This window comes from Corynebacterium sp. H78 (genome assembly GCF_037572275.1).
In the GTDB taxonomy this organism is placed as follows: Bacteria; Actinomycetota; Actinomycetes; order Mycobacteriales; family Mycobacteriaceae; genus Corynebacterium.
Genome location: NZ_JBBHKX010000002.1, coordinates 807,403 through 1,038,088 on the forward strand (window position 1 = coordinate 807,403; position 230,686 = coordinate 1,038,088).

Annotated in this window: 207 protein-coding genes, 5 tRNA genes and 1 pseudogene (2 of these 213 running past the window's edge); 146 read left to right on the top strand and 67 right to left on the bottom strand. The window is 55.9% G+C overall.

Translation table 11 applies throughout. The annotated features are described in order from the left end of the window. From WG934_RS04775 to WG934_RS04785, 3 genes are all read left to right on the top strand, one after another. Positions 1–1,295, top strand: the 3' portion of a protein-coding gene (locus tag WG934_RS04775; protein WP_339978106.1) for a penicillin-binding transpeptidase domain-containing protein. Its footprint begins 568 nt before the window's first position; only the last 1,295 of its 1,863 coding nucleotides appear in the window; the start codon falls outside the window, past its left edge; its stop codon occupies positions 1,293–1,295. Positions 1,296–1,377: 82 nt separating this feature from the next. Further along, entirely contained in the window at positions 1,378–2,286 is a 909-nt protein-coding gene (gene map, locus WG934_RS04780) for a type I methionyl aminopeptidase (RefSeq protein ID WP_339988920.1), read from the top strand. 11 nt (positions 2,287–2,297) lie between these two features. Then, complete coding sequence (locus tag WG934_RS04785) at positions 2,298–3,782, top strand: cobyric acid synthase (RefSeq protein ID WP_339988921.1); 1,485 nt, start codon at positions 2,298–2,300, stop codon at positions 3,780–3,782. Between the two features lie 78 nt (positions 3,783–3,860). On the opposite strand, the gene mtr is transcribed toward WG934_RS04785, so the two are convergent. Then, complete coding sequence (gene mtr / locus WG934_RS04790; protein ID WP_339988923.1) at positions 3,861–5,294, bottom strand: mycothione reductase; 1,434 nt, start codon at positions 5,292–5,294, stop codon at positions 3,861–3,863. A 75-nt stretch (positions 5,295–5,369) separates the two neighbouring features. Next, positions 5,370–6,416 carry an alpha/beta hydrolase gene (locus tag WG934_RS04795; protein WP_339988924.1) on the bottom strand — a complete coding sequence of 349 codons (1,047 nt, stop codon included), beginning with the start codon at positions 6,414–6,416 and terminating at the stop codon, positions 5,370–5,372. 128 nt (positions 6,417–6,544) lie between these two features. Here WG934_RS04795 and mqo point away from each other — a divergent pair, with 128 nt between their 5' ends. The 7 genes from mqo to WG934_RS04830 all read left to right on the top strand — a co-directional run bounded on the left by mqo (position 6,545) and on the right by WG934_RS04830 (position 13,501). Further along, positions 6,545–8,041, top strand: a complete 1,497-nt coding sequence (gene mqo / locus WG934_RS04800) for a malate dehydrogenase (quinone) (protein ID WP_339978116.1) — start codon at positions 6,545–6,547, stop codon at positions 8,039–8,041. An 88-nt stretch (positions 8,042–8,129) separates the two neighbouring features. Next, on the top strand, positions 8,130–9,359 hold the full coding sequence (locus WG934_RS04805) for an ATP-binding protein (protein ID WP_339988926.1): 1,230 nt from the start codon (positions 8,130–8,132) through the stop codon (positions 9,357–9,359). Beyond that, positions 9,310–10,119, top strand: a complete 810-nt coding sequence (locus tag WG934_RS04810; protein ID WP_339988928.1) for a vWA domain-containing protein — start codon at positions 9,310–9,312, stop codon at positions 10,117–10,119. The genes WG934_RS04805 and WG934_RS04810 overlap by 50 nt, the downstream gene beginning before the upstream one ends. 24 nt (positions 10,120–10,143) lie before the next feature. Further along, the gene (cobO, locus tag WG934_RS04815) at positions 10,144–10,764 is read left to right on the top strand and encodes a cob(I)yrinic acid a,c-diamide adenosyltransferase (RefSeq protein ID WP_339988929.1); all 621 of its coding nucleotides are present in this window, start codon (positions 10,144–10,146) and stop codon (positions 10,762–10,764) included. Continuing rightward, positions 10,758–12,152: a cobyrinate a,c-diamide synthase gene (locus WG934_RS04820; RefSeq protein ID WP_339978123.1), complete on the top strand. Its 1,395-nt coding sequence runs from the start codon at positions 10,758–10,760 to the stop codon at positions 12,150–12,152. Before cobO ends, WG934_RS04820 begins: the two co-directional genes overlap by 7 nt. Before the next feature lie 10 nt (positions 12,153–12,162). Then, entirely contained in the window at positions 12,163–13,290 is a 1,128-nt protein-coding gene (gene cobA, locus WG934_RS04825) for a uroporphyrinogen-III C-methyltransferase (protein WP_339978124.1), read from the top strand. Continuing rightward, complete coding sequence (locus WG934_RS04830) at positions 13,280–13,501, top strand: hypothetical protein (protein ID WP_339988931.1); 222 nt, start codon at positions 13,280–13,282, stop codon at positions 13,499–13,501. Before cobA ends, WG934_RS04830 begins: the two co-directional genes overlap by 11 nt. Positions 13,502–13,544: 43 nt before the next feature. On the opposite strand, the gene WG934_RS04835 is transcribed toward WG934_RS04830, so the two are convergent. Beyond that, entirely contained in the window at positions 13,545–14,279 is a 735-nt protein-coding gene (locus WG934_RS04835) for a YaaA family protein (RefSeq protein ID WP_339988932.1), read from the bottom strand. A 62-nt stretch (positions 14,280–14,341) separates the two neighbouring features. Here WG934_RS04835 and WG934_RS04840 point away from each other — a divergent pair, with 62 nt between their 5' ends. Both WG934_RS04840 and WG934_RS04845 read left to right on the top strand, forming a co-directional pair. Further along, positions 14,342–15,169: an Fpg/Nei family DNA glycosylase gene (locus WG934_RS04840; protein ID WP_339988934.1), complete on the top strand. Its 828-nt coding sequence runs from the start codon at positions 14,342–14,344 to the stop codon at positions 15,167–15,169. A gap of 25 nt (positions 15,170–15,194) precedes the next feature. Next, positions 15,195–16,970: a proline--tRNA ligase gene (locus WG934_RS04845; RefSeq protein ID WP_339978130.1), complete on the top strand. Its 1,776-nt coding sequence runs from the start codon at positions 15,195–15,197 to the stop codon at positions 16,968–16,970. A 44-nt stretch (positions 16,971–17,014) separates the two neighbouring features. Here the strand turns inward: WG934_RS04845 and WG934_RS04850 are convergent, their stop codons facing one another. Continuing rightward, on the bottom strand, positions 17,015–18,085 hold the full coding sequence (locus tag WG934_RS04850; RefSeq protein ID WP_339988935.1) for a DUF4439 domain-containing protein: 1,071 nt from the start codon (positions 18,083–18,085) through the stop codon (positions 17,015–17,017). A gap of 98 nt (positions 18,086–18,183) precedes the next feature. Here WG934_RS04850 and rimP point away from each other — a divergent pair, with 98 nt between their 5' ends. The 8 genes from rimP to WG934_RS04890 all read left to right on the top strand — a co-directional run bounded on the left by rimP (position 18,184) and on the right by WG934_RS04890 (position 27,281). After that, complete coding sequence (rimP, locus tag WG934_RS04855) at positions 18,184–18,750, top strand: ribosome maturation factor RimP (protein WP_339988936.1); 567 nt, start codon at positions 18,184–18,186, stop codon at positions 18,748–18,750. 3 nt (positions 18,751–18,753) lie between these two features. Continuing rightward, positions 18,754–19,740, top strand: a complete 987-nt coding sequence (nusA, locus tag WG934_RS04860; RefSeq protein WP_339978133.1) for a transcription termination factor NusA — start codon at positions 18,754–18,756, stop codon at positions 19,738–19,740. Between the two features lie 183 nt (positions 19,741–19,923). After that, on the top strand, positions 19,924–20,271 hold the full coding sequence (locus WG934_RS04865; RefSeq protein WP_339988937.1) for a YlxR family protein: 348 nt from the start codon (positions 19,924–19,926) through the stop codon (positions 20,269–20,271). 119 nt (positions 20,272–20,390) lie between these two features. Continuing rightward, on the top strand, positions 20,391–23,357 hold the full coding sequence (infB, locus tag WG934_RS04870; RefSeq protein ID WP_339988939.1) for a translation initiation factor IF-2: 2,967 nt from the start codon (positions 20,391–20,393) through the stop codon (positions 23,355–23,357). Between the two features lie 285 nt (positions 23,358–23,642). After that, a complete protein-coding gene (gene rbfA / locus WG934_RS04875) occupies positions 23,643–24,089 on the top strand; it encodes a 30S ribosome-binding factor RbfA (protein WP_339978136.1) in 447 nt (148 codons plus the stop codon). Between the two features lie 3 nt (positions 24,090–24,092). Further along, positions 24,093–25,175: a DHH family phosphoesterase gene (locus WG934_RS04880; protein WP_339978137.1), complete on the top strand. Its 1,083-nt coding sequence runs from the start codon at positions 24,093–24,095 to the stop codon at positions 25,173–25,175. Further along, on the top strand, positions 25,168–26,532 hold the full coding sequence (locus WG934_RS04885; RefSeq protein ID WP_339988940.1) for an MATE family efflux transporter: 1,365 nt from the start codon (positions 25,168–25,170) through the stop codon (positions 26,530–26,532). The genes WG934_RS04880 and WG934_RS04885 overlap by 8 nt, the downstream gene beginning before the upstream one ends. Continuing rightward, positions 26,529–27,281, top strand: coding sequence for a 4'-phosphopantetheinyl transferase family protein (locus tag WG934_RS04890; RefSeq protein WP_339988941.1), 753 nt, complete (start codon positions 26,529–26,531; stop codon positions 27,279–27,281). Before WG934_RS04885 ends, WG934_RS04890 begins: the two co-directional genes overlap by 4 nt. On the opposite strand, the gene truB is transcribed toward WG934_RS04890, so the two are convergent. Then, positions 27,262–28,206, bottom strand: a complete 945-nt coding sequence (gene truB, locus WG934_RS04895; RefSeq protein WP_339978140.1) for a tRNA pseudouridine(55) synthase TruB — start codon at positions 28,204–28,206, stop codon at positions 27,262–27,264. The two genes, WG934_RS04890 and truB, sit on opposite strands and share 20 nt — an antisense overlap. A 63-nt stretch (positions 28,207–28,269) precedes the next feature. Between truB and WG934_RS04900 the strand changes: the two genes are divergently transcribed. From WG934_RS04900 to WG934_RS04910, 3 genes are all read left to right on the top strand, one after another. Beyond that, positions 28,270–29,259, top strand: coding sequence for a bifunctional riboflavin kinase/FAD synthetase (locus WG934_RS04900; RefSeq protein ID WP_339978141.1), 990 nt, complete (start codon positions 28,270–28,272; stop codon positions 29,257–29,259). 172 nt (positions 29,260–29,431) lie between these two features. Beyond that, positions 29,432–29,701: a 30S ribosomal protein S15 gene (gene rpsO / locus WG934_RS04905; protein WP_339978142.1), complete on the top strand. Its 270-nt coding sequence runs from the start codon at positions 29,432–29,434 to the stop codon at positions 29,699–29,701. A 189-nt stretch (positions 29,702–29,890) separates the two neighbouring features. Then, entirely contained in the window at positions 29,891–32,167 is a 2,277-nt protein-coding gene (locus WG934_RS04910; RefSeq protein ID WP_339988942.1) for a polyribonucleotide nucleotidyltransferase, read from the top strand. 114 nt (positions 32,168–32,281) lie between these two features. Here WG934_RS04910 and WG934_RS04915 read toward each other — a convergent pair whose 3' ends face one another. Beyond that, a complete protein-coding gene (locus tag WG934_RS04915; protein ID WP_339978145.1) occupies positions 32,282–33,754 on the bottom strand; it encodes an MDR family MFS transporter in 1,473 nt (490 codons plus the stop codon). Between the two features lie 190 nt (positions 33,755–33,944). Between WG934_RS04915 and dapB the strand changes: the two genes are divergently transcribed. From dapB to WG934_RS04970, 11 genes are all read left to right on the top strand, one after another. Further along, positions 33,945–34,697 (top strand): 4-hydroxy-tetrahydrodipicolinate reductase, encoded by a 753-nt coding sequence (dapB, locus tag WG934_RS04920; protein WP_339978147.1) that lies wholly within the window; start codon positions 33,945–33,947, stop codon positions 34,695–34,697. Between the two features lies 1 nt (position 34,698). Continuing rightward, on the top strand, positions 34,699–35,451 hold the full coding sequence (thyX, locus tag WG934_RS04925) for an FAD-dependent thymidylate synthase (RefSeq protein WP_339978149.1): 753 nt from the start codon (positions 34,699–34,701) through the stop codon (positions 35,449–35,451). A 53-nt stretch (positions 35,452–35,504) separates the two neighbouring features. Then, on the top strand, positions 35,505–36,410 hold the full coding sequence (gene dapA / locus WG934_RS04930; RefSeq protein ID WP_339978151.1) for a 4-hydroxy-tetrahydrodipicolinate synthase: 906 nt from the start codon (positions 35,505–35,507) through the stop codon (positions 36,408–36,410). Beyond that, positions 36,411–38,501 (top strand): ribonuclease J, encoded by a 2,091-nt coding sequence (locus tag WG934_RS04935; protein ID WP_339978153.1) that lies wholly within the window; start codon positions 36,411–36,413, stop codon positions 38,499–38,501. Positions 38,502–38,593: 92 nt separating this feature from the next. Next, on the top strand, positions 38,594–39,220 hold the full coding sequence (locus tag WG934_RS04940; RefSeq protein WP_339978155.1) for a TIGR03085 family metal-binding protein: 627 nt from the start codon (positions 38,594–38,596) through the stop codon (positions 39,218–39,220). A 100-nt stretch (positions 39,221–39,320) separates the two neighbouring features. Then, entirely contained in the window at positions 39,321–42,779 is a 3,459-nt protein-coding gene (locus tag WG934_RS04945; protein WP_339988943.1) for a DNA translocase FtsK, read from the top strand. Positions 42,780–42,976: 197 nt separating this feature from the next. Then, positions 42,977–43,990, top strand: a complete 1,014-nt coding sequence (locus tag WG934_RS04950) for a TerC family protein (RefSeq protein WP_339988945.1) — start codon at positions 42,977–42,979, stop codon at positions 43,988–43,990. Between the two features lie 43 nt (positions 43,991–44,033). Further along, complete coding sequence (gene pgsA, locus WG934_RS04955; protein ID WP_339988947.1) at positions 44,034–44,648, top strand: CDP-diacylglycerol--glycerol-3-phosphate 3-phosphatidyltransferase; 615 nt, start codon at positions 44,034–44,036, stop codon at positions 44,646–44,648. Positions 44,649–44,668: 20 nt separating this feature from the next. Then, a complete protein-coding gene (locus tag WG934_RS04960) occupies positions 44,669–45,217 on the top strand; it encodes a CinA family protein (RefSeq protein WP_339988948.1) in 549 nt (182 codons plus the stop codon). Further along, complete coding sequence (locus WG934_RS04965; RefSeq protein ID WP_445228181.1) at positions 45,210–45,551, top strand: helix-turn-helix domain-containing protein; 342 nt, start codon at positions 45,210–45,212, stop codon at positions 45,549–45,551. Before WG934_RS04960 ends, WG934_RS04965 begins: the two co-directional genes overlap by 8 nt. A 122-nt stretch (positions 45,552–45,673) precedes the next feature. Continuing rightward, positions 45,674–46,498, top strand: coding sequence for a PspA/IM30 family protein (locus WG934_RS04970; protein WP_339978167.1), 825 nt, complete (start codon positions 45,674–45,676; stop codon positions 46,496–46,498). 77 nt (positions 46,499–46,575) lie between these two features. Here the strand turns inward: WG934_RS04970 and WG934_RS04975 are convergent, their stop codons facing one another. From WG934_RS04975 to WG934_RS04985, 3 genes are read right to left on the bottom strand one after another with little or no spacing between them, the layout of a single operon-like run. After that, on the bottom strand, positions 46,576–47,196 hold the full coding sequence (locus WG934_RS04975; RefSeq protein ID WP_339988949.1) for an energy-coupling factor transporter transmembrane component T family protein: 621 nt from the start codon (positions 47,194–47,196) through the stop codon (positions 46,576–46,578). 3 nt (positions 47,197–47,199) lie between these two features. Beyond that, positions 47,200–47,892 carry an energy-coupling factor ABC transporter ATP-binding protein gene (locus WG934_RS04980; protein WP_339978171.1) on the bottom strand — a complete coding sequence of 231 codons (693 nt, stop codon included), beginning with the start codon at positions 47,890–47,892 and terminating at the stop codon, positions 47,200–47,202. Between the two features lie 10 nt (positions 47,893–47,902). Further along, positions 47,903–48,508, bottom strand: coding sequence for a biotin transporter BioY (locus WG934_RS04985; protein ID WP_339988950.1), 606 nt, complete (start codon positions 48,506–48,508; stop codon positions 47,903–47,905). Positions 48,509–48,626: 118 nt separating this feature from the next. Between WG934_RS04985 and WG934_RS04990 the strand changes: the two genes are divergently transcribed. From WG934_RS04990 to WG934_RS05010, 5 genes are all read left to right on the top strand, one after another. Further along, positions 48,627–48,833, top strand: a complete 207-nt coding sequence (locus WG934_RS04990; protein ID WP_339978174.1) for a DUF3046 domain-containing protein — start codon at positions 48,627–48,629, stop codon at positions 48,831–48,833. Positions 48,834–49,072: 239 nt separating this feature from the next. Continuing rightward, positions 49,073–50,218, top strand: coding sequence for a recombinase RecA (gene recA, locus WG934_RS04995; protein ID WP_445228182.1), 1,146 nt, complete (start codon positions 49,073–49,075; stop codon positions 50,216–50,218). Further along, positions 50,211–50,810, top strand: a complete 600-nt coding sequence (gene recX / locus WG934_RS05000) for a recombination regulator RecX (protein WP_339988952.1) — start codon at positions 50,211–50,213, stop codon at positions 50,808–50,810. Before recA ends, recX begins: the two co-directional genes overlap by 8 nt. Positions 50,811–50,833: 23 nt before the next feature. Beyond that, on the top strand, positions 50,834–52,414 hold the full coding sequence (miaB, locus tag WG934_RS05005; protein ID WP_339978842.1) for a tRNA (N6-isopentenyl adenosine(37)-C2)-methylthiotransferase MiaB: 1,581 nt from the start codon (positions 50,834–50,836) through the stop codon (positions 52,412–52,414). Then, positions 52,407–53,072, top strand: coding sequence for an Rv2732c family membrane protein (locus WG934_RS05010; RefSeq protein ID WP_339978177.1), 666 nt, complete (start codon positions 52,407–52,409; stop codon positions 53,070–53,072). The genes miaB and WG934_RS05010 overlap by 8 nt, the downstream gene beginning before the upstream one ends. 179 nt (positions 53,073–53,251) lie before the next feature. On the opposite strand, the gene WG934_RS05015 is transcribed toward WG934_RS05010, so the two are convergent. Beyond that, positions 53,252–54,613 carry a DUF349 domain-containing protein gene (locus WG934_RS05015; protein ID WP_339988953.1) on the bottom strand — a complete coding sequence of 454 codons (1,362 nt, stop codon included), beginning with the start codon at positions 54,611–54,613 and terminating at the stop codon, positions 53,252–53,254. Between the two features lie 168 nt (positions 54,614–54,781). On the opposite strand from WG934_RS05015, the gene WG934_RS05020 reads away from it, so the two are divergent. Further along, entirely contained in the window at positions 54,782–55,498 is a 717-nt protein-coding gene (locus WG934_RS05020) for a hypothetical protein (RefSeq protein WP_339988955.1), read from the top strand. A 6-nt stretch (positions 55,499–55,504) separates the two neighbouring features. Continuing rightward, positions 55,505–56,428 (top strand): tRNA (adenosine(37)-N6)-dimethylallyltransferase MiaA, encoded by a 924-nt coding sequence (miaA, locus tag WG934_RS05025; RefSeq protein ID WP_339978844.1) that lies wholly within the window; start codon positions 55,505–55,507, stop codon positions 56,426–56,428. Positions 56,429–56,459: 31 nt separating this feature from the next. On the opposite strand, the gene WG934_RS05030 is transcribed toward miaA, so the two are convergent. Beyond that, positions 56,460–57,224 carry a hypothetical protein gene (locus tag WG934_RS05030; protein ID WP_339978183.1) on the bottom strand — a complete coding sequence of 255 codons (765 nt, stop codon included), beginning with the start codon at positions 57,222–57,224 and terminating at the stop codon, positions 56,460–56,462. A gap of 200 nt (positions 57,225–57,424) precedes the next feature. Between WG934_RS05030 and WG934_RS05035 the strand changes: the two genes are divergently transcribed. The 5 genes from WG934_RS05035 to WG934_RS05055 are packed head-to-tail and all read left to right on the top strand — an operon-like array spanning position 57,425 to position 63,071. Then, positions 57,425–57,742 (top strand): FeoA family protein, encoded by a 318-nt coding sequence (locus WG934_RS05035; RefSeq protein ID WP_339978185.1) that lies wholly within the window; start codon positions 57,425–57,427, stop codon positions 57,740–57,742. Next, the gene (gene feoB, locus WG934_RS05040) at positions 57,739–59,868 is read left to right on the top strand and encodes a ferrous iron transport protein B (protein WP_339988956.1); all 2,130 of its coding nucleotides are present in this window, start codon (positions 57,739–57,741) and stop codon (positions 59,866–59,868) included. Before WG934_RS05035 ends, feoB begins: the two co-directional genes overlap by 4 nt. 30 nt (positions 59,869–59,898) lie before the next feature. Continuing rightward, positions 59,899–60,258 (top strand): FeoC-like transcriptional regulator, encoded by a 360-nt coding sequence (locus WG934_RS05045; protein ID WP_339988957.1) that lies wholly within the window; start codon positions 59,899–59,901, stop codon positions 60,256–60,258. 22 nt (positions 60,259–60,280) lie between these two features. Next, positions 60,281–61,732, top strand: coding sequence for a GTPase HflX (hflX, locus tag WG934_RS05050; protein ID WP_445228208.1), 1,452 nt, complete (start codon positions 60,281–60,283; stop codon positions 61,730–61,732). Positions 61,733–61,790: 58 nt separating this feature from the next. Further along, positions 61,791–63,071, top strand: coding sequence for a uracil-xanthine permease family protein (locus WG934_RS05055; protein ID WP_339989256.1), 1,281 nt, complete (start codon positions 61,791–61,793; stop codon positions 63,069–63,071). Positions 63,072–63,099: 28 nt separating this feature from the next. Here the strand turns inward: WG934_RS05055 and WG934_RS05060 are convergent, their stop codons facing one another. The 4 genes from WG934_RS05060 to lexA all read right to left on the bottom strand — a co-directional run bounded on the left by WG934_RS05060 (position 63,100) and on the right by lexA (position 67,861). Beyond that, the gene (locus WG934_RS05060; protein ID WP_339988959.1) at positions 63,100–65,223 is read right to left on the bottom strand and encodes a PTS fructose transporter subunit IIABC; all 2,124 of its coding nucleotides are present in this window, start codon (positions 65,221–65,223) and stop codon (positions 63,100–63,102) included. 12 nt (positions 65,224–65,235) lie between these two features. Next, positions 65,236–66,210: a 1-phosphofructokinase family hexose kinase gene (locus WG934_RS05065; RefSeq protein ID WP_339978193.1), complete on the bottom strand. Its 975-nt coding sequence runs from the start codon at positions 66,208–66,210 to the stop codon at positions 65,236–65,238. After that, a complete protein-coding gene (locus WG934_RS05070) occupies positions 66,210–66,986 on the bottom strand; it encodes a DeoR/GlpR family DNA-binding transcription regulator (RefSeq protein ID WP_339978194.1) in 777 nt (258 codons plus the stop codon). Before WG934_RS05070 ends, WG934_RS05065 begins: the two co-directional genes overlap by 1 nt. 194 nt (positions 66,987–67,180) lie before the next feature. Then, positions 67,181–67,861, bottom strand: a complete 681-nt coding sequence (gene lexA, locus WG934_RS05075) for a transcriptional repressor LexA (protein WP_445228183.1) — start codon at positions 67,859–67,861, stop codon at positions 67,181–67,183. Between the two features lie 343 nt (positions 67,862–68,204). On the opposite strand from lexA, the gene WG934_RS05080 reads away from it, so the two are divergent. After that, positions 68,205–68,666: a hypothetical protein gene (locus tag WG934_RS05080; RefSeq protein WP_339988961.1), complete on the top strand. Its 462-nt coding sequence runs from the start codon at positions 68,205–68,207 to the stop codon at positions 68,664–68,666. A 28-nt stretch (positions 68,667–68,694) separates the two neighbouring features. Beyond that, positions 68,695–69,162 carry a transcriptional regulator NrdR gene (gene nrdR / locus WG934_RS05085; RefSeq protein WP_339978198.1) on the top strand — a complete coding sequence of 156 codons (468 nt, stop codon included), beginning with the start codon at positions 68,695–68,697 and terminating at the stop codon, positions 69,160–69,162. Here the strand turns inward: nrdR and hrpA are convergent. The 8 genes from hrpA to WG934_RS05125 form a co-directional block, all read right to left on the bottom strand. Continuing rightward, complete coding sequence (gene hrpA, locus WG934_RS05090) at positions 69,159–73,187, bottom strand: ATP-dependent RNA helicase HrpA (protein WP_339988963.1); 4,029 nt, start codon at positions 73,185–73,187, stop codon at positions 69,159–69,161. The two genes, nrdR and hrpA, sit on opposite strands and share 4 nt — an antisense overlap. Before the next feature lie 93 nt (positions 73,188–73,280). Continuing rightward, on the bottom strand, positions 73,281–74,219 hold the full coding sequence (gene trhO / locus WG934_RS05095; protein WP_339988965.1) for an oxygen-dependent tRNA uridine(34) hydroxylase TrhO: 939 nt from the start codon (positions 74,217–74,219) through the stop codon (positions 73,281–73,283). A 38-nt stretch (positions 74,220–74,257) separates the two neighbouring features. Beyond that, complete coding sequence (locus WG934_RS05100; RefSeq protein ID WP_339988967.1) at positions 74,258–75,013, bottom strand: iron ABC transporter ATP-binding protein; 756 nt, start codon at positions 75,011–75,013, stop codon at positions 74,258–74,260. Then, the gene (locus WG934_RS05105) at positions 75,010–76,053 is read right to left on the bottom strand and encodes an iron chelate uptake ABC transporter family permease subunit (protein WP_339978851.1); all 1,044 of its coding nucleotides are present in this window, start codon (positions 76,051–76,053) and stop codon (positions 75,010–75,012) included. Before WG934_RS05105 ends, WG934_RS05100 begins: the two co-directional genes overlap by 4 nt. A 52-nt stretch (positions 76,054–76,105) precedes the next feature. After that, positions 76,106–77,092: an ABC transporter permease gene (locus WG934_RS05110; protein WP_339978206.1), complete on the bottom strand. Its 987-nt coding sequence runs from the start codon at positions 77,090–77,092 to the stop codon at positions 76,106–76,108. A 113-nt stretch (positions 77,093–77,205) separates the two neighbouring features. Next, on the bottom strand, positions 77,206–78,201 hold the full coding sequence (locus tag WG934_RS05115) for a siderophore ABC transporter substrate-binding protein (protein WP_339978207.1): 996 nt from the start codon (positions 78,199–78,201) through the stop codon (positions 77,206–77,208). A 326-nt stretch (positions 78,202–78,527) separates the two neighbouring features. Further along, positions 78,528–80,039 (bottom strand): DUF1846 domain-containing protein, encoded by a 1,512-nt coding sequence (locus WG934_RS05120; RefSeq protein ID WP_339988968.1) that lies wholly within the window; start codon positions 80,037–80,039, stop codon positions 78,528–78,530. A gap of 42 nt (positions 80,040–80,081) precedes the next feature. Next, positions 80,082–80,972, bottom strand: coding sequence for a siderophore-interacting protein (locus WG934_RS05125; RefSeq protein WP_339988969.1), 891 nt, complete (start codon positions 80,970–80,972; stop codon positions 80,082–80,084). A gap of 151 nt (positions 80,973–81,123) precedes the next feature. Here WG934_RS05125 and WG934_RS05130 point away from each other — a divergent pair, with 151 nt between their 5' ends. Next, the gene (locus tag WG934_RS05130; RefSeq protein ID WP_339988971.1) at positions 81,124–83,184 is read left to right on the top strand and encodes a neutral/alkaline non-lysosomal ceramidase N-terminal domain-containing protein; all 2,061 of its coding nucleotides are present in this window, start codon (positions 81,124–81,126) and stop codon (positions 83,182–83,184) included. Between the two features lie 167 nt (positions 83,185–83,351). Then, positions 83,352–84,512: a hypothetical protein gene (locus WG934_RS05135; RefSeq protein ID WP_339988973.1), complete on the top strand. Its 1,161-nt coding sequence runs from the start codon at positions 83,352–83,354 to the stop codon at positions 84,510–84,512. 150 nt (positions 84,513–84,662) lie between these two features. Here WG934_RS05135 and WG934_RS05140 read toward each other — a convergent pair whose 3' ends face one another. Both WG934_RS05140 and WG934_RS05145 read right to left on the bottom strand, forming a co-directional pair. After that, positions 84,663–85,187 (bottom strand): carboxymuconolactone decarboxylase family protein, encoded by a 525-nt coding sequence (locus WG934_RS05140; RefSeq protein WP_339978217.1) that lies wholly within the window; start codon positions 85,185–85,187, stop codon positions 84,663–84,665. Positions 85,188–85,192: 5 nt separating this feature from the next. Next, positions 85,193–85,789: a peroxiredoxin gene (locus WG934_RS05145; protein WP_339978219.1), complete on the bottom strand. Its 597-nt coding sequence runs from the start codon at positions 85,787–85,789 to the stop codon at positions 85,193–85,195. A 111-nt stretch (positions 85,790–85,900) separates the two neighbouring features. Here WG934_RS05145 and WG934_RS05150 point away from each other — a divergent pair, with 111 nt between their 5' ends. Continuing rightward, positions 85,901–86,917, top strand: coding sequence for a hydrogen peroxide-inducible genes activator (locus WG934_RS05150; RefSeq protein ID WP_339978221.1), 1,017 nt, complete (start codon positions 85,901–85,903; stop codon positions 86,915–86,917). A 35-nt stretch (positions 86,918–86,952) separates the two neighbouring features. Here the strand turns inward: WG934_RS05150 and WG934_RS05155 are convergent, their stop codons facing one another. Both WG934_RS05155 and WG934_RS05160 read right to left on the bottom strand, forming a co-directional pair. Beyond that, positions 86,953–89,433 carry a DEAD/DEAH box helicase gene (locus WG934_RS05155; protein ID WP_339989258.1) on the bottom strand — a complete coding sequence of 827 codons (2,481 nt, stop codon included), beginning with the start codon at positions 89,431–89,433 and terminating at the stop codon, positions 86,953–86,955. A gap of 482 nt (positions 89,434–89,915) precedes the next feature. Next, positions 89,916–90,836: pseudogene (locus tag WG934_RS05160) on the bottom strand (PAC2 family protein); the annotation flags it as partial. 283 nt (positions 90,837–91,119) lie between these two features. Here WG934_RS05160 and WG934_RS05165 point away from each other — a divergent pair. Continuing rightward, a complete protein-coding gene (locus tag WG934_RS05165; protein WP_339988977.1) occupies positions 91,120–92,217 on the top strand; it encodes a DUF4192 domain-containing protein in 1,098 nt (365 codons plus the stop codon). A gap of 29 nt (positions 92,218–92,246) precedes the next feature. On the opposite strand, the gene WG934_RS05170 is transcribed toward WG934_RS05165, so the two are convergent. The 5 genes from WG934_RS05170 to WG934_RS05190 form a co-directional block, all read right to left on the bottom strand. Beyond that, a complete protein-coding gene (locus WG934_RS05170) occupies positions 92,247–92,930 on the bottom strand; it encodes a metal-dependent transcriptional regulator (RefSeq protein WP_339978226.1) in 684 nt (227 codons plus the stop codon). A 321-nt stretch (positions 92,931–93,251) separates the two neighbouring features. Next, positions 93,252–94,247 (bottom strand): sigma-70 family RNA polymerase sigma factor, encoded by a 996-nt coding sequence (locus tag WG934_RS05175; protein WP_339978228.1) that lies wholly within the window; start codon positions 94,245–94,247, stop codon positions 93,252–93,254. A 152-nt stretch (positions 94,248–94,399) separates the two neighbouring features. Beyond that, positions 94,400–94,834 carry a D-aminoacyl-tRNA deacylase gene (gene dtd / locus WG934_RS05180; RefSeq protein ID WP_339978230.1) on the bottom strand — a complete coding sequence of 145 codons (435 nt, stop codon included), beginning with the start codon at positions 94,832–94,834 and terminating at the stop codon, positions 94,400–94,402. After that, the gene (locus WG934_RS05185) at positions 94,834–96,435 is read right to left on the bottom strand and encodes a DUF7782 domain-containing protein (protein WP_339988978.1); all 1,602 of its coding nucleotides are present in this window, start codon (positions 96,433–96,435) and stop codon (positions 94,834–94,836) included. Before WG934_RS05185 ends, dtd begins: the two co-directional genes overlap by 1 nt. Next, on the bottom strand, positions 96,436–96,957 hold the full coding sequence (locus WG934_RS05190) for a DUF3099 domain-containing protein (protein ID WP_339978234.1): 522 nt from the start codon (positions 96,955–96,957) through the stop codon (positions 96,436–96,438). 109 nt (positions 96,958–97,066) lie between these two features. Here WG934_RS05190 and WG934_RS05195 point away from each other — a divergent pair, with 109 nt between their 5' ends. The 5 genes from WG934_RS05195 (at position 97,067) to WG934_RS05215 (ending at position 101,491) form a co-directional block, all read left to right on the top strand. Beyond that, complete coding sequence (locus WG934_RS05195) at positions 97,067–97,309, top strand: DUF3039 domain-containing protein (protein WP_339978236.1); 243 nt, start codon at positions 97,067–97,069, stop codon at positions 97,307–97,309. Further along, complete coding sequence (locus WG934_RS05200; RefSeq protein WP_339978238.1) at positions 97,306–99,048, top strand: DEAD/DEAH box helicase; 1,743 nt, start codon at positions 97,306–97,308, stop codon at positions 99,046–99,048. The genes WG934_RS05195 and WG934_RS05200 overlap by 4 nt, the downstream gene beginning before the upstream one ends. 72 nt (positions 99,049–99,120) lie before the next feature. Next, complete coding sequence (locus tag WG934_RS05205) at positions 99,121–99,672, top strand: hypothetical protein (RefSeq protein ID WP_339988980.1); 552 nt, start codon at positions 99,121–99,123, stop codon at positions 99,670–99,672. A gap of 116 nt (positions 99,673–99,788) precedes the next feature. After that, complete coding sequence (locus WG934_RS05210; protein WP_339978242.1) at positions 99,789–100,199, top strand: hypothetical protein; 411 nt, start codon at positions 99,789–99,791, stop codon at positions 100,197–100,199. Positions 100,200–100,207: 8 nt separating this feature from the next. Beyond that, positions 100,208–101,491 (top strand): DUF418 domain-containing protein, encoded by a 1,284-nt coding sequence (locus WG934_RS05215; protein ID WP_339988982.1) that lies wholly within the window; start codon positions 100,208–100,210, stop codon positions 101,489–101,491. Positions 101,492–101,592: 101 nt separating this feature from the next. Here the strand turns inward: WG934_RS05215 and WG934_RS05220 are convergent, their stop codons facing one another. After that, the gene (locus WG934_RS05220) at positions 101,593–103,065 is read right to left on the bottom strand and encodes an RNA polymerase sigma factor (RefSeq protein ID WP_445228184.1); all 1,473 of its coding nucleotides are present in this window, start codon (positions 103,063–103,065) and stop codon (positions 101,593–101,595) included. Between the two features lie 150 nt (positions 103,066–103,215). After that, positions 103,216–103,974, bottom strand: coding sequence for a polyphosphate--glucose phosphotransferase (gene ppgK, locus WG934_RS05225; RefSeq protein ID WP_339988983.1), 759 nt, complete (start codon positions 103,972–103,974; stop codon positions 103,216–103,218). Positions 103,975–104,072: 98 nt separating this feature from the next. On the opposite strand from ppgK, the gene WG934_RS05230 reads away from it, so the two are divergent. Continuing rightward, a complete protein-coding gene (locus WG934_RS05230; RefSeq protein ID WP_445228209.1) occupies positions 104,073–104,903 on the top strand; it encodes an inositol monophosphatase family protein in 831 nt (276 codons plus the stop codon). Positions 104,904–104,928: 25 nt separating this feature from the next. Here the strand turns inward: WG934_RS05230 and WG934_RS05235 are convergent, their stop codons facing one another. Further along, complete coding sequence (locus WG934_RS05235) at positions 104,929–105,528, bottom strand: LytR C-terminal domain-containing protein (protein ID WP_339978252.1); 600 nt, start codon at positions 105,526–105,528, stop codon at positions 104,929–104,931. Positions 105,529–105,672: 144 nt separating this feature from the next. Between WG934_RS05235 and WG934_RS05240 the strand changes: the two genes are divergently transcribed. Further along, a complete protein-coding gene (locus WG934_RS05240) occupies positions 105,673–105,969 on the top strand; it encodes a DUF4193 domain-containing protein (RefSeq protein WP_339978254.1) in 297 nt (98 codons plus the stop codon). A 113-nt stretch (positions 105,970–106,082) separates the two neighbouring features. Here WG934_RS05240 and WG934_RS05245 read toward each other — a convergent pair whose 3' ends face one another. Continuing rightward, on the bottom strand, positions 106,083–106,625 hold the full coding sequence (locus WG934_RS05245; protein ID WP_445228185.1) for a DUF3093 domain-containing protein: 543 nt from the start codon (positions 106,623–106,625) through the stop codon (positions 106,083–106,085). A gap of 77 nt (positions 106,626–106,702) precedes the next feature. Between WG934_RS05245 and dut the strand changes: the two genes are divergently transcribed. From dut to WG934_RS05265, 4 genes are all read left to right on the top strand, one after another. Beyond that, complete coding sequence (dut, locus tag WG934_RS05250; protein WP_339988985.1) at positions 106,703–107,173, top strand: dUTP diphosphatase; 471 nt, start codon at positions 106,703–106,705, stop codon at positions 107,171–107,173. A gap of 143 nt (positions 107,174–107,316) precedes the next feature. Continuing rightward, positions 107,317–108,180 carry a DUF3710 domain-containing protein gene (locus WG934_RS05255; protein WP_339988987.1) on the top strand — a complete coding sequence of 288 codons (864 nt, stop codon included), beginning with the start codon at positions 107,317–107,319 and terminating at the stop codon, positions 108,178–108,180. Positions 108,181–108,287: 107 nt separating this feature from the next. Then, on the top strand, positions 108,288–109,019 hold the full coding sequence (locus WG934_RS05260; RefSeq protein WP_339988988.1) for a DUF3159 domain-containing protein: 732 nt from the start codon (positions 108,288–108,290) through the stop codon (positions 109,017–109,019). Then, the gene (locus tag WG934_RS05265; RefSeq protein WP_339988989.1) at positions 109,020–110,249 is read left to right on the top strand and encodes a class I SAM-dependent RNA methyltransferase; all 1,230 of its coding nucleotides are present in this window, start codon (positions 109,020–109,022) and stop codon (positions 110,247–110,249) included. Here WG934_RS05265 and WG934_RS05270 read toward each other — a convergent pair. Beyond that, the gene (locus WG934_RS05270; protein ID WP_339988990.1) at positions 110,227–111,474 is read right to left on the bottom strand and encodes an HRDC domain-containing protein; all 1,248 of its coding nucleotides are present in this window, start codon (positions 111,472–111,474) and stop codon (positions 110,227–110,229) included. The genes WG934_RS05265 and WG934_RS05270 overlap by 23 nt on opposite strands. Positions 111,475–111,484: 10 nt before the next feature. Then, positions 111,485–112,060, bottom strand: coding sequence for a DUF3000 domain-containing protein (locus tag WG934_RS05275; protein WP_339978266.1), 576 nt, complete (start codon positions 112,058–112,060; stop codon positions 111,485–111,487). Positions 112,061–112,168: 108 nt separating this feature from the next. Here WG934_RS05275 and hemE point away from each other — a divergent pair, with 108 nt between their 5' ends. From hemE to hemQ, 3 genes are all read left to right on the top strand, one after another. Then, on the top strand, positions 112,169–113,266 hold the full coding sequence (hemE, locus tag WG934_RS05280; protein ID WP_339988991.1) for a uroporphyrinogen decarboxylase: 1,098 nt from the start codon (positions 112,169–112,171) through the stop codon (positions 113,264–113,266). A gap of 74 nt (positions 113,267–113,340) precedes the next feature. Further along, a complete protein-coding gene (hemG, locus tag WG934_RS05285) occupies positions 113,341–114,819 on the top strand; it encodes a protoporphyrinogen oxidase (RefSeq protein WP_339988992.1) in 1,479 nt (492 codons plus the stop codon). Positions 114,820–114,910: 91 nt separating this feature from the next. After that, positions 114,911–115,609 carry a hydrogen peroxide-dependent heme synthase gene (gene hemQ, locus WG934_RS05290; protein ID WP_339978272.1) on the top strand — a complete coding sequence of 233 codons (699 nt, stop codon included), beginning with the start codon at positions 114,911–114,913 and terminating at the stop codon, positions 115,607–115,609. 145 nt (positions 115,610–115,754) lie between these two features. Here hemQ and msrB read toward each other — a convergent pair whose 3' ends face one another. From msrB to WG934_RS05305, 3 genes are read right to left on the bottom strand one after another with little or no spacing between them, the layout of a single operon-like run. Continuing rightward, on the bottom strand, positions 115,755–116,156 hold the full coding sequence (msrB, locus tag WG934_RS05295) for a peptide-methionine (R)-S-oxide reductase MsrB (protein ID WP_339988993.1): 402 nt from the start codon (positions 116,154–116,156) through the stop codon (positions 115,755–115,757). Further along, complete coding sequence (locus WG934_RS05300) at positions 116,134–117,510, bottom strand: glycosyltransferase 87 family protein (RefSeq protein ID WP_339988994.1); 1,377 nt, start codon at positions 117,508–117,510, stop codon at positions 116,134–116,136. Before WG934_RS05300 ends, msrB begins: the two co-directional genes overlap by 23 nt. 10 nt (positions 117,511–117,520) lie before the next feature. Then, a complete protein-coding gene (locus WG934_RS05305) occupies positions 117,521–118,297 on the bottom strand; it encodes a dihydrofolate reductase family protein (protein WP_339988995.1) in 777 nt (258 codons plus the stop codon). 134 nt (positions 118,298–118,431) lie between these two features. Here WG934_RS05305 and WG934_RS05310 point away from each other — a divergent pair, with 134 nt between their 5' ends. Continuing rightward, entirely contained in the window at positions 118,432–118,920 is a 489-nt protein-coding gene (locus WG934_RS05310) for a ferritin (protein ID WP_339988997.1), read from the top strand. A 257-nt stretch (positions 118,921–119,177) separates the two neighbouring features. Here WG934_RS05310 and WG934_RS05315 read toward each other — a convergent pair. The 4 genes from WG934_RS05315 to WG934_RS05330 all read right to left on the bottom strand — a co-directional run bounded on the left by WG934_RS05315 (position 119,178) and on the right by WG934_RS05330 (position 119,596). Beyond that, positions 119,178–119,253, bottom strand: a tRNA-Gly gene (locus WG934_RS05315). Between the two features lie 27 nt (positions 119,254–119,280). Continuing rightward, positions 119,281–119,355: transfer RNA gene (locus tag WG934_RS05320), tRNA-Val, on the bottom strand. A gap of 25 nt (positions 119,356–119,380) precedes the next feature. Continuing rightward, positions 119,381–119,454 (bottom strand) — tRNA-Cys (locus tag WG934_RS05325). A gap of 69 nt (positions 119,455–119,523) precedes the next feature. Continuing rightward, a tRNA-Gly gene (locus WG934_RS05330) sits at positions 119,524–119,596 on the bottom strand. A 329-nt stretch (positions 119,597–119,925) separates the two neighbouring features. Here WG934_RS05330 and WG934_RS05335 point away from each other — a divergent pair. The 14 genes from WG934_RS05335 (at position 119,926) to WG934_RS05400 (ending at position 132,734) form a co-directional block, all read left to right on the top strand. Beyond that, positions 119,926–119,997: transfer RNA gene (locus tag WG934_RS05335), tRNA-Val, on the top strand. A 376-nt stretch (positions 119,998–120,373) separates the two neighbouring features. Beyond that, entirely contained in the window at positions 120,374–120,952 is a 579-nt protein-coding gene (locus WG934_RS05340) for a copper resistance CopC family protein (RefSeq protein WP_339989000.1), read from the top strand. A gap of 2 nt (positions 120,953–120,954) precedes the next feature. After that, positions 120,955–121,581, top strand: coding sequence for a copper chaperone PCu(A)C (locus WG934_RS05345; protein WP_339978284.1), 627 nt, complete (start codon positions 120,955–120,957; stop codon positions 121,579–121,581). A gap of 243 nt (positions 121,582–121,824) precedes the next feature. Then, the gene (locus WG934_RS05350) at positions 121,825–123,057 is read left to right on the top strand and encodes a Dyp-type peroxidase (RefSeq protein WP_339978286.1); all 1,233 of its coding nucleotides are present in this window, start codon (positions 121,825–121,827) and stop codon (positions 123,055–123,057) included. A 100-nt stretch (positions 123,058–123,157) separates the two neighbouring features. Next, the gene (gene thrS / locus WG934_RS05355) at positions 123,158–125,239 is read left to right on the top strand and encodes a threonine--tRNA ligase (RefSeq protein WP_339989003.1); all 2,082 of its coding nucleotides are present in this window, start codon (positions 123,158–123,160) and stop codon (positions 125,237–125,239) included. Positions 125,240–125,241: 2 nt separating this feature from the next. Further along, positions 125,242–125,793, top strand: a complete 552-nt coding sequence (locus tag WG934_RS05360) for an HIT family protein (protein ID WP_339978290.1) — start codon at positions 125,242–125,244, stop codon at positions 125,791–125,793. 55 nt (positions 125,794–125,848) lie between these two features. Beyond that, complete coding sequence (pgsA, locus tag WG934_RS05365) at positions 125,849–126,487, top strand: phosphatidylinositol phosphate synthase (protein WP_339989005.1); 639 nt, start codon at positions 125,849–125,851, stop codon at positions 126,485–126,487. 2 nt (positions 126,488–126,489) lie between these two features. Next, positions 126,490–127,431: a phosphatidylinositol mannoside acyltransferase gene (locus tag WG934_RS05370; protein ID WP_339989007.1), complete on the top strand. Its 942-nt coding sequence runs from the start codon at positions 126,490–126,492 to the stop codon at positions 127,429–127,431. 79 nt (positions 127,432–127,510) lie between these two features. Beyond that, positions 127,511–128,650: a glycosyltransferase family 4 protein gene (locus tag WG934_RS05375; protein ID WP_339989009.1), complete on the top strand. Its 1,140-nt coding sequence runs from the start codon at positions 127,511–127,513 to the stop codon at positions 128,648–128,650. A gap of 24 nt (positions 128,651–128,674) precedes the next feature. Then, complete coding sequence (locus tag WG934_RS05380) at positions 128,675–129,175, top strand: NUDIX hydrolase (protein ID WP_339978298.1); 501 nt, start codon at positions 128,675–128,677, stop codon at positions 129,173–129,175. Between the two features lie 184 nt (positions 129,176–129,359). After that, complete coding sequence (gene pdxS, locus WG934_RS05385) at positions 129,360–130,259, top strand: pyridoxal 5'-phosphate synthase lyase subunit PdxS (RefSeq protein ID WP_339978300.1); 900 nt, start codon at positions 129,360–129,362, stop codon at positions 130,257–130,259. A 138-nt stretch (positions 130,260–130,397) separates the two neighbouring features. After that, positions 130,398–131,276, top strand: a complete 879-nt coding sequence (locus tag WG934_RS05390) for an acyl-CoA thioesterase (RefSeq protein ID WP_339978302.1) — start codon at positions 130,398–130,400, stop codon at positions 131,274–131,276. Beyond that, a complete protein-coding gene (gene pdxT / locus WG934_RS05395; RefSeq protein WP_339989011.1) occupies positions 131,276–131,902 on the top strand; it encodes a pyridoxal 5'-phosphate synthase glutaminase subunit PdxT in 627 nt (208 codons plus the stop codon). Before WG934_RS05390 ends, pdxT begins: the two co-directional genes overlap by 1 nt. 76 nt (positions 131,903–131,978) lie before the next feature. Next, on the top strand, positions 131,979–132,734 hold the full coding sequence (locus WG934_RS05400) for a YebC/PmpR family DNA-binding transcriptional regulator (RefSeq protein WP_339989012.1): 756 nt from the start codon (positions 131,979–131,981) through the stop codon (positions 132,732–132,734). A 125-nt stretch (positions 132,735–132,859) separates the two neighbouring features. On the opposite strand, the gene WG934_RS05405 is transcribed toward WG934_RS05400, so the two are convergent. After that, positions 132,860–133,324, bottom strand: coding sequence for a DUF3817 domain-containing protein (locus WG934_RS05405; RefSeq protein ID WP_339989014.1), 465 nt, complete (start codon positions 133,322–133,324; stop codon positions 132,860–132,862). A 209-nt stretch (positions 133,325–133,533) separates the two neighbouring features. Here WG934_RS05405 and ruvC point away from each other — a divergent pair, with 209 nt between their 5' ends. The 8 genes from ruvC (at position 133,534) to WG934_RS05445 (ending at position 142,343) form a co-directional block, all read left to right on the top strand. Beyond that, entirely contained in the window at positions 133,534–134,091 is a 558-nt protein-coding gene (ruvC, locus tag WG934_RS05410; RefSeq protein ID WP_339978857.1) for a crossover junction endodeoxyribonuclease RuvC, read from the top strand. Next, positions 134,088–134,714 carry a Holliday junction branch migration protein RuvA gene (ruvA, locus tag WG934_RS05415; protein ID WP_339989016.1) on the top strand — a complete coding sequence of 209 codons (627 nt, stop codon included), beginning with the start codon at positions 134,088–134,090 and terminating at the stop codon, positions 134,712–134,714. Before ruvC ends, ruvA begins: the two co-directional genes overlap by 4 nt. Positions 134,715–134,756: 42 nt before the next feature. Next, a complete protein-coding gene (gene ruvB, locus WG934_RS05420; RefSeq protein WP_339978312.1) occupies positions 134,757–135,830 on the top strand; it encodes a Holliday junction branch migration DNA helicase RuvB in 1,074 nt (357 codons plus the stop codon). A 75-nt stretch (positions 135,831–135,905) separates the two neighbouring features. Continuing rightward, positions 135,906–136,250, top strand: a complete 345-nt coding sequence (yajC, locus tag WG934_RS05425; RefSeq protein WP_339978314.1) for a preprotein translocase subunit YajC — start codon at positions 135,906–135,908, stop codon at positions 136,248–136,250. 85 nt (positions 136,251–136,335) lie between these two features. Continuing rightward, on the top strand, positions 136,336–138,171 hold the full coding sequence (secD, locus tag WG934_RS05430) for a protein translocase subunit SecD (RefSeq protein WP_339978316.1): 1,836 nt from the start codon (positions 136,336–136,338) through the stop codon (positions 138,169–138,171). 5 nt (positions 138,172–138,176) lie between these two features. Then, a complete protein-coding gene (gene secF, locus WG934_RS05435) occupies positions 138,177–139,397 on the top strand; it encodes a protein translocase subunit SecF (protein WP_339978318.1) in 1,221 nt (406 codons plus the stop codon). 141 nt (positions 139,398–139,538) lie between these two features. Continuing rightward, positions 139,539–140,075 (top strand): adenine phosphoribosyltransferase, encoded by a 537-nt coding sequence (locus WG934_RS05440; RefSeq protein ID WP_339978320.1) that lies wholly within the window; start codon positions 139,539–139,541, stop codon positions 140,073–140,075. 6 nt (positions 140,076–140,081) lie between these two features. Further along, positions 140,082–142,343, top strand: a complete 2,262-nt coding sequence (locus tag WG934_RS05445; RefSeq protein WP_339978322.1) for a RelA/SpoT family protein — start codon at positions 140,082–140,084, stop codon at positions 142,341–142,343. A 501-nt stretch (positions 142,344–142,844) separates the two neighbouring features. Here WG934_RS05445 and WG934_RS05450 read toward each other — a convergent pair. Continuing rightward, the gene (locus WG934_RS05450; RefSeq protein ID WP_339989018.1) at positions 142,845–143,720 is read right to left on the bottom strand and encodes a peptidylprolyl isomerase; all 876 of its coding nucleotides are present in this window, start codon (positions 143,718–143,720) and stop codon (positions 142,845–142,847) included. 100 nt (positions 143,721–143,820) lie between these two features. On the opposite strand from WG934_RS05450, the gene WG934_RS05455 reads away from it, so the two are divergent. Together WG934_RS05455 and hisS are read left to right on the top strand one after the other, a co-directional pair. Further along, a complete protein-coding gene (locus WG934_RS05455; protein WP_339989020.1) occupies positions 143,821–144,504 on the top strand; it encodes an MBL fold metallo-hydrolase in 684 nt (227 codons plus the stop codon). A gap of 34 nt (positions 144,505–144,538) precedes the next feature. Then, entirely contained in the window at positions 144,539–145,825 is a 1,287-nt protein-coding gene (gene hisS, locus WG934_RS05460) for a histidine--tRNA ligase (RefSeq protein ID WP_339989022.1), read from the top strand. 26 nt (positions 145,826–145,851) lie between these two features. Here the strand turns inward: hisS and WG934_RS05465 are convergent, their stop codons facing one another. The 4 genes from WG934_RS05465 to ypfJ all read right to left on the bottom strand — a co-directional run bounded on the left by WG934_RS05465 (position 145,852) and on the right by ypfJ (position 149,891). After that, a complete protein-coding gene (locus WG934_RS05465) occupies positions 145,852–147,012 on the bottom strand; it encodes an esterase-like activity of phytase family protein (RefSeq protein ID WP_339989024.1) in 1,161 nt (386 codons plus the stop codon). Positions 147,013–147,023: 11 nt separating this feature from the next. After that, a complete protein-coding gene (locus WG934_RS05470) occupies positions 147,024–147,683 on the bottom strand; it encodes a CE1759 family FMN reductase (RefSeq protein ID WP_339989026.1) in 660 nt (219 codons plus the stop codon). Positions 147,684–147,725: 42 nt separating this feature from the next. After that, complete coding sequence (locus tag WG934_RS05475) at positions 147,726–148,844, bottom strand: LLM class flavin-dependent oxidoreductase (protein ID WP_339989027.1); 1,119 nt, start codon at positions 148,842–148,844, stop codon at positions 147,726–147,728. 156 nt (positions 148,845–149,000) lie between these two features. Beyond that, complete coding sequence (gene ypfJ, locus WG934_RS05480; protein ID WP_339978336.1) at positions 149,001–149,891, bottom strand: KPN_02809 family neutral zinc metallopeptidase; 891 nt, start codon at positions 149,889–149,891, stop codon at positions 149,001–149,003. A 185-nt stretch (positions 149,892–150,076) separates the two neighbouring features. On the opposite strand from ypfJ, the gene aspS reads away from it, so the two are divergent. From aspS to secG, 45 genes are all read left to right on the top strand, one after another. Beyond that, a complete protein-coding gene (gene aspS / locus WG934_RS05485; protein WP_339978338.1) occupies positions 150,077–151,897 on the top strand; it encodes an aspartate--tRNA ligase in 1,821 nt (606 codons plus the stop codon). Positions 151,898–151,953: 56 nt separating this feature from the next. Beyond that, positions 151,954–153,135, top strand: a complete 1,182-nt coding sequence (locus WG934_RS05490) for a hypothetical protein (RefSeq protein WP_339978340.1) — start codon at positions 151,954–151,956, stop codon at positions 153,133–153,135. Positions 153,136–153,268: 133 nt separating this feature from the next. Then, positions 153,269–154,630: a replication-associated recombination protein A gene (locus WG934_RS05495; RefSeq protein ID WP_339989029.1), complete on the top strand. Its 1,362-nt coding sequence runs from the start codon at positions 153,269–153,271 to the stop codon at positions 154,628–154,630. Positions 154,631–154,759: 129 nt separating this feature from the next. Beyond that, the gene (gene alaS, locus WG934_RS05500) at positions 154,760–157,417 is read left to right on the top strand and encodes an alanine--tRNA ligase (protein WP_339989031.1); all 2,658 of its coding nucleotides are present in this window, start codon (positions 154,760–154,762) and stop codon (positions 157,415–157,417) included. A gap of 51 nt (positions 157,418–157,468) precedes the next feature. Continuing rightward, positions 157,469–157,963 (top strand): Holliday junction resolvase RuvX, encoded by a 495-nt coding sequence (gene ruvX / locus WG934_RS05505; RefSeq protein WP_339978346.1) that lies wholly within the window; start codon positions 157,469–157,471, stop codon positions 157,961–157,963. A 180-nt stretch (positions 157,964–158,143) separates the two neighbouring features. Next, positions 158,144–159,337: an endolytic transglycosylase MltG gene (gene mltG / locus WG934_RS05510; RefSeq protein ID WP_339978348.1), complete on the top strand. Its 1,194-nt coding sequence runs from the start codon at positions 158,144–158,146 to the stop codon at positions 159,335–159,337. Positions 159,338–159,382: 45 nt separating this feature from the next. Next, a complete protein-coding gene (locus WG934_RS05515) occupies positions 159,383–160,216 on the top strand; it encodes a shikimate dehydrogenase (RefSeq protein WP_339989034.1) in 834 nt (277 codons plus the stop codon). A gap of 81 nt (positions 160,217–160,297) precedes the next feature. Beyond that, positions 160,298–160,783 carry an A24 family peptidase gene (locus tag WG934_RS05520; RefSeq protein ID WP_339989036.1) on the top strand — a complete coding sequence of 162 codons (486 nt, stop codon included), beginning with the start codon at positions 160,298–160,300 and terminating at the stop codon, positions 160,781–160,783. Positions 160,784–160,866: 83 nt separating this feature from the next. Then, positions 160,867–162,054, top strand: a complete 1,188-nt coding sequence (gene aroC, locus WG934_RS05525) for a chorismate synthase (protein ID WP_339978354.1) — start codon at positions 160,867–160,869, stop codon at positions 162,052–162,054. Positions 162,055–162,069: 15 nt separating this feature from the next. Beyond that, positions 162,070–162,591 carry a shikimate kinase gene (locus tag WG934_RS05530; RefSeq protein WP_339978356.1) on the top strand — a complete coding sequence of 174 codons (522 nt, stop codon included), beginning with the start codon at positions 162,070–162,072 and terminating at the stop codon, positions 162,589–162,591. Between the two features lie 45 nt (positions 162,592–162,636). Further along, the gene (aroB, locus tag WG934_RS05535; protein ID WP_339989037.1) at positions 162,637–163,743 is read left to right on the top strand and encodes a 3-dehydroquinate synthase; all 1,107 of its coding nucleotides are present in this window, start codon (positions 162,637–162,639) and stop codon (positions 163,741–163,743) included. Further along, on the top strand, positions 163,743–164,213 hold the full coding sequence (gene aroQ / locus WG934_RS05540) for a type II 3-dehydroquinate dehydratase (protein WP_339989039.1): 471 nt from the start codon (positions 163,743–163,745) through the stop codon (positions 164,211–164,213). Before aroB ends, aroQ begins: the two co-directional genes overlap by 1 nt. Positions 164,214–164,219: 6 nt before the next feature. Continuing rightward, positions 164,220–165,335 carry a M24 family metallopeptidase gene (locus WG934_RS05545; protein WP_339989040.1) on the top strand — a complete coding sequence of 372 codons (1,116 nt, stop codon included), beginning with the start codon at positions 164,220–164,222 and terminating at the stop codon, positions 165,333–165,335. Between the two features lie 140 nt (positions 165,336–165,475). Further along, positions 165,476–166,039: an elongation factor P gene (gene efp, locus WG934_RS05550; RefSeq protein ID WP_339978364.1), complete on the top strand. Its 564-nt coding sequence runs from the start codon at positions 165,476–165,478 to the stop codon at positions 166,037–166,039. Between the two features lie 33 nt (positions 166,040–166,072). After that, positions 166,073–166,693 (top strand): transcription antitermination factor NusB, encoded by a 621-nt coding sequence (gene nusB / locus WG934_RS05555; protein WP_339978366.1) that lies wholly within the window; start codon positions 166,073–166,075, stop codon positions 166,691–166,693. A 149-nt stretch (positions 166,694–166,842) separates the two neighbouring features. Next, positions 166,843–167,415, top strand: coding sequence for a bifunctional pyr operon transcriptional regulator/uracil phosphoribosyltransferase PyrR (gene pyrR / locus WG934_RS05560; RefSeq protein WP_339989042.1), 573 nt, complete (start codon positions 166,843–166,845; stop codon positions 167,413–167,415). A 3-nt stretch (positions 167,416–167,418) separates the two neighbouring features. Further along, the gene (locus tag WG934_RS05565; protein ID WP_339978370.1) at positions 167,419–168,375 is read left to right on the top strand and encodes an aspartate carbamoyltransferase catalytic subunit; all 957 of its coding nucleotides are present in this window, start codon (positions 167,419–167,421) and stop codon (positions 168,373–168,375) included. After that, positions 168,372–169,733, top strand: a complete 1,362-nt coding sequence (locus tag WG934_RS05570; protein ID WP_339989044.1) for a dihydroorotase — start codon at positions 168,372–168,374, stop codon at positions 169,731–169,733. Before WG934_RS05565 ends, WG934_RS05570 begins: the two co-directional genes overlap by 4 nt. Before the next feature lie 62 nt (positions 169,734–169,795). After that, the gene (gene carA, locus WG934_RS05575; protein ID WP_339989259.1) at positions 169,796–170,974 is read left to right on the top strand and encodes a glutamine-hydrolyzing carbamoyl-phosphate synthase small subunit; all 1,179 of its coding nucleotides are present in this window, start codon (positions 169,796–169,798) and stop codon (positions 170,972–170,974) included. 21 nt (positions 170,975–170,995) lie between these two features. Further along, a complete protein-coding gene (carB, locus tag WG934_RS05580) occupies positions 170,996–174,337 on the top strand; it encodes a carbamoyl-phosphate synthase large subunit (protein WP_339978374.1) in 3,342 nt (1,113 codons plus the stop codon). 3 nt (positions 174,338–174,340) lie between these two features. Next, entirely contained in the window at positions 174,341–175,195 is an 855-nt protein-coding gene (gene pyrF, locus WG934_RS05585; RefSeq protein WP_339989046.1) for an orotidine-5'-phosphate decarboxylase, read from the top strand. Between the two features lie 329 nt (positions 175,196–175,524). Further along, positions 175,525–175,851 (top strand): integration host factor, actinobacterial type, encoded by a 327-nt coding sequence (gene mihF, locus WG934_RS05590; RefSeq protein WP_339978378.1) that lies wholly within the window; start codon positions 175,525–175,527, stop codon positions 175,849–175,851. Positions 175,852–175,856: 5 nt separating this feature from the next. Next, positions 175,857–176,429: a guanylate kinase gene (gene gmk, locus WG934_RS05595; RefSeq protein WP_339978379.1), complete on the top strand. Its 573-nt coding sequence runs from the start codon at positions 175,857–175,859 to the stop codon at positions 176,427–176,429. A 101-nt stretch (positions 176,430–176,530) separates the two neighbouring features. Next, positions 176,531–176,809, top strand: coding sequence for a DNA-directed RNA polymerase subunit omega (gene rpoZ, locus WG934_RS05600; RefSeq protein WP_339978381.1), 279 nt, complete (start codon positions 176,531–176,533; stop codon positions 176,807–176,809). An 81-nt stretch (positions 176,810–176,890) separates the two neighbouring features. Next, the gene (gene coaBC / locus WG934_RS05605; protein WP_339989048.1) at positions 176,891–178,159 is read left to right on the top strand and encodes a bifunctional phosphopantothenoylcysteine decarboxylase/phosphopantothenate--cysteine ligase CoaBC; all 1,269 of its coding nucleotides are present in this window, start codon (positions 176,891–176,893) and stop codon (positions 178,157–178,159) included. Positions 178,160–178,199: 40 nt separating this feature from the next. Further along, entirely contained in the window at positions 178,200–179,414 is a 1,215-nt protein-coding gene (metK, locus tag WG934_RS05610) for a methionine adenosyltransferase (protein ID WP_339989050.1), read from the top strand. 9 nt (positions 179,415–179,423) lie between these two features. Then, a complete protein-coding gene (locus WG934_RS05615) occupies positions 179,424–181,481 on the top strand; it encodes a primosomal protein N' (RefSeq protein WP_339989052.1) in 2,058 nt (685 codons plus the stop codon). A 54-nt stretch (positions 181,482–181,535) separates the two neighbouring features. Continuing rightward, positions 181,536–182,027 carry a peptide deformylase gene (gene def, locus WG934_RS05620; RefSeq protein ID WP_339978389.1) on the top strand — a complete coding sequence of 164 codons (492 nt, stop codon included), beginning with the start codon at positions 181,536–181,538 and terminating at the stop codon, positions 182,025–182,027. Next, positions 182,027–182,971, top strand: a complete 945-nt coding sequence (gene fmt, locus WG934_RS05625) for a methionyl-tRNA formyltransferase (RefSeq protein ID WP_339989054.1) — start codon at positions 182,027–182,029, stop codon at positions 182,969–182,971. The genes def and fmt overlap by 1 nt, the downstream gene beginning before the upstream one ends. Next, positions 182,972–184,462: an RsmB/NOP family class I SAM-dependent RNA methyltransferase gene (locus WG934_RS05630; RefSeq protein WP_339978393.1), complete on the top strand. Its 1,491-nt coding sequence runs from the start codon at positions 182,972–182,974 to the stop codon at positions 184,460–184,462. Between the two features lie 36 nt (positions 184,463–184,498). After that, complete coding sequence (gene rpe / locus WG934_RS05635; RefSeq protein ID WP_339978395.1) at positions 184,499–185,167, top strand: ribulose-phosphate 3-epimerase; 669 nt, start codon at positions 184,499–184,501, stop codon at positions 185,165–185,167. A 9-nt stretch (positions 185,168–185,176) separates the two neighbouring features. Then, complete coding sequence (ribD, locus tag WG934_RS05640) at positions 185,177–186,214, top strand: bifunctional diaminohydroxyphosphoribosylaminopyrimidine deaminase/5-amino-6-(5-phosphoribosylamino)uracil reductase RibD (RefSeq protein WP_339989055.1); 1,038 nt, start codon at positions 185,177–185,179, stop codon at positions 186,212–186,214. 102 nt (positions 186,215–186,316) lie between these two features. Then, positions 186,317–186,904 carry a riboflavin synthase gene (locus WG934_RS05645; protein WP_339989056.1) on the top strand — a complete coding sequence of 196 codons (588 nt, stop codon included), beginning with the start codon at positions 186,317–186,319 and terminating at the stop codon, positions 186,902–186,904. A gap of 10 nt (positions 186,905–186,914) precedes the next feature. Beyond that, entirely contained in the window at positions 186,915–188,174 is a 1,260-nt protein-coding gene (locus WG934_RS05650) for a bifunctional 3,4-dihydroxy-2-butanone-4-phosphate synthase/GTP cyclohydrolase II (RefSeq protein WP_445228186.1), read from the top strand. Beyond that, positions 188,171–188,671, top strand: coding sequence for a 6,7-dimethyl-8-ribityllumazine synthase (gene ribH, locus WG934_RS05655; protein ID WP_339978403.1), 501 nt, complete (start codon positions 188,171–188,173; stop codon positions 188,669–188,671). The genes WG934_RS05650 and ribH overlap by 4 nt, the downstream gene beginning before the upstream one ends. Positions 188,672–188,673: 2 nt before the next feature. After that, positions 188,674–189,144, top strand: a complete 471-nt coding sequence (locus tag WG934_RS05660) for a PH domain-containing protein (RefSeq protein WP_339978405.1) — start codon at positions 188,674–188,676, stop codon at positions 189,142–189,144. Continuing rightward, complete coding sequence (gene uvrC, locus WG934_RS05665; protein WP_339989058.1) at positions 189,144–191,180, top strand: excinuclease ABC subunit UvrC; 2,037 nt, start codon at positions 189,144–189,146, stop codon at positions 191,178–191,180. Before WG934_RS05660 ends, uvrC begins: the two co-directional genes overlap by 1 nt. Before the next feature lie 52 nt (positions 191,181–191,232). Then, positions 191,233–192,126, top strand: a complete 894-nt coding sequence (gene rapZ / locus WG934_RS05670; protein ID WP_339978409.1) for an RNase adapter RapZ — start codon at positions 191,233–191,235, stop codon at positions 192,124–192,126. An 88-nt stretch (positions 192,127–192,214) separates the two neighbouring features. Continuing rightward, positions 192,215–193,168: a gluconeogenesis factor YvcK family protein gene (locus tag WG934_RS05675; protein WP_339978411.1), complete on the top strand. Its 954-nt coding sequence runs from the start codon at positions 192,215–192,217 to the stop codon at positions 193,166–193,168. 96 nt (positions 193,169–193,264) lie between these two features. Next, positions 193,265–194,269, top strand: a complete 1,005-nt coding sequence (whiA, locus tag WG934_RS05680; RefSeq protein ID WP_339978413.1) for a DNA-binding protein WhiA — start codon at positions 193,265–193,267, stop codon at positions 194,267–194,269. A gap of 315 nt (positions 194,270–194,584) precedes the next feature. After that, positions 194,585–195,592: a type I glyceraldehyde-3-phosphate dehydrogenase gene (gap, locus tag WG934_RS05685; RefSeq protein WP_339978415.1), complete on the top strand. Its 1,008-nt coding sequence runs from the start codon at positions 194,585–194,587 to the stop codon at positions 195,590–195,592. A 107-nt stretch (positions 195,593–195,699) separates the two neighbouring features. Beyond that, positions 195,700–196,908 (top strand): phosphoglycerate kinase, encoded by a 1,209-nt coding sequence (locus tag WG934_RS05690; protein WP_339989060.1) that lies wholly within the window; start codon positions 195,700–195,702, stop codon positions 196,906–196,908. A gap of 71 nt (positions 196,909–196,979) precedes the next feature. Beyond that, positions 196,980–197,762, top strand: a complete 783-nt coding sequence (gene tpiA, locus WG934_RS05695; protein ID WP_339978419.1) for a triose-phosphate isomerase — start codon at positions 196,980–196,982, stop codon at positions 197,760–197,762. A 137-nt stretch (positions 197,763–197,899) separates the two neighbouring features. Further along, positions 197,900–200,662, top strand: coding sequence for a phosphoenolpyruvate carboxylase (ppc, locus tag WG934_RS05700; RefSeq protein ID WP_339989061.1), 2,763 nt, complete (start codon positions 197,900–197,902; stop codon positions 200,660–200,662). Between the two features lie 92 nt (positions 200,663–200,754). After that, positions 200,755–200,991, top strand: a complete 237-nt coding sequence (gene secG, locus WG934_RS05705) for a preprotein translocase subunit SecG (RefSeq protein ID WP_339978423.1) — start codon at positions 200,755–200,757, stop codon at positions 200,989–200,991. A 105-nt stretch (positions 200,992–201,096) separates the two neighbouring features. Here the strand turns inward: secG and pgl are convergent, their stop codons facing one another. From pgl to tkt, 5 genes are all read right to left on the bottom strand, one after another. Then, entirely contained in the window at positions 201,097–201,855 is a 759-nt protein-coding gene (pgl, locus tag WG934_RS05710) for a 6-phosphogluconolactonase (RefSeq protein WP_339989062.1), read from the bottom strand. Further along, a complete protein-coding gene (locus WG934_RS05715; protein WP_339978427.1) occupies positions 201,839–202,894 on the bottom strand; it encodes a glucose-6-phosphate dehydrogenase assembly protein OpcA in 1,056 nt (351 codons plus the stop codon). Before WG934_RS05715 ends, pgl begins: the two co-directional genes overlap by 17 nt. Positions 202,895–202,994: 100 nt before the next feature. Continuing rightward, a complete protein-coding gene (gene zwf, locus WG934_RS05720; protein ID WP_339989064.1) occupies positions 202,995–204,551 on the bottom strand; it encodes a glucose-6-phosphate dehydrogenase in 1,557 nt (518 codons plus the stop codon). A 175-nt stretch (positions 204,552–204,726) separates the two neighbouring features. Next, positions 204,727–205,851 carry a transaldolase gene (gene tal, locus WG934_RS05725; protein ID WP_339989260.1) on the bottom strand — a complete coding sequence of 375 codons (1,125 nt, stop codon included), beginning with the start codon at positions 205,849–205,851 and terminating at the stop codon, positions 204,727–204,729. A 188-nt stretch (positions 205,852–206,039) separates the two neighbouring features. Continuing rightward, positions 206,040–208,136, bottom strand: a complete 2,097-nt coding sequence (gene tkt, locus WG934_RS05730) for a transketolase (protein ID WP_339989065.1) — start codon at positions 208,134–208,136, stop codon at positions 206,040–206,042. Positions 208,137–208,518: 382 nt separating this feature from the next. On the opposite strand from tkt, the gene WG934_RS05735 reads away from it, so the two are divergent. Beyond that, positions 208,519–209,439 carry a heme o synthase gene (locus tag WG934_RS05735; RefSeq protein WP_339978433.1) on the top strand — a complete coding sequence of 307 codons (921 nt, stop codon included), beginning with the start codon at positions 208,519–208,521 and terminating at the stop codon, positions 209,437–209,439. A 4-nt stretch (positions 209,440–209,443) separates the two neighbouring features. Here WG934_RS05735 and WG934_RS05740 read toward each other — a convergent pair whose 3' ends face one another. The 5 genes from WG934_RS05740 to mptB all read right to left on the bottom strand — a co-directional run bounded on the left by WG934_RS05740 (position 209,444) and on the right by mptB (position 215,040). After that, positions 209,444–210,412, bottom strand: coding sequence for a quinone oxidoreductase family protein (locus WG934_RS05740; protein ID WP_339989067.1), 969 nt, complete (start codon positions 210,410–210,412; stop codon positions 209,444–209,446). A 101-nt stretch (positions 210,413–210,513) separates the two neighbouring features. After that, positions 210,514–211,509, bottom strand: coding sequence for a COX15/CtaA family protein (locus WG934_RS05745; protein WP_339978437.1), 996 nt, complete (start codon positions 211,507–211,509; stop codon positions 210,514–210,516). 58 nt (positions 211,510–211,567) lie between these two features. Continuing rightward, positions 211,568–212,353, bottom strand: a complete 786-nt coding sequence (locus tag WG934_RS05750) for an ABC transporter permease (RefSeq protein WP_339978439.1) — start codon at positions 212,351–212,353, stop codon at positions 211,568–211,570. 5 nt (positions 212,354–212,358) lie between these two features. Next, a complete protein-coding gene (locus tag WG934_RS05755) occupies positions 212,359–213,297 on the bottom strand; it encodes an ABC transporter ATP-binding protein (RefSeq protein ID WP_339978863.1) in 939 nt (312 codons plus the stop codon). A 69-nt stretch (positions 213,298–213,366) separates the two neighbouring features. Next, complete coding sequence (mptB, locus tag WG934_RS05760) at positions 213,367–215,040, bottom strand: polyprenol phosphomannose-dependent alpha 1,6 mannosyltransferase MptB (protein ID WP_445228210.1); 1,674 nt, start codon at positions 215,038–215,040, stop codon at positions 213,367–213,369. A 241-nt stretch (positions 215,041–215,281) separates the two neighbouring features. On the opposite strand from mptB, the gene WG934_RS05765 reads away from it, so the two are divergent. The 7 genes from WG934_RS05765 to WG934_RS05795 all read left to right on the top strand — a co-directional run bounded on the left by WG934_RS05765 (position 215,282) and on the right by WG934_RS05795 (position 221,703). Next, complete coding sequence (locus WG934_RS05765) at positions 215,282–216,007, top strand: helix-turn-helix transcriptional regulator (RefSeq protein WP_339978443.1); 726 nt, start codon at positions 215,282–215,284, stop codon at positions 216,005–216,007. Continuing rightward, positions 216,004–217,452 carry a Fe-S cluster assembly protein SufB gene (gene sufB / locus WG934_RS05770; protein WP_339978445.1) on the top strand — a complete coding sequence of 483 codons (1,449 nt, stop codon included), beginning with the start codon at positions 216,004–216,006 and terminating at the stop codon, positions 217,450–217,452. The genes WG934_RS05765 and sufB overlap by 4 nt, the downstream gene beginning before the upstream one ends. A gap of 4 nt (positions 217,453–217,456) precedes the next feature. Beyond that, positions 217,457–218,662 (top strand): Fe-S cluster assembly protein SufD, encoded by a 1,206-nt coding sequence (gene sufD, locus WG934_RS05775; RefSeq protein WP_339989071.1) that lies wholly within the window; start codon positions 217,457–217,459, stop codon positions 218,660–218,662. Positions 218,663–218,752: 90 nt separating this feature from the next. Further along, complete coding sequence (gene sufC, locus WG934_RS05780) at positions 218,753–219,514, top strand: Fe-S cluster assembly ATPase SufC (protein WP_339978449.1); 762 nt, start codon at positions 218,753–218,755, stop codon at positions 219,512–219,514. Beyond that, complete coding sequence (locus tag WG934_RS05785) at positions 219,507–220,739, top strand: cysteine desulfurase (RefSeq protein ID WP_339989073.1); 1,233 nt, start codon at positions 219,507–219,509, stop codon at positions 220,737–220,739. The genes sufC and WG934_RS05785 overlap by 8 nt, the downstream gene beginning before the upstream one ends. 18 nt (positions 220,740–220,757) lie before the next feature. Beyond that, positions 220,758–221,243, top strand: a complete 486-nt coding sequence (gene sufU, locus WG934_RS05790; protein ID WP_339978453.1) for a Fe-S cluster assembly sulfur transfer protein SufU — start codon at positions 220,758–220,760, stop codon at positions 221,241–221,243. Between the two features lie 25 nt (positions 221,244–221,268). Beyond that, positions 221,269–221,703 carry a metal-sulfur cluster assembly factor gene (locus tag WG934_RS05795; protein WP_445228187.1) on the top strand — a complete coding sequence of 145 codons (435 nt, stop codon included), beginning with the start codon at positions 221,269–221,271 and terminating at the stop codon, positions 221,701–221,703. Between the two features lie 99 nt (positions 221,704–221,802). On the opposite strand, the gene WG934_RS05800 is transcribed toward WG934_RS05795, so the two are convergent. Both WG934_RS05800 and WG934_RS05805 read right to left on the bottom strand, forming a co-directional pair. Then, on the bottom strand, positions 221,803–223,278 hold the full coding sequence (locus tag WG934_RS05800) for an amino acid permease (RefSeq protein ID WP_339978455.1): 1,476 nt from the start codon (positions 223,276–223,278) through the stop codon (positions 221,803–221,805). Between the two features lie 152 nt (positions 223,279–223,430). Then, positions 223,431–224,603: a lycopene cyclase family protein gene (locus WG934_RS05805; RefSeq protein WP_339989074.1), complete on the bottom strand. Its 1,173-nt coding sequence runs from the start codon at positions 224,601–224,603 to the stop codon at positions 223,431–223,433. Between the two features lie 44 nt (positions 224,604–224,647). Between WG934_RS05805 and WG934_RS05810 the strand changes: the two genes are divergently transcribed. Both WG934_RS05810 and WG934_RS05815 read left to right on the top strand, forming a co-directional pair. Beyond that, positions 224,648–226,279: an ABC-F family ATP-binding cassette domain-containing protein gene (locus WG934_RS05810; RefSeq protein WP_339978459.1), complete on the top strand. Its 1,632-nt coding sequence runs from the start codon at positions 224,648–224,650 to the stop codon at positions 226,277–226,279. Between the two features lie 26 nt (positions 226,280–226,305). Then, complete coding sequence (locus WG934_RS05815) at positions 226,306–226,854, top strand: DUF1990 domain-containing protein (RefSeq protein ID WP_339978460.1); 549 nt, start codon at positions 226,306–226,308, stop codon at positions 226,852–226,854. A gap of 46 nt (positions 226,855–226,900) precedes the next feature. Here WG934_RS05815 and WG934_RS05820 read toward each other — a convergent pair whose 3' ends face one another. The 4 genes from WG934_RS05820 to WG934_RS05835 form a co-directional block, all read right to left on the bottom strand. Then, positions 226,901–227,173: a response regulator transcription factor gene (locus WG934_RS05820; protein ID WP_339978462.1), complete on the bottom strand. Its 273-nt coding sequence runs from the start codon at positions 227,171–227,173 to the stop codon at positions 226,901–226,903. Positions 227,174–227,365: 192 nt separating this feature from the next. Continuing rightward, positions 227,366–228,082, bottom strand: a complete 717-nt coding sequence (locus WG934_RS05825) for a response regulator transcription factor (RefSeq protein WP_339989076.1) — start codon at positions 228,080–228,082, stop codon at positions 227,366–227,368. Positions 228,083–228,171: 89 nt separating this feature from the next. After that, complete coding sequence (locus WG934_RS05830; RefSeq protein ID WP_339978466.1) at positions 228,172–230,403, bottom strand: sensor histidine kinase; 2,232 nt, start codon at positions 230,401–230,403, stop codon at positions 228,172–228,174. Positions 230,404–230,438: 35 nt separating this feature from the next. Continuing rightward, a protein-coding gene (locus tag WG934_RS05835) for a glutamine amidotransferase-related protein (protein WP_339989080.1) crosses the window boundary here: on the bottom strand, positions 230,439–230,686 show its 3' portion. 490 nt of this gene lie beyond the right edge of the window; 248 of the gene's 738 nt are visible here — the last part of the coding sequence; the start codon falls outside the window, past its right edge; its stop codon occupies positions 230,439–230,441.

The window sequence follows — 230,686 nt, forward strand, 5'->3', positions numbered from 1 at the left end:
AGGGCACAATTAACCGAATTGCGACCATCGTGAATAACGAACTGCCTCCCGAGGGAGGACGTCCATCACTGGTGGATGCAAAGTCATTGGGCAAACAAGCTCAAGGCGGGTCTGGTGCATTTTCAGTTATTGTCCTGCCGTCGTCTGTGCCACCGAGCGTTCGGAATCAGCTCATGGAGTTGGACGCAGTGACGGTCAATGACGAAACCTCGATGGTTCGTCCGGACCCAGCTTTTGCGCCTGATTTGATGAGCCGGATTGAATCGGTCGTACAGGAGAAGACCACAGGAACGAATGGCTGGAGCGTCGTGGCAGCCAATTCGGACGGTGTGAAACTGGATACGCTGCACCAGGTGGACCCTGAGGTCCAGCCGGCTGTCAAGGCATCGATCAGCAAGAAGGTGCAGGATGCTGCACAACAAGCCGTCGATACGCGCTCTGATGCAGAAGTGATGCTGGTGGCGGTGCAGCCGTCGACAGGCGATATTCTGGCGGTTGCGCAGACCGGGGAGGCGGACAAGAAGGGCAACTTGGCTCTGACTGGCCAATTCCCGCCGGGTTCGACGTATAAAATTGTGACTGCTGCGGCAGGAATGCAGAACGAAGAGCTAACGCCAGGTTCAACAGTGCCATGCCCAGGTTCGATGGAGATTGGCCCTCGTATTGTCACCAACTACAACGGCAAGGGTGTTGGCGATACATCGTTGCAGGATGCCTTCGCTCGATCGTGTAACACCACATTCGGTGATATCGCGTATCGGATGAAACCGGGCGAGATGAAAGACATATCGAAGCACTTTGGCATTGGTGTGGATTATCAAATCGCAGGATTGGAAACTATCACTGGCTCTGTGTCTGACGGAGAGGATGTCGCGGAGCGTATCGACGCCGGTTACGGTCAGGGCTTCGACTTGGCCAGCCCATTTGGCATGGCCATGGTGTCGGCCACTGTCGCACATGGCAGCACTCCAACGCCAAAGTTGGTGCCATCTGCAGGCACGTTGAGTTCTTCTTCAGCACAGCGGCTCGATCCGGTGTTGCAGGAGAACCTGAAACAGATGATGCGGTCGGTAGTTACCTCGGGTACTGCTACTGCCATTGCTAGCCGTGGCGAAGTGTACGGAAAGACCGGTGAGGCTGAAGTCTCTGGCGGCTCGCATGCGTGGTTTACTGGCTGGCGCGATGACATCGCCTTTGCGACACTCGTTGTCCATGGTGGCGGTTCGGAACATGCAGTCGCAATTACCGACACGTTTCTGTCTAACCTTGACGCCAGTGAATCGGCCGAAGGCTAGCTCAGCATCGTGAAACTCGTGCTGTCAGTGGACAGCAGGGTTAACGCGAACTGAGTTTGTGGTTGCGAGTATGGTGTGCCTCATGACTAATCGCGCACCGCTTACACAGCAGAAGTCCACGGCAATTCGTACAGTACCTGCGCATATTGCGCGACCAGAGTATGCCTGGAAAGACGAAGTTGCCGAAGGCGTAGGCGAGTCACTGATTCAGACAGCAGAGGATATCGAGTCAATGCGCGAGGTCTCGCGTATTGCCGCAAACGCCTTGGTCGAAGCTGGCAAGGCTGTGGAACCTGGCAAGACTACCGATGACATTGATCGTGTTGTCCACGAGTATTTGCTCGACCACGATACGTACCCATCCACTCTTGGTTACCGGGGTTTTGAGAAGAGCTGCTGCGTCTCTTTGAACGAAATTATTTGTCACGGTATCCCGGATGCCCAGGTTATCGAGGAAGGCGACATCGTCAACGTTGATGTCACCGGATACAAGAATGGTGTCCACGGCGATACCAACGCGACCTTCTTCGCTGGAGAGCCATCCGAGGAACATAAGCTCTTGGTCGAGCGCACCTACAATGCCATGATGCGCGGAATCAAGGCCATCAAGCCAGGTCGCGAGATTAACGTTATCGGTCGCGTGATCGAATCATATGCCCGCCGTTTCGGCTACAACACCGTCCGTGACTTCACCGGGCACGGCGTTGGCACGACGTTCCACAACGGACTGATTGTTTTGCATTACGACGACCCGTCGCAAAACACCGTCCTCGAACCGGGCATGACATTGACAGTTGAGCCAATGATCAATCTCGGTGGCCTGGATTACGAGATCTGGGATAACACCTGGACTGTACAAACGACCGACCGCAAATGGACCGCACAGTTTGAACACACGATCTTGGTTACAGATACGGGATACGACATTTTGACCCTTCCAGACGAAGAGAACCTGCCTGGTCAGTTCTTGACGGGCTGGAAGCCTGCCTAATCTCGCACGTTATGGCAGCTTCACTTGCTCCGGCCGTTCTCGTCGCTGGCTGTACTTCTGATGCCGGAAAGTCCGTCATTGTTGCGGGCTTATGTCGCTTGCTCGCACGACGAGGGCTGCGGGTTGCGCCTTTCAAAGCGCAAAACATGTCAAACAACTGCGCGGTAACACCAGATGGTGGCGAGATCGGACGCGCGCAGGCGCTGCAAGCGCTTGCATGCGGGCTGGAACCTCACGTCGATTTCAACCCGGTGTTATTGAAGCCGGGTTCTGATTACACCAGCCAGGTTGTCGTGCGCGGACACGTCAGCGGGCACGTGTCGGCGATGACGTACCGGCGTCGTCGTAAAGAATTGCGCGGAATCGTTGCGGAAACGCTGCAGGATTTGCGGGAGCGTTACGACGTCGTCGTGTGCGAAGGTGCTGGTAGTCCCGCGGAAGTGAATTTGCGTGACTCTGACATCGCAAATATGGGGCTTGCCGAGATGGCCGATATCCCGGTCGTGGTCGTGGGCGATATCGACCGTGGCGGGGTGTTGGCCCACTTTGTGGGAACGCACGCAATTGTGGGTGACGAGGATCGGGCGCGTTTGACCGGTTTTATCGTGAACAAGTTTCGTGGAGATGTTCAGTTACTCTTGCCTGGACTCGATGTGGTGACGCAGCAGACTGGGCTACCGGTCATCGGCGTGGTGCCTTTTGTGCAAGGGCTGTGGGTTGACGCAGAGGACTCGCTTGGAACGGTAACCGGTGGGCGAGTTGGGCCAGCGACGCTGCCACTTGGCACCGAAACTTTGTCAATTGCTGCGATCCGGTTGCCACGAATTTCAAATGCCACTGATGTTGAAGCGCTCGCGGTGGAACCGGGAGTGCGTGTTGAATGGACCGACGATCCGACTGCAGTTATGCAGGCGGATGTCGTCGTGCTGCCTGGTTCGAAGGCGACAGTCAGTGATCTTGCGTGGTTACGACAGCACGGACTCGCGGATGCCTTAATTTCCAGAGCTGCAGACGACCGTCCAATCTTGGGGATTTGTGGTGGTTTCCAAATGCTGTGTAAGACCATTGCTGATGATGTCGAATCAGCAGCAGCGCTTGCGGACGGTGAACACACGGTACCTGGTCTGGGATTACTTGATGTTGACATCAAGTTTGAGCCGGAAAAGACGGTTGTGCGTCACGACGATGGTTCTTATGAGGTCCACCACGGCCACGTCATTCATTCTGCCGAGTCGCAGTGGCCACATGGTGAAGGTGCCATTCGTGGGTGTGTGAGGGGCACCCACCGGCATGGTCTCATGGAGAATGACGATACCCGTCGCCAGTGGCTTGCTCAGGTGGCCCGGGAAGCTGGCAAAACCGGATTCGTGATCAAACCGGACACATCTTTTGCAGCAGAACGCCTGCGCCAACTCGACCTCATTGCGGATGCCATCGAAGAGCATCTCGTCGGGTCAGCGTTAGCGCAGGCTACTGGAATTGCAGAGCTGGGGTAGTAGGGCGCGGCCGCCCTACCAGCTCCAACTGGAGTGCCGACGGATGGCGATGAAAACTAGCCACCGTCGACACTGACGCTAGTTGTCGAATTCCAGGCCGAGGATGGCGTTTTCGATGAGCTCTGGGAGCGCTGGGTGGATCCAGTGCTGCTGTTCCACCACGTCGCGCACATCGAGATCCATCGCCATCATCTGAATGCACTGCTGAACCAAGGTAGCGGCTTGCTCGCCAATGAAGTGGGCACCGAGCAGGCGACCGGTCTTCTTATCTGCGATGAGCTTCGCAAAACCGTCTTTATCTTCCAGCGCCCAGCCGTACGCCACGTCACCGTAGTTCTGAATTTTGACGGTGATCTCGGTGCCATTCTCAGTTGCCCACTCGCGTGCCTCCACCTCAGTCATGCCGACCTGACCGATCTGTGGATGCGAGAAGATAGCAGACGGGACGTAGCGATGGTCAAAGCTGCGCAAGTCCACGCTGTCTACATCGTTTGCCTTGGCAGTCTCCAAAACATTATGGAAGACAACCTTCGCCTCGTGGTTAGCAATATGCTTCAACTGATGCGGACTTGATGCATCACCGAGCGCCCATACACCTTCAGCCGACGTGCGACCATGCTTGTCGACGATCACCCGGTGGTCACCGTCGTACTTGACACCAGCAGCGTCCAGATTCATGCGATCGCCGTTTGGCTGGCGACCCGTTGCAACGAGGAAAACTCCACCTTGGACCGTAGAGCCGTCGGAAAGAGCTGCGGTGACGATGCCGTCCTGCTCGGACAGTGACTCGATGGAAGTGTTGAGATGCACGTTCCAGGACCGCGAGGCGACTTCTGTAAAGCGTGCAGAAATGTCCTCGTCGGACTGACGGTTCATGGCCCCGGAACGAACGATGACGTGAACGTTGACTCCGAGCGACGAGAACACATGGGCAAACTCGGTGGCAATAAAGCCACCGCCCAGAATGATCATTTCGCGCGGTAGTTCTTCAATCCGCATGATGTCATTGTTGGTGTAATAGCGTACACCTGACTCTTCGACAACTTGCGGAGCATATGGGCGAGAACCAGCAGCGATGATGATCTGATCAGCAGTAATCGTGCATTCCTTGCCACCTTGCGAGGTCAGCAGAGTGCGAGGCCCAACAAAGGAAGCGTGGCCATCGTAGACATCGATATTCGGAGTCTCGTCACCGCGACGGTATGCCTCGCCACCGTTAGAAATAGGGTCGATACGGTCGCCGAAAACTCGCTTCTGGATGAACGGCCAGTCAATCGAGTCGACATGAGCATGCACACCAAGGCGAGCAGCTTCCGCAACATTACGAGCAGCGTCAGCCGCAAGCACGAACATCTTGGTTGGAATGCAACCAACGTTCAAACAGGTTCCGCCAAACCGACCTTCCTCGACGAGAGCAATACGAACTCCGTCGTAGGCAGGGGATGGAATGGCGTTGCCGGAACCAGAACCAACGATGATGACGTCATAGTGGCGAGACGACTCAGCAGACATGCTTCTCCTTGATTGAAACCATTACTAAATGAAATCGGCCTTGAAGGCTGGCCTCGAAGGCTGCGGAAAAAGAAACTACGACGAGCTCGCCGTAGTCAGGTGCGACTCCAAGAAGTCAAACGTCACAGCAAATGCTTGTTCGCGAGCATGTTCGCGTGACAGAAACACATCATGGCGTGCACCGGGGATTTCGAAATTCGACGCACCCTTTCCTAAGCAACGCGTTTTGCTTGCAATCTGTTCCGCATCGAGGATTGCATCCACTGTATCCAGCGCAGGGGAGTATGGCTTGCCCAGAATTGACGCATCCGAATGCAGAACGAGAGTAGGCACTCCCATCTCGATCCCCTTTGCGACGATCGCCTGCGCAGCCAGAATCGCCTGGAACCACGACCACGTCTTCACATGGCCTTCCACTGGCTTCAGAACTGCATCGAAGACCCAGTCGCCGTGATGGCTAGCTGAAATTGACTGGCCGTAACCGCTCATTCCCTTGTCGGGCGTGAGCTGGTCAGGTCGGATCACGGCCATCAATCGGGTTAGTGCCTTGACTGCGATGCCTACCGGATTCTTGAACTGTAGGCCAAGCCACGGACTATTCAGTACGGCGACATTGATAAAGCCAAACCGATCCGGGTCTGCGGAACGTAGGCGATACAGCCAGAGCGCAACGATCAAGCCGCCAGTCGAATGGCCCAATGGAGTCACCGACGGATGCCCAGCCTCGCGTATGACATCGATGGCTGCGTTCATGTCGACGTCGTAAAGCTCAAGATTAGTGATGTGATGGGCGCGCTGGCCTGGCCGGAGCGAACGACCACACTTGCGGAGGTCGACAGCATAAAACGCGTAGCCCTTGTCATGGAAACGACGGGCGACGTGGTCTTGAAAGAAATAATCCGACATTCCGTGAACCCACAACACCGCCGGACGTGAAGCATATTCGGGCTCAGGAGTGTCGCTCGATGTGAGCGGTGAAGGTGAAAACTTAACGACGGTTACAGCAATGTCAGTCTCGTCATCTGGGTCATTTCCCAGGTCAATAACTGTTTGCGTGAATCCGTCGCCCAAGATATCAGCTTCCCAAATGGGGGTAACTTGATCGTTTTCGTTCTTCATCATGCCTGCAAGTCTAGCCTCGCTACGAGGGGCACCCCTCGTGTTGTGACAGAATAGAGTCTAAATCGAGTGTCAGTCCGAGAACGCTCCGGCGTTGCTCGGCAAAACAAGCATGAAGGATGTTGACAGCTATGGCTGAAAGCAAGCTTCCTGTCACTGCTAGTGACGAAGTTGATGTTGCCCTAATCGGCGCCGGTGTAATGAGCGCGACGCTTGGTGTTCTGCTCAAGGAGCTCGAGCCAACGTGGTCTCAGGTAGTGTTCGAGCGTCTTGATCAGCCCGCTGAGGAATCCTCGTCCCCTTGGAACAACGCAGGAACGGGTCACTCCGCGCTGTGCGAGCTGAACTACACCCCAGAGAAGAACGGCCAGGTCGAGTCAGCGAAGGCTGTAAAGATCAACGAGCAGTTCCAGGTTTCTCGTCAGTTCTGGACGACTCTGGTTGATCGTGGTGTCATTACCGATCCACGCGAGTTCATTAACGCTGTGGACCACACTGCGTTTGCTCAGGGTGCAGATCAGGTTGAGTTCATGCGCCGTCGTTACGAGGCACTGAATAAGCACATTCTCTTCGAGGGCCAGGAGCTTATCGAGGACAACGACAAGTTCTCTGAGTACTTGCCTCTGATGGCTGAAGGCCGTGACTTCTCCACGCCAGTGTCGGTCATCAAGAACCCGAACGGCACCGACGTTAACTACGGAGCATTAGCAAAGCAGTATCTCGCTGCAATGTCGGACCACGGTACTCAGATCAACTACGGCACTGAGGTCAAGGGCATTGAGCGCCAGGGCGACAAGTGGGCTCTGAAGGTCAAGAATGTCCACACTGGCGACGTGCGTGTCGTTCGTGCGAAGTTCGTCTTCGTAGGCGCTGGTGGCCAGGCTCTGCCACTGCTGCAGAAGTCCGGTATCCCAGAGATCCGTGGTTTCGGTGGCTTCCCAGTGTCGGGTCAGTGGCTGCGTTGCACCAACCCAGAGATCATTGAGAAGCACGATGCGAAGGTCTACGGCAAGGCCTCCGTTGGTGCGCCACCAATGTCGGTTCCACACCTTGACACCCGTATTATCGACGGCAAAAAGGGTTTGCTGTTCGGCCCATACGCTGGCTGGACTCCAAAGTTCCTGAAGCAGGGTTCCAACCTGGACCTCTTCAAGTCCCTTCGTGCACATAACCTGCCTTCGATGGTCGGCGTCGGCCTGCAGGAGATGCCGCTGACGCAGTACCTCATCAGCGAACTGTTGAAGGACGAAAATGCACGCGTCGAGGCGCTGCGCGAGTACATTCCAAACGTTCGTGCAGAGGATTGGGAACTGATCACCGCTGGCCAGCGTGTTCAGGTCATCAAGCCTCAGAAGTTCCCGAAGATGGGCTCCCTCGAATTCGGTACGGCAGTCGTGAACTCCCAGGACGGCTCCATTGCAGGTCTGATGGGCGCATCCCCAGGTGCATCGATTGCTCCTGCAGTCATGATCTCCTTGCTGGAGCGTTGCTTCGGTAACCGCATGGGCGACTGGGCTCCAAAGCTGAAGGAAATGGTTCCTTCCTACGGACGCAACGTCAACGATGATCCTGCTCTGTACCGCGAAGTATGGGACGCCTCCCAGAAGGCACTGAAGCTTGAGCGCTAACACTCGGTAAGTATTTGCGCATACTTCGTACCCCATCACTGATCACCACTGCGAAAGCTGTGGTCGGTGGTGGGGTACAACTATTGATATGACTTCGCACACCGCTTCCTTTCCAGATACCTCGGCCCGCCCAACAGCTGCAGGCGCTGTACCTGGTTTCCCATTCACCGCCATTGTTGGGCAGGAGCGGCTGCAACTCGCATTGATTCTCACGGCGATCTCGCCGGAAATTGGTGGAGTCATTGTTCGTGGTGAAAAGGGCACCGCTAAGACCACAACCGTGCGAGCTCTGGAACCCTTCTTGGATGGACAACTAGTCAACCTGCCGCTGGGAGCCACGGAGGATCGAGTCGTCGGTTCGATCAACGTTGAATCGGTTTTGACTACAGGAAAGGCAGAGTTTCAGCCTGGTCTACTCAGCGCTGCGAATGGCGGCATCTTGTACGTCGACGAAGTGAACTTGTTGCCGGACCATTTGGTAGATGTGCTTCTCGACGCCGCCTCAACCGGCCGCATCACCGTCGAACGTGATGGAGTGTCATTCGTGGAGCAAACTAGGTTTGTTCTCGTTGGCACGATGAACCCCGAAGAGGGAGAACTTCGTCCTCAGTTGCTTGACCGTTTTGGTCTGGCCGTGGACGTTGTTGCGTCACGGGAGCCGTCGACACGCGTGGAAATTGTGCGACGCCGATTGGCCTACGACAGCAATGCACGTACTTTCATTAGCCAGTACGCCGATGCTGAGGAAGCGACACGCCGTCGTCTCGTGCGGGCGAAGGCGCTGTTGCAGGACGTAGAGCTGGACGACGTTGCACTGGGACGCATCGCGAGTTTGTGCGCTGCATTCGATGTTGACGGTATGCGTGCAGATTTGGTCATTGCTCGAACCGCTCAGGCGCATGCCGCGTGGCGGGTGGCGGCGCACGAAACTGACGCGAACGATATTTCCACTGATGACTCCAGGGTTAGCTCCAAGGACACCCCGAACGCCTCCGAAGATTCGAGGCTGCAAGTAACCGACGACGACATTCGCATTGCGGCGGAAATGGCGCTGCCGCATCGTCGTCGTCGCGATCCTTTTGATGAACCTGGGCTCGATGATCAACAGATCGATAATGCGATGGAGCAAGCTCGCGACGACTTCCCAGACGAAACTGAAACGACGGCGCCACAGGAACCTGATTCCATCCCGGAAGAATTGAACCCCGAAGATTCTGCGCACAATCCGGCAGAGTCGGAACCACAAGAGCTACCCTCCCAGGGGTCTGATGGAAAGGCAGGTAGCGCTTCTTCAGGCGCTCCCTTTCCGCGTTCGTGACTTCGTTGTCCCAGGCGCTGGCGAGGGCAGTGCCGGTAGGCGATCAAAGGCACTCGGACCACGGGGATCCACCGTACGAAGTACTGCCAGTGGCCATGGCATTCATATTCCCGGGACGGTGTTGGCGGCGGCGGAACGGGGTGCTGCAGTTACTAACGGCATGGTGCCGCTTGTCGCTGATGACTTACGCGGCGCCATTCGACAGGGCACCGAATCGAATCTGATCGTGTTCGTCGTCGATACGTCAGGATCGATGGCTGCGCGAAATCGCCTTAGCGCAGTGACCGGAGCCGTCACTTCGTTGCTTCGCGACGCCTACCAGAAGCGCGACAAAGTCGCTGTGGTGACGTTTCGTGGTGACAAAGCGACGACGGTCCTGCCTCCGACTCGGTCAACGGACATTGCTGCTCGTCGTCTTGACGGATTACCAACTGGCGGGCGAACTCCTCTTGCCGAGGGATTACTGGAAGCCGATAGGCTCATTGCTCGCGAGCGTAGAAGGGAACCCAGTCGGCGAGCACTGCTCGTCGTGCTGTCTGACGGTCGCGCGACCGGGCGCGGTGGATTCCAGCGTGCAAAAGCTGCTGCAGGTTCGATTCGTCGACAGGGGTTGGCAGGAGCTGTGGTCATTGACTGTGAATCTGGTCGCGTGAAATTGGGGCTGGCACATGAATTAGCGCGGCATTTGCAAGCTCCATGCGTGGCATTGGATGCGCTCAATGCGGATGCGGTCGCGGGAGTTGTGCGCTCAGGGCTTTAGCGGAAATGGCTACGATAGTTAGCTATGGCACAGGGCAAAGTAGATCCAGCAAATATTCCTAACGACGGGTTGACCACGCGACAGCGTCGTCAGTTACCGATTACCGCAGTTCACACAGGTGAAGGCAAGGGTAAGTCAACGGCTGCTTTTGGTTTGGCGTTGCGTTCATGGAACGAAGGCCTAAGTATCGGAATTTTCCAGTTTGTGAAGTCCGCGAAGTGGCGGATCGGTGAGGAAGAAGTCTTTAAGCGTCTCGGCCAGATGCATAACGAAACAGGCGTTGGCGGTGCCGTGGAATGGCACAAGATGGGCGAGGGCTGGTCGTGGTCGCGGAAGACGGGCACGGAAGCAGACCATGCTCGAGATGCCGCTGAAGGCTGGGAAGAGATCAAGCGTCGCTTGGCGGAAGAGCGCCACGACTTGTATATCCTCGACGAATTCACGTACCCAATGAAGTGGGGCTGGGTTGACGTTGACGATGTCGTCGCAACGCTTGCGAGCCGTCCAGGTAAGCAGCACGTTGTGATCACTGGCCGCGATGCTGATCCGAAACTGATTGAGATTGCCGACCTCGTGACTGAGATGAAGAAGATCAAGCATCCAATGGATGCAGGTCGCAAGGGGCAAAAGGGAATCGAGTGGTAAGTTCCGCCACACCAGGCATCGTCATCGCCGCGCCAGCATCCGGCACCGGCAAGACAACTATTGCAACCGGGCTGATCGCAGCCCTGGCCCGATTTACCGAGGTCGCACCGTTCAAGGTCGGCCCCGACTACATCGACCCCGGCTATCACACACTCGCTGCAGGGCGTGTTGGCCGAAATCTCGATTCCTTCATGTGCACGAAGGACCTCATCGGCCCTTTGTATGCTCACGGTTCAGCTGGTTGTGAAATCAGCGTAGTCGAAGGTGTCATGGGGCTTTTCGACGGTCGCATCGGGCCAGATCCGCTTCATGCAGACGGCTCGACCGCTGAGATCGCAGCCCTGTTGGGTATGCCAGTGATCTTGGTGATTGACGCCCGCCATATGAGCCAGTCTGTGGCCGCACTGGTCCACGGCTTTGCCACGCTTGACGAGGATGTCCACATTGCGGGCGTCATCGTGAATCGAGTGGGCTCTCCACGTCACGCAGACATCATGCGCAGCTCCATTGAAGCAATGGGGATTCCAGTACTGGGAGCTATTCCGCGCGTCGACAACGTTGAGGTGCCATCGCGACATCTCGGTCTGGTCACTGCAGCCGAAGGCGGTAGCGTCGCGTGTGAGGCTGTGCAGAGCATGGCAGACCTCGTGGAAGAGCATGTTGATATCCAGGCTCTTTTGGCTTTGGCCACATGCACCGTTTCTGCCGAGCCATGGGATCCGGTGGCCGCGATGGGCAGGTCAACCGCCACTGAGCCGGGGGCAGGCCCCACAATTGCAATGGCTGGCGGTCCAGCTTTTACCTTCAGCTACGCCGAACATGTCGAACTTCTCGAAGCATGTGGTGCACGAGTAGCTGTCTTCGACCCACTCGTCGACGACTTCCCGGAGTGCGACGGCCTCGTTGTGCCAGGTGGTTTTCCGGAGGAGCACGTCGACAAGCTTGGGGCGCGCACAGACTTGGCTGCGCAAGTGCGCGAGGCCGTTGCCCGGGGAATCGCCGTGCACGGAGAGTGCGCTGGCTTGCTGTGGCTGCTCGATTCACTCGACGGGTATCCAATGTGCGGCGTATTGCCTGGTGACGCCGTGATGAGCCGGTTGAGCCTGGGGTATCGAGATGCGGTGGCCGTGACCGACTCTGCATTGGCCACGGCGGGGACTCGGTTCCGGGGCCATGAATTTCATAAGACGCAACTGACTGAGGGCAGCGTCGACAAGCTGCGTGCCGCCGGATTCCGTCCGGCATGGGGCTGGTACGACTGGCAAGGTGCGCCAACAACCGAAGGTATCGTTTCTACAGACGGCCGAATCCACGCTTCGTACCTGCATATCCATCCGGTGAGCGCGCCACAGGCTATTGCTCACTTTGTGGATACCTGCGCGGGGTAGAGTGACATGTATGAGTTTGGTTCTGAAGGGGTGCGGTGTACTGGTTATTGGTGGTTCTACCAGCGCAGAGCGGGTAATTCCACGATTCCTAGATGCAGGTGCTGAAGTAACAGTATGTGAAGGTGGCGAAGTAACAACCGTCATCGAGGCGTGGGCAGGCGAAGGCCGAGTTTCCCTGTACCGAACTTCTTTTACCCCTGCCATGAGTTGGGGCAAAGCGCTGTTGGTCTGCTGCGACCCTAATCTGTTGCGGGAAGTGTCGTTGGAGGGGCGTCGGGCTGGAATTCTTGTCGATGATGAAACAGGCGGTACAGCACCGATTACGCCTATGGCAGTGACGGGTCGTCGCGCGTCGCGTGCCGGCGAATTGGCGGGCACTGTTGCATTAGTTGGTGGTGGTCCTGGTGACCCGGGATTGATTACAGTTCGCGGTCGACAGCTGCTTCGTGTCGCCGATGTCGTCATTGCCGACCACTTGGGTCCGCTGTCGCTGCTCAGCGAGCTGGAACCAGATGTGGAAATCATTGATGCCGCAAAGCTCCCGTATGGTCGCGCAATGGCACAGGAACGTATTAACCAGTTGTTGGTCGACCGGGCCAAGCAGGGGCTTTTCGTGGTCCGACTCAAAGGTGGGGACCCATACGTTTTCGGCCGTGGCTTCGAAGAATTGGAAGCTTTGCGGGAAAGTGGAGTGCGAGTAACCGAGGTTCCTGGCATTACCTCGGCTATTTCCGTACCAGCTGCAGCCGGTATTCCAGTGACGCGTCGTCGAGTCAATCACGACCTCACCATTGTGTCCGGCCACGTACCACCAGGTCACGAATACTCCTTGGTGAACTGGGATGCATTGGCCCAAATGACCGGCACGATTGTTGTCATCATGGGAGTGAAGAACGGGCCTAAAATTGCCCAGGCATTACTTGATGGTGGTCGCAGCGCGTCGACCCCAGCTGCGATTGTTCAAGAGGGAACAACGTCGAACCAGCGGACTGTCCGTTGCGAGTTGAAGGATCTCGGGGACGCTCTGGAATCCAACGAGATCAAGCCACCTGCGGTTTTGGTCATCGGAGAAGTGGTCAAACTGAGCGACGATGATGTTGCCGATGCACTTCGCGAAAGCGGTATCCATGAAGGATAAGCTGCTAAGCCTTCTTAACAATGAGCAGTTTCGCAGCGCGGTATGGATGTTCTTCGCCGTCGCTCTTGTTGGCTACTTCGGCATCATGCTGATCTTGCGTTTCGCGCTTGGTTCGGGCGGGACTGGGCTGGTCGACGTCATTGTTGCGACGATATTCGCTCTCGTCGCGGCCACAATCGCTGCCCGTAAGCGCTACCAGGATGACATTTAGTAGCGTCTCGGGCTAGGAATGGGCAGGCCGTTAGAGCCGGCGGCTAATCGACAACGATACGAATGTGGCCGTCTACTACCGAAGCGTCCATACCAGCCTCGCAGGCAATCTCAACGGCATCCTCAACAGTTGTTGGGGGAGTCGAGGCGAGCACCAGCTCTCGGGCTAACACACCCTTGTGGTGCTTATTGAAATGGGACACTACCTTGCCCTCCCGCGTGACGACGGTTGCCGTTACCGCACTCTTCACCTTCCCAAGGTTGAGGTACGTGCCGGAACGAAGGTCGATGAGAAACGCCTCGTCAGCGAGAGCTTCAGTGATCGTCGACCCCCAGCGCGCACGCATCGTTGGCGTAGTCGAATCGGGGGAAGCTCCTCGCCGTGGAAGTTTCGTTGTCCCGGACAACCGATAGTGCGGAATGTGGTCCTCAGCTCGTACCACTCCGAAGAGGGCGGACCCCACCGCCAACTGGGCACGTGCCTGAGCGGGAAGTGTCTTCGCATCAAGAGCGTCAAACAACACTCCTGTGTAACGATCAAGCGCGGGCATCGTTGGAGCCGTGAGCAACTCAGCATTCGCAGCGACCTCGCTTGCTAGCTTCGGCCCCAATTTCAAGACGCGCATTGCCTCATCGGCATCGTCGGCAAGCTGCACCAGATCCTGAGCGATGTCAGACCTAGTGGCAGTGAGAGTGGGAAACGATAGCGCCGAGAATTCGAGCGGTGCGCCGTTTCCGCCAACGGCTTTAGTTTCGGATGGTGGAAGGACGATCAGCATGGGAACTGATAGTAACCGATAGTGTATGCCTTTGAGTTTTGGCCAAAAGGTACGATGGGGCTATGCCAGAAGGTCACGTCATTCATCGTCTTGCCCATGAGCTGAACCACAGCTTCGCCGGTCATCGGGTGCGCGTGACCAGTCCGCAAGGGAGATTTGCCTCTGAAGCTGCACGTCTCGACGGCTCGATACTGCACCACGCCGAGGCATGGGGAAAACACTTGTTCATCACCTTTGATGTCGATGCTCCGGCCAATATTGTGTATATCCATTTGGGGCTAATTGGGAAGTTGAAGTTTGAGCCAGCTGATGTACGAGCAGGGCAAATCCGGCTGCATATCGAGCATAAAGAAATAGCGGCCAATCTGCGTGGACCACAATGGTGCCGACTGGTCTCGGAAGTGGAGATGGAGGGTGCCGTCGCAAAGCTAGGTGCCGACCCGCTGCGGGAGCACAGCCCTGAAAACGCAGGGAAAGTGGAGGCGGTAAAGCGAAAGGTGCTCCGCAGCTCACGCCCAATTGGCGCGCTGTTGATGGATCAAAAGCTGTTCGCTGGTGTCGGTAACATCTATCGGGCAGAGACACTCTTTAGGCTGGGGATCTCTCCCTTTCTGCCGGGGAAGAGTGTGCAGCCGGAGGAGTTCGATACGATTTGGGCTGACCTCACGAAGCTGATGAAAGAGGGCGTTGTCACTGGTCGGATCGATACGGTGGCAGCCGAACACACGCCAGAAGCGATGGGCCGTGCGCCACGAAAAGACGACCACGGCGGGGAAGTGTACGTATATCGCCGCCTCGGTCAGCCGTGCTACAAATGCGAGACGCCTATTGCAGAAATGGTGATGGAAGGGCGAAATCTGTTTTGGTGCCCGACCTGCCAACAGCAGTGAATGACGGCGGGGTAATATCCCATTCATGATCACGCGTATGTCTCAGCTCTTCCTGCGTACCTTGCGGGACGACCCGGCTGATGCCGAAGTACCAAGCCACAAGTTGCTCGTTCGCGCCGGATACATCCGTCGCCACGCACCAGGAATCTACTCCTGGCTGCCACTCGGTTTGAAGGTCCTGCGCAACGTGGAAACTGTTGTGCGTGAAGAGATGGAAAGCATTGGCGGACAGGAGATTTCCTTCCCAGGCCTGCTTCCACGTGATCCGTACGAGGCGTCTAACCGCTGGACTGAATACGGCGATGACTTGTTCCGTTTGAAGGACCGCAAGGAAGCGGACTACCTGCTCGGGCCTACGCATGAAGAGATGTTCGCGCTCGCAGTGAAGGATCTGTACAACTCGTACAAGGACTTCCCAGTGACGTTGTTCCAGATTCAAACGAAGTACCGCGATGAAGCTCGTCCGCGAGCTGGCATCCTGCGTGGCCGTGAATTCATCATGAAGGATTCGTATTCCTTCGATATGGATGACGAGGGTTTGAATGAGTCTTACCTGAAGCACCGTGGCGCTTATCAACGGATTTTTGATCGCTTGGGCATCGAATATGCGATTTGCGCAGCGACATCCGGCGCTATGGGCGGTTCTGCCTCCGAAGAGTTCTTGGCAGTGAGCTCGAACGGTGAAGACACGTTTGTGCGCTCCACAGCCTCTGATTACGCGGCGAATGTGGAAGCTGTACAGATCCCAGCACCGCAAAAGCAGGCCATCGATGACAAGCCTGATGCGGTTGTGCACACCACTCCTGACGCGACCACGATTGAGGCCCTCGTTGAATGGGCTAATTCGGAGGCTGCTGGTCTTGGCCGTGAAGTAGTGGGTGCAGACACCCTGAAGTGCTACATGATTGCCGTGGACCGTAAGCAGGTCGACAAGAAGGGCAACCCACTACCTGAAGAAATCATGGGTATTGGTGTCCCTGGTGACCGCGCTATCGACGAGAAGCGCTTGGAAGCTGCTTTCGAGCCAGCAACTGTTCGTGCGTTGGACGAACGTGACTTCGCTGAAAATCCATTCTTGGTCAAGGGCTACATCGGCCCTCGCGGTCTCGCTGCGAACGAGGTTCCGTTGTATGTCGACCCTCGCGTGGTTGAAGGTTCCGCGTGGATCACTGGTGCTGATGAGGCAAACAAGCACGTTGTTGACCTCGTCTGTGGCCGTGACTTCACCCCAGCCGGCATCATTGATGTTGCCGAGGTTCGCGAAGGCGACCCTGCACCAGATGGTCAGGGCACCCTGACTCTGGAGCGTGGTATCGAGATTGGGCACATTTTCCAGCTGGGTCGCAAGTACACCGACGCGTTTGAAGTCGACATTCTCGATGTCAACGGCAAGCGCGCCCGCCCAACGATGGGTTCTTACGGCATTGGCGTATCGCGACTGGTCGCGGTTCTCGCAGAGCAGTACCTTGATGAGCGTGGCCTGCGGTGGCCCGTGGCTGTAGCTCCGTACGCAGCGCACGTCGTCATCGCCAACAAGAATGCTGAAGCTGCGGCTGCAGCGGAGAAGCTCGCCGAAAGCTTGGATTCTTCCGGTGTCTCCGTGCTTTTCGACGATCGTCCGAAGGTCAGCCCGGGCGTAAAGTTCAAGGACTCCGAGCTGCTGGGAATGCCGTTTGTGGTCATCGTCGGTCGTGGATTTGCGGACGGCAAGGTTGAGCTTCGTAACCGCCTGACTGGCGAGACAACCGAAATCGATTACACCAGTGCTGCTGACACCATCGTCAACTTGGTGAATGCGTAACTGAGTACACCACTGGGAGCCCGCCGACTCATGAGAAAAACTGCTTAGGAGTTGGCGAGCTCCATGCCCGGAAGTGGCGCTTCTGGGTTACCTGCAAAAACTTCTGCACCCGCTTGCGAGATTCCTGCCGCCTGTAGCGCGAACAGTCTCGCCTGCGGGTGTTTGCATTCCATGACGGCAGTACGCCATGCCGTAGCGCAAGCGCCTTCTAGTGCAGCAGCGAAACCAGCTGCATCGTCTTCCGGCTGAGGTGCAGATTTGACTTCGATGTAGCCGGGTTCGGCAACTGGTGGAGTGGCGTTGCATGCGGTAAACACGGCAAGTGCGTTGTCGCGCAGTTGACGATGCCTATCTGCACTGGTCATCGTTGATTCGCGGTACTCTTCGGTTATCCGTGGCGCAGCCACACCCATCCCGTAAATGAGTGCAAACTCAGCGGTAAGCGCGGTAGTGAGGTGTGGCAGATCGTCGTGAAGTTCAGCGGCCGCGAGGGGAGTGCGAGGTACGAGATCTTCCCATTCGACGTCCATTGCGCGGAGAACCAGTACCAGCCCACCGTCAATGGCAGCGGCGAGAAGGGTCTCGTAGTCCTCGCTCAGTGACTTCTTCTTCGCGAGGGAATCCAGCAGGGACGCTGACGAGCGAGAATCACTCAGTAGCATCGCCAGGGTAGAGTCCGCTGGCTGCGCTGCGGTGGAACTCGCTGGGGAAGATGTGGCCGTCGCAGATGTGGCCGCGGATGTCGCCGTTGAGGCGGGCGAAGCGTCGGCTGCTGGTGCTGGTTTAGCTGCAGGCGCAGGCTTTGCGATGCACTCCTCATCAACGCTGCCATCGTCATACGTGCCACACACTCGTCGGATCTCAGTGCTGAGGACGCCTTCGTGCTCACTGCGTGCGTGCAGTGCTGCCGTGATCGCTTCCGCGTACTGACCGTTGGGATCGAGCTCGCTAGTAGTGCCGGACAACATCTCGATATCTCGGATTGCCAGCGCCCAGTGCGCCTCGAGCGTTGCGTCTGCTTGTGGACCTTTGACGACGTCACATCCCGACAACGCGAACGCGGCCCCTCCTAGAGAGACCGCTGAACCGGCAAGAAATACACGACGAGAAATCACGCACTCTATCGTGCCACGATCCGCCCGGACTGCACCCGTTGGCTCACCCGGAAACGGCGGATTCTTGTGGAAAGCTCTTCGTGGCTAAACTTTCAGGCATGGCTATCCCGTCTGCAGAAATCCTCGAGTCCATCCTCGCCCCAGTTGTAGCGTCTCTCAACCTTGACATTGAAGGTGTCAAGGTGGTTCGAGCAGGACGTAAGTCCCAAGTAATTGTGCTTGTCGACGGCGACGTGCGACCAGATTTGGACACCATTGAAGAGGTCACTCGAGAGATCTCGCAGGCTTTTGATGCTGCGGAGGCTCGGGGTGACGCTGATTTCGGGACGCAGGAGTACACCTTGGAGGTGTCTACACCAGGCATCGATGCTCCGTTGACGGCTCCACGTCATTGGAAGCGCAATCGGAACCGGTTGGTGCAGGTGCGCTTGGCGGATGGCGCTCAGATTGTTGGGCGAATCGGTGCGCTGAACGACTCTGACGATAGCGTGATTTTGGTGACAACTTCGGGCACTAAGGGCAGGAAGAAAGCGCTTCTGTCGGTTCTCGAATTGGAAACTGTAGGCCAAGCAGTGGTACAAGTTGAGTTCTCTGATGTTCCCGAAGCTGAAGCTGAGCTTTCGGGTCTAGAATTTGATGATGCCGTTTCTCGGCTGGAGGATTAACAAGTGAAGATTGAGCTCGCCGCACTACGCACCTTGCAAAAGGAGCGAGGTATTCCCGTCGGAGAAATGATTGGACTGCTGGCTCGATCACTTCGAGAAACGTACGCGAAGTCGGATTCTCCAGCGCGTTTCGCGCGTGTCAACATCGACCAAGAAACCGGCGATGTCACTGTGTTCGCCCAGGAACGCGATGAAGAGGGCAACCTCATTGCTGAGTGGGACGACACGCCTGAGAACTTTGAGCGTATCGCCGCGTACCCAGTTCGCCAGACCATTCTCCAGCGCCTTCGCGATGCCGAAAGCGATAAGGTTCTCGACGAATACGCAGACTTGACTAACCAGGTCATTTCCGGCGTTGTGCAGCGTGATGTCCATGCCAACGAGAAAGGCATGGCCATCATTCATATTGGCTCAGAGGCGCACGGCCGTGACGGCATTCTGTTGCCAGCCGAACAGATTCCAGGGGAAAAGCTCGAGCACGGAAATCGTGTGAAGTGCTACGTCGTGGGTGTGAATAAGACTCCACGTGGCGTGCAGATCAACCTGTCGCGTACTCACCCAGAGTTGGTACGTCGCCTATTTGAGCTGGAAGTACCAGAAGTTGCCGATGAAGCAGTCGAGCTGGTGTCGATCGCCCGTGAAGCAGGCCACCGCACGAAGGTAGCAGTGCGCCCGACCGTGAAGGGGCTTAATGCCAAGGGCGCGTGTATCGGTCCGCGTGGCCAGCGCGTCAACACCATCATGGATGAACTCTGTGGTGAAAAGATCGACATCATCGACTATGACGAAGACCCAGCGAAGTTCGTTGGTAACGCTCTCGCCCCTGCCAAGGTCGTCAGCGTCAAAGTCCTCGATGAGGAAGAACGTCGCGCGCACGTCGTCGTTCCGGACTACCAGTTGTCGCTGGCTATTGGTCGCGAAGGGCAGAACGCTCGTCTTGCTGCACGCCTGACCGGCTGGCGCATCGATATCCACTCCGACGCAGAATAGTTTCGCTGCCACTCTGCTTCACGACGGCCGTCGAAAAGTAGCAAAAGTGATAAGAAACTCTATACGCGGTTGTAATTTGCGGGTCGTTTCGGGTTACACTATGAGACGGCCCGAATAAACGTAGTGGTGAAAGGTGGGTGTGGCGCGCGTATGGCATGTGCTCGGCAATTAGCTCCGGCAGTCATGAATGTACGTGAACGCACCTGTATCGCCACTCGGCAACGAAAGCCCGAAAGGGAACTGCTTCGCCTCGTCGCTCACCGCGACGAAGAAGGCAAGCTAACCGTTGTGCCCGATCCACGGCGCAGAATGCCTGGACGCGGTGCTTGGATTACGCCGACCACGCAATCGTGGGAAGTGGCAGACAAGCGTCGTGCATTCGGCCGCGCACTCAAGGTGTCTACTGGTGTAGATGCGAACCCGGTTCTCCAATATTTGCGCCACCTTGCTGAATCTCCCGATGGAGTTCAGCGCCAGGATTCACAGATATGTGGGAACAGGACAATGACAAAAGAAAGACCTGAACACTGATGAGCACACGATGAAGCATCAGCGATGAACGGCAAGAATTAACGGGAGTCGACAGCTATCCCGATGCGCGTAGTACACGCGTATTCGGCACTGCTCGACTCCAAAAAGTGAGGAGAGTAGTGTCCGGAAAGCTCCGTGTCCATGAGCTCGCAAAGCAGCTCGGGGTCACCAGCAAGGAACTCCTAGCTGAGCTCAAAGAGCAAGGCGAGTTCGTAAAGACCGCGTCGTCGACGGTGGAACCACCAGTCGTCGCAAAGATGAAGCGAGTCTATGCAGCAAAGGGTGGTCAGTCTGATGCCCCAACTGCGAAGACCGCAAAGCCAGGTGCGAAGCCTGCAGCTAAGCCAGCGGCAAAGCCTGCAGCTAGTTCCGCAGCGAAGCCTGGCGCAAAGCCAGGTCCGAAGGCGCCAGCAAAGCCAGCTCCAAAGCCGGCAGCAGCAGCGCCAAAGGCTCCATCGTTGCCGAAGCCAGGCGCCCCAGTGGAGGCAAAGCCAGCCCCGGCGGCGAAGCCTGCAGCACGGGAAGCAAAGCCAAGTAGCTTGCCTAAGCCAGGTGAGCCTGCAAAGCCAACCCCGAAGCCAACTTTCAACGACGGTGGCGCAAAGCCTGGTCAGTCGAAGCCAGGTGCACCACGTACCAATAAGCCGGCTCCAGGTCAGCCAGCACCACGCCCACAGGGCGCTAAAAGTGGCAACCGACCAGGTCCAAAGCCAGGTCCAAAGCCAGGTGCTCGTGCACCACGGGTAGCCAACAATCCTTTCTCCACCGGCAACAGCGGTGGCGGTCGACCAGGTCCACGCCCGTCGAACATGCCACGCCCACAGGGTGGCAACCGTCCAGGTCCTAAGCCTGGTGGCGGTCGCCCAGGTGGCCCACGTCCACAGGGTGCAGGCAAGGGAGGTCCACGCCCAGGTGGCCCACGTCAGGGCGGTCAGCGCCCACAAGGCGGCGGCCGTCCAGGTCCTAAGCCAGGTGGCGGAGGCGGTGGCGGTAATCGTCCATCTCCATCGATGATGCCGTCGCATCCAAGCCCCGGCCAGATGCCAGCTCAGGCTGCCGGTGGCCGTGGTGGCCGTGGCGGTCGCTCTGGTGGTCCAGGTGGCCAGGGTGGTCCAGGTGGTCCAGGTGGCGGTCCACGCGGTGGTCGCGGCGGTCGCCGTGGCGGTACCGCTGGCGCATTCGGCCGTCCAGGTGGTGCACCACGTCGTGGTCGTAAGTCGAAGCGTCAGAAGCGCAACGAGTACGAGGCAATGCAGGCTCCATCCGTCGTTGGTGGCGTCAAGCTGCCAAACGGCAAGGGCCAGAGCATTCGCCTCGCACGTGGTGCTTCTCTGTCTGACTTCGCTGAGAAGATCAACGCTGACGCAGCAGCACTGGTACAGGCTTTGTTTAACCTCGGCGAAATGGTGACCGCAACCGCTTCTGTATCCGACGAAACCCTGCAGCTGCTGGGCGACGAAATGGATTACAAGGTTGAGGTTGTCTCCCCAGAAGACGAAGACCGTGAGCTGCTTGAGTCGTTCGACTTGCAGTTCGGTGAAGACGAGGGCGTTGATGAAGACCTCGTTATCCGTCCTCCAGTCGTGACTGTCATGGGTCACGTTGACCACGGTAAGACCCGACTGCTCGACACGATCCGTAAGGAAAATGTCGGTGGACACGAGTCCGGTGGCATCACCCAGCACATTGGCGCTTACCAGGTCAACGTCGATTTCGATGATGACATCCGTAAGGTCACGTTGCTTGATACCCCAGGTCACGAAGCGTTTACTGCTATGCGTGCGCGTGGTGCTCAGGCAACCGACATCGCAATCTTGGTCGTTGCTGCTGACGACGGCGTCATGCCACAGACCGTCGAAGCAATTAACCACGCGAAGGCAGCAGATGTGCCAATCGTGGTTGCAGTGAACAAGATCGATAAGGAATCTGCAGATCCGCAGAAGATCCGTGGTCAGCTCACTGAATACGGCTTGACTGACGAAGAGTGGGGTGGCGACACCATGTTCGTCGACATCTCTGCAAAGCAGGGTACGAACATCGATGCATTGCTGGAAGCTGTATTGCTCACTGCAGATGCTTCGCTTGACCTCCGTGCGAACCCAGATATGGACGCACAGGGTATTGCCATTGAAGCTCACCTCGACCGAGGTCGTGGCCCAGTGGCAACGGTCATCGTGCAGCGCGGTACCCTCCGCGTCGGTGACTCGATTGTTGTCGGCGATGCCTACGGTCGCGTCCGTCGTATGGTCGATGAGCACGGCAATGACGTTGCAGAAGCTGGCCCATCTCGCCCGGTACAGGTCCTTGGTTTGACCTCGGTACCAGGTGCTGGTGACAACCTGCTCGTCGTTGACGAAGACCGCACTGCACGCCAGATTGCGGATCGTCGTGACGCTCGTCGTCGTAACGCTCTGCAGGCGCGCAGCCGTAAGCGTGTCTCCCTGGAGACGCTGGATGAGATCCTGAAGGAAACCAATACCCTCAACCTCATCCTCAAGGGCGACAACGCCGGTACTGTCGAAGCACTGGAAGAGGCGCTGCTCAAGATCGAGGTCGACGACGAGGTTCAGCTGAACATCATCGACCGCGGTGTTGGTGCGGTAACTCAGACCAACGTGTCGCTGGCAGCCGCATCGGATGCAGTCATCATTGGCTTCAACGTTCGTGCAGAGGGCAAGGCCACCGAGTACGCCAACGCTGAAGGCGTCGAGATTCGCTACTACACGGTTATCTACCGTGCTATCGAAGAAGTGGAAGCAGCCATGAAGGGCATGCTGAAGCCAATCTACGAAGAGAAGGACCTGGGTCGCGCAGAAATTCGCGCACTGTTCAAGTCCTCCGCAGTGGGTCTCATCGCCGGTTGTATGGTCGACTCGGGCAAGGTTCGTCGCAATGCCAAGGTTCGCCTGGTACGCGACGGCAACGTGATCACGGATTCCGCAACCATCGAATCTCTCCGTCGTGAGAAGGACGATGCAACCGAGGTTTCCGCTGGTTACGAGTGCGGTATGGTCCTGTCTTACCCAGACATCCAGGTAGACGACATCATCGAGGCATACGAGATGGTCGAGGTACCACGCACCTAGCAGGCACCTGCTATTGGTGAGTAAAAAGCTCCAGTCCTAGTTCTGCAGCCACGTGAGGCAGAGCCGGGGCCGGAGCTTTTCTCGTGCCTGGGCTATTAGGGGACAGGCGCTTGTCGACGAACCCTGCGACCCACACTTACACCTGACGGTGTAGTCCGGTTCTGTATCATGGGTCGGCATCACGGGCACTAACACACGATGTCGGTGCCCGTTTATAGAAACAGTTAATTTAGAGTTGAACACAGCACTTACATCTGTGAATTGTGAATGAGGAGTTGATCCGGCATGGCAGATCAAGCACGAGCTGGCCGTTTGGCAAAGCGAATTCTCGAGATCGTCGCTAGCGGCATTGAACGGGAAATCAAGGATCACCGCTTGGAGTTAGTAACTATTACTGATTGCCGTGTTACGGGCGACCTTCACGACGCAACTGTGTACTACACGGTTCGTGGTCGCACGATTGATGAAGAACCTGATTGGGAGATGGCGGAGGAAGCGCTCAATCGTGCTCGTGGCCAGCTGCGTTCGATGGTGGGGCGTGGCACGGGAGTTCGTTACACTCCGACGTTGAACTTCAAGGTGGATACGGTTCCGGCAGCATCGGCCCATATGGAGGAACTGTTGGCAAAGACTCGCCAGCGCGATGCGGAGTTGGCTAAGCAGGCAGCGAACGCAAAGCCTGCTGGCGGTGAGGATCCGTATATTCACAGCGACGACCCTGAGGAGGGCTAGCTGATGAACGACGCTATTGCAGACCGCGCCGCATATCAATTGTCACAGGCAATCAGCCGGCGTATGTCGGCACCGATTCAGCAAACCCAGGACATGCTGGCAACCGCAAAGAAAGTAGCGGTTGTGTGCCATGTGCACCCGGATGCCGATGCCATCGGAGCTGCTTCGGCAATGGTGATGGCTTTGGCACAACGCGGAATTCCAGCGGTGGCGTCGTATGGCGAACCTGGCCTTCCGGCGAAGTCACTGCTGACTATTCCGGGATGGGACAGCTTCGTCCCTTATCAGGAGATCCCGGCCGACGTTGACACCTGGATTTCGGTGGACTGCGCGAGCCCGGAGCGATTAGGTGCGCTTCGTGGCCGAATGATGGCGTCAGACCGCCTTATCGTGGTCGATCACCATGATTCGAATTCTCGCTACGGCACTATCAATATGGTTGATTGTCAAAGTGAGTCATCAACGATGGTTCTCCTTGATTTCTTCGAAGTCTGGGGAATTAAACTGAACCGAGACATGGCACACGCGCTGTACGCCGGTCTGTTGACGGACACGGCGTCCTTCCAGTTTGGACGGTCACGTATGCACTCTGCTGCTGCGCGATTGCTGGACAAGGGCCTGGACCCACGCACGATCGGTGCACAGCTGCTTGATAATCACCCATTTGAGTTTCTGCCATTCCTCGGTCGCGTGATGGCCACGGCAGGCCAGGACGTTGGTTGGGGCGAAGGTGCTGGTCTGGTCTATGCGACGGTGTCGTACGAAGATCAGGAAACGGTCGGTCACGATGAAGTTGATGCTGTCATCGATATTGTTCGAACGACCTCCGGCGGGGATGTCGCTGCAGTCTTCAAGGAGTACGAGCCTGGCTACTGGTCAGTCTCGCTGCGTTCGATCGCAAAGGTCGACGTTTCATTAGTTGCGGCAGCACTCGGAGGTGGTGGTCACGTGCGTGCGGCTGGCTACAGTTTCCGTGGTTCGCGAGAGGACATCCTCGCCGAGCTGCTGGCAACCTCCGAACTTGCCGCCGCGACTGTGTCTCTCGAGGACGATGGTGCATTGAGCGGTACTGAACCGAATGCTTAGTCGCGACGACACGGAGGTTTCTGCGTCACAGTTCAATGTCACGGCTCGCACGATTCTGTCGCTAGCTCTTCCAGCGCTTGGCGTGCTTGCCGCACCTCCGCTGTACTTGCTGTTGGATACTGCTGTCATCGGGCGTTTGGGTGCTACCGAATTGGCTGCGCTAGCAGCTGGCTCGACCATTTTCGCGATGGTGACGACTCAGTTGACATTTCTGGCCTATGGAACAACTGCGCGAGCATCCCGCGCTTTCGGTCGTGGCGATACTCCAGGTGTGGTCCGAGAAGGTTTACAAGCGACCTGGGTGGCGGCTTTCGTCGGCATGGTTTTGATGGCCATTGTCGCCACTTTTGCTGGAGTCTTTACAAGTTGGCTTACTCCACTTGGCAGTGTCGCCACTGATGCGGCGCGGTGGTTGTCGATAGCCTCCATCGGTATCCCATTGACGCTGTTAACTCAGGCTGGCAATGGTTGGTTGCGAGGTTTGCAAGATACTCGCCGCCCACTGATTTTCGTACTGTGTGGTCTTGGCCCAGCAGCGCTTACTATCGTTCCGCTCGTGGCGTGGTTGGGGCTGATCGGATCAGCTGTTGCCACAGTTGCGGGAGAAACCATTACGGCTGCGTTGTTTCTGCGTGAGTTAGTGAAACACACTCGGCACCACGAGATTCCGCTAGGCCCAGATTCCCGCATCATCAAGGAGCAATTGGTCCTAGGGCGTGATCTCATTGTTCGCTCACTTGCATTCCAGGTCGCATTTTTGTCGGCAGCTGCGGTTGCGGGGCGGATCAGTGAGCAAGCTCTCGGCGGTCACCAGATTTTGCTGCAGTTGTGGAACCTCCTGAGCCTTCTTCTCGACTCACTCGCCATCGCCGCTCAGACCCTGGTCGGCGCAGCACTCGGCTTCGGTTCGATTGCCATTGCTCGCTGGACTTCACGACGAGTCGTTGCCTGGTCAACTGCATTCGCACTGTTCTTTGCAGTTGTTTTCGCAGCTGGATTTGCCATCATCCCGGCATTGTTCTCTGCAGATCCATCCGTGCAGGATGCCATCATTAGTGGACCCTGGTGGCTGCTAGTAGCGATGATTCCCATTGGCGGCATCGTGTTTGCCCTCGACGGTGTCCTTTTAGGAGCAGGTGATGCTGCTTTCTTGCGCAACGCAACAGTGACGGCAGTGGTTCTCGGATTCTTGCCACCAGTCTGGGCGACCTATTTCTTCGATTGGGGGCTGACCGGTATTTGGTGCGGTCTGCTGGCGTTTCTGTTTATTCGCCTCGTATTCGTTGTCGCTCGATACCGTGGTAATTCATGGCACAAAGACGTTGCAGCCCCTTCGGAACAGGAGCAGGGATCGTGAAGCAAGCACTTGTCGGCCCCATGATCGCTACCACTGGACTGCCGATTGCAGTTGTGGAAGAAGGCGGCCGGTTTGCCTGTCATCACGGGTTGCAATTCCTTGAAGAAGCTGTGCTGGTCGAGGGCTCCGTCGCAAAGCGAATGCAGGATTTCGCAGATGGGCGATGGTGTGCGCATGCCGCGATGGAATCGTTGACGGGCATGCCGGTAGACGCGCAGGCGCCGATTCTGCGGGGCGCGACGCGGGAGCCACTGTGGCCAGCGAATATCGTCGGTTCGATCACCCATACGGATGGCTGGGTTGCTGCTGCGACGGCGCTGAGCAGCAACATCGCGTCCGTTGGTATCGATGTCGAATCAGCGCGCACGATGCCACCGAGCACATTAAAAGAGGTCGCGAGCGACAGCGAACGTCGGCATTTGCATGCGTTGTCGTGTCAGACTCCAGACGCTCAAGCACTTGGTGTGTCATGTGTGGACTCGCACAGCCTTGACGTAGTGCTATTTAGTGCTAAAGAGTCGATTTATAAAGCGTGGTTTCCACTCACAGATGAGTGGCTAGGTTTTGACGAAGTAGATCTTCGAATCGAAGCGGGGCATACCTTTACTGCGCGAGTGCTCCTCAGTATTCCTGACACCAGCAGCATTCCTGCTGAACACTTGAGCACCATTCGGGGAGTGTGGCGCGTGGGGTATGGCTATGTGGCAACGGCGGCGATCATTCCCGCAGCTACAGGGTCGATGGCCTGACGACGAACACCGTCTTCGCACGCTTTCCAGACTCTGTAATCAAGGCCGGCACCTGACCATTCGGCATTAGTGCAGCATGGACACCTGCTAAACCAATCGGCTCAAGCCATTTGCCGAGAGCTAAGTCGCGTCCCTGCTCCTCAGTGATATCTCGGGTAGGGAAGCAGCGCACGCACGCCTCATCGAGGCTCAATGACATGCGCGGATGTGTTGCTTCCTGCAGTGACTCCAGTGTTTGTGCGTCAGCAATGGTGAAGGTGCCTGCGGCGGTTCGTCGTAACGCAATGAGGTGACCGCCAACACCTAGCGCAGCTCCTAGGTCCCGGGCGAGCGCGCGGATGAACGTGCCAGCAGAACAGTCGACGCTGACATCAATGTCGAGATGGTTACCGGCGTCATCGGTGTGGCGGCGGATATCCAGTACGTCGAAACGCGAAACCGTGACGGGACGCTCGGGAAGCACAACAGTTTCACCACGACGAATACGTTCGTGAGCACGAACACCGTCGATCTTGACTGCCGATACTGATGCTGGACGCTGCATAATGTCGCCGGTCAGAGCAGCCACCTCGGTATGAATGGCTTCATCAGTCACGTGTGAAGTGTCGGCAGTAGAGAGAACTTCACCTTCCATATCATCGGTGAGAGTTGCAGCGCCGAGTCGAATGGTCGCGTCGTACGACTTTGAATCTGCATGCACATGAGGCAGGAAACGGGTACCGCGATTCACACCGATGACGAGGACACCCGTTGCCATCGGATCCAAGGTGCCCGAATGTCCAACACGACGAGTCTTAAACACCCGGCGAAGCTTGCCGACGACATCGTGGCTCGTCATTCCCGCAGGTTTATCCACGATGACAACACCGGAATCAGCAAGTGGGTCCACGGCAGGTGCGTCGGCAGGTGCCTTATTTTCTGTCATAACAGCCCATCCTATGCCCAGCCCATGTCGTGGGAGCGAATAGATGTCGGTAGGCTAAAGCGCGTGGAAATCTGGCACGGACTTGAACACGTACCCGCGACACTTGGCGATACCGTCGTCACCATCGGTGTCTTTGATGGCATTCATCAGGGACACCAGCAGCTCATTTCGCAAACTGTTGAACATGCGCGGGAACGTGGCCTGCCTGCAGTTCTCATGACGTTCAAGCCACATCCCATCGCGTTGTTCGCGCCGGATCGAGCACCAGCAGCGTTGGCAACATATGACCGTCGCGCAGAGTTGGCCGAAGCCTTGGGTATCGACTACTTCTTGATCGTCGACTTCACTCGCGAGTTCGCGTCGATTGAGCCCGCGGCATTCGTATCGGACATACTGGGAAAGACCCTGCATGCAAAGGCTGTCTTCGTCGGTGAGAACTTTTCCTACGGAGCAAAAGCAGCAGGTACCACTGAGACGATGCCTGAGCATGGAAAGGCAGCGGGGATTGACATCAACGTCGTCACACTGTTGACATGTGAAGGCGAACGTGTCTCGTCGACCCGAGTCCGCGAATGCCTTGCCGACGGTGACGTCGCCGGTGCAGCACAGTGCCTTGATCGCCCGCACCGGATCGAAGGTGAAGTGGTGCACGGGCAGGGACGTGGTGGCGCTCAGCTCGGGTTCCCAACTGCCAACATTGATTACTCGGAGGGACTCGCGGTTCCTGCAGACGGCGTTTATGCGGCTTGGTTCCGTGTCGAACCGGGGCAGCATCGCACGGATATTGATCCTGACGGTGACATCGAATTTGGTGTTGCGTACCCGGCAGCAGTGTCCGTCGGCACGAATGTCACGTTCGGAGACACAGAGCGAACGGTGGAAGCGTTCGTTATTGATCGCAGCGCGAACCTTTACGGTTTGTACGGTTCTATCGACTTCATTCAGCGAATCCGTGGCATGGAGAAGTTCGATGGAATTGAGCCACTCATTGAACGGATGAATCTCGACGTGGAACAGACCCGCGAATTCTTGGGCATTATTACTCGGTCATAGACGCAGAACTGCGATTAGGTTGCTGACGGGGGTGACTGGTAAAGTAGCGCCTCGGTCGTGACTGTGGTCCACAAACAGTTGCGGATAAGCCAGACAGTTCCACAATTTCGCGTGTGTGCTGTCGCCCTAGTGGACTGAAATAACCATTACATTGCGAAAGAGGAGAAAAGCCATGGCGCTTTCCGCTGATAAGAAGGCTGAAGTTCTGAAGGAATTCGGTCTGCACGAGACCGACACAGGTTCCCCAGAAGCTCAGATTGCACTGCTGACCACCCGTATTCGTCAGCTCACCGAGCACCTGAAGTACCACAAGCACGATCACCACTCCCGTCGTGGTCTGCTGCTGCTCGTTGGTCGTCGTAAGGGTCTGCTGCAGTACCTGGCTGACAACGACATCAACCGCTACCGTTCGCTCATTGAGCGCCTCGGCCTGCGCCGCTAATTTTCACTCTTTAATTAGAGTTTCGCCTCCGACGACGTGCTGTGACACGGTCGTGCGGGGGTTTTCGTTTCTCAACTGGTAGTTCTTTCCTGGTAGAATTTCCGCGATGCCTCGAGACGAAAATATTTAGGGCGGCACCGACGATTGCCCTAGGGGCTTCGCTAATCGAAAGGCGTGGATTAACCCCGCATGAGCGATAACCAGTTTGACTACGACGACCAGGATTTTGACGACATCGTAGAAACGGTTGCAGTCATCGACAATGGTGACTTTGGTACCCGTGAAATTCGCTTTGAAACCGGCCAGCTGGCTCGACAGGCTGATGGCGCGGTTACTGCATACTTGGATGACGACACCATGATGCTCGCCACCACGTGTGCTTCCAACAACCCTCGTGAGGGTTTTGATTTCTTCCCCCTCACCGTTGATGTGGAAGAACGCATGTACGCAGCAGGTCGTATTCCTGGCTCGTTCTTCCGTCGTGAAGGACGCCCAGGCACTGACGCGATCCTCGCATGCCGTTTGATCGACCGCCCACTGCGCCCAACCTTCGTGAAGGGTCTGCGCAACGAGGTTCAGATCATCATCACCGTTATGTCCCTCGATCCGAAGGACATGTACGACGTAGTAGCTATCAACGCTGCCTCCGCTGCAACTCAGCTTTCTGGTCTGCCAGTTTCTGGTCCAGTTGGTGGCGTCCGCATGGCACTCATTGCCGACGATGCGCATCCGAAGGGCCAGTGGGTAGCATTCCCAACCCACGAGCAGCACGAGCAGGCTCTGTTCGAGATCGTCGTCGCAGGACGTTTGACCGACGAAGCTCCAAAGGGCGGACGTGGCCGTGGCCGCGGACGTGGTCGCAAGGACAAGAACGATAACGTGGCCATCATGATGGTTGAGGCCGGCGCAACCGATAAGGTCACCGAGCTCATCAAGGAGGGGCGCCCAGCTCCAACCGAGTCCGTTGTGGCTGAAGGTTTGGAAGCAGCGAAGCCATTCATCGCAGAACTGTGCAACGCTCAGAAGGCTCTTGCAGCAGAAGCTGCTAAGGAACGCCGTGAGTTCCCTCTGTTCCCTGCATACGAAGATGATGTGTATGCGCGCGTCGAGAAGCTGGCTGCCAACAAGCTGCCAGCATTGCTGAAGCAGCCTTCGAAGCAGGACCGCGACGAAGCTACTAACGCCTACATGGAAGAGATCCTGACGAAGCTCGAGGGCGAGTTCCCTGAGCGCGAGAAGGAAATCGCAGCAGCGTACAACGCTCTGATGAAGTCCATCGTCCGCACCATGATCCTCACTGAAGGCTTCCGTATCGACGGTCGCGCGGTAGATGCCATTCGTGACCTGGGTGTCGAAGTTGATTTGATTCCTCGCGCACATGGTTCGGCACTGTTCGAGCGCGGCGAGACTCAGATTCTGGGTGTCACCACATTGGACATGCTGAAAATGGAGCAGCAGATCGATTCGCTGGGTCCAGTGGATCACAAGCGCTACTTCCACCATTACAACTTCCCTCCATACTCCACCGGCGAGACCGGTCGAGTTGGCTCGCCAAAGCGTCGCGAAATCGGCCACGGTGCGTTGGCAGAGCGCGCTCTGACGCCAGTCATTCCTTCCCGCGAGGAGTTCCCGTACACCATTCGTCAGGTCTCTGAGGCGCTGGGCTCTAACGGCTCGACTTCGATGGGCTCAGTCTGTGCATCGACGATGGCGCTGTACAACGCTGGTGTGCCACTGAAGGCACCTGTCGCGGGCATCGCCATGGGGCTGGTCTCCGGAGACGTTGACGGTGAAACTAAGTACGTTGCGCTGACTGACATCCTCGGTGCCGAAGATGCATTCGGTGACATGGACTTCAAGGTCGCTGGTACCGCTGAGTTCATTACGGCTTTGCAGTTGGATACCAAGCTGGACGGTATTCCTTCCGGCGTGTTGGCTGATGCTCTGGAACAGGCTCGCGAAGCCCGTGCAACCATCCTGGCAACGATGGCTGAGGTCATCGAGGCACCAGACGAGATGAGCGCACTGGCACCAAAGATCACCACCATCTCGGTTCCACCTTCGAAGATCGGTGAGGTGATTGGACCTAAGGGCAAGACCATCAACTCGATTACTGAGGAGACCGGCGCAGATATCTCCATCGAAGACGATGGCACTATCTACGTTTCGGCTGCAAAGGGCGAGCAGGCAGATGCTGCTGTGGAGAAGATCAACGCGATCGCTAACCCACAGTTGCCAAAGGTCGGCGAACGCTACCTGGGCACCGTCGTCAAGACCACCGCGTTCGGCGCATTCGTGTCGCTGGTTCCAGGCCGTGACGGTCTGATCCACATTTCGAAGCTGGGCGATGGCAAGCGCATCGAAAAGGTCGAGGACGTAGTCAATGTTGGCGACAAGATTCAGGTCGAAATCGCAGACATCGACAACCGAGGTAAGATCTCGCTGGTTCTGGTGAAGGAAGACTAATCCGCTGGAACTAACGCTCGTGCCCCCTCAATAGGCCACGAAAAACCCGCCGTCTACTCCATACCTTGGAGTGGCGGCGGGTTGTGTTTTCTCGCAGATCCGGTTTGGCTGCCCTTATCCGGCAACTTCAGCAACGACGTCGGCGTCAGTTTTCGGATGCGGTTTGACCATTGCAGCCAAGAAGATAATGAGCACACCCAGGACTGCGCCTCCGTACATCGCCACGCGATATCCGGCGATGACATCCGGCGCAGGCACTACGCTTGCCGACGAATCGGAAAGCATCCCCGTCGCAATAGTGGCAACAGCGAGGAAGAGGGCAGTGCCGGCAGCACCACACACTTGCTGAATGGTGTTGGTGATTGCCGAACCATCAGCGTAGAGCTTCTGCGGTAAGGCACCCAGACCCCAGGTGAACAGGGGCGTAAACAGTAGGCCAAGACCGATTTCCAACACAACATGGCATGAGATGATCCACCACAGTGGTGTGTCCATGCCAATGAATCCGAGCCCAAAGATGCCCAGCGTTAGCATGACGGCACCTGGGATCACGAGAGGGCGTGGACCAACGCGGTCGAAGGCACGACCAACGAAAGGTCCCATGAGGCCCATTACCAGTGGCCCCGGCATGAGGATGAGTCCAATGGTGAGAACTTCCACGCCTTTCAAAGCCATGTAGAGCGGAAGCACAATAATCACGCCGAACATGGCGATCATGCCCAGCGCCAGTAGAATCGTTGACAAAGTAAAGCTTGGTGTCTTGAAAACGCGTAGATCGAGTAGTGCGGAATCCGTCACTGCGAGTTTGCGTTGTCGAATAACGAACGCCACCAAGCCCAGCACACCAATCGCCGCGACGATCCACACGGTGGTACCAGAATCGGTGCCGATGAGGCTCAATGCGTAGACAGACAGGCCGAATCCCACCGCCGACAGAGCCACTGACAGCAGGTCGATCGGCTTTGCCGACGGGGCGTCGTCACGCGGTAGGAGGAAGTATCCTACAACGAGGACGATGAGCCCCAGTGGCAGCATGCTCTCAAACAATGCATGCCAGTTGTTGTTGGAGAGTTTCAGAATGAAACCAGACACCGTCGGACCGATCGCAGGAGCGACAGCGATGACGATGGACATGTTGCCCATCATCGCGCCACGTTTGTGGACAGGAATGAGCATCAGCACCGTCGTCATGAGCAAAGGCAAGAGGATCGCTGTACCAGCAGCCTGCGTAATACGCGCGACCAGCACCACACCAAACGATGGTGCGAACACACCGATGGCCGTACCCGCAGCAAATAGGCCCTGTGAAAGTGCGAATACTGTCTTCAACGGGAAGCGCCCGATAATGAAACCAGTTATCGGAATAACGACGGCCATCGTCAGGAGGAACGCCGTTGTTACCCATTGCGCGGTGGTAGCGGTAATACCGACGTCATCCTTAATCACCGGGATAGCCACGCTCATCACTGTTTCGTTCAGAATCGCGATGAATGCGGCGGCCAACAACACGTAGATCGCTAAGTACGGTGTTGCAGCCTTAGTTGTTTCGCTTTGCGACGGTTCGTCGCTAGCGGAAGGAAAGTTCATCAAATCCTCTTTGTAAGTGCTGTAGGGAAGAGGTAATCGTACAAGAAAAACTGTGTACATGCCGACCCGTAGGTGCACGAAAGGATCGAACACGCCTAAGGTTGACGGGGAACAAATTTTGCGAGGTTGCTTTAGAGATCTCGCCATAATTCTGAAATAGGCCATTGAACAGAGAAAGTGGATTCTACGCATGAGCAATATCAAGGTGGGCGTCCTCGGCGCGAAAGGCAAGGTCGGTTCGACCATTTGTGACGCAGTAGAAGCAGCCGACGACCTCGACTTGGTTGCACGTATCGATTTCGGGGATGACCTCGCAGAGCTCACCACGGCGGGCGCTGAGGTTATTGTTGATTTCACGCAGCCAGATGCAGTCATGGGGAACTTGGAATACTGCACCGCCAACGGCATTCATTCTGTGGTTGGAACGACTGGATTTACTCCAGAGCGTCTTGAGCAGGTAGAGAAGTGGATTGCCGAGTCTGAGCAGCCAGCAAATGTGTTGATTGCGCCAAACTTCGCGATCTCAGCTGTGCTGACGATGCGTTTCGCTGAAATTGCCGCACCATACTTCGAGTCGGCGGAAGTCATCGAGATGCACCACCCGTTCAAGAAGGACGCACCGTCGGGCACTGCCATCCACACGGCGGAAGGCATCGCACGTGCTCGTCGTGAAGCGGGGATGGGCGATCAACCAGATGCTACGGAACAGACCCTGGACGGTGCGCGCGGCGCAGAGGTTGAAGGTGTCCCAGTACACGCAGTGCGCATGACTGGTTCCGTGGCACATGAAACCGTCATCTTCGGCACGGAGGGACAGTCTCTGACCATTAAGCAGGACTCGTACTCGCGAACCAGCTTCGTACCAGGGGTTCTGGTCGGCGTGCGCAAGATTGCGGAGCACTCAGGACTGACGATTGGTCTCGAATCGTACTTGGGACTTTAAGATGTCGGACGTTGTGCCACTCCAGGTTCAGCTGATCGCCGCTACCTCCTTCAATCCTCCAGCCGATATCGAATGGGAGACGGATGCGGATGGTGGCGAGGCTCTTATCGAGTTCGCTGGGCGCGCCTGCTACGAGACGTGGGATAAGCCCAATGAACGCACGTCGACGAACCAGGGCTATCTGCGACACGTGCTCGAAGTAGGTCACACCTCGTTGTTCGAGCATGCGTCTGCATCGCTATACATTCGCGGACTGTCGCGGTCGTGTGCCCATGAGCTAGTGCGACACCGGCACTTTTCGTTCGCCGAGCTTTCACAGCGCTATGTTCCTGATGCTCAAAACCGCGTCGTTGCGCCTGCAGCAATTGCCAATGATCCTGATTTGCTGTCGATGTTTGAAGGCGCGGTTGACCAGTCGCGATACTACTTTGAAGAGCTCTTGAACGAGCTTGAAGAGAAGTGGGCAGACGAACCAAATGCAGTTTTACGGAAAAAACAAGCACGTCAAGCTGCGCGAAGCGTGCTGCCGAACGCCACAGAGACACGTATCGTAGTCACTGGAAACTATCGATCGTGGCGTCACTTCATTTCGATGCGTGCTGTCGAGCACGCCGATGCCGAGATTCGAGAGCTTGCCGTGGCTTGTTTACAGGAGCTAAAGCAAGTTGCGCCTGTGGCTTTTGGGGACTTTGAGGTATCGACATTGCGCGATGGCTCAGTTGTAGCTTCAAGCCCGTACGCGTTCGAAGGATAGACACACGGGACCGTATGCAGGTCTCTGGATAAAGAACAGGTAGCCTCAACACAATGACCACTGGAATCGCCGCAAACAGAGGTGCCGATATTTTCGGTACCGTCGCCGTAGCCATGGTGACCCCGTTTGATTCGGATGGCGCCTTGGACATCGATGCCGGAGTTCGCCTGGCAGCGCATCTCACCGACAATGGTTGTGATTCGTTGATCCTGGCAGGCACTACCGGGGAATCTCCAACGACATCCACCGACGAGAAGCTAGAGCTGCTGAAGGCAGTTCGCGCGGAACTCGGTGACTCGGTGAAGCTGATGGCTGGTGCAGGCACCAATGACACAGCTTCTTCGATCGAACTGGCTAAGGCGTCCGCTGCAGCCGGTGCGGATTCACTTCTCGTGGTTACCCCGTATTACTCGAAGCCACCTCAGGAGGGCCTGTACCGCCACTTCACGGCTGTTGCAGACGCTACGGAACTACCCGTATGTCTTTATGACATTCCGGGACGTTCGGTAACGGCTATCGAGACTGACACTCTTTATAAGTTGTCTGAACACCCACGTATCCAGGCAGTAAAGGACGCCAAGGGCGATTTGGGTGCAGCAGCCGAACTAATTTCTAATACCGATTTAGCGTGGTATTCCGGTGATGACGTACTGAATCTGCCGTGGTTGTCTATTGGCGCCACAGGTTTCATTTCCGTGATTGGCCATGCAGCTCCTCGACAGCTCGCCGATGTGCGAGCACAGTTCGACGCGGGAGATCTCCCAGCTGCACAGAAGACCCATGCTTCATTGACACCACTTTTCAAAGCCCAGGGACGACTTGGCGGCGTGAGCTTCTCGAAGGCTGCGCTTCGTCTCCAGGGCATCGAGACAGGAGACCCTCGTTTGCCTCAAATTGCACCAAACCCAGAGCAGATTGAACTGCTCGCCGCTGATCTTCGAAAGGCCGGTGTCCTCTAAGTGACTGAGAACCGTAGCCGCTCCCGGAAGGTAACCCGAAAGGCTGGACCTCCGAAGGAAGCGGAAATGGCACGTGCCGAGAAGACCACTGACGCTGGCAAGCAGCCAGCGAAAGCTGCGCAGGGTGCGCAGGGTCGTGGAGAAAACCAGAATCGCGAGAACCAGAACCGCGACAATCAGAATCGTGGCAACCAGAACCGCGAGAACCAGAACCGCGACAATCAGAATCGTGGCGCCAGTAATCGCGGTGGCAATAGCAACCGCGGTCGTGGCGGCAATGGCCGTGGACGTGGCGGTAACAACAACCGCGGTCGTCGTAACGTAGTTCAGTCCATGCAGGGCGCTGACTTGACGCAGCGTTTGCAGAAGCCACCGAAGGCACCGAAAGACGGCCTTCGAATTGTGGCGCTCGGCGGTATTTCTGAAATCGGTCGAAATATGACCGTTTTCGAGTACAAAAACCGACTGCTTATCATCGACTGTGGCGTACTGTTCCCAAGCTCGAATGAGCCAGGCGTGGACTTGATTCTGCCGGACTTTTCCTACTTGGAAGACAAGTGGGATCGCGTTGACGCACTGGTAGTTACTCACGGTCACGAAGACCACATTGGTGCAATCCCATGGCTGCTGAAGCAGCGCAATGACATTCCAATCGTTGCATCGCGCTTCACGCTCGCTCTAATTCAGGCGAAGCTGCAGGAACACCGCATTCGCCCGAAGACCATTGAAGTCAACGATCAGAGCCGAGTTCAGTACGGTCCTTTCGATCTGCGCTTCTTTAATGTCAACCACTCGATCCCAGACTGCCTTGGTATTGCAATCAAGACTGGTGCTGGCCTGGTGGTACACACCGGCGACATCAAGATGGACCAGACTCCACCCGATGGCAAGCCCACCGACTTGCCTGCGATGAGCCGTTTGGGCGATGAAGGCGTCGACCTCTTCCTGTGTGACTCCACGAATGCGACAACCCCAGGATTTTCAGGTTCCGAAGCTGACTTGGCGCCAACACTTCGTCGTCTGATCGTCGATGCCAAGCAGCGAGTTATTGTCGCTGCATTCGCATCGAACGTATACCGTGTTCAGGCTGTTATCGACGCAGCAGTGAAGGCTGGCCGAAAGGTCGCGTTCAATGGCCGATCGATGATTCGCAATATGCGCATCGCTGAAGAACTGGGCATTTTGAATGCGCCACGCGGCACCATCGTCGAAATGAACGAAGCTTCGCGTATGGCACCGCACAAGGTGGTACTAATTACCACTGGTACGCAGGGTGAGCCAATGGCCGCCTTGTCGCGCATGGCTCGTCGTGAGCACCGCCAGATCACCGTCCGCGATGGCGACCTCATTATCTTGAGTTCGTCACTCGTACCGGGCAATGAAGAAGCTGTGTTCGGCGTCATCAATATGCTTGCTCAGATTGGTGCAACTGTCATCACCGGCAAGGACGCGAAGGTTCACACGTCGGGTCACGGTTTCTCGGGCGAACTTTTGTTCCTCTACAACGCAGTTCGTCCTTCCAACGCCATGCCTGTCCACGGTGAGTGGCGTCACCTGCGTGCAAATAAGGATCTCGCAATCTCCACGGGCGTGCCAGAGAAGAATGTTGTTCTGGCGCAAAACGGTGTCGTCGTCGACCTGGTAGACGGTCGAGCTCGCGTTGTCGGCCAGATTCCAGTCGGTAACCTTTACGTCGACGGTGTCACCATGGGTGAGGTCGACGCTGATGTTCTCGCTGATCGCGCAGAAATGCGTGAAGGCGGCCTCATTACTGTCACCGCGGTGATCGATAACCGCACCGGCCGTCCTTTGGAGAAGCCAAGCGCTCAGGCTCGTGGTTTCTCTGACAACACGGACAAGGTCCTGGCAGATGTTCAGAAGCTTGTCGACGATACGATGTTTGACCTGGCGGGTACCGGCGAAAACAACCCGTACCGTATGGCTCAGGAAGTTCGCCGTCGCGTCGAGAAGCACATCAACCAGAAGTGGCGTCGCAACCCAATGGTGGTACCGACGATTGTGCCAATGTCGTCAGAATCGGCTGAGTCTGTGACGGACGAGGACGTACAGGAATCGCGCGAAAGTCTGTAGGCATATAGTCACTCAGGTGTAAATCAGACCCCGGCTGGTCGCTGTCAGAGAATGCAGCGGTCATGTCGGGGTCTTTTCCTTATCCTGGGGGCATGAATCTTGCACAGAAGGAACGCATCGCCCTTGCCTCGACTTTTCGGGAAGTTGGCGCAGACGCACCAACGTTGTGCGAGGGATGGACTGCGAAGGACCTGCTCGTCCACTTGCTCATTCGTGAGAATCGACCAGATGCGATTGGTGGCCTATTCATTGGAAAGCTGCAGCCTCGACTGGATCGAGTGACCCACGAGTACGAGACACGTCCGTTCGAGGAGCTCATCTGCGAATGGGAAAAGGGCGCTTCGACATGGAATCCAGTCAAGTACCTTGACCAATTTGTGAACGTCTCAGAGCACTTTGTTCATCATGAGGATGTTCTTCGTGCGCGCGATGCCTGGGAGCCACGCTCGCTCTCGCCGTCTGATGAACGGGAATTGCAGCGAACCATCAAGATGATGAGTAGGCCGATGCTACGTAAGTCACAGGCGCGCGTCATCATGGAGTCTCCACATGGCTGGTCAACTATTGCGGGGGCGCGACAAAAGGACGGACAACCGATCCTCCCAGATGTGCGGGTATATGGAGAACCAGGTGAACTCCTGCTGTGGCTATTCGGTCGCGAGGCAGTGAGGGTTGTTTTCGACGGGGATTCTTCGTTGATCGAACGCACAGCAATCTAGGAGACTCATCCTGCGTTGTGGAGTCGCTTCTCGCAGCCGATTAATGACACGCGTGTGACTGATGTGAAACAAGTGATAGTTTCACGCTAGGGTAGGGGGCATGTCAGTCACCAGTCGCACCCGCAGCTCGGAGAAGCGCCCCGCAGGGCGTTCGTCCGCGAACTCTCGGCGATCCCCTCGGACAACAGGGGGAACACGCTCTAGTAGTCGAACCACGACGCGGCAAGAACACCAAGATGAATTCATTGGTGCACCTGGTTCTCGTCGCCGTCCGGAAACGGGCGGCTTCGATGATTTTGAGCGCACTGGCAGCGCCTTCGGGGCTGTCGGTGGTGCACTAAAAACAGCTTGGCTGTCGACGGCGAGGGGAGTAGCAGGCGCAACCCGAGGCGTAAGTTCGGGAGCGCGTTCAATTTTCTCGCGTCCTGCTGTGGATCCCGACGTTGATTTTGCTGACGATTACGGTGTCGATGATCTTGATACCGCGTCAAAGACTGGAAGGAAGAAGATGGGCCGTCGCCGCGATGAGCGTGCGGAGCGTGCAGAAGAGCTGGATTCAGCACAGTCGTCGCGACGTGGTGGAGCGTCCCGAAAGGGACGTGGTTCCAAAGCCGTCGATGCTGATATGGACGATGAGGGATTCGGTGATGATCGCCTAGAGTCACGCGAACCAAGTAATAACGATGGTCCTGCGCTGTTGCTGCTGGCTGTTGCGATCGTCCTGGCTGGAGCAACGTGGTTTTCGCTGGCTGGCCCGGTAGGCGCTCTCGTCGAGACTTTCGTACGCACGATCATTGGTGCTGGAGTCTTCCTCGTGCCAATCATTCTTGTGATTGTTGCTGTCATGCTGATGCTTGGAGCAGCTCCACGTGGCGAGCGAATCAAGCCAGTATCAATTGGCGCAACATTGATCGGCACTGGCCTGCTCGCGATCATTCACATCATTGCTGGACGACCAGCTGATTGGGATGGACGTAGAGAAGCGGGTGGCGCTATCGGAGGCTACATCGGCTCTCCTTTAGCTGCCGGGTTCACTCCCTGGGTTGCCGTAATCCTGCTGCTTGGTGCCGTGTTCTACGGCGCGTTGCACATGACCGGGATTACCGTCGCCCAGCTCATCGAACTCTGTCGCGAGTATTTCAACTTCGGTGAATGGCGAGGCCGTACCGGTCGCGTCGCTGACGAAGATTACCTTGACGACGATCCATACGCAGACGTCGACCATCAGTTGGAGCGTCGCGCCGATGCATACGAAACTGGCGACAGCTACGACGAAGACGACGACTACGAAGCGCCACGCGAGCGTACTCGCCGTCGCACGGCCGGGTCGGGTAGGGACGACGAGCGTCGTCACGCTCGGTCCAAGAGGGCTGAGTCGCAGCGACATTCGACGTTGTTCGGCGAGCGTGGGGAGCGTCGTCACAAGCCAGCCGTTGGCAACGACGACAATCTCTACGACTTGTTAGATGGTGACGACCGCGCTGTAGGCGCGCCAACGCCGATGGAAGCGTATCCAGTTGACGAGTCCTACCAGCCAACTGAAATTCTCGAGCGGCCAGAGCCAGCTGCACGAGCATACGCAGCTGACGAGTATGCCGATGACGAGTATTCAGACGCTGATTACGCTAGTGAGAATGCGGCTAGCGACGACTACGCCGACGCAGACTATTCCGACGATGCCGACGCTGAAGAGACATCCTTGGCGGAGCCTGCACGACCTGGGCGAGATCAGAACGCTGGCTACGACGATGTAGCTACCTCAGGTTTTGCAGCAGCGCGCGGTGCCTCGGCGCCACAGTCGGAAGCTTCAGCTGCTGCGCCAGCACGGGCTGTGTCGGCGTCAGTAGGTCAGTCGGAGCCTGAGGTTGACAGCGACCCGTATGACGCGGTGAGTGAAACGACTCGTCGCACGATGGAAGCAATCGCTGCTCGCTCAGGGGTTGATGCGTCGAAGATTCCAGCGACAACCCCGAAGTCTGAGCTGGAAAAGAACGAGGCTCCGGCTCCCGCAATCGTGCCGGAAAGTGACTACCACCTGCCGTCCACAAACCTTCTGATCGATGGCGATCGTCCTAAGACTCGTACGGCTACGAATGATCGCATGATTGAGGCGATCACTGATGTGTTCTCCGAGTTCAAGGTTGACGCGCATGTGACCGGTTTCTCTCGTGGTCCAACGGTGACGCGCTACGAGGTAGAACTCGGACCAGGTGTGAAGGTTTCGAAGATCACGAACCTGCAGTCCAACATTGCATATGCAGTGGCAACGGACAATGTTCGTTTGCTGGCTCCGATTCCGGGCAAGTCTGCAGTGGGCATCGAAGTTCCGAACAACGATCGCGAAATGGTTCGCCTCGCCGACGTTCTGAATGCGCCAAAGACCGTTTCTGACGATGACCCAATGTTGATTGGTCTCGGCAAGGATATCGAGGGTGAGTTTGTTAGCCACTCGATCCAGAAGATGCCGCACTTGCTCGTCGCAGGTTCGACCGGTTCCGGTAAGTCTGCCTTCGTGAACTCGATGCTGGTATCGCTGCTTACTCGCGCTACTCCTGACGACGTTCGTCTGATCCTCGTCGACCCGAAAATGGTGGAGCTGACACCATACGAGGGTATTCCTCACTTGATTACGCCAATCATCACGCAGCCTAAGAAGGCTGCAGCTGCTTTGCAGTGGTTGGTGGAGGAGATGGAACAGCGATACATGGACATGAAGTCCACGCGCGTTCGTCATATCAAGGACTTCAACCGCAAGATCAAGAATGGTGAGATTGAAACTCCGCTCGGCTCCGAACGTGAGTACCGTCCTTATCCATACATCGTGTGTGTTGTTGACGAGCTGGCCGACCTCATGATGACCGCTCCTCGTGACATCGAAGACGCCATCGTTCGTATTACCCAGAAGGCACGTGCAGCTGGTATCCACTTGGTGCTGGCTACGCAGCGTCCATCTGTCGACGTTGTCACCGGTCTGATCAAGACCAACGTTCCTTCTCGCCTTGCCTTTGCGACGTCGTCTCTCACCGACTCCCGAGTCATTTTGGATCAGGGCGGTGCGGAAAAGCTCATTGGTATGGGTGACGGATTGTTTATCCCACAGGGTGCTGGCCGACCACGTCGAATCCAGGGTGCTTTCGTCACCGACGAAGAAGTACAAGCAGTCGTAGAGGCATGCAAGGATCAAGCGGAACCGCAGTACACCGAAGGTGTGACTGAGGATAAGGAAGCCGAAGCTAAGGCAATGATCGACCCAGATATCGGAAACGATCTGGAAGACTTGTTGCATGCCGTCGAGCTTGTCGTTACTGCTCAGCTCGGGTCGACCTCAATGCTGCAGCGCAAGATGCGCATTGGTTTCGCTAAGGCTGGACGACTTATGGACTTGATGGAAAGCCGTGGCATTGTGGGGCCATCTGAAGGTTCGAAGGCTCGCGAAGTTCTGGTGAAACCTGAAGAGATGGAAACAATCATCTGGATGCTGAAGGGTGCGGACCCTGCAACAGCACCGAAGGATGACACGTCCGTCGTCGATGCCGATCCAACGGGCGGGATCGCCTAATCTGTCGCCACTTGGTGTACAGTGGCGGGTCGTGGAGGGGAGTATCCCACTCGAGACGGATGTCGTCAGCACGAGCACTTTCTGCATTGCTTTACGGTGATGTGGGCGAGGTGCTCCGGCACCGTCGACCACTGAGCAGTTGGCAGTGGTGGGAGAGACCTCCGGTTCTTTAGTCTTTTCAACCGGAGGTATTTTCTGTGCATGTTCCTATGTACGTCTGGGCAATCACGATTGTCATCATTCTCGGATTTATTGCCTTTGACTTCTTTGCGCACGTCAGGCACGCGCACGAACCCTCATTGAAGGAAGCAGGCGGCTGGACGCTGTTCTATGTCGTGCTCGCCCTGCTTTTCGGCTTGTTCACGTGGCTGTTCTGGGATCATCAACGTGGTATCGAGTTCCTCTCGGGTTATGTCACCGAGAAGGCGTTGAGTGTTGATAACCTCTTCGTTTTCGCGCTCATCATGGGCGCATTCAAGGTGCCACGCAGGTTCCAGCAGAAGGTACTGCTGTTCGGTATCGCAATGGCACTGATCTTCCGAACTGTTTTCATCTTGCTTGGTGCTGCTGTCATTTCGGCCTGGTCCGACATCTTCTATTTGTTCGCAATCTTCTTGCTGTACACGGCAATCAAGACGGTCGTTGATGAAGTTCGCGATCAGCCAGAAACTGACCCGAACGATATGGCAATCATCAAGGTCATCCGTAAGGTCATCCCAGTCTCGCCTGAGTACGACGAAGATCGTTTGACTACCAAGGTCAATGCGAAGCGCGCACTGACCCCGCTAGCCGTGGCCTTGGTCTCCATTGGCTTTGTCGATCTGATGTTTGCGTTCGACTCGATCCCAGCAATCTTCGGTCTGACTGACGAGGCCTACATTGTCTTCACAGCAAACGCATTGGCTCTGATGGGTCTACGCCAGATGTACTTCTTGCTTGACGGTCTTCTCGACCGCCTGGTGTACCTCGCCTACGGATTGGGCATTATCCTTGCGTTCATTGGCGCGAAGCTTCTGCTGCACGCGCTGCACGAGAATAACTTGCCATTCATCAATGGTGGTCAGAATGTTGCTGTACCGGAAATTGGTACGTGGACTTCGCTGGGGGTCATTGTGACAGTGTTGGTTGTCACCGTGGTGGCTTCCTGGATCAAGATTAAGCGCGACGAGAACATGGGCGCAGTTGCCCCTCGTCGTGAATACGCAGATTAATTCACTTGCGACTACACTCGCTGTCGTAACCCAAGGAGGAGCATTGGACTCATCGTCTGCCCACGAGGCAGCGGCAGCATCGTCGCAGGCTACGGAAAACCAGCCGTCAAACTGGAATCTTCCCAATATTCTGACGGTTCTGCGCATCATCGGTGTGCCAATTTTCTTGTGGGCGTTGCTCCAAGAAGACGGTCAATCCACGTCGTGGCGTTGGTGGGCTTTCGCCATCTTTTCTTTGCTCATGGCAACCGACAAGTTGGATGGACACCTTGCGCGTAGTCGCAATTTGATCACCAATTTTGGCAAGATCGCTGATCCGATCGCGGATAAGGCTTTGATGATTGCCGCTCTTGTTGGCCTGAATCTCATCGACGTGTTGCCGTGGTGGGTCACCGTAATCATCGTCGTGCGCGAACTCGGCATCACCGTTTGGCGCATGGTTTTGTTACGTCGTGGTCATGTTGTTCCAGCATCGAAGGGTGGCAAACTGAAGACGGTGTTGCAGAGCGTCGCCGTCGCAATGTTTTTGGCTCCTTTGTCGTGGATGTTTTGGCCTGCATGGATTGTCATGGCGTTGGCAATTGCAGTCACGGTATTCACAGGCGTTCAGTATTTGCTTGACTCCCGCGCCACAAACTCGGGTGCTCTAACCTCCTAGAGAAGAAGCAGGGTTGTGAAATGTCGGCCACCAGCGATCCGTTAGTTCCAGCAACTGCTGCGACGGAGCTGGTGGTTGAACTACGTTCACAGAAGCTCACAGTTGCTACTTGCGAATCATTAACTGCTGGACTTCTCAGCGCCACCATTGCGGGAGTCCCTGGTGCGTCTGCAGTATTGCGTGGTGGCATCATCACCTACGCCACCGAAATGAAGCACCAGCTTGCCGACGTTTCGGTACAGCTTCTCCATGATTACGGTCCAGTGAGCCGACAGTGTGCGGCCGCGATGGCTGACGGTGCCCGTCAGCGCTGCGATGCAGATTTCGGAGTTTCACTGACAGGTGTGGCCGGTCCTACTGAGCAAGATGGGCATCCAGTCGGCGAAGTGTGGTGTGGGCTGAGTAGGGCAGAGGGGACCGTCGTAAAGCGGTTGCAGCTGTCTCCTGAATCTGGCAGATGGGGGATACGATCTGAAGCAGTGACGCGTGCAATTGAGTTGCTGCTGGAGGAAATTTGCCGGGTTGGGAACAAAACTCATGGGCCGGTCGTTAGTGATAGTGATGAGTAATACAACGATGACTCTGACCAAGCCAGCTCCAACACCTGCCACGACTCCAGCTGCGCCACTTACGCCGTCGCGTGAGCCTCTGTTGCGTGAGGCGCTCGGTGGGGCGTTGCGCGATATTCGTAACCGCAACGGTTTAACACTTCGTGAATTGTCCGACCGGGCGGCGATTAGCCCTGGTTATCTTTCTGAACTTGAACGTGGTCGCAAGGAAGTCTCGTCTGAGCTGTTGGCATCGGTGTGTAATGCGCTGGATGTTGCAGTATCTGACGTGATCATTGAAGCTGCGGGGGCGATGGTTCTTCATGCTGCGAGCCCAGAGCTTGCTGTGATGTAGAAATAATATGGTCACTCGCGGGTGATTTTGCAGGGTACTTCCTGCACGCTGCGTTGCCACAGGGTAATCTGGGGCGCCGGATAGCAACACAATATCCCTTTAAGGAAGGTACGGAAGCGAATATGGCAAACCCCTTCGTGAAGCTGTGGAATTACCTGATGGCAGCGTTCGATTCGAAGATTGAAGAGAACGCTGATCCGAAGGTTCAGATTCAGCAGGCTATCGAGGATGCTCAGCGCCAGCACCAGGAACTTTCCCAGCAGGCTGCGGCTGTTATTGGTAACCAGCGTCAGCTGGAAATGCGTTTGAACCGTCAGCTGGCTGAGATCGAAAAGCTCCAGGGGAATACCCGCCAGGCGCTTCAGCTTGCAGATAAGGCTCGTGCAGAAGGCGACAACGTTAAGGCTGTTGAGTACGAGAATGCTGCAGAAGCATTTGCAGCGCAGTTGGTCACTGCAGAGCAGTCTGTCGAAGATCTGAAGGGTCTCCATGACCAGTCGCTTCAGCAGGCTGCTCAGGCTAAGAAGGCTGTGGAGCGCAACTCCATGGCGCTGCAGCAGAAGGTCGCAGAGCGTACCAAGCTGCTTAGCCAGCTCGAGCAGGCCAAGATGCAAGAGAAGGTGTCCGAGTCCCTGCAGTCAATGAACGAGTTGTCTGCTGGATCGACCCCTAACCTGGATCAGGTCCGCGACAAGATCGAACGTCGTTACGCTAACGCACTGGGTCAGGCTGAGCTTGCTCAGAACTCTGTGCAGGGCCGAATGGCTGAGGTTGAGGCCGCTGGTGTTCAGATGGCTGGTCACTCTCGCCTTGAACAGATTCGTTCCGAGATGCGCGGTGTCAATGAGTTGCCATCAGCACAGCAAGAGGCAATCGAGTCCGGGAGGACTCAGGGCTCCGACGCTGCGGTAGAAGCTAAGCTTCGCGAGTTGCGTGGCGGCAACTAAGCTTGATTCTTGACAAAAAGACCCAGTGGGAACATTGATTGTGTCCCCACTGGGTCTTTTCGTATCTGATGTGGTTCTTAGTCCCCGGCTCCTCGGGCGATAAGTGCGTCACCTACAGCTTGCGCACGCCCAATGGAACGAATAACAACTGGGACTCCGAATGCTGTTACAGACCAGCTTGCACCGCGGGCTTTCCTGGCTTCCAGTACTTCAGCAATCGACTGGACTTGTAGCGGAATCAATCGCAGCGTAAGTGCGAGCGCTAAAGCAACCGTTTCTGCAGGGAATCCGAACCGAGCCAAGGGCAGCAGTGCTTGTTCAACGGTGTCCATGACTGCCGTGATCCGAGTGGTCAGTGTGAAGAGTATCGCTGCGAGGATCGCAGCAAGCAACACACTGAAGCTCGTCAGTGCGGTTTCCCACCCAGCTCGCCACCACAAGATGAGCCCGAAGAACGCCAGAATGGGAAATGCTCCCATCATTTGTCTAAACAGCGCCGACGCCGGGATACGCGCGAAAGCATAGGCGCATAGAACCACGGCAACACACACGAGTCCTGCCTGCCACGTCTTGATCCAGATTGCGGTCGCAATGAGGAATACAGACAATATCAGCATCTTTACTTTTGGATCCGTGCGATGAAATACGGATGTGCCGTCGATATACAGACCAAGGGGAACGTTTGCAGGGTGCAGCATTTGCTAACGCTCCGTCGTCGTCATGCGGTCGACATAGGCATCGATCACTGAGGCTGGGTTTCCGTCATCCACGATGCGCCCAGAATCAATGCACAAGACTCGGTCGTAGGAACGCACGAAGTCGAGATCATGAGTCACGACAATGACTTGCTGCGACAGCTCTTCGAACACCGAGCGAATGTGCAGACGGTTCCGAAGATCAAGCAGCGTTGTTGGCTCGTCGGCAATGATGATTTCTGGCTCTAGCACCATCACTGAGGCCAGAGCCAGCATCTGCTTCTGGCCGCCTGAGAGCAAATGCGGTGATTGGTCAGCGTGGTCCGCAAGTCCGAATCGCTCTAACACTGCCGCCACGCGGGTCTGCCGTTCTGCTTTACTGAGCTTGTGCCGTCGCAAAGAAAAGCCCACATCTTCAGCAACTGTTGGCATGACGATCTGGTTATCGGCATCCGAGAAAATAAAACCGACCTTCTTGCGCACGGACTTGCTGTCTTTCGCGACATTCAGTGTATCGACAAAGACGGAGCCGCCGGTCGCAGCGCCAAGCCCATTTATGAGTCGCGCAAACGACGACTTGCCACCACCATTAGCGCCAATAATTCCGATTCGGTGCTCGGTTAGCTCGACGGTCAGCGGGTGCAGGATGCGTCGGCCGTTGTAGACGGCTTCGGCACTCTGAAACGAAATTGTCGACATTTATCTAAGCTTACTGTGCGTTTGCGGCGGCCTTGACAGCCTTTGCTTCACGACGATTCTCGCGATCTGGCAGTAGCGCAGGGAAGGCCTGCAATACCGCTGTTGCGATAAGCGCCGCCATGACGACCTTGAGGAGGTCACCGGGCACATATGGGGCGTTGGAGATGAGCGCATCGGTGTAAGTCAAGCCAACACGAGCAACGAGACCTGCTGCACCACACAAGTACTGAATAGCTACGCCGACGATGCCCGCAAACACGAAGACACCGACCCGAGCAGGCTTGTTGCGCGGAGCAGTTTGAGCGATCGCACCAACGACGAAAGCAGCGATGGCGTAGCCAACGATGTAGCCAACGGTCGGGCCGGGAAGGGCAGCAAGCAGTGGCTTCCAGCCAGCCATGTTTGGCACGTTGAAAAGACCCACGCCAAGGAAGAGAAGGGTAGACAGTCCACCAAGTTTCCATCCGAGTAGCATTGCAGCAAGTGCGATGCCCATATTCTGCAATACGATAGGGACACCGGCTGAGCCGATCGGAATCGAGACGCCACCGAGCACAATGATGAGGGCTGCGAAAGTCGCTACCATTGCGATATCGCGAATTTTAGAATTGTTCACGTATCGAAGCATAGTCTGACTTGAGCAATGTTCAGCGCTCGGGGATTGCTTTCGAATATTTATCGCTATTGGCTGTGGCGCGACCGATTCGCAGAATCCGTTCGCTAGCCTGAATAGCATGCGTTTAGCGGAGTTTCACCGACTGGTGGAAGCAGAGTTCGGAGACCCTCAAGGGGCATGGCTACTTGATTCTCATGTTTTGTCTGAACTAGGGGCAACGCCAGCTGAGTTGCTTGAGAGTGGCACCGAGCCACGAGAGATTTGGTGGGCACTGTGTCGCGATCATGACATTCCGGAAGATCGTTGGCTGGGGCCAGACGAGTAGTCGGATGAATGTTCGAAAAAGATGGCGCGATTAAGTTCTATTCGAACGTAGTTTCGTATATAGTGTCGAGTGTGAACGTCCGCAGTCCGCTGTCGGCGATATACAGATCGTGAATAACAACGAAATCATGTGATTGACGCACTGCACCGGATGGAACCGTTGTGGTTCGCAAACCGTCCGTATGGGTAAGCACTGCATATTTTGAGCACTGCATATCTATGGGTGGGGAGATCAGTCAGATGGAACAGACAGAAGTAGTTTCTGAACAGGAGAATCAGGTGGCACGTAAAAAGTCGACGTCGGCTGCAAACGCTGGTGGAGATCGTCTCAAGGCACTTGATGTCGCTTTGGCGAATATTGAAAAGGACTTTGGCAAGGGCGCTGTTATGCGTTTGGGTGAGGAAAATCGCCCGCCAATCCAGGCGATTTCTAGCGGTAACACGGCAATTGACGTGGCACTTGGTATTGGTGGTTTTCCACGCGGTCGTGTTGTTGAAGTGTATGGGCCGGAATCTTCGGGTAAGACCACAGTCGCGCTTCATGCTATTGCTGAGGCACAGAAAGCTGGTGGCATTGCTGCTTTCGTTGACGCGGAACATGCGCTTGACCCTGATTACGCACGGAAGCTCGGGGTTGATACGGACAATCTTCTGGTCTCACAGCCGGATACGGGCGAACAGGCGTTGGAAATCGCGGACATGCTTATTCGCTCCGGTGCTATCGACATCATTGTCATCGACTCGGTAGCTGCACTAACGCCAAAGGCTGAAATTGATGGCGAGATGGGTGATTCCCATGTTGGCTTGCAGGCTCGATTGATGAGCCAGGCGTTGCGAAAGATGACGGGCGCACTGTCCTCGACTGGAACCACGGCGATCTTTATTAACCAGCTGCGCGAGAAGATTGGCGTCATGTTCGGCTCTCCAGAAACCACCACGGGCGGCAAGGCACTGAAGTTCTATGCTTCGGTTCGATGCGATGTCCGAAGGATCCAGACCTTGAAGGATGGTCAGGATGCGGTGGGTAACCGTACGCGCTTGAAGGTTGTGAAGAACAAGGTTTCGCCACCATTCAAGATTGCCGAGTTCGACATCATTTACGGTGAGGGCATTTCCCGTGAGGGTTCTCTCATCGACATGGGCGTTGACAATGGCATCGTCAAGAAGTCCGGCTCGTGGTTCACCTATGAGGGAGATCAGCTGGGACAAGGAAAGGAAAAGGCGCGCCTGCATCTGAAGGAGAATCCGGATCTCGCTAAGGAAATCGAGATCAAGATTCTGAAGAAGCTTGGTGTTGGGCAGTATGCAAATGCTGAAGATGATGTTGATGTAGATGCGCCGGTCGATGTTGTCCCTGACATCGATTTCGATGATGCCGATGAGTAGCAGCACAAAGGTTGAAGCACTACGTGAAGCAATCGCGAAGATCGCTGAGTCTGATGGTAGTCGCTTCTTTGATCATGAGACAGAGGAACTAAAAGCACCGGTTCGTGCCAAAGCGATGCGCCTGATCAACCAGCGTGCGCGATCGCGGAAGGAGCTTTTCGACCGGATCTGTGAGGATCCGGAAGTGGTGCCAGGGGTTGTCAATGAAGTGTTGGATGACCTAACCGCAGCCGGTGCCCTCAACGATGCGTACTTTGCACAAGAATGGGTGCGTCAGCGCCACCTGTACAAGAAGAAGTCGGGCTCGGTACTGCGCCGTGAGCTGAAAGAGAAAGGCATCGCGGAATCTCTTATCGACGATGCTCTCGGCCAGGTAACGCGTGACAGTGAAGCGGAGATCTTGAGGGTGCTTGTCGAAAAGAAGGCAGCGACGATCAAGACTCGTCCTGCGGATCGCAAAGAGTACGATAAGTGTTTGCGTCGGGTTGTCGGTGTTGCGGCACGACGTGGGTTTTCGCAGGGAATGTCGCTGGCGTTTGCTCGCGAAGCGATTGATAACAGAATTGCGGAATTACCTCATCAGGAGAGTTGACGTTAGACTTTCCAGACGTGCTGATGGAAAACAATATGGATGCGCGTGACAAGCGAACCTACGAAGTTCGGACATTCGGATGTCAGATGAACGTTCACGACTCGGAACGGTTGTCGGGGCTCTTGGAAGAGAACGGTTATGTCGCGGCTGCCGATGGCGAACGTGCGGATCTCATTGTGTTTAATACGTGCGCTGTTCGTGAGAATGCGGACAACCGCCTGTATGGCACACTCAGCAACTTGAAGCCCATCAAAGACGCGAACCCAGGTATGCAGATCGCGGTCGGCGGTTGTCTTGCCCAGAAGGATAAGGACACCGTCGTAAAGAAGGCGCCGTGGGTTGACGTCGTCTTTGGCACTCACAATCTAGGGTCGTTGCCAACTCTTCTGGACCGGGCATCGCATAATCACACTGCACAGGTAGAAATCAAGGACTCACTTGAAGAGTTCCCTTCGGTGCTACCTGCAAAGCGCGAATCCGCGTATGCAGGGTGGGTCAGCGTATCCGTTGGCTGCAATAACACGTGCACTTTCTGCATCGTCCCCAGCCTTCGGGGTAAAGAACGTGACCGTCGACCTGGCGACATCTTGGCGGAAGTACAAGCTCTCGTGGACCAGGGAGTTTCGGAAGTCACTCTGCTTGGACAAAACGTGAACTCCTACGGAGTCAACTTTGATGACCCGACGCTGGATCGCGACCGAAGCGCCTTCTCCAAACTACTTCGCGCTTGTGGCGACATTGAGGGATTGGAACGGGTCCGATTTACATCTCCACATCCTGCAGAATTCACTGACGATGTCATCGAAGCTATGGCGGAGACACCCAACGTTGCGCATCAACTGCACATGCCGTTGCAGTCGGGATCAGATCGTATTTTGAAGGAAATGCGCCGTTCGTACCGCTCAAAAAAGTTCCTTGGGATCTTGGATAAAGTCCGCGAAGCAATGCCAGACGCTGCAATCACCACTGACATTATTGTTGGTTTCCCGGGGGAGACAGAAGAAGATTTTCAGGCGACTCTCGACGTTGTCGAAAAGGCTCGCTTTTCGCTCGCCTACACCTTCCAATACTCCCCACGACCAGGTACTCCGGCGGCAACGATGGACAATCAGGTGCCACCGGAAATCGTCAAGGACCGCTATGGTCGCTTGATTGCACTGCAGGAACGAGTTGCTGCGGAAGAGAATGCGAAGCTGATCGGCAGGGAAGTTGAACTCCTTGTCACTGCTACTGAAGGTAAGAAGAGCAGCCAGACTGAACGCATGTCAGGTCGAGCCATGGACGGACGATTGGTTCACTTCACCCCAGCCCCATCGTCCCCAGGGGCCATCGATACCAAGATCCGCCCTGGCGATTACGTAACGGTAGCCATCACCGATTCAGCGACCTACTTCCTGTTCGCCGACTCGGGCGTGTCTCGGCATAGGCGCACGAAAGCTGGCGACATGCACGAATTGGGGGAGACCCCAACGACCGCACCGATCGGAGTCGGACTAGGCTTACCCACGGTGGGTCGTCGTCCAGCAGTTGCTGGGACAGAGTCATCGCAAGGATGCTGCGCAAGCAGTTCTACAGACAATGACAGAGGTTGCGGTTGTGAGTGAACAAAAGGATCGTCTCGCGGGATTCCGCGATGATCTACGGGGCGCTGAACGTAAAGCAGCAGCTGAGTTGCAGCTAGGTGCAGCAGTGGTGCCAATGGGCATCGCTGTTGTCGGTTTGGTGATGACGTACTTTTTGCCTCACGCCGGCAACGTCCTCGGGTTCGATGTTCTTTTGAACACTGATGTGGCACAGCAGTACTTCACCAAGCTCCCGGAGCGGATTTTCTCCATCATTATGTTGGTGGGAATTCTGATGACAATCGCCACCATCCTTTCCAGGACGACCCTCGTCGCGTTCATCAACTGGGTCGTCGTGTGTATTCAGGCGGTGTATTCAGTATTCGCGGGGTGGATGCGTCAATCTCGTCCGCCAAGCGAAGCAAGTGAAGGTATCTCGTACGGCCTCGCCATCGCTATTGGGTTGAGCCTTCTTCTCGCAATCACTCTGTCATTCGTGACCTTTAAGAAGACTCGATTCCAATCGGCACTCGAAACAGCCCGGCGCGACGAAGCCGACGCTGACCCTGTGCTCCGTGCGCAGCAGCAGTACCTGCGCGGCGGTTCCATTCCACACACTGCTACGGACGTCACGCTTGTCGACGATCGCCGTGACCGCGTTCGCCGTCGTAAAGAACAGCGGTCTGAGACTGAAAAGTAGTGGCAGTCGATTGTTGCAAGGGATAGCACGTAACCCTCGCAAGCGGTAGTAGCTAGCGAAACACAGACATAGCAAAAGGGCCGGGGAGAACCCCGGCCCTTCGCTTTATGCCATTCACGCCTCATGCTGCTCACCAGCGCGAGTTACCGCAGTAGTTGCGCTGGGTGAGCGAGATCTAGCTACAGCTCATTGAGTGCCTGAGCTGCGGTGTCTGCCCATTCGCGCCACTGCGCAGCCTGTGTGCGCGCTTCTTCGGCCTTCTTTGCCTTGCCCTTAGCCTCAAACTCGGCAGCTTTGGCTTCGAACTCGGCAGCGCGGTCGGCGAACTGCTGAACTCTTGCTTGAGCTTCTGGATCGGTGCGACGCCACTGGGAATCAGCAGCCTCAGATACACGCTTTTCTAGGGCGCCAATGCGATCTTCGAATTCGCGGATGCGGGCACGAGGAACGAAACCGATTTCCTCCCACTGTACCTGGAGCTTGCGGAGCTCGTTGCGCGCATGATCAAGCCCCTTGGCAGGGTCGATCTTTGGCTCGAATTCTGCGAGGAGAGCTTCCTTCTTTTCTGCATTCTCCTCGAATTCGCGGTCGCGCTCTTCGTTGACAGCATTACGAGCCGCAAAGAATTCGTCCTGCGCGGACTTAAAACGCTTCCACAACTTGTCGTCGATTTCGCGAGGAGCACGACCTGCGGCCTTCCAGCGCTGCATCAATTCACGATAAGCCGCAGCCGTGGCACCCCAATCGGTGGACGTTTTGAGAGCTTCGGCTTCCTCGATCAGAGCTTCCTTTTCGCGACGAGCGGAGGCGCGATTTCGATCAAGCTCGGCGAAGTGTGCCCCGCGTCGACGGTTGAACGCATCACGGGCGCGAGAGTAGCGACGCCACAGCAAATCATCCGTCTTTCGGTCAATGCCCCGAATGCTCTTCCATTCGTCGAGGATCGCGCGGATGCGGTCACCGGCGGTCTTCCATTCAGTGGAGTTCTCGGCGATGTCCTCGGCCTCGGCTGCCAGTGCCTCCTTACGAGCAATAGCCTTCTTGCGACGTTCAGCCTTCTCCTGAGCTGCCCTTTCGCCAGCGCTATCAGCATTCTTCACAACAGCATCCAGTGCGGTATCAAGTGCCGCCAGGTCACCGATAACCGCAGCTTCTGGAAGTTGTTCCTTCAGCTCGAGGGCACTACTACGAATGGTCGCAGCTTCCTCTGGATGCGACACAATGCGTGCTTCCAACAACTCGACTTCGGTAGCCAAGTCGTCGTACCGAGCACCAAAGTGGGCAAGGCCCTGCTCCGGCGTGCCAGCCTGCCACGATCCGATCTCACGTTCGCCGTCAGCCGTGCGAACCCACACTGTACCGTTGTCATCGACGCGACCCCACTGTGCGGGGTTAGAGCGCTTGCGAGCAGCCATAGTGTGAGCTTTTGCCATAACAGATGGGCTTACACCTGGAGTCTTGTTCGGGTGCGGGCCTGGTACCAAACCAGGACGTGGGCCAGGTTTTGGACCAGGCTTCGGAGTATTGCTGTTGTTAGTCATCGCTGGTGGTACTTTCCATTTCATCAAAATCGCCGCGCGGCACGGCTGCCGGAACACATTCCTCTTATTGAGTATCCCAGAATTGTGTCTTCTTCGTCGGGAGAATCTCTGCGTATGGGGGCGGTGGTCGATGCGACCGCGTGGATGAGGGCGCGGTAGCGTAGAGGCGTGTCAGGACGACTTTTACTTATTCCGGGAGCACCTCTGCTGATTCCTGAACTTTCGGGTGGCGATGAGGTTGCAGCGAACCTCCGCGCAGCGGTTCTTACTGCAGCTCGAGAGGTTCTATCGGGGGCTAAGTCAGACGCTCTGACCGAGTCCGAGTCAGGTTCTTTCCCCATTGTGTTTGTCTATCGTCCCGACGATCAGTCCCGAACATCTCATACGGGTTCTTTCAAGGCATGGGGCACAGATATCAGTGTTGGTTATGGCAACCATCTGCCAGAGCTTGTTGCGCGATGGGTGCTGCGCGAAGCAGGATGTGATGCTTCGTCTCTTGCGCAGGCGGAATCATTAGCGCAGTTTCCTGACCCGTGGACACTCGACCCAAATACGGTCGTCGTCGCTATTGCAGATGGTCCAGCGGCCCTCAACGTCGACGCTCCATTGAGTCTGCTCCCGCACGCGCGCGAGATTGATGCGGTGTGCTCGACCATTGGAGGCTGCGATTCCTCCGTACTGGAATTTGGCACTGATCCTTTTGGTGAGTTCGGTCCAACCACGTGTGCGAGTGTCGGCTTATACACGGCAGGGATCTGGCAAGATATTACGGCTTTTGGGGCGGAGCTTTACGACGACCCGACTAGCCAACTCAGTGGTGCAGAAAAGTACCACTGCGATACGTATGGCGTGGGTTATCACGTTGCGGTGTGGCACTGGAAGTAGGACATGATGAGAGATACCACTCCAATCGCTGTTGTTGGTCCGACAGCGTCCGGGAAATCTGATCTTGGTCTCTATCTGGCGGAACAGCTCGATGGTGAAGTCGTCAACGTTGACTCCATGCAGCTGTATCGAGGCATGGATATCGGTACCGCGAAGTTGACTGTTGAGGAGCGCCGTGGCATCCTACACCACCAGCTCGATGTTCTCGATATCACTGAGACTGCGAGCGTCGCCAAGTATCAAGCGGAAGCAGTAGCGGACGTTGAGCAGATCCGGGCACGCGGGAAAGTGCCGATCCTGGTCGGTGGCTCGATGCTATATGTCCAAGCTCTCGTCGATGACTGGCAATTTCCGCCGACAGATTCCGCGGTGCGGGAAAAGTGGGAGGCAGTGCAGAATGACATTGGTGTCGAGGCTCTGCATCAGCACTTGGCGACGGTCGACCCAGCGGCGGCTGCGATCATTGAGCACAAGGATCCGCGAAGAATCGTGCGCGCATTGGAAGTTATCGAGCTGACGGGTAAGCCGTTTGGTGCAGCAAAGCCCCCCATCGATGCTCCTGCTCGATGGGGAACCCGGATTCTGGGGCTTGCTACAACTCCGGAGTGGCTCAATCCGCGTATTGAGCTCCGCACTCGCATGATGTTTGAGAAGGGGCTTCTTGCCGAAGTTGAGTCGCTGATTGCACTCGGACTTCGTGACGGAGTCACTGCCTCACGCGCGATTGGTTACGCGCAGGTGTTGGCATATTTCGATGGCGAATATTCGCTTGACGACGCCGTCGACAGGACAATCACGGGCACGCGGCGTTATGTGCGTCGTCAGAAGTCCTGGTTCAAGCGAGATCCCCGCGTGCAGTGGCTGGATACTAACGCAGAAAAAAGTGTCCGCGACCAGGCTATGGAAGTGCTGGTTGCGGACACTGCGTAACACGTACGTGGGGTTGCGTCGTCGGCGTGGACTAGTGAGTGCTGCACCCACCGGAGCCACAGCTGCAGCCACCATCGCCACAAGAGTCGCCGCAACCTTGTGGTGCAATCACATCGCCGACCATCAGGAAGCGGCCGGTGACGATCTGGCCAGGTGCAGGCTCAGGCTCGTCGTCGATTGCAGGCAGCAGAATGTCAATTGAGACTGGTACATCAGCATGGATCAGCCAAAAGTCCTGGCCAGTCAAGCGATTGGTTCGCTTATTAACCTGGTTGATCACGCCGGAGATCTCGACTGATGCGTCAGGGGCAGTGGTGCCCGCTTTCGGCCCAACGATTGCCTCAGCTCCGAGGGAGCGGAGTTGCTGTGGGTTCGATCCGTCGTTGTCGCTTACCTGTGCATCCACAGCGAGAGCTGCGAGGTTGACGTGTTCGAAGGTCTGGGTGCCTTCGTCGACAAGCAGCGGGCTCTGTGCCAACGCGCACGTAACGGAGTGCAGAACTTGATCGAACTTCTCCGATGCCGGGTCATCTTCGACGATTTCAATGAGTGCAAGGACATCATCTAGTGCAGAAACATGGGCTGTGACCTGTGTGAGCCCCGCAAAGCCAGCAAAAGTGGCGAACGGTTCCACGCCGAGCACATGAAGTCGGGCGCCGGATGGATCTTCGAAACGGACGAGCTGGCCGCCTCGCACTTCACCGATAACGGACAGGTAATCACTGGCGATGGCAGCTTCAATGGCATCCTGCCACCGGTCGTAGCCGAGGCCAATGCTGCGTAGGTCGGAAGTCATAGTGTTCCACTGTAGTACGGGCGGGTGTGGAAACTGGTCGCCACCTCCTGTGACGCGCGTCAGATGGGAGACGTGGGTAACCCCGATAGTGAAATCCTGATGTCAATTTGGGGTCTACCTATACAAGTGGGGTAGGGTGGCCTTAGTTAATTCTTCAAGGCTTGCCAAATATCAGGCTTGACATACTTAGGGAGATCGACATGGGGAAGCAGTTTTCCACCAGCTCGACAGGCTCGATGACTATCGAGCTGACTCCGATGGGCGTACCAGCTCAGACACCTGCTGATCGTCCGCAGTGGGATTCACTCGCGGAAGTACCTTCCGGAATGTCGGTGGTTCTCGCTGCTCCACAGGCGGAAGCAGGATTGTGTCGCCGACTTGCTCAACTCGGATTGCGTCCAGGAATGCGAGTGACAGTTGCACAGAAGACAGCCGGCGGTGGGCGAGTAGTCAAGTCAGGCACCTCTCGTTATGCAATTGATCGGGAGACTCTCGCACTCATGGGAGTTCTTCAATGAGCAAAGTTGTCATAAGTACCGAAGGGTCCTTGGGCAATAGCAAGCGTAAGTTCTCGGCTGCGCCAAGCTGTCACGAGTGCCCCGGCGGATCAGTAGCGCCCGCTGGATCGCCCATCATTGCTTTGGTGGGCGCGCCGAACTCCGGCAAATCCACATTATTCAATGCGCTGACCGGCGCTAAAGCTCAAATGGGTAACTGGCCGGGCACGACTGTAGAAGTTAGTCGTGGCGCATGGACTGTCGGTAACACCGTCATGGATGTCATTGACTTTCCAGGAGCTTATTCGTTGGATGCGATGAGTCCTGACGAGGAACTCACTCGCGAGATGCTCATCGAAAAGCCGATGGAAGAGCGTCCTGACCTCGTTGTGGTCGTCGTCGACGCAACGTCGCTGGCACGTGGTCTGTACATGGCTACAGAAATCGCCGAGCATCCAAACCGCTTAGTCATTGCGTTGACGAAACTCGATGTTGCTGCAGCGCAAGGCGTCACCGTCGATCCAGCTGCACTGCAAGAAGCGATGGGCGTGCCGGTGGTGCCGGTGGATCCACGTCGCAAAGCTGGGCTCGCTCGGGTTGGGCAGACAGTTCAAGCTGCCCTGGAAGGCTGCTTGGTGACGATGCGCCCCATCGCACAGCCATCTCATCCACAGCATGTAGAACAGCTTCTCGACGAAAGCCCCGAATCATTTACCGATTGTCAGAGCAGCGAGGACGAAGATAGGTCGTGCTGCAACAGCTGTGACGCTGAGGTAGTGCCGGTCGCAGAGGTTGATCAGGAAGCACTTGACGAAGCTCGTTTTGCTGCTATCGATGCAGCCGTCAGTGCGTCTGTTCATACCGAAAATGAACGCGTGACATGGAGCGATCGTATCGATCAGTTTGCGCTCAATCCTTTCCTTGGCCCGCTGTTGTTCTTGTTCGTCATGTGGGTTGTTTTCAACATAACGACGACCGTGGCCGCTCCACTACAGGACGGTTTGGATGCTTTCTTTACTGGTCCACTGTCGGAATGGGCTACGGCTGGCTTGGCCGCTATTGGTCTTGACGGGCCTATCGCAACTGGATTGGTCGTTGATGGCCTGATCGGTGGCGTTGGCATGGTGCTGACGTTCGCTCCATTGATGGCACTGATGTTCTTGTGTCTCGCTGTGTTGGAAGACTCTGGCTACATGGCTCGTGCAGCAGTGGTCACTGACCGGGTCATGCGTGCGATAGGGCTGCCCGGTAAGGCGTTTATTCCACTCATCGTGGGTTTTGGTTGCAATGTTCCAGCAATCTCGGCGACCCGAGTATTGGGTAATCCTCGGCATAGAATCCTCACGTCGCTGCTCATTCCGTTTACGTCGTGTAGTGCGCGTTTGACGGTCTACGTCATGATGGGCGCGGTGTTCTTCCCAGACAACGCTGGCAACGTCGTGTTCGCGATGTACGTGATCTCGATTTTGCTCGTCGTTCTTACTGGCTTGATCCTCCGCAACACCTTGTGGCGCGCACTGCCATCGGAACCACTGGTCATCGATCTGCCAACCTACCAATTGCCAACGGTGCGCCTCGTTACCAGCGTGATGTGGATTCGTTTGAAGGGCTTCCTCAAAACTGCCGGTGGCATCATCGTAGCAACCGTCGTGGTCGTGTGGTTCTTGCTGGCCATGCCAGTCGTGCCCGGTCATAGCTTCGGTAGCGAGGATTTGGCTCCACAGGATTCTGCTTATGGCAAGGTCAGCCATTCCATTGCTCCGGTGTTCGAACCAGCTGGCTTTGGGTCGTGGACTCTGTCAGGTTCGTTGATTACTGGTTTCGTCGCAAAGGAAGCAGTCATCTCCACCTGGGCGCAGACTTATGCAGTTGAAGACGTGACTGATGCCGTTGAGTCAGAACAAGCTGAAAGCCAATTGGCAACCCAGATCCGAGCCGACTTCGAAGAGTCTTCGGGAGGGCACACGATTGCAGCAGTCTGGGCATACATGCTCTTCATGCTGGCGTATACCCCGTGTGTCGCCACGCTAGCCGCGCAGAAGCGAGAGATCGGTACCAAATGGATGTTGTTTGGGCTTGGCTCCCAGCTGATTGGCGCGTGGGTGTTGGCCGTAGCAGCGTTCCAGATACTGAAGCTTTTCCTCTAAGACTTTTCTTCTAAGAATCGCAGGGCAGAAATGAAGTGGTTTCGACAAGCGCGTAGCGACGAATCGTCGCCAGGCAAAACCGAAGCACCACAGCAAGAACGTCGGACACCATTGGCCGATGTGAAGGCAGCCATGGCGCGAGGCGTGCTGTCTCGTGCTGCGATTGCGCAGGAAACAGGGCTGTCCAGGGTTACCGTCGACGCGGTGCTTGAGCACTTGGAACGGACCGGGCAGGTGCAGCGGGAACGGTTAGCGGCATCGTGCCCGTCAAGTGGTTGTTCTTCGTGTAGTCATGCGACCTCCAGTGGCGACGCATGCGGGCCGGCTGCACCAGGCGGGGAACGTGGGCCCGTCGTGTTGACTCTGCAGGCTCCACAGCGACGTCGATAAGCAGGCACTTACGTCGTGTCGAATTGGGGTTTTACCCGGTCAACGTGCGACAATACGTGGCAACATGACTGAATTTACTCCATCAACTGGTGATCTTGATCTTGAAGCGCGTTCGTCGCTGCGTAGGTTGTCGCGAGCTGCGACCCACACGACGGATGCGGAGGACATCACTGAAGTCGAGTATCGCCAGCTACGACTGGAACGAGTAATCCTGCTGGGTGTGTGGACGGAAGGCACACTTGCAGAGGCGGAAGCTGCGATGAATGAGCTCGCCGCTTTGGCAGAAACCGCCGGCTCCGAGGTACTGGAAGCGGTGTTGCAGCGCCGTGACAAGCCAGACCCGGGCACATATATCGGCTCGGGTAAGGTCGCCGAACTTCGCGACATCGTGAAAGCGACGGGCGCAGATACCGTGATTGCCGACGGTGAATTGTCGCCTGGCCAACTGGTTGCATTGGAAGACCGCCTGGATGCCAAGGTCATTGACCGCACGATGCTGATTTTGGATATTTTTGCTCAGCACGCCAAGTCCAAAGAGGGTAAAGCACAGGTGTCCCTCGCGCAGATGCAGTACTTGATCACGCGACTGCGTGGTTGGGGACATTCCCTTTCTCGTCAGGCTGGTGGTCGCGCTGGCTCGAATGGCGGTGTGGGTCTGCGTGGTCCCGGTGAAACGAAGATTGAGACTGATCGTCGACGTCTGCGCCAGGACATGGCTCGAATCCGTAAAGAGCTTGCTGCTATGAAGACGGCGCGTGAGATTAAACGCGCGCGTCGTAAAGCTGGGCATTTGCCACGAATCGCCATTGCTGGCTACACGAATGCCGGTAAGTCGTCACTGCTTAATGCCTTGACTGATGCCGGTGTACTAGTCGAGAACGCACTGTTTGCAACCCTGGACCCAACGACCCGGCGCGCGGAGCTTCGCGACGGTCGCACGGTGATCATGACCGACACCGTGGGCTTCGTACGTCACCTGCCAACGCAGCTCATTGAGGCGTTCCGGTCCACCCTGGAAGAAGTACTGGAAGCGGATCTAATCCTGCACGTGGTTGATGGCTCTGATGCTTTTCCGTTGGATCAGATTCAGGCAGTCAATGATGTCATCAATGACATCGCTGCCGAGCAGGACATGGAAGTGCCACCAGAGTTGTTGGTTGTCAATAAGATTGATCAAGCTGATGGCATCACCCTTGCGCAGCTACGCGCTGAGCTTGACGACGTCGTCTTTACCTCAGCAAAGACAGGCGAAGGCATCCCGGAGCTGGAGACACGCATTGAACTTGCTCTCAATGCTTTGGACGCACACGTCACCATGATGATTCCTTTTCAACGTGGCGATATCGTGGCTCGACTGCACGAGGAAGCTACCGTCCTGGCCGAGACGTACGAGGGTGATGGCACGCACATCGAAGTCCGATTGCCGAAGTCGATGGCACGTGAGCTCAGCGAATTCATCATTGAAGAAAAGTAGCCTCTAGGGCGTAACATATGGCTTCGTGAACTCACGTAACGCTGATCAAGGCCACTTAATGGGCTGGACGCTACACGGCGATGGCCGTCGTATTGCACCGGGCGCTGTCGTCGCACCTGAAGAGCGATTGACCTGGCTGCGCACCATTGGCGTCGGCATGCAGCATGTCATCGCAATGTTCGGTGCTACGCTGCTGGTCCCACTGATTACGGGTTTCCCCGTCAACACCACTCTGCTTTTCTCGGGTATCGGCACGATTCTATTTCTGCTCATTACCCGCAACCGACTACCGAGCTATCTTGGCTCGTCGTTTGCTTTCATTGCTCCGCTCTCGGCGACGCAGGCGCAAGGTATTGGTGCCCAGCTGGGTGTGATCATCGCTGCTGGTGCTGTGTTGATGGCGCTGGGCTTCGTCGTCAAGCTTGCAGGTAAGGCATTTCTCGATGCAGTGATGCCACCGACAGTGACAGGCGCCATCGTCTCGCTGATTGGTTTGAACTTGGCACCGACGGCTACAACGAACTTTGCGACGCAGCCGCTCGTCGCCTTCGTCACTATGGCCACCATTTTGATTGCGACCGTCGCTGGTCGTGGCATGTTGGCTCGATTGGGCGTGCTGGTCGGTGTCCTCGTCGGTTGGTTGTTCGCTGCTGTGACCGGCAACCTCTCGCCAGAGGCAACGCAGACGGTGTCCGAGGCCCAGTGGATTGGTCTCCCGGACTTCCACGCTCCAGAGTTCCACCTCAATGCAATGCTGATTGGACTCCCGGTGATTGTCGTGCTGATTGCCGAGAACGTCGGCCACGTGAAAGCCGTGGCCGCAATGACTGGTCGAAATCTGGATGACCTTGCTGGTGATGCGTTAATCGCTGACGGCTTTGCGACGACCCTCGCCGGTTGTGCAGGCGGATCAGGTACGACCACGTACGCCGAGAACATCGGTGTCATGGCGGCAACCCGGGTGTATTCAACTGCTGCGTACTGGGTAGCAGCACTAACCGCTATCGCGTTGGCGTTCATTCCGAAGTTTGGTGCGTTGATCCTGACAATCCCTGAAGGCGTGCTGGGTGGGGCAACGCTGGTGTTGTACGGCTTAATCGGGCTGCTCGGTGTTCGAATCTGGATCGATGAGCGTGTCGACTTCAATAACCCAGTGAACCTGACGGCAGCAGCAGTCGCCCTAGTTGCGGGAATTGGCAACTTGACCCTCAATGTTGGTTCCATCCAGTTGGAAGGCATTGCTTGGGGTTCGGTCGGCATCATCATTGGTTACCCACTTCTGAAGTTCCTCTACGAACGCGTCGGGGAGGGCCAGCAAGTGGCTCGACAGAGACTCTGATTGACCTCAAAGGGCTAGCAGGCGAGGCCTACCCAGTTGTAGGGGAAATGCGCTGCGGCCAGCACTTCTTTAAAGTCACAACGCATAGCGCACCTACGAGTGAGCCCGCAAGAATCGCGACAATCCACGACAAGGGATGCTCTGTGGCAAACAGGACAAACACACCGCCATGTGGTGCCATAGTGCTTGCTCCGAGTCCCATCGACATAGCCCCGGCAACACCGCCGCCGATAACGATTCCGGGGATGACCCGAAGCGGATCGGCTGCGGCGATCGGGATGGCGCCCTCAGAGATGAACGAGGCACCTAGCAGCCAACCCGCCTTGCCGTTATCGCGCTCCGTGGCATTGAAGTACTGCGGTGTTAGTGATGTTGCTAGAGCCAAGACCAGTGGGGGAACCATACCGGCCGCCATCACTGCGGCCATGATCAATTGAGAGCTCTCTGTGCCAGAGGACAGGCCGGCCGTCGCAAAGATATAAGCAGCTTTGTTGATGGGGCCTCCGAGGTCGGAGCTCATCATGATGCCGAGGACCAAGCCCAACAACACTGCGGACGAATCAGACATCCCGGTGAGCCAGGATTGAAGGCCTGACATCACACTGCTGAGGGGTTTACCGAGGACCAGGTACATGGACAGGCCAACAACCATGGAGCTGAGCAGTGGGATGACCACCATCGGCATCAGCGAGTCGAGGGCTTTCGGCACTTTTAGGCTGGCTAACCAGCTGGTCAAGAGACCAGCGAGCATGCCGGTAACCATTCCTCCGATGAACCCTGCACCCATGCTCAGGGAGATGGCACCCCCAATAAAACCGGGTGCGATACCGGGTTTATGTGCCAATCCGTATGAGATATATGCACTGAGAATCGGCACAATCGCTTGCATGCCGAACCCACCGATAAGCGATAGTGCTCCGCCCAAGTAGACCAGCAAGCCAGGGCGATTGATGTCGAAAACCTGTCCGTTACCGAAGTGGTATTCGTTCCCAGACATTGGATGAGGAAGGTCCCACAACGACGAATCCTGGACGACGGCTTCTGCAAACTGTGAAACTTGCGTGCCTGCGAAAAGGAAACTCACGGCAATGAGAAGGCCACTAGCCGCTACGAACGGCACCATATAGCTCGTGCCCGTGAGCATTGCCTGTTTGATACGTCGCAGGAAGTGAGCACCAATGCCACTCGAGCCACGTGGAGTGGATGTGCTGGGGCCATCGTCGGCTTGGCTGTGGACAGTTTCGAACGTCCCGGTTTGACGTGGGGAACCGTATTCAACCCTGGAGGATGCAACGGGGCGGGATGCAGCTAACTCAACTGCATCAGCGATGACCTTGTCTGGCTGATCAAGGGCATTCCGGACCGACATCGAAAGAGTAGGAATGTCATCGAGTCGACTGGGCGCATGGATCTCGATGTCTGAGGCGATGATCGCTACATCTGCGTTCGCTAAAGCAGCGTCGGTTAATGGCACTTTGCCTGAAGCGCCTTGAGTCTCGATGGACAGCGCCACGTCGTCACGTTTGGTTGCAGCATGCGTGAGCGCATCGGCCGCCATGTATGTGTGGGCAATGCCGGTGGGACATGCAGTGACTGCAACTATGTGCGTGACCTCACGAGTCTGAATCGGCTCAACCGCCGCCTCGCGTTGCGACGCAGTTGTCAGGGCGGTATTCGACGTGCGCGGGGAAGCTGACAATTTGGTGGCGATGATGTTGATGGCATCGTCGGCAGACTCAGTGCCACGCAGTGCTGCGCGGAAGTCCTTCTTGATCAGACCACGGGCAAGACTCGACAAGATAGTCAAGTGTGCGTCATCGGCCCCCGCTGGGGCAGCAATAAAAAATACGAGGTCCGCAGGTCCGTCCGGGCCCCCAAAATCCACGGGACTGGACAAGCGGACGAAGACGAGGGTCGGAGACTCTACGTGAGAGCTGCGACAATGGGGAATGGCAATGCCACCTTTAAAACCAGTGCTGGAAGTGGCTTCACGGGATTGGGCGTCGGCAAGCAAACCCGCACTGTTGGACGTTCTTCCCGCATGTTTCACAAGTCCCGTAAGAAATCGCAGGACGTGATCCGTCGTAGACCCAACGTTGACATCAAGCCGAATGAGTTCCGGGGAAATGAGATCATTCGTGTCAAGTGTCATGGTGCATCGTCCCTAGTCAGCGGAGTACCGTGTGACGGTAGCTTCCGAGGTGCGTAATAGATCTGGAGTTGGAATCTGGGTGCTTGGCAAAGCCGTCGCGGCTGCACCGTATGCCATGGACAATGCCAGGCATTCATCGAGTGGCTTGTCCCCGACGCGTCCAAGCAAATAGCCCGCGAGAGTGCAATCGCCTGCGCCAACCGTTGACACTGGTGTGATGGGCGGTGGGGTCGCTACGTAGATTGGTTGATCACGCACGGAAAGTACGGCGCCAGCTGGACCAAGCGTGATCAATACTTCGTCAACGCCCTTGTCGTTGAGGGTACGAGCTGCATCAACAGCAAGCCCGTAATCGCCCGCGAGGGCGTTCTGCTCAATGGCATCTCCGTTAAGACCAAGCATTTGCCCGGCCTCGTGAGCGTTTGGTTTGAGCAGGGTAGGGGCGATGAGCTTCAGATTCTTGCCGACTGTGTACAGCGGTCCGTCGGAGGTGTCAATGGCAATTTTGGCACTCGGATTGGCAGACCAAATGTGGCGCAGACACGCGACATAAAAGTCTCGTGGGACACCAGGAGGCAGGGACCCAGCAAGTACCACCCAACTAGCAGCAGGAGCGAGGACTTCCAATCGATTGAATACCTGATAACGCTGGTGCTTGGTCATAGTCATGCCCAGCGAATTCAACTTCGTGGTGGTGCCGTCATCTTCGACAAGCGTGTAGTTGATGCGTGCATCATTGCCTGTATCAATTGCCTCGTGAGGAATACCAGCGAGCCCCAGCAAACGTGAAAAGCGACCGTGAGCAGCTGCCGGATACAACGCGCAGGTGTCATAACCTGCCAGGAAGAGAGCTTCCGAAACGTTGATTCCTTTGCCGCCAGCCATATCATCTGGCATAGGTAAGCGGTAGACCCCACCGCGTTCGAGACGCGCGTTGATTCGCGCCGTTCGATCAATCGACGGGTTGAGAGTAAGGGTCAAGATCATCAGGCAATAACTACTTCCACACCGTGATCACGGAGATTCTGAACGAACGCCTCTGGAGCTGAATCATCGGTAATGACGACATCAATGTCATCCAAACCAGCAAAGCTGACCAAGAAATCCCGGCCCAACTTCGTGGAGTCACACATAACGACGACCTTCCGCGCGTTAGTAATCATTGCCCTTTTGACTGCAGCTTCCTGCGGATCGGCAGTAGATAGGCCATGATCCACAGTGAGGGCGTTTGATCCGATAAAGGCAACATCAGCGCGCATCAATGCGAGAGTACGTAGCGCGGCATCACCCACCACCGCCTGCGTGATCACTCGAACCTGACCCCCGAGCAACTGAAGCTCAATGAAATTTGCGGCGGCTAGCGTCAGTGCGTTGGGCAGGGAATTGGTCACCACCGACCACTGTCGCTCATCTGGAGCATGCGCCATAAGCTCTGCGAGAGCTTCGGTAGTCGTGCCTGCATCGAGGAAAACACCACCACCGGAATGTGGAAGAAAGTCCACCGCAGCTCGAGCAATCGACTGTTTAGCATCACGCTGCGCGTTCTTCCGCGCGTCTACTGAAACCTCGAGCGTCTGAAATGACTTCGTTGCGACGGCTCCGCCGTGGACTCGGTGTACCGCACCTTCAGCGTCAAGCTGTGCGAGGTCACGGCGAATAGTTTCGGCAGTTACGTCAAAGCTCAGCGCCAAATCGGCGACTGTCACACGGCCTTCTACCGCAGTAAGCGCTGCAATTTTTCGGCGTCGTTCTTCTGCGTACATGTGAGAGAGCCTCCATCTGGCCATGACCGTGCACGTTTACTAGGGGTAAACGCTACGAAAACCGTACTAATAGAAGTATGCCCGTTTGATTGTGTTTAGGGCAATGAAAACCCACAACAAAATTCAAACGGGCATAAACGGGGTGAGTTGATAGATTAAAGAACGTAGCTAGGAGCAGGTCAAACAGAGAAAACTTAGAGACTGCGAAGCACAGTCACGACCTTGCCAAGAATTGTTGCTTCTTCTGCGCGACGTGGCTCGAATGCCCGGTTATGAGGCAATAGCCACTTACCGGCAGCATCCTCGTGCCATTCTTTGACCGTCGCCTCGTCGTCAAACATGGCGGCCACAAAGTCTCCCTGCTGTGCCACGTTCTGAGAGCGGACGACCACCCAGTCGCCATCCAATATGCCCGCATCGATCATGGAGTCGCCGACGACCTTCAGCAGATACAGGTCGCCCGATCCAGTGAGTTCTCCAGGCAAAGCCATGTAATCTTCGACATTCTGCTCGGCGAGGATAGGGGATCCGGCTGCAATCTGGCCAACGATTGGAACCACCGTCGGTGCAGGAATATCTTCTGGCAGATCTGGAGTCTGGATTTGAGGACGTGGCTGTGGGCCCGGCTTCGAAGAGCTGTCCATGCCATCAAGCTTGTCGTTGAGGTTGCGAACATCGACTGCCCGAGGCTTATTGGCATCGCGCCGAACGAAACCCTTCTTTTCTAACTCGCGCAGCTGGTATGCCACCGACGAGGTAGAACTAAGGCCAACTGCATCGCCGATCTCCCGAATGCTTGGTGGATAACCCCGCAACGTCAGCGCATCGTTCAAGAAAGTGAGAATGCGCCGCTGCCGCTCGGTAAGGGGACTCATGTCGGGTTTGCTACTTGCCATGTTGTTATCTCCACTCTGCATCCAGTCTGCTGTCCGCTCTTGATACCGCATTGGATGTCCACGTTGGCGCCAAAGTTGACGCCCACGTAGCCATCCAAGTCAACGTCGGAATCGAGGAACTGTCCTGTGTTTTCTAACTCACACCTTGGTCTCGACAATACACGACGTGTTCGAAATATGGCACAACTGTTCGAGTATTTTCGAAAACTTTGTAGACACTGTCCGGTAAGGGTGCTATAAATCGAACATAGGAACGCAATCGAACATATGGTTGCATCGTTGTTCGACTATTGTTCGAACGGAAAGTAGGAAGGATTCAGCAATGACTGTTTTTCTTGCAGAATACCGGAATGATGTACAGACCTCGAGCAATACGTCCATTGTCGAACTCGACTTTTCGCGTCCGGCATTTTCTGGCGCCACCCGGCGTGCTCGTGCCGTGAAGGAGTCACGTCGAGCTATTCGAACGCACAGGCGGACTTCTGTTCGTCCGTTGGGTCACCGTGCGGCACGTCGTCAGCGACCAAGGGGTGGCCACGATTTGTTCTACATCGGAGGGGCATCAGGTGCGGTTCTGCCTCCGGTAGCGGCTGCCTCGGGTGGTGCGGGCGCGGGTCCTTTGCGTGGTGTTCGCAGGAGTCGCGCCAATATGGGTGTTGCAGCCGCGATGATTGGCGCAGCCGGTCTGCTCGGAGCTCTCGCTTCTGCAACCGCCCCTGACGAAGCCCCTGTGCCAGCCACGGTAATTTCTATCGGCGCTACTGCGACAACGGCTGCAGGGTAGAAGAATCTGCTGCACGTAAGATGAAAGCGTGCATTGCCAATACTGTCACCATGACCACACCAAGGTAATCGATTCCCGGTTGATCGATGACGGCATGACCATTCGCCGTCGACGCGAGTGTTTAGCATGTGGAAAGCGATTTTCCACTCTGGAACGCTCACAACTCATGGTAGTGAAACGCGACGGTATCGCTGAAGAATTTAGTCGCGAGAAGGTCATTCAGGGTGTTCGGCGTGCATGTCAGGGGCGAGACGTGCCTGAGTCCAAGTTAAAGAAGCTTGCTCAAAACGTAGAAGAAGCTCTCCGAGCTAAAGGAACTCCCCGCGTAGATTCCAATGATATTGGCCTCGCAATTCTTGAGCCACTGCGTGACCTCGATGAAATCGGGTACTTACGCTTCGCATCCGTCTACAAGTCCTTCAGTTCGGCCGAAGATTTCGAAAACGAAATCCGCTACCTCCGGGAACACAGGGATCGACCCAAGCACGATTACTAGAGCTTATCTATTGCCTTTTTCACCCTCGTTGTAGACACAGTTCGGGCGGTGCCTAGGCGTTGGGCAAACAGACTCACTCGGAGTTCTTGAACCATCCATCCAATATCACGAACTGCAGCGGACTTCTGGCGAGCAACAGGCAATTGCTTCAGTTTGTTCTCCAGATGGGCCCGAACCTCGGCGACTTCATCTTCCAAGTCGGCGTCCCGATAAGGATCGCGATCCATATCTTGAATACGGATCTCCATTGCTTCGAAGTAACGAGGCAAGTGACGCAAGTGCGTCCAGCCGTGCCGTGCTACCGCACCTTGAGGAAGCATGAACTCCAACTGGCGACGCATATCGTCAACAGCTGGTCCTTCCCACTTTTTAAGTTCCTGTACCACCGTGTAATAGCGGGGCAACGCTGCTGCCATTCCTACAACCAGCTGTCGGACACCAGCATTGACGAGGGGCTTTACGGCATCGCGAAGCTTCTTGTAGTCCTTCGGATCTCGGACGGGGCCACCATTGGTCATCATGGCATCACGAACAACTGCGACACGACAGTCCTCGACAAGTCCTTCAGCTCCGCCGTGTGGCCAAGAATCCACGGCAACCCGCTGTTGCAAAGGCAGCCCTTTCACCATGGAACTTACTTGCACTGTGCAGTCCCGCAGCAACATGGTCAAGCATGCGGTGACCAACGATGCTTCTGCCTGTGCCTTCGTTGGCATGACCTTAACTGCGACACCGTCCTTGGTGGCAACCAACGTAGGAAACGCTGTCACCTTTTGGCCATCGACCTTGTTCTCGACCGTTTCCGGGATTGCCCCTAGGTTGTCAGCAGTCCATTCCTTCACAGCGTCGTGCTCAGAATGTGCTGCTGCTTGTGACACCGCAGTCCGCACTTGACCTGCACGACGCCCTTGCAGTGCTGCCAAATTCCGATCCTGGTCAGTAATGTTTCCTCGGCGGTCGATCGTCGCAAAGTTGAAGCGCAGGTGATCCGGGAGCTTATCCAGATCGAAATCAGTAGCCGAAATTCCCGTACCGCCAAACTGGCGAAGTGCGTCGGCCAACGCTTCGGTGAGAGGACGACTATACGGCACCATGACATCGAAAGCCTTGCGAGCAAAATCCGGAGCTGGCACCACGGAACGTCGTAACGGTTTCGGAAGGGAACGGATCAGAGCCTCAATAAGCTCTAACCGGAGACCAGGGACAAGCCAATCGAAGTTCTCGGAAGTTAATCCGGCGAGCAATGGAACCGGAATGTGTAGAGTCACGCCATCATCGACGGCACCCGGCTCGAACTTGTAGGACAACGTGAAGTCCAAAGAACCCTGCTGCCACATATCAGGGAACTGGACCTCGGACACATCGTGGGCATCCGGATTAACCAACTTGGAAGGATCGAAGTCCAGAAGAGTGGGGCTCTTCTGAGAAGTCTTCTTCCACCAACGATCGAAGTTTGCCGCGGTTGTGATGGATGCGGGTAACTTGGCGTCGTAGAAGGCGTACAAAGTGTCATCGTCAACAACAATGCCGCGACGGCGAGCTTTGTCCTCAATGAGTGCTGCGTCATCGAGCTTTGCACGATTGTCGTGGAAAAAGCGGTGATGGGTAGTCCACTCGCCATCGACTAGGGCATGTCGAATGAACATCTCACGGGCTGCCACAGGATCGACAAGGTGATAGGGAACAATGCGCTCCACAACAACCGGCACACCGTACAAAGTGCGCTTCAGATAAGCCATAGCGGCACCACGCTTAGTGGACCAATGTGGTTCGGAATACTGGTCTTTCAGCAGATGGTCGGCTAGTTTCTCCACCCACTGCGGTTGGATGACAGCGACGCTGCGGGCAAAGGTACGCGAGGTTTCGACGATCTCGGCAGCCATGACCCAACGAGGGGGCTTCTTGTTCAGCGCCGACGAAGGATGTACGAGGAACTTTGTATTTCGGGTACCCGTAAACTCCTTGCCATCGCCTTCTCGAACACCGATCTGCGACAGCATTCCGGCCAACAGACTCTGGTGGATGGAATCCGTGTCAGAACCGTTGGTGTCGGATGACCAATTCCACCCGAGTTCACCCACCACTTGAGTCAATTGGCGGTGGAGATCCTGCCATTCACGAACACGCATGTAGTGCAGGTACTCCCGCTTACACAGTTTGCGGAACTGGTTTCCTGAAAGTTCGCGCCGCTTCTCCGTGAGATAGTCCCACAGCTTCAGATAGGAGGCGAAATCACTGGTCGTATCTTTAAATCGGGCATGGAGCTGATCCGCCTGAGCTTGGAACTCCAGTGGACGTTCCCGTACATCTTGCAGACTCAACGCAGAGACAATGGTGATGACAGAATGCAATGCGCCATTAGTGTTCGCTTCGACCAACATGCGAGCTAGTCGAGGGTCGACAGGTAGACGCGCGATATCACGTCCCTGTGGGGTCAGCGTTGGTGCTTCATTAGTTGTGGCGGTCAGCGCGCCGAGTTCGTCAAGAAGTTGGACACCATCTCGGATGGCCTTGTTATCTGGTGGGTTGATAAACGGGAAGTCCTCAACGCGGCCCAGCTTCAAATTGGCCATCTGCAGAATCACAGACGCAAGATTGGTGCGCAGAATCTCCGGATCTGTGAATTCCGGACGCGAAACAAAATCTTCTTCGCTGTACAGGCGAATAGCTACGCCATCAGCGACACGACCACATCGGCCCGAACGCTGATTAGCTGACGCTTGGCTGACTGGCTCGACTGGCAAGCGTTGCACCTTCGTTCGCGTTGAATACCGCGAAATACGCGCGCTGCCTGTATCGACAACGTAGTGGATACCCGGCACCGTCAACGAAGTTTCGGCAATGTTGGTTGCCAACACGATTCGTCGCGAAGAATGTGGACCGAAAACCCTGTGTTGCTCAGCGTTCGACAAACGACCAAACAATGGCAGCACCTCAACACCACGCCAATGCTGCCCGTCGATTGCTTCTTTGGCTTCGCGGATCTCGCGCTCGCCAGAAAAGAAGACCAGGATGTCCCCGTCGCCGTCACGCATGAGTTCGCGACAGGCATCGAGGACACCATCGAGAGGATCGCGGTCGATCTCTTTGACGTTGCCGTGCTTGTCCGTCACCTGATCCACAAGCGGGCGGTACCGCAATTCAACTGGATAAGTGCGCCCCGAAACTTCAATGATCGGGGCAGGTGTGCCGTCAGCATCGGCGAAGTGTCGGGCGAATGCTTCCGGATCGATCGTTGCCGACGTAATGATGACCTTCAGCTCAGGGCGCTTCGGCAATAGCTGCTTCAAGTAACCGAGCAAGAAGTCAATATTAAGTGAACGCTCATGCGCTTCGTCGATAATGATGGTGTCGTAATCGAGAAGCAACCGGTCACGCTGAATCTCTGCCAGCAGAATGCCGTCTGTCATCAGTTTGATCGCCGTGTTGTCTCCGACACGATCATCGAAGCGAATCGCGTAACCGACGTGCTGCCCGATTTTCTCGTCCAGCTCCTCAGCAATACGTTCTGCCACGGAGCGAGCTGCGAGACGACGTGGCTGTGTATGGCCAATCTTGCCCAGCACACCACGCCCAAGTTCGAGACAAATCTTCGGAATCTGAGTCGTTTTACCCGAACCCGTTTCACCGGCAATGACGACAACTTGGTTCTTCTCAATCGCCTCGGCAATGTCGTCCCTACGTGCAGAAACCGGCAATTGCTCCGGATACGTAACCGTAGGCATTGCTTGACGACGATCTTCGCACCGCATCTTCGCCAGCTCAATGTCTTCGCCGATGGCGTGAACAGCGTTGGGGGAGCCAGCTCGACCCAAACGACGACGGAAACTGCGCGCCTCGGCGAACGGCAACTCGGTGAGCTCCGCGTGTAGGCGCTTTTTTGCGTCGGCAACTTCTGGCGTCACTCGGCGAGAACTCTTGCCCGCGCCTCGTCGTGGTCCCTTATTGGTGCGTTGTTGAGGGGACTGGGGCCGTCGTGAAGCGTTGTGATTGGAACGCTTGGAGTGAGATTCAGAGTTAGTCATGGTGATTCACACAAATCGTACAGGCTTGCCGACGACTCGAATCACCATGACTACGAAATGTGACCGAGGATGAAGCCGCGAGAGGCCACGAGCCTAGGACGTTGCCTCTGCTGCAGCCTTCTGCGCAACCTCTATGCACTCGTCCTGGCCACAATGCTGGGTTTCGGTTTTGGACCAACAGTCGTCGCAGATCAGTACCTGCTTCCGGCAATTGTCTTCGTTAATGCAGTTCTGGAACTTGTTTGTTGGTTCACCGCAGTGGATGCAGTGGCCGAGCTGAACGTAGTCCTCATCGTCGATGCCTTCCCCAAATTCGAGGTGCATGCGACGATCGAACACATACAACGAGCCTTCCCATAGGCCCTTATTGCCGTACTTTTCGCCGTAGCGAACGATGCCACCATCGATCTGGTAAACCTCTTTGAAGCCACGGTTCTTCATCAGCGCAGACAGAATTTCGCAGCGAATACCACCGGTGCAGTAGGAGACGACGGGCTTGTCTTTCATCCAGTCGTACTTGCCAGATTCCAGCTCGTCGATGAAGTCGTGGGTCGTGCGAACATCGGGAACAACGGCATTCTTGAACTTGCCAATCTGCGCTTCCATGGCATTGCGACCATCGAAAAACACCACGTCATCGCCATGCTTTTCGACGAGTTCGTTGACCTCATGCGGCTTCAGGTGCTTGCCGCCGTCCATCACGCCGTGGTCGTCGACCTTTAGCTCGCCCGCGGCTTTGAATGCGACGATTTCATCGCGCACCTTCACCGAAAGCTTAGGGAAGTCCTCAGCACCGCCCTCGGACCACTTGAACTCCATCTTCTTGAAGCCAGGGTATTCCCGAGTTTTGCGAATGTACTTCTTACACGCATCCAAGTCACCGCCCACGGTGCCGTTGATTCCGTGCTCGGAAATGAGGATGCGACCTCGCATGCCGAGCGACTCGCACAAGTCACGCTGCCACAGCATCACGGCTTTCGGATCGGACAGCGGTGCGAAACAGTAGTACAGGAGAATCTTGCTAATGGACACGCCTTCAACTCTAGCGCTCTGTAGGAGCTTCCCCTAAATCAGAAGTAGCAGGCGAGGGGACCGTTAGGGCCGTCGATAACTTCCACTGGAGTGTTGAAAATCTCGGATAGGATCTCGTTCTTCATGATCTGTTCGGGCGTGCCGAACTCCGCGATTTTTCCATTTTTCACGGCGCAGATGTAATCGGAATAGCGAGCCGCGAAATTGATGTCGTGCAGGACCACAACAATGGTCTTGCCGAACTGCACAGCTGCGCGCTTCAAATGCTGCATCATCTGAACTGAGTGCGCGATGTCGAGGTTGTTCAGTGGCTCGTCGAGAAGCACATAGTCTGTCTCCTGGCACAACACCATTGCGACGTATGCACGCTGCCGCTGACCTCCCGACAACTGATCGAGATAGCGGTTTTCCAGTTCTGTCAGGCCTAGGAAGTCGATGTAGCGGGAGATGATTTCTTCATCGGTCTTGTTCAGGCGCCCTTGGGTGTAAGGGAATCGACCGAATCCGACAAGCTGACGAACCGTCAACTTAGTGATGAAGTGATTCTCCTGGCGCAGAATCGATAACACGCGGGCGAGATCCTTGGACTTTGTCGTCGATACGTCGAAATCTGCGACGGAGATCGCGCCCTCGTCCATGTCCATGAGGCGACCAATCATGGTCAGAAGAGTGGACTTGCCGGCGCCGTTGGGGCCAACGAGCGCAGTGAGGCCTCCGGCGGGAATGTCGAGATTGACGGGGCCGATCTCGACTTCGCTGTTGTACTGCTTACGGACGTTCGTCAGAGTAATCACAGTCGGCCCTTCCTAAGGATGACGAAGAGGAACACCGAGCCACCAACCAGCTCGATAATGATGGACACCACACCTTGTGCGTAGAAGATGTGGTTCATGACAAAGTACGCGCAGGTCATGACCATGAACGCGATAGACAACGACATCGGCAAGATGTACCGGTGGTCGTAGGTATCAGCAAACTGATACGCGAGCGTTGCGACGAGAAAGCCGAGGAAGCTCATGGGTCCCACCAGGGCGGTGGAGACGGCCATCAGGATGGTAACGAAGATGAGCGTCAAGATTGAGATTCGGCGATGATTCAGCCCCAAGTTTGTGGTGGCATCGCGTCCCAGGGAAATGATGTTGAGCTTGCGGGACATGCCGTAGATGCCAATGCACGCGATAGCGATGAGTGCGATGGAGATCGGGAAATACTCTGCTTCCGCATTGTTGACAGACCCAAAGAGCCGGGCAGTCAAAACATCGAACTCGCTTGGAGTGAGTAACCGTTGCATGAATGTCGATAAGGAACCGAGGCCACCACCAATGACGATGCCTACCAAAAGCATGGCGTGAATGTTGCCCTTGTTTCCCGTCAGCAACCAGCCGTACAAAACCAAGCTGAAGCCGATCATCAAGACCAGCTGCACCAGGAACGTCTGCATCGAACGTGCTTCCATCAAACCAGTGATGCCAAGGAAATAGACGGTAGCTGTGTGCAAAGCCGTATAGAGAGCCTCAAAACCCATGATCGACGGTGTAATGATGCGGTTATTCGTCACTGTCTGAAACGCGACGGTGGCGAAAGAGTGGCAGAAAGCCACAATGAGCATGGCGATGACTGCCTCGAGTCGTCGTTCTGCAAGCAGCCAGAACTGTTCCGTGCCTACCGGCATGGGATTGCCGTAAGCGAGCAAACCGAAAGCAGCAAGAAGTCCGAGCGCGGTAACAACTGCCAGAATGATCCAGTACTTGCGAGCTGCACGCTTCGTTTGGAACGCAGCGGCAGACCGAACTGGTGCTTCAGCGACAGGTTCGACGGTCTCAACTGGCTGCATGAAATGCAGCTCTTGTGGAGTCAACGGTGTCTCTGGGGTGGTGCGGGTGTCATTAACCATTGCTTCGCTGCCTCACAATCAATGTCACAAATACGATTGCACCGATTACACCCAAGACCACCGAAACGGGGATTTCGAAAGGTGCAATGACGATTCGACTGATGATGTCGCAGGCCGTCACCACGCCGATACCCGTGAGGCATACCCACGGGAGGTTGCTGCGCAGGTCGTCGCCACGAATCATGGACACGATGTTCGGCACGATAAGGCCGAGGAACGGCAGATTGCCGACGACAACCGTCACGACACCTGTAGCGATGGCAATCAAACCGGTGCCCATGAGAAGGAGCCGCTGGTAATTCAGTCCAACATTGGTAGCAATGTCCTCACCGAGGCCGGCCACTGTGAGCCGATCTGCATAGAAGAAGACCGCAACGACTACTAACAGCACAACCCACAGGATCTCGTACTGGCCTTTGTACACAGAGGTAAAACTGCCAGCGAACCAGATGCCCAGACTTTGGAGCATGTCGGTTTGTAGAGCGAAAAAGGTCGAAACAGAGCTGACGACGGCACCCAGCATGATGCCGATAATCGGGACGATCAATGAGGACCGTAGGGAAACCCGTCGCAGGAACATGAAGAACACCATGGTTCCGATGAAGGAAAACAGCACCGAGCCCATCATTCGTTGAGAGATGGTTGCAGATGGAATGAGAACCATGGTGGCCAGCAAACCGAGGCCTGCCCACTCTGTGGTGCCCGTCGTTGTCGGTGACACGAAGCGGTTTTGCGTGAGCATCTGCATGACAAGTCCCGACATCGCCATGGCTGCACCAGCGAGGATGAGTGCGACTGTGCGTGGCACGCGCGTAATCGCAAACATTTCGCCACCGTCATCGGTGCCAAAGATGTCGTACTGGCCTGTCAGTAGAGATACGGCCAATAGTGCTGAAACAACGACGAGGCCCGCGATCAGCTTCCAATCGAAGAGACGGGAACGCGTGACCGCGGGTCGGACGTGGAGGAGGTCAGACACAGTAAGTGTTTTCCAATCAAACTAAGCAACGGAAACCGTCGGGCGAGGGGGCTGGTGCCGTGCGGTTTCCGTGAGCTGCCTATTGTGCGAGAAAGACTCGCAGGGAGTCGCTGCTACTTTGCGCTTTCGAAAGCATCTGCCATCGAGTTAAGAATCTCGGTGTACGTGATGATGTTTTCGTTGGTGTAGGTGTCCTCTGGCGCGTAGACAACGTGGGAATCCTTGATAGCCGACACGTTCTTCAGCGCTTCGTTGCCTTCAATAACATCCTTGGCTGGCTTGTATTCAGCCTCGTTGCGGGTGTTGGTGCCAGCATCGCGGTCGAGGATCAGGACCCAGTCTGGGTTGGACTTTGCGATGGTCTCAACGCTGACATCGTCACCTTCGTGGTTGTCGGATGCATTCTCAACTTTGAGAGCCGGGGTCATTCCAATGAGGTCGAAGAGGGGACCATAGGTACGTCCGACACTCGGTGCGATGTAACCAATCTCGCCACCGGAAACGTTGATAGCCATGACCTTCTTCGAAGGGTCGTATGCCTTCTTGGCGCGCTCGAGAGCCTTGTCAAAGTCCTCGATGAGCTTGGTTGCTTCCTCCTCCTTGCCGAAAGTGGTGCCGAGCAGCTCAGTCTGGCGCTTGATCTCCTCGTCGAAAGGCTTGTCTTCTCGCGGTTCGAATTCCACAACTGCAGCCTGTGGGTTCAGCTTCTTGATGTCTTCGTACTGCTTGGCAAAGCGCTGACCATTGACAACGAGATCTGGCTGTGCTGCAACCAGTGCTTCAAGGTTTGGCTCCTTGTGGGTGCCCATATCTGCGATGCTGTCGTCGTTCTTGTAGCTGTCAACCGTGAAAGGAATCAAAGCCTTTGGTGCAGCGACCAATGGGATTTCCCACTGGGAGAGAATTTCAAACGAACGGTTGTCAGTGACTGCAACTTTCTCAGCGTTTGCTGGAACGTTTTGCGTGCCGTGGTTGTCCTCAACACTGATGGTGTCACCGTTTGCCTGTGCTTCCTTGTCGCCCTCTGCTCCGCCAGCGTTGGAGCAGCCGGTCAGCGCAAGACCGAGAGCGGTGGCGGTAGCAAGAAGCTTGATTCGAGTGTTCGCCATGATGTCCTTTTTGATAGTGCCAATTCTTGATAGCCCCCACTAACCCAACTTTGTAGGTCAGCTTTAGGTAACAATGAAGTTAACACATGTAGGGTTCGGTAAGTCAAACCTTACCTAGTGACGTAAGGCGCAATCTCGCCGTTGGCATAGATGGGCCACTCTGATCTGATCGGAAGTTTAGTTGAACTAGCAGCAATTATGTTGGTGGTAGTTCGCGGCCAGACGTTGAGCTGAAAAGCAAAAGGAGAGGGGTCGCACCATACAACTGGTGTAACCCCTCCGTGAAAAACTGTGACTCGACGCACGATGCATCATGCATGTGACGCTTATCGTTTCCGGTACAAAGTCTTTCGTTGATACTTCGGCTCACTTGTGACGAGCACTCCCAAATTGCGGAAGATGCCTTCGTCGACAGAACCGAGAATGGTTGTCGTATGAACATTGCAGTTGCGCAGATTCTTCAGCTCGGCAAGTGCGCGTTTCGCTTCGTCGTTAGACCCAGCGGATACGGACAGCGCAATGAGGACCTCATCTGTGTGTAGGCGTGGGTTGCGGCTGCCCAAATGGACGGTCTTCAGTGTTTGGATCGGCTCAATTGATGCTGGTGACAGCAAATGCAGCTTTGGGTCAATGTCGGCGAGGTACTTCAATGCATTCAGAAGCATCGCTGCCGAACAACCCAGCAGTGCGGATGTCTTACCGGTAATAATCGTGCCATCAGCCAGCTCGATGGCAGAACCTGGTGCGCCGGTTGCCTCTTCCACATCTAGGGCCGGCTTGACGACGCGCCGGTGCTGGGCCTTCGTTCCCGCCTTGGTCATGACCATCGCGATTCGACTTGAGACGGTGTCATCGAGCTCGTCGCGGTGTTCTTCGACGAGAGCCTTGTAATAGCGGCGAATGATCTCTTGGCGACTTGCTTCCTTGCAGACATCGTCGTCGGAAATGCAGTAGCCAGCCATATTGACACCCATGTCAGTTGGCGACTGGTATGGCGATGAGCCATCCAACTTTTCGAGGAGTCCCTTCAAAAGCGGGAACACCTCGACATCCCTGTTGTAGCTGGTTGCCTGGGTGTTGTACGCAGCCAGGTGAAACGGATCGATGAGGTTGATGTCGTCCAGGTCGGCCGTGGCGGCTTCGTAGGCGAGATTAACCGGATGCTCAAGAGGCAGATTCCAGATTGGAAAGGTCTCAAACTTCGCGTATCCGGCAGGAACGCCACGACGGAACTCGTGGTAGATCTGCGACAGGCAGGTGGCCAGCTTGCCAGACCCGGGACCCGGTGCAGTCACAACGATGAGATCACGGGTTGTCTCAGCGAACTCATTCATGCCGAAACCCTGGTCTGACACGATGGTTTCCACGTCGGTCGGGTAGCCAGGGATGACTCGATGGCGTGTGACCTTCAGCCCCAACCGCTGGAGGCGATCGATGAACGCAATTGCCACATGGTTGTCATCAGTGAGCTGCGTGACGACGACGTGTTCAACCAAAAAACCACGTTCACGGAATACGTCGATGAGGCGAAGGGCATCGTCTTCGTAAGGGATATTGAGGTCTGCGCGCACTTTCTGGCGCTCAAGATCCTTGGCGTTGAGGCACACGATGATCTCGAGCTCGTCGCGTAGTCGGTCTAGCATCGCGATCTTGTTGTCTGGGGTGAATCCAGGGAGGACGCGGGATGCATGGAGATCGTCGAAAAGCTTGCCACCCATTTCGAGGTAGAGCTTGCCGTTTGATCCTCGTTCGCCACCGATAGCTTCTCGCCGCTCCTTGATGTGAGCGGATTGCATGTCAATGTACTTTTGATGGTCAAAACCAATAGGGTGCTGCAAATTTGGCCTTTCCCAGAGGGACGGATCCTGACTAATGGGAGTCTAGACCTTTTCTGTTCTCGAGTTATCTTCTGCTGCTTCAAGCGTGGCGTTGAAACTCTTCTTGGTGGCTTGCCATTCTGACTCGGTCATGCCGAGGCGCCAGTATCCAGAGATGGAAACATCTGACTTTGCGACGTCGTTGTCAATGAAAAGAAACCTGCGGACATCCTTAATCATTTCGGCAACGCCATGGACGAACCATGCGGTTCGCTGAGCTGGAATGCCATTACTGCGGAGGACATCTGAGAGTTGCGAACCTGGTCTCGATGAGCCACGAGTAATCCAGTGCAGATTGACCCCTTCGCGAGTAGGGAAATCGAAGGTTGATTGGGGACTAGCGACTTCTAGATACACATCGGCGGTTGCTGTGGCGGGTAGCATCTCGACGGCCGTCATCATTGCAGGTGCTGCTGTTTCATCGCCAGCAAGAATGAAGTGTTCATAGTCATCGGTAGGGTGCCAAGCTCCACCGGGGCCGAGGAAAGCGATGGTATCGCCGGGTTCGACATTACGGGCCCACGTGCTTGCTAGGCCTCCGTTATCGGAGTCATCACCATGGAGTACAAAGTCCAAGGCAAAGGAGCCTGTGTGGCTATTGACTGAATGCACTGTGTATGTGCGTGTCAGAGGCCATTGTTCACGGGGAAGTTCTTGTCGGATCTCACTCACTGAAAATGGCCAGGTATACGTCGCTTCTGCTGGCGGAAACGCGAGCTTAATGTAGTGGTCGGAATGTGGCAGGTGTAGTTCTTGGAGGGCCTCGCAGTGCAGGTAAACCCTTAATAGTTCAGGTGAAAGGCCTCGCTTGTCGACGACAGTTGCTAGGTGAGTTGGACGACTCTTTTGTGATGGTTTCATTTGAGGTAGACCGACTGTTGACTTCTTGTTCATGAGGAAAGCCTAGCCTTAATGATCCGGTTGACTCAATGTCTGAAATGAATGATGTAGAAATATTATTTTCAAAACGCAAAATTCCAAATGAATGTCGTTTAGTATCTGCGAATCGAGGGGCTCAACCGGCATAGATAGGAACTAGTCCATCGTGGCACAAACATCACACTCAACCAGGACCATCAACCGACGCGCATTTCTCGGGGTAAGCGGCATTGCAGCAGCTGGGCTTGTCGTAGCTCCGGCGCTGGGGGCAGTACCGGCGGCGTATTCCGCGCCACCCGCGGATAGTGGGAAGTCTCAGATCACCATGAATGTGGGACGAGGAATGGCCGATATGACGGGCGAACCACTCGGGGCGGGTCTGAATGGTTATGCCGTGCTTTCACAGCAGGCATCAGGATTCCGACAGCGTCAATTCGCACGTGCCTTCATCTTTGAGGGTGACAACGGTGAGCGGGTTGTACATGTCACAGCAGATATGGGGCTGATGTTCCAGTCCATCCAGATGGAAGTGCTCCGCCGGCTGGCAGCAACTTATGGGGATCTCTATCACGAAGGCAACGTATTAATCGGTGCCTCTCATACGCACGTTGCACCGGGCGGGACCTCCGGTCACTTGATGGTTGACCTGACGACACTTGGATTCCGGCCGGTCACATTCGAGGCCTATGTAAAGGGGATTGTGCTTGCCATCGACCGTGCGCACACGGATCTCCAGCCGTCGAACATCTCCTTCACCCGAGCAGACGTTGACGATGCGGGTGTAAACCGCTCGAAGAAGAGCTTTGACCTCAACCCAGATGCCGAGAAGGCCTTGTTCCCGGACGGCGTGGATAGGGAAGCAGCCACCTTGCACGTCCATCGCAATGGGCAAGGCGTGGGGTTCATCAATTGGTATGGCATCCACCCAACGACGTTCGGCCCAGAACACACAATCGTGTCGGGAGACAATAAGGGGTACGCTGCCTGGCTTGTTGAACATCGAGCTGGGGTAGACCATATGACCCCAGCAGACGCGCCGTTCGTGGCTGCATTTGCAATGTCCACTCCGGGAGACGTCAGCCCAAATCATGGTCTTATCCCAGACTCTGGCCCACATCCGGGCAATCAGTATGAATCGGCACGGGAACTCGGTCGTCGACAAGTAGAAGGCATCAAAGGTCGAGCGATTGACATCCACAGCACCGACGTAGACATGCGTTGGCAGTGGGTCGATATGGCAAACGTCGAAGTGGCAGCTGAATTCACTCCAGACCATAAGCCAGGAAAGACGGGCCCAGCGATTCTCGGTGCTGCCTTCGCCGCATCAAGTCAGGAAGACGGCGGTGGCGAACCGATGCTCGGCTTCAACGAGGGCGAACGGGGTGGTACGCGATGGGTCGATGCTGTCAACCAAGTGGTAGTGCCACCACACGCTGCCGATATCCACAGCCCAAAAGAAATGCTTTTACCTGTGGGATATGTACCGGGCCTGCTGCAACAAAAGCATATCTTCCATGTACATCGAATCGGCGGACTTACCATCGCTTCACTCGCCTTCGAACCTACGACAATGTCTGGCTACCGAATGCGCCGTCTCGTCGCCGATACGCTCGAAGTACCCATTGAGACAGTTATCGTTCAGGGATATGTCTCCGGCTATGGCCACTACATCACGACCCCCGAAGAATACGATGGTCAAGACTACGAAGGTGGTGCAACCGCTTTTGGGCGCCTCACCTTGCCTGCGGCGCAACAAACGTTCCACCACTTGACGACGGCATTGCACGCAGGCATCCCCGTCAACTCAGGGGAAGCTGCCGGTGATCTCACTGGCATTATCCCGCCAGCGCCAACCGGAAATCCGACGGTCGACCTCACTCCATTAGGGCAAGACTTTGGAGCAGTCGTCGAAAAGCCGGAATCACCAGTATCGATGGGAACAGCAGCTGCAATCACGTTTGTTGGCGCGAACCCGAACAGTGATCTGCGACATGAAAAGGGCTTCCTCGCGGTACGAGATAGTGCTGGCGTAGTCGTCGCGGATGACTGCCATGAGAACACTGTCATCGAATTTGCGAAGAACGGTGCGGTCACGATGACGACGATCACGTGGATTCCAGAAGGCGTCGCGCCGGGCATCTACACCGTGGAATTCCACGGATCCTCCCGAGGTGCGAACGGGGCACTGACCCCATTCACAGGTTCCGCAGAAGTCGAAGTCCGCTAGGGCTGGCACCGCAAATCAGGGACATTAGAAATTGTGGAGCCCTTGATAGTGCGGACCTCAACTAACACGTGCAATATTGACAGTGGACGTTAATTTTGCCGTTCAACGCATTGCGCACTTCCTATCAAAGCATGCGATGCGCTGGAAATACGAGGAGAAGCAACATCATGGCTGATGACAACCGCGGATACGATCCGTTCGGTGATGCCCCGTTCAATCCTGAGGAGTCTGGAAACACCAACCCGCAGAATCAGGGGAACACCAACCCGCAGAATCAGGATTACACTGGCCAGAGCGGCTACGGTCAGGGCGGATATAGCCAGGGCGGCTACAGTCAGAGTGGCCAAAACCAAGGCGGATATAGCCAGGGTGGATACGGCCAGGGCAGCTACACGGAAGGTCCTGGTTACCAGGGCTATAACCCTGGCTATGCTGCAGGTGCAGGGTATCCGCAAGGTGGAATGAATCAAACTATGAATCCTGGCGAAGGTGTCAAGCAGCCAGGAGGTGATCAGCCACCGCAGATCCCAGTGATGTCTGGCGAGACACCGTTTTCGATCACAGAAAGCATTGGAGTCGGATTCAAGCGGATGAACGCGAATGTTGGCACGTGGCTGGGAATCACCCTAGTTTTCATCGCTGTGATTTTGCTTCTGGTCGGCGCTATGGTGGCTACCATCTTTGCCACTATGCCAATGGATCCTGCCACCGACACACCCGCAATGTCTCCTACCGGTGAGGACCTTGGGGTGATGATGAGCTCGATCAGTATCTTCTACTTGCTGCTGTTCGTCTTCAGTTTCTTCATCAACATCTTTTTCTACCGTGGCGCATTCGAGGAAGTGGATGGTCGACCTGCGTCGTTCAAGTCCTTCTTCAAGGTAAACCGGTGGGGTTCACTGATCGGCGTCTATATTCTGACTGGAGTCGTTTCCTTCGTCGGAATGCTGCCAGGGCTTGCTCTGATTGCAATTGGCGGAATCATGATGGGGGAGAATGGCTCGACTCCAGGAGTCATTCTCTTGATTCTCGGTTATGTCATCATGATCGCTCTCGCGATTGTGATTTCCACAATCACCACGTTTATGCCACTCCTGGTCATGGACGGTCGTTCTTCGGTCATGGGTTCTCCTGCAGTGGCATGGAAGATCGTCAAACCAAAGTTCTTCCAAGTCCTTATTGCTCTCATCCTTATCAGCATCGTGTCTGGAATCGGTGCACTCGCGCTGTACATTGGCTTGATCTACACCGTGCCAATTGGCTTGATTGCAACAGTTCACCTGTACCGCCAGCTGATTGGTGGACGTCGCCCAGTGCCAATGCCGTAGCATTCCATTCTTTCAGCGGAAGTTGCTAGGTAACGGCCGTCGCAAAGCAAAGATCCGCTGCAAAGCAAAAGAGCTCGTGATCCGGACTGACCGGACACGAGCTCTTCCTTTGAATGGCAAAGTCACCGAAGTGACGTGCCAGGAAAGTGTTTAGCGAGTCTCTTCGCTAAAGATTGCCTGTGCAACACCCTCGATGGTTGCAGCGATCTTAACAGCTTCCCAGACTTGCTCCTTGGTGAGACCCTCTTCGCGAACGACCTTGTCGTGTGCGACGGTGCACTGCTCACAGCCATTGATGGTCGAAACAGCGAGGGACCACAACTCGAAGTCAGCCTTTTCGACGCCAGGCTTCGCGATGATGTTCATGCGTAGACCGAACTTCACCTGGGCGAAGTCGTCGCCGAGCCAGTGCTTTGCACGGTAAGCAACGTTGTTCATGCCCATGATCGACGCAGCGCCGAGAGCGGCTTCAAATGCCTCGTCGGAAAGGTGAGACTTAGCCTCATCTGCGACCTCCGAGAACACAGTGGCGTTCTTGGTGGCTGCAGCGGATGCGACCAGTGCGCCCCACAGCTGCTGCTCGTTGAGCTCGGTGGATCGGGTCAGCGAACCGAGGTTCAGCTTCAGATCCTTTGCGTACTCTGGGAGACCAGAGCGAAGGTTATCAATGCTCATATTATTTACTTCAGCTCCTGCTTCAGAACGTCCATCTTGTCGATGACCTTGGTTGGGTCATTCTTCTGCCAGTTGCAAGCACAAACTTCCTCGGACTGCAGAGCGTCGAGAACACGCAGAACCTCGTCAACGTTACGGCCAACAGCGTCTGGGGTAACGGAAACGAACTGGATGATGCCATCTGGGTCGATGATGAAGGTTGCACGGTCTGCAACACCGTCTGCATTCTCGACACCCAGTGCGCGCATCAGATCGTGGCGAACGTCAGCGAACATTGGGTAAGGAACCTCAAGCAGCTCTGGGTGGGTTGCACGCCAGTTAAAGTGCGAGAACTCGTTGTCGCCAGAGCCACCGAGAACGACGGTGTCGCGATCCTCGAACTCGTCGTAGATCTTGCCGAATGCAGCGATCTCAGTTGGGCATACGAAGGTGAAGTCCTTCGGGTAGAAGAAAACAACCTTCCACTTGCCCTCGTAAGAGTTCTGGTCGACCTGCTCGAAGTAGTCTTCTGGAGCCTGTGCGTTAGCATCGCGCAGGTTGCCGCCCTTCAGAGCGGTGAGGGAAAACTCTGGAAACTTGTCGCCAACGGTAAGAATGGCCATGTGATCCTCCTGGAACATAAGTGCCGGTTATTCGGTCCGCCCTCAATTATGCCTATCAAAGTTCAGTCCGTCAAGAGGAAAACCTAAAAAGTGTTGTGTACAATGATAGGTATGCGTAATAGAGATTATCGCCCGACGCTGCCACAGCTGAGGGCATTCGTGGCTATCGCGGACACCGGTCACTTCGGTCAGGCAGCTCAACGCCTGGGTATTTCACAACCGTCCCTTTCTCAAGCATTGTCTACTCTCGAACAGGGTTTGGGCGTTCAACTTGTTGAACGGTCGACACGTCGAGTCCTGATTACCCCTCTCGGCCGTGGACTGATTCCATTGGCGCGTCAAGCATCGGAAATTGTCGATGACATCGTTGATAGGGCAGCAGGTCGTACTGACGACCTCTCCGGTCCGTTATCCATTGGTTTCATCCCCACCGTCGCGCCATATATTCTTCCGAACTTTTTGCGCACGGTAAGAGATGAACTGCCCGAATTGCAGCCTCGGATCCTAGAAGAGCAGACGAGCCACCTGGTCGACGCGCTGCGTTCTGGAGCCATTGATGCAGCTGTACTGGCACTGCCATGTGGTGTCACGTCTTTTGAAGAGGTCCCGCTCTACGAGGAGGAGTTCCATATCGTCGTGCCGGAAGGACACGAGTTGGCTGGTCGAGACGATGTCCCCCTTAGTGTTTTGAGCGAAATGGAACTACTTCTGCTGGACGATGGGCACTGTCTCCGTGACCAGGTACTTGATCTGTGCAGGTCAGTTGATGCGATGCAGGCATCTGCTACTGGTTTGGAGACAAGGGCCGCTTCTTTGTCGACAGTCGTGCAGTGCGTAGTTGGTGGTCTCGGCGAAACCTTGGTGCCGGAATCAGCGCTTGCAGTCGAAGCCCAGCGCCCTGGCTTGGCGACGGCTCGTTTCGAAGGTCCAACCCGACCGGGTCGTACCATCGCGTTGATCCACCGAGCGTCGTCTGTTCGCGGCGGTGAATTCAACCAGATTGCTGACATTGTCCGTCGCTCGTATGAAGCCGCGATCGGAAACAATACTGCGAACGAAACTATCTCCAACAACATTAGTGTGGACGTTGGTGGCGACTCCGACACCGCGGAGAAGGCTCACGCCTAGCAGTCTTCTTCAACCTGCAGCTCCACCCCAAAATTCTATCCAGATTGAACCTCTAGTTTACGCATCCTGACCTCGCCGTTTTCGTCTGAAGCGGCGAGGTCAATTTCTGCCACGAACCGCCATCCGTGGTCGCCTTCTGGATCCGCAATGATTTGAGTTGCAAGCCAAACACCGTTGGAGTCCGCCTGGGAAGTGTCCAGTACAAACATGTCGCCGCCGCGCGCGGCTCCGTCGATGCCGACATCGTCGTATTCGTCGAAGTAGTCGTCCATTGCAGTGGGCCAATCTGGGGCATCGTCCAGATACGCGTCCATCGCTGCGAGTTCTTTCTCCTTCTCGAAGGCAAACAGCTGGACATGCCGGAACATGAGATTTCGCACCATACGGGTGAAAGCACGCTTGTTGCCGGTGAGCGGACGATTCTCGTCATCGGCACCGAAGGCTGCCTCCGCGAGGGTCTTTTCATCCAGCGGCTTGTCGGGGTCTGCCATTTGAGCCCATTCGTCGACCAACGACGAGTCCACCTGGACAATGAGCTCCCCGAGCCACGTCACAATGTCATCGAGCTCTTCACTTGAAGCTTCCAGGGGCAGGGTATGGCGTAGGGTACGCCAAGCGTCCGTGAGATAGCGAAGTAAGACGCCTTCTGCGCGAGCAATCCCGAACTCGCTGATGACATCCGAAAACGTCATTCCCTCTTCAACCATCTGTCGCACGACAGACTTTGGTGAGAGCTCAAACTCCCGAACCCACGGGTGGCCTGCAGCATACGTCAGGTATGCGGCCTCCAACTCATCTGCAAGTGGTTGTGGCCACGTAATGTCTTCGACCAAGTTCATCCGTTCGGTGTAATCAACACCTTCGGCTTTGAGCGCAGCAATCTCTTCGCCTCGTGCCTTTTTCTGCTGCGCGATTAACAGTGGGCGCGGATCGTCCAAGATAGCTTCGAAGACGCTAATCACGTCAAGCGCGTAGGTATCGGATTCTTTGTCCAACAGTTCCAGCGCTGCGATAGCAAAAGGGGACAGTGGTTGGTTAAGAGCGAAGTCTCGCTGGAGTTCGACGGTGAGCTGTGGACGACCATCGTTGACTTCGACAATGCCTGCATTGACGAGTCCTCGGTAGAGCTCGATCGCCGTCAGAATTGCCTGATTCTGCTGGTGACGAGTGTCGTGGTTACCACGCAGAAGCTCCTTCATGTGCTGGAACGTATCGCCACCACGCGCAATGACGTTCAACAACATTCCATTGGACACCTGGAAACGGCTGGTCAATGGTTCAGGTGGTTGCACTACGATGCGGTCAAAGGTGGTTTCGGACCAAGTCACTTCGCCCTTGGGAGCAGCCTTTAGTCGAAGCTTCTTCAACTTTGCTTCATCTTGGCCTGCGCGCCGCCGCAGCTTCACATTCTCAATTTCATGCTCAGGGGCCTGCACAACAACCGTGCCTTCAGTGTCGTAGCCAGCGCGACCAGCACGTCCCGCAATCTGGTGGAACTCGCGCGATTTCAGTGTGCGCATCCGCGTGCCGTCAAACTTTGCCAGGCCAGTCAGCAGTACCGTACGGATTGGAACGTTGATGCCAACGCCCAATGTGTCTGTGCCACAGATCACTTTGAGTAAGCCAGTTTGAGACAGCTTCTCGACGAGTCGCCGATACTTCGGCAACATTCCTGCATGGTGAACACCAATGCCACGTCGCACCAGCTTGGACAGCACCTTGCCAAAAGTTGTGGTGAAACGGAAATCTCCGATTTCTTCGCGAATACGCTCTTTCTCTTCAGGCGTCACCAGTTTGAGGCTCGTCAGAGCCTGCGCACGCTCTACAGCTTCACGTTGGGAGAAATGAACCACGTAGATGGGCGCTTTACCCGATGAAAGCAGGTCATCAATAGTGTCGTGCACTGGCGAATAGACGTAATGGAAATCCAGTGGCACTGGTCGTGTGCTACCTGTGACGAGCTCGACATCACGACCGGTACGTCGTTTGAGATCCTCTTGGAACATCGAGACATCGCCCAAAGTGGCCGACATCAGCAGAAACTGGCATTTGTTCAGAATCAGTAGTGGAACCTGCCACGCCCAGCCTCGGTCGGGTTCGGCGTAGAAGTGAAACTCGTCCATGACGACTTGGTCAATTCGAGCATCTGCGCCATCCCGTAATGCAATGTTTGCGACAATCTCTGCGGTGGCACAAATGATTGGCGCCCCGCCGTTGACTGTGGCATCACCAGTCATCATTCCGACGTTCTCCGCGCCAAATACCTCGCACAATGCGAAGAACTTCTCACTCACCAAAGCTTTAATTGGGGCGGTGTAAAAGCTGCGCTGGCCGCGAGCAAGAGCCATGAAGTGAGCTGCAATTGCGACCATTGACTTGCCGGAACCCGTCGGAGTGGCCAAGATCACGTGATCTTGGCCAGCCAACGACAGCGTTGCTTCTTCTTGTGCCTCGTACAAACTGATGCCCTGGGACTTCGTCCATGAAATAAACGAGTCCGCAATGGCATCATCCATCAGCGACTCAGGTACATCTTCGAGATCACGAAGCAGCGAAACAAGCGGGGTCTTGGCGTTTTCTGACACGCCTCAACCCTAGCAACACCTGCGGATCGCGCTTAGAAGCGGAACCACGGCAGTCGTGGTCCTCGGCGTCCCTTCTTACGACGGTCTTCGTCCTCAGGATTCGACTCCTCGGCGTTCGCTGAATTCGGTGTAGTCTCCGCCGAATTGTCTAGATCAGTTGGCTCCGTTGTTGATCCGTCTGCAATGGTGTCGGAAGACGGCTCAGCAGAAGCAACGTTGGCGTCGGATTCGTCCTCATTGTCGAGCTCAGCGTCAACCTCAGACTTTGCGTCAACCTCTTCGAACGCGCGCTCCTCAGCCACGTGCTCGTCTGCTTCAAGGCGCTGAATCGCCTCCGCAATGCTCTCAACCACGTGCTCAGGGTTGGTTGGCTTGGCGACGTCGTCGTCAGGCTCCGAGGTCTGAGATAGCTGTGACGCAAGGAATTTCTCGAATTCTGCGCCCAATTCGTCAGCAGATGGAATATCGCCATTCGGGCCGATCAAGGGGTTTGATTCGAGTGTGCGACGTCGCTGCTCATCTTCGTCGTACTGCTGTTCAAGCATGCCAACGATGCGGATGACCTCCTGCGATTCGTCGATCTGTTGCGCAAGCATCTGTTCTACGTGCTTTGACTCAGACTCCAACGACGCTAGTGGGAAAGTGAGCCCACAAGCATCAGCGACAGCTTCCAAAAGGCGAAGTGCAGCAAGTGGGTACTCGCCGTGCGCGACATAATGTGGCACCTGAGCAGTAAATCCACATGAAGTGCGACCGCGGCGATTCATCTCGAGCTCCAAACGAAGGCTCGCTGCACCGGGGACTGTCACCTTCTGACCCCACGTGCGATGCTTGGCCAAGATCTCTCGATCATTGCCATGCGCGATCAAGCCCATCGGGCGAGTGTGCGGCACGGTCATTGGTGCGGAGTACAGCGAAATGGTCTTCGTCACGTTGAACTTTTCAGCTAACTCGACGACTGCAGACGAGAACGCATCCCACCGTAAGTCTGGTTCTGGGCCAGACAGGAGCAGGAAAGGGACCCCTTCGTTATCCTGTACAACCTGCAGCGACAACTGGAGATCGGTCATATCCGCAACTTCATCGCCAATCATCGTGACTGCCGGGCGGCGAGATCGATAATCAACGAGCTCGTCGTTATTGAATACGACGAGCGGACGATGCTCCAGTGAATCAAGCAAATGTGTCGCACTATTCGCCACAGCCAGACCGGCGTCAGCGTATCCCTGGAGAGCTACCACCAAAGTGAGACCGCCCTTGTCACCACCAACTTCTGGGACGGGGAACTGCATTTCGTACATGCCGTTTGCCGGCTGTTCATTCTTGCGTTCCATGGGCTACTCCCTTCCGTAATCCTGCAAAGACAGCACACTAGCTCTCTTTAATCGTTCGATTTTATATCACCTGCGAGTGATTGTTCGTAGAACCCTTTAGTGGACACAACGACAAATCACACACATGTATTCCACAACCAAAGATTCATCCACAGGTTCCGTGCTCAGCTCCTGCTCGAGCCATCGTTGTTGGTCAGGTCTTGGGAGACTGCTTCTCGACGGCGGCTCGTCGTCACGCACACGGTTCCAACAGAGGAATCGTGCGGAGAGATCTGGGGGAACCATGACACAAGCGTCGTTGCGAACGCTACCTTTCGATATCACTGATCCAATTGCATTTTTGACGAATATTCCAGGACTGATTGGTTACTATCCGGCAGGCGAGATTCTCGTTTTCGGATCGACGTGGGAAGTTGTCGCAGGCCCAGAATCGGTGACCGAACATTTGCGGCCAGGTCCGTTACTGGTACGACCGCTGTGTGGTGACGAATCGTTGGTCGATCATCTCATTGATGTCGCTGTCACGCTGAGTCGTGAAGGGCACAATCGGGTGGATATCTTTGTGGTTGAAGACGGATGGGGAGGGGCAATGGGGGTTGCTCCAGACAAGGAAACCCTCGACGATATCTTTCACCCGCATGACATTTCGGTCGCTGGCTACTACGGAGTTCAGGAGCTGTACCAGGGAGAACTCGTCACAGATCGCGATGGCAACGCCATTGGCGAAGTCGGTTCCGTGTCAGTGAGCCCGTCAGCATTGGAATACACCCGAGCAGGCGAAACTATTGCCCCGAGCATCGATGAGGTACTGGATCGGTTTGCTGAGGATACCGAGCCACGTCGTGAGCTCGCGGCACGCGCGTTGCAGCTTGCTCGGGCTGATGTCCGTCGCCCAACTCGGTTGCGATTGGGGAAGCATAATCAGACTCTTGCGGTCTTCTTCACCGAATGGCAAGAGCTTATCGACGAGATTCGTTCAGGCACTCGATCTCTCGATCAGGTATTTGACGATGAGGCAAGCCTGCGTGTGATTGCTCGTTGCCTCGACAATGTCATCTTGCGCGACATGACGCTGACTGCCTTGGCCGATGACACTGCGGATACAGCTCGGGACGTGTGGTTGCAGTGCGCCCGGGTGTTTGCTGGAACAGCCCGCGCGAATGCGTTGGCCTGCTATGCCTTGGATAGGTTTCACGCTGGCATGTCACTGATTGCACAGGCAGCGCTATTCGTCGCAATGGAAACTGACCCCGAACACTCCTTGACGAGGCTTCTCGAACAAGCACTGTTCGCGCACATCATGGGGGATGCACTGCAAACGATGGTGGAGACTGCAGAATCTGTTGTGGATTCGGTGTTCGACCACCGCGACGCAGCGTAAGAGCGAACGCGTGGTGGTTACTGTCGTGGTTACTTCTGAATCACCATGACAGCGTGCGACAGAATATCTGGGATGTCGAGGGAGTGACCACCACGGGACATGGTTACACGGCCGTGATGGACTTCAACCTCGGCATCGGCACCCGGCATGATGCCCGCAGTGTGCAGACGCTTCATGTATGTCGGTTCAACCTGCAGGATCTCGTTGATCTGGATGACCGTCACCGTGTAGGGGCCGCCGCTAGGTAATTCAGACAGGCGAACCTGATTCTCGATGGGCTGTGGAGACTTTGGGGCACCTAGGGTATCGAGTCCAGGGATGGGGTTGCCAAAAGGTGAGCGTGTGTAGTCGCCGAGCACCTTAAGGAGTCGCTCCTCAACCTCGTCACTCATGACATGTTCCCAGCGGCACGCTTCGTCGTGGACCTTGTCCCATTCCAGGCCAATGACCTCAGTCAACAAACATTCGGCAAGACGGTGCTTGCGCATGACCGCTGTTGCTAGGGCACGACCAGTGTCGGAAAGCTGCAGGCTGCGGTCAGGCGCGACGGTGAGCAAGCCATCTCGCTCCATGCGAGCAACCGTCTGGCTCACGGTAGGGCCAGACTGCTCGAGTCGTTCAGCAATACGGGCACGCAGCGGAACGATGCCTTCTTCTTCTAGCTCAAAGATGGTACGCAAGTACATCTCCGTGGTATCGACGAGATCCCTCACACTGTCCTCCGTGCTGTAATGAACTGAAAACTTGTGCCTACGCTTACCAACGCTTACCAAATGTGCGTTGGCATAGGAACATGAGACTGCGAGGCGCCTCAATGAATATTCAAAACTGAATACTCAACAAGAGAAGACGCGAAACAATCTGACAACTATCTATAGGGTAACCAAAAAGACCGCGGACTGCTGGTGACACCACATAACAGGTGCAACAGGTGCTGGGTACCACGGCCCATTCAACGAAAAATCCGGTTCGTGTGTTCCCAGAGGGAATAACTGAACCGGATGATCAGGCTAAGCGCGTAGTCAGGTGCGTTACTAGCGTGCGTACTCGCGGAGCTTGGCAGCGCGTTCACCGTCGCGCAGTTTTGCCATGACTTCACGTTCGATCTGTCGCACGCGCTCGCGCGATAGTCCGAAGTGGCGCCCAATCTGATCCAACGTGCGTGGCAAACCATCATCGAGACCGTATCGAAGCTTAATTACTTCCTGCTCGCGGATCTCCAGTGTGGACAGCACCTTACGGACATCGTGGTGGCGGAGCGAAGCCACAACAGCTTCCTCGGCATCCGTAGCCTCAGAGTCTTCGATGAAGTCACCCAAAGGTGCTTCTTCATCAGTACCGACTGGCATGTCCAAGCTCACTGGGTCACGGGACTGACGCAGCAACATTTCAATCTTTGCTTCTGGAATGCCCGATTCCTCTGCCAACTCATCATTTGTAGCCTCACGGCCAAGCTGCTGATACAGCTCACGCTTAATCCGCGAAATCTTGTTGACCTGCTCTACCAAGTGGACTGGAAGGCGAATAGTGCGGGACTGGTCTGCCATGCCACGAGTAATCGCTTGGCGAATCCACCACGTTGCGTACGTGGAGAACTTGAAGCCCTTGGTGTAGTCGAACTTTTCCATCGCGCGGATGAGACCAAGGTTGCCTTCTTGGATGAGATCAAGCAATGGCATCCCGCGACCGGTGTAGCGCTTAGCCAGCGATACGACCAAGCGGAGGTTTGCTTCCAGCAAGTGGGCGCGAGCTGCCTTGCCTTCCTTTGCAATGATCTTGACATCGCGCTTCATAGCCCGAGTCATCTTTGCACCAGAGTTCAGAAGGTGCTCTGCGTAAACACCAGCTTCAATTCGCTTTGAGAGCTCGACTTCTTCTTCTGCCGAGAGAAGAGCCGTCTTGCCGATACCGTTCAGATAGACACGAACCAAGTCTGCTGAAGGATTATTATTATTTCCGCTTCTGCGTCCACGATCTTTGGCGGGAGCCTGATCGCTTTGCTCGTCATTTCGGATATCGGCACTCGTCATGGAATTGAGCCTCCTAGATGTCGACGTTCACAATGTACAACGCGATCGCGCTCACATTTGTTCCCACTTATGAAAATTAGTTCAAGAACCGACAAAAAGCGACGGAAGTTAGTGCTTTGTTACCGGAAAGTTAGCCTTGCAGCAGTGAATCGCTAACACTCGACAAGCACAGTGAAAGGTCCATCGTTTACCGAAGCTACTTTCATCATTGCACCAAACGAACCAGTCGCAACTTGGATACCGCGGTTGCGTAGTCCCTCCACGATTTTGTCGACCACCGGTTCAGCAATGTCTCCAGGTGCTGCCTCCGTCCACGATGGACGGCGTCCCTTCTTCGTCGCACCCATCAACGTGAACTGACTTACGACGAGAACCGGGGCACCAGCATCCTCGACAGACGCTTCGCCGTCGAGAATGCGCAGTTCAGCGATCTTGCGGACCATCGTCTCCCAGGCCTCAGGGGCATCGTCGCGACCGACCCCAACGAGTGCGAGTAGGCCTCCAGTGTCAGGGCAATCGATAGCGCCGACGACTTCTCCATCAACGGTGACACTGGCTGAGGTCACACGAGTCAATACGGCTTTCACTAGTCGTCTCCTTCATTGGAAAGTAGGTCTGTTGGCAACACGATGCCATGGCGCATGAGATCAACAATGACAGGGACCATGCCCTCTTTGACTTCGTCAGCAAGGCTCTCGTCGATTGCTCCCAGCATGGCCATGACATCGATGGTGGTGGCTAGGGAAGCCTCGGGCATCAGCGCAGCGAGAACCCTGTGCACCGCCTCATCAATATCGTGACTCCAGCGGGGGCCATCTGTTCGTGTGACTCGCAGTGCTGCAGGCGTGAACCCTTGGCCGAATTCCAGATCCGTCACCGAGACATTCTCGATTGCGACTCCTGGGCGTACTGCAAAACCAGTCGTAAGAATGTCGTCAGCTGTCTTATCGCGCAGCCATTCCGCGCGGAGCAGGTATTCACGTGCCTCAGCAGCGAACGGTCCAGCGAGCGCCTGGGGCATTTCCTCACAAACAATTGACGACGGAGCGTCAATACGCTGCAAAGTGATGTATCCGAATCCGATGCCTGCCACACCACTCGTCGCGAAGTGAGTGAGCCAGTCTCGAGTCTTTGCTCGACCTTCATGGCTTCGTGGATCGATGGATTCGTCGCGAAGCCAGGTGCCGACGTAGGTGGCGGGGTCGACGAGATCGCGTTGCACGATCCATGCTTCGACCCCGTGATCAGGTAGCCATGACGCGATTCGTTGTTGCCACGATTCGCCGTCCACATGAGCCCAAGCCCCAAGAAGGTGAGCTGTTCCGCCGAGTGTCAAATGGTCTGCAACATTGGACAGAACGAGTTCCGTAGCGCCATCGAGGTTCAATCCGGAATCACGGTAGACAAGGTCGACTTTCGGCATGCCCACAACAAACGGTGGATTTGCGACGACACGGTCAAAAGTGCGCCAGGCCACTGGCTCGAACCAGGAACCCTCGATGACGTCAGCTTGTTTAAGGTTCGCGGCAGCGAGCGTAGCGCGAGCGAAGAGATTCGCGCGTGGATGAATATCTGTGACCGTAATTGAGGACGCCTCAGGTTGTCCGAGAGCCTGCACGCCACAACCGCCACCGAGGTCGAGAACCGAGCCGACTGGATCAGACGGAGTGATGTCTAGCAGAGAACGAGAGGCGCGACCAACGCCCAACACATGATTAGGGCCCGGCACGATGTCTCGCATGGACGCATCGCGGTCAGAAAACACAATGCGTTCGATGTCATTGATAACCACCGGGCGGATATCGATGGTTGCGTAGTAGTCGTAGGCATCGTCGGCACGGAGAACACCACATGATGCGCACGCTGAAAGAAGTTCGGCATCGAGTGCGGAAGTCAGATCAGCGGGATCACCAATGATAAGCGCACGAACAAGTGAAATTAGCGGAGCCGCGACAGTGGAGTTTGCAGCGACATCGAGCGTAAGGCTGATTGCTTCAGGTTCGCCACGGTCGAGAGCAGCCATTCCCTCGGTGCCGAGCAAAGCCTCGATGCCGGCGACTGAGTAATCGTGAGAACGAAGGGCTTCAGCCAGAGCAGCAGCGTGATCAAGGAACGAATGAAGCTGCTCATCACTGGGTGCGACATGGGGTGGACGTGCAGGCGACGGAGTTAAGGCAGGTGGAGTCATCTAATCCAAATCTTCGGGCATGTCGATTACGACAGGCTCAGTGGTACGGGTGTCATCAGGTGCATCGTTAGGGGAGGTCGGCGAAGCATCATCGTCTGGCGGTGTGCTGTCGTTGTCGTGCACCTCGCCATCGTCGTGAGAAATCACCGTAGGCAGAGCACGTTGCTTGCTCTTTTCATCGTGAAGGGCAACCTGTTGTCTTTCCCATTCGCGCTGCTCTTGCCTTGCTACGCCGGGTTTGTATACGCGTGGAGCGCGCTTGTCCTCCGGCTCACCAACACCGTTGGCGATGACAACGGCGATCCACGGCATCGGAACGGAAACAACCAGCAGGATTGCGGCCAGCCACTTCAAATCGGTCCACATAATGACGGCACCGCAGGCAAGCAGCAGCGGAATACGGGACCATTGCAAGACCGCGTAGGTGTGTCGTCGGTAGTTGTAGTTGCGAATTCTCGAACTGCTGGCGTCGGTAATAAGAGCGACGTCCCGCTTTCGTTTGATTCCTCGCAATGTGGCCATGTCTTGACAATACGCCCAGGGCTATTCTCTGTGCATGTTGCCCACAATCGGGGAGAAGTTCGGGGGCGGTTGCCCACATTGGTGTCTCAATAGTGCACAATCGATTGCTGTGAGCACGCCATTGAAGACAACGAAAACTATCGAACGGACCGATGAACGGACCGAACAGCGTGACGACACCCCGAAGTTCTTCCACTACGTAAAGAAGGACAAAATCGTGGATTCTGCCATTTCGGGCGCCATGGTCGTCGCCTTGTGCGGTGAGACGTTCCCGGTACGAAAGTCAGCTAAGCCTGGATCGCCGGTATGCCCAGACTGCGAGCGAATCTATAAGTCGCTGCGTCGCAAGTGAGTGGGCTTCGTAAATGGCAGCAGGAAGCACTAGATAAGTATCTTGCCACCAACCCCAAGGACTTCCTTGCGGTGGCAACGCCAGGTGCTGGTAAGACGACTTTCGCGCTTCGTCTTGCTTCCGAGCTGCTGTCCCGTCGAGTCGTCGACAGGATTATCGTTGTCGTGCCTACCGAGCACCTGAAGGTGCAGTGGGCTGCGTCTGCCGCGAGGAACGGGATCGCGCTCGATCCGAATTTCTCCAACTCGCGGGGCGTATTTAACCGTTCCTATAACGGAATTGTGGTGACCTATGCGCAGGTCGCTGTGCACCCCACGAAGCATTACGCCATCACGACTGCCGGACGTAGCCTCGTCATTCTCGATGAGGTACACCATGGTGGCGATGCCAAGAGCTGGGGAGACGGTATCGCTGAAGCGTACGGCGACGCTACCCGCAGGTTGTGCCTGACTGGTACTCCTTTCCGTTCTGACGATGCCGCCATCCCATTCGTCCGCTACGCCGACGACGGCGAGGGGCATCTGAAGTCCGTCGCCGATCACACGTACGGGTATTCGGATGCGCTTAACGACGGCGTCGTTAGGCCCGTTGTGTTTTTGGCGTACTCGGGAGAAGCCAGGTGGCGTGACTCGGCAGGTGAGGAGTTCGCTGCTCGGCTGGGCACGATTATGAGTCCAGAGGAAACGACTCGCGCGTGGCGCACGGCGCTCGATCCGAACGGCGACTGGATGCCATCTGTCTTGAATGCCGCACATCGTCGTTTGATGCAAATGCGCCAACACATTCCCGACGCTGGTGGATTGGTGATTGCTACCGATGCGACTACGGCTCGTGCGTATAAGCGGATGCTGGAACAAGTGTCGTCAACGCCGGTGTCGCTGATTTTGTCGGATGAACCTGGCTCGTCGGATCGCATTAAAGAGTTTTCAGACTCGACCGACGAATGGATGGTTGCTGTCCGCATGGTGTCTGAAGGCGTGGACGTGCCTCGTCTCGCTGTTGGCGTGTATGCGACAAGTTCGTCTACTCCGCTCTTCTTCGCGCAGGCCATTGGTCGATTTGTACGCTCACGTCGACCAGGGGAAACCGCGTCTGTGTTTTTGCCCAGTATTCCTGTGCTGCTCGACTTGGCATCTCAAATGGAAGTGGAACGCAACCACGTTCTGGGAGAGCCGCATCGCCCAAGTGAAGGGTGGGAAGACGATCTCGTCGCCGAAGCGAACCGTCAGCAAAACGAACCGGACGATCTCCCTGCCTACGAATCTATAGGCGCAGACGCTGAGCTCGACTATTTGATTTACGACGGATCATCCTACGGCACCGCAACCATTGCCGGCTCCGCTGAAGAGCAAGAATACCTCGGCTTACCTGGCCTCCTCGATGCCGAATCCATGCGCACCCTGTTGCAGCAACGGCAGGAGGAGCAGCTCAAGGCTGCCTCCGAACGGGAAAAGGAGCACCGTTCGCAGGGGGAATTGCGTGACGACGAATCGTCGCAAAGCAATGGCCCCACGCAGATTGAAGGGACTGCCTACCCACGCCCACAGCGTGTGGCTAGTGAGGAATTGCCGAAGCTGCGCAAGGAACTTAACACCTTGGTGTCAATGACCGCTGCGCGAACTGGCCGACCACATGGCCAGATTCACAATGAAGTGCGACGCAATTGCGGAGGCCCGCCAACAGCGCTGTGCTCAGCGGAGCAACTACGAGACCGAATCGCGTATTTGCGCCGTTGGTAATGGCTCTCGATCATCGCTGACATTCATTAGTTAAAGACGAAAATATTAGTGTTTGCTTGTAGTGTCGGATGTATGACGAATTCACCAAATTCGGGATACACAGGCGGCTACGACCCCTTCGGCGACGATAACTCTGGTGCTCAGTACGGCGCCAATCAGCAGGCAGGTGGTTCTTTCAACCAAGAACCCGGCTACCAGGCTCAGGGGCCACAGGGCTATGCAGGCGCTTCGTACGCCCAAGGCTACGGAACACCACCACCTTCGGTCGCAAGTACAGGCATGGGCTGGGCAATTGCGGCTCTCATCATGGGCATCATTGCGCTGTTGACCAGCCTTTTTGTCATTGGAGGTTTCGCAGGCCTCATCGCCCTGATTCTGGCTGTAGTGGCGCTGGTGAAAGGATCAAAGGCTCGTAAGCTGGGGCTTCAAACCACCGGCACCACTGTCATGAGCGTGTTCGCCATCGTGTTGGCAGTACTCGCAATTATCGGTGCGTTCTTCATGACGGCCATCTTTGGCTCTGTATTTGGAGCGGTTGAACAGTGTAATCAGTACCAAAACGATCCAGAACTGATGCAAGAGTGCATTCAAGACTCCATTAACGAAAAGTTTGGCGTCAACTAAGTCAACTAGAGTTGACAGTATGAATACCGGATACCTCTGTACCTGTCTTTGTGCAGCCAAAGGTATCCGGTTTTGTTTTGATAAACGCAGCTCAGCCTGCACTTGAAAGGTCTCACATGGCAAACAATGCAACGCGCGAAAACACCTACGGAAAAGACGGCATTGATGGTGCTGGCGTTGGTAGAACCCTGGGGCTGTCTTCACTGATTCTCGGTATCGGTGCCTTGCTGTTTTCGTGGGTTCCGATCATGGGATCGGTTTTTGGAATCGTAGCGTTCGTTCTCGGCATCACAGCCATCGTCAAGTCACTCGGTGCCAAGAAGCGCGTGACGGCCGCTGGCCGGGAAGCGCGCACTGGCGGTGCTTTCGGGCTTGGCCTCATCGGTGTCTTCACAGGTGCAATTGCCATCGCTATTAATCTCGCAATTTACTTTGTGGCGCAGAACGCTATTGACGCCTGCGAACACATCGACAAGACAACCGCTGAGTACCAGAAATGCCTCAGCGACGAACTAGGAACGAAGTAAGTGACACCATGACTACGTACCCTCCGGTTGTACCACCAAACACGCCTGTACAACAGGAGTTCCACCATACGACCACCAAAGAACGCATTCTGTCGCCAGACATCGCCAGGGGACTGATGCTTCTTGGAATTGTTGTCGCCAACGCAACAACTGCGTGGTGGCTCTATGGCTCAACCGGACCTACGACCGAGCCTCTGGAAGGACCAGATCGCATTGTTGCGGTGCTAAACGACGTCCTCGTGCATCGTCGCGGCCTCCCAATGTTTGCCACACTCTTTGGCTTTGGTCTTGGCATGTTGGCAATGCGTGAAAGCCGGAGGGGTACGCCATGGCCGGAGTGCCGAAAGCTCATGCTCAAGCGCTATGGGTGGCTTGCCCTTTTTGGCGTCGTTCATACACTTTTCCTCTTCTTCGGGGACATTCTGTTGACGTACGCTTTGCTTGGCATGCTCCTCATTCTGTTGGTACCCCTGCGAGACAAAGTCTTGCTATGGGTAGCCGGCATTTTGGCTGTACTCAACATCATTAGTGCTATCGGCTTACATATGATGACAAGCTGGCTGATGAGTTTTTCGGAGACAATGAATCCGATGGCTAGTGATGCGGGTGCAATGCCTTTCGGCGATCCCGCCAGCTATCTCACCGGACAGGTATTGATGGGTTTCGTTATTGCGTTGACGTCGCCTTTCAGCGCGATGATGGCTGGCCTGATGATCTTCCCGCTCATGATTGTGGGACTGGTCGCAGCGCGTCAGCAGATTCTGCAGAATGCCGAACAGCACATCCCACTCTTATCTGTCGTCGCAGCGATCGGCGTGATTGCGGCGGTGGCTACGGGTATTCCGTCCGGCCTATCAAAAATCCCCGACGGGGTAGCGGGATTACCCGGAACCTGGTCAATGATCAGTGACCTGGCTGGCGTGCTTGCAGGCCCTGGCATTATCGCTGCTATTGCGTTGCTCCTGATTCCTATTCAACGCCGGGTGAAGGCGGGAGCGAATCAGGGCATCGTCGTTAAGGCTCCGTTCCCACTGGATATGCTGCAGGCCCTCGGGCAAAGGTCGCTGACAGGATATGTTGGCCAAAGCATCCTGCTGCTTCCACTTGCTTCCGCTTGGGGTGCAGATATCTTTGCTAACGCGTCGCTCACGCAAGTTTCGCTGTATGCCACGGGCGTGTGGGTAGTCACGCTGGTGTTCGCTTACATTCTGGCAAAGCTGGACAAACCAGGGCCATTTGAGGCACTACACAGGCGTCTCACCTATGGTCGTGGCGAAAACAAGACCAACTAGCAGGCCCACAAAGCTAATCAATCCAACAGCAATGGCCTCCACCTGGATAACCAGGGGAGGCCATTGACATCGATTCTGTATGGCAAGAACAGGGGTAGTCGCTACTCGAGGTAGTCGCGCAACACCTGGGATCGAGATGGGTGACGCAGCTTCGACATCGTCTTCGATTCGATCTGGCGAATACGCTCACGAGTGACTCCGTACACCTGGCCGATCTCGTCCAAAGTACGGGGCATACCGTCGGTAAGACCGAAGCGAAGGCGTACGACACCAGCTTCACGCTCGGACAGGGTTTCGAGAACATCGCCCAGCTGATCCTGCAGCAAAGTGAAGCTAACAGCATCTACAGCAATGACAGCCTCAGAGTCTTCGATGAAGTCACCGAGCTGGGAATCGCCTTCGTCACCAATGGTCTGGTCCAGAGAAATTGGCTCCCGAGCGTACTGCTGGATCTCCAGCACCTTCTCCTCGGTGATGTCCATTTCCTTGGCCAACTCTTCAGGCGTAGGTTCACGACCAAGGTCCTGCAGAAGCTCTCGCTGAATACGACCCAGCTTGTTGATGACTTCGACCATATGTACCGGAATACGAATGGTACGAGCCTGGTCAGCCATCGCACGGGTAATAGCCTGACGAATCCACCACGTTGCATACGTGGAGAATTTGTAGCCCTTCGTGTAGTCGAACTTTTCGACGGCACGAATCAGACCAAGGTTGCCTTCCTGGATCAAGTCCAAGAACGCCATGCCACGGCCGGTATAGCGCTTAGCCAGTGACACAACCAATCGAAGGTTAGCTTCGAGCAGGTGATTCTTCGCTCGCTGACCATCGCGAGAAATATCACGGAGATCGCGACGCTGAGCGTGGGGAAGACGCTGACCAGCAGCCTTAGCCTCGTCGATCTTGTACTGCGCGTACAAGCCGGCCTCGATGCGCTTCGCCAGAGAAACTTCTTCCTCTGCCGTGAGCAGCGCGACCTTACCGATCTGCTTCAGATATGCACGAACGGAGTCGGCTGAGGCGGTGAGCTCGGCATCTTTACGTGCCTGGCGCAGCGCTGCGGACTCGTCCTCGTCCCATACCTCGTCGACCTCATCCGAATCGTCATCAGCAACGTCGTCGACATCATCGACATCGTCTTCGCCTTCGTCGAGTTCGGGATCGAAGTCAGTTTCGAGGTCCGCGTCCTCCAGCTCCTCGTCATCGGTAGCTTCGATTGCTTGGGCATCCTTCGCCTTAGCGCTGGTTGCCTCCGCAGCCGACTTTGAAGCTGCAGCCTTGGAGCTGGCAGCCTTCTTAGCGGTTGCCTTCTTCGCCGTCGACTTTTTAGCCGCAGTTTTCTTCGCAGCTGTCTTCTTAGCGGTGGTCTTTTTTGCAGCCGTCTTCTTTGCAGCGGTCTTTTTCGCAGCAGTTTTCTTCACTGCGGACTTTTTCACTGCCTTTTTAATGGCCTTTTTCACAGCCGTCTTGGCGGGGGCCGAGGAGTCGGCTGCGCCACCAGCGGTGCTTTGACCGTTTGGCTGATCCGGTTCGTTGCCTGCCACGAACTCCCTTTCACGAATAGGTCTTGCCATCAGTTACTTGCCACGGAATTCCGGTTGCGAGGAGAGGCACAAAGTGTTCATATTGAACCTGCGCCGGAGGCCGATTAATTCAACCGTCCGTGAATCAACTCCCCAGTGTAACCCAAAGTGCGAAAGTACCGCGCAATCACACCGTATTGGTTACGGCAATAAACCCCGGTGGGCGGCCAGCGCTGCACCCGCAATTCCTGCGTTGTTGTGGAGTTTTGCTGGAATCACTGGTGTTCGGCAATCCAAGTTCGGAACCCATTTTTCGTGTTCGCGCGAAATGCCGCCACCGACGATAAAGAGCTGTGGCCAGAACAATGCTTCGTACGTGCGCAAGACCTTGGATACACGAGGTACCCATTCCTCGAAGGAAAGCCCCTCTACTTCCTTGACACGAGCAGAAGCAAAATGCTCCGCCTCCTGCCCGTCAATGACGAGGTGGCCAAGTTCGGCGTTGGGGTATAACGCACCGTCGTTAAGAAGAGCTGCGCCAATGCCGGTGCCAAAAGTGAGCAGGATGACTGCGCCCTGCCGAGCCTCTGGATGGCCGTACTGAACTTCAGCGAGGCCTGCTGCATCGGCATCGTTCAACACATGGACTGATCGGTCAGGCTCGAAGACGGCGCAGAACAGCTCCTGGCAATCCGTGTTCACCCAACTCGGGTCAATATTCGCAGCCAAGAGAGCAGTCTGATTGCGAACCACCGACGGCACGGTGATACCAATCGGGCCAGACCACTTAGCTTTGTCGACAACCTTCACAATTGTCTCCGCAACAGCCTGCGGAGTTGCAGGCTTGGGTGTGAGCAGTTTGATGCGTTCACCAACTAGCTCACCAGTATCGAGATCAACAATTCCGCCCTTGATGCCGGAACCACCGACATCTACGCCAAAACCAATGTTTCGTCCCATGGCCCCGATTGTACGAAACAAGCCACAATAGGCTTATGAACCTCCACAACGAACTTCTCGACGGTCCCATTACCCTGGACCCTGCTCAGCTCGATGAACTGCGCCAATTCGCCTGTTTCTTAGCGACGACTGCCGCCGCCCATGTCCGGCGACGTCGTGTAGAACTGGGCCTGGATTTGGACTCGCAGATGGAAACCAAGTCGTCTGACGTCGATCCCGTGACGGTCGTGGATAAGGAATCGGAGGAGCTCATCAGGCATCTCGTCGCAACGCAGCGCCCCGACGATGCTGTGCTTGGTGAAGAACAGGGTGGTGGTGAGGAAGTACGACCTGGCACGGTGCGGTGGTTAGTTGATCCGATCGATGGGACCGTGAACTTCCTCTACGGAGTGCCCGCGTATGCCGTGAGCGTGGGATGCGAAGTGGATGGCAGGCTTGTGGCTGGCGCTGTCGCAGACATCCCACACAACCGCGTCTATCACGCAGCAGCTGCGCAAGGTGCAGCAGTCACCGAAGCTGACGGCCGGAGTAGGCCTATTGAGTGCTCGCGACCAGCTGGACTGGACGTCAGCTTGCTGGCTACCGGATTTAGTTACGATGCACAACGACGTCGCAAACAGGGGCTTTTAGTCACAGAGTTGCTGGGTCACGTGCGTGACATTCGCCGGATGGGATCTGCCGCACTCGACCTATGCATGCTGGCGGACGGGCAGTTGGATTGCTACCTGGAACACGGTTTGAACCTGTGGGACTACGCCGCGGGGGCGGTTATTGCTATAGAGGCGGGGGCCGTCGTTACGCTTCCCGCTCCAGGAAGCAGCACAGCTGATGGGCGCGCTGTGGTGGCGACTGCACACAGTGTGGCGGGTGAGTTTAACGAGATACTGGGAGCGATGGGTGCGCTGGAGCCTATCGACGACCACGAGTGACCGCGCAATACTGCTGAGGAGCGGGCTAGTCGCAGGTTCGGGACACTAGGGAACTCAGAGTGGCGGAGTCTACGACTTCGCCATTGTTCAGTTGTTGCATCACGGCGTGAACAGGGCCGGAATCATCGAGAGTTTTGAAGCCCTTACCAAGCACGACATCGACGTTGCCCTCGGTACGAGCGTCGTGAACCAACTCAAAACAAGGGAAAAGGGCATGCAAGGTGGCGGCATGCGAGTTGAATTCCGCGCCGAAGCGCAGTTGGCCGTGACAGTTCAAGTTCTGCGATGGGGTCAATGGATCGTTTCCAACAGCATTGTCATCCACGCGGGCAAACCCCAGTGACTGCAGTGTTTCTGAAACAACTGTGGCCTGGCCCGACTGTCCATTGGCGTTCAACACCCGGACGCCGACATTCGAAGGTGGTGCTGGGTTCTCACCGATCAGCATTGCAGAGGAAACGACCGGACCGGAATCGGGGAGATAGCAGTTCACGGGCATAGCAGTGCTATCGCGTGTGAATGCGAAGAACCATGCTGCGGTCGCGGAAATGAGCAACGCAATCACGATTACGAAGTACACAATCGGAGAAGTTGCGGAAGGATCCTTCCGTGCATGTCGGCTCATGATGGATAACTCTAACGTGAATTTAAAAGTTGCACGAAAAATGGCCCTTAACCTGGGGAGATGACATCAGGGCAATTTTGCCTTAATATCCGCTGAGAAACCTCTGTACATGCTGGCCAGCGCCCAGGAAGAAAGTCTAACCACATGGCTGTAGATTACGACTCTCCTCGCACTCGCGAAGAAGATGGCATCACAACTGATTCTCTTGAAGGACTCCAGGCTGCATCGGAGGAAAAGCGAATCGACGATACTGACGACGGTGAAATTGTTGAGCCTTTCGACATTCCAGTTGCTGATCTAACTGGCGAAGAGCTTGAGATCGATGTTGTCCCTGCTCAGGAAAATGAGTTCACCTGTGGCTCTTGCTTCTTGGTCATGAACCGCAAGATGATTGCACATGACCCAGGCGATGGGTTCCCCATTTGCCGCGACTGCGCCTAAACGTGCGTTAAACGGCAATTGCTCGTTCTACGAGGCGCGTGAGTAGCGCATGAGGAAAGCCCCGGAGATTTCTCCGGGGCTTTGTCATTGGCGATTGCTAATTGTTGCGCCTCTTACTCGCTCTTTTCGTTCTCAAATCTTTTGCCGAGGAAAAGCTCAAGGACCTTTTCTGGATGTCGAGTGGAAACCAGCCAATATGGTGTCGGATCATCCGCATCGTCGAGAACCAACAGCACCATCGTCGGCACCCACGAGTGAGTGACGAGGAACGCAGCCGGGTCAAGCTGACGGCCAAGCGCATTACGCTGTGCGGACTTCGGCACAACCAAAGAACGAGATACAACTGACGCAGGCAGAATAGCGGAGCCAGCGTGCAGCCACCGTTCGCCAGTCGCATCACGTTCGATAGCTACGACTGTCTTAGACATGGTGAGCAGGATCCACACTCCCACCGCGGTGATAATAACGCCACCTACGATGAGCCAGATGACATCACGGTTAAATGCAACCTGCGCGGTACATACGATGACACCAGCAACGCCAAGCAGCCAATACCACCAAGGAACCCACAACCGTTCACGGTAGATTTCGCCCGTAGCCTGCGATAAGGCGCGTGCAGGCTGGTTGCTTCCCTCAGTTTCACTCTCTTTAGTCACACATCCATACTAACTGGCTTGGCGAATAGCTGAGTCAACGCCATGTCTCGGCTAGCAGGTTGCGTATCGTTAATCGCATGAGTATTGAGGCACAAAAATACGACAGCGTGCTGGTGAAGCGTCTCACCCCTGACGCAGTGATTCCACGGCGCGCACATAGCGATGATGCAGGTGTCGATCTTTCGTCTATCGAGGACGTGACATTAGCTCCAGGTGAGCGTCGTCTCGTTGGCACCGGTATCGCTATCGCGCTACCGACTGGAACAGTTGGTCTGGTGCACCCGCGTTCCGGCCTTGCTTTCAAACAGGGGCTATCCATTGTGAACGCTCCAGGAACCGTGGATGCAGGTTATCGCGGAGAGATCAAAGTGTGTCTTATCAACTTGGATCCGGCTGAGCCGATCATCATCGGCAAGGGCGATCGTATTGCCCAGCTCGTGGTGCAGAAGGTAGAGCTATGCGATTTCGTTGAAGCAGACAGCCTCGACGAAACAGAGCGTGGTGCTGGCGGGCATGGTTCCACAGGCATTAAGAATGCGCTCGCGTAAATAGCTAGACCAGTAGGAAACCGCGTTGATTGATACACCCGAATGATGGCTATTAGCGAGTCTTCATTGGTGTGTGCCAGCAATATAGGGCAGTTGTCGTTACTCTGAGTGAGAGAGGGTACGACCCGAAGTAGGAGTATTTTATGTGGCCTTTTGGCAAGAACAAGAACGACGCTGACAACGCCGATGCAGCTGAGTCGACCGTCGCAACAGAGATGGCGGACAAGGAAGCACCAGTTGTCGACGATGCGGCGGAGTCCTCCGCTCCGCTAGGCGACGAAGAAGCACGGGCACCATACGCTGTTCAGGGCGTGGACGGTGCTGATGTGGACGAGTTTCCTCGTGTAACCAAGTCTGGTGGCGGACCGTTCGATGCGGAGGACGCTAGCCCGCAAGAGTTCGACTTCTCTGACTTCGCAAAGGCAAGCGTCAACCTTGGTTCGGTTCTTCTGGCAATCCCACATGAGGGTGATATTCAGGTCGAGATGGGACCGCAGGGCCCAACGATGCTGCACATTGCCACCGAATTCGGCCGCATTACTCCTGTTGCATTTGCAGCTCCAACGTCCGGTGGCCAGTGGGAGAAGTCTGCCGGCGAGATTCGTACGGGACTTGAAAACGACGGTCTGGCAGTAGACACCGAAGATGGTCCGTGGGGTAGCGAGATCGTCGCAAAGACCGCGGATGGCGACATGGAAATGCGCATCATCGGTGCCGATGGTTACCGGTGGATGCTTCGTATGACAGTGTCGGGCCCGGCAGAGCATGCTGACAAGCTTGCGCACATTGGTCGTGGTGTTATGGCGCGAAGCTTTGTATCGCGTGGTGATAATCCAATGCCTGCAGGCCAGCCACTGCCAGTGACGTTGCCACCAGCGATGGCAGAACAGATTCGACAGGCATACGCTGCACAGCAGCAAGCACAGTCTTCCCAGGCAGGACAAGCTCCTGGTCAGGTGCCAGGGGCCACTGGTATCGCACCGGACGGATCTTCCCAGGAGAGCTAATACACTTCCGACTAAGCTGCATCCACGTCCAGGGACGTGGCTCTGCAGCCTTTTTGTTTGTTGCACAGCGATTCATCGCGTGGCAATCGTTTCTTGATAGGAAAAGCGTGAGCGAGAACGTAGAAGACAACGTCGATGCAGACGTGGAGTCGCCAGAAGAGGGCGGTCAGACCCTACTTGATCAGATGGGTGGAGTGTCCGGCCTCATTTCGTCGACGCTTCCGGTGATGGTGCTCGTCCCCGTAAATTCGGTCTGGGGATTGATTCCTGCAATGATTGCCGCCGTCGCTGTGGCGTTTGCCATCTTTGTGTGGCGACTTGCTCGTAAGGAAACTTTGCAGCCGGCAGTGTCCGGACTTTTCGGTGTCCTTTTTGGCGCTGCTATTGCTTTCGCAATGGGCGATACCAAAGGTTTCTTCCTTTACGGAATCTGGTATTCGGCTGTAGCCGCGGTATTGTTCCTACTATCGATGCTGATTCGTCGACCGGCTGTCGGATACATCTGGGAATCCCTCAATGGACGAGACTCTACGTGGCGTTCCGACAAGAACCTCTACGTCGGCTATCAAATCGCGACAGGGGCATGGGCTGTTGTTTTCGCAGCACGATTCCTCGTCCAGAACAAGATTTACAACGCTGACGATGTCACCTGGCTGGGCATTGCCAGGATTCTCATGGGTTGGCCACTAACAGCGATTGTTTTCATCATCACGATCTGGGCAATCCGCAGGGCGCGTCGTCGTTCGGAATCTGACCACGACAGCGCAGATACGGCCGCCCCTGATACTTCACAGCTTCATACGACGGACCCAAGTGGATCCACGGAAGGTAATGTTTAAATGACCAAGCAAGAACCACTTATTACCGATGTGGTCATTGACCGCCCAGCTCACGGTGGAGAGTTTATTGCCACTATCGATGGGCGGATTGTGCTCGTGCGGGGTGGTATCCCTGGCGAAAAGGTCACCATCCGTATCGACAACCCAGCGGCCAAATTGTGGCGTGGCGAAGTAACTGCTGTCATCGAGCCATCCGATGATCGCACCGACATTTCCTGCGCAGCCGCACGCGCTGGCGCTGGCTGTTGCGACTGGGACTTCATCGCACCGGAGCGTGCAGCTCAGCTCAAAAGCCTCGTGTTGGCAGATGCCTTACGACGAATCGGTAAATGCGAGGAGTCTGAAGTACCGGAGATCGTCGTCACGCCATTGGCTCCGGCGACACAATGGCGAAATCGGGTGCGCTTAGGTGTAGACAGCGAAGGTCGCGCGGGACTTCGAAAAATGAAGTCGCAGGACTTGATCATCGGAGAAAACTGCAATCAGAACATGCCAGGGCTGCTGGTTGGTTTGGACAAGTCCGGAGCATGCCCAGCCGATGGCGAGCTGTTCGCGGTGTTGGATAAGGATGGCAATCGCCATCTGATGCACGTCGTCGGCAAGGGGCGCTTTAAGCGTCGGACGGTGGTCGAAGGAAACGAGACCAGCAAGCACGAGTGCCGTGGCGTGGTTTTTGACGTACCGGTTGATGGCTTTTGGCAGGGGCATATCAATGCCGTGGAATACTACGCTGATCAGATTGTGTCCCTGCTTCCTGAGCTCGAAGGAGGTCGGGCATGGGACCTCTATGGTGGCGTCGGTGTCTTCGCCAACGTCTTGGCAGATCTGGTTGGCAGTGACGGTGAAGTGGTTTCTGTCGAATCGTTTGGCGCAGCTGCGAAATCTGGCCGGGAGGCTCTCGCGGAACGTCCAGTGCGGTTCGTGACTGGCCGAGTAGAAGCGGTGGTTGGTTCGCTTGCTGCTGACAAGCGCGCGGGTGGCAGTGCCGTTGACTATGTTGTCCTTGATCCACCGCGCACTGGCGCAGGTGTCAAGACTATCGCCGCTATTGCGGAGGCAAAGCCGTCACGGGTGGTGCATGTCGGCTGTGATCCAGCGACATTTGCCCGTGACGCGCGCGCTTGGCTGGATAAGGGGTACAAGCTGACCAACCTCGAAGTTGTCGACGCATTCGCTGGAACGCACCACTTCGAAACCATCGCCTTGTTTACGGCAGCGGCTGACGCCTAGGCAGCAAAACTGTTTCGGCGATGAGCCCGGTCATGAGTTCGATTTGCCATGGCCGGGCGTTGAACGTTGCTAGCAATTCACGTACCTCATCGGCATGAGTTGGCACAGGCTTATTGCCACAGCCCCCGAAAGCCCATGCGACATCGCGAAGATCTGACGGCTTGAAAATGGTATCTGGTCGAATTCCTAGGTCGTCGGCCAGATTCTGGTGTGCTGCCTGCAGTGCTTCCCAACAACGCTGAGCACGTGGCGCGCACTCGGGCCAGTGCTTATGGTGTGGACGTCCGATTGTTTTCTGACGAACCTGCCTCGGCCATTGCCGCTTGGGCGTGGCCAACGCATCTTGCACAACAGCAAACCACTGATCGACGGCACCGCGACGTTTACGCGGAAAACCACGAGTCTTGATGATGTCACCCTTAGTCCGTGCTGGATGCTCCGCCAAAGCAATGATCACTTGATGAGGAAGCACAGATGTCGGTGACACATCACGCTGTCGCGCGATCTGATCTCGCTGATTCCACAAGGCCTTTGCGACGACCAACTGTTCCGGGCGACGCAGTTTACCTACTCCTCGCAGTTGCCTCCACCGGTCATCGTCGGCAAGAGGTACAACATTGTCTGGCGAGAAGGCGAGACGAACCGCTTCACATTCTTCAACGAGCCACGAATAACGGTCGAGTTCGACAAGTACATCGGTCAGCGAATTCGCCAATTCGATGAGAAGCTCCACATCGAGGGCGGCATAGTCCAACCAGTCTGAAGGAAGTGGGCGAGAAGACCAGTCTTCTTGGCCGTGGCCTTTCGCCAAGCTGATACTCAGCAACTCTTCGGTCAAGCTCGCCAATCCCACTTTGGGAAAGCCTGCAAGTCGACCTGCAATTTCAGTGTCGATGAGGTTCGCGGGATACAGACCCAGCTCGCGGAGCGCCGGTAGATCGGAATGGGCGGCGTGAATGATCCACGTCAGGTCATTCAGTTGGGCAGGCAGACAATCCGTGCACCCCGGAATCGACTCAGGATCAATGAGAAAGGTGCCCGCCCCTTGACGGCGGAATTGGAGAAGAAACGCGCGGTCGTCGTAACGAAAGGCCGAAGCGCGTTCGGTATCTACAGCAAGTGGGCCGTAACCATTGGCCAACACTGCTCCTGCGGCGGCGATGTCGCGAGGCGAAGTAAGCACCTGTGGGGTGCCGTCGGCAGGAGTAGTGAGGACAGGGTACATAGGCGGACTGCTACTGCCCCAACATGGTGACGCCTACTGGAGGCAACCCGGCGATGTTGGCCAGCACAGCCGCGAAAGCCTCGACATGTGGGGCAAGGTTATTATCCTCAGCTGTCCAGGAGGCGCGCAGTTCAAGTTGAAATGCCTGTGGAGGGCCACCGATATCGCCGTAACGAACCGAGTTAGTTGTGGTGACAGTGCCACCAAGGTTTGTGAAACCAGCGTTTCCTTCGGAAAGGCCTTCGGTCAGCCATTCCCATGCCACTTGAGGAAGAAGTGGGTCCTCGGCGACAGCTGCGTCCATGTCGGCCTGGATGTAAGCAACCAGGCGCATTGCGCCGTCCCACGTTTCCTCCGCACGGGGATCATGCAGCAGAATCAAACGACCGAAGGCATCACCCTCGGTGGTTTCTGGCACCATGGCGGTTTCAGGATGCAGAACCTCTAAGCCAACCGCATAACTCAATGGAGCTAACTTCTGTGGTGGCCGAATGGAGCCGAGGGAGATCTCATCGCGCAGCTGTGCTGCGTGCATGCTCTCAACGGCATCACGGAAGGTCTGTGGTGCATTTTCGGAAACGGTCACGCACCAGAATGTAGCGGTATGGTCACGGTGTCAACAGGAGGCGCGCCGATACCCCGTGGAAACTTCCCGGAATGCCGCATTTATAGAGAAGTACGGCATGATAGGGCTATGACTAATCGACGTACTCTTCAATCCGCTCCGTTCCTCGATGCCGCTGCTGGTAAGGCACCCTCGCGCCGTCCGGTGTGGTTTATGCGTCAGGCGGGTCGTTCCCTTCCGGAGTACCGGGAGATTCGTGCGAACATCGGCATGCTTGATTCGTGCTTCCGCCCAGACTTGCTCAGCGAGATTACGTTGCAGCCAGTTCGTCGGCATGATGTCGACGCGGCAATTCTGTTTTCTGACATTGTGGTTCCACTCAAGGCTGCTGGCGTAGACCTCGACATTGTTCCTGGTCGTGGCCCGGTGGTTGCAGAGCCTATCCGCACCAAGTCGGACATTGAGCGTTTGCCTGAGGTCACCGCTGATCAGTTGGCACCGATTGCAGAGGGTATCGGTCTTATCCTCGATGAGCTTTCGGATACGCAGGTGCTCATCGGTTTCGCCGGTGCTCCTTTTACTCTCGCATCGTACTTGGTTGAAGGTGGACCATCGAAGAATCATGAACGCACGAAGGCTCTTATGCACGGTGAGCCAGAACTGTGGCACACGCTGATGGAGAGCATTACGCCAATCGTGATTGAGTTCTTGCGCGTGCAGATCAACGCAGGTATTGATGCGCTGCAGCTTTTCGATTCGTGGGCTGGCTTCCTTACGGAACGCGACTACCGACGCTTCGTGTTGCCATACTCAACCCAGATCATTCAAGAAGTGGGCGACGCGAATATTCCACGTATCCACTTCGGTGTTGGCACAGGCGAGTTGCTCGGTGCAATGGCAGAAGCAGGGTCTGAGGTAGTCGGCGTGGACTGGCGTGTTCCGTTGGATCAGGCTGCGTTCCGTATTCAGTCGGCGTTGCTGGCAGCGAACCCGGGTGCGTCGACAGAAGATTGCGCTCGTGTCCTACAGGGCAACCTTGATCCAGCGATCTTCTTTGCTGGCGAATCTGTTTTGCACGATGAAATCGCTCGAGTATGTGGCGAAGCCGACGCAGCGATTGCTGCAGGTCACGCAAGGGGACATATCTTCAACTTGGGTCATGGAGTCTTGCCAAATACTGACGCTGAGACCATCACGCGCGCTGTCGAGATCATTCACCAGCATTAGGCTTGAACTGTCACTAGCCGGGTCACATCCAGGCAACTCGTTCGCACCATCCAGTAGGAGATGTTTACCTCACTATGTCCATGACGAATCCCTTGACCGTTGCTGTCCTCGGAGCCGGGCTTACTGGTCTAACCGCGGCGTACCAGCTACGACGTGGTTTAGGCCCTGGGGCGCGAATCGTCGTCATGGATCCTGCGACCGAGATCGGTGGCAAACTTAAGACGGTCGATGCTGACAATGGTGCTTTGGATATTGGCGCTGAGGCATTCCTTGGTTTCCGGAAGGACGCCGTGGACTTCTTTACTGATATCGGACTTGCCGACGAATTCGTCCTTCCATCGACTCTGCCATCCAAGCTGTATGCCAATGGACAGTTGGTGTCGATGCCCCGCACAACCGTGATGGGTGTGCCAGTGTCCTCGGATGGGCTCGACGGGCTGATTAGCGAAGAGACTGCCAAGCGTATTGACACGGAAGGCGACCCAGCTCTAACTCCACCTCTGCACTGGGTTCCTGGCGATGACTGCAATCTAGGCCAATTGGTCGAGGCTCGGTTGGGACGTGAAGTGGTAGATCACGTCGTGTCGCCCTTGATCGGTGGAGTGTATTCAACCCTCGCTGACGACCTAGGTTTGCGAGCGACCGTTCCGCAGCTGGCTCAGGCCTTGGACGAGTTGGTTCTGCTCGGAGACCCAGTGTCATTGACTGGGGCAGCACAGCGAGTACTGGATGCGCGTAAAGCAGCCGCTCAGCCTCGCGTCGGTTCGGAAGCCGCAACGTCGGGAGATGAAGCAAAGCCGGCAAAACCGATGCCTGTTTTCAAGACGTTCCGTGGCGGATACCGTGTCGTCTACAACCGACTACTCGAGCTCGCTGCTCCTGAGCTCAAGCTTGGTGTGATGCCGTCAGCCATTGCTGCAGACGGCCGTGGCTACCGAATCCGCACTGATGAGGCAGCCGTGGCCGACAGCCTGTACGTCGATGCAGTAGTGGTGGCGGCACCTGCTCCGCAAACCGGCACACTGTTGACTGACGTCGCACCTGACGCTGCTGAACTCATTGGTGCGATTGACCTTGCCAACTCTGCAGTCGTCGCAATGCGCTTCGACACTGACGAGGGGTTGCCGCAGATCAATGGCATCCTGGTCGCTGCCGATGCAGACTTGAGTGCAAAGGCATTCACGCTGTCGTCACGTAAATGGCCACATATTGGTGAGCGTGGTGGCGCTGTAGTCCGAGCAAGTTTTGGACGCTTCGGAGATGATTCCACGGTGCGATTGCCTGACGACGAACTCGTCGCGAAGGCACAGCAGGACTTGGCTACGACAACGGGCTTTGCAGTCGAACCAGTAGAGGTAATTGTTCAGCGTTGGTGGGGAGGACTGCCTCGTTACGGCAAGGGCCATCCTGAGTTCATGCGTTTCGTAGACGATGCACTTGCCGAGACACCACGGCTGGCTGTGGCAGGGGCATGGCACCACGGTCCAGGCATTCCGGCATGTATTGCGGACGCGAAGGACGCTGCAGCTAAGGTCATCCGCGAACTGGCGTAATTAGGGTACCCTGGCAAACGAAGATTGTTGCTCCTGATTTTGCTGTGACAGGCACTTTCGGGAGCTTCCACTGTGAAAGGAAAACCGCTTCATGTCGAAGCTTGACTTTAAGAAGCTCAACGAAACGATCCGTTACACCATGTGGTCGACTTTTAAGGTCACCCCGGGTGCGCTGGGAGACAACCGCGAAGAAGCTATTGCAGCGACGCGCGAGTTCCTCGCTCAGTATGAAGACGCTGACTTGATCGTTCGCGGTTTCTACGATGTCTCAGCAATGCGCGCTGAGGCTGACTACATGTTCTGGATCCACGCAGAGAAGATGGAAGATCTCCAGGCCTTCTATAACAAGTTCCTGCGTGAAACCCCACTCGGACAGGCATCGACTGCTCATTGGTCCAATGCAGCGCTGCATCGCCCTGCAGAATTCAATAAGTCGCACTTGCCATCATTCATCATGGGTGAAGAGCCAGGCCGTTGGATTTCCGTGTACCCATTCGTTCGTTCCTATGACTGGTACCTGTTGGATCCACAGGAGCGTCGTAAGATTCTGTCTGAGCACGGTCAGGCTGCTCGCGACTACCCAGATGTGCGCGCAAACACCGTCCCAGCATTCGCATTGGGAGACTACGAGTGGATTCTCGCGTTCGAAGGCCCAGAGCTCGATCGCATTGTCGACTTGATGTGGAAGATGCGTTACACCGAAGCGCGCTTGCACGTCCGTGAAGAAATTCCGTTCCACGCAGGACGCCGCGTCGACGACATCGCAGAGATCATTAACGCACTTCCATAAATGTGTGTGCATGACGCTCGTCGTTGCACAATGATGGAGAAAGCCCGCGATCTAGCCTAGAAACTAGGCTTCGCGGGCTTTTGCGCGCTCGGTGGGCGTTGTCAGCGGGCGGTGTCAGCGGCTAGACCTCGGTTGAGTCTTCAGCCTATGCGGAAGTGTCTAGCGTCAGGCAAATCGAATTGATGCAGTAACGCAGGTCGGTGGGAGTGTCGTACCCTTCGCCAGCGAAGACATGTCCAAGGTGCGATTCGCACGTGGCACAGAGAACTTCGGTACGGACCATGCCGTGACTGCGGTCTTCACGAACAATGACGGCATCGCTGTCAGCAGGCGAAAAGAAAGATGGCCATCCGCAATGCGAATGAAACTTCTCGGTGGAACGAAACAGCTCGGTTCCACACGCGCGACACGAATAGACACCTTCGATCTCCGTATCGGTGTATTCGCCTACGAAAGGTGGTTCGGTACCACCTAAACGAAGCACCTGGAATTCAGAAGGGCTGAGTCGGGCCTTCCATTCTTCTTCACTCAGTTTCCATGTGAACATGGGGAGTTCCTTCCTGGGAGTCGTCGTCAAGCGTAGCTGCAGTTGCAACGGAACCGGTGCTGTTTGTCGAATCATCGCCGTGCTTCCGACCCCGTGTGGTTGCCGGTTGGCGACCGAACCAATCAATTCCAGCCGCGTGATCTTCGATGGTCCAACGAATCATGCAGCCCATGATGGCGAGCAAGATGATGCCCCAGCCAATGGTTGCAATAGCGATATTGATCCAGCCGGAGAAAATCGGCGCGATCGGTAACACCCACGAGCCGTAGAAGAAGCACATCGTGATTCCGGTAGCAGCGGGCCAGTTGGCGACGACCGTCTTGACGGGAGCTCCGTAAGCGTCGACGACTCCGCGGAGAGGGCGAACCACGCTCAGAATCATCGGCAGGATGAGCATGGAGTAGTACTGCTGGCCGAGCGAGCTCAAGAAGAAGACACCGACCATAAGTAGTCCCGCGGTGGTCGTGACCCAGAAAACCTCATCACGGTGCATCCAGCGGAGCAGCAGAAGTAATGCCACTGCGACAACGAGACCGAATGCCGCGCGCCACATAAGAATGAGCGGTTCCGGAGCACCGAGCCACAACAATTGGCCACCTAGCGAACTATTGAAATAGTCACGGGTGACACCGAGATACGGCATCGTGACATTCACGTAGTCAGAGGCTCGATTCATGAGTGGCCATGCAGCTGCATTAGCGATGACAGGGACAGCTATCGCGCTGAGTACGGTCGTCCATTGCTTGCGCATAAACGGAATGAACAGCAGCGGTGCTACGACCGGTTTCACCGTGATCGCGAGGCCGATGATGATGCCCGCCAGAATATTCTTTCGCTTGACGACCAACAGTAAAAACAGCACTTCCGCTAATAACAAGGAACCGTTGACGTTGGTGAAGCTCAACGTGTTGATGACCGGCTCGGCATGGTAGGCAGCGGTGAGAACTACGGGTATTACCCAACTCTTCCAGCCGATGCCAAACCAGCGAAGCAGGATGACAATGGCTGCAACAATTGCAGCGGACTGAACCGTGACGAAGAACAGTCGGTTCATGTCGTAATCACCGAACCACGTCATCGGCGCCAGTAGCAACGTGCCGCCAGGGGAGTACAGATAGTGCGGATCAACGTCGAGGTAGTTTTCCGTATACACGGGCGCGCCGTCGACAAAGCGACGAACTGCACTCCAGACAGTGGTGTAGTCGTCCGTAATCAATGGGTTTAACGGCATGACCCAGGTGCGATGAACGACAGTAAGAACGGCGAAAGTCCAAAACAGTGGGGACAACAATGAGGCAACTCTGCCCTGGTTGACGTACGTTTCTGGTTCTCGCTTGATAGACAAATCGTTCACGGAGTCAAACTTACCGGTGACTCTTCAACAAATAGCGCAAGAACACGTGCGAGTTGTCGCGTTCCATGGCCACTAATTCCCAGGATTGTGCACGCTGTCTTTTGGAAGTCGAGGCCAGTTTCGCTTCGTGATCTCCGAATATATGTGGGCCCCGGCCAACGAAAACCGGGGCTACCGTCAAGACCACTTCGTCGATCAGCTCAGCAGCCATGAAACTTCCATAGATGCTTGGTCCGCCCTCCACTGCGATCCGGGTTGTGCCAGGGCACAATGTCATCGCAGATTGCACAATTGCTTCCGGACTAACTTCATCGAGCTCGATGACAGTGCCACCGGCTGACTCAATCGCTTTGCGACGATCGTCGTGAGGCGAGCCAGTTTCGATAGGGGCGGTGAGAAAGATGGGGCACGTAGCTGAGCGGAAAATGGGTGCGTCGGGGGAAACGGTTAGTTGACCGGAAACAATCAGTATCCGGGGAATCGGGGATTGGCCGTTAGTGATGCGTGCCTGTTGAACTATTTCGTCGGGGGAGTTCAGACAGTAATTCTCGGCGGTGACGGTGCTCGCGCCGAGTACGACGACGTCAGCGGTGTAACGAGCAGTGGTAAGAACCATCTGATCGAAGGCATTTCCGAGGCCGCCGGAGGTACCCTGAAGTGCTGCGCGTGCGTCGAGGGACTCGATTGCAACGGCAAAAATGTGCGGTGGTACGGCCGGTGAAACTCGGGTGCCATCGTTTCGTAGCCCAAGAAATGTGTGTGCACGAGCATGTATCGCAGAATGCATGCTTGTACGCTGCGGTTGTGAGGCTCCCATGGGAACCAAGAGTATTGAAACCTACGGACAATAGGCAAGGGCTCACTAAGCGGGTAAACCTAATAATGCTTGTTGGGAAACCAGGTTTTACATATACTTGCGCCATGCGACTTAATGACACTCTTGAAAAAGCATTCAATGACCAATTGACCCTCGAGATGCAGGCATCAAACGTTTACCGCCAGTTGGCAATTGAGCTCGACTTGCTGGATCTGTCCGGAATGTCCGCGTGGATGCGCGCGCAGGCCGAGGAAGAGATTCAGCACGCAGAGAAGTTCATTGCACACCTTGCGAACCGTGACAACCGCGCGCAGATCGGCACCATCGAGAAGCCAGATGTAAAGGTTGGCACGGCAATCGATGCCTTCCGTCTCGCGCTGGAGCATGAGAAGAAGGTCTCGGAATCGATCCGCAATCTTTACCAGTTGGCAGCAGACGAAGGTGACATCGATTCTCGTCCACTGTTGGACTTCTTCCTGAATGAGCAGATCGAAGAAGAAGACACCGTACGCACCATTGTCGGCCGCCTGGAAATGGTCGCTGACGATGGCTCCGGCATTCTGCGAATCGACCGCGAACTGGCAATGCGCTAGTTCCGAGTAGTCTTCCCAACTCTCACTTCTGGCAGGCACCATGGATTTTTGTCGCTAGAAGGGCGCACCGATGAACGGGTGAGCATTCTTTGCGGGCAGCATACGCTGCCCCAGAGTCGCTTGCCCGTTCAGTCACTGTCGGACCGAAGTGCTCAGTTAGGTCGAATTCTCTAGGTTCTCGATCCAGGCACTAGTGATTCAGGCAAGTGTAGATGGCCGGTAGACAAAATCCCCGGCACCAGAAGGTACCGGGGTAGTGGAGCGGATGACGGGATTCGAACCCGCGACCCTCACCTTGGCAAGGTGATGCGCTACCAGCTGCGCTACATCCGCAAAAGCATTCCCGCCAAAGCGGGTGCTTGGTGCGCAATACTGGGATTGAACCAGTGACCTCTTCCGTGTCAGGGAAGCGCTCTCCCACTGAGCTAATCGCGCGGGAAATAAACCATTTCTGGATTATTGGAGGTGGAAACGGGAATCGAACCCGTGTACACGGCTTTGCAGGCCGTTGCCTCGCCACTCGGCCATTCCACCGTGACGTTTTACCGCCTCAGTGATTCGCCTTGAAGTTATACCAGATGGTCTAGCCTCATGGAAAATCCGAGCGGATGACGGGATTCGAACCCGCGACCCTCACCTTGGCAAGGTGATGCGCTACCAGCTGCGCTACATCCGCATTGCAATCCTCAATCGGTACTCAGAAGAAGTTCCCTGCGTCCCGTTTGCGGTGCGAGAAAAACAATAGCGTGATTTGAGTGGGTAAAACAAATCCCCAGGTAAAGGCCTCATTTTTTGTAGGGAGAAGGGGAGGTTTCGAGTGCATGCATCTCCAACCTGGCCGCGACCTGCTTTTGGAAACGTCAATTTCAGACATTGTGTGGGTGCAAGTCGGAGTGGGGAGCGACCTCGTGCGACTCTTGTGTCTGCAACTAGGGCAATTATGAGCTGGTTCTTGGAGCGTGCTAACTTTTCTTGTGGAACAAGGCGGTTTAGTTCCAAACTTGCAGTCCCATAGCTCAGTGGAAGAGCGTTCCGTTCACACCGGAAAGGTCGCTGGTTCGAACCCAGTTGGGACTACCGATAGTGAGCCACCTGGATTTTCCAGGTGGCTCAAATCTTTTGTTGCGCCACAAGTACTGTGGACTGCCAGCAGGAAAGACTGAACGTGATTATCGATTAGTGGATTTCGGTTACCCCCAACGGTTTTCGTCAAAACTCCTGATAGTTGCTCTTTCGGAATACGAACGGGGGTATTTGGTTCCGTCGTAGCGGAGGTTGTGGGAACTAACCAACGTTCGCGTCCGACTCATTAACTGGGCTAACAAACGCCCTTTTGTTCGCATCAGCGGAATATTTGCCATCACTTTCCAGTTGCCATGAATAAGCACGGTTGATTGTCGTGGCGAATGTGGCGAAGTATGTGACCAAACCTTTGACGAAGGGGAAATTCTTAGTGATTAGTGCGAATTCGGCTCCCTGGTGGCGTCGTATCTGGGCAAACGTCGCGGTGGCAGCTGTTGCATCCGCAGGCGTTGGTATTGGCGTGTCCGGAATCGGGTTCGTACCTGTCGCTGAAGCGCATGACTCCGTCGTTGCCTCGAATCCGGCAGACGGTGGAAATGTCGATCAATTCCCTGAGCGCATCGAGCTGACTTTCTCGGGTGAGCCACGACCAAACTTCAATACCTTGGCTATCAGTGATACGAAGACGAAGAAGATTCTCTTCACTGGTGAACCAGATTTGAACGGGAATGTCATTTCGCTTGATGTTCCTGACAACATCACTGCGGCTGATGGTTCGTACATGATTGGTTTCCAGATCACGTCTTCCGATGGGCATTCAACTCGCGGGAAGACCTCGTTCACGGTAGGCGACGTTCAGTCTGGCGTTGAAGACGGCTCGAATGTGCAAGCTTCGTCATCATCTGAAACTTCCATCCCCGTATGGGCTTATGGCCTAGGTGGAGGTCTCATCGTCGTGGTTATTGCCGTCATTGTCGGTGTAACTATCTTGAACCGAAAGGACAACTAACAATGAAACTGTCCCGTCCCGTTTACGCTGCAGTTTCCGGTTTTGCTGCTCTGTCGCTAGCACTCGTCGGTTGCTCTTCAGATAATGGTACTGAAGATGCTACTAAGACTGAGTCCTCTGTGGCAGCATCTGAGTCTCAGGCTTCAGATGAGAAGGCAGCAGCGTCTGTCACTCTTGAAGACGGCTACATCAAGGAGAAGCCAGCCGAGAAGATGATGACCGGTATCTTCGGCACCTTGAAGAACAACACCGATAAGGAAATCGAAGTTACCGATTTCTATGTCGAAGGTTTGGCTGATGGCACGGTCTTCGAACAGCACGCCACCAAGGATGGCAAGATGTACAAGATCGATGGTGGACACAAGATCCCAGCTAACGGTGAACACAAGCTGGCTCCAGGTGATGACCACTTGATGATCATGAAGAACTCCGAGGCCATGGAGCAGGGCCAGGAATTCACGGTTGTCATTAAGCTGTCTGATGGCTCTGAGCTGACCCAGTCCCTGCCAGTTCGCGTTCAGGCCGCTGGCGAGGAGGACTACGCTGGTGACGGTTCTCTCGGTAATCCAGGCATGGAAGACGGAGAAATGAAGAACATGAACATGGAAAACATGGAGCACGGAAACTAGTTTCCGGCGTTTCATATTCTGTGTTAGCCGAATTCTAGACGGCTTCATGTCGTAGTAGACGGGGTCGTCGTAAAGAAGTTTACGTCACGCTAGTGGCTTGTGAACATGAGTTACGACGATCCCGTTACGCATATCTAGACCTTAGTTTTTAACGTAGTTTTCGTGACACGGATCATTGATTGGCCGTGGCCGCGACGCTACACAATAGACTTGATTTAGTTTTCGTGGAGGGAGTTGCGCACCATGAGTGCACACGTATCGCGTAGGGGATTCCTCGCTGGATTAGGTATTGGAGCAGCCGCCACCGGTGCTGCCGTATCCCAGGGAGCTCCAGTCGCCAACGCGGTTGGATTGGAACGACCTAAGCCTGAGGAGCCAAAGCCTCCACTGCAGGAGGCAGTCGTTCCTTTCGACGGCGTGCACCAAGCAGGCATCCAGACCGCATCACAGGCGCATCTATGGATGATCGCGTTTTCCATTAAGGAAGGCGTCGACAAGGAGAAGCTTCGCCGACTGTTGTCGGTGTGGACGACTGATGCTCGTGATATGGCCGCAGGTAAGGCTCCTCGTACCGACCTAGAGCCAGAGATGTACCAGTCTCCGGCGAACTTGACCATCACTCTTGGTCTTGGCGAAGGGTTCTTCAAGGCTGCAGGCGTAGAGGATAAGAAGCCTGAATGGTTGAAGCCACTTCCTGAGTACAAGACTGATCAGCTTGACGAAAAGTGGAACGACGGCGATTTGTGTTTGCAGGTGTGCGCGGACGATCCAATGATGTTGTCTCACGCCAGCCGTTACATGATTCGCAATGGTGCCCCGTATGTTGACGTGAAGTGGGTACAGGAAGGCTTCCTGCCTGCTCATGGTTCCTTGAAGCCAGGCGAAACACCACGCAATCGTTTCGGCCAGCTTGATGGCACAGTCAACCCTCGCACTGATGACGAGTTCAACGATCAAGTGTGGATTGACGAAGGACCGGCGTGGCTTCGTGGCGGTTCGTGCCTCGTTGTTCGTCGCATTGAAATGGACATTGACGGTTGGGATATTCTCGACCGCCCGAGCCGCGAAGAAGTCACAGGCCGCACTCTTGATACTGGTGCACCTCTTGGTGGCAAGAATGAGTTTGACCCAGTCGATCCAGACGCGACCGACGAGTATGGTCTGCCACTTATCGACAAGAATTCTCACGTAGCTCTGGCGATGCCTCCAAAGGATGATCCAGAGCAGAAGCTGCACCGGCGTGTGTACACCTATGACTTGCCACCAGAGCCTGACCATCGGTTTACATCAAACACAGGTCTTATCTTTGCGTGTTATCAGAAGGATCCGTTGAAGCAGTTCGATCCAATTCAGAAGCGCTTAGACGAACTGGATCGACTTAATCAGTGGATTTTCCACATTGGGTCTGCAGTTTTCGTTATGCCTCGTGGCACGAAGGAAGACGAGTACTGGGCCCAGGACCTACTAGAGGGGTAGTCCGAACTTAGAGCTTCAGCAGGGGTAAGGTAGGTCGAGTCTGAGGGATGTCACCAGGTATGTGACATCCCGTGAACTCACAAAGGAGAACACGCGCGCCGTGTCTGACTCGACCATTGACCTTGCCCCATTTTCTGTTCCTGCAGGAGAGCCTGTTGGTCAGGCCATGCGGGATCTCGGATATCCAAACAAGGGACCTGAAGCCATCGTTTGCGTAAAGGACCCTGAGGGCAACCTCCGAGACCTGTCCTACGTACCTGAAGCAGCAACAACCATGGAGCCAGTGCCTGCAAACACTGAAGAGGGTCGCTCTGTCATCCGCCACTCCACAACACACGTGCTGGCGCAGGCGGTGCAGAAGGAATTCCCAGGAACCAAGCTGGGCATTGGACCTGCCATCGACAACGGTTTCTACTATGACTTCCGAGTTGCAGAGCCGTTTACTCCAGAAGACTTGAAGCGTATCGAAAAGACGATGAAGAAGATCATCAAGTCTGGACAGCGTTTCGAGCGTTTCGCCTTCGAAGGTCCGGAGGATGCGTCTGCACAGCTTGCCGACGAGCCGTACAAGGTCGAGCTGATCGTCGATAAGTCTCGCGGCGATGTCGATGGTGACGATGAAGCAAACGTCGATGTAGGAGGCAATCAGCTCACGGGGTACCGAAACATTAACCCGCGTACCGGTGAGACTGAGTGGTTTGATTTGTGCCGTGGTCCGCACGTACCAACGACCCGCTACATTCCAGCCTTCAAGCTAACGCGTTCTTCTGCTGCGTACTGGCGTGGCGACCAGGCAAACGATGACCTGCAGCGCATCTATGGCACTGCCTGGGAATCCAAGGAAGCCATGGATGAGTACTTGGATCGCATGCTAGAGGCGGAGAAGCGCGATCACCGTCGTTTGGGATCTGAGCTGGATCTGTTCAGCTTCCCAGATGAGATTGGTTCAGGTTTCCCAGTTTTCCATGTCAAGGGTGGCATCATTCGCAATGAGATGGAGCAGCATTCGCGTCGACGCCACATTGAGGCTGGCTACGACTTCGTCAATACGCCACACGTGACGAAGGGCGACTTGTTTGCAAAATCCGGTCACCTGGACTTCTATGCAGACGGTATGTTCCCTCCAATGAAGTTGGATGGGGAAGTAGATGCAGAGGGCAACGTGACGAAGCCTGCGCAGGACTACTACGTCAAGCCAATGAACTGCCCAATGCACAACCTGATCTTCTCGTCGCGTGGCCGTAGTTACCGCGAACTGCCAATCCGCATGTTCGAGTTCGGTACGGTCTATCGCTACGAAAAGTCTGGTGTCATCCACGGTCTGACGCGAGCACGTGGTTTTACTCAGGACGACGCGCACATCTACTGCCGTGAGGACCAGCTGGAAGAAGAGCTCACCTCGGTGCTTGATTTCATTATTTCCTTGCTGCGGGACTACGGACTGGATGACTTCTACTTGGAGCTGTCTACTCGCGACCCGAAGAAGTCAGTGGGTTCGGACGAAATTTGGGAGAAGTCGACCGAGATCCTCCAGCGCGTCGCAGATGCTTCGGGGCTTGATCTGGTTCCAGATCCAGGTGGCGCTGCTTTCTATGGTCCAAAGATTTCTGTTCAGGCTCGCGACGCGATCGGCCGTACGTGGCAGATGTCAACTGTTCAGCTCGACTTCAACCTGCCGGATCGGTTTGATCTCGAATACACGTCACCGGATGGCACCAAGCAGCAGCCAATCATGATTCACCGTGCGCTCTTCGGCTCCATCGAGCGTTTCTTCGGTGTCCTCCTCGAGCACTACGCCGGTGCATTCCCAGCATGGTTGGCTCCAGAGCAGGTCATCGGCATTCCAGTTGCAGACGACTGCATTCCACACCTGGAAGAGTTCACCAAGGCTCTGAAGGCACAGGGTATTCGCGCGGCAGTCGATGTTTCTGACGACCGCATGCAAAAGAAGATCCGCAACCACACCCAGATGAAGGTTCCATTCATGATTCTGGCGGGTGCTCGCGATGTTGAAGCCGGTGCAGTGAGTTTCCGCTTTCTTGACGGCTCTCAGATCAATGGTGTCCCGGTTGCTGAAGCAGCCCAGCTCATTGGTGCCTGGATCACTGAGCGTCGCAACGAGCAGCCGAATAACGACACCGTTGGTGCATTGCGCGCCGGTGCTGACGTAGCAGGGGAGTAACTGTGACAGACGAGTCGTCGGGAAGCGATTACGTGGATTCAGGTGTGGGTACTCCAGATCGCCTGCAAAGGCTCTGGGCACCATACCGCATGAACTACATCGCCGATAAGGGTGTCCACGACACGTCGAAGCGCCACAATCCATTTGTGGAACTGCCGGAGCGTGACGACGAAGACGCCCTCATCGTGGCACGCGGAGAATTGGTGTACTGCGTGCTTAATCTCTTCCCGTACAACTCGGGTCACATGATGGTGGTGCCGTATCGCCAGGTCGCAAACCTGGAAGACCTGTCGGATGCCGAGATGGCGGAGCTGATGTCGTTCGGTCAGGAGGCGATTCGGACGCTGAAGCGTGTCTCTAACCCGCACGCTGTCAATGTTGGGTTTAATCTAGGACGGGCGTCCGGAGGTTCCGTCGGTGATCATCTGCATATGCATGTGGTGCCGCGGTGGTCCGGAGATTCGAACTTTATGACGATCATTGATGGCACCAAGGTTTTGCCACAGCTGCTGCGGGACACCCGGGCGCTGTTAGCAAAGTCGTGGGGCGGGTAGTTTTCGTCGTGCTATCGACGATGTTTAGGGCTGAAAGCGAAGGAGCGTAACCAGGATGCTCAGCGTACGCGGGCGCAAGCCGATTCGGCCTATCGTCGAACCTCTTGCGAGGGGCTTGAACAATCTTGGGGTCAGCCCAAATGCTGTCACCATCATCGGTACAGTGGCAGCGATTGCAATTATCGTCGTTCTGATTCCTACCGGCCATCTACTGGCCGCAGCGATTCTGACTGGCCTGTTTACCGCGTTGGATCTGCTTGACGGCACGATGGCGCGGTTGCGTGGTGGTGGCACGAAATTCGGTGCCACCCTTGATGCTAGCTGCGATCGGCTTACCGACGGCGCTCTGTTTGGCGCCATCGCGTGGTGGTTAATTTACTCCCATGATGCTCCGGGGCCATTGATCGTCGCAACGATTGTGACGTTGGTGTGTTCGCAAGTGATCTCTTATGTCAAGGCACGTGCTGAAGCGTCAGACCTCAAAGTCGATGGTGGCTTAATCGAGCGTGCGGAGCGCTTGATCATCTCCTTGGTTGGTCTTGGTTTGGAAGGCATAGGCATTCCGTATGCCATTGACATCGCACTATGGCTGCTGGCTGTTGGATCTGTGTTCACCGTGATTCAGCGGCTGTTGATGGTGGCGCGCCAGCCAGGTGCCACTGATCCCATTACTGCACCCGCAGGAGCTGAGTAGCTATGTCAATACTCGACAGCATTAAATCAACGGTGACGGCCTACGGCTACATCGCGGGATGGAAGGTTGTTGCTCGCCTTCCAGAGGGCATGGTCCATGCGATTGCACGCAAGGTGGCAGATAAAGCGACAACTGACAAAGAAGGTCGCGTGGGTGCTGGCCCTGTTCAGCTACGTAAGAACCTGGCCCGCGTGTTGAGGTGTCAACCAGAAGACGTTCCAGATTCTCTGGTTCGAGAATCGATGCGACGATACCTTCGCTATTGGGTTGAGGCATTTCGACTGCCCCGGGTAGCCGGACCATATATGGCCGAACGAGCCACGGCGCATGGGATCGGACTCGATCAGGTTTATGCTGCACACGCTTCCGGTAAAGGACTAGTCCTTGTTTTGCCACATATGGGCAATTGGGACATGGCTGGTATGTGGCTCGCCGAAGAAGTCGCGCAGTTCACGACAGTCGCCGAACGTTTGAAGCCAGAGTCTCTTTACGATGCATTCGTAGAGTTCCGCGAAAGCCTGGGTTTCCGCATTCTTCCGCACATCGGCGGTCAGCCTCCTTTCGATGAATTGAAGCGAGTACTGACTGATGGTGGCATTGTCTGTCTTCTTGGTGACCGTGATATGAGCGCACGCGGTGTCGAAGTCGACTTCTTCGGAGAGAAGACAACGATGCCAGCGGGCCCAGCTTTACTCGCTCGAGAAACCGGAGCAACACTTCACGCAGTGGGGTTGTGGTTCACACCGCCCTCGGCTATCGACACGTATGGCGGTTGGGGCATGAAGATCGGGGAGCAGATCCCGACGCAGGGACGTGAGCTTCCGGCCATCGTCCAAGACATCGCAACCTGCATGGAGGAAGATATCGCGGCTCATCCAGCTGACTGGCATATGCTCCAGCCATTGTGGATGGCAGATCGGAAGCGTCGTCGTAAAGATCGTTAACGACGGTCGTGCTGAGCCGTACCGTAGAGTCGCTGGTACGAAGCCCCACCTTGTGCAGTTAGAAAGGAATCGTCTGGCCATGCGAATTGGAATGGTGTGTCCGTACTCGTTTGATGTACCGGGTGGAGTTCAGGCACATGCAGTCGATTTGTGTAGCGAGTTCATTCGTCGAGGGCACGACGTTAGTCTGATCGGGCCGGCAGGCGATTCCGCTGATGTCCCTGAATTCGTTGTTCGGGGTGGAGCGGCGATTCCCATTCCGTATAACGGCTCTGTCGCGCGATTGTCCTTCGGGCCGATCACCCAGCGCAAAGTTCGAAAATGGATTGAGCGCAATGACTTCGATGTGCTCCATATACACGAGCCCAATTCGCCCAGTTATTCAATGTTGTCTCTACGTGCGGCAGTGGGACCAATCGTTGCGACGTATCACTCGGCAGCAACCGAGTCACTGATCTTGAAGCTCGCTGTGCCATTTCTCCGGCCATTGCTCGAGCGCATTCGCGGTGGCATAGCAGTGTCTGAAGTCGCTCGACGCTGGCAAGTGCAGCAACTCGGTGGCGATCCGGTGCTGATTCCCAATGGTGTCCGAGTGAAAGACTACGAGGATGCCCCAGAGCCTGAGGAAGTTCCTGAAGTTGGCCTTCCTGCAGACGGTACGAAGCGGCTGGTTTTTCTCGGGCGTTTCGACGAACCCCGAAAAGGCCTTCCCGTGTTGCTCGATGCACTGTCCGCAGTGCGTCGTAAGTTCCCGGATCTAGAAGTCATGGTTATCGGTGATGGCGACAAGTCTCAGGCTGTTCGCCGCGCGGGTGAAAATGCAGATGTGTTGAATTTCGTTGGTCGTTTGTCTGAAGAAGCAAAGGCTGCTGCGTTGAAGTCCGCGCACGCCTACATTGCGCCACAACTTGGTGGAGAGAGCTTCGGCATCGTCTTGGTGGAAGCGATGGCTGCTGGCGCTCCAGTGATTTCTAGCGATATTGATGCATTCCAACTCGTTCTGAACCATGGAGAGTACGGGTTGCACTTCCGCAATGGAGACTCTGCAGATTTGTCCCGTCAGATTTTGCGCATGCTTAGTGACGACGCCTTGGCAGCAGACTTCATTGACAAGGGCCACGTTCGTGCCTGGGAGTACGACTGGTCCAGCATCGCTGACCAAGTGTTGACCGTGTACGACACTGTTCGTATGGACGGCGAGCGAGTCGTGTTGGCCTAAGCATTTACCGCTAAGGTATCCAGCATGGTTTCAGTTCCGGTGTGGGCAGTAGTCCTCTGTATCCTTCTCGTTGTTCTTGCTTTTGTGGGCTTGATTGCATCCGCGACAGCAACGCGACTGAACCGGATGCATATCCGTACTGACCTCGCTCGTAGCGCTCTGGAAGCTGCTCTTGGCCGTCGCGCTGCAATTGCCCGCGCAACATACCCGGAGCTCGCCGAGATGACGACGAAGGCTGAAGCACTGCGACTGACTGCAGACGATCCCTTTGCGCGCGTTGATGCTGAAAATCAGCTCACTGCTCAATTGACCCAGCTCGTCGAGAAGCAGTGCCCGGAACCAGCGCTTGCTATCGAACTCCACGATGCGTACACGCGCGTTGAGCTTGCCCGTCGCTTCTACAATGATGCGGTCACTGATACTCGAGCTTTGCGACGACAGCCGTTTGTCAAATACCTCCGTCTGGCCGGTACCGCGCCAGTTCCTGAGTACGTCGATATGTTTGTCGCCTCGCAGAGCGATTAGCAGTCGTGCTTCGCGTATTTGCTCACCACTAGGCGCGTGAACAGCGCCACATATCGGCAGGTATAGTGACTGAAATAGGTTAGGGATGGGGCCGTGGTTTGTCGCGGTTGTCCGTCGTCAACCGCGTTGAAATCTAGCCTTGCCAAACACAGTGAATGTATTGACGAAAACAGGGAGTTCGTAGTTGAGCAACGAAGCTAACATCAAGCAGGGCACGGCTCGCGTAAAGCGCGGTTTTGCGGAGATGATGAAGGGTGGCGTCATCATGGACGTCGTCACCCCGGAACAGGCGAAAATCGCTGAGGATGCCGGTGCAACCGCAGTGATGGCGCTGGAACGCGTCCCAGCGGATATCCGTGCAGAGGGTGGCGTTTCTCGAATGTCTGACCCGGACATGATCGAGGGCATTATCAACGCAGTTTCCATCCCGGTGATGGCAAAGGCTCGGATCGGACACTTTGTAGAAGCTCAGGTTCTCCAGTCTCTTGGTGTTGACTTCATCGATGAGTCCGAGGTGTTGACTCCAGCGGACTACGCAAACCACATCGACAAGTTTGATTTCACAGTTCCATTTGTCTGTGGTGCGACCAACCTGGGCGAGGCACTTCGTCGTATCAACGAGGGCGCTGCCATGATTCGTTCGAAGGGCGAGGCAGGTACGGGCGACATTTCTAATGCAGTGACCCACATGCGTACCATTCGCGCGGAGATCAACCGTCTGAAGTCGATGGCTCCAGACGAGCTGTATGTTGCTGCAAAGGAACTGCAGGCTCCATACGAACTCGTCCGCGAAGTAGCCGAAACTGGCAAGCTGCCAGTCGTCCTGTTCACTGCGGGTGGCATTGCAACTCCAGCTGACGCTGCAATGATGATGCAGCTCGGTGCTGAAGGCGTATTCGTTGGCTCCGGTATCTTCAAGTCTGGAAACCCTGCCGAGCGTGCAAAGGCAATTGTGCAGGCAACCCAGCATTACGATGATCCGAAGGTTATCGCGGATGTTTCCCGTGGCCTCGGTGAGGCAATGGTCGGAATCAATGTTGACGAGATTCCGCAACCACACCGGTTGGCTGAGCGTGGCTGGTAAGCCAGCGCTAGGCAAATCCCACTAATATTGGAAGTATGTCCGCGCGGGCACTGCGAGTGAGCACTGCACGCGGGACTACTTCCTTTTGCATTTCTGGTTCTTTTTAACTGATTCTTTTCTAGGGGCAGGCAGCAGTTTATGGCGGATATTCGCAAGATACTTGATCTGGAACGTATCGATCTCGACATTTTTCGAGGCCCTATTATTGAGTCGATCCTGCAGCGTACGTTCGGCGGACAGGTAGCTGCACAGTCCTTGGTCGCCGCGACGAAGACGGTGGAGCCGAAATACTCCGTGAACTCGTTGCACGCTTATTTCGTGGGCCCCGGCCGTCCGCACATGCCAACCACGTTCCTGGTTGACCGCATCAAAGATGGTCGCACGCTGTGTCACCGGCACGTTCGTGCAGTCCAAGATGGTCGTACCATTTTTATGATGCAAGTGAGCTTCTTCCGTCGTGGCAACGAGGGCATCGAACACACAGATCGCATGCGTGAAGTTCCGCACCCAGACGACGTCGTCATGGATACCTCCGAAATGTCGCACACGCGAAAGCTGCTGTTAAAAGAGTGGCAGGATTGGGACATCCGCGTCATTCCTGAAGACCAGTACCCGCACAATCCTTACACAGCATCGCACCAGGTCGTGTGGCTCAAGTCGAAGAAGAAGCTGCCTGACGACGAGACTTTCCACATGTGCACCCTCGCTTACATGTCCGACATGACGCTGTTGTCATCGGCGTTAGTGCCGCATAAGGGCGTAGAGGTGCAGGAAGCCAGCCTTGACCATGCCATCTGGTTCTTGCGTCCATTCCGCGCTGATGAATGGCTACTGTACGACCAGATTTCGCCTTCTGCAGACAGCGGACGGGCATTGACACATGGACGCATCTTCAACCAACAGGGCGATCTCGTCGCAGTGGTCACACAGGAGGGATTGACACGGAAGCTCGAGCCGGGAGTTCAGCCAGTGCCGTGTTTGCCTAAGTTTGAACGGCAAAGTGAGAATTTCGACTAGTGGCTGTTCCGACAATTGGCGTTTTAGCGCTACAAGGCGGAGTAGAAGAGCACCGGCATATCCTCAATCTTCTCGGAGTCGAGTCCCGAAAGGTACGGCTACCGCGCGACCTCGACGGTATTGATGGCCTGATCTTGCCTGGTGGCGAGTCCACGACCATGAGCAAGTTGATGGTCTTCAATGAGCTCGAGGAGCCCTTGCGGGCTGCACTCCACAACGGGCTGCCGGCATTTGGGACGTGTGCTGGCATGATTCTGTTGGCTTCGTCAATATTGGATACTCGCGACGACGCTGTGGCACTGGGGGCGTTGGATATTGTCGTGCGCCGAAACGCATTTGGTCGTCAGGTTGATTCTTTTGAATCGGACCTAAACTTCGCTGGTATCCGAACCACCAGCGAGAATTCGCGACCACTACATGCGGCGTTCATTCGTGCGCCGTGGGTGGAAAGCATCGGCGACGTCGTCGAAGTGCTGTCGACGGTGTCGGTGCCGGGCGTAGATCGTCGCGAAGCAATAGTCGGAGTGCGACAAGGCAATGTGATGGCGACGAGTTTCCATCCAGAGTCGACGGTAGAAACGCGCGTTCATGAGTATTTTTTGCGTGAGTGCGTGCGCGTGGCATAGGGCCTGGCTCCCGACAGGGCTATAGTGGTTCAGCGAAAGTTCTTATTTTGTTCAACAAGGAGTTGGGAACCACCAGATGGCTGGCCATTCAAAGTGGGCTACTACCAAGCACAAGAAAGCGGCTAACGACGCTAAGCGTGGTAAAGAGTTCGCAAAGCTGATCAAGAACATTGAAGTTGCTGCACGTACCGGCGGCGGCGACCCTTCCGCGAACCCGACGCTGGAAGACATGATCCGCAAGGCCAAGAAGGCATCGGTTCCAAACGATAACATCGAGCGCGCTCGGAAGCGTGGCTCCGGTGAAGAAGCTGGTGGCGCTGACTGGGAGACCATCACGTACGAAGGCTACGCACCTGGTGGTGTCGCAGTCATCGTTGAGTGCTTGACGGATAACCGTAACCGCGCAGCGTCAGATGTACGTTCTGCCTTCAACAAGCAGAACGGCAACATGGCCGATAACGGCGCGGTGTCGTACATGTTCGAACGCAAGGGCATCATCATGGTGCCAAAGGGCGAGCTGACTGAAGACGATCTGCTGATGGCAGTTCTCGATGCCGGCGCTGAAGAAGTCAATGATTTCGGCGACCACTTCGAGGTTGTCGCCGGCTTCACCGACATGATGGTCGTGCGTAGCGCGCTTGTCGACGCCGGCATCGAATACGATTCCGCAGAACAGGACTACCGCGCAGAGAACGTCATCGCACTTGATGCTGAAGGTGCCCGCAAGTTCATGCGCTTGGTTGATGCCCTAGAAGACTCTGACGATGTGCAGAACGTCTACTCGAATGCTGATATCAGTGACGAAGTCATGGCGGAACTCGACAACGACTAGTGTGTCAGTGACGTGAGCCGACGCCGTGCGTGTTGCCGGTGTAGCTCCGTATACGCGAAAAGTCCGTAGTACCTTGCCCAAAATAGGGAAGGCGTTACGGACTTTATTGTTGAACCGTGTTGTCGCTAGGCAAACCACTGCGTCGGTGGACCAGCAAGAAGAAGCAGCACAAACACAATCATGACTACAGCAGCAATGATTGCGGCTGAAAAGCCAGGGCGACGAACAATCGTCGCGAGGATCGTTTCGAAGATGCCGCGAGGCTTTTCGTTGAGGTCGGTGAAGCGCCATGGGCCGTCGAGGAGCCCAGCTTTTTCAGTGGCACGCTCGAACGGAACGGTCATGAACGGGATGATTGACGAAGCCAGGCCGAGGATGCCACGCGCGACCGACCAACGCTGATTGATCCATACGATAATCGTCACAGCGGCGTAGGAAAGAAAGACAAAGCCGTGAATACCGCCGAAGATGGTCGATGCCAGTTCGGTAGTTTTTGTTACGTACTTCAACACAAGACCGAACAACAGCAGGGCCCACGTCACCATTTCTGCAATAGCTAGGCGACGGTACAAGCTCTTGGGTGAGTTCATAACCATTAACGTACTGTGCCAGCTCGCCCGATGCTAACTGCGCTACTCTGTATTCGATAGTATTATCGAACGCACACATGTTCGGGTAATTCTGGCGTGGGATTCACACTGAGATCGACAACACAAGATCAACCGATCGACAGGATCCCGGTCGCAGACAACAAAGGAGACAACTCCGAGTGGCAACTACGCCCCAGTACATTCGCGTCATGGGTATTGACCCAGGCCTCACGCGGTGTGGCTTGTCAGTCGCGGACGGCGGACAAGGCCGTGGGGTCGTGCCCATTGCAGTGGGTGTCGCACGCACTCCTTCGGATGCTTCCCTGGAGGATCGCTTGCTTCGGTTGTCCAACGCCGCCGAGGAGTGGATGGATCGGTATGAGCCCGATGTTGTGGCGATGGAGCGTTTGTTCGAGCGCGGCAATGTGTCCACTGTCATGCATACGGCACACGCGGTGGGGGTTCTCGTGCTAGCCGCAGCTCGTCGCGGAATCCCGGTGTACATGTACACACCGTCCGAGGTGAAGAAGGCACTTACCGGCAACGGGCGGGCAGATAAGAAGCAAATGACCGCGATGGTCACTCGTATCCTTGGGTTGTCGGCACCTCCAAAACCAGCGGATGCGGCCGATGCACTGGCAATCGCTATTTGTCATTGCTGGCGTGCGCCACTGCTACGTCGTCAGCGGGAGGCTCAATCTGCTGTCACTAACAGGCTGCAAGAGTTACACAACCAACACAACAGGCAGAAGGAAGAAAAGAAATGATCGCATCGTTGCGGGGCACGGTTTCAGACATGGGCGCTGGCTTCGTTGTCATCGAGTGTGCTGGTGTTGGTCACCTGCTACAAGTGACGCCGAAAACTCAGGCTCAACTCACCCGCGGTGAAGAAGGGTTCGTGCTGACGACGCTCATTGTCCGTGAAGATGCAATGACGCTGTATGGCTTTACCAACGCCCCTGAGCGCGAGATGTTTGACCTGTTGCAAACCGTATCGGGGTTGGGTCCTCGTATTGCCATGGCGGTCTTGACCGTGCTTTCTCCGAGTGAGATTGCGCACGCAGTGATGCACGGCGACGCGAAGCGATTGCAGGCTGCCAACGGTGTGGGCAAGCGCATGGCCGAAAGAATGTTGGTTGAATTAAAGGGCAAGGTTGATGTGTACGTCGATGCGTCGGCAAGCAGTGCCGACGCAAACGCAGAAGGTCAAACTCCACGTGGTGCGGGCGTAGCATTGGCAGCTGATATTCCGCAGGTAGTAGCCGCGCTGGTGGGTCTTGGCTTCAAGGAAGACGAAGCGCAGGTCACGGTGGAGGCGGTTGTTGGAGACGATGCAACGATGGACACGTCGGCGGCGTTGCGGGCATCACTCAAAGTGTTGGGTCGTTAAGGGTAGCCAAGTAGAACCAGGGAAGAAGTAGGAACGTAGAACATGAGTGATGTCGAGCGCACAGAGTTCAATGTGCCGTCTCCCCGTGACATGTCCGTGGACTTTCAGCGCGACGTCGATGCACAGGCGCATATTGACGATGTAGATGCAGACTCTGGTCTGCGTCCGAAATCACTGGACGAGTTCATCGGCCAACCCAAGGTTCGGGAACAGCTGAGCCTGGTACTGGCGGGTGCCAAAGGACGTGGTGTAGCGCCCGACCACATTTTGATGTCCGGACCGCCAGGTTTGGGAAAGACGACAATGGCGATGATCATTGCCCAAGAAATGGGCTCATCGCTACGGATGACATCCGGGCCAGCATTGATTCGCGCAGGTGACTTGGCAGCTATGTTGTCGAACCTCCTCGAAGGCGATGTCCTGTTTATCGACGAAATTCACCGCATCGCCCGGCCCGTCGAAGAGATGTTGTACATGGCTATGGAGGATTTCCGTATCGACGTGATCGTCGGCAAGGGGCCGGGTGCAACGTCTATTCCACTGGAGATTCCGCCCTTCACTCTGGTTGGGGCGACAACTCGCTCTGGCATGCTCACAGGTCCGTTGCGCGACCGTTTTGGTTTCACAGCTCAGATGGAGTTCTACGATACGAATGACCTGACGCGAGTCGTTACCCGTGCAGCAGGAATCCTGGGCGTTGACATCACTGCGGAAGCGGCCGAAGAAATCGCATCTCGATCGCGTGGTACGCCACGTATCGCGAACCGACTACTGCGTCGTGTTCGTGACTTCGCTGATGTGCATGCCAACGGTGTCATCGACCTGGGTGCGGCGCGAGCGGCGCTCCTTGTCTTCGATGTCGACGAACTGGGGCTTGACCGGCTAGATAGGGCAGTGCTCACTGCATTGGTCAAGGGTCATGGCGGTGGCCCCGTTGGAGTTAATTCGCTGGCATTGGCTGTCGGTGAAGAATCGTCGACCGTCGAAGAGGTCTGCGAGCCCTATCTTGTGCGAGCAGGCATGATTGCACGCACTTCACGTGGTCGGGTAGCAACAGGCGCAGCGTGGCATCATCTCGGCTTGACACCACCTGAAGGGGCACTCGGCCAGTACTAGTGGGGTCAACGGGGGAGACCGCCACGCCGGGTCAATTGGGTCACGATTAGGCATACCCCGATAGACTCGTGCCTCATGGAACCATTCATGCTTCTCGTACTAATTGCCATCTTGTTGGCAGTACCGCTCTGGCAGACCTTCCGACAGAACAAGCAGCTCCGTGAGATCCGTCAAATGCAGGAACAGCTCGTTCCTGGCATGGAAGTTGTTACTGGCTCCGGCATGCACGGCATCGTCGTCGATACGACCGACGAGACGGTCGATCTCGCTGTAGCGGACGGCGTCGTAACGCGTTGGCAGCGTGGCGCCGTCGCTCGCAATCTCACTGTTGAGCAGCACAAGGCTGCCAAAGAAGAGAAGTTTGCTGACGACGCAGCTCAGCTGAACAACGAGAACTCGGACACAACCAAGAAGGACTAATTCGTCCTTTCTTATTCCCACTAAACGTCAAATTTTCTACAGGAGCATTTCCTTGGCTAGCTCAAATCGCGTCAAGGGGCGCCGAATGAACGCATCGTGGCCGAAATGGCTGCTCGCGCTGTTCGTGCTCATTCTGGCAATAACCTACTCACTGGTTTTCTTCACAGGAAACCGCGAAGCAACTCCGAAACTCGGCATTGACCTGCAGGGTGGTACGCGAGTGACGCTGGTGCCGCAGGGCGAGCAGCCGACTGCAGATCAGCTTAATCAGGCACGAACCATTCTGGAGAACCGTGTCAACGGCATGGGCGTCACAGGCGCTCAGGTGGTCGCCGATGGCGACACCTTGGTCATCACAGTGCCAGGCGAAGATTCGCAGGAAGCCCGTGCGCTCGGTCAAACCTCGCAGTTGTTCTTCCGTCCAGTGTTGGAAAACCCTGGTACACCTGACCAGAACAAGCTAGAGGGCATCTTCACTGACATGGCATCACAGTGGGTAGAAGTTGGCCTGCTGACTCCAGAGGAAGCTAACAAGCGAGTTGGCGACTTCTATAGTGAAGTGAAGAAGGGCAGCCAGGCTGCCATCGATCAGTTCAAGCAGCAGAACCCAGGACAACCAGTACCTGCTGAGTTGAACGTCAATGTCGGTGAAGCGCCGAAGATCGACGCTAAGGCTCCTGAAACTCCTTCCAACTCGCTCGAAGCCGCGGACCTGCGCACAAAGGTCCGAGACGTACTGCTTGAGTCACGCCAGACGGAAGACCCAACCGAGCAGGTCGCAGCTGCGGCGTTGATGCAGTGTGGTCAGAATGATGGCACTGATGCGCTGCAGGGTGCTGATGATCCCGCCAAGCCGCTGGTGACATGTAGCCCAGACGGTCAGGGTGCCATCATTCTGGCACCTGCACCAGAGCTCGTCGGGCAAGAAGGAAAGCCAGATGCTGAGCGCTTGTCTGGTAACCAGATTGATACCGATGCGCCAATCAACGGTGGCTTTGATCAGCAGTCGGGCGAGGTACAAGTTTCCTTCAGTTTCAAGTCCAATAAGGGCGAAGCTGGTGGGCGTACCTGGACCAAGCTGACCGAGGAAAACCTGCAGAAGCAGGTTGCCATTGTCCTTGACTCTCAGGTGATTTCTGCACCAGTCATTCAGGAAGCAACTGGTGTAGGCCAGGCGACTCGTATTACTGGTGACTTCACCATTGACGAAGCACAGACGCTTGCGAATAACCTTCGCTATGGTGCTCTACCACTGAGCTTCGCGGGTGAAGATGGCGAACCAGGTGGCACCGCAACGACGATTCCAGCAACGCTTGGTTCCGCGTCGCTGCAGGCTGGTCTGATTGCAGGCCTGGTGGGTATTTTGCTCATCATCGTTTACGCCGTTGCTCTATACCGTGGTCTTGGCGCTATCTCGATTATTTCTCTGGCTGCAGCAGGTGCCATGATCTACGGACTCCTCGTATTGCTGGGGCGCTGGATCGGCTACTCGCTGGATCTGGCGGGTATCGCAGGCATCATCATTTCGATTGGTACGACCGCTGACTCATTCATTGTGTTCTTCGAACGCATCAAGGACGAGATCCGCAACGGCAGGACATTCCGATCCGCAGTGCCACATGCTTGGCGTAATGCTCGTCGTACGATTCTCGCTGGTAACTTCGTGTCCGTTATCGCCGCTGTGGTTTTGTACATTCTGGCTGTGGGCGATGTCCGTGGCTTCGCGTTCACACTTGGCTTGTCGACGGCGTTCGACATCATCACCGCCTTCCTGGTCACCGCCCCATTGGTGATCCTTGCAACCAGGAAGTTCCCTGGTTTGGCTAAGCCATCGATGAATGGCTTTGGTGGAATCATGAAGATTGCCGAGCAGAATCATCAGCGTCGTTTCGCTGCCGCCTCGACCAAAGAGGAGAAGTAAAGACTATGTCTGATCACACTTCTACCAAGTCCCACGAGTCGACTATCGACGCATCACTCGATGCGGATGCCAAGGGCGGTTTCTTGAACCGGCTGCACACTGGTGCTGGCGGTTTCGACATTGTCGGGCGTAGTCGTCGTTGGTATGCCATCACCGCGATGGTGTTGGTGGTGGCTATTGGCGCGATGCTTATTCGCGGCTTCACCCTTGGTATCGATTTTGAGGGTGGCACGCGAATGACAATGCCACCAGAAACTGCAAATGAACAGCAGGTCGAGCAGGTATTCAAGGAAGCAACCGGCGTTTCTCCGCAGCTTGTGCAGATCATTGGTGCTGGCGACGCCCGAGTTCTTGAAATCACGTCTGAGCGTCTAGGCGAAGACAAGATCAACGATGCTCGCGCCGCTCTCTTTGACAAGTTCCAGCCAAAGGATGCAACTGGCAATCCATCGCCCGATGCGATCGGTGACTCCACGGTGTCTGAGTCCTGGGGTGGTGCGATCACCAACCGCATGTTGCTGGCGATGGCAGTATTCCTTGGCCTCGTTTTTGCGTACATCGCCATTCGTTTCGAGCGTGACATGGCTATCTCCGCCATTGCTGCTTTGCTTATCGACGGCATCGTCATCGCAGGCATCTACGCTCTCATCGGTTTCGAGGTGAGCCCGGCAACTGTGATTGGTTTGTTGACCGTGCTATCGTTTTCTCTCTATGACACCGTCGTGGTGTTTGACAAGGTCATGGAGAACACCGCTGGATTCAAACAGTCAACGCGGCGCACCTACGGAGAGCTGGTCAACCTTGCGGTAAACCAGACGCTTATGCGCTCTATTAACACCACGGTGTCGACCGCACTGCCAATTCTTGCGCTCATGGTCATCGCTGTGGGCATGTTGGGCGTCGGTACCCTGAAGGACCTCGCATTGGTCCAGCTGATTGGCATTATTCAGGGTACGTTCTCATCAATCTTCCTTGCATCACCCTTCTTGGTTTCGCTGAAGAATCGCCAGAAGTCCTTCCGGGATCATGATGCCAAGGTCGCCGAGGCACGCGCTGGTGGCGCAGACCATCAGGGTATCGAGGCAATGGCAGATCTGGATGAAACTCCAGCCACCAAGGCTCCAGCTGAGTCTGCTGCTTCACGACGACGCGTCGTCACGCCAGAACTGAGCCCAGGTGACGATGATCGCCCGAGCGGTTCGCTGTCGTGGCGCCCTGGTCGGTAGGTTTTCACGTCAGAAGCACGTAGCCACCGGGGGACACCGTCCATCTGAGTAATAACTTAATTCCAACTGTGAGACAATGACGGGTATCGTGATTTGATACCCGTCATTGCTGGTTTTTGCCCTCTGAAAGTGAGGATTTTCGTGTCATACGCGAATGCGAAGGAAGCCCTAGAGGACCTGATCCGTTTGGTTCCTGACTTTCCTCAGGAGGGCGTGCTTTTCGAAGACCTGACCCCGGTTTTGGCGGACCCTGAGGGATTCCGCCTTATCGTCGATGAGGTGGCTGCGGCGTGCGAGGAGTACGGTGCGGAGCTTATCGGAGGCCTTGACGCACGCGGATTCCTGATCGGTTCAGCGGTGGCGTACAAAATGGGCCTTGGAGTGTTAGCTATTCGCAAGAAGGGCAAATTGCCTCCGCCTGTTCATACCGAAGAGTACGGACTGGAGTATGGCAAGGCCGCACTGGAAATCCCTTCGGATGGTGTTGAGCTGAAGGGAAAGCGCGTCGTTTTGGTGGATGATGTGCTTGCAACTGGCGGAACTATGGGCGCAGCCCGCAAGCTTCTGGAAAAGTGTGGGGCAGAAGTTTCCGGCTTCTGTTGTGTCCTTGAAGTGGCTGGTCTTGGTGGACGTGAGCGTCTGTCTGATCTGCCAGTGTTTGTGGTTAAAAAGGGGTAGAAACGCATGGCAGACCTCTCTCCGCGCCGATATGGTGCTCGTTTGGCGCGCAGTTTGACTGGTGGCCGGACCAAGGTGAGTCCAGTATTGGACCCACTCGTCGCTGTACACAAAGAGGTTCATCCGCGTGCTGACCTGTCACAGTTGCAAAAGGCGTACGACACCGCGGAGCGGCTGCATGAGGGAGTTCGTCGTAAGTCTGGCGAGCCGTACATCACCCATCCACTCGCTGTTGCAACGATCGCCGCAGAGATCGGTATGGATACCACGACTCTGGTCGCGGCTTTGTTGCACGATACGGTCGAAGACACCGACTATTCGCTTGATGATCTAACTCAAGACTTTGGTCCAGAAGTGGCTCGGCTTGTCGACGGCGTCACGAAGCTCGACAAGGTCGCGTTAGGTTCCGCTGCCGAGGCAGAAACTGTTCGCAAGATGGTTGTTGCTATGAGCCAAGACCCTCGGGTGTTGGTGATCAAGGTATGCGACCGTTTGCACAATATGCGGACAATGCGTTTCTTGCCCCCGGAGAAGCAGGCCAAGAAGGCTCGGGAGACCCTGGAAGTCATCGCTCCACTTGCGCACCGACTGGGTATGGCAAGTATCAAGTGGGAACTTGAGGACTTAGCGTTCGCCATTCTTTATCCGAAGAAGTACGAAGAGATTGTGCGTCTCGTTGCCGATCGTGCTCCGCAGCGTGATCAGTATCTGCGAGAAGTGTCGAAAAGCCTCACCGCAGGTTTAAAGACCAGCCATATTCAGGCTCAGGTGATGGGTCGACCGAAGCACTATTGGTCGATTTATCAGAAGATGATCGTTCGAGGTCATCAATTCGACGAGATTTTTGATCTGGTGGGCATTCGCATATTGGTGGACTCCACCAAGGATTGCTATGCGGCGATGGGTGCTGTGCATTCGTTGTTCCAGCCGATGCCTGGGCGTTTCAAGGACTACATTTCGGCACCACGATTTGGTGTCTATCAGTCGTTGCACACTACGGTAATTGGACCTGGTGGCAAACCTCTTGAAGTGCAAATTCGTACGCAAGAAATGCACTTCAACGCCGAGTACGGCATCGCGGCGCACTGGCGCTATAAGGAAAGCAAAGGCTCCCACAAGGGAGATAAAGCTGAAGTCGATCAGATGGCGTGGATGCGCCAATTGTTGGATTGGCAGCGAGAAGCAGCGGACCCAAACGAGTTCCTGGACTCACTTCGCTATGACCTGGCCTCTAACGAGATCTTCGTCTTTACGCCAAAGGGCGATGTGATTACGCTTCCGGCAGACTCAACACCGGTTGACTTCGCATATGCAGTCCACACTGAAGTTGGACACCTCTGTATTGGCGCCAAGGTCAATGGCAAGTTGGTCGCGCTCGAGTCTTCGTTGAAGACCGGCGATCGCGTCGAAGTGTTCACGTCAAAGGACGTTGATTCGGGCCCATCGAGAGACTGGCTAGAATTCGTTCAGTCTCCGCGAGCGAAGGCCAAGATTCGGCAATGGTTTGCGAAGGAGCGTCGTGAAGAGGCTCTGGAAGCCGGCCGGGATGCTCTGGCTGCGGAGGTCCAGCGTGGTGGCTTGCCAATGCACCGCTTGTTCACTCCGCAATCAATGAAGCAGATTGCCTCTGAGCTGAATCTGATTGATGTCGACGCTCTGTACACGGCTATCGGTGACGGTACTATTACGGCACGCCACGTCACTAACAGGCTCATGGCGCGGTTCTCAGGCCAAGACGATGCTGTCGATCAGTTGGCAAAGCGTACTCCGCTGTCGAAGCTCCAAGAGCCCCGTAAACGTTCACGTGCTGATGGGGCAGGAGTCTTGGTGGAAGGGTCGGCAGACATGATGGCCAAGTTGGCCAAGTGTTGTACGCCGGTGCCTGGAGACGAGATCTTTGGTTTCGTGACACGCGGTGGTGGCGTCAGCGTACACCGTATTGACTGCACAAATGCAGCAAAGCTCAAAGAAGAGCCAGAACGGATTATCCATGTCTCATGGGCAGATCGTGCCAGTGGCGCAGTCTTCACTGTCACCGTACAGATAGAAGCTCTAGATCGTCATGGGTTGCTGTCAGAGATCACGCGCGTCATTTCGGATCAGAAGGTGCCGATTACCGCGACTTCTTCGCATACAGCTGACGACCGCGTCGCAGTCATGCGATTTACGTTCGAGGTGTCTGATATTAAGCAGCTTGGTTACATCATCACGGTGTTACGTGGCATCGAAGGCGTGTACGACGTGTTCCGGGTCACTAGTGGCGGCTAATTGTTACCCCCTTTAGCTAAACGTGGGGTTAAAACTAGCTGACCTCGAACCGGCCCGCGGAAGTACTGCTAGTAGCCAAAAGTCCGGCCAAGACCCCGGTTCCTGGGGGTTTGGCAAACGATTGGCTTCACATTCGATACAAGGCCTAAAGAGTGTAACGATTTCACGTTCGACTGCTTTATAGGAAACAGTCGTTAAGTGTTGAGCAGCTACATATAGTGGCAGTTGGAAGGCAACGTTTCGTCAGTGCAGTCCTATTGCGCTGATGGATTCGGGGTCGTCCACACGGTATTTTCCGTCGCGTTTCTGCCCGACCTCACTGTGGTGTTGTGTCGGCTTGAATTGGGGGATTCGAGACACCAGCAGAAGCAGCCACACAGTAGCGACGGTAGTACCAACCACGGGGGATGAGGTAGGAATAGTCCTTGACAGAAAGAAAACCGCAACTAAGCCCCGGCTGAGGCCCAATTGCGGTGTGTGATGCTACTCGAGGTGATCGAGTTACTTGGCTTCTGCCTTCTCGATGCGAACTTCCTTGAATGGCTTACCGTCGGTCATTCCTTCGGTACCTTCAATGCCGTTGCCGGCAATCTTCTCAGCGACATTTGTACCTTCAGAGGACATTGAGCCGAGAACGACATACTGCGGAGGCAAGTTGGAGTCAGCCCAGTTCAAGAAGAACTGGCTACCATTCGCATCTGGATCACCTGGGTTTGCCATTGCAATGGAACCCTTCTGGTAGATCATCGGCGTCTGCATATCCAGGTTTGCATCCTTGATTGGCCATTCGCCTGCATACTTGAAACCTGGTCCGCCGGAACCAGTGCCCGTTGGGTCGCCGCACTGCAAGACGTTCAACATGCCACCAGTTGCTCGGTGGCAAATGGAGTCGTCGTAAAAGTTGGACTTGGCCAAGTGCTCAATTGCGTTAACTGCACAAGGGGAGAGCGCACGATCCAATTCCATTGGAATATCGCCCTGGTTGGTCTTCAGGGTTACCGTTACCTTGCCCTTAGCAGGAACATTTTCCGTCTTTGGCTTGTCGACGGGTTTCGCTGCTTCGCCGTCATCGTCGTAGGTGCAGGTGACCGTTTCAGGCAATGCCTGCTCGCGCTTCATTGGGATGAGTTCGCCGTCAACCGGCATCGCCATGAGCTCAACGGCCTTAGGCTCGTTGTTTTTTGTCTCGGTTGCTGTGGTGTCGGCTTCATCACCTTGCTTCGTTAGTAGCCAGATGCCACCGACGATGACGACGAGAATAGCTAGCGTCGCAACGACAACACCCAACGGCTTTGTCTTCTCTGCGCGGTCGCGGCGTGCCAAAGCACGATCGAGTTCTTTCATCGAATCGTGGCGCCGCTGTTTGTTGTCGGTCACAGATGCCTCTTTTCAAAGTACGTATATCGCTTAACGTCACAATACTGTTGTTAACAGTTGTTCTGTGAATAGGCACGGGGTAAGTCGGTACGATTCAGGCATGGAGATTCTTGGATTCGCGGCTGGACCGCTTCAAACAAATTGTTACGTGGCAACTGGTTTTCATTCCGATGCTGCTATCGAAGGTGAGTCCACGCCCTGCGTGATTATCGATCCGGGAATGGGCGCATTCGAGCAGCTGAAGGCCGAATGTGAAAAGCGCGGTTGGGTGCCCGAGGCAGTGTTGCTCACTCACGGCCATATTGACCACACCCGCGATGCTGACTCCGTCGCCAAGCACTGGGATATTCCGGTGTATATCAATTCGGCAGACCGACATATGATTGCAAATCCACTGGTTGGGGCAGGTCGCAACTTGGGCGCGATGTTCCGTGCCAGCGAGATGGAGGTCCCAGAGGATATTCGAGATCTCGAAGGTGACGATGAACTGAAGTTTGCTGGTCTTGCTTTTCAGATCTTGCATGCCCCAGGGCATTCTGCAGGTTGTCTGATGCTTCGCACGTCAGACGGCGCAGATGAGGTTGTTTTCAGTGGCGATGTCCTCTTTGCCGGATCCATTGGGCGCACCGATCTTCCAGGTGCCAACCACGAGGACATGATGACGTCCCTCCGTGAGAAGGTCCTCCCATTAGACGACGACCTGATGATCCTTCCCGGACACGGCCCAACGTCGACTATCGGCCAAGAGCGGGCAACAAATCCGTATCTGGCGCAGGTCAAGTAACTTCGTCTCAGTAACGAACGGTAAAGTATCGGACGTGACCGAGCAGAAGAAGACCAAGTTTCAGCCGTTTTCCGCGCCCAAGGGTGTACCGGACTATTTTCCACCGGTATCCCGCGAGTTTGAGGCAGTGCGCAACTACTTCCAGCATCGTGCCCGTTTAGCTGGATTCGAGCACATCGAGCTGCCTATTTTCGAAGAAACTGGTTTGTTTGCCCGTGGTGTCGGTGAATCCACGGATGTTGTGTCAAAGGAGATGTACACCTTCGCAGACCGTGGTGACCGCTCCGTAACTCTGCGCCCAGAAGGTACTGCAGGTGTGATGCGCGCAGTTATCGAGCACAACTTGGATCGCGGTCAGTTGCCAGTCAAGCTGTCCTACGCTGGCCCGTTCTTCCGCTACGAGCGTCCGCAGGCTGGTCGCTATCGCCAGTTGCAGCAGGTGGGCGTCGAAGCCATCGGTGTCGACGATCCAGCCCTCGATGCTGAGGTGATTGCCTTGGCCGATGCTTGCTTCTCCGGAATCGGTCTGACCGGGTACCGTCTTGAACTAACCAGCCTCGGCGACAATTCCTGTCGTCCTGAATACCGCACTAAGCTCCAGGAGTTCCTGTTCGCGTTGCCTCTCGACGAAGAGACTCGTAAGCGTGCAGAGATTAACCCATTGCGTGTCCTCGATGACAAGCGTCCGGAAGTCAAGGAAATAACTGCCGATGCTCCGCTCATGCTGGATTACTTGTCGGCTGAGTGCCAGGAACACTTCGAAACAGTCACTGGCCTGCTTGATGACATGAACATTGCGTACACAATTAATCCACGCATGGTACGTGGCTTGGATTACTACACCAAAACGTGCTTCGAGTTCGTTCACGATGGTCTCGGTGCACAGTCGGGTATTGGTGGTGGCGGTCGCTACGACGGTCTGATGGCGCAGCTCGGTGGTCAAGAATTGTCGGGCATCGGTTTCGGCCTGGGTGTAGACCGCGCCATGCTCGCTCTTGAGACGGAGCAGAAGCAGGTCTCGGACGGTCGTCGCGTCGATGTTTATGGTGTTGCACTTGGCGACGCCGCCCGTCGTCGTATGGTGGCGCTCGTCAACGAGCTCCGCAACGCAGGTATCCGTGCCGACATGTCGTACGGCGGGCGTGGTCTCAAGGGTGCCATGAAGGGTGCAGACCGCGCTGGCGCTCGCTTCGCGCTTGTCCTGGGTGAATCGGAGTTGGAGGCTGGCGAAGTTCAGTTGAAGGACTTGGCAGCCCATGATCAGGAAGCCGTCTCACTTTCCGAGCTCACGTCGGTTCTTTCTGCCAAGCTCGCTCAGTAGAGTTCAGCAAGAATGCTCAGCACTGCTTAGCGCCAGCTAACGGCGTGTAGCAGGCTGCGTTGCAGTGAGCTGAAATTGTTGTCCGAACCGACAAATAGAACGTCACGACGACCTTCGCACCACGCCAACGACTCCACATTGTCGGGGTGCGTCGGCAAGTACGGAAATTCGAAGATGGGTCGTTTGCGCAATGGCTTCTCCTTGCTGTCAAGGCGATCTTTTCCAAGTACATTCGTGGCAGTATTCTGAGCGATGGCATCCAGCGAAACGCGAAACAGCGAGGCACGGTTTCCGGCTACGAATCCATAGGTGCGTTCCAGGAATATGAGTTCTGTCGCATCATCATTGACGGCGATGATCTCTGAAACACCAGGATGTCCCGTGTTCTGCAGCTCCATTGATAATGGATACACAAACTCGCTCAGCGGTTGACCCGTTGGCACATCGTAGACAGTGACACGGCTGAGCCCACTTGAGCCCGCCGGGATCTGTTGCGCCTCTGTATCCTGGCTCAGAGGAAACTCGGTAACAACGACCGCACGCTGGCCATCACGAGAAACTGCGAGCGCTTCATAGGCGCGATTATTCTTCACGACACGTCGCGTCGCAAAGTCCCGGTGATACGGAGGCGGCGAGAATCTACGCAGCTCCCGACCGTCTGGAGACGAATGAATGATCTCCGCTTCGATGGCCTTGCGGGTGTTCCCCTCGGAAGTCCACAGGAATGTTCCATCAGGGAGTACACGAATGGACTCCGGATCGACGCTGCCACGGTCATATGGGATTCCATGCGTGTCGGTGAGACCGATCGTTCTGGTTATCCGCGCGTCCGTGTGCTTTGCGACGAAATCCTCACCAGCAGCAATCTCCAATTCGTACACCCGAGCCGGACCTTGAAGCGCCCGATCATCACTGATGGCTAGATATCGTGAGCCCTGAAGATGATCGATCCCCGAGATGCCTCCGAATGGAACGCTGTCGCCAGTTTGCGTATACATGGAAGGGACGTCACTAGCTGTGTCAACCTCGCGATCTAGATTGATGTAGCCCTGGTACGGCGTGGCCGGGTCGAGCTCAGGAGCTAAGCCAGGCGGATGTTGAGCCATGAGGCTACCCAGACCAAGGAAGTACGCAACGACGATGCTGGTGACGGCAATCGTCGTAAAGCGGATACCAGGTCGGGACATATCTACCGAGACTAGCCGGAATGGTCGGCCAAGAGATCCGTGAAAGACACGCCAGAAGTGTTCAGTCCAGCGCCTGAAGGGCGGTCTGTAGAGGCTAAGCCATCAACATGAGTCGTGAGGATCATCTCGGCGAGTTCTCGACCAGCTCGCTGGGCGCGCTCAGCCAGGGGAGCGGACTGGTGCAGGTCGCCTGTAAAGGTTGACTTTCCAAAATCGTCTGTCGCCGAGAAAACATCGGTCGGGGCAATTCTCGCTCCGAAGTGGGAGAAGAGAGGGCGAAGGGTGTGGTCGATAACCAGCGAATGTCGCGCTGTACCTGCCGTGGCGCCGAGAAGAATGGGGACGTTGCGCAAGGCATCGTCATCAAGAGAGTCAATAAACATCTTAAATAGCCCGTTGTACGATGCCTTGAACACCGGAGTCACGGCGATGATCGCATCGGCAGCAGCGGTGCGATTTCGCGCGTCATCCAAGGCGACGGACGCGATGCCGCCGGCGGTAAAGAGGTCCGCAAGATCCCGAGCTAGAGTACGCAGCTCGATGACGTGGATCTCCGCATTTTCGCCTCGTGCAGAAATCGCTGTGCTGGTTGCGTTCGAGAGCATGTCAGCGAGTTGGCGAGTTGTGGATGGCGTCGACAAACCACTTGAGATGACAACGATTTTGTGCACGTAGGGATCCTTTCCAAACTGTGCTGGTGTGCTGGTCAATGCCTAGTTTTCGATACGACCAGGCTGAATGCGGTGGTGTGGATGCTCACGATTAGCCGACAGCGTGGCATGGGTTGGTGGATCAGAAGGGACGTGTTCTGGTCGGCGTTCCTCAAACTTCTTACGAAGGACAGGAACGACATCGCGACCAAGGCGTTCAATCTGATTAAGGACGATGTCGAGAGGTAGTCCAGCGTGGTCAATCAGGAATAGTTGACGTTGATAGTCGCCAACCCAATCCGCGAACTGAAGAGTTCTATCGATGACCTGCTCAGTAGTGCCCACGGTCAGTGGAGTCATTTCTGTGAACTCTTCGAGGGATGGCCCGTGGCCGTAGACAGGCGCATTGTCAAAGTATGGACGGAAGAATTCCTTTGCTTCCGCCTCAGAGTCGCCGATAAAGACCTGACCGCCAAGGCCAACGATGGCTTGATCAGCGCGACCGTGGCCGAACTGTTCGTAACGACGGCGGTAGATACTCACCATCTTCGCGGTGTGTTCCTTGTTCCAGAAGATGTTGTTGTGGAAGAAACCGTCACCGTAGAAGGCTGCTTGCTCCGCAATTTGGACTGAGCGAATAGAACCGTGCCATACGAAAGGCGGAGTGTCATCTAGTGGCCATGGGGTAGTGACGTATCCCTGCAGCGGGGTGCGGAATTCGCCGGACCAGTTCACAGGGCGTTCGCGCCAGAGGCGACGTAGCAAGTGGTAATTCTCGACAGCTAGTGGGATTCCTTGGCGAATATCTTTACCAAACCATGGGTACACCGGACCCGTGTTGCCTCGTCCCAGCATGAGATCAACTCGACCGTCTGCAAGATGCTGGAGGTAGGAATAGTCTTCAGCAAGCTTGACAGGGTCATTCGTTGTAATGAGTGTCGTCGCAGTAGAGAGAATCAGTTTCTCGGTTTGAGCAGCAATACTTGCTAACAGAATAGGGGGAGTGCCGGGCGCGACAAACGGCGGATTGTGGTGCTCGCCTGTAGCAAAGACATCAAGGCCAACTTCTTCCGCCTTGCGGGCAATGGCAATGGTGGCCTTGATGCGTTCGTGCTCTGTGGGAGTTGTGCCATTAGTAGGGTCGGTGGTGACATCGCCGATGGTAAAAATGCCGAACTGCATGAAAATCCTTTGCTCGTTGGGATATCTGGGTGTGCTTTTGTCGATTAGGTCCAACCGTAGCATTTATGTGACATGTCAACAACAGGGGTTAGTGAAAGGCCACCGCCGCCAAGAGGGGAAGTGGCCTTCAGGGGATCGTCGTAAAGCTAGCGTCGACTAGTCGCGATAAACACCGCGGTTCAACGTGTCACACTGAGACATCTTGCCGGTCTTGTATCCCGTCAAGAATGCTTGCATACGCTGCTCGGATGATCCGTGCGTCCACAAGTCTGGCTGAATCTCGCCACCACTGTGCTTCTGAATAGTGTCATCGCCAATGGCTTGTGCAGTCTGAACGGCATCCGAGACCTGTTCGTCGGTCAACGGCTCAATGATTGCGTCTGGACCCTTGTCTGCATAGTGCGCCCACATGCCTGCATAGCAGTCTGCCTGCAACTCAATCTTCACTGCATCAGACTCTGGGCCTGGCTCGTTGTAATTGGAACGACCCAACGTGCCTTCAAGCTTTTGGATGTGGTGACCGAACTCGTGCGCCACGACATACTCCTGCGCAAGCGGGCCATCGCCACCGCCCATGCGCTCTAGCATGTCGAAGAACGAAGTGTCGTAGTACGACGTGTTATCTGCAGGGCAGTAGAACGGGCCTGTCGACGACGACGCCATGCCGCAACCCGACTGAGTAGAGTTCTTGAAAATCACCATGCCGGGAACCTCGTACTCGATGCCGGCCTGCTTAGGCAGCTGCTCCTGCCATACTCGGTCTACGGAGATGCCGGTGTACTCGATACGGCAATCGACGTACTTGTTCGCGTCTTCGCCAGTTTTGCAGTGCTCGAGACCTCCAGCGCCCTGTTCGATTTGGCCCTGTTCGTTACCGCCAGCGCCGAGGCCCATGATGTCATCTACATTGCCCGGGTTGCCTCCAAATAGGAGATAGAGGCCAACAAGCAAGAGACTGCCAATACCGCCGCCGACCGCGACACCACCGGCGCGACCGCCAGTGGAAGCGCGATTCGAGCCCTTCTGAAAATCCCCACGAAATGTCATGCCATCAATTATGGCAGGTATCGAAGCGTTTCCTGCGCATGCTTGCTCCAAATCTCCAAAAATGCCCCAAAGAACTATCGTTGCGGGGGTAACAGGTAGAATCTTTTGGACGCTTGCCCACCAGTCATTTTCAGACTGGTCTTTGGGCTACTGAAACCCCATTTATGTGGAAGGACCGTAAAGCAGTGCTTCGTACGCATCTCGCTGGTGAACTTCGTGCTGACCAGGCTGGAAATACCGTCACCCTAACCGGTTGGGTGGCTCGTCGCCGCGACCATGGTGGAGTGATCTTCATTGACATGCGCGACCGTTCCGGTATCGCTCAGGTCGTATTCCGTAACTCCGATGTTGCCGAGCGCGCGCACCATCTCCGTAGCGAATACTGCATCAAGGTCACGGGCGTCGTTGAGCCGCGACCAGCAGGTTCCGAAAACCCTAATCTTGCATCCGGTGACATTGAAGTAAACGTCACTGAGCTTGAGATTCTCAATGAGTCTGCAGCACTGCCTTTCCAGTTGGATGACCAGTCCAGTGCAAACGAAGTCGGCGAAGAAACCCGACTCAAGTACCGCTACCTCGACCTGCGTCGTGAAGGTCCACACAAGATCATGCGTTTGCGTGCTGCTGTCAACCGTGCAGCTCGTTCAGTCCTGGATTCTCATGATTTCACGGAAATTGAGACCCCAACGCTGACCCGCTCGACCCCAGAAGGCGCACGTGACTTCCTCGTCCCAGCCCGCTTGAAGCCAGGTACTTTCTACGCATTGCCACAGTCACCACAGCTGTTTAAGCAGCTACTCATGGTGTCTGGCATGGAGCGCTACTACCAGATCGCTCGTTGCTACCGTGACGAAGACTTCCGCGCTGACCGTCAGCCAGAGTTCACTCAGCTTGACGTCGAAATGAGCTTCGTCGAGCAGGACGATGTCATCGCGCTTGCTGAAGAGATTCTGGTTGCGATCTGGAAGGAAGCTGGGTACGACATCTCCACGCCGATTCCTCGTATGACCTACAAGGACGCGATGGAGAAGTACGGCTCCGATAAGCCGGATCTTCGTTTCGACATTCAGCTTGTGGAGTGCACTGAGTTCTTCAAGGACACCACCTTCCGTGTGTTCCAGAACGAGTACGTGGGCGCTGTAGTCATGGAAGGTGGCGCTTCCCAGCCACGTCGTCAGCTGGATGCATGGCAGGACTGGGCACGCCAGCGTGGCGCCAAGGGCCTTGCATACATTCTCGTTGGTGAGGACGGCGAATTGGGCGGTCCGGTAGCCAAGAACATCACTGATGAAGAGCGCGCTGGAATTGCAGCTCACGTCGGCGCGAAACCAGGCGACTGCATCTTCTTCGCAGCTGGCGATGCCAAGTCGTCCCGTGCGCTGCTTGGCGCAGCCCGTGGCGAGATCGCAAACAAGCTGGGTCTGATCAAGGAAGGCGACTGGGCCTTCACCTGGGTCGTTGATGCTCCAATGTTTGAGCCAGCAGCTGATGCTAAGGCCTCGGGCGATGTTGCTCTCGGCCACTCTAAGTGGACTGCAGTGCACCACGCCTTCACGTCGCCAAAACCGGAGTGCTTGGACACCTTCGACAAGGAACCAGGCGAGGCGCTCGCATACGCGTACGACATTGTCTGCAACGGCAACGAAATTGGTGGCGGCTCCATCCGTATTCACCAGCGTTCTGTACAGGAACGAGTCTTCGACGTCATGGGAATTGGCGCCGAAGAAGCTCAGGAGAAGTTTGGCTTCCTGCTCGACGCCTTCGCCTTTGGCGCACCACCCCACGGCGGTATTGCATTCGGCTGGGACCGCATCGTCTCGTTGCTTGCGGGTGTCGAGTCGATCCGCGAAGTCATTGCGTTCCCTAAGTCGGGTGGTGGCGTTGACCCATTGACCGATGCACCGTCGGAGATCACGCCTCAGCAGCGCAAGGAGTCCGGCATTGACGCTAAGCCAAAGCGTCCAGTAAACAAGAGTGAAAAGGAAGCTACCAGCAACAAGGCGTAACGACGCCACTGGTACTGCTTAATTGATAGAGAAAGGCGCTTACGCGCACGCGTGTTATGGATCAGTCACTGGACGGAGAAGAGCTGCAAGAGTTCAACCATGCCATTTCGTTGGCGGGAGACCTCCTGGCAAGCCGTTTCGGTGGTCGGCCTGAACTGACCGATCCCGAGAATCTAGGCGGAAGCGGGCGCTCGTTGGTACTACGAATGCGCGTTTCCCCAAATCCGTTCCTGCCAAACCGATCCATTGTGGTCAAACAGCTTCCAAAGAGCTCTGCGGAAGGTGCTGACCCAGCTCTGCTGCGAGAAATCGTCGCCTATCAATTTGCCACCTCGCTTCCGGAGTCAGTTCGGCCTGGGCCGGAGCTGCTCGCATACGACGTCGACAAGCGAATTCTGGTGATCTCCGATGCAGGCGACGCAGACACCCTCATGGATGTTTTGGGACGTGCAGACGACGAACAGCGGATGAAGCTTTACCGATCACTCGGCGGTGCGCTCGGCCGGATGCATGTTGGCACAGCGCACCGGGAAGACGGTTTCAATGCTTTGCTGCGCAGGCTGTGGTCGAAGCATCGCGGCAAAGAAGATGTAGTCGGCGCGCGTGATCGAGGCATCGTGGAGTCGATCGAGTTCGGTCTCGATGTGCTGCGTTCGGCGGGAATCGACGTTCCGCCAGGTGTGGAAAGCTTTGCTCTCGATGCTTCTCGACGACTCGCTTCCGGCCATCACCGCGCCTTCACTCCCTTCGACTTGGACCCAAGCAATATCTTGATGGCCAACCGCGTGGTCTTCTTGGATTACGAGTGGGCAGGCTACCGCGACGCAGTTTTTGATGTTGCGAGTGTCGTGGCTGGGTTCCCTTTGCATTCCTTCTCCACTCGACCAACCCGCGCCGAGACGGAGGTCTTTATCCGTGCGTGGGCGGAAGAGGTGCGCAGCATTTGGCACAAGAGTGCTGATGACCGGGTACTGCATACCCGCGTTATCGCTGCACTCATTGGATGGACGTTGATTTCTGTTTCTGTCGTGCACTTTGGCTCTGCTGAGCAAGGGCTTGGCGTGAAGCGGGGAGAGATAGACTTGTCCACTTCAGAGCTTGGCGGTGGCGACCATCAGCGAGCAGACCTGGAGAATACGACGTCGGCGTTGCTGGATGTTGCTTCTATGTGCGAGGACAACCGAGCAAAAGAAGTACGCCAATTTGCCGAAGACCTGCTTGCTCATTTGAGCGCATAACGTCGGGCGTCGTCCGTATTTCCCGCCCGGTCGCTCAGGGGGGGGGCGTAGCGGATCCCTGCCACGTGGACTGTAGGTTGCATTGTCGATTGCGAATTCGACCAATCCGAGCCACCAGTTACCCTGGTAGCAAATGACTGAACCAGGATTGTTCGATACCCCAGGAAGCAACAGCCAGCCTGACGTGTCTTCGCCATCGGAATATTTCCATCCGGGACGACACGCACCACTGGCTGTACGGATGCGTCCCCGAGATCTGTCTGAAGTCGTAGGACAGAAGCACTTATTGGGCGAAGGCGCACCGCTCCGTCGTCTCGTAGAAGGTGGCGGGGATACCTCCGTGATCTTGTTTGGCCCGCCGGGAACGGGTAAGACCACGCTAGCGAGTTTGATTTCTACGTCAACGGGCCGTCGTTTTGAAGCACTCAGTGCCCTCAACGCTGGTGTGAAGGAAGTCCGTGCGGTGATCGAACGGGCGCGCACGCACTTGGTTCGAGAGGGCGTGCAGTCAGTCTTGTTCATCGACGAGGTGCATCGATTTTCCAAAACGCAGCAAGATGCACTTTTGGGCGCTGTCGAGAACCGCACAGTCTTATTGGTCGCAGCGACCACAGAGAATCCATCCTTTTCGGTTGTGTCGCCGTTACTTAGCCGGTCGCTACTTCTGCAGTTGGAACCATTGTCAGACGATGACATTGCCGATGTCATTACTCGAGCCGCTACCGATGAGCGTGGTCTTGCCGGCCGGATCACGCTTGACGACGGCGCGTTGAAGCAACTCGTGGCACTGGCTTCAGGCGATGCGCGCAGATCGTTGACCTATTTGGAAGCTGCAGCTGAAGGCGTCGCCGATGGTGAAACATTGGATGAAGCGACTGTCCAAGCTGCAGTGAACAAGGCAGTTGTGCGGTATGACCGCGATGGCGATCAGCACTATGACGTCACTAGTGCTTTCATTAAGTCAGTGCGTGGTTCTGATGTTGACGCCGCATTGCACTATTTGGCTCGAATGATCGACGGTGGGGAAGACCCTCGTTTCATTGCGCGTCGCATCATCATCTTGGCCAGCGAGGACATTGGCATGGCCGATCCGTCTGCTTTGCAGACCGCGGTTGCAGCAGCTCACGCTGTGCAGATGATCGGCATGCCAGAAGCACGGTTGACTCTTGCCCAAGCCGTCATCCATCTAGCAACAGCGCCCAAATCCAACTCGGTTATCAACGCTATTGATGCTGCATTAAAGGACGTTCGCCGAGGAAAGACCGGTGCCGTGCCACCGCACTTGCGGGATGGGCATTACTCGGGTGCCAAAGCAATGGGCAATGCGGTTGATTATCAATATCCGCATAGCGACCCACGTGGTGTCGTGGCACAGCAGTATCCGCCGGACAACCTCGCAGATTGTATCTACTATGAGCCGACCACCCACGGCCGGGAAAACGGGATGGCAACGCACCTCGGCAATATTCGGCGCATTGTGCGGGATAAGCGTTGACGACGAGCACCGTCGTAAAGCCCCGAAGTTTGACCAGGGTGAATACACGGTGCCGGGGGATAAGCGGGTATGCTTTCCAATTTGTAAAACAACATTCGAGCACGACGTGAAACGAGGGACGAAACCACCGTGCAGACTCATGAAATTCGAAAGCGCTTCATCGAGCATTTCGTCAAAGCTGGACATACCGAGGTTCCTAGCGCGTCTCTCGTTTTAGATGACCCAAACTTGTTGTTCGTCAACGCAGGTATGGTGCCGTTCAAGCCATACTTCCTTGGCAATGAAACGCCTGAGTACTCGACCGCAACGTCGATTCAGAAGTGTGTTCGTACGCTGGATATTGAAGAAGTCGGTATTACGACTCGCCACAATACGTTCTTCCAGATGGCAGGCAACTTCTCCTTTGGTGATTACTTCAAGGAGGGTGCCATTACCCACGCCTGGAACCTGCTGACTGGTTCACTTGACGACGGCGGTTTTGGCATCCCAGCCGAAAAGCTGTGGGTGACCGTGTACCTGGATGACGACGAGGCGCACGACATTTGGCGAGACAAGGTCGGCATTCCGGAAGAGCGCATCCAGCGTCGTGGCATGGAAGACAACTACTGGTCCATGGGCGTTCCAGGACCATGCGGCCCATGCTCCGAGATCTTCTACGACCGTGGCCCTGACTACGGCATCGAGGGTGGCCCAGTAGCCGACGAAGACCGCTACATCGAAATCTGGAACCTCGTGTTCATGCAGAACGAGCGTGGCGAAGGCACCGGCAAGGATAACTTCGAGATTCTCGGCCCATTGCCTAAGCAGAACATCGACACCGGCATGGGTATTGAGCGCGTAGCGTTCTTGCTCCAAGGCGTTGAGAACGTTTACGAAACTGACCTGCTTCGTCCAGTGATTGATACTGCCGAAGAAATGACTGGCTCGAAGTACGGTGCCAACAACACCGATGACATCCGTTTTCGCGTTATCGCTGACCACTGCCGTACCGGCTTGATGCTCATGCTCGACGGCGTTACGCCGTCGAACACTGACCGTGGCTATATTCTGCGTCGTTTGTTGCGCCGAATCATTCGCTCGGCACGTCTGCTGGGCGCGCAGGGACAGACCCTGGAGGCGCTGCTGAATACCGCTCGTCAGACCATGACCCCGTCGTACCCAGAAATCGCTGACAGCTGGGAGCGCATCCGCTCTGTTGCATTGGGTGAGGAAAAGGCATTCCTGAAGACCCTCGAAGCTGGCACGAAGCTCTTTGAAGAGGCTGCCACCAAGGCAAAGTCGTCGGGCGCAACCGAGCTTGCTGGCAGCACCGCTTTTGCACTCCATGACACGCACGGTTTCCCGATCGATCTGACGATGGAAATGGCCGCCGAAGCCGGGCTTTCTGTAGATCGAGAAGAGTTCGACCGCGAAATGGCCGAGCAGCGCGCTCGTGCAAAGGCCGATAACAAGGCTAAGAAGAAGTCGCACACAGACCTCGGTATCTACCGCGAGTTCATCGACGAGCACCCAACCGTTTTCACCGGCTACGACAAGCTTGTCGACGAGTCGAAGGTCATCGGCCTGGTTTCGACTGGTGAGCTACTGCCAGCAGCGCACGAAGGTCAGGAAGTGGAACTGATCCTGGACCGTTCTCCTCTGTACGCAGAATCGGGCGGTCAGATCGCGGACCAGGGTCGTATTGTTACGGCTTCGGGCGCAATCGTAGACATCACCGATGTGCAGAAGGTTGGTAAGAAGGTCTGGCTGCACAAGGGTGTCGTTTCCAACGGTGAAGTAGTAGTTGGGGAAGCCGCAGAGGCTCAGGTCGATAAGGCATGGCGTCACTCTGCACGTCAGGCACACACTGCCACTCACTTGATTCATGGTGCGCTTCGCCAGGTTCTTGGCGAGACAGCAACACAGGCTGGTTCCATGAACAAGCCGGGTTACCTGCGCTTCGACTTCAAGTACGGTGAGGCATTGACCCCTGATCAGTTGCGTCAGATCGAGCAGATCACCAACCAGGCTGTCGATCACGACTGGGCAGTGAACACCATCGAGACCTCTCTGGACGAGGCTAAGAAGATGGGTGCCATGGCCCTGTTCAACGAAAATTACGGCGATCGTGTGCGCGTCGTCGAGGTGGGTGGCCCATTCTCGATGGAACTCTGTGGTGGGACCCACGTGGCGCACTCATCTCAGATTGGCCCTGTCGCTGTGTTGGGAGAATCGTCGGTAGGTTCGGGTATTCGTCGTATCGAGGCATACTCCGGTATGGATTCGTTCCGTTACCTGTCTACCGAGCGACTTCTGGCCGAGCGCCTGTCCGCCGAGTTCAAGGCACCGTCGGCTGAGGTTCCAGATCGTATCGCTCAGCTCGCCGAGAAGTTGAAGGCAACAGAGAAGAAGCTGGAAGAACTTAAGGCACAGCAGTTACTGGCAAATGCCGCTTCGCATCTGGATCAGGCACGCACTATTGGTGACATCACCTACTTGGGGCTGAAGTTGCCAAACGGTACGCAGGCGAAGGACATTCGCTCCTTGGCAAACGACCTTCGTGGCCGCTTGTCCAGCAAGCCCGCGGTGATTGCACTTGTTGCGGACACCGACGGCAAGGCACCTTTCGCCGTTGCTGTTACCGACGGCGCCGTCGAGAAGGGCTACAAGGCTGGCGATCTCGTGAAAGTTCTTGGAGCCAAGATCGGTGGCCGCGGTGGCGGAAAGCCTCAGTTGGCACAGGGTTCCGGATCCGACGCCACGGGCATTGATGCCGGTTTGAACGCGATTGCCGACGAACTGCAGTAGCCAGCAGCATCGCGAAGAACGCTACAGAACGAGAGAACCAGAGGAACAGCGATGAGCCGCCTCGCATTCGATACTCCAGGAGTCAATGATCCAGGACCAGGTCGTCGACTTGGCTTGGATGTTGGAGATGCCCGAATCGGGGTGGCTATTTCTGATCCTGACTGTATTTTGGCCACTCCCGTCGAGAATGTGCAGACACAGACTCGTCGAAAAGATCCGGATGGTCCCGATATTGACCGAATGGTGGAGATCGCCACCAGTTACGGGGTGATTGAGATTGTGATCGGGCTTCCGAAGATGTTGAACGGTGAGTTCGGAACGTCTGCTCGCAAGGCAGCTGAAGTTGGCTTCCGATTGAAGCGGAGACTCGGCGACGACGTTACGATTAGCTACGCGGACGAGCGTATGACGTCGGTCGTTGCCCAATCGCGGTTACACCAGGCTGGCATCAACACAAAGCAGGGGCGAAGTGTAATTGACCAGGCTGCAGCGGTGGAAATCCTCCAAATGTGGTTGGATACCCGCAAACGCAACCTGAATTTGTAACATTTCGACTCGCCGTCGATAACGAAAAGGTGACTTTTGGTGCCCACATAGGGTTTTATTACTAAGAGAACCTGAATGTTTGGTTTAGAGTTCGGGGCAGGCACGCTGTGGCATGCCCACATTCTCGTGCCATTCGATCACTTCTGAATTAGTCCATATCCGCATCCTGAGGAGTCCCACATGAGGCGTGGCGCTAACGCTGCCCGTACCACGAAGGCGCGTAAGGGTAAGTCTAAGAGGATTCGTCGTCGCCAGACGGCGCTCGCCATCAACATTACGTCCATCCTTCTCAGCGTCATCATCATTGCCGGTGTAGGCCTCATGTGGACACGCGGAGGTGTAGGTGGAGACTTCAATGGGGACGGCAACGGTAAACCGGTGATTGTTGAAGTAGCACAGGGCTCATCGCTGTCGGACATTTCTCAGGAGCTCGTGGACAAGGGCATCGTCGCAACGACAAGTGCATTTATGTCCGCAGCCAACGACAACCCCGATTCCGACAACCTACAGCCTGGTTTCTACCGCCTGGAAGAGCACATGTCGGCTCAATCAGCGGTAGCTGCTCTCCTTGACCCGGAAAAGCAGGCTGGCAATGTCGATATTCCGACGGGCACCCGCTTGACCGACATCAAGGTTGTCGCGGCAAACGACGTTCGTAAGGGCATTTACACGTTGCTCTCTGAGGCGTCGTGCACTGGGGAAGACCAGTGCATCACCAAGGAAGAGTTCGAACAGGTCGCAGCTAATACCGATCCAGCTGAGCTCGGTGTCCCAGACTGGGCGCGTGACCGAGTTCTGGCGCAGGGCAATGATCCTCGTCGTATCGAAGGCTTGATCACTCCTGGCATCCACCAGTTCCACCCAGAAAGCAACGCCAAGGAGATCTTGACGAAGCTGATTACGTCATCCACCGAGTCTTATGAAGAGACCGGACTGACTACGGCTGCAGAAACGGTCGGCCTCGCTCCATACGACTTGATTACGGCTGCGTCGCTGATTCAGATGGAGTCGCCAGACGGCGACTTTGACAAGGTAGCGCGCGTGATCTTGAACCGTCTGCACGAGCCGATGCAGCTGCAGTTCGACTCGACGGTTAACTACGACTTGACCGAGCAGGAAGTTGCAACGTCTGACGAAGATCGTGCTCGTCAGACACCGTGGAATACCTACGCGATGGATGGACTGCCTGCGACTCCAATTTCATCTCCATCGCTGGAAGCTATCCAGGCTATGGAGAACCCAGCCGACGGCACGTGGCTGTACTTCGTCACCATCGACCTTGAAGGCACCACCGTGTTCAATACGACCTTCGAGGAACACGAGGCTGCAATCGAGTTGTCGCGTCAGAACGGCGTCCTAGACTCAAACCGGTAAGTTTTCCGCACCTAGCCTCACGCCACTTCCTTCGAGAGGACATCCATGAGCGTGCGTTATCGCGCTGCCGTACTCGGCGATCCAATCGAACACTCCCGATCGCCTTTGATCCACAACGCTGGTTACGCCGCCGCGGGGCTATCGGAGTGGGAGTACGGTCGCTTCCAATGTGATGCCGAGTCGTTGCCAGCCCTCGTCGGCACGTGCGACGAAAGCTACCGTGGCTTTTCGGTAACCATGCCAGGGAAGTTCGCTGCACTAAACTTTGCGACGGAATCGACTCCGCGCGCCCGCGCCATTGGTTCGGCGAATACCCTCGTTCGAACTGATAGTGGGTGGCGAGCTGACAATACGGACTGCGATGGTGTCACCGGGGCCTTGGCAGAACTCGGGATCACGAAGCTTTCTAACGGTCGTGCTGTGCTTGTTGGTGCGGGTGGTACTGCACGGCCAGCATTGTGGGCGTTAGCTCAGGTTGGTGTCACTCATCTGACTGTTGTAGCGCGGTCGGAACGCGCTTATGCCTTGGAGCCGCTCGCTGCTCAGCTTGGTGTCGAGTTTGTGTGGGTGGAGTTCACTGTGCCAAACCTTGCGGATATTGCGGGTGCTGCGGATGTTCTTGTATCGACGGTGCCGGCAGCCGCATTGGAAGGCGTGACCAACCAATTGGCCCGAGCACCTAAAGTCTTGGACGTCATCTACGATCCTCGTCCGACGTCCCTGGTTGCAGCGGCACTCGCCAACGGGCACTCTGCTGTGGACGGCCTGTCGATGTTGCTGCATCAGGCGCTCGGCCAGTTCGAGCAGTTCACTGGAGTCTCAGCCCCCGCAGATGCGATGCGATCAGCGCTCTATGCCGATGTTGACGGTGCTAACTAGAACTTGTGGATTGTTCCCTCATTGTGGATAGCTAGTTCGACTCTTCAGCCTCGTTCTCATGCTTGACCTAAGGTCACAGCCATGGGATCGGGGCTGTTATGTCTGATGGGGCTGGTATGGGCACTGTCGTTGTGCTGGTATGACTTCCGTTACCGGCGTTTGCCTGACTCACTCACCCTCATCGGTGGCATCGGCGCGCTCATCGTAAGTGTCGTTGAAGGTGACGTTCGAGCAGCAATTGCTGGTGGCGTGGTGTGGGCGTTGTTGTATGCGGGCATAGCCGTCGTCAAGCCACAAGCGATGGGTGGCGGAGACATAAAGTTGGCGGTGACCACTGGAGCCCTTGTAGCGCTCTTCGGAAGTGCGCGTCCGGGGTGGGAAACATTGCTGGCCGTATTTCTGGCGATAGCACTCGCTGGAGTTATCACTGGCACGCTCGGGATAATGATGTGGGGGACGAGCACGCTGCTGCGCCCCCGTGACCCCACGAAAATGCAGCGTATAGGGCATGTTCCGCATGGGCCCGGCATGTTGCTAGCAACAGCGTTGTTGGTGTTACCAGTCTAAGAAACCCGATTTGGGGGAGTTGCGCCACGCGTTAAGGGCACCCAAAAACCCAATCGTTGCCATGTCATGCCATTATGTTAGCCATGCTTCGTTGGACTACCGCAGGCGAATCGCACGGTCAGGCTTTGATTGCCATGATCGAAGGCGTACCCGCCGGAATCCCAGTTACCTCTCAGGATATTTCGTACCAGCTTGCTCGACGCCGGCTCGGCTATGGGCGCGGCGCGCGAATGAAGTTTGAGGCAGATGAGGTAACGATGGTTGGCGGAATCCGCCATGGAAAAACTTTGGGTTCCCCAGTTGCTCTCATGATTGGCAACACCGAGTGGCCAAAGTGGACCACCGTGATGTCCGCTGATCCGGTAGATCCAGAGGAACTCGACACCGCTCGCGGTGCGACCTTGACGCGACCACGACCAGGCCATGCAGATTTCAACGGCATGTTGAAGTACGACCATGACGATGCCCGCAACATCTTGGAACGCTCCTCCGCGCGCGAAACTGCCGCGCGAGTCGCTGCGGCGACCATCGCTCGGTCTATTCTCCGAGAGACGCTCGGCGTTGAAGTCACCAGCCATGTGATCTCAATTGGTGAGTCCGAGCCTTACGACGGCCCGCTGCCAACGTTTGCACACCAAACAGCTATCGATGAGTCTCCAGTCCGCGCGTTCGCCAAGGACGCCGAGGAGTCGATGGTCGCTGAGATTGAGGCTGCGAAGAAGCAAGGCGATACGCTTGGCGGCATTGTTGAGGTAGTCGTCCATGGTTTGCCAGTTGGACTCGGCTCTCACATTTCGGGCGAAGCGCGCCTGGATGCACAGCTTGCTGGCGCGTTGATGGGCATCCAATCGGTCAAGGGTGTCGAAATTGGCGATGGCTTTGAGGAAGCACGCCGTCGAGGCACGAAGGCACACGACGAAATGGTGCGTACCGAAACCGGTGTCGATCGTCTGACAAACCGCGCTGGTGGTTTGGAAGGTGGCATGACTAACGGTCAGCCACTGGTTGTCCGTGCTGCCATGAAGCCAATTTCCACCGTTCCTCGTGCGCTGAAGACCGTGGACATGGCTACGGGTGCTGCAGCGACTGCAATTCACCAGCGTTCAGATGTGTGTGCTGTACCTGCTGGCGGCGTTGTGGCCGAGGCAATGGTGGCCTTGACGCTTGCCAAGGCTGTACTTGAGAAGTTCGGTGGGGACAGCCTCACCGAGACAAAGCGAAACGTTTCGGGTTACCTTGAGCAGGTCTCTCGTCGTCTCGATTGGGAATAGGACGCAAACGCAGGAATGGCTACACCATTAGTCGTACTTATTGGCCCACCAGGCTCTGGAAAATCGACAATTGGACGTCGTCTAGCGCGGGCCATGAACGTCCCCTTGACGGACACAGATCACATGATCGAGGCCCGCGAGAACGGGACATGTGGCGATGTCTTCACTCGTCTCGGAGAACCTGAGTTTCGTCGTGTTGAAGAAGATGTCGTTGCTGAAGCGCTTACTCATGAAGGCATCATTTCTTTGGGCGGTGGTGCGGTCCTGTCAGCAGCGACCCGTGAGCGGTTGGCAAATCATCCCGTTGTGTACCTCGAAGTAAGTGCCGAAGAGGGGATTCGTCGTACAGCAAACGAGAACACCCGCCCCGTTCTGGCAGCAGAGGATCCGGCGGCGCACTACCGGGCTCTGTTGGAGTATCGAACACCGTTTTATGAAGAGGCAGCGAGCTTCAAGGTTCGTTCAGATCAGCGTTCTCCCCAGCGCGTCGTGTCTGAAATCCTGAGCTATCTCGATGTTGAGGAAGACGAAGCGTAAATTGTTGTAGAGTGCCTTCATCTGCGAAAGGATGTTTACTTCACAATGACCATCATTGACGTCAACGGTCCAGCTCCATACCAGGTCCATATGGGCTACGGATTGACGAAGGACATTGCTGAGGCTGCATCCTTCGCTGCGAATATTGCCATCATTCATCAGGGCAGTGTGGCGCCAGGTGCGCAGGCGATTTCTGACGCATTGGTCGCTCTCGGCAAGAACGCATTCTTGGTGGAAGTCCCGGATGCCGAGGCAGGAAAGACCCTTGATGTGTGCGAGCGCCTGTGGGGTCTCTTTGGCGAGAAGCGCATGGGCCGCAAGGATGCAGTGATCGCAGTGGGTGGCGGCGCTGCGACAGACCTAGGTGGCTTCGTAGCTGCAGCATGGATGCGTGGCATTGATGTCATCCAGGTTCCCACCACGTTGCTGGCCATGGTCGACGCAGCTGTTGGTGGCAAGACCGGCATCAATACGGCAGCCGGAAAGAACCTCGTGGGCGCTTTCCACGAACCACGCGCAGTGTTCCTCGACCTCGATTTCCTGCGCACGTTGCCAACAGAAGAATTGATCGCCGGATCTGCAGAGATCATCAAGGCAGGCTTCATTGTTGACACCAGGATCTTGGATTTGTACGAGTCTGACCCAGCGGGCTGTTTGGACGTCGATAAGCACCTTCCAGAGCTGATCCAACGCGCGGTCGAAGTCAAAGCACATGTTGTGAGTGAAGATTTGAAGGAGGCTGGTCTCCGCGAGATTCTCAACTACGGTCACACGTTCGGCCACGCTGTTGAGCGTTACGAAGAGTACCGCTGGCGTCACGGCCACGCAGTTGCCGTTGGCATGGTGTACGTTGCAGAGCTTGCGAAGGCAGCTGGCCTCATTGATCAGGAGCTTGTAGATCGCCATCGCACAATTCTCGAATCCATCGGGCTTCCCACCACTTACGATGCCGGACTTTACGACGAACTTTTCGACGGCATGGCCCGTGACAAGAAGAATCGCGCCGGCAACATTCGCTTTGTCGTGTTGACCGCTCCTGGTGCGACCGACCGTTTGGTCGGCCCAAGCGAGGAACTGTTGCGTACCGCTTATGAAACAACGGTCGACAATGGTGTTCCTGCTGCAGCTGCATCAGCGAGGAAGGGGCTCTAATGGCGAAAAAGCACGTGCCAACGGTTCTTGTTCTCAATGGACCTAACCTCAATCGTCTAGGAAAGCGACAGCCAGACATCTACGGCGCCACGACCCTTGCCGACGTCGAAGCAGAGCTGCACGAACTCGCGGAAGATCTAAGCGTGTCGGTGGACTGCCGTCAGTCAAACTACGAGGGGCAACTCATCGAGTGGGCTCATGAGGCTGCCGATAAGAAGTTGCCCGTGATCATTAATCCAGGTGGCTTTACCCACACGTCAGTTGCCCTTCGAGACGCGTTGGCCGAAGTCGCTGACGAAGCTGGTTTCTGGGAAGTTCACATCTCAAACGTGCATGCACGCGAGCCATTCCGCGCGCATTCCTATCTTTCGCCACTAGCCTCCGGCATTATCGTTGGCTGTGGTACTGACGGCTATGGTCTTGCTTTGCGCCAAGCCGCGAAGGCCGTTACCAACTGGGCAAAGGCTTGATGAGATATGAGCTCAGTCCACGCTGAACGACGATCCCGACTTGCAGCAGCCTTGGCCGAGAGTGGCTGTGATTGCTTCATCACCAGCTTGCCTACTCATGTTCAATGGTTGACAGGCTTCGCAAGTTCCAATGCTGCGTTGCTATGCACGGCAGATGGCACTGCGACGATCGCAACTGATGGTCGCTATACAGAACAAGTCAAAGCTCAAGCACCAGATGTTCCATCGATTCGAGCTCGAGCGTGCGCAGCTGCCTTGATTGGAACGCTCCTCGGCGACACCACATCAGCCACGCCACGTCGCATCGGTGTCGAAGCAGCGCATGTCAGCGTCGCAGAGCTTGCCAAGCTCACCACCGCAGTAGATGCTGATGCACGAGAAGACGTCGTCAAGCCCGAACTGGTTCATACCACCGGGGTGGTGGAAAAACTTCGGGAAGTGAAAAACGCAGCTGAACTGCACGCACTGCGTCACGCGGCATCGATTGCAGTAGAGGCTCTCCACGATCTGGTAGTTGCGGATCTGATTGTCGCGGGCAAGAGCGAGCGCGAAGTTGCTGCGGAACTTGAATACCGGATGCGGATTCGGGGCGCGGACAGGCCTAGCTTCGACACCATTGTGGCTTCTGGACCGAATTCCGCGCGCCCACATCACGGCGCTGAAGACCGAAAGCTTGTCGACGGCGACCTGGTCACCATTGACTTCGGAGCGTTTGCCGGTGGCTATAACTCTGACATGACGCGCACGTTCATTGTCGGTGGCTTCGAATCTGGAAGTGAGTTTTCGCGGAAGATTTACAACATTGTGCTGGAGGCGCAGCGTGCCGGTATAGACGCAGCACGAGCCGGAACTGCACTTGTTGACGTAGATAAAGCTAGCCGTTCCGTGATTGACAAGGCCGGGTACGGAGCATTCTTCGTTCATTCGACTGGACATGGCATTGGTATTGATGTCCACGAAGCTCCATTTGCTGCAATGTCGGGGAGTGGCACGCTGGAGCCAGGTATAACGCTCACAATTGAGCCGGGGATTTATGTACCGGATATGGGTGGCGTACGCATTGAAGACACACTCATCATTACTGATGGGGTACCCGAGATCATCACGGAATTTCCAAAGTAGAGACCACGGAGTAGCGACCACCCACCTGGGCAAATGTGGATAAATGTCCACAGGATTCGGCGTGCCATTTCAAGTCGAACCGCTTGAGGGGTATCGTTAACAGGTCAATACTCGCGTTTAGATCATTTACAGGAGATTCCGTGGCATCCACGTCTGACTTTAAGAACGGCCTTGTGCTGCAGATCGACAACAAGCTGCAGCAGATCGTTGAATTCCAGCACGTTAAGCCGGGCAAGGGTCCAGCATTCGTTCGTACGAAGCTGAAGGACGTCGTCACCGGCAAGGTCACCGACAAGACGTTCAACGCAGGTGTCAAGGTCGATGTGGCAACGGTCGACCGCCGCGACATGACCTACCTGTACCGCGAAGGCGAAGACTTCGTCCTCATGGATGACAAGACCTACGACCAGATCAACGTTGCTCCAGCTCTCATGGGCGAGGGTGCTCGTTTCCTGATCGAGAACACCCAGGTACAGGTTTCTTTCCACGAAGGTCAGGTTCTTTTCGCGGAAATGCCTGTCGCTGTTGAGCTTGCAGTGCAGCACACCGACCCAGGCCTGCAGGGCGACCGTTCCAGCGGTGGCACCAAGCCAGCTACCTTGGAAACCGGCGCAGAGGTTCAGGTTCCACTGTTCATCGAGACCGGCGACATCCTGAAGATCGACACGCGCGACGGCTCGTACGTCACTCGCGTCAACAACTAACCCATCTCGGTTGAAAGCAGAATCTGATTTTCAATGACCGATAAGGACACCAAGGGTAAGCGGGAAACCAACTACAAGCGTCATGGTTCCCGCTACCGCGCGCGTCGTCGCGCCGTTGACTTGCTTTTCGAAGCCGAGCAGCGTGGCGTTGACATCAACAGGCTTGTCGACGAGCGCCTGGACATGGCACGCGACCCAGAATCGGGTGTAAACCCGGTTCCGGAATACGCCGAGACGATCGCACGTGGCGTGGCTGCTGAACTGGTCACAATCGACGAGACAATTGCGTCGTATTTGACGGATGAATGGCCACTCCGCCGAATCCCGGCGGTTGACCGTGCCATTTTGCGGGTGAGCACCTGGGAACTGTTCTTCAACTCTGAGGTCCCACCTCGCGTCGCAGTGGTTGAGGGCGTTGAATTGGCCTCGGAGTACTCCACTGATGTTGCTCCGCCATACATCAATGCTGTTCTTGATGCTGAGGCTGATATTGCAGATCAGGCACGTTTGGCTGCAGCTGCCGTGAGCTCGATCGTGGTGGAGGCTCCAACTGAGGAAACTCCAGCAGATTCTGCAGAACCAGTTATTCAGGACGGCGAAGCCACCCCCGAGCACGCTGTAGCAGAAGTTTCAGAGCAGGAGAAGAACGACTAGTTCGTCGTCACGCGAGTAGAACTCTTGATACCACCCGCGCCGAGTCCCTTCAGGGATTGGGAGCTCGGGTGGTATTCTTGTTTTCGGATCCGTGTCCACACGGGACATCCTTTAACGGACCGCACTGAGAGGCGGGGAAGGAGGTCACGATGAGCGACAGCACGATTCCGGAAACTTCAACTGAATTGTTGAATGCAGAAGAAGTTAGTCGGACCGTTGCGCGCATCGCGCACCAGATCATCGAGAAGACTGCTCTGGATGGAACGAATGCAAAACGCGTTGTTTTGCTGGGTATTCCTTCCGGTGGCGTTCCATTGGCCGAGAGGCTGGCGGAACGTATCGAGACATATTCGGGCGTACGCCCTGAGACTGGTTCTCTGGACATCACATTGTTCCGAGACGACTTGCGGGATCGACCACACCGAGCTCTATTGCCTACGCGCATTCCTGCTGCAGGTATTGATGGCACCATTGTTGTCCTGGTTGATGACGTACTTTTTTCGGGTCGTACCATCCGCGCTGCACTAGATGCATTGAACGATATTGGTCGACCAGACATTATTCAGCTCGCGGTTTTGGTTGATCGAGGCCACCGTCAGCTGCCAATTCGCGCTGATTACGTCGGCAAGAATTTGCCTACTGCGCGTGGTGAAGACGTCCGGGTACTTGTAGAGGACATTGATGGCGTCGATTCCGTCATCCTCACTAGGGGCGGAGCGTAAAAAGTGAAGCATTTGCTCAGCATTGCTGATTTGTCGCAGGACGAAATCATTCAGTTGATGGATGAAGCAGATCGATTCCGAGAGGCCCTTGCGGGTCGCGAAATCAAGAAGCTGCCGACCCTGCGAGGTCGTACCATTTTTACTTTGTTCTACGAGAATTCCACTCGCACCCGCGCGTCATTTGAAACCGCAGGTAAGTGGATGAGCGCCGATGTCATCAATATTTCGGCATCGTCTTCGTCTGTGAAGAAGGGCGAAAGCCTGAAGGACACCGCGTTGACCCTGGATGCGATTGGCGGCGACGCGATCGTCGTAAGGCATCCATCTTCGGGTGCCGCAAAGTTGATTGCCGGTTGGACCGATGAGTTCGGCAACGGCCCATCGGTGATCAACGCTGGCGATGGTAAGCACCAGCACCCAACGCAGGCACTGCTCGATGCAGTGACGTTGCGTCAACGCCTGGGCGAGATCAAGGGCCGGAAGATCGTCCTGGTTGGCGATATCTTGCATTCGCGCGTGGCGCGGTCGAACGCTGATTTGCTCAGCAAGCTCGGTGCCGAGGTTGTCTTTGTGGCACCGCCGACCTTGTTGCCTTTTGGCGTCGAGACCTGGCCGGTTCAGGTTGCTCACCGCATGGAGCCTGAGCTTCCCGATGCCGACGCTGTCATGATGCTCCGCGTCCAGCAGGAACGCATGAACGGTGGTTTCTTCCCATCTCACCGCGAGTACGCCACCCGTTATGGGTTGTCACGCGCTCGGGAAAAGATGCTTCGCGACGACTGCGTTGTGCTTCACCCTGGTCCAATGTTGCGTGGCATGGAAATCAACGACCACGTTGCAGATTTGCCACGCACAGCTGTCTTGCAGCAGGTATCTAATGGTGTGCATGTCCGCATGGCGGTCCTGTTCACACTGCTCACAGCTGGTATCGAGTCTTCCTCGGAAGGACATGCAAAGTGACTACTGAACATCACAGCGACAAAGAATTTCCACCAGTAGGTCCGCTTGCAGCACCAGCGACCGGCGAGCTCTTGCTAAAGAGTGTGCGCCCATACGGCGAAGGTGACGACGTCAACGTCCTAGTGAAGGACGGTGTTATCGCCGAAATCGGCGCTGATGTCGCTGCATCTAGCGAAGAAGCTCGCATTCTTGAGTTTGATTCGCTCGTGTTGTTGCCAGGTCTCGTTGATATTCACGTACATCTGCGGGAACCAGGACGCGAAGATACTGAAACTCTGGCTACGGGTTCGGCAGCTGCCGCGCTCGGAGGCTTCACCGCCGTATTCACCATGGCCAACACCTCGCCAGTGACGGACGATCCGTCGATCGCTGAATCAGTCTGGCTAAAGGCACAGGCCCTGGGGCTGTGCGATGTCCACCCGGTTGGATCTATCACAAAGGGGCTGCAGGGCCAGAACCTGACCGAGTTCGGCATGATGGCTGACTCTCAGGCCAAGGTCCGCATGTTTTCTGACGATGGCAAGTGCGTAGATAATCCACTCATCATGCGTCGCGCAATTGAGTACGCCCGCGGCGAAGACGTATTGCTTGCACAGCACTGCGAGGATCCACGCCTCACCGCGGATGCAAGTGCACACGAGGGCGCAACAGCTGCTCGGTTGGGGTTGACGGGATGGCCTCGCGTTGCGGAAGAGTCCATTGTTGCGCGTGATGCCATCATGGCCCGTGACTACGGCGGGCGCATGCACATTTGCCATGCCTCAACGGAAGGCACGGTCGAATTAGTGAAGTGGGCTAAGGAACACGATATTCCGCTGACGGCGGAAGTGACCCCACACCACTTGATTCTCACTGATGCAGTGCTGGAAACCTACGATGGTGTGTACCGCGTCAATCCACCGCTTCGCGAGGATCGCGACACTATCGCTCTACGCGAAGCCCTAATCGACGGCACCATTGACTGTGTAGCCACCGACCATGCGCCACACGGCTCTGAAGAGAAGTGCTGCGAGTTCGAGTTCGCGAAGCCCGGCATGCTCGGTCTTGAAACCTCAATGCCAATCATCGCTGAACAGTTCGTCCTGAACGGACCATGTGACTGGCGCTGGCTGGCCAAGGTAATGAGTGAACGCCCCGCTGAGATCGTGAAGCTTCCTGGCCATGGTCGGCCAATCGCAGTTGGCGAGCCAGCCAACTTGACGGTTGTCGACCCAGGCAAGAAGTGGACGGTATCTGGAGAAGAGCTCGCATCGAAGTCGTCCAACACGCCCTACGAATCTATGGAGATGGCAGTTTCTGTGGCCGCTACAGTTTTGCGTGGCCGAGTCACTGCACTCGACGGTGAGGTCGAAGCGTGAGTTCGTCGTCCTCTTCCACAAACATTAACGATGGTGTTCGCACCACCGAACTTGAAACCCCAATGCAGAAAGGCAGTGAAGTGAGTAAAGAGCCAGCAGGGGCTAATACTCCCGCCGTACTGGTCCTAGCCGATGGCCGAGTTTTCCGAGGCCGTGGATTCGGCGCAACCGGGCAGACGCTCGGTGAGGCAGTCTTTACGACTGCAATGACCGGTTACCAGGAAACACTGACCGACCCTTCCTTCCACCGTCAAATTGTGGTGGCAACTGCCCCGCAGATCGGTAACACCGGTTGGAACGACGAAGACTCTGAGTCTCGTGACGGAAAGATTTGGGTAGCTGGCTACGTCATTCGTGACCTGTCTCGTACGGTTTCCAACTGGCGAGCTAAGCGCAGCCTGGTTGACGAGATGGTGGCACAGGGCATCGTTGGTATCCGCCAAATCGATACTCGTGCTCTGGTTCGCCATCTTCGTGACAATGGTTCGATCGCAGCCGGCATCTTCAGCGGTGAAGCTGCAACACAGCCGGTCGAAGAACTCGTCGAGATCGTTAAGTCGCAGCCATCCATGGCAGGCGCAGACCTGTCAGCAGACGTTACGTGCGACGAAGCTTACGTCGTCAAGCCAGAAGGCGAAAAGAAGGCAACCATTGTTGCCTATGACTTGGGCATCAAGCAGAACACCCCACGCGAGCTAGCTAAGCGGGGCGCAGAGGTCATCATGGTGCCTGCCAATACTCCGTACAAGGAGATCAAGGAAAATTACTCCCCAGACGGTGTGTTCCTGTCGAACGGCCCAGGCGACCCCGCAACTGCAGATGAAATGGTGCAGGTAGCAATGGACGTCATGAACGACGATATGCCACTCTTTGGTATCTGCTTCGGTAACCAGATCCTTGGCCGCGCCTTCGGTATGAACACCTACAAGATGCGCTTTGGACACCGCGGTATCAACGTGCCTGTTAAGGATCACACTGACGACACCATCTACATCACCGCGCAGAACCACGGCTTCGCGCTCGAAGGTGAAGCTGGCAAGACGTTTGAGACACCTTGGGGCCCAGCACAGGTCACCCACACCTGCCTTAACGACGACGTCGTCGAGGGCGTATCCCTGCTGAACGGTAAGGCATTCTCGGTGCAGTACCACCCGGAGTCCGCAGCTGGTCCGAATGATGCACGCAATCTATTTGACCGCTTCATGACGCTCATCGCATCGACCAAGAACTCCGAGAACTAGGAAAGGCTAGAGCAAAACACCATGCCACGTCGTACAGACATTAATCACGTACTGGTCATCGGCTCTGGCCCGATTGTTATCGGACAGGCTTGTGAATTCGACTACTCCGGTACCCAGGCTTGCCGCGTACTGAAGGAAGAGGGACTCCGGGTCACCTTGGTGAACTCGAACCCTGCAACCATCATGACGGACCCAGAGTTCGCTGATGCAACGTACATCGAGCCAATTCAAACCTCCTACATCGAGAAGATTTTCGAGAAGGAGAAGGCTGAAGGCCACCCAATCGATGCTGTTTTGGCAACCCTCGGTGGCCAGACTGCTCTGAATGCAGCTATCGCGCTTGATCGCGAAGGCGTGTTGGAAAAGTACGGAGTCGAGCTCATCGGCGCTGATATTCCAGCTATTCAGCGCGGTGAAGATCGCCAGATGTTCAAGGACATCGTCACCAAGATCGGTGGCGAGTCCGCTCGTTCCCGTGTCTGCCACAGCATGGAGGAAGTCCACGAAACTGTCGCCGAGCTTGGTTTGCCCGTTGTTGTCCGCCCATCATTCACTATGGGTGGCCTCGGATCTGGTCTTGCATATAACCAGGAAGACCTGGAGCGCATTGCAGGTGGCGGTCTCGCTGCATCTCCAGAAGCAAACGTCCTCATCGAAGAATCCATCCTCGGATGGAAGGAATTCGAACTGGAGCTCATGCGCGATAGTGCAGACAACGTCATCGTGATCTGCTCCATCGAGAACGTGGATGCACTGGGTGTCCACACTGGTGACTCTGTCACTGTTGCACCAGGCATGACCCTGACCGACCGTGAGTACCAGACCATGCGTGACCAGGGTATCGCCATCATTCGTGAGGTCGGTGTCGATACCGGTGGCTGTAACATTCAGTTCGCTGTGAACCCACGCGATGGCCGTATCATCACCATTGAGATGAACCCTCGCGTCTCTCGTTCCTCGGCACTGGCATCGAAGGCAACTGGCTTCCCAATCGCAAAGATCGCTTCGAAGCTGGCAATCGGATACACGCTGGACGAAATCACCAATGACATCACTGGTGCTACGCCTGCTGCATTCGAACCTGTCGAAGACTACGTCATCGTCAAGGCTCCACGCTTTGCTTTCGAGAAGTTCCCCGGCGCCGACGACACCTTGACCACCACCATGAAGTCCGTCGGTGAAGCTATGTCCATCGGGCGCAACTACATCGGTGCGCTGGGTAAGGTCATGCGTTCCCTCGAGAACAAGCCAAACGGTTTCTGGACCGCATCCGACGAGTCCTTCGCAGGCGAGCGCGCCAACGACCTCGACGCTGTCTTGGAAGACCTCAAGCGACCAACCGAAGGCCGCATCTACGACGTCGAGTTGGCACAGCGCCTCGGCGCATCAATCGAGCAGATCCACGAAGCTTCCGGACTGGATCCATGGTTCATCGCTGAGATGGAAAACCTGCAGGACATTCGTCAACAGCTTCTCGACGCACCGGTCGTCGATGAGGCACTACTGCGCGAAGCAAAGTACTGGGGTCTGTCGGATGCCCAGATTGCGGCGCTTCGTCCAGAGATGGCAGGCGAGGAGGGCGTTCGTCAGCTGCGCTGGCGTCTGAACATTCACCCTGTATTCAAGACTGTTGATACCTGCGCCGCTGAGTTCGAAGCGAAGACGCCGTACCACTACTCGGCGTATGAGCTTGATTCCGCCGCAGAGTCTGAGGTGGCACCACAGACCGAGCGCGAGAAGGTCATCATCCTTGGTTCGGGTCCGAACCGCATCGGCCAGGGTATTGAGTTCGACTACTCCTGTGTCCACGCAGCACTCGAGCTGTCGCGAGTGGGCTACGAAACCGTCATGGTCAACTGCAACCCAGAGACCGTGTCTACTGACTACGACACCGCCGACCGCCTCTACTTCGAACCACTGACGTTCGAGGATGTCATGGAGGTCTACCACGCAGAGGCACAGTCGGGCACCGTCGCAGGTGTCATCGTCCAGTTGGGTGGCCAGACTCCGTTGGGTCTCGCCGAGCGTCTTGAAGCTGCTGGTGTGCCAATCGTCGGTACGTCGCCACAGGCTATTGACCTTGCAGAAGACCGTGGTGAGTTCGGCAAGGTCCTGGAAGCTGCTGGTCTGCCAGCGCCAAAGTTTGGCACGGCAACTTCGTTCGAAGAGGCACGCGAAGTCGCTGCAGGCATTGGTTACCCAGTGTTGGTTCGTCCTTCGTATGTTCTTGGTGGCCGAGGCATGGAGATTGTCTACGACGAGGAAACTCTCGAAGACTACATCAACCGCGCAACGGAACTGTCCAGCGAGCACCCAGTATTGGTGGACCGCTTCTTGGACAACGCCATCGAAATCGATGTCGACGCTCTGTGCGATGGAACTGAGGTTTACCTCGGTGGCGTTATGGAGCACATCGAAGAAGCTGGCATTCACTCCGGTGACTCCGCATGTGCGCTGCCACCAATGACCTTGGGTGAGAACATCATCGACCTTGTTCGTGAATCCACCGCGGCTTTGGCTCATGGCATCGGTGTCAAGGGCTTGATGAACGTTCAGTACGCGCTGAAGGACGACACTCTGTACGTCATCGAAGCCAACCCACGTGCTTCTCGTACTGTGCCATTCGTTTCGAAGGCAACGTCTGTGCCGCTGGCCAAGGCTGCATCTCGTGTCATGATGGGTGCCACGATTGCGGAACTGCGCGCTGAAGGCATGATTCCAGAGGGCGTCGATGGTGGCTCGTTGCCAGAGAACTCTCCAATCGCAGTCAAGGAAGCAGTGTTGCCGTTCAATCGCTTCCAGGGCTTCGATGGTAAGGCTCTCGATAGCCTGCTGAGCCCAGAGATGAAGTCCACCGGCGAAGTTATGGGTCTCGCCGATAACTTTGGAGCTGCCTTCGCGAAGTCGCAGTCGGCAGCGTTCGGCGATCTGCCGACCGAGGGAACAATCTTCGTATCGCTCGCTAACCGCGACAAGCGCACCTTGGTCTTCCCAATCCAGCGTTTGGCAGAGAAGGGCTTCCGCATCGTCGCTACGCACGGCACGGCAGGCATGCTGCGTCGCAATGGTATCGACTGCGAGGTCGTCAATAAGCAGACGGCTCAGGGATCAGAGGTGGAAGGCGAACCAACCATCGTGGATATCATCCGGGACGGTGGAATCGACCTGATCATCAATACTCCTTCCGGTTCTGCAGGTGCTCGCTCTGACGGATATGAGATCCGTGCAGCAGCAGTGAAGATGGGCATTCCTTGTGTAACCACTGTTCAGGGAGCTGTCGCCGCTGTTCAGGGCATCTCGGCCATCACTAACGACACTGTTACTGTCCGCGCTTTGCAGCAGCTGCAGTCGCTCAAGGGGTAAGTGATGAGTACACCTCGTGCTCCGTTCGGCGATCGGCTGCTTGACGCTACCGAGCAGCGTGGTCGACTGTGCGTAGGCATTGACCCACACCCAAGTCTCCTCGAGGCATGGGAACTTCCAGTCAATGTTGACGGCTTGAAGACCTTCACTAACACCTGCGTAGAGGCCTTTGCCGATACCGCAGCATTGGTGAAGCCGCAGGTCGCCTTTTTCGAGGCCTTCGGCTCCGGTGGTTTCGCAGTGCTGGAGCAAGCACTAGCCGATCTCTCATCCGGTGGAGCGTTAACTCTTGCTGATGCCAAGCGAGGCGACATCGGGTCCACCATGGCTGCTTATGCTCAGGCTTGGCTTTCCGACGATTCGCCATTGGCTGCGGACTCCGTCACTGTGTCTCCGTATCTCGGATTCGGATCCCTGGATCCTGCCCTCGAGATGGCTGAAGCGACAGGCCGTGGTCTGTTTGTTCTGGCTGCCACCTCAAATCCAGAGGGTGCCAGTGTGCAGACAGCCGTCGTCACGCGGGAAGATGGGGAACAGCGCTCCCTGTCACAGCTGATTGTCGATTCGGCATCGAGTGTTAACAAGCGGTCGATGGCGGCCGGCGCGCGTGCTGGATCAGTGGGTGTCGTCGTTGGTGCAACCCTGGTGGAGTCGCCCGATTTGGACGAGCTGTCAGGTCCGATTCTGTTGCCTGGTGTGGGTGCACAGGGTGCCGGAGCGGAGGATGTGAACCGTTTGGTGGGAGCGTCTGCTCGGTTAGCTCTGCCAAGCGTCTCACGTGGGATTTTGAAGACTGGACCGAGTGTTCAGGCGCTTCGGGAAGCCGTTGCGCGGATTGCTTCGGAGTTCCCTGTGTAAACCATGAACACCCGTAGCGACGCTACGATCCGTGTCGTTCAGAGCGAAACGGCCCCACCTGCAGGTATTCAAATTGGATACAAACAGGCTGGGGTCGTTTACTTGTTTCGAATTATCTGGCATTTGGGTGCTACAATCGCCAAAGCTGACCTGTTCACGCAGGTGGCACCACCCGAAGCGGTGAAATATATTTCACTTTTCTGGTGTGTCACCGCGAGTGATTGACAAACCTCAATCGTTCTCGTGTACGGTCACCCTCCAGTTCGACTAATCATCGAACCGGTAGCTTTTTATACCGACCAATTAACCTACGAAATAACGGAGGAACCGTGGCCCTTCCGCAGTTGACCCCAGAGCAGCGTGCAGCAGCCCTCGAAAAGGCAGCTCAGGCTCGCAAGGTCCGTGCAGAGCTCAAGGACAAGCTGAAGCGTGGCGCAACCGATCTGCCAGAGGTCCTGAAGCAGGCTGACGAAGACGAGATCATCGGCAAGATGAAGGTCTCGGCACTGCTTGAGGCAATGCCAAAGGTGGGTAAGGTCAAGGCCCAGGACATCATGACTGACCTCGAGATCGCACAGACCCGTCGTCTGCGTGGTCTGGGCGACCGCCAGCGTCGTGCATTGCTGGAGCGTTTCGGCTACAACGTCGAGGACTAGGCAATATGACCGGGACTGAATCTGCCAGGCTCGTGGTACTTGCGGGTCCTGCCGGAGTCGGGAAGTCAACCGTTGTTGGCCGGCTTCGTTCCGAAGTTCCGGGGCTGTATTTCAGCGTTTCTATGACTACCCGGTCACCTCGACCGGGAGAGGTTGAAGGACGCGACTATTTCTTCGTCAGTGCTGATGATTTCCAGGATCGCATCGACAACGATGAGATGCTGGAGTGGGCTGATATTCATGGTGGTTTGCAGCGTTCAGGCACACCGAGACAGCCAGTAGAAGATGCATTGGCGCAAGGCCGTCCTGTTCTCGTGGAGGTGGATCTCGCGGGTGCTCGCAGCATTCGTCAGGCTCAGCCAGATGCACATTTGCTATTCTTGGCCCCACCTAGCTGGGACATTTTGGTCGAGCGTCTTACCGGACGTGGTACCGAATCGGCAGAGAATATCGCTCGGCGTCTCGAAACCGCACGCACCGAAATGGATGCCCAAGGAGAATTCGACACCGTCGTGGTCAATGACAATGTTGACGATGCAGTTGCAGCTATCGCAGCCGCACTGACGGGTTCGAACTGACGCGGACTATTTTGGGCTGGAGTTCACAGGGATACACTTGATATCACGGCTCTAGCCAATTTCTCATTCTTATTAATTTCTAGTTCAGGAAGATCGTTTACGTGACCCAGGACAGCACTACCACTGAGGCAGTCTTTGACCCGCCAGTTGGTATTACCAACCCACCAATCGATGAATTGCTGGACAAGGCATCGTCGAAGTACGCCCTCGCGATTTTCGCTGCGAAGCGCGCTCGCCAGATCAATGACTACTACCAGCAGCTCGATGACGGCATGTTGGAGTATGTAGGTCCGCTGGTGACGCCGGCTGTGGCTGAGAAGCCACTCTCCATCGCGCTGCGCGAAATCAACGCAGGTCTGCTGGAGCACACCGAAGGCTAGAAAACAGCTAGAAACTAGTTAGCCTTGCACGTATCCTTGGGTAATTAACCCGCAGGTACGTACACAGGAGAACTCAACACAATGGCCGCTGGCTACCCCGATGATTCCACTTCGTTGAAGATTGTCGTCGGTGTAGCCGGCGGCATTGCTGCGTATAAGGCCTGCCATTTGGTACGTGCCTTCACCGAGCGGGGTCATTCCGTCCGCGTGGTGCCAACGGAATCTGCACTGAAGTTTGTGGGCGCTGCGACATTCGAAGCGTTATCAGGCAACCCCGTAGCGACGACAGTCTTTGAAGCAGTGGACGAAGTGCAGCACGTTCGCGTCGGTCAGGACGCAGACCTTATCGTCATCGCGCCTGCCACCGCAGATTTGATGGCTCGAGCGGCGCATGGACAGGCCAATGACATGCTGACTGCAACGTTGCTTGTTGCCACCTGCCCAGTAGTTTTTGCTCCGGCCATGCACACCGAGATGTGGAACCATCCGGCGACTCAGGATAACGTCGCTACGTTACGTCGCCATGGCAAGATCGTGCTACCACCGGCACATGGCCGATTGACAGGCAAGGACACGGGTCCCGGACGTTTGCCAGAGCCCGAACAAATTGCAAAGTTGGCGTTGTTGGCTGCACGTGCACCACAGGCTTTTGCACAGGATCTCGCGGGCAAGCACGTCGTAATCACTGCGGGTGGTACCCGCGAGGCGATTGATCCGGTGCGCTTTATCGGAAATCATTCGTCGGGGCGTCAAGGCTACGCTATTGCTGAAGTGGCAGCTGCGCGTGGCGCGGATGTCACGCTCATTGCCGGCGCTACCGACGAATTGCCGGTGCCTGCTGGCGCGAATGTGGTCCGAATTGGTTCAGCTCGCGAGATGGAGAAGGCGGTAGCAGACGCTGCACCAGAAGCGGACGTGTGCATTTTCGCGGCGGCGGTCGCTGATTTCCGGCCGGCTAACGAAGCGACCTCGAAGATGAAGAAGGGCAGTGCCGATGATGCGCTGACTCGGATTGATCTGATTGAGAACCCAGATATTTTGGCGACGACGGTGCAGCGTCGTGAAGCTGGAGAGATTCCTGCCTCCACTGTCCTGGTCGGCTTCGCCGCCGAAACTGGCGACGACAGCCACACTCCGCTGGAGTTTGCAAAGGTCAAGCTGGCAAAGAAGGGCTGTGACGTTTTGCTGTGTAACGATGTTTCCGCAGGCAAGACATTTGGCTCGGACGACAACGTCGGATGGCTGTTAGATTCGACCGGTGCAGTAGTTGATGTGCCTTTCGGCACAAAGTATGAAGTGGCGTCGCATTTGCTGGACCACGTTGTGACAATAGTGAACCGCTTAGTCTAGACTGAGCAGGGTTATTATCGCTGCAATAGAAGGAAGTACCGTGGCACGTCACCTGCGCCTCTTCTCCAGTGAGTCCGTCACTGAGGGCCACCCGGACAAAATTTGCGACTCCATTTCGGATGCAATCCTGGACGCAATGCTGACTGAGGATCCGCATAGCCGCGTTGCTGTCGAGACAGTCGTTACCACCGGCCTGGTGCACGTTGTCGGTGAAGTTCGGACGGAAGGTTACGTGGATATTCCACGCATTGTCCGCGAGCGACTGCGTGATATCGGCTTCGACTCGTCGGAAAAGGGCTTCGACGGCACGACGTGTGGCGTATCGGTATCTATTGGCGAGCAGTCCGCTGAAATCTCGGATGGCGTAACGACGTCGCTTGAAGCGCGTGATGCCGCAGGAGCCGAGCTCGAAGAAGAAGACCTCGCTGGTGCTGGTGACCAGGGCCTCATGTTCGGATATGCGACGAATGAAACTCCTGAGTTCATGCCACTGCCCATTGCGCTGGCACATCGACTGGCTCGTCGACTGACACAGGTACGCAAGGAGGGCATTGTCCCGCATTTGCGCCCAGATGGAAAGACCCAGGTGACGCTTGCTTACGATGTCGATAACAGCCCGAAGTACATCGACACGATCGTAATTTCTACTCAGCACGATCCAGGCATCACTCAGGACTGGCTGAAGCAGCAACTACACGAGCACGTGATTTCGTGGGTGATCAAGGAAACCAACCTGGAACACATGGTCACTGGTGAGCTGACACTGCTCATTAACCCGTCAGGTTCCTTCGTCGTCGGTGGACCGATGGGCGATGCCGGTCTGACGGGACGCAAGATCATCGTGGACACCTATGGTGGCATGGCTCGTCACGGCGGTGGCGCATTCTCCGGTAAGGACCCATCGAAGGTGGATCGCTCCGCTGCCTACGCCATGCGGTGGGTAGCAAAGAACATCGTTGCCGCTGGCCTCGCTGACCGTGCTGAGATCCAGGTTGCTTACGCCATTGGCCGCGCGAATCCAGTTGGCCTGTATGTCGAGACTTTCGGTACCGGAAAGGTACCGGCCGAAGTCATCGAACAGGCTGTAGACAAGGTATTCGATCTGCGTCCAGCAGCCATCATTCGTGATCTTGATTTGAAGCGTCCTATTTACGCAGCGACAGCTGCATACGGTCACTTTGGTCGTACCGATCTTGATCTTCCGTGGGAACGACTGAACCGCGTTGATGACCTGAAGGCTGCAGCTGGCCTATGATAGGCCACCGTGAGTAACGAAACCCGAGCCGATGAAGCAACCCCCGCGTTGCCCGTCGCTCGGGTTTTGCCTTTGTTGGGTTTACCCCAGTTGGACAGGCCTTTCGACTACTTGGTGAAGCCGGAACACGACGCAGCTGCACAGCCAGGAGTTCGGGTTCGGATCCGTTTCAATGGCCAGCTCGTTAATGGCATCGTGTTGGAAAGAGTGAAGGAGCCAGCTCACCAGGGCCGGCTGACACCGCTGAAAGACGTGATCTCGCCAGAAATTGTCTATCCACCTCAACTGGCTCGACTCGTCGATACGCTAGCGCAGTATTACGGTGGCGTGCGTTCGGATATCATCCGGTCCGCAGTACCGACGCGGCACGCGCGTGCAGAGAAGCAACGTCTGAAGCACCACAGCAATGACAACGAACCGTATGAGCCTCCGACATGGGAGGAGCTGGGCGCACTTGTTACCGAAGATATCGATGTTAGTTCCTGGAATGCCTACGCGTATGCGCAGTCCTATATTGCAGCTGTACTTGACGGGCAGCCGGCGCGTGCTGCTTGGCATCCAACACCAGGGGAGAACACCACACTCCGCATCGCTGAGTTAGCTGCCTCTGTGGCGCGTGCAGGTGGCGGTGTCTTGATTGTGGTGCCCGATCAGCGACGCATCGACCAGCTCGACGTAGAGCTGCGCAACTTCGTGTCGCCACGTCAAATCACGACGCTGGCAGCAGGCACGGGTCCGGAATCTCGCTATCGCCGCTACCTTGACATCTTGCATGGCCAGGGCCGACTCGTGATTGGCACACGGTCTGCGGTGTTCGCTCCTGTGCTCAATCTGCGTCTGTTAGTGGTGCTTGACGACGCCGACGATAACCTCGCCGATCCGCGTGCACCATATGTGCATGCCCGCACGGTCGCAGTGACACGTAGTCAACAAGAGGGATGCGCGCTGCTGATGGGATCACAGACCCGTTCAGCTGAGATGCAGCAACTGGTCGATTCACGGTGGGCGCACAATTTAGTCGCAACCACGGAAGCTTTGGAACAACGCATGCCTGTGATGATCGCGTCGTCAGATTCGATTGCTGATCCAGAAAACATGTCTCGGTCCCGACTTCCTGCTGCAGCATTTCGACATGCCCGCGCGGCACTGCGCGCTGACCTACCGGTGCTCGTGCAAGTTCCACGCAAGGGCTACATGCCCACGCTGTCCTGCCAACGCTGTGGCACGCCCGCACGGTGCCGTCACTGCAATGGCCCGCTCGGTATTCCGACAAGTAAGAATCCTGATGAACCCGCTCCACCAACGTGCCGTTGGTGTGGCCGCATCGATGTCCATCATCGTTGTCACGAGTGCGGTTCACCGCGCATCAGGCCTACGATTCTCGGAACCGATCGCACGGCTGAAGAGATGGGACTCGCATTTCGTCCTTTTCCTGTTGTGATGTCGTCGGGCGATCACATTGTGACGGAGATTCCCACTGGTGGACGGATCGTCGTCGCAACGCCGGGTGCTGAACCTCACGTTGAGGGAGGGTACGGAACCACGTTGATTCTGGATACCTGGGTGACGCTGGGACATCAGGATCTGCGTGCCGACGAAGACGCGCTGGCGACCTGGGCAAAAGCCGTAGCCTTAACTCGGCCTGGGGTTGACGGCGGACATGTCATCATCGATGCGGACGCGGCGGTTCCCGTGGTGCATGACTTGCTGGGCTGGAATATTGTCGCCGCTGCGGAACGTGAACTTGCAGATAGGGCAGCCGCTGGGTTGCCACCAGCGACATCGATGGCGGCTATCGACGGCACCGCGCGGGCGATCGATCGGTTCGCGGCTGATTTCCGTGCTCCGGAAGGGGCAGAGCTGCTGGGCCCAGTTGAGCTGCCAGCGACTATGCGTCCTCCAGCAGGTGTTGAGCCAGGAACGCCGATTCGTCGGCTGCTAGTACGGGTGCAACGATCCCAAGCTGCAGAGTTGGGCGCTCGGTTGCGGGAAGCACAAAGCGTTCGAGCCACAAACAAGGAGCCAACACCTGTGCGGGTGATCGTTGACCCAGTTCGTTTCGGATAGCTGCTGGGATACGATGAAACTCTAGAAGTTAGGTAGAGGAGTTGGTGTAGCCACATGACCGTTCGCAGTGTTCGCTTGTTTGGAGATCCCGTCTTGGTATCTCGTGCAGATGAGGTCACAGATTTTGACCACACATTGGAAACATTGGTGAACGACATGTTGGACACCATGGATGAGCAAGGCGGGGTCGGCCTCGCCGCCAACCAGGTCGGAGTGCTCCAGCGCGTATTCGTCTACGACTGCGAAGGTGTCCGTGGGCACATTGTGAACCCCGAGTGGGAAGCTATCGGCGAAGACACTCTGTTCGAAGAGGAAGGGTGCCTCTCCATTCCCGGCGTCAATGCAAAGGCCACTCGTTTTGCCAAGGTGCGGGTTACCGGTCAGGATTGCAAAGGCGTTCCAGTGGCAGTAGAAGGTGAAGGCCTGCTGTCCCGGTGTATTCAGCACGAGACGGATCACTTGGACGGCGTGTTGTTCTTGAAGCGCCTCGATAAGGAAGAGCGCAAGTCAGCTATGAAGCAGCTTCGTCAGCAGGAGTGGTTTTAATGCGGTTGATTTTCGCGGGCACACCACAGCCGGCAGTTCCAGCTCTGGAAGCACTGATTGCGCACCCTGACCATGAGGTCGTTGCGGTATTGACCCGCCCCGATGCCCCTTTCGGGCGGAAGCGTACGCTGCGCCCATCTCCAGTGAAAGAAATTGCAGTCAAGCACGGTATCGAGGTGCTTACACCGGAGAATCTGCGCGACGAGTCGGCTCGCGAGCGACTCTCTGAACTTGCTCCTGACTGTATTCCGGTTGTTGCCTACGGCAATCTCGTTCCGAAAGACCTACTCGAGTTGCCCGCTCACGGTTGGGTTAATCTGCACTTTTCGCTGCTCCCAGCATGGCGTGGCGCAGCACCAGTTCAAGCGGCAATCGCCGCTGGCGATGACATCACCGGTGCCTCCACGTTCCGCATCGATGAAGGTCTCGATACTGGCCCTGTCCTCGGCAAAGTCACTGAAGTGATCAAGCCAACTGATACAGCCGATGATCTGCTTACTCGGCTCGCTTACTCCGGTGCCGACCTTTTGTGCGCCACGATGGACGGCCTCGCAGCCGGCACGCTCCGCCCTGAAGTTCAACCTGCAGATGGAGTGAGTTACGCCGCCAAGATTCACCCCGCAGATGCCCGGATCGATTGGACTCTTCCTGCCCACATCATCGACCGTGCGGTGCGCGCCCACACGCCAGCGCCTGGTGCCTGGACTCTGCTTGACGACGAGCGTTTCAAGGTAGGTGAGCTCCGTCTAGCCAACGTTGCTGATAGCGACGTCGAGAAGCAGCTTGCACCCGGTGAGTTGTACGTAGAAAAGAAGCGGGTGCTCGTTGGCGCGGGTGGAAACACTGCGGTAGAGCTGGTGCGCGCGCAGCCATTTGGCAAGAAGATGATGAATGCTATTGATTGGGCGCGTGGCGCAAACCCAACGGGAAAGGTCTTGGGCTAGATGGCTGAAGAAGGAAAGTCACGGGGCAATAGGCGACGCAATTCGGATGGTCAGCGTCGTGGTCAGCGAGGCAGCGGGGACCACGGTGGGCGCAATCAGGGTGCCCGCCGTGGCGGTGGCCAGCGAAGCAGTCACAACAATGGTCAGAATCGCATTGATCTTCCCCGCAAGATTGCACTGGACGTTTTGAGCGAAGTCCGCTCGCAGGGCGCGTTCGGCAACTTGCTCCTGCCGAAATTGCTGCGCAAGCACAAGCTATCCGGCCGTGATGCAGCATTCGCTACTGAAATCACGTACGGCACGCTTCGTGCTGAAGGCCTTCTCGATCAGATTCTTGCAGCTGCATCCACGCGCCCGTTGGAAGACATCGACCCTCCGTTGCTCGATGTCCTTCGTCTGGGGGCCTATCAGCTTCTTCGTACCCGTGTGGGTGCACATGCTGCTGTCGATACATCAGTCAAGGCAGCTGCAATTGTTAGTTCGCCGGGTGCCAAGGGTTTCGTCAACGCAATTTTGCGCAATGTATCCCGGCATACGGAGCAGGAGTGGCTACAGAAGATCGGCCCAGATCCACAACAGGATCCGGTTGGCTATCTCGCGTTGAGGACCAGCCACCCGCGGTGGATTGCCGATACGTTCGCTCAATCGCTTGGCGCTCAGGCTCAAGAGTTGTCGAGCGCTTTAGCAGCAGACGACGAACGCCCAATTGTCCATCTCGTCGCTCGTCCCGGTGAGATCACCGCGGAGGAGCTCGCGCTCATCACTGGCGGTGAGCAGGGGCCATGGTCGCCGACGTGTGTCCGCATTGAATCCGGCGATCCAGGCCAGTTAGAACCCGTTCGAGACGGCCTCGCTGCGGTGCAGGATGAGGGGTCGCAGCTGATTGCGCGCGCCGTCGTCAAGGCTGAAGTTGAGGGCCAAGATACGGGTCGCTGGCTGGATCTTTGTGCTGGTCCGGGCGGTAAAGCTGCGTACTTAGGTTCCGTCGCAGCGATAGATGGCGCAACTGTGGATGCCATTGAGGTAAGCGAAAAGCGTGCCACCCTGGTGTCGAATTCCACTAAGGGACTACCTGTCACGGTCCACGTTGCCGACGGTCGCGACCCTGGTATGGAACCAGGCTACGACCGCGTTCTGGTCGATGCTCCATGTTCCGGCTTGGGTTCTTTACGACGTCGCCCTGAAGCTCGGTGGCGTAAGTCAAACAAGGATATTGCCGGTTTGGTGAAGCTTCAGAATGAGCTTCTTGCCAAGGCTGTGGAGTTGACGCGGCCAGGTGGCATCATTGTCTACTCGACGTGTTCTCCGCATCTGAGAGAGACGAGGGGCATCGTTGATAAGGCAGTCCGCACGTTGAATGTCGAAGAGCTCGATGCGCACGATCTCGTTGCTCCGATGACCGACGTGGGAGCTAGTCCATCGGTACAGATGTGGCCGCATCGTCACGGCACGGACGCAATGTTTTTCGCGGTTCTGCGCAAGAAGGGTTAACGCTAGGGACGGAGCTGCAACGGGTAAGCTCAAGGCATGAGCAACCCGATCATTGCCCCGTCAATTCTTTCCGCTAACTTCGCGAAGCTGGACCGCGAGATCGAAGCTGTGTCGAACGCTGACTGGATTCACGTCGACGTCATGGACGGCCACTTTGTCCCTAATCTGTCCTTCGGTGTGCCTGTGATGGCAGCGGTGGGCACGGTCACGGATAAGCCACTTGATGTCCATTTAATGATCGAAAACCCTGAAAAGTGGGTTGACGGCTACATCGATAATGGTGCTGCAGGTGTGACTTTCCATGTGGAAGCCGCCGAAGACACCATTGCACTTGCTCGTCATCTGCGGGAGCGCGGAGTCAAAGCAGGCATCTCGTTGCGTCCTGGCACGCCTATTGAGCCGTGGTTAGACAAGTTGGCAGAGTTTGACTTGGTGTTGGTCATGAGTGTCGAGCCTGGCTTTGGTGGCCAGTCGTTCATGCCGGACCAGTTGGAGAAGGTACGCGCACTTCGCCAGCGTATCGATGCCGATGGCATCGATACCATCATCGAAATTGACGGCGGTATCTCTGCGAAGACCATCGAAGCTGCTGCTGAAGCCGGTTGTGATGCGTTCGTTGCTGGATCTGCGGTCTACGGTGCAGCCGTTCCTAACGATGAAATCGAGAACCTCCGCGCACTCGCTACCGCTGCACGCAAGGCCTAGTGTTCAGTCATGCCTGTCTTTACTGATCTCACGGCAGCAACGCCGTTGTCTATTGACCAAGCGATGCGCACTGCTATCGCTGCATCAAAGCGGGTCAAAGCAACGACATCTCCTAACCCTGCGGTAGGTTGCGTCGTACTCGACGCGACCGGAATCCCCGTGGGTGTCGCTGCTACTGATCCGGCAGGCGGTCCTCATGCCGAGCCTCAGGCGCTCCGCCAGGCGGGCGCTCGCGCTACAGGGGGTACGGCCGTCGTCACGCTGGAGCCGTGTCATCACCATGGAAAGACTCCGCCATGTACGACGGCGTTGAAGGATGCTGGCATCGCGAAAGTTTTATTCGCTGTTTCGGATCCGAATCCAGTGGCAACAGGTGGCGAAGAGTGGCTGCAGCACCAAGGCATTGAGGTTGTTCGTGGTGTGCTTGCAGCCGACGTCGCTGATGGTGTGTTGCGGCCGTGGTTGCATTGGCAGGCGACTCGTCGGCCGCACATCACGCTGAAAACTGCGGGCACTGTGGATGGTTTGGCAGCGGCAACCGATGGCTCGTCGCAGTGGATTACCGGGGAGAAGGCACGAACGGAAGTGCATCTGGATCGGTCGCGTCGAGATGCGATTATCGTCGGCACTGGCACTGTGCTCGCTGATAACCCGCGGTTGACAGCCCGCAAACCGAATGGTGAGTTGTACGAGCATCAGCCACTACGAATTGTTGTCGGACACAGCGAAATTCCTGAGGACGCTGCCATTCTCGGCGACAACTTCCGTCATATTCGAGCACGCGACATGGAACAGGTCGTTGATGTGCTGGCTGACCTAGGGCTTATCGACGTTCTCGTCGAAGGCGGACCGCGTCTTGCGGGCGCATTCCTTGACGCAGGACTCGTGGATGCTATCGAAAGCTACGTAGCCCCAAGTGTGTTGGGCGCCGGCACCGCTGTTGTTGACACCGGCAAGACCACCAACATCACGGACATCACTCGGTTCCGAACGGTCAGTGTGTCCACGCTTGGCGACGATGTCCTCATCAAAGCAGTACGCACCTGAGGTTGACTAAGCAACCTGGTTTATTCATTAAAGCAGCACCAGCAGGCAGCACCAGGCTGCATACTTGCTGTAGTTGAAAGAGCGGAAAGGAAACGACGCACTTTGTTCACGGGAATCGTGGAAGAAAAGGGAAAAGTCGCTGTTATCGAGGACCAAGGTGATGCGATCCGGCTGACTCTTGATTGCGCCACCGTTCTTGACGGTGTGGGTCTTGGCGATTCCATTGCTGTCAATGGTGTGTGCCTGACTGTTGCCGAGTTCGATGACACGTCGTTTACTGCGGATGTCATGCAAGAATCTCTGGACCGAACAAGTCTCGGTCAGTTGACGGTTGGCTCTCCGGTGAATTTGGAGCGTGCGATGCCCGCCAACGGTCGACTTGGTGGTCATATTGTGCAGGGCCATGTCGATGGCACCGGCGCAATTGTTAGTCGAACCCCTGGCGAGCACTGGGAGGTTGTCCGCGTTTCACTTCCGGAGGAGCTGGACCGATATGTCGTCGAAAAGGGTTCGATCGCAGTCGACGGTACGTCGTTGACTGTGTCTGCAGTCGGCGAGGATTGGTTCGAGATTTCTCTCATTCCTACAACGCTTGCGGATACTATCCTTGGGGCGCTGCCAGTGGGAGCTACCGTCAATCTAGAGGTTGATGTGGTGGCCAAGTACATCGAGAAACTACTACCTAGATAAGCTAACGATTGTGATTCAACTCGACTCAGTGGAGAGGGCGATCGCCGATATCGCCGCCGGCAAGGCCGTCGTCGTTATTGACGATGAAGACCGTGAAAACGAAGGCGATATCATTTTCGCCGCCGAGAAGGCGACCCCTGAACTGGTGGCCTTTATGGTTCGCTATTCGTCAGGCTATATCTGCGCGACGCTTCCAGGCGAAGATTGTGACCGCCTAGAGCTGCCACCTATGGTGACTCAGAATGAGGACGCGCGTGGCACCGCCTACGCGGTTACGGTCGATGCCAATACAGGCACCACCGGTATTAGCGCGACCGATCGTGCGAGGACTATTCGGCTTTTGGCGTCGCCAGATTCCACGCCACATGAGTTCACGCGTCCAGGTCACGTCGTACCGCTTCGTGCCCGTGACGGCGGTGTTCTTGTTCGCGCAGGTCACACTGAAGCATCCGTCGACCTTGCCCGACTCGCGGGACTGCGACCTGCTGGCGTCCTGTGTGAGGTTGTTTCCGAAGAGAACCCCACAGAAATGGCTCGTTCACCTGAGCTTCGTCGGTTCTGCGACGAACATGATCTCGCACTCATTTCCATTGAGCAGATGATCGAGTACCGCCGTCGCCACGAGATCCTTGTCGAGCGGGTGGTAGAAACCAAGCTGCCCACGGAGTTCGGCGCATTCCGCGCTTACGGATACCAAGACAAGGTCACTGGCATTGAGCACGTGGCGTTGGTTGTCGGCGATGTCACCGCGAACGATGGCGAGGATGTGTTGGTCCGCGTCCATTCCGAGTGCCTCACCGGCGATGTGTTTGCTTCACGACGTTGCGACTGTGGACAACAACTCCACAAGTCTATGCAGATGGTCCAGGACGCAGGCCGTGGCGTGATCTTGTACATGCGTGGCCACGAGGGAAGGGGCATTGGTCTCATTCCAAAGCTTCGTGCCTACGAGCTGCAGGATAATGGCGCTGACACTGTCGATGCGAATCTCGAGCTTGGTTTGCCAGCAGATGCGCGCGAGTATGGCACTGGTGCCCAAATTCTTCGCGATCTCGGAATCAAGTCGATGGCATTGCTCACGAACAATCCAACGAAACGCGCTGGTCTAGGCGGTTATGGCCTAGAGATGACTCGTCGAGTAGCAGTTCCTGTGGAGGTCCATGAAGACAATGTCCGCTACCTCATGACCAAGTGCGAGCGTATGGGACATGAATTGCCATGGTTGAACGACTACCTTGGGAAGCAAAGCGAAAAGGAGACACAGCAGTGAGCGGTGCAGGTTTGCCACCCATTGAGATCCCAAACGCAGAAGGAATGAGCGTTGGGCTGGTTACGGCACATTGGAATGAGGACATCACCTCGCAGCTCCGTTCCGAAGCCCTCGCCGCAGCTGAAGAAGCTGGGGCGATTGTCACCGATGTCACCGTCGTTGGTGCGTTAGAGCTTCCAGTCGTTGTGCAATCGTTGGCTACCTATCACGACGCTGTGGTAGCGCTGGGTTGTGTCATCAGGGGTGGCACGCCTCATTTCGACTACGTGTGTGACTCAGTGACGCAGGGCTTGACCCGCATTGCCTTGGATAAGAACACCCCGGTAGGCAATGGTGTGCTGACGTGCAATACGCATGAGCAGGCTGTTGAGCGCTCTGGAGCTGAGGGGTCCGTGGAGAATAAGGGCAGGGAAGCGATGATCGCTGCGCTGCATACTGCGAGTCTGCTCCGTGACCTGGCAGACCAAGACTTAGCTGATCTGGGAGAGGATCTGTGACCGTGACTGCGACTCAGAAGTCGACCGACAATGACCAATGGGAGTTTGTGGCGACCTCGCGCATCCTCAAGTTTTGGGCGTGGGGTGCTGTTGCAGTTGTCATGGCAATCCACATTTTCATGGGCTACGTGGTCGACATCGGTGACACCGGTGCGCAGGTGACATTGATCGACCGCTTCGCTTTTCCCGCCATTGGCGTCATCATTTCTGCTGCGTGCCTTTTGCTGTTGCGCCCCCGCATCCGCGCTAATTCTCGCGGTGTTGAAGTCCGCAATCTGCTGACGCCACGTTTCTACCGCTGGGACGATGTATACGGCCTGTCTTTCCCGGAGGATTCACGTTGGGCACGACTGGAGTTGCCAGATTTTGAGTTTGTCCCAGTTCTGGCATTACAGGCAGCCGATCAGGCAACTGTCGTCCGTGATGTGAAGAACTTCCGCGCCCTTGAAGAACGGTACATGCCGGAGGACTAGTGGCAGACCCCGCAACATATCGACCACCCCCTGGCACCATTCCTGTGGAGCCGGGGGTCTATCGCTTTCTTGATCAGGATGGCCGTGTTCTGTACGTCGGCAAGGCCAAAAACCTGCGTGCCCGTCTCTCTAACTATTTCCAGGATTTAACGCGCCTGCACCCGCGAACCAGGCAAATGGTGCAGTCTGCTGCGAAAGTGTCCTGGACGGTCGTCCAAACTGAAGTTGAAGCTCTCCAGTTGGAGTACACGTGGATCAAGCGATTCAACCCGCGCTTCAACGTGATGTATCGCGACGATAAGTCGTACCCAATGCTTGCCGTCAGCGTGGGCGAACTGTATCCGAGGTTGTTTCTGTATCGGGGGCCTCGTCGTAAAGGTGTCCGGTACTTCGGACCCTATTCGCACGCGTGGGCAATCCGCGAAACTCTGGACTTATTGACCCGCGTGTTTCCAGCCCGGACCTGCACCAAAGGGGTGTTCAATCGTCAGCAACAGTTGGGCAGACCGTGTTTGCTGGGGTACATCGATAAGTGTTCTGCACCGTGCGTTGGCCGGGTCAGTGCGAAGGAACACCGAGAGATTGTCCGGGGTTTCACCTCGTTCATGTCGGGCAACACGGGTGCTGTGACGCGACAACTCCGAGGCGACATGATGCAAGCCGCGGAAGAGCTGGACTTTGAGAAGGCAGCCCGGCTTCGCGACGATCTCGCCGCTGTCGAAAAGGTCATGGAAAAGCAATCAGTCGTGTTTTCAGACGCGACCGATGCTGATCTCATTGCGTTTCACACAGATGAGCTGGAAGCGGCAGTGCAGATTTTCCACGTGCGCCAAGGAAGGATTTTTGGTCAACGGGGCTGGGTCGTCGAGAAATCTGGCGACATGGAAACTGGTCCGTTGCCGGAGGACGGCCCGGATCCAGCACTGCCAACGTTGCTATCGAACTTTATTGCGCAGTTTTATGGCGACGCAGCTAAGCACGCAGAAATCGATGGCGACGAAGCTACCGAAGCAGCACAGGTCGTGCCACGAGAGATCCTGGTCCAGGCTGAGCCTGCAGACAGCAACACTGTGACGGCGTTCCTGGAAGAACTCCGAGGCGCACATGTCGATCTTCGCGTTCCACAACGAGGTGACAAGCGAGTACTGCTGGAAACCGTTGCCCGAAACGCGAAAGAGAAGCTTGCCCAGCACAAGTTGAAGCGCACCGGTGATCTCACCGCACGTTCCCAGGCGCTGGAGGGGATTCGAGATGCACTCTTCCTCGATGACGCACCATTGCGTATCGAATGCACTGATATTTCCCACATTCAGGGCACGGACGTGGTCGCCTCCCTAGTTGTATTCGAAGACGGTCTGCCAAAGAAGTCTGACTACCGTCGTTATCGAATCAAAGAAGCAGCTGGTGATGGACGCAGCGATGACGTTGGATCAATTGCCGAGGTAGTTCGCCGTCGCTTCCGCCGGCATAAGGAAGACAAACTCGCTGTGCCCGAAGAAGCCGACGACATGTTTGTCGAGGAGTCCATTGAGGTGGTGGAGGAGTCCGCGTCGCAACGAAAGTTCGCATACCCACCGAATCTGCTCATCGTCGATGGTGGCGCACCGCAGGTCGCAGCTGCTCAGGCAGTACTAGACGAGCTCGGGGTCACGGATGTCGCGCTCGTTGGTATCGCGAAGAGGCTCGAAGAACTGTGGGTACCTGACGACGACGAGCCAGTGATTCTGCCCCGAAATTCCGAAGCAATGTACTTAGTCCAGCGCATTCGTGATGAAGCTCATAGGTTTGCAATCTCGTACCACCGCCAGCAACGGTCGAAGCGCATGACTTCTTCCGTATTAGACGGGATCAAGGGGCTTGGGCCGCAACGGCGTACTGACCTGGTGAAGCATTTCGGTTCCGTCGCCGCTTTGAAGCGCGCCAGCGTTGTTGACATCAAGGAGGTGCCAGGTTTTGGCCCTCAACTCGCTGTGACGGTCTTCGAATCATTGCACCCGGACGTGCCCGAGAAACCCGACAATTCCAACGGAGCCTAGGGATCTACGGTGAACCGCACGCAACGTCGTTAAGCCACGTAATGTAGGGCATATGACCAACGCCTCCGCTGGGGTGCCCAACCCCGACACGTCACTGGTCCTCATCACCGGAATGTCTGGTTCTGGCCGAAACACGGCTGCAGCAGTTCTGGAGGAAATGGGCTGGTATGTTGCCGATAACCTTCCACCTGAGCTCATCGTGCGCATGGTCGAGTTGTCTTTCGAGGCAGACTCGCCGGTTGAACGACTAGCCATCGTCACAGATGTTCGCTCACGTGCTTTTGCCGGCAACTTGGGTGAGGTGTTGGAAAATCTGCGGCAAGCGGGTCGCTCACCATATTTGATCTTCTTGGACGCATCGGACGATGTCCTGATTGCTCGCTACGACTCCGTGCGACGTCGCCACCCATTGCAAGAAAATGGCACGCTGTCACAGGGCATTGAAGCCGAGCGGGAGATGTTGGCACAGATTCGCGCTAACTCGGACATTGTGGTGGATACTTCCCATTTGTCGGTGCATGACCTGCGCCGTGAATTGGAGCGGCAGTTCGCCGATCCACACACGCGGTACCAACAGATCACCATTCAGTCATTTGGTTTCAAGCATGGTGCTCCGCGAGACGCCGATCTGCTTTTCGACGTTCGCTTTTTGCCCAATCCATATTGGGTGCCGGAACTGCGTGGTGGACGTGGCATCGACAAACCAGTCTCAGACTATGTTTTGGGTCAGCAAGATGCAGGGAAGTTCTTGAGTACCGTGACGGACTTGGTCAGTCTTGTCCTCCCTGGATACCGTCGGGAAGGCAAGAGCTTTTTGACGCTGGCTGTTGGTTGTACCGGTGGTCATCACCGCAGTGTGGCTATGGCCGAAGAACTTAACAAGCGTTTATCAGAACTACCTGGTGTGCAGTGTTCCGTGAGCCACCGCGATATCAATCGCGATTAACCTTGGAGTATCGGAATAACTGCCGTGGGGCAGCGTCGTCACGTGGTGGACGGCAGTGTTGCCCGTGATTAAAGGAGAAGTACCGTAGATGACCGCCATTACTTCACTCGGCGGTGGGCATGGTCTGTTCGCCACATTAAGAGCGGTCCGAAGGATCGCCGATCATGTCACCGCTGTTGTAACCGTTGCTGATGACGGCGGTTCTTCCGGTCGGCTGCGTCGTGAATTAGGGCAGATCCCACCTGGCGATTTGCGTATGGCTCTCGCCGCGCTTGCCGACGACACGGAGCACGGACGCTTGTGGGAACAAACCCTGCAGCATCGCTTTGGTGGCACTGGTGCGCTCGCGGGACATGCGGTGGGAAATTTGCTCATCGCTGGGCTTGCCAGTGTGTTGGGTGATGAAGTCGCTGCGCTTGACGAGGTAGCAAGGCTTCTGAATATACGAGGTCGAGTATTGCCGATGTCGCCCATTCCGCTGGATATAGAGGCTGAAGTGGTCGGCCTCGAAGACGATGCTCGCGTCGTCCGCCCAGTACGAGGACAGGTCGCTGTAGCGACTACGCCTGGTCAGGTTCGGCGAATTCGATTGATTCCGGATAGCCCCGCGGCTACCCCAGAAGCGTTGGAGGCCATTCATCGGGCAGATCTGGTGACACTCGGGCCAGGTTCCTGGTTCACGTCCGTTCTTCCGCATCTGCAGGTGCCAGAACTGCGGGAAGCATTGACGACGACAAAGGCGCGTCGCGTCGTCGTACTGAATCTCGTAGCGGAGCCAGGGGAGACTGCCGGCTTCTCTGTTGAGCGCCATATTCATATGATTGCTCAGCATGCCCCAGAACTGACGGTCGACCACATTCTGGTTGATAAAACCATTGTCACGGGTAAGACTGAGCGGGAATTTCTCAGTCGTGCAGCGTCATCGTTAGGCGCGGAAGTCGTGTACGCCGACGTTCGCGAGGTTTCTAGCGACGGAGCGTGGACCGTGCGCCATGACCCTGCGAAGCTAGCCGACGCGCTGTCTGAATTGATGACACGCTAGGCTGTTTAACCTAATGGATAATCTGAGGCCGGTTGCAGTCGATTCGCACCGGCCTCACTGTGTGGCTTTGCTATTCATGCGAGGAGGAACGCGCCCATGGCGTTAACGGCAAAGGTGAAGGACGAGCTTGCTCGTGTTCCGGTGTCGCAGGAGAGTGCTCAGGCTGCAGAACTAGCAGCACTTTTCCGCTTTTCTGGGGGCCTGCACCTTGTCGGTGGTGTCATTGTTCTTGAAGCAGAGGTAGATTCCGGCGCCGTCGCTCGTCGTCTTCGCACGTCTATTTCCAGTCTGTACAACGTTGATGCCCAGATGCACGTGCTGAGCCCTGGTGGATTGCGTAAGTCGGCTCGATACGTGGTGCGAATTGTCGACGGCGGGGAACAGGTTGCTCGTCAATCTGGGTTGATTGACCGAGCTGGTCGCCCGGTTCGTGGATTGCCTCCGAAGGTTGTCAACGGCACCGCCATTGACTGCGAGGCTGCGTGGCGTGGTGCCTTCCTGGCTCATGGTTCATTGACTGAACCTGGACGCTCATCCGCATTGGAAGTGTCTGCTCCATGTCCGGAAGCAGCACTTGCGCTCGTTGGCTGTGCTCGTCGACTTGGCATCCAAGCCAAGAGCCGCGAGACTCGTGGTGGTGATCGCGTCGTAATCCGTGATGGCGAGGCAATTGGGGCATTGCTAACCAGGATGGGCGCACAGACGACCCGCTTAGAATGGGAAGAACAGCGGATGCGCCGCGAAGTTCGTGCCACTGCTAACCGGTTGGCCAACTTCGACGATGCCAATCTCCGTCGTTCTGCTCGCGCTGCTGTTGTGGCTGCTGCCCGTGTAGAGCGAGCGTTGGAAATTCTTGGCGACGATGTCCCTGAGCACCTTGTAACGGCTGGCCAACTGCGTGTGGAACATCGTCAGGCATCTCTGGAGGAGCTAGGACAGCTGGCTAGCCCTCCGATGACAAAGGATGCCGTAGCGGGTCGTATTCGGCGTTTGCTGTCTATGGCAGACCGCAGGGCACAGGAGACCGGAATTCCAGATACCAATTCAGCAGTCACGGATGAACTTTTTGCTGACTCTCCGGAAGCTACAAATGAGCAGTAGTCTTACGACAGTTCGGTAATTGGTATCGGCTGGAAATTGAATCATCACCGCGCCTCACTTACTGCCTAGCTTGATCAATTCATAAAAACTTGGATTACATTCATGCAGGTAACATGCCTGAAGCGCGGTTTTGTCTATTGCATCCCCCTGCGAAGTAGTCAAAGCACACGTAAACTTTTCAATTGAGCCTGATGGTTGAGTTTCACGGATTTACCCCGGTCGCCGCTTTTAATGGGTGTCCACCAAGGTTTTGAATCCGCGCGAAATCTGGACGCATCAGTGGCAAACGAAAAGCGATCCACTAAGGAGATAATCGTGACGGTTCGTGTAGGTATCAATGGTTTCGGTCGTATTGGTCGTAACTTCTTCCGCTCCATCGTGGCACAGGGCGCTGACATCGAGGTCGTAGCAGTCAACGACTTGACTGACAACAAGACCCTCGCTCACCTGCTTAAGTACGACTCGGTCATGGGCAAGCTTGACGCAGAGGTTTCCTACGACGATGAATCCATCACCGTCAACGGCAAGCGCATCATCGCATGGGCAGAGCGCGATCCAAAGAACCTGCCATGGGGCGAGCAGAACGTTGACATTGTCATCGAGTCGACTGGCTTCTTCACCGATGCTGAGGCTGCGAAGGCTCACATCGACGGTGGTGCCAAGAAGGTCATCATCTCTGCTCCAGCTAAGAACGAAGATGCAACCTTCGTCGTTGGTGTTAACCACACTGACTACGACCCAGAGAACCACCACATCATCTCGAACGCGTCTTGCACCACCAACTGCCTGGCTCCAATGGCCAAGGTTCTGGACGAGAAGTTCGGCATCGAGCGCGGTTTGATGACCACGATTCACGCTTACACCGGTGACCAGCGCCTGATCGACGCTCCTCACAAGGACTTGCGTCGTGCACGTGCAGCTGCACTGAACATCGTTCCAACCTCCACAGGTGCGGCTAAGGCAGTTGCTCTGGTTCTCCCACAGCTGAAGGGTGTACTGGACGGCTACGCACTTCGCGTCCCAACCCCAACCGGTTCGGTCACCGACCTCACCTTCATTGCAAAGAACGAAGTTTCCGTCGACGCAGTTAACGCTGCAATCAAGGAAGCAGCAGCTGAGGGCGACATGAAGGGCATTCTCGTATACAACGAGGATCCAATTGTTTCCAAGGACATCGAGGGCGACCCAGCTTCCTCCATCTTCGACGCACCACTGACCAAGGTCATTGGTAACCAGGTCAAGGTTGTTTCTTGGTACGACAACGAGTGGGGTTACTCCAACCGCCTCGTCGACCTCTCCGTCTACGTCGGTGAGCGTCTCTAAGTAGACCTGTTCTTTACTGAACACCTCTTAAACCCTGCGGGCCGGGGTGCAGCGCCTCGCGCATGCACCCCGGCCCGTCGCATATCCAATTGAAGGGAAACTCAATAATGGCTGTAAAGACTGTTAAGGACCTGCTGGCTGAAGGTGTGGAAGGTCGCTACGTTCTCGTTCGTTCGGACCTCAACGTTCCTTTGAAGGACGGCGTTATTACCGACCCAGGTCGCATCGACGCTTCTGTGCCGACGCTGAAGGCACTGTCGGAGGCCGGAGCAAAGGTTGTCGTGTGTGCTCACCTCGGCCGCCCAAAGGGCGAAGTCAAGCCTGAACTTTCGCTGGCACCAGTTGCAGAGGCTCTGTCCGAGCGCCTGGATCGTTATGTTGCCCTGGCTGGCGACGTTTCTGGTGAAGATGCCCACGAGCGCGCAAACGGTCTGACGGACGGCGATGTCCTGCTGCTCGAGAACATTCGTTTCGATGCTCGCGAGACTTCCAAGGATGATGCGGAGCGCGCGGAATTCGCAAACGAACTTGCTGCACTCGTTCCTGGAGGCGCATTCGTATCCGACGGCTTCGGTGTCGTCCACCGCGCACAGGCATCTGTGTACGACGTCGCTAAGGCTCTGCCACACTACGCTGGTGGCCTGGTTCAGGCTGAGCTCGAAGTTCTCCGCAAGGTTGCAGAGACCCCAGAGAAGCCATACGCGGTCGTTCTCGGCGGTTCGAAGGTGTCTGACAAGCTCGGTGTTATCGAGGCACTCGCGCCAAAGGTTGACTACCTGGTCATCGGTGGCGGCATGTGCTTCACCTTCCTCGCAGCACAGGGCTACTCCGTTGGTGGCTCCCTCTTGCAGGAAGAGATGATTGACACCTGTAAGGACCTGCTGGATCGTTACGGCGACCAGATCGTTCTACCAACCGATGTTGTGGTGGCAGACAAGTTTGCAGCGGACGCTGAGAACAAGGTTGTTGCAGTCGACGCGATCCCAGAAGGTTGGATGGGCCTCGACATCGGACCAGAGTCCGCAAGGGCATTCGGTGAGAAGCTCGCAGACTCCAAGACTGTGTTCTGGAATGGCCCAATGGGTGTCTTCGAGATGGAAGCTTTCGCAGAAGGCACTCGCGTCGTAGCTCAGTCGATCATCGACGCAACTGCTAAGGGCTGCTTCTCCGTCGTCGGTGGTGGCGATTCTGCTGCTGCAGTACGTACTCTTGGTTTGGATGAGGACGGCTTCAGCCACATCTCCACCGGTGGTGGTGCTTCGCTCGAGTTCCTCGAGGGCAAGACTCTTCCAGGCGTGGAAGTTCTCGAATCCTAGACCTGACGCGCGGCATCCAGTCGCGCGTTCGCCTCATCTTTGTAAACAAGTAAACAGGAGTGACAAACACTATGGCACGCAAGCCACTTATCGCTGGCAACTGGAAGATGAACCTCAACCATCTTGAGGCCATCGGCGTTGTTCAGAAGCTCGCCTTCGCATTGCCAAAGGAGTACTACGACAAGGTTGATGTCGTTGTGATTCCGCCATTCACTGACATCCGCTCGGTGCAGACGCTCGTAGAGGGCGACAAGCTTGGCGTAACCTATGGCGCGCAAGATGTGTCCATGTACGAATCTGGTGCGTACACCGGTGAGATTTCGGCAACGATGTTGGCTAAGCTCGGCTGCCGCTGGGTCGTAGTTGGTCACTCCGAGCGTCGCGAGATGCATGCAGAGACTGACGAAATTGTATCCAAGAAGGCCAAGGCTGCGCTCAAGGAAAACATGACTCCAATCGTCTGTGTTGGCGAGCCTCTAGAGGTCCGTGAAGCAAACAAGCATGTTGAGTACGTTGTTGAGCAGGTTAAGGGTTCGCTTGCGAATCTGTCCGAGGCTGACCTTGACAAGACCGTCATTGCTTACGAGCCAGTGTGGGCAATTGGTACCGGCAAGGTTGCTTCTGCTGCCGATGCTCAGGAAGTCTGCAAGGCTATCCGCGAGACCATTGCCGAGGTCGCTTCCGAAGAAACCGCAAAGGCAATGCGTGTTCTCTACGGTGGCTCCATGAAAATTGACAACGTCGCTGAGCTGATCAGCCAGCCTGATGTCGACGGTGGCCTCGTTGGTGGCGCATCCCTCGATGGTGAAGCGTTCGCTAAGCTCTGCGCACTTGCTGCAGATTCTGCTGTATAAGCCGTAGCGTGCGTACACGCGAAGGCGTGTGACGAAGTTGCGCATCATGTATAGCCCCGTTCACTTTTGGTGAGCGGGGCTTGTGCTTTTCGACGACTTGCCCTGCAGCATCCCGGTCCCTCCGGCACTATGGGGATATGAACTCTGCTACCGAAGAGACCTTGCGTGAAGACATTCGACATCTCGGAAAGATTCTTGGCGACACTATTCGACAGCAGGAAGGCGGAGATGTTTTCGAGCTGGTAGAAAACGCTCGTCGTATTGCTTTTCGCCTGCATCGTGGCGAAGCGGAGATTGAGGATCTGACCTCACTGTTCCGGGACATTGATCCAGTTGAAGCCAGTCCGATCATTCGTGCGTTCACTCATTTCGCGCTGCTAGCAAATTTGGCAGAGGATTTGCACGAAGAGCGCTTGTTGGAGCAAAAGCTGGATGAAGGTGTTTCTGCCGTTGATTCAACGTTGGAAGCAACGTGGGAGAAGCTGGCAGCGGCCGGGGTACCACGCGAACAGCTCGCGGAGATGATGAATGAAGCGATGATCTCACCAGTACTGACTGCGCATCCAACGGAGACGCGCCGTCGTACTGTTTTCGATGCGCAGAAGCATATCGGTGAGGCGATGCGTCGCCGTCGTGAAGTGATGTCAGCACCGCGGACCGCGCGAACGGAAGCTCGTATCGCCGACATCGATTTGGAAATCAAGCGCCGTGTCTTGACACTGTGGCAGACCGCGTTGATCCGCCTCAACCGCCCGGACATTAGGGACGAAGTCGAAGTCGGTTTGCGCTATTACCAGTTGTCTTTGCTGGAAACGGTGCCACGCTTGAATAGGGACGTCGTCAAGCACATGCGTGAGCTGGGCGGAACCGATATTCCGAACAAGCCGGCGGTGCGGATGGGCTCGTGGATTGGCGGAGACCACGATGGCAATCCATTCATTACAGCCGAGACGGTCAAGTATGCAACGGATCGTGCGACGACGACGATTTTCGGGTACTACCTGCGACAGTTGCACGCACTGGAACGCGAGCTGAGCTTTTCTGACCGGCTAACGAAGGCGACAGTGGATCTGATTGGTTTGGCTAGCCGGGGTCATAACGATATTCCGAATCGTAAGGATGAACCGTACCGACGAGCTGTGCATGGCATCCGTGGGCGAATGGCCGCAACGGCAAAGGCCATGTTGGGGACCACGATCATCGAGGGCGACTGGTCTGTCCACGAGCCTTACGACGACGTCGAGCAGATGCGCTCTGACTTGAAGATTGTCGAGGATTCCTTGCGCGCTAGCCAGGATGATTTGGTTGCAGACTACCGACTGGCGGACATTCAAGCTGCACTCGACGCTTTTGGATTCCACTTGTACTCCCTGGACATTCGTCAAAACTCGGAGAGTTTCGAAAGCGTTTTGACCGAGCTCTTCGCACTTGCGGGTGTGACCGAGAACTATGCTGCGTTGTCAGAGACTGCGAAGGTCGCTCTTCTTTCGAAGGAACTTGCCTACGCACGCCCCTTGATTCCGCTCGGCGGGAAACTATCTGAAGCTACGGAACGGGAAATGGGCATCATGCGGGCAGTTGCGCATGCTGTCGAGGCTTATGGCCCTGACTCCGTACCGCACTGCATTATCTCTATGTGCTCGTCTGTATCCGATCTGCTTGAACCGATGATCCTGCTGAAAGAAGTGGGTCTCATCACTTCAACAAACGGACAGTTACACGGCACGTTGGACATTATTCCGCTGTTCGAGACGATTGAGGACCTCCAAGCAGGCGCGAATGTTCTGGAAGCTGCATGGAATGTTGATTGTTACCGGTCGTACGTGCGAGCCCGGGGCGATCTTCAGGAGGTCATGCTCGGCTATTCCGACTCCAACAAGGACGGTGGCTATTTCGCGGCGAACTGGGCCTTGTACGACGCTGAAACCGAAATTGTCGACGTCGCCAAGAAGCACCACATTCGCTTACGCCTCTTCCATGGTCGTGGTGGCACGGTGGGTCGTGGCGGTGGCCCGTCGTACGATGCAATCTTGGCTCAGCCGAAGGGTGCAGTGCAGGGTGCTGTGCGTGTCACGGAACAGGGCGAGATTATTTCTGCGAAGTACGGAAACCCAGTGACCGCGCGACGCAATTTGGAGGCCCTGGTCTCGGCGACAATCGAGTCAACGATGCTTGATGTCAACGACTTTGGACACCAAGAACGCGCTTATGAAGTGATGCGGGAAATTTCTGCGCTTTCCCGCGGCGCCTACTCGTCGCTGATGCACGAGGACCCTGGTTTCATCAGCTTCTTCGAAGACTCGACTCCCGTGGCCGAAATCAGCAGTTTGAATATTGGCTCACGTCCTTCGTCGCGTAAACAAACGACGTCGATTTCTGATCTGCGTGCTATTCCGTGGGTCTTATCCTGGTCGCAGCAACGCTCGATGGTACCTGGCTGGTACGGCGTTGGAACTGCGCTGAGGCAGTGGATCGGTGAGGATCCGGATGGAACTCGTCTTGCCGAATTGCGCGAACTCAACGAGAAGTGGCCATTCTTTGCCTCGGTGCTATCAAATATGGCTCAGGTGATGAGTAAAGCGGATATGGACCTGGCTCGGCTGTACGCGAATTTGTGCTCAGACCGCGAGGGTGCCGAACGTATCTATACCGCGATTCGCTCTGAATTCGAACTGACCTATGAGATGTTTCTCAAGGTCACCGGCTATACAACGCTGCTGGAAGACAACCCGCTTTTGGCGCGAAGCGTTGACATGCGTTTCCCATATTTGATGCCGCTGAATGCTATCCAGCTTGAGCTGCTGCGACGTTACCGTGCAGGTGATGACCGAGATAAGGTTCGCCGTGGGATCCAGCTGACCATGAATGGCCTCGCCACTGCGCTGCGAAACTCCGGCTAGCATGTGTGTCCAACGAGGGTTTTGCGGTAGTGTGGAACCCTGTTAGGTTTAGTTGCCCATCACAAATGGGCGTCAATTGAGGGGAAGTGCGCGTGTACCTCGCCATCCAGATCGTCTTGGTCGTCACGTCTGTCTTGATGTGCCTGTTTATTCTGTTGCACAAGGGTAAGGGTGGCGGCCTGTCTAGCCTGTTTGGCGGCGGTGTCCAGTCGAACCTCTCGGGTTCTACCGTGGTGGAAAAGAACCTTGACTATGTCACAATCGTCACCGCTATCTTGTGGATTGCCAGCATCATTCTGCTTGGTCTCTTCAACGCATTTGGTTGGTAACAACTCTAGTTGAGTGCCATCCGCCGGCATGAGTAAAGCCCTAGGTCATTGACCTAGGGCTTCATTGTTTCAGCAGGCGCTCATAGTCGACGCGCTGAGTGGCAGCTAGAGTAGCGCAGCTGCAGCTTCATCGACAAACACCACAGTTTCAGTCCGACCACGAACTCCAGCAGCCGGCCAGTCCACGGCAGCAGCACCATCAGAGATAGCTCTAACGGCTTCGGCCTTCGCACCGCCAGAGACCAGCAGCCAGACCCGATCCGCCTTGGCGATCGCCGGCATCGTCAACGACACCCGCGTCGGAGGTGGCTTTGGGCAATTGTGCACGGCCACAACGAGCTGCGATTCCTCCCGAATCTCATCCGTATGGGGAAACAACGAGTTGATATGCCCCTCGCCGCCCATGCCCAGCAAATGCAGGTCAAACCCTTCAGGAGCATGCGTGACGACGAGCTCCTCGTAGGCGCGCGCTGCTTCCTCTGGGGTGGCGGTGCCGTCGTCGGCTAAGTACCCGAAGATATTGCCAGCTGGAATGTCGATGTGGTCCAACAGCGCCTCACGTGCTTGGCCCTCGTTGCGTTCCGAATCGTCAGCAGCAACGAATCGCTCGTCGCCAAAGAATACGAGCACCCGTGACCAATCAATAGCTTCGTCCGGCTGTGTTGATGGGGCAGAGTTTCGTCGTAATGCTTCCAACAAAGCGATACCTGCGCCACCACCAGTGAGTACGACGCGCGCTACCGCTCCATCGTGCTGTGCAGCTACGACAGTAGAGGCGAAGGCATCCCGTGCGGCCTCAACGAGATCATTGAGGTCGTCATGGCGGGAGAAGTGCACATCGTGAGCATTAGCGCTGGCTGTCATTGGAGTTCTCCTTAGCAAAAGATGTACCGATCGGGGACTGGGTCCCCGCTGCCGTGGAGCCGGCGCGGGAGGGCTCTGATCCGGGCTTGACCAAGCGAATTCGGCTGAGGCCACGCAAGGCCCGAGCATATGCGAGATCCGGGTCGAGGTGGCGGAGCTCTTCTGCAAGACAGTCCACCGTCGAGCGACGCGACAAGGCCACCTTAAACGGTGGTCGATCGCCGATGGTCACACATGCTGTCGTTGCATTTTCGATTGAGAACACGACGTCAGCACCACTAGCACGGCGCAGGATCACGGACTCGATGGAATTCATGGGACGATCGCGATCATCGACTGGAACCATCGGGGATCCGTTCATCACTCGATGGACTGGCACACCCAGGCGGTCCGCCAGCCAACCAGCTGCAAGATCCACGGATGGATTGTCATCGGAACCGGAAATCTCCACGGCAATGATCGGCTCGTGTGGTGGCAAATCCAATGCGGAAGCCAGCACACCGCGCCACGGAGTGAGTCGGGACCACGCCAAGTCCGAATCTCCCGGCGTGTAACCGGTGCGACGCGTATACACAGCTTCTTTGTCTGGATCTGTCAGGGAATCGGTGATTCGTCGCTGAGCAATCTGACCTATCAACGTAGCCGCAGGAACTTGCGGAGCAGTCGACGGCCACCACGCGACAACTGGGGTATCGGGCAGCAGGAGAGGGGTGACCAGGGCTTCTGGATGTTCACCCACCTCACCCTCCAAATGCATGACGACGATCTCCGCTGCACCAGCATCTCCGCCCATGTGGATTTCCGCGTCGAGTCGGTTTGCCCCGCGTGGCTCGCCTGAGATGAGTACAAGCACGCGGGATGGATGCTCACGAGAGACGTTGTTAGCGGTTGCAATAATGTCCTCGAGGTCATCTTCGCTACGAGACAGCACGATGAGGGTCAACACACGGCCGGTGGCACCATCGCCACCTTGTTCGCGCAGCTGAACGAGCTGCTTGGCGATAGCGCGAGTAGTCGTGTCAGGAAGAGTAATGATCATGGCAAACGCACTTTCGCAGCAGTGTCAGTGGTGGTGTCAACAATGAAGTCAATGATGGAAGGGCCGAAGGGTGATAGGTCAAGAACGACGTGCTCTTTGACTACGGTCGTCGCCATGTACGTCCTTCCCGTTCCAACATGTGATCGGCGGACGCAGGACCCCACGTACCCGCAGGGTATTCATCTGGGCGGCCACGCTTTGCCCAGTAATCAATGATCGGGTCGAGAATCTTCCAGGACAGCTCCACTTCTTCATTAGTTGGGAAGAGGCTCGCTTCGTCGAGAAGTGCGTCGAGAATCAAGCGTTCGTAAGCCTCTGGCGACTGCTCAGTGAACGACTCCGAGTAGGAGAAGTCCATGTTCACATCGCGTACTTCCATCGCGGAACCTGGCACCTTAGAACCGAAGCGCATGAGGACGCCCTCGTCCGGCTGTACGCGGATGACCATTGCATTCTGCCCAAGAGCAGTAGTCATCGTGTCAGCGAAAGGAAGGTGCGGCGCAGACTTGAACACCAACGCAATCTCCGTCACTCGTCGCCCCAGTCGCTTGCCGGTACGAAGATAGAATGGCACGCCTGCCCACCTGCGAGAATTGATCTGCAAGGTGCAGGCAGCATATGTCTCGGTCGTTGATTCTGGATCGAAGCCTTCTTCTTCGCGGAGGCCTACTACGTAGTCAGACCCTTGCCAGCCTGCCGAGTACTGACCACGCGCAGTGGTCTTCGACAGCGGACGCAAAGGCTCCGTCGCTCGCAACACCTTGATCTTTTCGGTCTGCAATTCTTCCGGGGTAAATGCGACTGGTTCTTCCATGGCTACGAGCGCTAGCAACTGCAATAAGTGGTTCTGGATCACGTCACGGGCTGCACCGATTCCGTCGTAATAGCCAGCACGGCCACCTAGGCCGATGTCTTCAGCCATTGTGATCTGAACATGGTCGACGTAGTGCGAGTTCCACAGCGGATCGAACAGCTGGTTAGCAAAACGCATTGCCAAGATGTTCTGAACAGTCTCTTTACCCAGGTAGTGGTCGATGCGGAAGACCGACTTTTCGGGGAACACCGAGTTGACGATATGGTTCAGTTCTTGCGCAGATTCGAGGTCATGTCCGAATGGCTTCTCGATAATCACTCGACGCCAATTCTCTTCACCCGCTTGAGCCAAACCAGCACGATCAAGCTGGTTACACACATCGGGGAAATTGTCGGGCGGAATGGACAAGTAGTATGCCCAGTTTCCAGCGGTGCCACGGGAGGCATCGAGCTCGGACAGCTTCTCGGCGAGTCGGTCAAAGGCTTCGTCGTCGACAAATGTGCCCTGGACGAAGTGAATGCCCTCTGCGAGACGGCTCCAAACGCTCTCTCGAAGAGGAGTACGGGCGCCACTTTCCACTGCGTCGCGCACGTACTGTTCGAAGTCTTCCTTCGACCAGTTACGGCGGCCATAACCTACGAGGGCAAAAGAAGCAGGTAGTAGCCCTCGATTGGCAAGGTCATAAATAGCCGGAAGCAACTTCTTACGAGCAAGGTCACCGGTCACACCGAAAATAACCATGCCACCAGGGCCTGCGATCCGTGGGAGACGCTTGTCCTGAGGATCACGCAAGGGGTTCGTCCATGCGCTTGCCAAGGAATCGGCCGGAGGAGGAACTGTCACGATAGAAGGCCTTCCTTTTCTAAGGGCAGAGTAAACACAAGTAGAGACTAGTCTTTACGAGGCTAGCCTCTCACACCGACTATTCCGTGTAGGCACGAACAAGGAAAGCCATACAAATAGAATGGAAAAGTGCTCGCGACCATCGCCACGAGCACTGAGTAGATTGATAGTCCGACTACTTCTTCAGCTCATCCATTCGACCTGCAATGGAGTCGAGCAGCTCCTGCCAGCTGTTTACGAACTTTTCGACGCCTTCTCGTTCGAGAATCTCAAAGACTTCAGTCCACGCAATGCCCTGTTGTGCAACCGCATCCATCTCTGCCTGAGCATCGTCGCCCGTACCAGTCAAGGTATCTGCGACCATTGGGACTTCGCTTTGCGCAGCTGCACGCAAAGTCTTCTCCGGCATGGTGTTAACGGTCAACGGACCAGCCAACTCGGTGACATACAGCGTTGCAGGGTAGTCAGGGTTCTTCACACCCGTCGAGGCCCACAACGGACGCTGCGCATTCGCACCAGCTGCAGCAAGTGGAGCCCAACGCTGGTTGTCCGCTGCAAAAGCCTTTTCAAACTCGGCGTAGGCCAAGCGTGCATTAGCGATACCAGACTTGCCACGCAGTGCGAGCGCCTCATCGGTGCCAATTGCTTCAAGTCGCTTGTCTACTTCGGTATCCACACGCGACACGAAGAAGGAAGCGACCGAATGGATCGCCGTCAAGTCCTGGCCATTGTCCTTCGCACGCTCAATACCAGCGATGAATGCTTCTACAACTTCGCGGTAACGCTCCAGGGAGAAAATCAAGGTGACGTTCACGCAAATGCCTTCAGCCAGCGCATCAGTAACCGCAGGCAGGGAAGCATCCGTCGCAGGAATCTTGATCATCGCGTTGGTTTTGCCAACCTTTGTCCACAATTCGCGAGCCTGAGCGATCGTCTTCTCGTAGTCGTCTGCGTAACGCGGATCAACTTCAATGGAGACGCGTCCGTCCGCACCATTGCTTGCCGACGACACCTCAGCCAACACGTCACACGCGTCACGAACATCGTCGATAGCCATGGCGAAGACCGCTTCAGCAGCATCGGCACCAGAAGCGGTGAGCTCGGCCAACTGAGAATCGTAATCCTCACCAGCGGTCATCGCCGAAGAGAAAATAGCCGGGTTAGTAGTAACACCAACAACATTCAACTCGTCGATGAGCTGGACAAGATCACCGGAAGACAGACGCTGCCTGGACAAATCGTCCAACCACGCCGAGGTTCCCACAGTTGCGAGCGCTTCAAGATTCCTATTTGGCACGATCAATCAACTTTCCACGCAGAGCCCGCATACACGAGTCCCCACGTCCATCGACAACTTTCTCTGTACCAATTCAGGCTACCCTCGGGACGCGAAAAGCGCCGTGAAACCGCGTGGACTCTCATGGCCCATGCTTCACGGCGCTTTCGGTAAAGGCTTAACCCATCGGCCACAGGGCCGACATCAGAAAATTACTTAGAAGCCTCAATGGTTTCTCGAGCTGCTGAAACGACTTCGCTCGTCGTCACGCCGAACTCTTCGAAGAGCTTCTCGTATGGAGCGGAAGCACCGAAGTGCTCGATCGATACCGCACGACCCGTGGTGCCAAGGTGGCGGTACCACGGCATTGCAATACCAGCTTCGACGGACACGCGAGCGGTAACAGCCTTAGGCAAGATCTGCTCCTGGTACTCGGCATCCTGCTGTTCGAACCAGTCCAGGCAAGGAACAGATACGACACGCGCAGAAACGCCGTCAGTTGCAAGCTCTTCTGCCGCTGCAATCGCCAACTGAACCTCGGAACCGGTAGCCATCAGGATGACATCTGGGGTTTCCTTGGAACCTTCGACCAGGACGTAAGCACCGCGACGAACGCCCTCGGCAGCCTTCTCCTTGGTGCCTTCCAGTACAGGAACGTTCTGACGGGTCAGTGCCAGAGCCTTCGGTCCAGCTTCGCCTTCAAGTGCTGCTACCCAGGCGGCTGCGGTTTCGTTGGCATCAGCTGGGCGGAACGTAGTCATGCCTGGGATGGCGCGCAGCGATGCAAGTTGCTCGATTGGCTGGTGGGTTGGGCCATCTTCACCAAGACCGATGGAGTCGTGGGTCCAGACGTAGATAGGGGAGATTCCCATCAGCGATGCCAAACGAACGGCTGGGCGCATGTAATCCGAGAAAATGAGGAACGTACCGCCGTAAATGCGGGTGTTGCCGTGCAGCAGGATACCGTTCATGATCGAGCCCATTGCGTGCTCGCGAATACCAAAGTGCAGGTTACGACCGTATGGGGTCGCAGTCCACGTGTCGGTGGTGATGTTCTCAGGACCGAACGAAGGAGAACCTTCGATGACGGTGTTGTTGGAACCAGCCAAGTCAGCGGAGCCACCCCACAGCTCTGGCATGGTAGCGCCAAGAGCCTGCAAAGCGGCTGCGGATGCCTTACGAGTAGCAACACTTGCGCCGGCATCCCAGGACGGCATGTCGTCAGCGAAGCCTTCTGGGAGCTCGCCTGCCGTGAGACGGTCGAAGAACTGCTTGGCCTTTGGGTTCTTCTCTGCCCACGCATCGAAGGAATTCTGCCACTCGGCGTGTGCTTCCGCACCGCGCTCTACTGCAGCACGGGTGTGTGCAATGACCTCGTCAGAAACTTCAAAGGTCTGCTCCGTGTCGAAGCCAAGTTCCTTCTTAATCAACGCAACTTCGTCGTTGCCGAGGGCTGCACCGTGCGAAGCGCCGGTGTTCATCGCGTTCGGAGCTGGGTATGCGATCACGGTGCGCATGCGGATGAAAGTTGGGCGAGTGGTATCAGCCTTTGCCTCAGCCACAGCTGCTTCAAGAGCTGCCACATCCTCGCCGCCGTTGACCTCGATGACCTGCCAACCGTAAGCACGGTAACGATCTGCGACGTTTTCGGTGAAGGCAATCGTCGTGTCGTCTTCGATGGAGATGCCATTGTCATCCCAGAACACAATCAGATTGCCCAAAGCCTGAGTGCCCGCCAAGGAGCACGCTTCAGCAGTGACACCTTCCTGAACGTCACCGTCAGAGGCAATGACGTACACAAAGTGGTCGAACGGTGACTGGCCCGCTGGTGCTTCAGGGTCTAGCAGGCCACGCTCACGGCGCGATGCCATTGCCATACCGACAGCAGAAGCTAGTCCCTGACCGAGAGGACCGGTGGTGATTTCGACACCATCGGTGTGGCCATACTCCGGGTGACCAGGAGTCAATGAACCCCAAGTACGGAGAGCCTTCAGATCATCGAGCTCAAGACCAAAGCCAGCCATGTACAGCTGAATGTATTGAGTCAGCGAGGTGTGACCGCACGACAGCACGAAACGGTCACGGCCTGCCCAGTTTGGATCCTTCGGATCATGGCGCATCACACGCTGGTACAGGGTATATGCCAATGGCGCGAGGCTCATTGCGGTTCCTGGGTGGCCGGAGCCACACTTCTGTACTGCGTCTGCAGCCAGTACGCGGGCGGTGTCGACGGCACGAGTGTCCAGTTCGGTCCAGTCTGCTGGGTAGTTCTGTTCCACGCGGGACTGCAACTCTGGGGAGAGTGTCACGGTATGGGCTCCTGTGTTCTCGCTCGAGGCTAATTCTGTGCCTAGTGTAATCCGCTTCACGACGAATCCGGGAACCAGCTCTATTACACAGGGGCGTTTCCCGTGAATTGGCCAAATAATGTGTCACCCGCCACGGTTGCGAAAATTACCGGTGGAGGTATCAACAATCCGCTGGAATATCGGGTGGGCCGATACACGGTTTACAGTGGAGAAGCGCTACCATGGACCGAGTCTGGATTTTGCATGCCCTATGTACACAGTTGAATACTGTCCATGTCGCGCGTTCCAGAATTTCGTGAATTATTACGACTCCTGCTGGAACTAAGCAGGGTGAGTGTCCGACTAGTAGGGGACACTAGTAGTTGTTTGGAAGGGATCAGTTTTGCTCGATACGGTTAAGGCGTATGTGGCGCTGACGAAACCTCGCGTCATTGAGCTCTTGCTGGTCGCCGCAATTCCGGCAATGCTGCAGGCTGACCGCGGCAGCGTGCATGTTGGCCTGATTTTGCTGACGCTCGTAGGTGGTTGGATGGGTGCGGCTGCGGCCAATACATTCAACATGGTTGCCGATTCGGACATCGATAAGGTGATGAACCGAACGGCCAAGCGCCCACTGGCGAAGCAAACAGTATCCAACACCAGTGCGATGATCTTCGGCATTGTGCTGACCATTGCCAGTTTCTTGTGGCTGTGGCTGCTGTGCAATTCATTGCTGGCAGCAATCTTTATCTTGCTGACCATTGCGTTCTACGTTTTTGTGTACACCTTATGGTTGAAGCGTCGCACTGATCAGAATGTTGTCTGGGGTGGCGCAGCTGGCTGTATGCCCGTTCTCGTCGGCTGGGCCGTCATCACTGACAACAACCCTGATGTCTCCGGCTGGTTCCACTGGTGGCAGGCGATTGTTCTGTTTATGGTTATCTTCTTCTGGACTCCGCCGCACACGTGGGCTCTGGGGCTGAAGTACAAGGACGACTATGAAGCTGCAGGCGTCCCAATGATGCCAGTAGTTCGCCCACCGCTGTACGTCACTGTTCGCATCATTTGGTACACCGTGGCTACGGTCGTAACGACGTTGCTGCTTGTCCCCGCTGCAGGTTGGATCTACCTGGCGTCGGCCGTGATCGCAGGTATTTGGTTCTTGTATGGGGCCATCATGCTGCACCGCGACGTCAAGGCTGGTGGGGAGATCAAGCCGATGAAGCTCTTCTTGCTCTCCAACAACTACCTCGCGTTGGTGTGTGTTGGCCTGTCGGTCGACGCAGTGTTCGGCCTCCAGACCATTTCCCAGATGCTGTCGTAATCTGTTACGGCTTCAGCACAATAGAGCCTGTTGTGATCCGCGCTTGCAGATCACGATGGGCTTTTTCTGCATCTCGGAGCGGATAGGCTGCAGAGACACGGACGTTCAGCGTCCCATTTTCAACCATGCTTAGAACTGCCGAGGCACGCTGCATGAGTTCGTCACGAGTCCTGGTGAAGTGTCGAAGGTGCGGTCGGGTCAAGAACAACGACCCATGCTTATTCAACTCCTGAGGATCTAGAGGTGGCACTGCACCAGATGCAGCACCAAAGAGGACAACAAGCCCTCGTACCCGAGCCGCTTCCAGCGACTGGTTAAACGTTGCAGCACCAACACCATCAAAAACGACATCGACGCCCAGTCCATCGGTGGTGGCTCGGATCTCGTCGGCAAGCGAATCCCCGTAGGCGAACACCTCATCGGCACCGGCAGCGCGTGCGAGAGCTTGTTTCTCGGATGTGGAAGCGACGCTTAGCACCCGAGCACCGAGAGACTTCGCCATTTGGGTGAGCAGCAATCCGACACCACCAGCACCGGCAGTAATCAAGCAGGTGGACTGTGCGCTAAGCTTTGCGACGTCGTATGCAAGGAAGTGTGCTGTTAGCCCCTGCAGAAGAATGGACGCGGCGGCATCGTCAGCAATCGAGTCGGGGATAGGCACCAGGATGTCCTCGGCCAAGACCACCTGCGATGCATAGCTATCTTGCCCAGTACACCACGCAACGCGATCACCAACAGCCAGAGTCGTTACGTCCTCGCCAATTGCTGCCACACGGCCAACGCCCTCAGATCCGGGAATAAACGGCAATGGACGAGGGTAGATGCCTTCTCGTTGGTAGACATCAGTGAAATTGATGCCTGCGGTGGCAACGTCGATAAGCACGTGGCCAGGGAGCAGAGCTGGTGAGGAGAGTTCCGTGCGAAACGAGAGTTGCTCGGGCCCACCGAATGATTCGATAACGATTGCGTCCATACCGCGATGATATGAAAAAACTGACGGACCGTGGGTCCGTCAGTGAGAAGTACAACGTGGCCGGCAGAGTCGGGCTTGTTCCCGTAACGCCACGATTGAGGTTAGCTCGTTGCTGCGACTGCCTTGTACTCGGCATCGCCAGCTGGGGAGCCAGTCACGATAGCGTTACCACCTACGTAACGTCGCCCCATCTGGTAAAGGATCGCAGTCAAGCCCGTGACGATGCCAGATCCAGCCACGTGAACTGGTACCAGCGCTTCCGGCACGCCAGACCAGTACTGAACCATACCCACGCCAGCTTGCACAATGATCATGCCCACCAGCCACCAACCGATCTTGACCGCGCCACGGTCGGCTTTCACCGCCAAGAGACTGAACACAAGGCCAATGGTCAATCCCAAGTACAGGTACATGAATCCCGCGTGGACGTGGGAAAGCTCCGTAATAGGTAGCTGCAAGCGATCTTCCGGCAGGACGCTGGCATCACCAGCATGCGGACCAGCGCCAGTCACCATCGTGCCGGTAATCAACGTAACCAGAAGCGCCAGGCCTGATCCAACCGCCGTGTATCGCAGATAGGTCGGGTAGGTGCGCACCACGTGGCCGTCGTCAGGTTCCTGAATCTTGACGAACAGCATGCCCGCCAACCACACCAGAATCATCGATGGGATGAAGTGCAGAGCAACGGCGTACCACTTCAGGTCCACGAGAACCGAGATACCACCGACAATTGCCTGGACGATAACGCCCATGCCATTGGCGAAGGCCAACCAGAACACTTCTTTGCGACGTCCCGTGCGAATGACTGCGAGGAACAAGATCAGGGTCAATGCCACGAGAACGAACGTCAGCAAACGATTGCCGAATTCAACGATCTGGTGAATCATTTCGGCTTGTCCCGGAACCGGTGTGAAGCTGCCCGGGTGGCACTGCGGCCACGTGTCACAGCCCAGACCCGATCCTGTAACGCGGACGATCGAGCCAGTGACTGCGATGGCTGCCTGTGCAATGAGCACCAACAAGGCAAAGAGCTTCTGCTTCGCGATTGTTGGAAGAGGGAGCCTGGTTAACGGCAAAGTTTTCTGGAGGTCACTCACACCGTCCGATACTACCGCTTCGGCGTTTCACAGTGAGCACCGGGATACCGCTGCCAGGCTAGTCACCCTTGGCTTCGAAACGGAAGAGGCGAGTAGCCAACACACCACTCACAATTCCCCAGACGACCAGCACAATTAGGGAGTGCCATGCCATGCGTGTTGCGAAGGCTTGGGTAATCACATCCGTCAACGCAACAGACGGCAGCAGCTTCAACCCAAACTCAACTGGACTGCTCAATTCCGGGCCAACAGCGAACAACGTCGCGGCGCCCAGGAGGATGAACCAAATCAAGTTGGCAAGGCCCAGAATGAGCTCCGCTCCGAGCGTGCCTCCAATCAGTAGACCTAGTGACGTAAACGTGGCGGTGCCAACTAAGACCATGATGAAGGCCATCAACCAGGCACCAACGCTCGCTGAGAAGCCCAGTGCGATAGCAACAGCAGAGAACAGAAGAAACTGCAGCGTGACGACGATCGCCACCGCGCAACATTTGCCCACGATGATGCCCCACTTCGGTAGCGCCGAAGCACCGATGCGTTTCAGAGCTCCATAACGCCGGTCAAAACCGACAGCAATTGCCTGCCCGGTAAATCCGGCGGACATGACAGCTACCGACAAAACCATGGGGAACACGCGCTGCAATGGATTCGGGTCATCCAAGACGGGAACGATAGTAAAGCCAACCAGCATTGCCATCGGAATAATCAGTGTCAGCAACAACTGTTCACCGTGACGAAGAATGAGTGTCGCTTCCATCTTGGTTTGCGACGCAATGATCCGACCAATAGGGGCACGCACTGGGGAGGGAGTGAACGTTCCTCCTGGGAAACGAGTCGTTGACATGCTGGTTAGTTCCTCATTTCACGGCCAGTGATGTCGAGGAAAACATCCTCGAGTGAACGGCGGGACACAGTGAGCTCGGTGATCAAGGCGTCGCGCTGGGCACACCAGGATGCTACTGCCGAGATGATCGCGGGAGTGGTCTTGCCCGAGATTCGCCAACGATTTGGACTCACTGGCAACACCGTGACATCGAATCCTTGGGCATGCAGCTGCGCACTGAGCCCAGCCGCATCAATGTCTTCATCAGCAGCGAAGTAGGTATCTGGGTTACTACTCGCTGTGATCTCGTTAGTCGAGCCAGAGGCAACCACGTGGCCTTTATCGATGATGATGACTTCATCGGCTAGGGCCTCTGCTTCGTCCATGAGATGCGTCGTTAACACGATGGTCACTCCGTCGCGCTTCATGGAATTGACCAAATCCCACACTGCCAACCGAGACTGGGCATCTAACCCAGCCGTTGGTTCATCGAGGAATACCAATTCAGGACGTCCGACAAGAGCACACGCTAGGGACAATCGTTGTTGCTGGCCACCGGAGAGGCGACGGTAACTCGTCTTGACATGCTTGGACAGCCCGACAACGTCGAGTAGCCAATCGATATCCATCGGATTAGCCGAATACGATGCAACCAACTTCAGCATTTCGCCCACGCGAACACCAGGGTATGCGCCGCCTCCTTGCAGCATGACACCAATACGGGTTCGCAATTCGTCTGTTTCCCGCCACGGATCGAGGCCCAATACTCGCAGCTCGCCGGCATCGGGCTGAACAAACCCCTCGCACATCTCGACCGTCGTTGTCTTGCCAGCACCATTAGGTCCAAGCAATGCCAACACCTGACCACGCTGCAACGTGAGGTCGAGACCAGAAACGGCTTCGACGTCACCGTAACGTTTAGTCACTCCTCGCAGCTTCAACGCAGGAGATTCATCAGCTTTGATCACGATGCCCCATAGTAGGCCACCGCCTCTCCGTAGCTGCAGATCACCCCTACAGGGATGAGTCGTCGTCTAGCGGATCCGGAAGACGCGGGTTCGCCACGACACCGCGAGGATGATGCCCATGCAACAGATGAAGCCTACGATAGCGCCCACGTAGATTTGTACGACCGTCATTGGTGGCAGTCCCAAGCCACGTGGCAACACCGTCAGACTAAACACTGCCGAATAGATCACCACTGCCATGCGGAACTGCGCGCGGTCAGCCCATGCCGACAGTGGCACCAGTGCCCACAGCAGATACCACGGGTGCACAACGGGGAAGAGCAGCACCAACGCGAACATGGCCAGGCCATATCCACCCAACGGGTGAATTCGGCCTCTGAACGTCGCCCACAACATGCGAATAAGCCATGCCGCCGCAACCACGACGCCGACACCACGGGTGAAAGACAGCGCGAACTCCGAAATGTCACCGAGGCCCAGTAGCCGTCCAACAAAACCCGACAATATTCCAAGCAGTGTCGGCAACGACATCCAACTGCGCACGGTCGCGGCACCGCCTTGGCTAGTGATCCAACCAAAACCCAAGCCAGAACCAAGCGAAAACACGACACACGTGACGACGGCAATGCCACCAGTCACCACCGCAGCTTTCAGAAGCGACCACACTGAGCGTCCATAACGTCGACCCAGCCATGCCCCCGCGAAGCCCAATGCGACGAACCCCGTGACTTTGACCATGCCGGCTAAGGAAATCAAGACGAGCCCGGCTGCGAACAGCAGTCGTTTCTTCAACTCGGGGTTTGAAGATCCGCGTTCCCCCGGGGCGCCATCTGGAACTCCCGGAACTGATCGGCCATGAATGGCTCGTAGACATAGCTCCATACCCGACAGCAGTAGCGCCAACAACAGAGCTTCGTTATGGATACCGCCAACCAGATGAAGAAGCGTCAGCGGGTTCAAGACACCCAGCCACAGCGCAAACTGAGGACTAACGCCACATCGTTGGGCTAAACGGACCAATGCCCATGCCACCACGTATAAGGAAGCAACTGCGATGATTCGGTGCAAGAACACCGAGGCAAGGGGGGAATCGTTGGTCAGAGCAGAGATGAACCACGCCGCCACCATGGCTGTCGGGCCGTATGGGCTAGGGGAATGAGACCAAATCAACGGCACCGATCGGGCCAACGGATCGTTGGCCCCCAGTAAGTCAACAGGACCAGCAGCATACGGATCCATCCCTCGATCCACGATCGCACCTTGGGCGAGATAGGAATAGATATCCTGCGTAAAAAGTGGAGCAGTAAGAATAAGTGGTGTGACCCACCCGGCGAAGGTTCGCACCAGCATCGATGTGTTCACCGATGTCACGCGAGTCCGCGCACCCGCAAGAACGAAGGCACCCACGCCCAACCAAGCAACAATCAACATTCCGATGCCGACAAACGTCACCATCGTCGTCGCAACGAGCATGCGCCCAAGGGTCACGCCGGCCGGAGTCTGCCAAAACACATTCCCAACGACTGGGGTAGCACCGGCACCAATACCGCCGACCATCACAATGATCGCACCGAGCGTGCCAAGCCAGCGGAGCCACGTAAATCGTCGTAGCTCCCGGTGATTGATTCGGTGTGCGAAGGGCTGCTCAGTACCGGTGTGCAATGTGGAGCTTCGAGAACCTGCCAAACCCACATGAGGGATCGCGTCTTTCGCTAACCGGAGTTGACCGGAAAAAGACATGAGGGATGGGCGCACGAAATCGATCTTACAGTTCTGGTTCCTGAGGACTTGGAATCACAGCGACAGGAGGAGTCTCGCTAATAATTAGCCGGATAAACATAGGTTCAGCCATGATGACACACCAGCTACCTGCAGCGATCTCTGGACGCTGGACATATCAGATGAATTACGGAACACTTGTGTTGTCTAATACCGCGCAGTCCACGAATGTGCATGAGTTTCCCGGAGGTGAACCACCGACATGACCGACTCACTAACTCCTGAGGTACCAGCTTCGGAGCCACAGTCGAACGGCGACGGTGATACACGCCGCCGTATTCTCTTGCTCCTGTTGGAACACAACCTGGCATCAGCAACCCTGATTGCTGATCAACTCGGCCTTTCGGCTGCAGGCGTGCGCCGCCACTTGGACATTTTGGTTTCGGAGGGGCTAGCAGAAACTGCGCCTCCACCGAAGCACGGCCCGCGAGGTCGAGGTCGCCCAGCAAAGTCCTTCCGTCTCACAGACAAGGGCCGGGCACACTTCGGTCATTCTTACGATCTGCTTGCGGCATCTGCGCTGGAAGCACTGCAAGAAGCGGGCGGGGATGCAGCTGTTACAGCTTTCGCTAAGCGTCGCGTGAACGAAATCCTCGCCGGCATTACGCCGGTGGGTGAGAACGCGGAGACGCACGAGGTTGTAGAAGCAGTTGTCACAGCTTTTCGACGTCACGGGTACGCAGCAACAGTGAATGAAAACACTGGTGGCGTGCAAATTTGCCATCATCATTGCCCAATTAGCAATGTGGCCCACGACTTCCCACAGCTCTGTGCCGCAGAGCACGAAGCAGTGAGTAGTTTATTAGGGCAGCACACTCAACCGCTGGCAACGATTGCGGACGGCAATGGCATTTGTACAACTCATGTTCCGTTGATTCCCATTCAAGATCTCTCAACCAGTGCACAACAAGAAAGGAGCGGACAATGACTCTCGCCCATGACGAAGCCGCGAAGGTGCGTACGCCACAGACTGACGAAGAAATCATCGAGTCTATCGGCGCTTACCAGTACGGCTGGCATGACTCGGACGCTGCTGGTGCTTCGGCCCAGCGTGGCCTGTCTGAAGCTGTAGTACGCGACATTTCCGCAAAGAAAAACGAGCCGGAATGGATGCTCGAGCGCCGTTTGAAGGCCTTGGATATCTTCGATCGCAAGCCAATGCCAACGTGGGGCGCGGATCTGTCGGGGATCGACTTCGACAACATTAAGTACTTCGTTCGTTCCACCGAGAAGCAGGCCCAGACCTGGGAAGACCTGCCGGACGATATTAAGGAAACCTACGACAAGCTGGGTATTCCTGAGGCTGAGAAGCAGCGTCTGGTTGCAGGTGTCGCAGCTCAGTACGAGTCTGAGGTTGTCTACCACCAGATTCGCGAGGATCTGGAGGAGCAGGGTGTCATCTTCCTGGACACGGACACTGCTTTGAAGGAGCACCCAGAGCTCTTCAAGGAGTACTTCGGTACCGTCATTCCTTCTGGCGACAACAAGTTCTCCGCCCTGAACACGGCTGTCTGGTCCGGTGGCTCTTTCATTTACGTGCCAAAGGGTGTCCACGTGGATATTCCTTTGCAGGCCTACTTCCGCATCAACACGGAAAACATGGGCCAGTTCGAGCGCACCTTGATCATTGTCGACGAGGATGCATACGTGCATTACGTCGAGGGCTGTACGGCTCCGATCTACAAGTCTGACTCACTGCATTCGGCTGTTGTCGAAATCATCGTGAAGAAGGGTGGCCGTTGCCGTTACACGACCATTCAGAACTGGTCGAACAACGTGTACAACCTGGTCACGAAGCGCACCAAGTGTGAAGAAGGCGCAACCATGGAGTGGATCGATGGCAACATCGGCTCCAAGGTCACCATGAAGTACCCAGCTGTATGGATGACTGGTCCGCACGCTAACGGCGAAGTGCTTTCGGTTGCCTTCGCTGGCGAAGGACAGTTCCAGGACACGGGCGCCAAGATGGTGCACATGGCTCCAAACACGAAGTCCAACATCGTGTCGAAGTCTGTAGCTCGCAATGGTGGCCGTGCTGCCTACCGTGGTCTGGTGCAGATCAACAAGGGCGCTAAGCATTCCGCATCGAACGTCGAGTGTGATGCACTGCTGGTAGATACGATTTCTCGTTCTGATACGTACCCATACGTCGATGTTCGTGAAGACGATGTCACGCTCGGCCACGAGGCAACCGTGTCTCGTGTGTCCGATGAGCAGCTGTTCTACCTGATGAGCCGCGGTATCGAAGAGGAAGAAGCAATGGCGATGGTGGTCCGTGGCTTCGTGGAGCCAATCGCCAAGGAGCTGCCAATGGAATACGCACTGGAGCTCAACCGCCTAATTGAATTGCAGATGGAAGGTTCGGTCGGTTAAGCCAATGACCAACATCATTACTGAAGAGAATCAGGCGGCTGAAGGTCAGCCAGCTGCCAAGCGTCGTGTTCTCGCGAACAAGGGCGATGTCTTCGCATCCTTTGATGTCAATGACTTCGCCGTCCCTGGTGGCCGCGATGAAGAGTGGCGCTTTGCTCCGCTGCGTCGTCTGAACGGGCTTCACGACGGCACCGCCGCCGAGCCAGTAGCCTCGTCGTACGCTTTCGACGGTGTCGAAGCCAACGACTCGGTGACTGTGACCGAGGTAGACCGTGGCAGTGAGCTTCTAGGCCGTGCGGGAACACCAGTCGATATCGTTGCGGCCCGCGCATTCTCCACCTTCGACAAGGCCCAGGTCCTGACTTTCGCGAAGGACTCTGTATCGAAGGATCCTGTGACCGTTACGGTCACCGGCCCCGGCGACGATCAAGTTGCTTATGGCCACTTGGTTATTGACGTCCAGGCAAACGCTGAAGCAGTGGTCGTTCTCGATTACCGCGGTACCGGCACTTTTGCTGACAACGTTGAGTTTGTTTTGGGTGATGGCTCGCGACTAGCCGTCGTCACGCTGACTAACTGGGATGAGGGTGCTGTGCACCTGTCGGCACACCATGCAGCGGTGGGGCGCGATGCAACGCTTCGTCACTCCCTGGCTACATTCGGTGGCAGTGTTGTTCGTGTTGTCCCTCGCGTGAAGTTCACCGCGCCAGGTGGCGACGCCGAACTTCTCGGTGTCTACTTCGCAGATGCAGGTCAGTACTTCGAACAGCGTCTTCTCGTTGATCACGCAGTACCGAACTGCCGCTCTAACGTGATGTACAAGGGTGCGCTGCAGGGCGATCCGTCGTCCAAACTCGACGCCCGCACCGCATGGGTAGGCGACGTACTCATTCGTGCAGAGGCCGAAGGTACCGACACCTACGAGCTGAACCGCAACCTGGTTCTCACCGAAGGCGCACGCGCTGACTCGGTTCCGAACCTGGAAATTGAAACTGGCGAAATTCAGGGTGCAGGTCACGCTGCAACTGTTGGCCGCTTCGACGATGAACAGCTGTTCTACCTGCTGTCCCGCGGTATCCCAGAGGATGTTGCGCGTCGTCTAGTTGTTCGCGGATTCTTCAACGAAGTCATCAACCTGATTCCTGTCGAAGCCATCCGTGACCGCCTCGAATCCCTCATCGACGAAGAGTTGAATACTGCCGGCATCTAGCCGTCGGAATACGTTGCAGTTTCCACTTTCGCAGTTTCCACATAGTCACGATATAAGCGACGAAAATACACAAAGGACAGCACAGCAACAATGAGCACGCTTGAAATCCGTAACCTCCATGCACAGGTATTGCCTAACGACGAGGCATCGGAGCCAAAGGAAATCCTGAAGGGTGTCAACCTGACTATCAAGTCCGGTGAAACCCACGCAGTAATGGGGCCAAATGGTTCCGGCAAGTCGACCCTGAGCTACACCATCGCTGGTCACCCTAAGTACGAGGTAACCGAAGGCGAGATCCTTCTCGACGGCGAAAACGTTCTTGAGATGAGCGTTGACGAGCGCGCACGCGCTGGTCTTTTCTTGGCCATGCAGTACCCAGTCGAGGTCTCTGGCGTTTCTATGTCCAACTTCCTGCGTTCTGCAGCAACTGCGGTCCGCGGCGAGGCTCCTAAGCTGCGCCACTGGGTTAAGGAAGTCCGTGAGGCCATGGCTGATCTCGAGATCGACTCGTCTTTCTCTGAGCGTTCAGTCAACGAAGGCTTCTCCGGCGGTGAGAAGAAGCGTCACGAGATCCTGCAGCTTGATCTGCTGAAGCCAAAGTTCGCAGTTCTCGACGAAACCGACTCCGGTTTGGACGTCGATGCACTGCGCGTCGTCTCCGAGGGCATCAACCGTTACCAGGATGAAAACGATGGTGGAATCCTCATCATCACGCACTACAAGCGGATTCTGAACTACGTCAAGCCTGACCACGTGCATGTATTCGCTGACGGCAAGATCATCGCCTCCGGTGGTCCAGAGTTGGCTGACGAGCTCGAAGAGCACGGCTACGAGAAGTTCACCAATGCTTAGTCGCTCTCTTCGTGGCGATTTTCCGGTTCTCGCGCGCACGGTGCGCGATGACCGGCGTTTGGTCTACCTCGATTCTGGTGCAACGTCGCAGCGTCCGCGCCAGGTGATCGAGGCAGAAACGTACTTCATCACGGAGCACAACGCTCCGGTTCACCGTGGTGCGTATCAGTTGGCCGAAGAGGCTACTGACGCATATGAAGATGCCCGCGACGCTATCGCTTCCTTCATCGGCGCCGAATTTGACGAGCTGGTGTTCACGAAGAACGCTACTGAAGCCTTGAATCTTGTGGCGTACACGCTTGGCGACGATCGCGCGGGCGAGTACCAGGTCACCGAGGGCGACGAGATCGTCGTCACGGAGCTGGAACATCATGCGAATCTCGTGCCATGGCAGGAGCTCGCACGACGGACCGGCGCGACGTTGAAGTGGTACTCCGTGACCGCTGATGGTCGGATCGACCTAGATTCCTTAGAGCTGTCCGAGCGCACGAAGGTGGTCGCATTTACCCATCAGTCGAACGTGACTGGTGCGGTTGCCGATGTTGACGAACTCGTCGCGCGAGCCAAAGCTGTTGGTGCCTTGGTTGTGCTTGATGGTTGCCAATCTGTGCCACACATGCCGGTGGACGTGAAAGCGTTGGGAGTCGACTTCCTCGCTTTCTCCGGTCACAAGATGTGTGGTCCGACTGGCGTCGGCGCTTTGTACGGCCGATCTGAACTGCTGGAGCTGCTGCCACCGTTCTTGACGGGTGGTTCGATGATCGAGGTCGTCAAGATGGAGGCCTCGACGTACGCGCCTCCGCCTCAGCGTTTCGAAGCAGGAACGATGATGGCCAGCCAGGTCGTGGGACTCGGTGCTGCTGTGAAGTATTTGACTGACATCGGTATGGATGCGATCGCTCAGCATGAACACGAGCTCACCGCATACGCGCTTGAGAAAATGCGCGAGGTCGAGGGCCTTACTATCGTTGGGCCGCAGACAGCCGAGCAGCGTGGCGCTGCGATTTCGTTCCAAGTCGAGGGGATTCATCCACACGATTTGGGCCAGGCTCTCGACGATCGTGGAATTTGCATCCGCGTTGGTCACCACTGCGCGTGGCCAGTCCATCAGGCGCTGGGCGTACAATCGACGGCTCGAGCGTCGTTCTATTTGTACAACACGAAGGAAGAGGTCGATGCTCTCATTGAGGGCATCGAGTACGCGAAGAAATTCTTTGGCGTGTAGATCGGGAAGAGTAGCACCGTGAAATTAGAGCAGATGTACCAGGAAGTCATCCTGGATCACTACAAGCACCCGCAGCACAGCGGACTTCGCGATCCTTATGATGCCGAAGTACACCACGTGAACCCCTCGTGTGGCGACGAATTGACATTGCGCGTGAAGTTGGCTGACAACTGCACTCAGGTTGCTGATGTGTCGTACGAAGCTGTGGGATGCTCTATTTCGCAAGCTTCCACCTCTGTTATGGCGGAAGAGCTTGTGGGGCAACCCGTCGCAAAGGCAATGGAAAAGCTCGATGAATTCGAGCGCATGGTAACTTCCCGCGGAAAGATTGAGGGCGACGAAGACATCATTGGTGATGGTGTCGCCTTCGCAGGTGTGTCCAAGTATCCAGCACGCGTCAAGTGCGCGTTGCTGGGATGGAAGGCATTCCAGGCTGCTGCAGCCGAAGCAATTAGTAATGCTCAGGAAAACGGTGGCGAAGGTTCCGCCACGGTTACGCTGTAGCTCACCCAAAGGAGTGAATGAACTCATGACTGAAGCAAACCAGCCACGACCAGAAGAAACCGAGCAGATGCCAGAATCTTCTCTGGATAGTGATGCCAGCCAGTCGATGACTGTGCCACCTCGCCCAGATCAGACTCAGGCCGATGAGCAACTCGCATTCGACGTCGAAGAGGCAATGTACGAAGTCGTAGACCCGGAGCTGGGCATCAATGTTGTTGATCTTGGCCTCGTATACGACATTTGGATCGAAGACGAGTCGGTAGCCGTCATCCATATGACGCTGACCTCTCCAGCGTGTCCATTGACGGACATGTTGACTGCCCAGACAGAATCTGAAGTGATGCAGGTGGAGGGAATCACCGCATACAAGCTCAACTGGGTATGGTCTCCAGCATGGGGTCCTCACATGATCTCTGAGGATGGACGCGAGCAAATGCGTGCCCTCGGCTTCTCTGTGTAAACCTGCGGATTGACGTAGAGCGACCATAAACAAAGCGCACCAACCTGTCGTTTTCCACGACGTGGTTGGTGCGCTTTGTTGTATCCGGGTTTTGCGAACTTACTCGCGGCTGAGATCAGCGGTCTTCGGATCTACTGCAGACGACCCCGTGACCTTCTTATGAATCAACCACAGTGCCAAGAACACTGGGATGCCCAGGTATGGGGTCAGGATCGCAAACCAGTTCTGGCCGGTCGTTGCCGGTTCATACGCCTGACCAATGACGACCGCAAAACACATGAAGAGGGCGACGATAGCGCCAGCAGGGAAGAAGTTAGCCTTGTACGGCAAAGTCTCCAGCGACACATTTTGAGCTGCCAAGCACTTCCGGAACTTGTAGTGGCTATACGAGATACCAATCCACGTGATAAATCCAGCGAGTGCCGACAGCGTCAACAGGAATGTGTACGCTACGCCATCTCCGACCAGCGAAGTAATGAAACCAGCCATGCCGATGACGGTCGTCGCAAGGAGAGCCTTCATTGGAATGCCACGGTTATTGAGTTCGCCGAACATACGCGGAGCCTGGCCCTGACGGGCGAGGGAGAACAGCATGCGCGTGGATACGTAGAGTCCCGAGTTTCCTGCGGACAGAACCGAGGTCAAAATTACGGCGTTCATAAGACCTGCAGCCACCGCGATACCAGCACGATCGAAGACCAGCGTGAACGGGCTAACAGCAATATTGTCTTCCGCTGAGTTCAAAAGATTCGGATCTGTGTAGGCAATGAGGAAACCGATAACTGCAATGGCACCGATGTAGAACAGCAGAATACGCCAGAAAATCGTGCGAATAGCTCGTGGAATAGTGCGCTCTGGATCCTCGGCTTCTCCAGCAGCAACACCCACCATCTCTGTGCCCTGGAATGAATAACCAGCGACGATGAACACAGCTAGAAGGCCCATGCCGCCGTTGACAAACGGAGCTTCGCCCGCGGTCCAATTTTCGAATCCTGGCGAACTACCACCGAGGATTCCGAAAATCATGCACACACCGAGCACGAGGAAGACGATAACCGTGACAACCTTGATGGTTGCGAACCAAAATTCGCCTTCACCAAATGCTCGAGCGGACAGCGCATTCAGCAGGAAGAGAATGAGAAGGAAAAGCGCAGACCATAAAACCGCCGGAGTATCGGGGAACCAATACCGCATGACCAATGATGCCGCGACCAGCTCAGCAGCGACGGTAATCGCCCAGTTAAACCAATAGTTCCAGCCCATTGCGAAGCCGAAGCTAGGGGAGACATAGCGGGTTCCATATTCCTGGAATGAGCCTGCAACGGGCAAATACGCAGCCATTTCGCCAAGCGACTGCATAACAAGCCACACCATCAGGCCAATCAGTGCATATGCTGCGAGTGCACCGCCAGGACCAGCTTGCGAAATTGTGGCACCCGAGGCGACGAACAGGCCGGTACCAATGGCACCGCCAATAGCAATCATGTTGAGGTGGCGCGTACGCAACTTTCGTTGAAGTTGGTCACCGGAATAGCTGCCACCAGTAGTCGGGTTCTCCGACGTCGTGGAATTCATGTTTGCAAGCATATCCCGAACGGACGTTTACCTTAAGTTAACCTCGCGGTCTTTTTGCTGGGTAAGCTCGTGAATTCCTCATCGCAGATTCATTTTGACGACCGTAATCCCGCTCTTACAGTACTTAATCGATAGAGTGCGCTCCTCGGCGCCTAAAGCCCCCACAGAAAAGAAACAATCAATCGCCACAAGGTCGACGGTGACTTCTTTCCCAACGGCACCGCTATTTTGGCCATTACTTCCAGTGTTCGCATGACGACGAATCGCTCACGGCCACCAGCGAGATAAGTGTAAATATCTTCCTCTGGCAACGAGAAGAACGCAGTAAAGAAGTATCGAAGTTGCTCGGGGGAAAAGGACAGGAGTGCTGCCAGGCCCCGCCGGCGTATGTGAGCTAGCAACCATCCTCCTGGCGGTGTCAAGTGCTTCCCAGCGCGGAGTAGCGCGAGTGCGGCATCGGCGTCACTGAGTACCTGACCAACGCTGTAGCCAGTTGCAGGATGCATCCAGCCACCGCCGGAACCGAATCGTTGCGCAGGTTCCCTTTGTGTCCGCGGTTTAGCCCACGATGGGAGTCGCGTAGCGACAGTATGGAGGACTGAAAGGTGCATAGGAATCCTCGCTGGCCCAAGAGGGAAGCTCACGTATTCCTCATCGACAGCCATAGTGGCGTCAATGCCCAGCCGCGCCAACCGATGCTTCTGATTGGAACGAACCAGTCCTTCGCATGCCGTTCCAGTGACTGAATCGGTTATCTGTACTGCGAGGATTGTTTCTTCAATTAGCCATGTTCCATCGCCCAACGGCAGTCGATAAGAGAAAGTAGCGACTGACGTGTCATCTGCCTCAGCTTCGCCTACCGACCGGAAGTCCATGAGAACTGGCACTCTGTGTTCTAGCGGAATCGCGGACGCAGGGAAGACCTGCCCATACGCAATCTGACGGATAGGCAGATGTGGCCCAGAGTTCGTCGCATTTACGACAACGAGGTCCGTTGTGGCTTCATCTCGATGGGACGAAGGATATTGAGACTCCTCGACCGCAAAACCGGATAATGACCCGAATACCTGTGGGTCCACGATGCCGTAGAGATGGGAAAGCGCCCGCTCAGTGCCGTCGTAAAGCACAATGCGTGGAGCGAACCTTGATGCAAGAAAGTTGGCAGGCGCCCAGTCGGGCATCTGATCAGCCCACACGCCTATTGTCGAGGGCAGTGATCCGCCAGTCGGATCGAAGGCCGTGACGTCCCAGCCATGCGCAGCAGCGCGATGAGCGAGAATCCTTCCGGCGGGGCCAAGGCCTGCGACATGAAGCATGGGTGACATGCCTATACCTTAATCAGGGATACACGCTGGTAGGCTTTCCCGACGTGATTGTCACCCATGATCTCGAAGTCCGTGTCGGCGCTCGCACCTTGCTCACCGCGCCAGGAGAGCAGCTGCGAGTGCAGCCAGGCGACCGCATCGGTCTTGTCGGCCGAAATGGCGCCGGTAAGACCACTACCATGCGCATCTTGTCAGGTGAGACGGAACCATATGGTGGCACGGTGACCTCGTCGGGACCGATTGGCTATCTGCCACAGGACAGCCGCGAAGGCAATATCGAGCAGACGGCTCGTGACCGTGTCCTTTCTGCTCGCGGGCTGGATCAGATCCTGCGCAGCATGGACCGTCAACAAGAGATCATGGAGACGACTCTCGATGACTCCCAGCGGGACAAGGCGATTCGCAAGTATTCTCGACTGGAAGAGCGGTATCACGACTTAGGTGGTTACGAAGCAAACTCTGAGGCAGCGCGTATTTGTGATGCGCTGGGTTTGCCAGAACGCGTTCTCGATCAGGAGTTACGGACGCTGTCTGGTGGCCAGCGCCGTCGTGTCGAACTAGCCCAAATCCTCTTTGCGGCTTCAGAAGGTGCAGGAAAGTCTGCCACAACTCTGCTTCTCGACGAGCCGACGAACCACCTCGATGCTGATTCAATTACCTGGCTGCGTGGATTCCTGCAGAAGCATGAAGGCGGACTCATTATGATTTCGCACGATGTGGAGCTCCTCGAGGCCGTTTGTAATAAGGTCTGGTTCCTCGATGCGGTGCGCGCTGAAGCTGACGTTTACAATATGGGCTGGAAGAAGTACCTCGATGCGCGGGCGACCGATGAGGCTCGTCGTCGCCGGGAGCGCGCAAATGCGGAGAAGAAGGCCTCAGCGCTGCGTCAACAAGCGGACAAGTTGGGCGCAAAAGCTACAAAGGCCAAGGCTGCAAAGCAGATGGTTGCTCGTGCTGAACGCATGATCAATAGCCTCGACGAGGTTCGCGTCGCAGACAAGGTCGCGCACATCCGCTTCCCGGAGCCAGCTCCGTGTGGCAAGACGCCGATGAACGCCAAAGGCCTCACCAAAATGTACGGGTCCTTAGAAGTTTTCGCGGGTGTCGATCTCGCAATCGACAAGGGCTCTCGCGTTGTTGTTCTAGGTTTTAACGGTGCGGGCAAAACCACGCTGCTGAAACTACTTGCTGGAGTGGAGCGCACCGACGGCGAAGGTGGCATCGTCACCGGACATGGCCTCAAGATCGGCTACTTTGCCCAGGAGCACGACACCATCAATCCCGATTGGTCTGTCTGGGAAAACACAGTCGCAACCTGCCCTGATGTTAACGAACCTGAGCTTCGCAGCCTGCTCGGCGCATTCATGTTTTCCGGTGACCAATTGCAGCAACCAGCTGGCACGCTCTCTGGTGGTGAAAAAACCCGATTGGCTCTCGCAGGACTAGTCAGTTCCCGCGCCAACGTATTGCTTCTCGACGAGCCGACAAACAACCTCGACCCCATTTCTCGCGAGCAGGTTCTGGACGCATTGAGGACTTATGAGGGCGCTGTCGTGCTGGTTACCCATGATCCAGGTGCTGTCGAGGCGCTTGAACCGGAGCGAGTCATCATTTTGCCGGACGGTACTGAGGATCTGTGGAGCGACGAATACATGGAAATCGTCGAACTAGCGTAAGCACTGACAAAAGGGAAGACATAGAGATGATCGAGCCGTGGCCATGCACGTATCCGCAGGAACTAGCAGGGCTGTCTATCGACCTTTCTGACAGCAGTTCTCTGCGTACAACTGCGACGCTTAGTGGTTGGCACATCGTTGACCAGCATCGGCACATCGGCCATGGCCGCGAATTTTTTGAGTCCGCAGCTCGTGGCCTGCTGACGTGGCAAGTCCACGCGCTCGCTGGCATCTCGGTGTTATCAAGCGGCAGCACGGAAGAAGCCACCGTCGGCGACGTCGTCACGCTGTCAATCGCAGGGACACAATCACCATGTTATGTCTTCGACATTAAGCGAACTGGTCGTTTGGTTCGGCTCACGTACGGAACCATGGCGGGGCATGTGGAATGTGGCGAGGAAACCTTTGAACTGCAGCTTCACGACGACGCTAGCGTCACTGGAGGTTGTCGCGCTTTCTCAAAGCATGCTTGGTGGTTGGCACGACTGGGCGCGCCGGTAGCTAGGGCAGCTCAACGCCACTTCACCAACAAATACATTGTTGGCATGAGAGAATGTGGCGGTCGCATCCTATAGCTCACAGCCGCTACCCGACAGCAAGCCGAAGCGCCACACGCTGTTTCTAGATCAATCCGTCACTAACTGCCCGACGGAAAAGCAACTGCTTCGTCGAGACGTTGTGCCCAAAATACTGGTACTTAGCACGAACACGAGAGATATGAGTGCGCACGGTATTTTCAGAAACATCGAGTGCTTCAGCTACTTCGGCCTTACTCCGCGATGTCAACCATAGGCGCAGCACCTGAGCTTCCCGCTCAGTCAGCTGAGGTACATCTACAGACGCACGACCCGCACCACCACGGATGGCAGAAGAAAGATCGATTGTTCGCGTCATTATTTAGCTCCCTATCAATGCATCAACTGAACTAGCTGAATTGTATTCACCAGCGATATTACCTCAGTATAGTATCCCGACATTTCATCGTGTATGAAAAGACACAAGTTAATGGGGCAGCACGGCAAGAAATTGTTTGGGTGGTGCCGTTTGCGCCGTTTACTCAGGTAGGAGCTCTATTTCCTTGGGCATTTACCTGCTGAGCGGATCAGTTGGACCTGGAAGGTACCCATCTTCTTGAGCTAATCGATACATTTCCGATTTGTTGGGGCTGTGCTTGGCGCGACCAGCAGCAGCATATTTTGCTCGAATTCGACCCAAATAGTCGAGAACAGTATTTGATGTCAGCCCGGTCATGGTTGCTACCCGCTTCGTCGATTCACCGGAAGCGTATAGTTCCAGGACTTCGCGCTGCCGGTCCGAAAGATCGACAGTATCGATAAGCGGATCAGAATCAACGACAGATGCCCACTCCGTTGACAAAGCACCCTTGCCCTCACACGCAAGCCGAATAGCATCCAAGATATTCTCGGGTTTCTCCGACTTTTGAACGACTCCCAGCACACCCGTTCGCAGCGCTTTACGAACGAGGTACGGGCTCTCCGCCGACGACAAAATTAGTACGTTTTCGGTTACCAGCTCCAAAGCCAAAACGTTCTGAGCCGGGTCAGAGTCATCAGCCAACCGCAAATCAAGGATGACAAGATCAAGCTGATCAGTACTGTCCGTACTCTGCAGTAGCGCTGGCACAGTCGGATACGTGCCAACTAATTCCAGGTCAGAGGCTTCCGCGATCAATGCGGACAAGCCACGCAAAGACAACTCATGATCGTCGATCGCCACGATCCGGCGCTTCGCCGCTGATGCGTCATAGAAGTAGGAACCGGTAGTGAAGTCTGAGGTGGTCATTGTTCTCGTTTTCGTTTCTGTCGGCGTACTACGGACACGCAGTCACAAAATGAAGCTTTGCGACGCGTCTGTAGATGAGATGCACCAAACTAGAGTTTTGTTCCCTCCGAGGTAAATCTTTGCACTCCATTCTCGTCAGAAATTGATGCAAAGGCCTTCCTACCGGGAGGAAGCAATCGAATGGTCACAGTCCCTGTCTCGGCAGCATCTAGTGCCATCATAAACTCTGGCATGAGCCGAGCCAGACCAGAATCGACCGCACGCCGCTGTGTCGTGGATTCCATTTGTTGGTCGATAGGGCTGTGGCTGCGATCGTCGAGAAGGGTGACGGTTACTCCACGGGAACGCGCATCCCACACGCATGCTTGCAAACTCGGCTGATTAAGTCGTGGTGAACGCAAATGATCGCGGAGTCGCAGTTCGGTCAGTCGCGCTCGCTTACGAAGTGCGGGCGTCGGCGTGTCCAGGATACGAGCTGCATCGAAAACTGGCGATACCTGGTCTTCCAACCAGCTGTAGTTCGAGCGTCGTGCATCCTCGTATGCTTCAGCGGCACTGGCATCTGCGATGGCTAGGTTGTAATGGTTGATGGCATCGGGGAGGCGACGGAGCAAGTACCGAACCGTCACGATCGATAGCACGCCAGCGGCCGTCATTACGCATCGCGTAAGCAAGGCGAAACCATTGATATCGGGATGATCCATGAGGCCTGTCAATCGTAGTAGTTCGATTGCTAACGCGGCTCCCAAAACAGCAATTACGGCCATGAAGGGGCGACCTCTCATCGCTAACAATGCGCCCAGCAGCGACACCATGCTGAAGTGCCACAGCGTCACCCATTCGGTGAGTGGTCCCAAGTCCTGATAGAGGCCAACAACAGACAGCATCATCATTCCGACGGTGATCAGCATCGACCGACGCGTTGGCAACGTATCGAAGTGCCCCTGCATCAATACACCGAGTAATACGACGCAAGTGGCGTACGTCGTAAAACCCAGAGGGGTCAACAACTGGCCAGAGGTAAGCGCTACCAGCAACAACACAACGTTGAGCGCAAGCCAGTATTGAGGGGAGAACACCATCGCCATGCCCATGAGGTCGTACATTGGCATATCGGCATTCATTTCGGCGAGTGGCTTCGTCGCTTCGACAGTCTCGCCTTCCCATTCCAACTCAACGCTGGTCCCACGACCAGGTTCGGAGCTAACGACGGCCCGGCCACCATCCAACGAGTCCATTCGCCCGACGATACTGAGCCGTACACCAGCAGAGCCTGGATTAATGTCCTCGACTTCGAAACCGACACCATCATCGCTATACGCAATTGCCAACTGACCAGGTTTGATGTTGATTGTGCACCAGCGGCGAGCCCGTTGACCAGCATGCCGGGAAGAATTACGAGCGGCTTCGGATACCGCAAGCAACATCGTGTTGGCAACGCTACCGGGAATAAGCAGAGATGCATGCGACTCCGTCGCTTGAAAACTTACTTTGCAACCAGGTGTGATTTGACCGATTCTGCGTTCCACCACAGTGACAAGACGCGACACCTCGACTCGCTCGTTGAAATTGAACACGGTAGCGATGGCTTCGTCAGACTTGAAATCGGTCTTCAATCCATTGGCGATCGCCGACAGTTCAGTCAGTACATAGTCGTGCACGTAGGCACCGAAACGTTTCAATTCTTCGGCGCGAATACGTGCGTGGACTGCATCAGCATTGGTACGACGAGTGACATCATCCGTGGCGTCGATCAGCTGTGATACTCGCCTAGCCGCACCCGCGAAAACCAAAAAAGGGAAGGAAAGAACAACGGAAAAGCCAGAATCCGCGAAGATCTCTATTGGATCCGTAACATCCATGAGCAGCGAGTTCAAGATCGCCAGTAGGCCAGGCAACACAATGAGGACAACGATGCTGGCGCGGAAGGACGATGTCAGCGAAAAGCTCACCGCAGCGATGCCCGCGAAGCTGAGGAACCACACCGCGTTGGCGGATTCGACCGACTGGTAGCCGTCGTAAAGAAAAACACCGCACGCCGCCAGCAACGTGGCAACTAGTGGCAAGCGCAATACCAGCTGCAGTAGTGCCTTGTGTCCGACAATCGCGGCGTAGACGAGTACGAAGTTGATTGAGAAAAAGAGGAGAACCGAACTGACGGGATACCAATGCTCGAAAAGTAGACCATCGGGAAAGGACTTCGTGATCGACTCAAGCTTCCACAAAGTTGCAGTGAGAGCGATGACAAGGGCACCAGCACGCAGAATCGCGACTTCCACCGAAGGAACCGGCGATGCGCTCCGAAATGGCAATTTAGTCAATTGGTTCTGCAACACCAACGCTCACGCCCGTTCGACTACGAGTTCTTCGACTTCACAAATGAACAATAGTTCATAAAACCAGTAATAACTTGACCTGCTGCGGTCAAGTCTACTGACCGGATCTCACTTTCAATAGAATCGAGCTCTGCAGGATCGAAATACCCCTTGTCCGCATAAAAGTTCATACGGCGGAGCAAACCATCGGCATTCATCTCGGGGTGGAACTGCGTCACCCAATTTCGGTAATGAATCCGGTACATCTGGTGCGGGCAGGATGGGCCGG

Coding starts and splice junctions, on each gene's coding strand:
- map (WP_339988920.1), top strand. CDS start 1,378: ATGACTAATCGCGCACCGCTTACACAGCAGAAGTCCACGGCAATTCGT.
- WG934_RS04785 (WP_339988921.1), top strand. CDS start 2,298: ATGGCAGCTTCACTTGCTCCGGCCGTTCTCGTCGCTGGCTGTACTTCT.
- mtr (WP_339988923.1), bottom strand. CDS start 5,294: ATGTCTGCTGAGTCGTCTCGCCACTATGACGTCATCATCGTTGGTTCT.
- WG934_RS04795 (WP_339988924.1), bottom strand. CDS start 6,416: ATGATGAAGAACGAAAACGATCAAGTTACCCCCATTTGGGAAGCTGAT.
- mqo (WP_339978116.1), top strand. CDS start 6,545: ATGGCTGAAAGCAAGCTTCCTGTCACTGCTAGTGACGAAGTTGATGTT.
- WG934_RS04805 (WP_339988926.1), top strand. CDS start 8,130: ATGACTTCGCACACCGCTTCCTTTCCAGATACCTCGGCCCGCCCAACA.
- WG934_RS04810 (WP_339988928.1), top strand. CDS start 9,310: ATGGAAAGGCAGGTAGCGCTTCTTCAGGCGCTCCCTTTCCGCGTTCGT.
- cobO (WP_339988929.1), top strand. CDS start 10,144: ATGGCACAGGGCAAAGTAGATCCAGCAAATATTCCTAACGACGGGTTG.
- cobA (WP_339978124.1), top strand. CDS start 12,163: ATGAGTTTGGTTCTGAAGGGGTGCGGTGTACTGGTTATTGGTGGTTCT.
- WG934_RS04830 (WP_339988931.1), top strand. CDS start 13,280: ATGAAGGATAAGCTGCTAAGCCTTCTTAACAATGAGCAGTTTCGCAGC.
- WG934_RS04835 (WP_339988932.1), bottom strand. CDS start 14,279: ATGCTGATCGTCCTTCCACCATCCGAAACTAAAGCCGTTGGCGGAAAC.
- WG934_RS04840 (WP_339988934.1), top strand. CDS start 14,342: ATGCCAGAAGGTCACGTCATTCATCGTCTTGCCCATGAGCTGAACCAC.
- WG934_RS04845 (WP_339978130.1), top strand. CDS start 15,195: ATGATCACGCGTATGTCTCAGCTCTTCCTGCGTACCTTGCGGGACGAC.
- rimP (WP_339988936.1), top strand. CDS start 18,184: ATGGCTATCCCGTCTGCAGAAATCCTCGAGTCCATCCTCGCCCCAGTT.
- WG934_RS04865 (WP_339988937.1), top strand. CDS start 19,924: ATGAATGTACGTGAACGCACCTGTATCGCCACTCGGCAACGAAAGCCC.
- rbfA (WP_339978136.1), top strand. CDS start 23,643: ATGGCAGATCAAGCACGAGCTGGCCGTTTGGCAAAGCGAATTCTCGAG.
- WG934_RS04880 (WP_339978137.1), top strand. CDS start 24,093: ATGAACGACGCTATTGCAGACCGCGCCGCATATCAATTGTCACAGGCA.
- WG934_RS04885 (WP_339988940.1), top strand. CDS start 25,168: ATGCTTAGTCGCGACGACACGGAGGTTTCTGCGTCACAGTTCAATGTC.
- truB (WP_339978140.1), bottom strand. CDS start 28,206: ATGACAGAAAATAAGGCACCTGCCGACGCACCTGCCGTGGACCCACTT.
- rpsO (WP_339978142.1), top strand. CDS start 29,432: ATGGCGCTTTCCGCTGATAAGAAGGCTGAAGTTCTGAAGGAATTCGGT.
- WG934_RS04910 (WP_339988942.1), top strand. CDS start 29,891: ATGAGCGATAACCAGTTTGACTACGACGACCAGGATTTTGACGACATC.
- WG934_RS04915 (WP_339978145.1), bottom strand. CDS start 33,754: ATGAACTTTCCTTCCGCTAGCGACGAACCGTCGCAAAGCGAAACAACT.
- dapB (WP_339978147.1), top strand. CDS start 33,945: ATGAGCAATATCAAGGTGGGCGTCCTCGGCGCGAAAGGCAAGGTCGGT.
- thyX (WP_339978149.1), top strand. CDS start 34,699: ATGTCGGACGTTGTGCCACTCCAGGTTCAGCTGATCGCCGCTACCTCC.
- dapA (WP_339978151.1), top strand. CDS start 35,505: ATGACCACTGGAATCGCCGCAAACAGAGGTGCCGATATTTTCGGTACC.
- WG934_RS04940 (WP_339978155.1), top strand. CDS start 38,594: ATGAATCTTGCACAGAAGGAACGCATCGCCCTTGCCTCGACTTTTCGG.
- WG934_RS04945 (WP_339988943.1), top strand. CDS start 39,321: ATGTCAGTCACCAGTCGCACCCGCAGCTCGGAGAAGCGCCCCGCAGGG.
- WG934_RS04960 (WP_339988948.1), top strand. CDS start 44,669: ATGTCGGCCACCAGCGATCCGTTAGTTCCAGCAACTGCTGCGACGGAG.
- WG934_RS04965 (WP_445228181.1), top strand. CDS start 45,210: ATGAGTAATACAACGATGACTCTGACCAAGCCAGCTCCAACACCTGCC.
- WG934_RS04970 (WP_339978167.1), top strand. CDS start 45,674: ATGGCAAACCCCTTCGTGAAGCTGTGGAATTACCTGATGGCAGCGTTC.
- WG934_RS04975 (WP_339988949.1), bottom strand. CDS start 47,196: ATGCTGCACCCTGCAAACGTTCCCCTTGGTCTGTATATCGACGGCACA.
- WG934_RS04980 (WP_339978171.1), bottom strand. CDS start 47,892: ATGTCGACAATTTCGTTTCAGAGTGCCGAAGCCGTCTACAACGGCCGA.
- WG934_RS04990 (WP_339978174.1), top strand. CDS start 48,627: ATGCGTTTAGCGGAGTTTCACCGACTGGTGGAAGCAGAGTTCGGAGAC.
- recA (WP_445228182.1), top strand. CDS start 49,073: ATGGAACAGACAGAAGTAGTTTCTGAACAGGAGAATCAGGTGGCACGT.
- recX (WP_339988952.1), top strand. CDS start 50,211: ATGAGTAGCAGCACAAAGGTTGAAGCACTACGTGAAGCAATCGCGAAG.
- miaB (WP_339978842.1), top strand. CDS start 50,834: ATGGAAAACAATATGGATGCGCGTGACAAGCGAACCTACGAAGTTCGG.
- WG934_RS05015 (WP_339988953.1), bottom strand. CDS start 54,613: ATGACTAACAACAGCAATACTCCGAAGCCTGGTCCAAAACCTGGCCCA.
- miaA (WP_339978844.1), top strand. CDS start 55,505: ATGAGAGATACCACTCCAATCGCTGTTGTTGGTCCGACAGCGTCCGGG.
- WG934_RS05030 (WP_339978183.1), bottom strand. CDS start 57,224: ATGACTTCCGACCTACGCAGCATTGGCCTCGGCTACGACCGGTGGCAG.
- WG934_RS05035 (WP_339978185.1), top strand. CDS start 57,425: ATGGGGAAGCAGTTTTCCACCAGCTCGACAGGCTCGATGACTATCGAG.
- feoB (WP_339988956.1), top strand. CDS start 57,739: ATGAGCAAAGTTGTCATAAGTACCGAAGGGTCCTTGGGCAATAGCAAG.
- WG934_RS05045 (WP_339988957.1), top strand. CDS start 59,899: ATGAAGTGGTTTCGACAAGCGCGTAGCGACGAATCGTCGCCAGGCAAA.
- WG934_RS05055 (WP_339989256.1), top strand. CDS start 61,791: ATGGGCTGGACGCTACACGGCGATGGCCGTCGTATTGCACCGGGCGCT.
- WG934_RS05060 (WP_339988959.1), bottom strand. CDS start 65,223: ATGACACTTGACACGAATGATCTCATTTCCCCGGAACTCATTCGGCTT.
- WG934_RS05065 (WP_339978193.1), bottom strand. CDS start 66,210: ATGATCTTGACCCTTACTCTCAACCCGTCGATTGATCGAACGGCGCGA.
- WG934_RS05070 (WP_339978194.1), bottom strand. CDS start 66,986: ATGTACGCAGAAGAACGACGCCGAAAAATTGCAGCGCTTACTGCGGTA.
- lexA (WP_445228183.1), bottom strand. CDS start 67,861: ATGAGTCCCCTTACCGAGCGGCAGCGGCGCATTCTCACTTTCTTGAAC.
- WG934_RS05080 (WP_339988961.1), top strand. CDS start 68,205: ATGACTGTTTTTCTTGCAGAATACCGGAATGATGTACAGACCTCGAGC.
- hrpA (WP_339988963.1), bottom strand. CDS start 73,187: ATGACTAACTCTGAATCTCACTCCAAGCGTTCCAATCACAACGCTTCA.
- WG934_RS05105 (WP_339978851.1), bottom strand. CDS start 76,053: ATGCAGCCAGTTGAGACCGTCGAACCTGTCGCTGAAGCACCAGTTCGG.
- WG934_RS05115 (WP_339978207.1), bottom strand. CDS start 78,201: ATGGCGAACACTCGAATCAAGCTTCTTGCTACCGCCACCGCTCTCGGT.
- WG934_RS05125 (WP_339988969.1), bottom strand. CDS start 80,972: ATGAACAAGAAGTCAACAGTCGGTCTACCTCAAATGAAACCATCACAA.
- WG934_RS05135 (WP_339988973.1), top strand. CDS start 83,352: ATGGCTGATGACAACCGCGGATACGATCCGTTCGGTGATGCCCCGTTC.
- WG934_RS05140 (WP_339978217.1), bottom strand. CDS start 85,187: ATGAGCATTGATAACCTTCGCTCTGGTCTCCCAGAGTACGCAAAGGAT.
- WG934_RS05145 (WP_339978219.1), bottom strand. CDS start 85,789: ATGGCCATTCTTACCGTTGGCGACAAGTTTCCAGAGTTTTCCCTCACC.
- WG934_RS05150 (WP_339978221.1), top strand. CDS start 85,901: ATGCGTAATAGAGATTATCGCCCGACGCTGCCACAGCTGAGGGCATTC.
- WG934_RS05155 (WP_339989258.1), bottom strand. CDS start 89,433: ATGGATGATGCCATTGCGGACTCGTTTATTTCATGGACGAAGTCCCAG.
- WG934_RS05165 (WP_339988977.1), top strand. CDS start 91,120: ATGACACAAGCGTCGTTGCGAACGCTACCTTTCGATATCACTGATCCA.
- WG934_RS05175 (WP_339978228.1), bottom strand. CDS start 94,247: ATGACGAGTGCCGATATCCGAAATGACGAGCAAAGCGATCAGGCTCCC.
- WG934_RS05185 (WP_339988978.1), bottom strand. CDS start 96,435: ATGACTCCACCTGCCTTAACTCCGTCGCCTGCACGTCCACCCCATGTC.
- WG934_RS05190 (WP_339978234.1), bottom strand. CDS start 96,957: ATGGCCACATTGCGAGGAATCAAACGAAAGCGGGACGTCGCTCTTATT.
- WG934_RS05205 (WP_339988980.1), top strand. CDS start 99,121: ATGACGAATTCACCAAATTCGGGATACACAGGCGGCTACGACCCCTTC.
- WG934_RS05210 (WP_339978242.1), top strand. CDS start 99,789: ATGGCAAACAATGCAACGCGCGAAAACACCTACGGAAAAGACGGCATT.
- WG934_RS05215 (WP_339988982.1), top strand. CDS start 100,208: ATGACTACGTACCCTCCGGTTGTACCACCAAACACGCCTGTACAACAG.
- WG934_RS05220 (WP_445228184.1), bottom strand. CDS start 103,065: ATGGCAAGACCTATTCGTGAAAGGGAGTTCGTGGCAGGCAACGAACCG.
- ppgK (WP_339988983.1), bottom strand. CDS start 103,974: ATGGGACGAAACATTGGTTTTGGCGTAGATGTCGGTGGTTCCGGCATC.
- WG934_RS05235 (WP_339978252.1), bottom strand. CDS start 105,528: ATGAGCCGACATGCACGGAAGGATCCTTCCGCAACTTCTCCGATTGTG.
- WG934_RS05240 (WP_339978254.1), top strand. CDS start 105,673: ATGGCTGTAGATTACGACTCTCCTCGCACTCGCGAAGAAGATGGCATC.
- dut (WP_339988985.1), top strand. CDS start 106,703: ATGAGTATTGAGGCACAAAAATACGACAGCGTGCTGGTGAAGCGTCTC.
- WG934_RS05255 (WP_339988987.1), top strand. CDS start 107,317: ATGTGGCCTTTTGGCAAGAACAAGAACGACGCTGACAACGCCGATGCA.
- WG934_RS05265 (WP_339988989.1), top strand. CDS start 109,020: ATGACCAAGCAAGAACCACTTATTACCGATGTGGTCATTGACCGCCCA.
- WG934_RS05270 (WP_339988990.1), bottom strand. CDS start 111,474: ATGTACCCTGTCCTCACTACTCCTGCCGACGGCACCCCACAGGTGCTT.
- hemE (WP_339988991.1), top strand. CDS start 112,169: ATGACTAATCGACGTACTCTTCAATCCGCTCCGTTCCTCGATGCCGCT.
- hemG (WP_339988992.1), top strand. CDS start 113,341: ATGTCCATGACGAATCCCTTGACCGTTGCTGTCCTCGGAGCCGGGCTT.
- hemQ (WP_339978272.1), top strand. CDS start 114,911: ATGTCGAAGCTTGACTTTAAGAAGCTCAACGAAACGATCCGTTACACC.
- msrB (WP_339988993.1), bottom strand. CDS start 116,156: ATGTTCACATGGAAACTGAGTGAAGAAGAATGGAAGGCCCGACTCAGC.
- WG934_RS05305 (WP_339988995.1), bottom strand. CDS start 118,297: ATGCATTCTGCGATACATGCTCGTGCACACACATTTCTTGGGCTACGA.
- WG934_RS05310 (WP_339988997.1), top strand. CDS start 118,432: ATGCGACTTAATGACACTCTTGAAAAAGCATTCAATGACCAATTGACC.
- WG934_RS05345 (WP_339978284.1), top strand. CDS start 120,955: ATGAAACTGTCCCGTCCCGTTTACGCTGCAGTTTCCGGTTTTGCTGCT.
- WG934_RS05350 (WP_339978286.1), top strand. CDS start 121,825: ATGAGTGCACACGTATCGCGTAGGGGATTCCTCGCTGGATTAGGTATT.
- pgsA (WP_339989005.1), top strand. CDS start 125,849: ATGCTCAGCGTACGCGGGCGCAAGCCGATTCGGCCTATCGTCGAACCT.
- WG934_RS05370 (WP_339989007.1), top strand. CDS start 126,490: ATGTCAATACTCGACAGCATTAAATCAACGGTGACGGCCTACGGCTAC.
- WG934_RS05375 (WP_339989009.1), top strand. CDS start 127,511: ATGCGAATTGGAATGGTGTGTCCGTACTCGTTTGATGTACCGGGTGGA.
- WG934_RS05380 (WP_339978298.1), top strand. CDS start 128,675: ATGGTTTCAGTTCCGGTGTGGGCAGTAGTCCTCTGTATCCTTCTCGTT.
- WG934_RS05390 (WP_339978302.1), top strand. CDS start 130,398: ATGGCGGATATTCGCAAGATACTTGATCTGGAACGTATCGATCTCGAC.
- WG934_RS05400 (WP_339989012.1), top strand. CDS start 131,979: ATGGCTGGCCATTCAAAGTGGGCTACTACCAAGCACAAGAAAGCGGCT.
- WG934_RS05405 (WP_339989014.1), bottom strand. CDS start 133,324: ATGAACTCACCCAAGAGCTTGTACCGTCGCCTAGCTATTGCAGAAATG.
- ruvC (WP_339978857.1), top strand. CDS start 133,534: ATGGGTATTGACCCAGGCCTCACGCGGTGTGGCTTGTCAGTCGCGGAC.
- ruvA (WP_339989016.1), top strand. CDS start 134,088: ATGATCGCATCGTTGCGGGGCACGGTTTCAGACATGGGCGCTGGCTTC.
- ruvB (WP_339978312.1), top strand. CDS start 134,757: ATGAGTGATGTCGAGCGCACAGAGTTCAATGTGCCGTCTCCCCGTGAC.
- yajC (WP_339978314.1), top strand. CDS start 135,906: ATGGAACCATTCATGCTTCTCGTACTAATTGCCATCTTGTTGGCAGTA.
- secD (WP_339978316.1), top strand. CDS start 136,336: ATGAACGCATCGTGGCCGAAATGGCTGCTCGCGCTGTTCGTGCTCATT.
- secF (WP_339978318.1), top strand. CDS start 138,177: ATGTCTGATCACACTTCTACCAAGTCCCACGAGTCGACTATCGACGCA.
- WG934_RS05445 (WP_339978322.1), top strand. CDS start 140,082: ATGGCAGACCTCTCTCCGCGCCGATATGGTGCTCGTTTGGCGCGCAGT.
- WG934_RS05455 (WP_339989020.1), top strand. CDS start 143,821: ATGGAGATTCTTGGATTCGCGGCTGGACCGCTTCAAACAAATTGTTAC.
- WG934_RS05465 (WP_339989024.1), bottom strand. CDS start 147,012: ATGTCCCGACCTGGTATCCGCTTTACGACGATTGCCGTCACCAGCATC.
- WG934_RS05475 (WP_339989027.1), bottom strand. CDS start 148,844: ATGCAGTTCGGCATTTTTACCATCGGCGATGTCACCACCGACCCTACT.
- ypfJ (WP_339978336.1), bottom strand. CDS start 149,891: ATGACATTTCGTGGGGATTTTCAGAAGGGCTCGAATCGCGCTTCCACT.
- WG934_RS05490 (WP_339978340.1), top strand. CDS start 151,954: ATGGATCAGTCACTGGACGGAGAAGAGCTGCAAGAGTTCAACCATGCC.
- WG934_RS05495 (WP_339989029.1), top strand. CDS start 153,269: ATGACTGAACCAGGATTGTTCGATACCCCAGGAAGCAACAGCCAGCCT.
- ruvX (WP_339978346.1), top strand. CDS start 157,469: ATGAGCCGCCTCGCATTCGATACTCCAGGAGTCAATGATCCAGGACCA.
- mltG (WP_339978348.1), top strand. CDS start 158,144: ATGAGGCGTGGCGCTAACGCTGCCCGTACCACGAAGGCGCGTAAGGGT.
- WG934_RS05515 (WP_339989034.1), top strand. CDS start 159,383: ATGAGCGTGCGTTATCGCGCTGCCGTACTCGGCGATCCAATCGAACAC.
- WG934_RS05520 (WP_339989036.1), top strand. CDS start 160,298: ATGGGATCGGGGCTGTTATGTCTGATGGGGCTGGTATGGGCACTGTCG.
- aroC (WP_339978354.1), top strand. CDS start 160,867: ATGCTTCGTTGGACTACCGCAGGCGAATCGCACGGTCAGGCTTTGATT.
- WG934_RS05530 (WP_339978356.1), top strand. CDS start 162,070: ATGGCTACACCATTAGTCGTACTTATTGGCCCACCAGGCTCTGGAAAA.
- aroB (WP_339989037.1), top strand. CDS start 162,637: ATGACCATCATTGACGTCAACGGTCCAGCTCCATACCAGGTCCATATG.
- aroQ (WP_339989039.1), top strand. CDS start 163,743: ATGGCGAAAAAGCACGTGCCAACGGTTCTTGTTCTCAATGGACCTAAC.
- WG934_RS05545 (WP_339989040.1), top strand. CDS start 164,220: ATGAGCTCAGTCCACGCTGAACGACGATCCCGACTTGCAGCAGCCTTG.
- nusB (WP_339978366.1), top strand. CDS start 166,073: ATGACCGATAAGGACACCAAGGGTAAGCGGGAAACCAACTACAAGCGT.
- pyrR (WP_339989042.1), top strand. CDS start 166,843: ATGAGCGACAGCACGATTCCGGAAACTTCAACTGAATTGTTGAATGCA.
- carA (WP_339989259.1), top strand. CDS start 169,796: ATGCAGAAAGGCAGTGAAGTGAGTAAAGAGCCAGCAGGGGCTAATACT.
- carB (WP_339978374.1), top strand. CDS start 170,996: ATGCCACGTCGTACAGACATTAATCACGTACTGGTCATCGGCTCTGGC.
- pyrF (WP_339989046.1), top strand. CDS start 174,341: ATGAGTACACCTCGTGCTCCGTTCGGCGATCGGCTGCTTGACGCTACC.
- gmk (WP_339978379.1), top strand. CDS start 175,857: ATGACCGGGACTGAATCTGCCAGGCTCGTGGTACTTGCGGGTCCTGCC.
- coaBC (WP_339989048.1), top strand. CDS start 176,891: ATGGCCGCTGGCTACCCCGATGATTCCACTTCGTTGAAGATTGTCGTC.
- def (WP_339978389.1), top strand. CDS start 181,536: ATGACCGTTCGCAGTGTTCGCTTGTTTGGAGATCCCGTCTTGGTATCT.
- fmt (WP_339989054.1), top strand. CDS start 182,027: ATGCGGTTGATTTTCGCGGGCACACCACAGCCGGCAGTTCCAGCTCTG.
- WG934_RS05630 (WP_339978393.1), top strand. CDS start 182,972: ATGGCTGAAGAAGGAAAGTCACGGGGCAATAGGCGACGCAATTCGGAT.
- rpe (WP_339978395.1), top strand. CDS start 184,499: ATGAGCAACCCGATCATTGCCCCGTCAATTCTTTCCGCTAACTTCGCG.
- ribD (WP_339989055.1), top strand. CDS start 185,177: ATGCCTGTCTTTACTGATCTCACGGCAGCAACGCCGTTGTCTATTGAC.
- rapZ (WP_339978409.1), top strand. CDS start 191,233: ATGACCAACGCCTCCGCTGGGGTGCCCAACCCCGACACGTCACTGGTC.
- WG934_RS05675 (WP_339978411.1), top strand. CDS start 192,215: ATGACCGCCATTACTTCACTCGGCGGTGGGCATGGTCTGTTCGCCACA.
- whiA (WP_339978413.1), top strand. CDS start 193,265: ATGGCGTTAACGGCAAAGGTGAAGGACGAGCTTGCTCGTGTTCCGGTG.
- WG934_RS05690 (WP_339989060.1), top strand. CDS start 195,700: ATGGCTGTAAAGACTGTTAAGGACCTGCTGGCTGAAGGTGTGGAAGGT.
- tpiA (WP_339978419.1), top strand. CDS start 196,980: ATGGCACGCAAGCCACTTATCGCTGGCAACTGGAAGATGAACCTCAAC.
- ppc (WP_339989061.1), top strand. CDS start 197,900: ATGAACTCTGCTACCGAAGAGACCTTGCGTGAAGACATTCGACATCTC.
- pgl (WP_339989062.1), bottom strand. CDS start 201,855: ATGACAGCCAGCGCTAATGCTCACGATGTGCACTTCTCCCGCCATGAC.
- WG934_RS05715 (WP_339978427.1), bottom strand. CDS start 202,894: ATGATCATTACTCTTCCTGACACGACTACTCGCGCTATCGCCAAGCAG.
- WG934_RS05740 (WP_339989067.1), bottom strand. CDS start 210,412: ATGGACGCAATCGTTATCGAATCATTCGGTGGGCCCGAGCAACTCTCG.
- WG934_RS05750 (WP_339978439.1), bottom strand. CDS start 212,353: ATGTCAACGACTCGTTTCCCAGGAGGAACGTTCACTCCCTCCCCAGTG.
- mptB (WP_445228210.1), bottom strand. CDS start 215,040: ATGTCTTTTTCCGGTCAACTCCGGTTAGCGAAAGACGCGATCCCTCAT.
- WG934_RS05765 (WP_339978443.1), top strand. CDS start 215,282: ATGACCGACTCACTAACTCCTGAGGTACCAGCTTCGGAGCCACAGTCG.
- sufB (WP_339978445.1), top strand. CDS start 216,004: ATGACTCTCGCCCATGACGAAGCCGCGAAGGTGCGTACGCCACAGACT.
- sufD (WP_339989071.1), top strand. CDS start 217,457: ATGACCAACATCATTACTGAAGAGAATCAGGCGGCTGAAGGTCAGCCA.
- sufC (WP_339978449.1), top strand. CDS start 218,753: ATGAGCACGCTTGAAATCCGTAACCTCCATGCACAGGTATTGCCTAAC.
- WG934_RS05785 (WP_339989073.1), top strand. CDS start 219,507: ATGCTTAGTCGCTCTCTTCGTGGCGATTTTCCGGTTCTCGCGCGCACG.
- WG934_RS05795 (WP_445228187.1), top strand. CDS start 221,269: ATGACTGAAGCAAACCAGCCACGACCAGAAGAAACCGAGCAGATGCCA.
- WG934_RS05800 (WP_339978455.1), bottom strand. CDS start 223,278: ATGAATTCCACGACGTCGGAGAACCCGACTACTGGTGGCAGCTATTCC.
- WG934_RS05805 (WP_339989074.1), bottom strand. CDS start 224,603: ATGTCACCCATGCTTCATGTCGCAGGCCTTGGCCCCGCCGGAAGGATT.
- WG934_RS05815 (WP_339978460.1), top strand. CDS start 226,306: ATGATCGAGCCGTGGCCATGCACGTATCCGCAGGAACTAGCAGGGCTG.
- WG934_RS05820 (WP_339978462.1), bottom strand. CDS start 227,173: ATGACGCGAACAATCGATCTTTCTTCTGCCATCCGTGGTGGTGCGGGT.
- WG934_RS05825 (WP_339989076.1), bottom strand. CDS start 228,082: ATGACCACCTCAGACTTCACTACCGGTTCCTACTTCTATGACGCATCA.